Annotated in this window: 201 protein-coding genes, 1 tRNA gene, 1 pseudogene and 1 riboswitch; of the genes and pseudogenes, 70 read left to right on the forward strand and 133 right to left on the reverse strand. The window is 62.7% G+C overall.

The window, feature by feature from the left end; translation table 11 throughout:
- Positions 1 to 770: 770 nt before the first annotated feature.
- The 5 genes from tkt (at position 771) to Q0603_RS11045 (ending at position 7,281) form a co-directional block, all read left to right on the forward strand.
- Entirely contained in the window at positions 771 to 2,726 is a 1,956-nt protein-coding gene (gene tkt / locus Q0603_RS11025; protein ID WP_298725937.1) for a transketolase, read from the forward strand.
- Positions 2,727 to 2,887: 161 nt separating this feature from the next.
- Entirely contained in the window at positions 2,888 to 4,684 is a 1,797-nt protein-coding gene (gene msbA, locus Q0603_RS11030) for a lipid A export permease/ATP-binding protein MsbA (RefSeq protein WP_298725562.1), read from the forward strand.
- Between the two features lie 6 nt (positions 4,685 to 4,690).
- The gene (locus Q0603_RS11035; RefSeq protein WP_298725564.1) at positions 4,691 to 5,431 is read left to right on the forward strand and encodes a lysophospholipid acyltransferase family protein; all 741 of its coding nucleotides are present in this window, start codon (positions 4,691 to 4,693) and stop codon (positions 5,429 to 5,431) included.
- Entirely contained in the window at positions 5,406 to 6,401 is a 996-nt protein-coding gene (gene lpxK / locus Q0603_RS11040) for a tetraacyldisaccharide 4'-kinase (protein WP_298725566.1), read from the forward strand. The genes Q0603_RS11035 and lpxK overlap by 26 nt, the downstream gene beginning before the upstream one ends.
- Entirely contained in the window at positions 6,394 to 7,281 is an 888-nt protein-coding gene (locus tag Q0603_RS11045) for a lauroyl acyltransferase (RefSeq protein ID WP_298725568.1), read from the forward strand. The genes lpxK and Q0603_RS11045 overlap by 8 nt, the downstream gene beginning before the upstream one ends.
- 5 nt (positions 7,282 to 7,286) lie before the next feature.
- Here the strand turns inward: Q0603_RS11045 and Q0603_RS11050 are convergent, their stop codons facing one another.
- From Q0603_RS11050 to xseA, 3 genes are read right to left on the reverse strand one after another with little or no spacing between them, the layout of a single operon-like run.
- Positions 7,287 to 8,114, reverse strand: a complete 828-nt coding sequence (locus Q0603_RS11050) for a M23 family metallopeptidase (protein ID WP_298725570.1) — start codon at positions 8,112 to 8,114, stop codon at positions 7,287 to 7,289.
- Positions 8,111 to 8,332 (reverse strand): DUF2093 domain-containing protein, encoded by a 222-nt coding sequence (locus tag Q0603_RS11055; RefSeq protein ID WP_298725572.1) that lies wholly within the window; start codon positions 8,330 to 8,332, stop codon positions 8,111 to 8,113. Before Q0603_RS11055 ends, Q0603_RS11050 begins: the two co-directional genes overlap by 4 nt.
- Positions 8,333 to 9,799, reverse strand: coding sequence for an exodeoxyribonuclease VII large subunit (xseA, locus tag Q0603_RS11060; protein ID WP_298725574.1), 1,467 nt, complete (start codon positions 9,797 to 9,799; stop codon positions 8,333 to 8,335).
- Between the two features lie 82 nt (positions 9,800 to 9,881).
- Between xseA and purD the strand changes: the two genes are divergently transcribed.
- The 3 genes from purD to Q0603_RS11075 all read left to right on the forward strand — a co-directional run bounded on the left by purD (position 9,882) and on the right by Q0603_RS11075 (position 13,474).
- Positions 9,882 to 11,153 (forward strand): phosphoribosylamine--glycine ligase, encoded by a 1,272-nt coding sequence (purD, locus tag Q0603_RS11065; RefSeq protein ID WP_298725576.1) that lies wholly within the window; start codon positions 9,882 to 9,884, stop codon positions 11,151 to 11,153.
- Positions 11,154 to 11,330: 177 nt separating this feature from the next.
- A complete protein-coding gene (locus Q0603_RS11070) occupies positions 11,331 to 12,398 on the forward strand; it encodes a phosphotransferase (protein ID WP_298725578.1) in 1,068 nt (355 codons plus the stop codon).
- 2 nt (positions 12,399 to 12,400) lie between these two features.
- Positions 12,401 to 13,474: a phosphotransferase gene (locus Q0603_RS11075; RefSeq protein WP_298725580.1), complete on the forward strand. Its 1,074-nt coding sequence runs from the start codon at positions 12,401 to 12,403 to the stop codon at positions 13,472 to 13,474.
- A 3-nt stretch (positions 13,475 to 13,477) separates the two neighbouring features.
- On the opposite strand, the gene Q0603_RS11080 is transcribed toward Q0603_RS11075, so the two are convergent.
- The 3 genes from Q0603_RS11080 to Q0603_RS11090 all read right to left on the reverse strand — a co-directional run bounded on the left by Q0603_RS11080 (position 13,478) and on the right by Q0603_RS11090 (position 16,324).
- Positions 13,478 to 14,563 carry a M14 family metallopeptidase gene (locus tag Q0603_RS11080; RefSeq protein WP_298725582.1) on the reverse strand — a complete coding sequence of 362 codons (1,086 nt, stop codon included), beginning with the start codon at positions 14,561 to 14,563 and terminating at the stop codon, positions 13,478 to 13,480.
- A 30-nt stretch (positions 14,564 to 14,593) separates the two neighbouring features.
- Positions 14,594 to 15,799, reverse strand: a complete 1,206-nt coding sequence (locus Q0603_RS11085) for an acyl-CoA dehydrogenase (RefSeq protein WP_298725584.1) — start codon at positions 15,797 to 15,799, stop codon at positions 14,594 to 14,596.
- 90 nt (positions 15,800 to 15,889) lie between these two features.
- Positions 15,890 to 16,324 carry a nucleoside deaminase gene (locus Q0603_RS11090; protein ID WP_298725939.1) on the reverse strand — a complete coding sequence of 145 codons (435 nt, stop codon included), beginning with the start codon at positions 16,322 to 16,324 and terminating at the stop codon, positions 15,890 to 15,892.
- Between the two features lie 88 nt (positions 16,325 to 16,412).
- Between Q0603_RS11090 and Q0603_RS11095 the strand changes: the two genes are divergently transcribed.
- The 4 genes from Q0603_RS11095 (at position 16,413) to Q0603_RS11110 (ending at position 20,312) form a co-directional block, all read left to right on the forward strand.
- A complete protein-coding gene (locus tag Q0603_RS11095) occupies positions 16,413 to 17,138 on the forward strand; it encodes a gamma-glutamyl-gamma-aminobutyrate hydrolase family protein (RefSeq protein ID WP_298725586.1) in 726 nt (241 codons plus the stop codon).
- Positions 17,139 to 17,143: 5 nt separating this feature from the next.
- On the forward strand, positions 17,144 to 17,914 hold the full coding sequence (locus Q0603_RS11100; protein WP_298725941.1) for a pseudouridine synthase: 771 nt from the start codon (positions 17,144 to 17,146) through the stop codon (positions 17,912 to 17,914).
- Positions 17,911 to 18,489: a 16S rRNA (guanine(966)-N(2))-methyltransferase RsmD gene (rsmD, locus tag Q0603_RS11105; RefSeq protein ID WP_298725587.1), complete on the forward strand. Its 579-nt coding sequence runs from the start codon at positions 17,911 to 17,913 to the stop codon at positions 18,487 to 18,489. The genes Q0603_RS11100 and rsmD overlap by 4 nt, the downstream gene beginning before the upstream one ends.
- 341 nt (positions 18,490 to 18,830) lie before the next feature.
- Positions 18,831 to 20,312, forward strand: coding sequence for an MASE3 domain-containing protein (locus Q0603_RS11110; RefSeq protein WP_298725589.1), 1,482 nt, complete (start codon positions 18,831 to 18,833; stop codon positions 20,310 to 20,312).
- Here Q0603_RS11110 and mutL read toward each other — a convergent pair whose 3' ends face one another.
- The 9 genes from mutL to Q0603_RS11155 all read right to left on the reverse strand — a co-directional run bounded on the left by mutL (position 20,313) and on the right by Q0603_RS11155 (position 33,036).
- Positions 20,313 to 22,178: a DNA mismatch repair endonuclease MutL gene (mutL, locus tag Q0603_RS11115; RefSeq protein ID WP_298725591.1), complete on the reverse strand. Its 1,866-nt coding sequence runs from the start codon at positions 22,176 to 22,178 to the stop codon at positions 20,313 to 20,315.
- A gap of 2 nt (positions 22,179 to 22,180) precedes the next feature.
- Complete coding sequence (locus Q0603_RS11120; RefSeq protein WP_298725593.1) at positions 22,181 to 23,497, reverse strand: pitrilysin family protein; 1,317 nt, start codon at positions 23,495 to 23,497, stop codon at positions 22,181 to 22,183.
- Positions 23,498 to 23,513: 16 nt separating this feature from the next.
- Positions 23,514 to 24,854, reverse strand: coding sequence for a pitrilysin family protein (locus tag Q0603_RS11125; RefSeq protein WP_298725595.1), 1,341 nt, complete (start codon positions 24,852 to 24,854; stop codon positions 23,514 to 23,516).
- A 32-nt stretch (positions 24,855 to 24,886) separates the two neighbouring features.
- Positions 24,887 to 25,447 (reverse strand): DUF3035 domain-containing protein, encoded by a 561-nt coding sequence (locus Q0603_RS11130; RefSeq protein WP_298725597.1) that lies wholly within the window; start codon positions 25,445 to 25,447, stop codon positions 24,887 to 24,889.
- A gap of 122 nt (positions 25,448 to 25,569) precedes the next feature.
- A complete protein-coding gene (locus Q0603_RS11135; protein ID WP_298725599.1) occupies positions 25,570 to 27,903 on the reverse strand; it encodes an ATP-binding protein in 2,334 nt (777 codons plus the stop codon).
- Between the two features lie 213 nt (positions 27,904 to 28,116).
- Complete coding sequence (gene lspA, locus Q0603_RS11140; protein ID WP_366132551.1) at positions 28,117 to 28,662, reverse strand: signal peptidase II; 546 nt, start codon at positions 28,660 to 28,662, stop codon at positions 28,117 to 28,119.
- The gene (gene ileS / locus Q0603_RS11145; protein WP_298725601.1) at positions 28,623 to 31,460 is read right to left on the reverse strand and encodes an isoleucine--tRNA ligase; all 2,838 of its coding nucleotides are present in this window, start codon (positions 31,458 to 31,460) and stop codon (positions 28,623 to 28,625) included. The genes lspA and ileS overlap by 40 nt, the downstream gene beginning before the upstream one ends.
- A gap of 187 nt (positions 31,461 to 31,647) precedes the next feature.
- Positions 31,648 to 32,571, reverse strand: a complete 924-nt coding sequence (locus Q0603_RS11150) for a bifunctional riboflavin kinase/FAD synthetase (RefSeq protein WP_298725603.1) — start codon at positions 32,569 to 32,571, stop codon at positions 31,648 to 31,650.
- 27 nt (positions 32,572 to 32,598) lie between these two features.
- Positions 32,599 to 33,036, reverse strand: a complete 438-nt coding sequence (locus Q0603_RS11155; RefSeq protein ID WP_298725605.1) for a MaoC family dehydratase — start codon at positions 33,034 to 33,036, stop codon at positions 32,599 to 32,601.
- 108 nt (positions 33,037 to 33,144) lie between these two features.
- On the opposite strand from Q0603_RS11155, the gene Q0603_RS11160 reads away from it, so the two are divergent.
- On the forward strand, positions 33,145 to 33,954 hold the full coding sequence (locus Q0603_RS11160) for an HAD-IIB family hydrolase (RefSeq protein ID WP_298725607.1): 810 nt from the start codon (positions 33,145 to 33,147) through the stop codon (positions 33,952 to 33,954).
- Between the two features lie 3 nt (positions 33,955 to 33,957).
- Here Q0603_RS11160 and Q0603_RS11165 read toward each other — a convergent pair whose 3' ends face one another.
- Positions 33,958 to 35,034: an EAL domain-containing protein gene (locus Q0603_RS11165; protein WP_298725609.1), complete on the reverse strand. Its 1,077-nt coding sequence runs from the start codon at positions 35,032 to 35,034 to the stop codon at positions 33,958 to 33,960.
- Positions 35,035 to 35,265: 231 nt separating this feature from the next.
- On the opposite strand from Q0603_RS11165, the gene Q0603_RS11170 reads away from it, so the two are divergent.
- From Q0603_RS11170 to rlmJ, 4 genes are all read left to right on the forward strand, one after another.
- Positions 35,266 to 35,757: a glutathione peroxidase gene (locus tag Q0603_RS11170; RefSeq protein ID WP_298725945.1), complete on the forward strand. Its 492-nt coding sequence runs from the start codon at positions 35,266 to 35,268 to the stop codon at positions 35,755 to 35,757.
- Positions 35,758 to 35,842: 85 nt separating this feature from the next.
- The gene (map, locus tag Q0603_RS11175) at positions 35,843 to 36,586 is read left to right on the forward strand and encodes a type I methionyl aminopeptidase (protein WP_298725611.1); all 744 of its coding nucleotides are present in this window, start codon (positions 35,843 to 35,845) and stop codon (positions 36,584 to 36,586) included.
- Between the two features lie 34 nt (positions 36,587 to 36,620).
- Positions 36,621 to 37,340, forward strand: a complete 720-nt coding sequence (locus tag Q0603_RS11180) for an HAD family hydrolase (protein WP_298725614.1) — start codon at positions 36,621 to 36,623, stop codon at positions 37,338 to 37,340.
- Between the two features lie 11 nt (positions 37,341 to 37,351).
- Positions 37,352 to 38,209 carry a 23S rRNA (adenine(2030)-N(6))-methyltransferase RlmJ gene (gene rlmJ, locus Q0603_RS11185; protein WP_298725616.1) on the forward strand — a complete coding sequence of 286 codons (858 nt, stop codon included), beginning with the start codon at positions 37,352 to 37,354 and terminating at the stop codon, positions 38,207 to 38,209.
- Between the two features lie 31 nt (positions 38,210 to 38,240).
- Here the strand turns inward: rlmJ and Q0603_RS11190 are convergent, their stop codons facing one another.
- Complete coding sequence (locus Q0603_RS11190; protein WP_298725618.1) at positions 38,241 to 38,705, reverse strand: nuclear transport factor 2 family protein; 465 nt, start codon at positions 38,703 to 38,705, stop codon at positions 38,241 to 38,243.
- A gap of 100 nt (positions 38,706 to 38,805) precedes the next feature.
- Between Q0603_RS11190 and Q0603_RS11195 the strand changes: the two genes are divergently transcribed.
- From Q0603_RS11195 to Q0603_RS11205, 3 genes are all read left to right on the forward strand, one after another.
- A complete protein-coding gene (locus Q0603_RS11195) occupies positions 38,806 to 39,315 on the forward strand; it encodes a low molecular weight protein-tyrosine-phosphatase (protein WP_298725620.1) in 510 nt (169 codons plus the stop codon).
- A gap of 57 nt (positions 39,316 to 39,372) precedes the next feature.
- A complete protein-coding gene (locus Q0603_RS11200) occupies positions 39,373 to 39,618 on the forward strand; it encodes a hypothetical protein (protein ID WP_298725622.1) in 246 nt (81 codons plus the stop codon).
- Positions 39,619 to 39,750: 132 nt separating this feature from the next.
- Positions 39,751 to 40,002, forward strand: coding sequence for a hypothetical protein (locus tag Q0603_RS11205; protein WP_298725624.1), 252 nt, complete (start codon positions 39,751 to 39,753; stop codon positions 40,000 to 40,002).
- 9 nt (positions 40,003 to 40,011) lie between these two features.
- Here the strand turns inward: Q0603_RS11205 and glcF are convergent, their stop codons facing one another.
- The 10 genes from glcF to Q0603_RS11255 all read right to left on the reverse strand — a co-directional run bounded on the left by glcF (position 40,012) and on the right by Q0603_RS11255 (position 51,800).
- Positions 40,012 to 41,325, reverse strand: a complete 1,314-nt coding sequence (glcF, locus tag Q0603_RS11210) for a glycolate oxidase subunit GlcF (RefSeq protein WP_298725626.1) — start codon at positions 41,323 to 41,325, stop codon at positions 40,012 to 40,014.
- Positions 41,326 to 41,328: 3 nt separating this feature from the next.
- Positions 41,329 to 42,555 (reverse strand): glycolate oxidase subunit GlcE, encoded by a 1,227-nt coding sequence (gene glcE, locus Q0603_RS11215; protein WP_298725628.1) that lies wholly within the window; start codon positions 42,553 to 42,555, stop codon positions 41,329 to 41,331.
- Between the two features lie 66 nt (positions 42,556 to 42,621).
- Positions 42,622 to 44,109: an FAD-linked oxidase C-terminal domain-containing protein gene (locus Q0603_RS11220; protein WP_298725630.1), complete on the reverse strand. Its 1,488-nt coding sequence runs from the start codon at positions 44,107 to 44,109 to the stop codon at positions 42,622 to 42,624.
- A 4-nt stretch (positions 44,110 to 44,113) separates the two neighbouring features.
- A complete protein-coding gene (locus Q0603_RS11225) occupies positions 44,114 to 44,875 on the reverse strand; it encodes an FCD domain-containing protein (RefSeq protein WP_298725632.1) in 762 nt (253 codons plus the stop codon).
- 166 nt (positions 44,876 to 45,041) lie between these two features.
- On the reverse strand, positions 45,042 to 45,167 hold the full coding sequence (gene ykgO, locus Q0603_RS11230) for a type B 50S ribosomal protein L36 (RefSeq protein ID WP_298725634.1): 126 nt from the start codon (positions 45,165 to 45,167) through the stop codon (positions 45,042 to 45,044).
- A gap of 116 nt (positions 45,168 to 45,283) precedes the next feature.
- Positions 45,284 to 47,410, reverse strand: coding sequence for a methyl-accepting chemotaxis protein (locus tag Q0603_RS11235; RefSeq protein WP_298725635.1), 2,127 nt, complete (start codon positions 47,408 to 47,410; stop codon positions 45,284 to 45,286).
- A gap of 245 nt (positions 47,411 to 47,655) precedes the next feature.
- A complete protein-coding gene (locus Q0603_RS11240; RefSeq protein WP_298725636.1) occupies positions 47,656 to 48,171 on the reverse strand; it encodes a chemotaxis protein CheW in 516 nt (171 codons plus the stop codon).
- 317 nt (positions 48,172 to 48,488) lie between these two features.
- Complete coding sequence (locus tag Q0603_RS11245; protein ID WP_298725638.1) at positions 48,489 to 50,036, reverse strand: acetolactate synthase large subunit; 1,548 nt, start codon at positions 50,034 to 50,036, stop codon at positions 48,489 to 48,491.
- Between the two features lie 26 nt (positions 50,037 to 50,062).
- On the reverse strand, positions 50,063 to 51,106 hold the full coding sequence (locus Q0603_RS11250) for a cyclase family protein (protein ID WP_298725639.1): 1,044 nt from the start codon (positions 51,104 to 51,106) through the stop codon (positions 50,063 to 50,065).
- Positions 51,107 to 51,257: 151 nt separating this feature from the next.
- Positions 51,258 to 51,800: an Mpo1-like protein gene (locus tag Q0603_RS11255; protein ID WP_298725640.1), complete on the reverse strand. Its 543-nt coding sequence runs from the start codon at positions 51,798 to 51,800 to the stop codon at positions 51,258 to 51,260.
- Between the two features lie 185 nt (positions 51,801 to 51,985).
- Positions 51,986 to 52,091, forward strand: a riboswitch (glycine riboswitch).
- A 168-nt stretch (positions 52,092 to 52,259) separates the two neighbouring features.
- Between Q0603_RS11255 and gcvT the strand changes: the two genes are divergently transcribed.
- The 4 genes from gcvT to gcvPB are packed head-to-tail and all read left to right on the forward strand — an operon-like array spanning position 52,260 to position 56,684.
- A complete protein-coding gene (gcvT, locus tag Q0603_RS11260) occupies positions 52,260 to 53,366 on the forward strand; it encodes a glycine cleavage system aminomethyltransferase GcvT (protein WP_298725641.1) in 1,107 nt (368 codons plus the stop codon).
- A gap of 14 nt (positions 53,367 to 53,380) precedes the next feature.
- Positions 53,381 to 53,752, forward strand: a complete 372-nt coding sequence (gcvH, locus tag Q0603_RS11265) for a glycine cleavage system protein GcvH (RefSeq protein ID WP_298725643.1) — start codon at positions 53,381 to 53,383, stop codon at positions 53,750 to 53,752.
- A 23-nt stretch (positions 53,753 to 53,775) separates the two neighbouring features.
- Positions 53,776 to 55,116, forward strand: coding sequence for an aminomethyl-transferring glycine dehydrogenase subunit GcvPA (gene gcvPA, locus Q0603_RS11270; protein ID WP_298725645.1), 1,341 nt, complete (start codon positions 53,776 to 53,778; stop codon positions 55,114 to 55,116).
- Complete coding sequence (gcvPB, locus tag Q0603_RS11275) at positions 55,113 to 56,684, forward strand: aminomethyl-transferring glycine dehydrogenase subunit GcvPB (RefSeq protein WP_298725647.1); 1,572 nt, start codon at positions 55,113 to 55,115, stop codon at positions 56,682 to 56,684. Before gcvPA ends, gcvPB begins: the two co-directional genes overlap by 4 nt.
- Positions 56,685 to 56,797: 113 nt before the next feature.
- Here the strand turns inward: gcvPB and Q0603_RS11280 are convergent, their stop codons facing one another.
- Together Q0603_RS11280 and Q0603_RS11285 are read right to left on the reverse strand one after the other, a co-directional pair.
- Positions 56,798 to 57,106 carry a hypothetical protein gene (locus Q0603_RS11280; RefSeq protein WP_298725651.1) on the reverse strand — a complete coding sequence of 103 codons (309 nt, stop codon included), beginning with the start codon at positions 57,104 to 57,106 and terminating at the stop codon, positions 56,798 to 56,800.
- Positions 57,107 to 57,110: 4 nt separating this feature from the next.
- A complete protein-coding gene (locus Q0603_RS11285; RefSeq protein WP_298725653.1) occupies positions 57,111 to 57,563 on the reverse strand; it encodes a DUF4112 domain-containing protein in 453 nt (150 codons plus the stop codon).
- 255 nt (positions 57,564 to 57,818) lie between these two features.
- Between Q0603_RS11285 and Q0603_RS11290 the strand changes: the two genes are divergently transcribed.
- Complete coding sequence (locus Q0603_RS11290; RefSeq protein WP_298725655.1) at positions 57,819 to 58,211, forward strand: cyclophilin-like fold protein; 393 nt, start codon at positions 57,819 to 57,821, stop codon at positions 58,209 to 58,211.
- Positions 58,212 to 58,219: 8 nt separating this feature from the next.
- Here the strand turns inward: Q0603_RS11290 and Q0603_RS11295 are convergent, their stop codons facing one another.
- The 6 genes from Q0603_RS11295 to Q0603_RS11320 all read right to left on the reverse strand — a co-directional run bounded on the left by Q0603_RS11295 (position 58,220) and on the right by Q0603_RS11320 (position 65,322).
- Entirely contained in the window at positions 58,220 to 59,251 is a 1,032-nt protein-coding gene (locus Q0603_RS11295) for a hypothetical protein (RefSeq protein WP_298725656.1), read from the reverse strand.
- A gap of 95 nt (positions 59,252 to 59,346) precedes the next feature.
- Positions 59,347 to 60,204 (reverse strand): hypothetical protein, encoded by an 858-nt coding sequence (locus tag Q0603_RS11300; protein ID WP_298725657.1) that lies wholly within the window; start codon positions 60,202 to 60,204, stop codon positions 59,347 to 59,349.
- Between the two features lie 269 nt (positions 60,205 to 60,473).
- Positions 60,474 to 60,779: a hypothetical protein gene (locus tag Q0603_RS11305; RefSeq protein ID WP_298725658.1), complete on the reverse strand. Its 306-nt coding sequence runs from the start codon at positions 60,777 to 60,779 to the stop codon at positions 60,474 to 60,476.
- A gap of 39 nt (positions 60,780 to 60,818) precedes the next feature.
- Positions 60,819 to 62,339 (reverse strand): bifunctional aminoglycoside phosphotransferase/ATP-binding protein, encoded by a 1,521-nt coding sequence (locus Q0603_RS11310; RefSeq protein WP_298725659.1) that lies wholly within the window; start codon positions 62,337 to 62,339, stop codon positions 60,819 to 60,821.
- A 305-nt stretch (positions 62,340 to 62,644) separates the two neighbouring features.
- On the reverse strand, positions 62,645 to 63,277 hold the full coding sequence (locus tag Q0603_RS11315; protein WP_298725660.1) for a DUF2238 domain-containing protein: 633 nt from the start codon (positions 63,275 to 63,277) through the stop codon (positions 62,645 to 62,647).
- Between the two features lie 5 nt (positions 63,278 to 63,282).
- Positions 63,283 to 65,322: a protein meaA gene (locus tag Q0603_RS11320; protein WP_298725662.1), complete on the reverse strand. Its 2,040-nt coding sequence runs from the start codon at positions 65,320 to 65,322 to the stop codon at positions 63,283 to 63,285.
- Positions 65,323 to 65,593: 271 nt separating this feature from the next.
- Here Q0603_RS11320 and ccrA point away from each other — a divergent pair, with 271 nt between their 5' ends.
- Together ccrA and Q0603_RS11330 are read left to right on the forward strand one after the other, a co-directional pair.
- Positions 65,594 to 66,907: a crotonyl-CoA carboxylase/reductase gene (gene ccrA / locus Q0603_RS11325; RefSeq protein WP_298725664.1), complete on the forward strand. Its 1,314-nt coding sequence runs from the start codon at positions 65,594 to 65,596 to the stop codon at positions 66,905 to 66,907.
- A 95-nt stretch (positions 66,908 to 67,002) separates the two neighbouring features.
- On the forward strand, positions 67,003 to 68,703 hold the full coding sequence (locus tag Q0603_RS11330) for an acyl-CoA dehydrogenase family protein (protein WP_298725665.1): 1,701 nt from the start codon (positions 67,003 to 67,005) through the stop codon (positions 68,701 to 68,703).
- Positions 68,704 to 68,716: 13 nt separating this feature from the next.
- Here the strand turns inward: Q0603_RS11330 and Q0603_RS11335 are convergent, their stop codons facing one another.
- The gene (locus Q0603_RS11335; RefSeq protein ID WP_298725666.1) at positions 68,717 to 69,673 is read right to left on the reverse strand and encodes a threonine/serine dehydratase; all 957 of its coding nucleotides are present in this window, start codon (positions 69,671 to 69,673) and stop codon (positions 68,717 to 68,719) included.
- Positions 69,674 to 69,749: 76 nt separating this feature from the next.
- On the opposite strand from Q0603_RS11335, the gene Q0603_RS11340 reads away from it, so the two are divergent.
- Complete coding sequence (locus tag Q0603_RS11340) at positions 69,750 to 70,049, forward strand: metalloregulator ArsR/SmtB family transcription factor (RefSeq protein WP_298725667.1); 300 nt, start codon at positions 69,750 to 69,752, stop codon at positions 70,047 to 70,049.
- 10 nt (positions 70,050 to 70,059) lie between these two features.
- Here the strand turns inward: Q0603_RS11340 and Q0603_RS11345 are convergent, their stop codons facing one another.
- The 4 genes from Q0603_RS11345 to Q0603_RS11360 all read right to left on the reverse strand — a co-directional run bounded on the left by Q0603_RS11345 (position 70,060) and on the right by Q0603_RS11360 (position 73,074).
- Positions 70,060 to 70,509: a MarR family transcriptional regulator gene (locus Q0603_RS11345; RefSeq protein ID WP_298725668.1), complete on the reverse strand. Its 450-nt coding sequence runs from the start codon at positions 70,507 to 70,509 to the stop codon at positions 70,060 to 70,062.
- On the reverse strand, positions 70,506 to 71,420 hold the full coding sequence (locus tag Q0603_RS11350; RefSeq protein ID WP_298725669.1) for a DMT family transporter: 915 nt from the start codon (positions 71,418 to 71,420) through the stop codon (positions 70,506 to 70,508). Before Q0603_RS11350 ends, Q0603_RS11345 begins: the two co-directional genes overlap by 4 nt.
- A 4-nt stretch (positions 71,421 to 71,424) precedes the next feature.
- A complete protein-coding gene (locus Q0603_RS11355) occupies positions 71,425 to 72,141 on the reverse strand; it encodes an alanyl-tRNA editing protein (RefSeq protein WP_298725670.1) in 717 nt (238 codons plus the stop codon).
- Positions 72,142 to 72,225: 84 nt separating this feature from the next.
- Positions 72,226 to 73,074 (reverse strand): AraC family transcriptional regulator, encoded by an 849-nt coding sequence (locus Q0603_RS11360; protein ID WP_298725671.1) that lies wholly within the window; start codon positions 73,072 to 73,074, stop codon positions 72,226 to 72,228.
- A gap of 173 nt (positions 73,075 to 73,247) precedes the next feature.
- On the opposite strand from Q0603_RS11360, the gene Q0603_RS11365 reads away from it, so the two are divergent.
- From Q0603_RS11365 to Q0603_RS11395, 7 genes are all read left to right on the forward strand, one after another.
- Entirely contained in the window at positions 73,248 to 73,445 is a 198-nt protein-coding gene (locus tag Q0603_RS11365; protein ID WP_298725673.1) for a twin transmembrane helix small protein, read from the forward strand.
- Between the two features lie 11 nt (positions 73,446 to 73,456).
- On the forward strand, positions 73,457 to 74,032 hold the full coding sequence (locus Q0603_RS11370) for a cob(I)yrinic acid a,c-diamide adenosyltransferase (protein WP_298725675.1): 576 nt from the start codon (positions 73,457 to 73,459) through the stop codon (positions 74,030 to 74,032).
- Between the two features lie 206 nt (positions 74,033 to 74,238).
- The gene (locus tag Q0603_RS11375) at positions 74,239 to 75,594 is read left to right on the forward strand and encodes a flagellar hook protein FlgE (RefSeq protein ID WP_298725677.1); all 1,356 of its coding nucleotides are present in this window, start codon (positions 74,239 to 74,241) and stop codon (positions 75,592 to 75,594) included.
- 88 nt (positions 75,595 to 75,682) lie between these two features.
- Positions 75,683 to 77,149, forward strand: coding sequence for a flagellar hook-associated protein FlgK (gene flgK, locus Q0603_RS11380; RefSeq protein WP_298725679.1), 1,467 nt, complete (start codon positions 75,683 to 75,685; stop codon positions 77,147 to 77,149).
- A 3-nt stretch (positions 77,150 to 77,152) separates the two neighbouring features.
- Positions 77,153 to 78,199, forward strand: a complete 1,047-nt coding sequence (locus tag Q0603_RS11385; RefSeq protein WP_298725681.1) for a flagellin — start codon at positions 77,153 to 77,155, stop codon at positions 78,197 to 78,199.
- A gap of 109 nt (positions 78,200 to 78,308) precedes the next feature.
- Positions 78,309 to 79,703, forward strand: a complete 1,395-nt coding sequence (gene cysS / locus Q0603_RS11390) for a cysteine--tRNA ligase (protein WP_298725683.1) — start codon at positions 78,309 to 78,311, stop codon at positions 79,701 to 79,703.
- The gene (locus Q0603_RS11395; protein WP_298725684.1) at positions 79,700 to 80,125 is read left to right on the forward strand and encodes a SufE family protein; all 426 of its coding nucleotides are present in this window, start codon (positions 79,700 to 79,702) and stop codon (positions 80,123 to 80,125) included. The genes cysS and Q0603_RS11395 overlap by 4 nt, the downstream gene beginning before the upstream one ends.
- Positions 80,126 to 80,135: 10 nt before the next feature.
- On the opposite strand, the gene Q0603_RS11400 is transcribed toward Q0603_RS11395, so the two are convergent.
- The gene (locus Q0603_RS11400) at positions 80,136 to 80,597 is read right to left on the reverse strand and encodes an iron-sulfur cluster assembly scaffold protein (RefSeq protein WP_298725686.1); all 462 of its coding nucleotides are present in this window, start codon (positions 80,595 to 80,597) and stop codon (positions 80,136 to 80,138) included.
- Positions 80,598 to 80,713: 116 nt separating this feature from the next.
- Here Q0603_RS11400 and hisI point away from each other — a divergent pair, with 116 nt between their 5' ends.
- Positions 80,714 to 81,181, forward strand: a complete 468-nt coding sequence (gene hisI / locus Q0603_RS11405) for a phosphoribosyl-AMP cyclohydrolase (protein ID WP_298725688.1) — start codon at positions 80,714 to 80,716, stop codon at positions 81,179 to 81,181.
- A 45-nt stretch (positions 81,182 to 81,226) separates the two neighbouring features.
- Here hisI and glp read toward each other — a convergent pair whose 3' ends face one another.
- The 3 genes from glp to Q0603_RS11420 are packed head-to-tail and all read right to left on the reverse strand — an operon-like array spanning position 81,227 to position 85,033.
- The gene (glp, locus tag Q0603_RS11410; protein WP_298725690.1) at positions 81,227 to 82,522 is read right to left on the reverse strand and encodes a gephyrin-like molybdotransferase Glp; all 1,296 of its coding nucleotides are present in this window, start codon (positions 82,520 to 82,522) and stop codon (positions 81,227 to 81,229) included.
- Positions 82,482 to 83,015, reverse strand: a complete 534-nt coding sequence (gene mobB / locus Q0603_RS11415; protein WP_298725692.1) for a molybdopterin-guanine dinucleotide biosynthesis protein B — start codon at positions 83,013 to 83,015, stop codon at positions 82,482 to 82,484. The genes glp and mobB overlap by 41 nt, the downstream gene beginning before the upstream one ends.
- Positions 83,012 to 85,033 (reverse strand): 4Fe-4S binding protein, encoded by a 2,022-nt coding sequence (locus tag Q0603_RS11420; RefSeq protein ID WP_298725694.1) that lies wholly within the window; start codon positions 85,031 to 85,033, stop codon positions 83,012 to 83,014. Before Q0603_RS11420 ends, mobB begins: the two co-directional genes overlap by 4 nt.
- Positions 85,034 to 85,164: 131 nt before the next feature.
- On the opposite strand from Q0603_RS11420, the gene Q0603_RS11425 reads away from it, so the two are divergent.
- The gene (locus Q0603_RS11425) at positions 85,165 to 85,575 is read left to right on the forward strand and encodes a cytochrome c family protein (RefSeq protein ID WP_298725696.1); all 411 of its coding nucleotides are present in this window, start codon (positions 85,165 to 85,167) and stop codon (positions 85,573 to 85,575) included.
- Positions 85,576 to 85,641: 66 nt separating this feature from the next.
- Complete coding sequence (locus Q0603_RS11430) at positions 85,642 to 85,785, forward strand: hypothetical protein (protein WP_298725699.1); 144 nt, start codon at positions 85,642 to 85,644, stop codon at positions 85,783 to 85,785.
- Between the two features lie 20 nt (positions 85,786 to 85,805).
- On the opposite strand, the gene Q0603_RS11435 is transcribed toward Q0603_RS11430, so the two are convergent.
- Entirely contained in the window at positions 85,806 to 86,828 is a 1,023-nt protein-coding gene (locus tag Q0603_RS11435) for a WD40 repeat domain-containing protein (protein ID WP_298725700.1), read from the reverse strand.
- Positions 86,829 to 86,982: 154 nt separating this feature from the next.
- Between Q0603_RS11435 and Q0603_RS11440 the strand changes: the two genes are divergently transcribed.
- A complete protein-coding gene (locus Q0603_RS11440) occupies positions 86,983 to 87,585 on the forward strand; it encodes a superoxide dismutase (protein ID WP_298725702.1) in 603 nt (200 codons plus the stop codon).
- Positions 87,586 to 87,680: 95 nt separating this feature from the next.
- Here Q0603_RS11440 and Q0603_RS11445 read toward each other — a convergent pair whose 3' ends face one another.
- The 6 genes and pseudogenes from Q0603_RS11445 to Q0603_RS11470 all read right to left on the reverse strand — a co-directional run.
- Positions 87,681 to 88,649, reverse strand: a complete 969-nt coding sequence (locus tag Q0603_RS11445) for a formate dehydrogenase subunit gamma (protein WP_298725704.1) — start codon at positions 88,647 to 88,649, stop codon at positions 87,681 to 87,683.
- Positions 88,650 to 88,670: 21 nt separating this feature from the next.
- On the reverse strand, positions 88,671 to 89,267 hold the full coding sequence (gene fdh3B / locus Q0603_RS11450) for a formate dehydrogenase FDH3 subunit beta (RefSeq protein WP_298725706.1): 597 nt from the start codon (positions 89,265 to 89,267) through the stop codon (positions 88,671 to 88,673).
- A 23-nt stretch (positions 89,268 to 89,290) separates the two neighbouring features.
- Positions 89,291 to 92,185: a molybdopterin-dependent oxidoreductase gene (locus tag Q0603_RS11455; RefSeq protein WP_298725708.1), complete on the reverse strand. Its 2,895-nt coding sequence runs from the start codon at positions 92,183 to 92,185 to the stop codon at positions 89,291 to 89,293.
- Between the two features lie 31 nt (positions 92,186 to 92,216).
- Positions 92,217 to 92,411 (reverse strand): twin-arginine translocation signal domain-containing protein, encoded by a 195-nt coding sequence (locus Q0603_RS11460; RefSeq protein ID WP_298725710.1) that lies wholly within the window; start codon positions 92,409 to 92,411, stop codon positions 92,217 to 92,219.
- Positions 92,412 to 92,440: 29 nt separating this feature from the next.
- Entirely contained in the window at positions 92,441 to 92,983 is a 543-nt protein-coding gene (locus Q0603_RS11465; RefSeq protein WP_366132618.1) for a molecular chaperone TorD family protein, read from the reverse strand.
- Positions 92,984 to 93,049: 66 nt separating this feature from the next.
- Positions 93,050 to 93,250 (reverse strand): annotated as a pseudogene (locus tag Q0603_RS11470) (helix-turn-helix domain-containing protein); the annotation flags it as partial.
- A gap of 249 nt (positions 93,251 to 93,499) precedes the next feature.
- On the opposite strand from Q0603_RS11470, the gene Q0603_RS11475 reads away from it, so the two are divergent.
- Positions 93,500 to 94,747 (forward strand): cation:proton antiporter, encoded by a 1,248-nt coding sequence (locus Q0603_RS11475; RefSeq protein WP_298725712.1) that lies wholly within the window; start codon positions 93,500 to 93,502, stop codon positions 94,745 to 94,747.
- Between the two features lie 15 nt (positions 94,748 to 94,762).
- On the opposite strand, the gene Q0603_RS11480 is transcribed toward Q0603_RS11475, so the two are convergent.
- From Q0603_RS11480 to Q0603_RS11515, 8 genes are read right to left on the reverse strand one after another with little or no spacing between them, the layout of a single operon-like run.
- Positions 94,763 to 95,353, reverse strand: a complete 591-nt coding sequence (locus tag Q0603_RS11480; RefSeq protein ID WP_298725714.1) for a DUF3306 domain-containing protein — start codon at positions 95,351 to 95,353, stop codon at positions 94,763 to 94,765.
- On the reverse strand, positions 95,350 to 95,898 hold the full coding sequence (locus tag Q0603_RS11485) for a DUF3305 domain-containing protein (RefSeq protein WP_298725718.1): 549 nt from the start codon (positions 95,896 to 95,898) through the stop codon (positions 95,350 to 95,352). The genes Q0603_RS11480 and Q0603_RS11485 overlap by 4 nt, the downstream gene beginning before the upstream one ends.
- A gap of 2 nt (positions 95,899 to 95,900) precedes the next feature.
- Positions 95,901 to 96,917: a DUF6352 family protein gene (locus Q0603_RS11490; protein WP_298725720.1), complete on the reverse strand. Its 1,017-nt coding sequence runs from the start codon at positions 96,915 to 96,917 to the stop codon at positions 95,901 to 95,903.
- Positions 96,910 to 97,386, reverse strand: coding sequence for a DUF6505 family protein (locus tag Q0603_RS11495; protein ID WP_298725722.1), 477 nt, complete (start codon positions 97,384 to 97,386; stop codon positions 96,910 to 96,912). The genes Q0603_RS11490 and Q0603_RS11495 overlap by 8 nt, the downstream gene beginning before the upstream one ends.
- Complete coding sequence (locus tag Q0603_RS11500; protein WP_298725723.1) at positions 97,383 to 98,111, reverse strand: biotin/lipoate--protein ligase family protein; 729 nt, start codon at positions 98,109 to 98,111, stop codon at positions 97,383 to 97,385. The genes Q0603_RS11495 and Q0603_RS11500 overlap by 4 nt, the downstream gene beginning before the upstream one ends.
- Positions 98,108 to 98,731, reverse strand: coding sequence for a molybdenum cofactor guanylyltransferase MobA (mobA, locus tag Q0603_RS11505; RefSeq protein WP_298725725.1), 624 nt, complete (start codon positions 98,729 to 98,731; stop codon positions 98,108 to 98,110). Before mobA ends, Q0603_RS11500 begins: the two co-directional genes overlap by 4 nt.
- Positions 98,731 to 99,654: a formate dehydrogenase accessory sulfurtransferase FdhD gene (locus Q0603_RS11510; RefSeq protein ID WP_298725727.1), complete on the reverse strand. Its 924-nt coding sequence runs from the start codon at positions 99,652 to 99,654 to the stop codon at positions 98,731 to 98,733. Before Q0603_RS11510 ends, mobA begins: the two co-directional genes overlap by 1 nt.
- A gap of 21 nt (positions 99,655 to 99,675) precedes the next feature.
- Positions 99,676 to 100,107 (reverse strand): CBS domain-containing protein, encoded by a 432-nt coding sequence (locus Q0603_RS11515; RefSeq protein ID WP_298725729.1) that lies wholly within the window; start codon positions 100,105 to 100,107, stop codon positions 99,676 to 99,678.
- A gap of 563 nt (positions 100,108 to 100,670) precedes the next feature.
- Here Q0603_RS11515 and Q0603_RS11520 point away from each other — a divergent pair.
- Positions 100,671 to 100,760, forward strand: a tRNA-Ser gene (locus Q0603_RS11520).
- A gap of 22 nt (positions 100,761 to 100,782) precedes the next feature.
- Here Q0603_RS11520 and Q0603_RS11525 read toward each other — a convergent pair.
- A complete protein-coding gene (locus Q0603_RS11525) occupies positions 100,783 to 101,058 on the reverse strand; it encodes a hypothetical protein (RefSeq protein ID WP_298725731.1) in 276 nt (91 codons plus the stop codon).
- Between the two features lie 111 nt (positions 101,059 to 101,169).
- On the opposite strand from Q0603_RS11525, the gene Q0603_RS11530 reads away from it, so the two are divergent.
- The 3 genes from Q0603_RS11530 to Q0603_RS11540 are packed head-to-tail and all read left to right on the forward strand — an operon-like array spanning position 101,170 to position 102,855.
- A complete protein-coding gene (locus Q0603_RS11530; RefSeq protein WP_298725733.1) occupies positions 101,170 to 101,520 on the forward strand; it encodes a hypothetical protein in 351 nt (116 codons plus the stop codon).
- Between the two features lie 39 nt (positions 101,521 to 101,559).
- Positions 101,560 to 101,985 carry a hypothetical protein gene (locus tag Q0603_RS11535; protein ID WP_298725735.1) on the forward strand — a complete coding sequence of 142 codons (426 nt, stop codon included), beginning with the start codon at positions 101,560 to 101,562 and terminating at the stop codon, positions 101,983 to 101,985.
- A 27-nt stretch (positions 101,986 to 102,012) separates the two neighbouring features.
- A complete protein-coding gene (locus Q0603_RS11540; protein ID WP_298725737.1) occupies positions 102,013 to 102,855 on the forward strand; it encodes a hypothetical protein in 843 nt (280 codons plus the stop codon).
- A 102-nt stretch (positions 102,856 to 102,957) separates the two neighbouring features.
- Here Q0603_RS11540 and Q0603_RS11545 read toward each other — a convergent pair whose 3' ends face one another.
- The 8 genes from Q0603_RS11545 to Q0603_RS11575 form a co-directional block, all read right to left on the reverse strand.
- Positions 102,958 to 103,239, reverse strand: coding sequence for a hypothetical protein (locus Q0603_RS11545; RefSeq protein WP_298725738.1), 282 nt, complete (start codon positions 103,237 to 103,239; stop codon positions 102,958 to 102,960).
- Positions 103,240 to 103,992: 753 nt separating this feature from the next.
- On the reverse strand, positions 103,993 to 104,250 hold the full coding sequence (locus Q0603_RS11550) for a hypothetical protein (RefSeq protein WP_298725740.1): 258 nt from the start codon (positions 104,248 to 104,250) through the stop codon (positions 103,993 to 103,995).
- Positions 104,251 to 104,334: 84 nt separating this feature from the next.
- On the reverse strand, positions 104,335 to 105,165 hold the full coding sequence (locus Q0603_RS11555) for a hypothetical protein (protein WP_298725742.1): 831 nt from the start codon (positions 105,163 to 105,165) through the stop codon (positions 104,335 to 104,337).
- Between the two features lie 34 nt (positions 105,166 to 105,199).
- Positions 105,200 to 105,421, reverse strand: coding sequence for an AlpA family transcriptional regulator (locus Q0603_RS11560; protein ID WP_298725744.1), 222 nt, complete (start codon positions 105,419 to 105,421; stop codon positions 105,200 to 105,202).
- A 735-nt stretch (positions 105,422 to 106,156) separates the two neighbouring features.
- Positions 106,157 to 107,920, reverse strand: a complete 1,764-nt coding sequence (locus tag Q0603_RS11565; protein ID WP_298725746.1) for an ABC-three component system protein — start codon at positions 107,918 to 107,920, stop codon at positions 106,157 to 106,159.
- Entirely contained in the window at positions 107,917 to 108,162 is a 246-nt protein-coding gene (locus Q0603_RS19365) for an ABC-three component system middle component 6 (RefSeq protein ID WP_366132581.1), read from the reverse strand. Before Q0603_RS19365 ends, Q0603_RS11565 begins: the two co-directional genes overlap by 4 nt.
- On the reverse strand, positions 108,159 to 109,070 hold the full coding sequence (locus Q0603_RS11570) for an ABC-three component system protein (protein ID WP_298725748.1): 912 nt from the start codon (positions 109,068 to 109,070) through the stop codon (positions 108,159 to 108,161). The genes Q0603_RS19365 and Q0603_RS11570 overlap by 4 nt, the downstream gene beginning before the upstream one ends.
- Positions 109,071 to 109,256: 186 nt before the next feature.
- The gene (locus tag Q0603_RS11575) at positions 109,257 to 109,631 is read right to left on the reverse strand and encodes an XRE family transcriptional regulator (protein WP_298725750.1); all 375 of its coding nucleotides are present in this window, start codon (positions 109,629 to 109,631) and stop codon (positions 109,257 to 109,259) included.
- A gap of 211 nt (positions 109,632 to 109,842) precedes the next feature.
- Here Q0603_RS11575 and Q0603_RS11580 point away from each other — a divergent pair, with 211 nt between their 5' ends.
- Entirely contained in the window at positions 109,843 to 110,556 is a 714-nt protein-coding gene (locus tag Q0603_RS11580) for a hypothetical protein (protein WP_298725752.1), read from the forward strand.
- Positions 110,557 to 111,464: 908 nt separating this feature from the next.
- Here Q0603_RS11580 and Q0603_RS11585 read toward each other — a convergent pair.
- From Q0603_RS11585 to Q0603_RS11620, 8 genes are all read right to left on the reverse strand, one after another.
- On the reverse strand, positions 111,465 to 112,016 hold the full coding sequence (locus tag Q0603_RS11585) for a DUF2280 domain-containing protein (protein ID WP_298725754.1): 552 nt from the start codon (positions 112,014 to 112,016) through the stop codon (positions 111,465 to 111,467).
- Positions 111,944 to 112,192, reverse strand: a complete 249-nt coding sequence (locus Q0603_RS11590; protein WP_298725756.1) for an HGGxSTG domain-containing protein — start codon at positions 112,190 to 112,192, stop codon at positions 111,944 to 111,946. The genes Q0603_RS11585 and Q0603_RS11590 overlap by 73 nt, the downstream gene beginning before the upstream one ends.
- 100 nt (positions 112,193 to 112,292) lie before the next feature.
- Positions 112,293 to 112,586 (reverse strand): hypothetical protein, encoded by a 294-nt coding sequence (locus tag Q0603_RS11595; protein WP_298725758.1) that lies wholly within the window; start codon positions 112,584 to 112,586, stop codon positions 112,293 to 112,295.
- A gap of 81 nt (positions 112,587 to 112,667) precedes the next feature.
- Positions 112,668 to 113,672: a DnaA N-terminal domain-containing protein gene (locus tag Q0603_RS11600; protein WP_298725759.1), complete on the reverse strand. Its 1,005-nt coding sequence runs from the start codon at positions 113,670 to 113,672 to the stop codon at positions 112,668 to 112,670.
- Between the two features lie 5 nt (positions 113,673 to 113,677).
- Positions 113,678 to 114,556 carry a hypothetical protein gene (locus Q0603_RS11605; RefSeq protein ID WP_298725761.1) on the reverse strand — a complete coding sequence of 293 codons (879 nt, stop codon included), beginning with the start codon at positions 114,554 to 114,556 and terminating at the stop codon, positions 113,678 to 113,680.
- 21 nt (positions 114,557 to 114,577) lie between these two features.
- The gene (locus Q0603_RS11610; protein ID WP_298725763.1) at positions 114,578 to 114,814 is read right to left on the reverse strand and encodes an AlpA family phage regulatory protein; all 237 of its coding nucleotides are present in this window, start codon (positions 114,812 to 114,814) and stop codon (positions 114,578 to 114,580) included.
- A 105-nt stretch (positions 114,815 to 114,919) separates the two neighbouring features.
- A complete protein-coding gene (locus tag Q0603_RS11615) occupies positions 114,920 to 115,564 on the reverse strand; it encodes a hypothetical protein (RefSeq protein WP_298725765.1) in 645 nt (214 codons plus the stop codon).
- Positions 115,561 to 116,814 carry a site-specific integrase gene (locus Q0603_RS11620; RefSeq protein WP_298725767.1) on the reverse strand — a complete coding sequence of 418 codons (1,254 nt, stop codon included), beginning with the start codon at positions 116,812 to 116,814 and terminating at the stop codon, positions 115,561 to 115,563. The genes Q0603_RS11615 and Q0603_RS11620 overlap by 4 nt, the downstream gene beginning before the upstream one ends.
- A gap of 590 nt (positions 116,815 to 117,404) precedes the next feature.
- Between Q0603_RS11620 and Q0603_RS11625 the strand changes: the two genes are divergently transcribed.
- Positions 117,405 to 118,196: a hypothetical protein gene (locus Q0603_RS11625; protein ID WP_298725769.1), complete on the forward strand. Its 792-nt coding sequence runs from the start codon at positions 117,405 to 117,407 to the stop codon at positions 118,194 to 118,196.
- A gap of 257 nt (positions 118,197 to 118,453) precedes the next feature.
- On the opposite strand, the gene Q0603_RS11630 is transcribed toward Q0603_RS11625, so the two are convergent.
- The 12 genes from Q0603_RS11630 to Q0603_RS11685 all read right to left on the reverse strand — a co-directional run bounded on the left by Q0603_RS11630 (position 118,454) and on the right by Q0603_RS11685 (position 132,729).
- Positions 118,454 to 119,347: an ABC transporter permease gene (locus tag Q0603_RS11630; RefSeq protein WP_298725771.1), complete on the reverse strand. Its 894-nt coding sequence runs from the start codon at positions 119,345 to 119,347 to the stop codon at positions 118,454 to 118,456.
- Positions 119,344 to 120,285, reverse strand: a complete 942-nt coding sequence (locus tag Q0603_RS11635; protein WP_298725774.1) for an ABC transporter permease — start codon at positions 120,283 to 120,285, stop codon at positions 119,344 to 119,346. The genes Q0603_RS11630 and Q0603_RS11635 overlap by 4 nt, the downstream gene beginning before the upstream one ends.
- 51 nt (positions 120,286 to 120,336) lie before the next feature.
- Complete coding sequence (locus Q0603_RS11640; RefSeq protein WP_298725776.1) at positions 120,337 to 121,845, reverse strand: ABC transporter substrate-binding protein; 1,509 nt, start codon at positions 121,843 to 121,845, stop codon at positions 120,337 to 120,339.
- A 43-nt stretch (positions 121,846 to 121,888) separates the two neighbouring features.
- Positions 121,889 to 122,950: a dipeptide ABC transporter ATP-binding protein gene (locus tag Q0603_RS11645; protein ID WP_298725778.1), complete on the reverse strand. Its 1,062-nt coding sequence runs from the start codon at positions 122,948 to 122,950 to the stop codon at positions 121,889 to 121,891.
- A 10-nt stretch (positions 122,951 to 122,960) separates the two neighbouring features.
- Positions 122,961 to 123,929: an ABC transporter ATP-binding protein gene (locus tag Q0603_RS11650; RefSeq protein ID WP_298725780.1), complete on the reverse strand. Its 969-nt coding sequence runs from the start codon at positions 123,927 to 123,929 to the stop codon at positions 122,961 to 122,963.
- Positions 123,929 to 124,669 carry a DUF1028 domain-containing protein gene (locus Q0603_RS11655; protein WP_298725782.1) on the reverse strand — a complete coding sequence of 247 codons (741 nt, stop codon included), beginning with the start codon at positions 124,667 to 124,669 and terminating at the stop codon, positions 123,929 to 123,931. Before Q0603_RS11655 ends, Q0603_RS11650 begins: the two co-directional genes overlap by 1 nt.
- A 22-nt stretch (positions 124,670 to 124,691) precedes the next feature.
- Positions 124,692 to 126,524 (reverse strand): gamma-glutamyltransferase family protein, encoded by a 1,833-nt coding sequence (locus Q0603_RS11660; RefSeq protein WP_298725784.1) that lies wholly within the window; start codon positions 126,522 to 126,524, stop codon positions 124,692 to 124,694.
- A 294-nt stretch (positions 126,525 to 126,818) separates the two neighbouring features.
- Positions 126,819 to 127,847 (reverse strand): hypothetical protein, encoded by a 1,029-nt coding sequence (locus Q0603_RS11665; RefSeq protein ID WP_298725786.1) that lies wholly within the window; start codon positions 127,845 to 127,847, stop codon positions 126,819 to 126,821.
- A gap of 2 nt (positions 127,848 to 127,849) precedes the next feature.
- Positions 127,850 to 129,259 carry a flagellar hook-associated protein FlgK gene (gene flgK, locus Q0603_RS11670; protein ID WP_298725788.1) on the reverse strand — a complete coding sequence of 470 codons (1,410 nt, stop codon included), beginning with the start codon at positions 129,257 to 129,259 and terminating at the stop codon, positions 127,850 to 127,852.
- 40 nt (positions 129,260 to 129,299) lie between these two features.
- The gene (flgE, locus tag Q0603_RS11675; protein ID WP_298725790.1) at positions 129,300 to 130,634 is read right to left on the reverse strand and encodes a flagellar hook protein FlgE; all 1,335 of its coding nucleotides are present in this window, start codon (positions 130,632 to 130,634) and stop codon (positions 129,300 to 129,302) included.
- Between the two features lie 365 nt (positions 130,635 to 130,999).
- On the reverse strand, positions 131,000 to 132,007 hold the full coding sequence (locus Q0603_RS11680) for an ATP-binding protein (RefSeq protein ID WP_298725792.1): 1,008 nt from the start codon (positions 132,005 to 132,007) through the stop codon (positions 131,000 to 131,002).
- Positions 132,004 to 132,729, reverse strand: coding sequence for a response regulator (locus Q0603_RS11685; RefSeq protein WP_298725794.1), 726 nt, complete (start codon positions 132,727 to 132,729; stop codon positions 132,004 to 132,006). The genes Q0603_RS11680 and Q0603_RS11685 overlap by 4 nt, the downstream gene beginning before the upstream one ends.
- 251 nt (positions 132,730 to 132,980) lie before the next feature.
- On the opposite strand from Q0603_RS11685, the gene Q0603_RS11690 reads away from it, so the two are divergent.
- Positions 132,981 to 134,066: a YihY/virulence factor BrkB family protein gene (locus Q0603_RS11690; protein WP_298725796.1), complete on the forward strand. Its 1,086-nt coding sequence runs from the start codon at positions 132,981 to 132,983 to the stop codon at positions 134,064 to 134,066.
- Between the two features lie 6 nt (positions 134,067 to 134,072).
- Here Q0603_RS11690 and Q0603_RS11695 read toward each other — a convergent pair whose 3' ends face one another.
- Positions 134,073 to 134,579: a ferritin-like domain-containing protein gene (locus tag Q0603_RS11695; RefSeq protein ID WP_298725798.1), complete on the reverse strand. Its 507-nt coding sequence runs from the start codon at positions 134,577 to 134,579 to the stop codon at positions 134,073 to 134,075.
- 111 nt (positions 134,580 to 134,690) lie between these two features.
- Complete coding sequence (locus Q0603_RS11700; RefSeq protein ID WP_298725800.1) at positions 134,691 to 135,443, reverse strand: NIPSNAP family protein; 753 nt, start codon at positions 135,441 to 135,443, stop codon at positions 134,691 to 134,693.
- Positions 135,444 to 135,522: 79 nt separating this feature from the next.
- Between Q0603_RS11700 and Q0603_RS11705 the strand changes: the two genes are divergently transcribed.
- The gene (locus tag Q0603_RS11705) at positions 135,523 to 136,122 is read left to right on the forward strand and encodes a TetR/AcrR family transcriptional regulator (RefSeq protein ID WP_298725802.1); all 600 of its coding nucleotides are present in this window, start codon (positions 135,523 to 135,525) and stop codon (positions 136,120 to 136,122) included.
- Here Q0603_RS11705 and Q0603_RS11710 read toward each other — a convergent pair.
- Both Q0603_RS11710 and Q0603_RS11715 read right to left on the reverse strand, forming a co-directional pair.
- Positions 136,119 to 137,003, reverse strand: coding sequence for an alpha/beta hydrolase (locus Q0603_RS11710; RefSeq protein WP_298725803.1), 885 nt, complete (start codon positions 137,001 to 137,003; stop codon positions 136,119 to 136,121). The genes Q0603_RS11705 and Q0603_RS11710 overlap by 4 nt on opposite strands.
- 201 nt (positions 137,004 to 137,204) lie before the next feature.
- On the reverse strand, positions 137,205 to 137,627 hold the full coding sequence (locus tag Q0603_RS11715) for a hypothetical protein (RefSeq protein ID WP_298725805.1): 423 nt from the start codon (positions 137,625 to 137,627) through the stop codon (positions 137,205 to 137,207).
- 312 nt (positions 137,628 to 137,939) lie between these two features.
- On the opposite strand from Q0603_RS11715, the gene Q0603_RS11720 reads away from it, so the two are divergent.
- Entirely contained in the window at positions 137,940 to 138,377 is a 438-nt protein-coding gene (locus Q0603_RS11720) for a GNAT family N-acetyltransferase (protein WP_298725807.1), read from the forward strand.
- A gap of 328 nt (positions 138,378 to 138,705) precedes the next feature.
- Here Q0603_RS11720 and Q0603_RS11725 read toward each other — a convergent pair whose 3' ends face one another.
- Both Q0603_RS11725 and mtgA read right to left on the reverse strand, forming a co-directional pair.
- Positions 138,706 to 140,223 carry a malonyl-CoA synthase gene (locus Q0603_RS11725; protein ID WP_298725809.1) on the reverse strand — a complete coding sequence of 506 codons (1,518 nt, stop codon included), beginning with the start codon at positions 140,221 to 140,223 and terminating at the stop codon, positions 138,706 to 138,708.
- A gap of 79 nt (positions 140,224 to 140,302) precedes the next feature.
- Positions 140,303 to 141,040 (reverse strand): monofunctional biosynthetic peptidoglycan transglycosylase, encoded by a 738-nt coding sequence (mtgA, locus tag Q0603_RS11730; RefSeq protein ID WP_298725812.1) that lies wholly within the window; start codon positions 141,038 to 141,040, stop codon positions 140,303 to 140,305.
- A gap of 35 nt (positions 141,041 to 141,075) precedes the next feature.
- Here mtgA and Q0603_RS11735 point away from each other — a divergent pair, with 35 nt between their 5' ends.
- Positions 141,076 to 144,900, forward strand: a complete 3,825-nt coding sequence (locus Q0603_RS11735; protein ID WP_298725814.1) for a NahK/ErcS family hybrid sensor histidine kinase/response regulator — start codon at positions 141,076 to 141,078, stop codon at positions 144,898 to 144,900.
- 17 nt (positions 144,901 to 144,917) lie between these two features.
- Here Q0603_RS11735 and Q0603_RS11740 read toward each other — a convergent pair whose 3' ends face one another.
- The gene (locus Q0603_RS11740) at positions 144,918 to 145,586 is read right to left on the reverse strand and encodes a response regulator transcription factor (protein WP_298725816.1); all 669 of its coding nucleotides are present in this window, start codon (positions 145,584 to 145,586) and stop codon (positions 144,918 to 144,920) included.
- A 113-nt stretch (positions 145,587 to 145,699) separates the two neighbouring features.
- Here Q0603_RS11740 and bioB point away from each other — a divergent pair, with 113 nt between their 5' ends.
- Positions 145,700 to 146,755: a biotin synthase BioB gene (bioB, locus tag Q0603_RS11745; RefSeq protein ID WP_298725818.1), complete on the forward strand. Its 1,056-nt coding sequence runs from the start codon at positions 145,700 to 145,702 to the stop codon at positions 146,753 to 146,755.
- Here the strand turns inward: bioB and Q0603_RS11750 are convergent.
- From Q0603_RS11750 to Q0603_RS11770, 5 genes are all read right to left on the reverse strand, one after another.
- A complete protein-coding gene (locus Q0603_RS11750; RefSeq protein ID WP_298725820.1) occupies positions 146,735 to 147,106 on the reverse strand; it encodes a hypothetical protein in 372 nt (123 codons plus the stop codon). The two genes, bioB and Q0603_RS11750, sit on opposite strands and share 21 nt — an antisense overlap.
- An 8-nt stretch (positions 147,107 to 147,114) precedes the next feature.
- A complete protein-coding gene (locus Q0603_RS11755) occupies positions 147,115 to 148,338 on the reverse strand; it encodes an MFS transporter (RefSeq protein ID WP_298725822.1) in 1,224 nt (407 codons plus the stop codon).
- Between the two features lie 123 nt (positions 148,339 to 148,461).
- The gene (locus Q0603_RS11760) at positions 148,462 to 148,656 is read right to left on the reverse strand and encodes a YqaE/Pmp3 family membrane protein (protein WP_298725824.1); all 195 of its coding nucleotides are present in this window, start codon (positions 148,654 to 148,656) and stop codon (positions 148,462 to 148,464) included.
- A gap of 109 nt (positions 148,657 to 148,765) precedes the next feature.
- A complete protein-coding gene (gene mdh / locus Q0603_RS11765; RefSeq protein WP_298725826.1) occupies positions 148,766 to 149,731 on the reverse strand; it encodes a malate dehydrogenase in 966 nt (321 codons plus the stop codon).
- A gap of 173 nt (positions 149,732 to 149,904) precedes the next feature.
- A complete protein-coding gene (locus Q0603_RS11770; protein ID WP_298725828.1) occupies positions 149,905 to 150,666 on the reverse strand; it encodes a 3-hydroxyacyl-CoA dehydrogenase in 762 nt (253 codons plus the stop codon).
- Between the two features lie 119 nt (positions 150,667 to 150,785).
- On the opposite strand from Q0603_RS11770, the gene Q0603_RS11775 reads away from it, so the two are divergent.
- The gene (locus Q0603_RS11775) at positions 150,786 to 151,169 is read left to right on the forward strand and encodes a YkvA family protein (protein WP_298725831.1); all 384 of its coding nucleotides are present in this window, start codon (positions 150,786 to 150,788) and stop codon (positions 151,167 to 151,169) included.
- Between the two features lie 118 nt (positions 151,170 to 151,287).
- Complete coding sequence (locus tag Q0603_RS11780; RefSeq protein ID WP_298725833.1) at positions 151,288 to 151,638, forward strand: hypothetical protein; 351 nt, start codon at positions 151,288 to 151,290, stop codon at positions 151,636 to 151,638.
- 119 nt (positions 151,639 to 151,757) lie between these two features.
- Here Q0603_RS11780 and Q0603_RS11785 read toward each other — a convergent pair whose 3' ends face one another.
- The 5 genes from Q0603_RS11785 to Q0603_RS11805 all read right to left on the reverse strand — a co-directional run bounded on the left by Q0603_RS11785 (position 151,758) and on the right by Q0603_RS11805 (position 154,906).
- Positions 151,758 to 152,336: a YbaY family lipoprotein gene (locus tag Q0603_RS11785; protein ID WP_298725835.1), complete on the reverse strand. Its 579-nt coding sequence runs from the start codon at positions 152,334 to 152,336 to the stop codon at positions 151,758 to 151,760.
- Between the two features lie 193 nt (positions 152,337 to 152,529).
- Positions 152,530 to 153,027 carry a hypothetical protein gene (locus tag Q0603_RS11790; RefSeq protein ID WP_298725837.1) on the reverse strand — a complete coding sequence of 166 codons (498 nt, stop codon included), beginning with the start codon at positions 153,025 to 153,027 and terminating at the stop codon, positions 152,530 to 152,532.
- A 5-nt stretch (positions 153,028 to 153,032) separates the two neighbouring features.
- On the reverse strand, positions 153,033 to 153,386 hold the full coding sequence (locus tag Q0603_RS11795) for a DUF6152 family protein (protein WP_298725839.1): 354 nt from the start codon (positions 153,384 to 153,386) through the stop codon (positions 153,033 to 153,035).
- A 146-nt stretch (positions 153,387 to 153,532) separates the two neighbouring features.
- Complete coding sequence (locus Q0603_RS11800) at positions 153,533 to 154,183, reverse strand: 3-oxoacid CoA-transferase subunit B (protein ID WP_298725841.1); 651 nt, start codon at positions 154,181 to 154,183, stop codon at positions 153,533 to 153,535.
- 21 nt (positions 154,184 to 154,204) lie between these two features.
- Positions 154,205 to 154,906 (reverse strand): CoA transferase subunit A, encoded by a 702-nt coding sequence (locus Q0603_RS11805; RefSeq protein WP_298725843.1) that lies wholly within the window; start codon positions 154,904 to 154,906, stop codon positions 154,205 to 154,207.
- A 408-nt stretch (positions 154,907 to 155,314) separates the two neighbouring features.
- Between Q0603_RS11805 and leuA the strand changes: the two genes are divergently transcribed.
- The 5 genes from leuA to Q0603_RS11830 all read left to right on the forward strand — a co-directional run bounded on the left by leuA (position 155,315) and on the right by Q0603_RS11830 (position 160,152).
- Positions 155,315 to 157,015 (forward strand): 2-isopropylmalate synthase, encoded by a 1,701-nt coding sequence (gene leuA / locus Q0603_RS11810; RefSeq protein WP_298725845.1) that lies wholly within the window; start codon positions 155,315 to 155,317, stop codon positions 157,013 to 157,015.
- Between the two features lie 143 nt (positions 157,016 to 157,158).
- Positions 157,159 to 157,692, forward strand: coding sequence for an SCP2 sterol-binding domain-containing protein (locus Q0603_RS11815; protein ID WP_298725847.1), 534 nt, complete (start codon positions 157,159 to 157,161; stop codon positions 157,690 to 157,692).
- Positions 157,689 to 158,687, forward strand: a complete 999-nt coding sequence (locus Q0603_RS11820; protein WP_298725849.1) for a peptidase U32 family protein — start codon at positions 157,689 to 157,691, stop codon at positions 158,685 to 158,687. The genes Q0603_RS11815 and Q0603_RS11820 overlap by 4 nt, the downstream gene beginning before the upstream one ends.
- On the forward strand, positions 158,684 to 159,604 hold the full coding sequence (locus Q0603_RS11825; protein WP_298725851.1) for a U32 family peptidase: 921 nt from the start codon (positions 158,684 to 158,686) through the stop codon (positions 159,602 to 159,604). The genes Q0603_RS11820 and Q0603_RS11825 overlap by 4 nt, the downstream gene beginning before the upstream one ends.
- 209 nt (positions 159,605 to 159,813) lie before the next feature.
- Positions 159,814 to 160,152 (forward strand): P-II family nitrogen regulator, encoded by a 339-nt coding sequence (locus tag Q0603_RS11830; RefSeq protein WP_298725853.1) that lies wholly within the window; start codon positions 159,814 to 159,816, stop codon positions 160,150 to 160,152.
- A 106-nt stretch (positions 160,153 to 160,258) separates the two neighbouring features.
- Here Q0603_RS11830 and Q0603_RS11835 read toward each other — a convergent pair whose 3' ends face one another.
- Genes Q0603_RS11835 through Q0603_RS11850 form a run of 4 tightly spaced genes read right to left on the reverse strand, consistent with a single transcriptional unit; the run spans position 160,259 to position 163,039 of the window.
- Positions 160,259 to 161,200 (reverse strand): zinc ABC transporter substrate-binding protein, encoded by a 942-nt coding sequence (locus Q0603_RS11835; RefSeq protein WP_298725855.1) that lies wholly within the window; start codon positions 161,198 to 161,200, stop codon positions 160,259 to 160,261.
- 2 nt (positions 161,201 to 161,202) lie between these two features.
- Entirely contained in the window at positions 161,203 to 162,078 is an 876-nt protein-coding gene (locus Q0603_RS11840; RefSeq protein ID WP_298725857.1) for a metal ABC transporter permease, read from the reverse strand.
- Between the two features lie 39 nt (positions 162,079 to 162,117).
- Entirely contained in the window at positions 162,118 to 162,894 is a 777-nt protein-coding gene (locus tag Q0603_RS11845; RefSeq protein WP_298725859.1) for a metal ABC transporter ATP-binding protein, read from the reverse strand.
- A 4-nt stretch (positions 162,895 to 162,898) separates the two neighbouring features.
- Positions 162,899 to 163,039, reverse strand: coding sequence for a hypothetical protein (locus Q0603_RS11850; protein WP_298725861.1), 141 nt, complete (start codon positions 163,037 to 163,039; stop codon positions 162,899 to 162,901).
- 170 nt (positions 163,040 to 163,209) lie between these two features.
- On the opposite strand from Q0603_RS11850, the gene Q0603_RS11855 reads away from it, so the two are divergent.
- Positions 163,210 to 165,276 carry a penicillin-binding protein 1A gene (locus Q0603_RS11855; protein ID WP_298725863.1) on the forward strand — a complete coding sequence of 689 codons (2,067 nt, stop codon included), beginning with the start codon at positions 163,210 to 163,212 and terminating at the stop codon, positions 165,274 to 165,276.
- Positions 165,277 to 165,278: 2 nt separating this feature from the next.
- Positions 165,279 to 166,310 (forward strand): alpha/beta fold hydrolase, encoded by a 1,032-nt coding sequence (locus Q0603_RS11860; RefSeq protein ID WP_298725865.1) that lies wholly within the window; start codon positions 165,279 to 165,281, stop codon positions 166,308 to 166,310.
- Here the strand turns inward: Q0603_RS11860 and Q0603_RS11865 are convergent.
- On the reverse strand, positions 166,300 to 167,514 hold the full coding sequence (locus Q0603_RS11865; protein WP_298725867.1) for a multidrug effflux MFS transporter: 1,215 nt from the start codon (positions 167,512 to 167,514) through the stop codon (positions 166,300 to 166,302). The two genes, Q0603_RS11860 and Q0603_RS11865, sit on opposite strands and share 11 nt — an antisense overlap.
- Before the next feature lie 4 nt (positions 167,515 to 167,518).
- Positions 167,519 to 168,250, reverse strand: a complete 732-nt coding sequence (locus Q0603_RS11870) for a SprT family zinc-dependent metalloprotease (protein WP_298725870.1) — start codon at positions 168,248 to 168,250, stop codon at positions 167,519 to 167,521.
- A gap of 120 nt (positions 168,251 to 168,370) precedes the next feature.
- Here Q0603_RS11870 and ugpB point away from each other — a divergent pair, with 120 nt between their 5' ends.
- The 6 genes from ugpB to Q0603_RS11900 all read left to right on the forward strand — a co-directional run bounded on the left by ugpB (position 168,371) and on the right by Q0603_RS11900 (position 174,827).
- On the forward strand, positions 168,371 to 169,711 hold the full coding sequence (gene ugpB / locus Q0603_RS11875; RefSeq protein WP_298725872.1) for a sn-glycerol-3-phosphate ABC transporter substrate-binding protein UgpB: 1,341 nt from the start codon (positions 168,371 to 168,373) through the stop codon (positions 169,709 to 169,711).
- A 76-nt stretch (positions 169,712 to 169,787) separates the two neighbouring features.
- Positions 169,788 to 170,669, forward strand: a complete 882-nt coding sequence (gene ugpA, locus Q0603_RS11880) for a sn-glycerol-3-phosphate ABC transporter permease UgpA (RefSeq protein ID WP_298725874.1) — start codon at positions 169,788 to 169,790, stop codon at positions 170,667 to 170,669.
- Positions 170,669 to 171,526 (forward strand): sn-glycerol-3-phosphate ABC transporter permease UgpE, encoded by an 858-nt coding sequence (gene ugpE / locus Q0603_RS11885; protein WP_298725876.1) that lies wholly within the window; start codon positions 170,669 to 170,671, stop codon positions 171,524 to 171,526. The genes ugpA and ugpE overlap by 1 nt, the downstream gene beginning before the upstream one ends.
- Before the next feature lie 9 nt (positions 171,527 to 171,535).
- The gene (locus Q0603_RS11890; RefSeq protein WP_298725878.1) at positions 171,536 to 172,615 is read left to right on the forward strand and encodes a sn-glycerol-3-phosphate import ATP-binding protein UgpC; all 1,080 of its coding nucleotides are present in this window, start codon (positions 171,536 to 171,538) and stop codon (positions 172,613 to 172,615) included.
- A 97-nt stretch (positions 172,616 to 172,712) separates the two neighbouring features.
- Entirely contained in the window at positions 172,713 to 173,690 is a 978-nt protein-coding gene (locus Q0603_RS11895) for an NAD-dependent epimerase/dehydratase family protein (RefSeq protein ID WP_298725880.1), read from the forward strand.
- Positions 173,691 to 173,699: 9 nt separating this feature from the next.
- Complete coding sequence (locus tag Q0603_RS11900) at positions 173,700 to 174,827, forward strand: DegT/DnrJ/EryC1/StrS family aminotransferase (protein WP_298725882.1); 1,128 nt, start codon at positions 173,700 to 173,702, stop codon at positions 174,825 to 174,827.
- Here the strand turns inward: Q0603_RS11900 and Q0603_RS11905 are convergent.
- The 3 genes from Q0603_RS11905 to Q0603_RS11915 are packed head-to-tail and all read right to left on the reverse strand — an operon-like array spanning position 174,824 to position 176,849.
- On the reverse strand, positions 174,824 to 175,159 hold the full coding sequence (locus Q0603_RS11905; protein ID WP_298725885.1) for an SMR family transporter: 336 nt from the start codon (positions 175,157 to 175,159) through the stop codon (positions 174,824 to 174,826). The two genes, Q0603_RS11900 and Q0603_RS11905, sit on opposite strands and share 4 nt — an antisense overlap.
- On the reverse strand, positions 175,156 to 176,115 hold the full coding sequence (locus Q0603_RS11910; RefSeq protein WP_298725887.1) for a glycosyltransferase family 2 protein: 960 nt from the start codon (positions 176,113 to 176,115) through the stop codon (positions 175,156 to 175,158). Before Q0603_RS11910 ends, Q0603_RS11905 begins: the two co-directional genes overlap by 4 nt.
- The gene (locus Q0603_RS11915; protein ID WP_298725891.1) at positions 176,112 to 176,849 is read right to left on the reverse strand and encodes a class I SAM-dependent methyltransferase; all 738 of its coding nucleotides are present in this window, start codon (positions 176,847 to 176,849) and stop codon (positions 176,112 to 176,114) included. Before Q0603_RS11915 ends, Q0603_RS11910 begins: the two co-directional genes overlap by 4 nt.
- Positions 176,850 to 176,956: 107 nt before the next feature.
- Here Q0603_RS11915 and Q0603_RS11920 point away from each other — a divergent pair, with 107 nt between their 5' ends.
- Positions 176,957 to 178,543 carry a hypothetical protein gene (locus Q0603_RS11920; protein WP_298725893.1) on the forward strand — a complete coding sequence of 529 codons (1,587 nt, stop codon included), beginning with the start codon at positions 176,957 to 176,959 and terminating at the stop codon, positions 178,541 to 178,543.
- A gap of 11 nt (positions 178,544 to 178,554) precedes the next feature.
- Here the strand turns inward: Q0603_RS11920 and Q0603_RS11925 are convergent, their stop codons facing one another.
- Genes Q0603_RS11925 through Q0603_RS11955 form a run of 7 tightly spaced genes read right to left on the reverse strand, consistent with a single transcriptional unit; the run spans position 178,555 to position 184,569 of the window.
- Positions 178,555 to 178,920, reverse strand: coding sequence for an iron-sulfur cluster assembly accessory protein (locus tag Q0603_RS11925; RefSeq protein ID WP_298725895.1), 366 nt, complete (start codon positions 178,918 to 178,920; stop codon positions 178,555 to 178,557).
- Between the two features lie 13 nt (positions 178,921 to 178,933).
- Complete coding sequence (locus tag Q0603_RS11930; protein ID WP_298725897.1) at positions 178,934 to 179,293, reverse strand: SUF system Fe-S cluster assembly protein; 360 nt, start codon at positions 179,291 to 179,293, stop codon at positions 178,934 to 178,936.
- Complete coding sequence (locus tag Q0603_RS11935; RefSeq protein WP_298725899.1) at positions 179,293 to 180,549, reverse strand: cysteine desulfurase; 1,257 nt, start codon at positions 180,547 to 180,549, stop codon at positions 179,293 to 179,295. Before Q0603_RS11935 ends, Q0603_RS11930 begins: the two co-directional genes overlap by 1 nt.
- Complete coding sequence (gene sufD / locus Q0603_RS11940; protein WP_298725901.1) at positions 180,546 to 181,847, reverse strand: Fe-S cluster assembly protein SufD; 1,302 nt, start codon at positions 181,845 to 181,847, stop codon at positions 180,546 to 180,548. The genes Q0603_RS11935 and sufD overlap by 4 nt, the downstream gene beginning before the upstream one ends.
- A 12-nt stretch (positions 181,848 to 181,859) precedes the next feature.
- Complete coding sequence (gene sufC, locus Q0603_RS11945) at positions 181,860 to 182,609, reverse strand: Fe-S cluster assembly ATPase SufC (RefSeq protein ID WP_298725903.1); 750 nt, start codon at positions 182,607 to 182,609, stop codon at positions 181,860 to 181,862.
- 26 nt (positions 182,610 to 182,635) lie between these two features.
- On the reverse strand, positions 182,636 to 184,093 hold the full coding sequence (gene sufB, locus Q0603_RS11950; RefSeq protein ID WP_298725905.1) for a Fe-S cluster assembly protein SufB: 1,458 nt from the start codon (positions 184,091 to 184,093) through the stop codon (positions 182,636 to 182,638).
- 20 nt (positions 184,094 to 184,113) lie between these two features.
- Positions 184,114 to 184,569 carry an SUF system Fe-S cluster assembly regulator gene (locus tag Q0603_RS11955; RefSeq protein ID WP_298725908.1) on the reverse strand — a complete coding sequence of 152 codons (456 nt, stop codon included), beginning with the start codon at positions 184,567 to 184,569 and terminating at the stop codon, positions 184,114 to 184,116.
- Between the two features lie 474 nt (positions 184,570 to 185,043).
- Between Q0603_RS11955 and Q0603_RS11960 the strand changes: the two genes are divergently transcribed.
- Together Q0603_RS11960 and Q0603_RS19370 are read left to right on the forward strand one after the other, a co-directional pair.
- A protein-coding gene (locus Q0603_RS11960) for an IS3 family transposase (protein ID WP_298725910.1) occupies positions 185,044 to 186,395 on the forward strand; the annotation gives its coding sequence in 2 pieces (ribosomal slippage) (positions 185,044 to 185,380 and positions 185,380 to 186,395; 1,353 coding nt in all).
- Positions 186,396 to 186,511: 116 nt separating this feature from the next.
- Complete coding sequence (locus Q0603_RS19370) at positions 186,512 to 187,063, forward strand: AAA family ATPase (protein WP_366132609.1); 552 nt, start codon at positions 186,512 to 186,514, stop codon at positions 187,061 to 187,063.
- 32 nt (positions 187,064 to 187,095) lie between these two features.
- Here the strand turns inward: Q0603_RS19370 and Q0603_RS11965 are convergent, their stop codons facing one another.
- A complete protein-coding gene (locus Q0603_RS11965; RefSeq protein ID WP_298725912.1) occupies positions 187,096 to 188,013 on the reverse strand; it encodes a LysR family transcriptional regulator in 918 nt (305 codons plus the stop codon).
- A gap of 109 nt (positions 188,014 to 188,122) precedes the next feature.
- Here Q0603_RS11965 and Q0603_RS11970 point away from each other — a divergent pair, with 109 nt between their 5' ends.
- A complete protein-coding gene (locus Q0603_RS11970) occupies positions 188,123 to 188,749 on the forward strand; it encodes an FMN-dependent NADH-azoreductase (RefSeq protein ID WP_298725914.1) in 627 nt (208 codons plus the stop codon).
- 353 nt (positions 188,750 to 189,102) lie between these two features.
- Here Q0603_RS11970 and Q0603_RS11975 read toward each other — a convergent pair whose 3' ends face one another.
- From Q0603_RS11975 to Q0603_RS12025, 11 genes are all read right to left on the reverse strand, one after another.
- Positions 189,103 to 189,672, reverse strand: coding sequence for a class I SAM-dependent methyltransferase (locus Q0603_RS11975; RefSeq protein WP_298725916.1), 570 nt, complete (start codon positions 189,670 to 189,672; stop codon positions 189,103 to 189,105).
- 220 nt (positions 189,673 to 189,892) lie between these two features.
- Positions 189,893 to 191,371 (reverse strand): catalase, encoded by a 1,479-nt coding sequence (locus Q0603_RS11980; protein ID WP_298725918.1) that lies wholly within the window; start codon positions 191,369 to 191,371, stop codon positions 189,893 to 189,895.
- A 133-nt stretch (positions 191,372 to 191,504) separates the two neighbouring features.
- Positions 191,505 to 193,721 carry a xanthine dehydrogenase family protein molybdopterin-binding subunit gene (locus Q0603_RS11985; protein WP_298725920.1) on the reverse strand — a complete coding sequence of 739 codons (2,217 nt, stop codon included), beginning with the start codon at positions 193,719 to 193,721 and terminating at the stop codon, positions 191,505 to 191,507.
- A complete protein-coding gene (locus Q0603_RS11990) occupies positions 193,718 to 194,695 on the reverse strand; it encodes a xanthine dehydrogenase family protein subunit M (protein WP_298725922.1) in 978 nt (325 codons plus the stop codon). Before Q0603_RS11990 ends, Q0603_RS11985 begins: the two co-directional genes overlap by 4 nt.
- 3 nt (positions 194,696 to 194,698) lie before the next feature.
- On the reverse strand, positions 194,699 to 195,319 hold the full coding sequence (locus tag Q0603_RS11995) for a (2Fe-2S)-binding protein (protein ID WP_366132613.1): 621 nt from the start codon (positions 195,317 to 195,319) through the stop codon (positions 194,699 to 194,701).
- 922 nt (positions 195,320 to 196,241) lie between these two features.
- Entirely contained in the window at positions 196,242 to 198,398 is a 2,157-nt protein-coding gene (locus Q0603_RS12000; RefSeq protein ID WP_298725924.1) for a molybdopterin cofactor-binding domain-containing protein, read from the reverse strand.
- Positions 198,399 to 198,400: 2 nt separating this feature from the next.
- Entirely contained in the window at positions 198,401 to 198,865 is a 465-nt protein-coding gene (locus Q0603_RS12005; protein ID WP_298725929.1) for a (2Fe-2S)-binding protein, read from the reverse strand.
- Positions 198,866 to 198,979: 114 nt separating this feature from the next.
- A complete protein-coding gene (locus Q0603_RS12010; RefSeq protein ID WP_298725931.1) occupies positions 198,980 to 199,447 on the reverse strand; it encodes a DUF1348 family protein in 468 nt (155 codons plus the stop codon).
- Positions 199,448 to 199,567: 120 nt separating this feature from the next.
- Positions 199,568 to 202,438 carry a winged helix-turn-helix domain-containing protein gene (locus Q0603_RS12015; RefSeq protein ID WP_298725932.1) on the reverse strand — a complete coding sequence of 957 codons (2,871 nt, stop codon included), beginning with the start codon at positions 202,436 to 202,438 and terminating at the stop codon, positions 199,568 to 199,570.
- 21 nt (positions 202,439 to 202,459) lie between these two features.
- Positions 202,460 to 203,443, reverse strand: coding sequence for a tripartite tricarboxylate transporter substrate binding protein (locus Q0603_RS12020; protein ID WP_298725933.1), 984 nt, complete (start codon positions 203,441 to 203,443; stop codon positions 202,460 to 202,462).
- Positions 203,444 to 203,610: 167 nt separating this feature from the next.
- The gene (locus tag Q0603_RS12025) at positions 203,611 to 206,508 is read right to left on the reverse strand and encodes a winged helix-turn-helix domain-containing protein (protein ID WP_298725935.1); all 2,898 of its coding nucleotides are present in this window, start codon (positions 206,506 to 206,508) and stop codon (positions 203,611 to 203,613) included.
- Positions 206,509 to 206,965 lie beyond the last annotated feature (457 nt).

Consider the following 206,965-nt stretch of genomic DNA (forward strand, 5'->3'; position numbering starts at 1 on the left):
CAGTGACTGGAGTTCAGACGTGTGCTCTTCCGATCTCAGGAAGTGCGTGCGCTGGCACAGCGTTCGGCCAATGCCTCGAAGGACATCAAGGCGCTGATCGCTGAATCGAATCAGCAGGTAAAGACCGGCGCCAGCCTCGTCAATCAGGCGGGCGAAAGCCTGACCGGCATCGTCTCGGCGGTTAAGAAGGTCACGGATATCGTAGCCGAGATCGCCGCCGCCAGCCGCGAACAGGCGACCGGCCTGGAGCAGATCAACACGGCTGTGGCCAGCATGGACGAAATGACCCAGCGCAACGGCGCGCTGGTGGAAGAAACCTCCGCAGCCGCGCAGGCCCTTGCCACCCAGGCGGGCGAATTGGCGGAATTGGTCGGCTTTTTCAAACTCGACACCCAGCTGGCCCCCGCGGCTCAGCGGGTACAGCCCGCAGCCGTCACCGCACAGCCTCGGCCGCAGCCGTCTGCGCCGCCCAAGCCAGCCCCCGCCCCGGTCAAAAACATCGCCAAACCGGCTTCGAATCCCGCTCCGCAACCGGCCCAGAAACCAGCGCCGGCAATGGCGGTGGTGACCGCCGGGGATGACGACGACTGGCAGGAATTCTGACCAATTCGCCTGCGACATTCATAGGTGCGCAACATGGGTTGACGGGAGCGGCTTTGCCCGGCATGGTCCGCCCGCTTTTTCGTTACTGAGGCGGGTTCCGATCGATGCTGCAGGCCGTTCCTTCCACCCCCGTTCCAGCCCATAGCGCGGCTGCCAGCCACAAGGATATGGCCAATGCCATCCGCGCTCTGGCAATGGATGCCGTGCAACAGGCGAATTCGGGCCATCCCGGCATGCCGATGGGCATGGCCGATGTGGCGACTGTCCTGTTCAGCCGATTCCTGAAATTTGACCCGCAGAACCCGACCTGGCCGGATCGCGACCGCTTTGTGCTGTCGGCCGGCCATGGCTCGATGCTGCTCTATGCCCTGCTCTATCTGACGGGCTACCCTGACATGACGCTGGACGAGCTGAAGCGCTTCCGCCAGCTCGGCGCGCGTACCGCCGGCCACCCGGAATTCGGCCATGCCAGCGGCATCGAGACCACCACCGGTCCGCTGGGCCAGGGCATTTCGAATGCCGTCGGCATGGCGCTGGCCGAGCGGCTGCTGGCCGCGCAGTTCGATTCCAAGCTGGTCGACCACTACACCTATGTGATCGCTGGCGACGGTTGCCTGATGGAAGGCATCAGCCACGAGGCGATCTCGCTGGCTGGCCATCTGAAGCTCAACAAGCTGATCGTGCTGTTCGACGACAACGGCATCTCCATCGATGGCCCGACCAGCCTGACCGTCTCCGACGACCAGCTGGCCCGTTTCGAGGCCAGCGGCTGGGCTGTTTGCCGTGTCGATGGCCATGATCCGGAAGCCGTCGCCGCCGCCATCGCCGCCGCGCAAAAGAGCGACCGCCCCAGCCTGATCGCCTGCCGCACCGTGATCGGCTATGGCGCGCCCACCAAGGCGGGCACTGCCTCCACCCATGGCTCGCCGCTAGGCGCCGAAGAGATCAAGGGCACGCGCGAGAAGCTCGGCTGGCCGCATGCGCCGTTCGAAATTCCCGAAAATGTCCTGAAGGCCTGGCGTGCCGTTGGTGCCGCCGGCGCTGCCAAGTCGCAGGCCTGGCAGGCGGCCCTGGCCGCGCTGCCGGCTGACGAGCGCGCCGAATGGGATCGCCGCTTCAAGGGCGACCTGCCGGCCAACCTCGACAAGGTGATCGCCGACTACAAGGCCAAGCTGTCGGCGGACAAGCCGAAATGGGCGACGCGCAAGTCGTCGCAGATGGCGCTGGAAGTGATCAACACCACGGTGCCGGAAACCATCGGCGGCTCGGCCGATCTGACCGGCTCGAACAACACCAAGACCGCCAGCCTCGCGCCGGTGAAGCCCGGTGATTTCAGCGGCCGCTACATCTATTACGGCGTGCGTGAACATGCCATGGCAGCGGCGATGAACGGCATCGCGCTGCATGGCGGCTTGATCCCCTATGGCGGCACCTTCCTGGTCTTCACCGATTACTGCCGCCCGTCGATTCGCCTCTCAGCGCTGATGGAACAGCGCGTCGTCTATGTGATGACCCACGATTCGATCGGTCTGGGCGAAGACGGCCCGACCCATCAGCCGGTCGAGCATCTGGCCGCCCTGCGCGCGATTCCCAACCTGCTGGTGCTGCGCCCCGCCGATGCGGTGGAAACCGCCGAAGCCTGGCAGGTTGCCCTGAAGCAGAAGAACCGTCCGAGCGTGCTGGCCCTGACCCGTCAGGACCTGCCCACCCTGCGGACCAGCCATACGGACGAGAACCTGGTCGCCAAGGGCGCCTATGAGCTGCTGCCGGCCGACGGCGCCGCCAAGGTTACCCTGCTGGCCACAGGCTCCGAAGTCGTCATCGCCATTGCCGCCCGCGACCTGCTGCAGAAAGACGGCATTCCCACCCGCGTGGTCTCGATGCCCAGCTTCGAGCTGTTCGACGAGCAGCCGGAGGCCTATCAGGAGCAGGTTCTGGGCCCGAATACCGTGCGGATCGCGGTTGAGGCCGGCATCCGCCAGGGCTGGGACAAGTATCTCGACCGCAAGGACGGCTTCGTCGGCATGAAGAGCTTCGGCGCGTCCGCCCCTTACGAGCAGTTGTACAAGCATTTCGGCATCACGGCGGAAGCCGTGGCCGCCGCCGCCAAGCAGCGCTTGTAAGCGGAATTCCGCCAACTATCTGACAGACCAGTGCTTCGATGATGCCGGACCGGGCCTGCCGGGCCGGCATTGCCGTTTCAGTCGGCCGGGCGTCGTGACGGCTGGGCCGGCCGCGTGGTATAGCAGCCCTCGTGTAACTGATTGATGGAAACGGGTTTCCTTTGACCGCTTCTGCGACCTCTGGTCTGGCTGATGCCGCCGACTCTGCCACCGCCGCGCCTGCCGACAGCGGGACTCTGATTCGTCGTCTGCTGCGGGAACAGGTCCGCCCCCATCTCGGCTCGCTGCTGCTGGCGCTGCTGAGCATGGGCGTTGTCGCGGCCATGACGGCGGCCACCGCCTGGCTGCTCAAGCCCGCCATCGACCAGGTTTTCACCGAGCGCGACCCGTATTGGACGATGATGGTGCCGCTGATGGTGGTGACCGTCGTGGTCGTGAAGGCCTTCGCCTCCTATTTCGAGAGCATGCTGATGACGCGGTTCGGCGAACGCATCGTCGCCGATACTCAGATCCGCATGTATGCTCATCTGATCCGCGCCGACCTTGCCTGGCTGCATGAGATGCATTCCGGCAAGCTGATCGCCAGCTTCCTTTACGACGCCTCGCTGCTGCGCGAGGCGGTCAGCAAGGCTCTGACCGGCATGGTCAAGGACAGCCTGAGCCTGATCTTCCTGACCGGTGTGATGTTTGCGATGAACTGGCAATTCGCGCTGATCGTCTGCGTGATCTTCCCCTTCGTCGGCCTGACCACGCGGCGCCTGGGCAAGAAGGCGCGCAAGGGCTCTGCCCGCAGTCAGCAGGAAACCGGCAAGCTGACGACCATCCTGAGCGAGACTTTCGACGGCGCCCGCATGGTCAAGGCTTATGGGATGGAGCAGCGGGAAATCGAGCGGGCCCGCATGTCGGTCGAAGCACGTCTCGGCCATATCATGAAGGTGGTGCGCGCCCGTGCCGCCGCCAGCCCCGCCACCGAAGCGCTGGGCGGCATCGCGGTTGCTGTCATCATCTATATCGGCGGCACCAGCGAAGCGCTGACACTCGGCACCCTCACTGCCTTCATTTATGCTGCACTTTCGGCCTACCAGCCGCTGAAGTCGTTGGCCAATCTCAACACCGCTCTGCAAGAAGGCCTGGCGGCCGCGGAGCGCATTTTCGCCCTGCTGGATACCCAGCCGAAGATCCTGCAGCCGGTTGACGCCAAGACGCTGCAGATCGCCGGCGGCGAGATCCGCCTGGAAAACGTCACCTTCCGCTATTCGGAAGACAAGACCGCCCTGCGCGATGTCTCGCTTGTCGTTCCGCCCGGAAAGAAGGCCGCATTGGTCGGCGCTTCGGGCGCGGGCAAATCGACTCTGCTGAACCTGGTGCCGCGTTTCTACGACGTCTCGGCGGGCCGTGTCCTGATCGACGGCCAGGACGTGCGCGAGGTGAGCGTGGAATCGCTTCGCCGCAGCATCGCCCTGGTCAGCCAGGAACTGACGCTGTTCGACGACACGATCCGCGCCAATATCGCCTATGGGCGGCCCGAGGCAACGCAAGCCGAGATCGAAGCTGCCGCCCGCAATGCGGCGGCGCATGATTTCATCATGGCCTTGCCGCAGGGCTATGACACACTTGTCGGCGAGAATGGCGTCAAGCTGTCCGGCGGCCAGCGGCAGCGTATCGCCATCGCCCGCGCCATGCTGCGCGATGCGCCGATCCTGCTGCTGGACGAAGCGACCAGCGCGCTGGATACGGAGTCCGAGCGCCTGATCCAGGCGGCTTTGACCGACCTCATGCAAGGCCGCACCACGCTGGTTATCGCGCATCGGCTTTCCACCGTGATCGACGCGGATGTGATCTTCGTGCTCGATCAGGGCCGTCTCGTCGAGCAGGGCAGCCATGCCGAACTGCTGGCCCGCGGCGGCGTCTATGCCCGTCTCTATGCGACCCAATTCGCCGCCGAGGCGACAGCCTGAGAGACGATGCCTCGCTTCCTCAAACGTATCCTGCAAAGCAAGGCGGCGATCCGTTTCGCTGCGAATGCGATCGCGCACTATATCCGCTTCGTTCACGCCACCTCGCGCTGGGACGTGCGCGGGCGGGAACATCCAGAAAGCTACTGGAATAAGGGCGAGCCGTTCATCCTCGCCTTCTGGCACGGACGCCTGCTGATGATACCGATGGCATGGCAGTTGAACCAGCCGATCCATATGCTGATCTCGCAACATCGCGACGGCGAACTGATCGCGCGCGCCATGGACCCCTTCGGCATCGGCACGGTGCGCGGCTCCGCCGCCAAGAAAGGCAAGGAGAAAGGTGGCTCGGCCGCGCTGCGCAGCATCCTGAAGGTGCTGCGGGAAAAGGAATGCGTCGGCTTCACGCCAGACGGCCCCCGCGGCCCCCGCATGCGCGCCAGCATCGGCGTCGTCGCAGCGGCGCGGCTGGGCAAGGTGCCGGTGATCCCTCTGGCCTACAGTGTCGCGCGCCGCAAGGTGATATCCTCTTGGGATCGCTTCATCCTGCCGATGCCCTTCAACCGCGGCATTTTCCTCTGGGGCCCGCCCGTCGACCTGCACAGTGATCCGGACGAGCCTATCGAGGCCGCAGCGCGGCGTCTTGAGACGGAGATGAACCGGCTATGTGCCGAGGCCGACCGCCTTTGCGGCCAGCCGCCGATCGAGCCGGCGGCGCTGCCGGATGCGGTTGTCGAATCGCATGCTTAACACGCCGGCATTCTGGAACGCCGACGCCGCCTCGCTCTGGCCGACGCTGCTCAGTCCGGTGGCGGCTTTATACGCGCTCGGCAACCGCCTCAATCGCGCGATGACAAAGCCGCAGATGACAGGTCTGCCGGTGATCTCTGTTGGCAATCTCGTAGCCGGCGGTGCGGGCAAGACGCCGACGGCGCTTGCGCTGGTTTCCCATCTCACCAAGCTCGGTCATCATCCGCATATCGTCAGTCGCGGCTATGGCGGGCGGCTGGCGGGGCCTGCCCGCGTCGATCTGCGCCGGCACACCGCGGCCGATGTCGGTGACGAGCCGCTGCTGCTGGCGCAGGCCGCGCCAACCTGGATCGGTCGCGACCGCCCGGCTGCAGCCCGCGCCGCCATGGTGGCCGGCGCCTCCTGCGTCATCGCGGATGATGCGCATCAGACCTACAGCCTTGGAAGAACCCTTTCGCTGCTGGTCGTTGATGCGGCCTATGGCTTTGGCAACCGGCGTCTGCTGCCTGCCGGGCCGCTGCGTGAGCCGATTTCCGAGGGCCTGGCGCGCAGCGACGCCGTGATCCTGATCGGCTCCGGCAACACCGCCCTGCCCGATCTCGGTGCGCTGCCGCTGTTTCATGCCGAGCTTGTGCCGAATGCAGAGGATGCCGCGCGTCTGCGCGGCGAGCGCGTGCTGGCCTTCGCCGGAATCGCCCGGCCGGACAAATTCTTCGCATCCTTGCAGCAGGTCGGTGCGGAGATTGTCAGCCGCGTCAGTTTTGCTGATCATGCGCACTATGATGCCGATACCATCATGCGTCTGGTCGAAGATGCGCACCGGCAGAATGCAACGCCGGTGACAACCGCCAAAGACCTCGCCCGTTTCCCATCCGAGGCCAAGGCCATGGTCGAGACCTTGCGGGTGGCGCTGCGCTTTGCCGACCCCGCCGCCTTCGAGACTTTTTTGCGCACGAGGCTGCATGTTTAACCGTGCTGAACCGCATGAATATGTGGCCGCCTTCGGGGCACGCCTGGGGCTCGCCCTGTTCCGTGCCCTGTCGCTCGATGCCGCCTCGGCGGTCGGTGGCTGGATCGGCCGGCAACTTGGTCCGCATCTTTCCGTCCACGAGCAGGCCAAGACGCATCTCGCGCGCGCCATGCCGGAATTGGATGAAGCCAAGCGTGCCGCCATCCTGCGCGGGATGTGGGACAATTTGGGACGTGTGCTGGGCGAATACGCCCATCTGGGTGACATCGATATCGGCACCCCGCAACGGCCAGGTCGCATTGAATTGGTCGGCGGAGAAAATCTGGATTTCGTCCGCGATTCCGGCAAGCCTGCGATCTTCATCTCCGCCCATTACGGCAACTGGGAATTGATGAGCCTGGTGGCGACGCAATGGGGATTGCCGCTGATCCATGTTTATCGCGCCGCCAACAATCCACTGACCGAGGAGATTCTGCAGGAGTTACGCAAGCCGGTCGGCGGCGAACATATTCCGAAAGGCGTTCAGGCCGCGCGCGAGATCATCAAGGCGCTGAAGCGCAAGCAGAGCATCGGCATGCTGGTCGATCAGAAGCTCAACACCGGAATTCCCGTGCCCTTCTTCGGCCGGGATGCCATGACCTCGCCAGCCGCGGCCGAGCTGGCGCTGAAGAGCGGCTGCCCGATCGTTCCGGCCTATGTCGAACGGCTGGACGGCGCGCGTTTCCGAGTCACGGTGGAAAAGCCGGTTTATTTCGAGCGGACCGGCAATCACGAGCGCGACGTCTACGACGCCACCTTGTGGATCAACCAGAAGATCGAAGGTTGGATTCGCGCCCGCCCGGACCACTGGTTCTGGGTCCACAAGCGCTGGCCTGACTGATCGATTTATTGCTGCTGCTTCGGCAGCAGGCGCTGCGGGTCCAGCCGCACGTCGAACCAGTTCACACGCCAGTCAAGATGCGGGCCGGTTGCACGCCCGGTCGCGCCGATGGTTCCGATGCGCTGCCCCTGGCTGACGCGCTCGCCTATCTTCACCTCGACGGTTGCCAGATGCGAGTAGACGGCGGTGATGCCCATGCCGTGATCGAGGATCACGGTACCGCCGGTGTAATACAGATCCGGCTCTGCCAGCACGACCTCGCCCGGCGTGGAGGCCACCACCGGCGCGCCTTTCGGCGCGGCGATATCCACCCCGAAATGCGGCTGGCGCGGCTCACCATTGAGAATTCTCTGGCTGCCATAGACGCCGCTGACGATGCCCTTCGCCGGCCAGATCCAGCCCTCAAGGAAATCGAGACGCGGTGTGCTGCGCTGGCGCGCGGCAGCGATCATCGCATTCTCGCGCTTGATCCGCTCCAGCACCGCGGGCGGCGGCGTCACCTGCGCCGGCGGCAGGCCCTCGATGCGCTGGATATCGTATTGCCGCTGCTGGATCGACAGTGTCGTGATCAGCTCACGGCCATCGCTGTAGTTGATCGTCAGCGTTGCAATGGCCGGCTCGTCTCTCCCGAAACCGAAGACAAAACGTCCGTCCGGCGCAACCGGCACTGCCCGCTCGCCCAGCCGCAGTTTTACGCCCGGCTGCGCGACGCCAAGCACCAACCCGCCTTGAATGAACTCCCCTTCCCAGGCCAGGCCCGGCGGCGGTTCATTGGCGCGGGCAACACCGGCGATGGCGGCCAGAAGCAGGACGGCGGCCAGCCAGCGGATCATGCGCGGCGCACCGGATCCCGCATCAGCCCCTGCATGGCGGCATTGGCATCCGCATAAGGCTCCTGCCGGTCGACGCTCCAGTAGCGCAGCTTGTCGAGCGTAATGCGCGCGCCGGTGACTGCGCAGGTCACGTAGGAACCAGGAAAAACGATATCGAATGCACCGTGACGGTATTGCAGCTTGGCTTCCATCTCGCGGGGCAGAGGCGGTGTTTGCATTCAGAACAGCTCCTCCTGCTTCGAAGCTTTGGGCGCCGGACTCGAACCCGAGCGGCGCGGCTGGCTTGGCTTGCCGTCGCCGCCACCGATCAGCGCCGAGCGGCGGCCATCCTGCATCTCGATGGTCACGGCTGCGCCCGGCGGCATGTCGGCTGCCATTTTCAGCGCCCGTCCATCGGCGCCGTAGACAACCGCGAAACCGCGCGCCAGCACACTGCGGTAGGACAGGCTTTCCAGCAGCTTTGCCGGCTGCGCCAGCCGCTGCGTCGCATCGGCATGCCGCAGCCATATGCAGCGGCTTAAACGCGCCGTGCTTTCATCCAGGCGGCGGCGATATTCGGCAATCTCGCGGCGCAGAAGATTGGGGCGCAGCTTCGCAATCGCCGTTTCCATGCGGCCGCGCTGCGTCGCCACGCCGACCCGCAGGCCATGGCGCAGACGCTCGGAAAGATCGTCGAAACGCTGCTGCGCCATGCGCAACTGCTCGCGCGGACCGCGCAGACCACGCCCCAGTGCATCGAGATGCTGCCGCTTCTCCCGCGCCAGACGGCCCATGGCGCGGCGCTGGCGCTCGTCATAGGCCGCAACTGTGCCGACCAGTTCGAGCCGCACCGGCACCGCCATCTCAGCCGCCGCCGTCGGCGTCGGCGCGCGGCGGTCGGACGCGAAATCGATCAGGGTGGTGTCGGTCTCATGGCCGACGGCGGAGATCAGCGGAATATGCGACGCTGATGCCGCGCGCACCACGATCTCCTCATTGAAGGCCATCAGATCTTCCAGGCTGCCGCCGCCGCGCGCCACGATCAGCAGATCCGGCCGCGGCACCGGGCCATCGGCGGGCAAGGCATTGAAGCCCTGAATGGCGCGCGCCACCTGCTCCGCCGCGCCCTCACCCTGCACCAGAACCGGCCAGAGCAGCACATGGGTGGGAAACCGGTCACGCAGGCGATGCAGGATGTCGCGGATCACCGCGCCGGTCGGCGAGGTCACCACGCCGATCACCCGCGGCAGATAGGGCAAGGGCCGCTTGCGCTCGGCGGCGAACAGACCTTCCGCCGCCAGCTTCTGCTTGCGCTGCTCCAAGAGGGCCATCAGCGCGCCAAGGCCGGCTAGTTCCATGCGCTCGACCACCATCTGGTATTTCGAGCGGCCCGGATAGCTGGTCAGCTTGCCCGCGCAGATCACCTCCATGCCATCCTCGGGCTTGACCCCGAGGCGCATGGCGCTGCCCTTCCAGCAGACGGCATCGAGCACCGAATCGGCATCTTTCAGGCAGAAATACAGATGCCCGGATGCCGCGCGCTTGAACCCTGAGATTTCGCCGCGCACCCGCACCCAGCCGAAATTCTCCTCGATGCTGCGTTTCAAGCGCAGCGAGAGTTCGGTGACGGTGAATTCCGGGACATTGCTGGCGGGGTTCGCCCCGCTGCCCGGAGCGGTACCCTGTATCTGACCTGAATCGCTCATCCTCAAGGCCTTGCGTCGGCTTGGCCCATGATACAAACATTGCCGCCAATCCTCTACCCACCAAATCCTGCGGGTTGCCGACATGAATCTTCTGGTCATCGGATCGGGCGGACGTGAGCATGCCCTGTGCTGGGCGCTTTCGGCATCGCCGCTGGTCAACAAGCTGGTCTGCGCGCCCGGCAATGCGGGAATTGCGGCGGTGGCCAAATTGGCCAAGGTCGATCCCACCGATCGCGACGCAGTTCTGCAACTTTGCCGCGACGAGCATATCGACTTCGTCGTGGTCGGCCCGGAAGCGCCGCTGGTGATCGGCCTCGTCGATCATCTGGAAGCGGCAGGCTTCGCCTGCTTTGGCCCCACCAAGGCTGCCGCGCAGCTCGAAGGCTCGAAGGGCTTCATGAAGGACCTTTGTGCCAAATACGGCATTCCGACTGCTGCCTATGGCCGCTTCAAGGATGCGGCCGGCGCGGAAGCCTTCATCCGCAAGCATGGCGCACCGATCGTGGTGAAAGCCGACGGACTGGCCGCTGGCAAGGGCGTCACTGTGGCGATGACCCTGGACGAAGCGCTGGCTGCCAATGCAGCCCTGTTCAGCCAGCCCGGCGCCGAAGTGGTGATCGAGGAATACCTCGATGGCGAGGAAATCAGCTTCTTCGCGCTGGTCGATGGCAAGACGGCCCTGCCGCTGGCATCTGCACAGGATCACAAGCGCGTGGGCGATGGCGATACCGGCCCCAATACGGGCGGCATGGGCGCCTATTCGCCAGCGCCGGCGATGACGCCCGCGCTGCAGGCGCAGGTGATGGACAGCATCATCATGCCCACCGTGCGCGCCATGGCGGCGGAAGGCGCGCCGTTCAAGGGCGTGCTGTTCGCTGGCCTGATGCTGACCAAGGATGGCCCGAAACTGCTGGAATACAACGTGCGATTCGGCGATCCGGAATGCCAGACTCTGATGCTGCGCCTGAAATCCGACCTCCTGCCCGCGCTGATGGCGGCGCGCGACGGTGTGCTGAAGGATTTCGATCTGCGCTGGCGCGACGACGCAGCGTTGTGTGTCGTTATGGCCGCTGAGGGCTATCCCGGCGAACCGCGCAAGGGCACCGTCATCGCTGGCCTCGACGATGCCGCAGCGGAAAGCGACGTCGTCATCTTCCATGCCGGCACCACGGCCCGCGAGGATGGCGCGATTCTCGCCAATGGCGGCCGGGTGCTTGGCGTATGCGGCCTCGGCCCGAGCGTTCGCGCCGCTCAGGCCCGCGCCTATGCCGCTGTGGATAAGATTCGCTGGCCCGAGGGCTTCTGCCGCCGCGACATCGGCTGGCGCGCTATTGCGCGCGAACAGCAGAGCTGACAAGAGACTGGCACGCGACGTCCGCGCGATGCCCGGGGCAGGCGAGTTGCGGACCGGCTGGCAATAACAGCGGCATCCTGAGGTTTCTCGCGGGTGGTTGCACCGCCCCGCGTGGCTTGGCTATCGTACCGGGGAGCGCCCTTTAATCCGTGCTCCAACGAAACGAGGAAACAATAAATGAGTGACCAGGACCGCTTTGTCGGGACCATGCCGGTGCAGGAGCGCCACCGTTTTGATGAAGCCGCGCTGGAACGCTGGCTAAAAGACAATGTGCCAGATTATCGCGGGCCGCTGACCGTCCAGCAATTCAAGGGCGGACAATCCAATCCCACTTTCATGCTGGTCACGCCGGCGAAGAAATATGTTCTGCGCCGCAAGCCGCCGGGCAAGCTTCTGCCCTCGGCGCATGCGGTGGACCGCGAGTACCGCGTGATCTCGGCTCTGGCGAGAACCGACGTACCGGTCGCGCGCACCTATGGTTTGTGCGAAGACGACAGCGTCATCGGCACGGCATTCTATGTCATGGACTGCGTCGAAGGCCGCATTTTCTGGGACCAGCGCCTGCCGGGCCTCAATCCGGACGAACGCGCCGGCATCTTCGACGCGATGAACCGTACCATCGCCGCCCTGCATCAGGTCGATTACAAGGCCATCGGACTGGAGGATTACGGCAAGCCTGGCGATTACTTCGCCCGCCAGATCGCCCGCTGGAGCAAACAGTACAAGGCGTCCGAGACCGAGCAGATCGCCGCCATGGACAAGCTGATCGAATGGCTGCCGGCGAATATTCCGCCAGGCGACGAGACCAGCATCGTGCATGGCGATTTCCGGATGGACAACATGATCTTCCATCCGACCGAACCGCGCGTCATCGCCGTGCTCGACTGGGAATTGTCCACGCTCGGCCATCCGCTTGGCGACTTCACCTATCACCTGATGTCCTGGCGCCTGGCACCCGACATCTTCCGCGGACTGGCGGGCATCGACTTCGCCGGTATGGGGATTCCCACCGAAAGCGAGTATCTCAAGACCTATTGCCAACGCACCGGACGCGATGGCATTCCGCATCTCGACTTTTACATGGCCTACAACATGTTCCGGATTGCCGCTATCCTTCAGGGCATCATGGGACGGGTGAAGGACGGCACGGCTGCCAGCCAGCACGCCATCGAGTCAGGCAAGCGTGCCCGGCCGATCGCCGAACAGGCCTGGACATTGGTTGAAAGGATTAAGGGAGCGCAATAGGCATGCAGGCAGCCGAGAACCTGACCCCCGTACAACCGCATCACCGGTTCGACGAGGCCAGGCTGGCGGCCTATCTCGCCAAGCATCTTCCCGATTTCAAAACGCCGCTGACCGTCCAGCAGTTCAAGGGCAACGCGGTCAATCCCGCCTTCCTGCTGCACAGCCCGGGGCGCAATCTCGTACTGCGCAAGCGGGCCTTGCCGAAAAAGGGCTGCACGATGGCGGAATCGATCCAGCGGGACTACACGCTGCTCACCGCCCTGCATAAGGCCGGGATGCCGGTTGGCATGCCGCATCTGTGCTGCCTCGACGAGGACGTGATCGGCACACCCTTCTATCTGCTGGAGCATGTTCCGGGGCGGCATTTCCGCGACCCCAACCTGCCCGGCATGGACCCGAAACAGCGGCATGCGCTCTACGACGCCATGGCAGCCGCGCTCGCCCAGGTGCATGCGCTCGATCCAGCCATCACCGGCCTGCCGGTGAATGGCGGCGGCCGCGATTACCTGGTACGTCAGATCGGCATGCTGACCGAGCAGTATCGCGCCAACCGGACGGACGATATCGGCGCGGTGGAACGCCTGCTCGAATGGCTTCCGGCCAACGTGCCGCAAGAGCAGATGACGTCACTGATGCACGGCAATTTCCGGCTGGAAAATCTCATCTTCCACGCCAGCGAACCACGCGTCATCGCCATTCACGACTGGGATCTGGCGCTGATTGGCCACCCACTGGCCGATCTCGCCATTAACTGCATGCCCTATCGCGTCACCATTCCGGGCATGGGCAGCCTGCAGGGGATCGACTTCATCGATAGCGGCATTCCGGGCGAGCCGGATTATCTGGCTGCTTATTGCCGCCACAGTTTTGATGCCAATATCCGCGACAATGGCATCGCGCACTGGAACTTCTATCTGGCCTTCGCGCTGTTCCGCGTGGCGGTGATGGCGCAAGGCATCGTTAAACGGGGCTTGGAAAAAGGCGGCGCGGCAACACCGACGCTGAAGGCCTACGCCGCCGTGGTCCGCTCCGTCGCCAACCAGGCTTGGAACCTGGTTGACGGCGGTGACGACTGATTTTTAGTCAGCAAGTCCGCGGAAGGCCCGCAGGGCGAAATCGGCGGCGCGACCAAAGACCGCCGCCTTCCAGGCCGGCGTGTCGACATAGAAGGCGTCGCGGATCTGCTGCTTGAGCTTCTTACCGAGTTCGGAGTTCAAGTCACCCTTTGCATGCAGCCAGTGATCGCCACGCAGGGCCTCGGTGACCATGGGCATCGGCTGTGTGCCGTATTCCAGCGCAATCGCCGTGATCTCGACGGTCTTCGGCAGGTCGAGGAAGGCCTCCGGCACCGTGCCGGTGACGCGCGCCGACGTCGATGAGCCGTCATTCGGATCGGTGACTTCCGGACCGAACCACGCCTTGGCGCGAGCGTACGAGCCAGTTACTGGCCCGACATAGATCGGCTCGCCATAGCCCATCGGCCCGAGGCCGGTGTGGAAATCGATGCTACCCAGCTTGCGCGCACTGACGGGCACATGTTCCTTGAGGATGCGGCGGAAGGTTTCGTTCGACCAGGTCGGCTTCTGGCCGCCGAAGAACAGGCCGTCGGGGCGCGTATACTGACCGCCCGTCATCGCCGCCTGGAAAGCGAAATCGCCGCGTGTCTTCTTGTACTCCATGATTGCCTGATCGGCCGCGGCGCGGCCCTGCCCTTCCCAATGGGTCGGGATCAGCCAATCGTGGACTTCCTCGTAAGCCTTGTTCTCGGGCAACGGCTTGGAGAAGTCCTGGAAATTGCGGTTGAGGTCGACATTGTCCTCGGTCACGCGGCGGATCCAGGCGAAACCGTAAGGGTTGATCGCGTGGATCATGATCGCCTTGGTATTCGCCGGCATCGCATCCAGCAGGCGTTCCTTGAAATGACCGATCTGCGCGCCAGAGCCGCAGAAACCCTCAGCACCGTGCGTGCCGGAAATGGTGATGTAGACCCGCTCGGCATTGTCCGAACCAAGGCAGGCCACATCGGTCGTCAGGACTTCGCCGTTCGGCCCCTTGGCATTGGGGTTCTCGTAGACGGTGAGCTTGGCGCCAGCTGCCTCGGCCGCAGCGCGGAATTTCTCCCGCGCCTCGGCATAGGTGGCCGAAAAGTACGATTCAACAGTCATGGGGAGACTCTACGTTTCTGGTTTATGAACTCAGTTCCAGCGAGCCAGTTCGAGACGGCCGATCTGGTTGCGATGCACCTCGTCCGGGCCATCGGCGAAGCGCAGCGTGCGCGCCTGGGCGTAAGCCGCGGCCAGACCGAAATCGGAGGTCACACCGCCGCCACCATGCACCTGCATCGCCCAGTCGATCACCTGGCAGGCCATGTTGGGCGCTGCCACCTTGATCATGGCGATTTCCTTGCGGGCTGCCTTGTTGCCGACGGTGTCCATCTTCCAGGCGGCATGCAGCACCAGCAGACGGGCCTGATCGATCAGGATGCGCGATTCGGCAATGCGCTCCAGGGTCACGGTCTGCTCGGAGATCGGACGGCCGAAGGCGACGCGGCTCTTCGCCCGCTTGCACATCTTCTCCAGCGCCCGCTCGGCCTGACCGATCAGACGCATGCAGTGATGGATACGGCCCGGGCCGAGACGGCCCTGCGCAATCTCGAAGCCGCGCCCCTCACCCAGCAGGATGTTGGACGCCGGCACGCGCACATTCTTGAACTCGACCTCGCCATGGCCATGCGGCGCGTCGTCATAGCCGAAGACCGGCAGCATGCGCAGCACCTTCACGCCGGGCGTGTCGCGCGGAATGAGGATCATCGATTGCTGTTTGTACTTGTCGGGATTGTTCGGGTCGGTCTTGCCCATGAAGATGATGATCTTGCAGCGCGGATCGCCGATGCCCGAGGTCCACCACTTGCGGCCGTTGATCACGTAATAGTCGCCGTCGCGCTTGATTTCGGCTTCGATATTGGTGGCGTCCGACGAAGCCACGGCGGGTTCCGTCATCGCGAAGGCGGAGCGGATCTTGCCTTCCAGCAACGGCTCCAGCCACTGCTTCTTCTGCTCTTCGGTACCATAGCGCTCAAGCACTTCCATGTTGCCGGTATCCGGCGCCGAGCAGTTGAACACCTCCGGCGCCCACCAAACGCGGCCCATGATTTCGCACAGCGTAGCGTATTCATGGTTCTTCAGACCGGCGCCACGCTCACTCTCCGGCAGGAACAAGTTCCACAAGCCGGCCGCCTTGGCCTTTTCCTTCAGCTCCTCAATGACGGCCGTCGGCTGCCAGCGGTCACCGGTCGCGACTTCCTCATCGAAACGCTGCTCGTTCGGGTAGACATGCTCATCCATGAAGCGGGTGAGCTTTTCCTGCAGTTCCTTGACCCGATCGGAGAATTCAAAATCCATGGTTTCCGTCCCTTTATTGCAAGTTAACCGATAGCGGTACGGCGCCGAGTGTAGAACCGGGCTTCGCACTCGGCTAGGGACTTGGGGCGTTTATCGGCGGGCGGCAAAGAAATCGCGCAGCAATGCCGCAGCGGCAACCTCGCCGATTCCTCCATAGACCTCGGGCCGGTGATGGCAGGTCGGCTGGGCGAAGAATCGTGCGCCATGGGCGACGCCGCCGCCCTTCGGATCATCGGCTCCGTAATACAGCCGCCGCAGCCGGGCGAAACTGACGGCGGCCGCGCACATGGTGCATGGCTCCAGCGTCACGTAGAGGTCGCAGCCGCCGAGCCGTTCTGCCCCTAAAGCTGCAGCGGCCCGGCGGATCGCCAGTACCTCGGCATGGGCGGTGGGATCATTCAGCGCCCGGGTCTCGTTGCCCGCACGCGCGACGATCTCCCCGCTGGCTCCGTCCACGATGACGGCCCCAACCGGCACCTCGCCACGTGCAGCGGCGGCCTTGGCTTCTTCCAGAGCGGCATCCATGGGCGTCATGACGGCGCAGCCTGCGGGAGCCGGCCCCACGCGTCAAGCCGAGTTGCCCCCCTAGACGCCCGGGCCTATAACGGGGCCCATGAGCAAAGCCAAATCCGCGCCACTGATCGGCATCACCCTCGATTCGGAAGAGCCTGGCGGCTATTCGAAATTCCCTTGGTATGCCCTGCGGCAGAATTACTGCTCGGCGGTTTCAGCCAAGGGCGGCGTGCCGCTGGTGCTGCCGCATGAACCGGGCGCGGTGGAGAGCTATCTTGACTTGCTGGACGGCCTGATCGTGACGGGCGGCAATTTCGACGTCGACCCGGCCCTGTTCGGCGCCACCGCCAAACATGCCACGGTGAAGACCAAGGATGCCCGCACACAGTTCGAATGGGCAATCACCAAGGGCATGCTGGAGCGCAACAAGCCGGTCTTCGGCATCTGCGGCGGTCAGCAGCTGCTCAACGTCGTGCTGGGCGGCACGCTGATCCAGCATATCCCCGATGCGGTAGAGAATGCACTGGCCCATGAGCAGCCCAATCCCCGCGATCAGGCCGGCCATAGCGTGCATATCGCCAAGGGCACGCTGCTGCACAGGATTGTCGGTGCCGAGGAACTGCCAGTGAATTCGGCGCATCACCAGGCGGTGGAGAAGGTCGCGCCCGGCGCAATCTCGGATGCCGTCGCGCCCGATGGCGTGATCGAAGGCATCGAACATCCGGATTACCGCTTCTGCCTCGGCGTGCAGTGGCATCCAGAATTCTTGATCAGCCAGGGCGACGAGAAGCTCTTCGCCGCTTTCGTCGCTGCCGCCGCGCAATGAGCGATATGCAGAAAGGCGATACGGAGAAAGGCGAGCGCATCGCCAAACGGCTGGCGCGCGCCGGCGTCTGCTCGCGCCGCGATGCCGAACGGCTGATCGCCGAAGGCCGAGTCAAAGTCAACGGTAAGAAACTCGACACGCCCGCCTTCCTGGTTGGCCCCGACGACATCATCATGGTCGACGGCAAGCCGGTGGCCGAACCAGACAAGACGCGGCTGTGGCTCTATCACAAGCCGCGCGGTCTGATGACCACCCATCGCGATCCGCAAGGGCGGCCAACCGTTTTCGAGAAGCTGCCGCCCGATATGCCGCGGGTCATTTCCATCGGCCGGCTGGACTTCAATTCTGAGGGCCTGCTGCTGCTGACCAATGACGGCGAACTGGCGCGCCGGCTGGAACTGCCGAGCACCGGCTGGCTGCGGCGCTATCGCGTGCGGGTGAACGGCCTGCCGCATCCAGACCATCTCGCCAGGCTGCAGAAGGGCATCACCATCGATGGCGTCGCCTACGGGCCGATCACTGCGACCCTGGAGCGCCAGCAGGGCGACAATGCCTGGCTGGTGGTAGGCCTGCGCGAAGGCAAGAACCGCGAGGTGCGCAAGGTGATGGAGCACCTGGGCCATCCTGTTTCGCGCCTGATCCGCGTCGCTTACGGCCCCTTCCAGCTCGGCAGCCTGGAGCCGGGCAAGGTCAAGGAAGTGCCGGGCAAGGTGCTGGCCGAACAGCTTGGGGTGAAAACCAAGGCCCTGAGCCAGAAGGCTGCCCCAAAGAAATGAGGATTGTCGGCGGCACGCATCGCGGCCGGCCGATCGCCGCGCCACCCAGCCGCGACACGCGGCCCACCATCGACCGTGTGCGGGAATCACTGTTCAACATGCTGGCGCATTCGCCGGCCCTGCTGACCGAAAGCGGCCAGCCACGGCTGGCGGATGGCATCGTCATCGATGCCTTTGCCGGTTCCGGCGCGCTGGCTTTCGAGGCTTTGTCGCGCGGCGCCAGGCACGCCTATCTCTTCGAGATCGATCCGGCGGCGCGACGCGTGATCTTGCGTAATGCCAGTGAGCTGGGCTTCGGCAGCCGGACCACGCTGCGCGGCATGGATGCCTGCCAGCCGGGCAAGCCGCCGGCGGACCAGCAGGCCGATATCGTCTTTCTCGATCCGCCCTACCGCTCAGACCTCGGTGCCAAGGCCCTGACAGCGCTTGACCGGGAGGGCTGGCTGAAGCCGGATGTGCTGGCCATCGTCGAGACCGACGCCAAAGCCAGCTTCGATCCGCCGGCGGGTTTCACCCTGCTGGACGAGCGGCGGCAGGGGCCGGCGAAACTCGTCTTTCTAACCAAGACGGCCTGATAACGCGCCCGGGCCGGGGCACACTCGAGGCTTGTGCACTGCCGCTCGCACGCCAATTTGCGCCCGATTTTATCCATAAGCCCTTGGGAGCCGGCAGCAGCACAGGCAACTCAGGTTCACGGCGCCCATCTGGTAGGCCTGGGCCATCATTAACGCCGATAACGAAATAAATATTTGATTTAACGCACATTTTTACCAATGATGGCAATATGTTATGGACCATTACGAACACCGCTCAATAAAAGTCGGTACGACGCCTGTATGATTGACTTATGTCAACCTAAAGCAGAATTAAAAACGGTATTGGAGGCGGAAATCCAACCAGAAATGCCGCCTCTCCTATGACGCCTCGCTCCCACGTTTTCGGCTATCCGGTACCAGCCTGGCAGACCTGGCTGATGCCGGCACTGCTGTCCATCGTGCTGGTGGTCGTCGAGCAATACAGCTTCCTGCTCTTCCACCTCGCCGCCGAGTTGTTTGCGGTTATCGTCTGCTTCGTACTGTTCAGCGTCGCCTGGAGCACATATCGCTTCTCGAAGGATGCCTTCCTGATCTTTCTGGCGTGCGGCTTCTTCTGGATTGGCGTGCTCGATCTGGCGCATACCTTGACCTACAAGGGCATGAACCTGTTCCCCATGCCCGGCGGCAATACGGCGACGCAAATCTGGATCGCTTCACGGTATTTCCAGGCGCTGCTGCTCCTGGCCAGCCCCTTTGCCGCCCGCGTGCAGTTCGACAAAACCCTGCTGTTTTTTGTCTTCGGACTGATCGCCGTGCTGATCATGGGCTGCATCGCCACCGGCAATTTCCCCGATGCCTATATCGACGGAGAAGGCCTGACGCAGTTCAAGATTGTCAGCGAAATGGTGATCAGCGCCATCTACGCGCTCAGCATGCTGGCGCTTTGGTATGATCGAAAAAACGTTTCCGGAGATGCCATGCCCTATCTTCTGGCCGCCATCGTGCTGGCCATTGGCGCGGAGCTGGCCTTCATCTTCTACATCGACGTCTATGACGTCTCGAACATGTTCGGCCACATCCTGAAATTCCTGTCCTCCTGGGCGATCCTGCGGGCCGTGGTGGAAGTCAGCCTGATCAAGCCCTATCTGCAGCTCGCTGCCAGCAATCGCGCCAAGGACGATTTCCTGGCCTCGATGAGCCATGACCTGCGCACGCCGCTGAATTCCATCCTCGGCTTTGCCGACATGATCCGCAGCCACGCCTTCGGTCCGCTCGGCCATGCGAAATACGAAGAATATGTCGGCAATATCCACGCCAGCGGCACGTTGCTGCTCGGCCTGGTGAACGACATCCTCGATCTCTCAAAGCTTGAAAGCGGTCAGTATCAGCTTAGCCGTACTCCGCTGAAACCGGACGAATTGACCCGCGACGTGCTGCGCAGCTTCATGCCCGACATCGATGCAAAGAAGCTGAAGGCGCAGATCGACTGCCCAGAGGATATCGGCACCTTTCTGGGCGATGAACGCGCCATGGTGCAGCTTCTGAACAACCTGCTGTCCAATGCCGTGAAATTCACGCCGTCGGGCGGCACGATCGCGGTCGTCTGGTCGAAGTCGCCGGACGGCACCCTCACCCTTGAAGTCCGCGATTCAGGCCAGGGTATCCCCGAAGACAAGATCAGCAAACTGGCCCAGCCCTATGTCCAGGTCGATCCTTATCTGGCGCAGCAGAAGGGCACCGGCCTTGGGCTGTTCATCGTGCGCCGCATCGCCGAACTGCATGGTGCGACCTTCGGCATCCGCAGCCGGCTTGGCGCTGGCACCACGGTTACCATCGGTTTCCCGGCAACCGCACTGGCCTGACTATCGGCGGCCGAACAGCTTCTCAATATCCGACAATTTGAGCTCGACGTAAGTCGGCCGGCCATGGTTGCATTGGCCGGAATGGGGCGTCGCCTCCATCTGGCGCAGCAGCGCGTTCATCTCATCCAGGTTCAGCCGCCGGCCAGCGCGCACGCTGCCATGGCAAGCCATGGTGCTGCAGACTTCCTGCAACTGCTCCTTCAGCGGCTGTACGCTGTCATATTCCGCGATCGCATCGGCCAGGTCGCGCACGAGGTCACGCACCGCCACATCGCCGAGCAAAGCCGGCACTTCGCGCACCACCACGGCACCGCTGCCGAAGCCTTCCAGCACCAGGCCCAGTTCTGCCAGTTCGGCGGCACGGGCTGTCAGCCTTGCCGCTTCTGCCTCGCTGAGCTCGACCACCTCAGGCAGCAGCAGCACCTGGCGCGGCACCTTGCCGGCTTCCAGATTCTGCTTCATGCGCTCATAGACTAGGCGCTCATGCGCTGCGTGCTGATCGACGATGACGATGCCATCGGCGGTCTGGGCGACGATATAGGTTTCGTGCAATTGCGCACGTGCTGCTCCCAGCGGATAGGCCTGCAGCGGTACGGTCGGCGCGATCTCGGTTTCTTCGCCACGCGCGGCGGGCGCCAGGCCATCATCGGCGCTTGCCACCGTGCCGCCCGAGAAATCGCCCTGCGGCGCGTTATACAAGGCAGCGGCTTCCGCCAGCCCCGGATTGGCCGGCCGCAGATTGTCATAGCCGCGCCAGCGCGCCCCAGCCGACAGCGCATTGGTTCCAAAGGGCAGATTGAGGTTCGGCGCGGCCTGCGGCTTCAGCGCACCGAGCGCCGTTTGGGCCACCGTGGTGCTGGCACGATGACCGGCCTCAGCCAGAGCATGGCGCAGTGCACCGACGATCAGGCCGCGCACCAGGCCCGGATCGCGGAAGCGTACCTCCGCCTTGGCCGGATGCACGTTCACATCGACCTGCTCGGACGGCAGTTCCAGGAACAATGCCACCACCGGATGGCGATCATGGCTGAGGAAATCGGCATAAGCCCCGCGCACTGCGCCGACGAACAGCTTGTCGCGCACCGGGCGTCCGTTGACGAAGAGGAACTGGTGCTGCGCATTGCCGCGGTTATAGGTCGGCAGGCCCGCATGGCCGGTAAGCCTGATACCTTCGCGCTCGGCCTCGATCGTTACGGCATTGTCGGCGAAGTCGCGGCCGAGAATCTGCTCCAGGCGATTGAGGCGACGCTCGAACAGCTCACCCTGCACGGCATCGGCGCGAAAGGAGATGCGGCCATCCTGCTGCAAGGTGAAGGCAATCTGCGGATGCGCCATCGCAAGCCGCTTGACGATCTCCTGCACTGCGAGTTCTTCAGCGCGGTCGGTCTTGAGGAATTTCAGCCGCGCCGGCACGGCGTAGAAAAGATCGCGCACCTCGACCCGCGTGCCCGGCGGCGCGGCCGCAGGCTTCACCGGACCGACCCTGCCGGCATCGACCTCGATGCTCCACGCGCTGTCATCGCCAGCACGGCGGGTGAGAATGCTCATGCGCCCGACCGCGCCGATGGAAGGCAACGCCTCGCCACGGAAACCAAGCCAGCGGATGTCGAGCAGATCGTCATCGGGCAGTTTCGAGGTGGCATGACGCTCGACAGCGACCGGCAATTCCTCCGGTCCCATGCCCTTGCCGTTATCGGCGATGCTGATCAGGCTGCGGCCGCCATTGGCGATGGCGATATCGATGCGGGTCGAGCCGGCGTCGATGGCATTCTCCACCAGTTCCTTCACCGCAGAAGCGGGACGTTCCACCACCTCGCCGGCAGCGATACGATTGACCAGAGTTTCAGGCAGACGGCGAATGGTCACGCTCAACCTCCAAGCCCGGCCGGCTGGCCCACCACGACGACGAGGAAATCGTCACGCTGCAGCAGGCGCTGGGCGACGCGCTTGACATCTTCCGGCGTGACATTGCGGATCAGCTCAGGATAACGATCGATGTAGTCAAGCCCAAGGCCGGAAATCTGGATCGCCACCAGCATGTTTGCGATGCCGGCATTGGACGACAGGCGCAGCGGGAAGGAGCCAGTGAGATAGGCTTTGGAATCCTCCAGCTCCTGCGCCGTCAGCCCCTCGCGCGCCACGCGGGCAAACTCGGCACGAACCAGATCCCAAGCCGCGCCAACCTGGTCGTTGCTGGTCGCCAGCGAGCCGGAGAACAAGGCCGCCGCCTTGTAAGGGCTGAGGCTGGTGCCGATGGAATAGACAAGGCCACGCTTTTCGCGCACCTCCTCGAACAGCCGCGAGGACATGCTGCCGCCACCCAGCGCATTGTTCAGCACGGTCGCCGCATACCAATCCGGATCCTCCCGCTCGATCCCCGGCGCGCCGAACAGCACGATGCTCTGCGGAATGGGAAACTGGATCACCACCGGCGCTTTCGACGTGCGCGGCGTCGTCTTGGCTGGCAACGGCAGTTCGGCATTGGCCGGCAGGGCGCCGAAGCTTAGATCCACCAGCCGCGCCAGTTCTGCCGCCGTGATATCGCCAACTGCGCCAATCACCAGATTGTCCCGCGCCAGCGCCTTGCGGGCAAAAGTGGCAAAATCGTCTCGCCCCATGCGGTCCAGGCTTTCGGCAGTGGCCGACGAACGGCGCCCATAGGGGTGGTCGCCATAGGCAAGCTCGGCGAAACGCTCGCCGACCAGCGCATTGGGATTGGTGCGGCTGCGCTCGTAGGAAACGCGGGCACGCGCCTTCAGCCGGTTGATCGGCTCATCCTCGAAACGCGGTGCGGTCATGGCAAGCCGCAGCAGTTCAAAAGCGCGCTCGCGATGCTCCGACAGCGTGCGCAAACCGAGCGTCATATAATCGCGGTCCGTACCGAAATCGATCGAGATCGCTCGCTCGCGCAAGGCATCCTGAAAGGCGTCGGGGCCGAGATCGCCGGCACCTTCGGTGAGCAACGCGGCGGTCAGCGAGGCCAATCCCTGCTGCCCGTCCGGTTCGCTGGAGGAACCGCCGCGCCAGGCCGCCTGCAATGCCAGCATCGGGATGCTGGGCTCCCGCACCAGCCAGACCTCGATGCCGCCCGGCGTGATCACGCGCTCGATCTTGGGCGCCGCCTGCACCGCAGCGGCGGCCAGCAGCACACAGATCAGAACGAAACAACGAAGAGCAACACGCATCGGTCAAACCTCTTCCTCAGCTTTGCTCTTTCGGCAGCAGATAGCCGGTGACGGATTTGCGTAGGTCGAAGACGTATTTGGCGGCTTCCAGCACCTGCTCCGCGGTGACCGCCTCCACCAGCCTGGGCCAGTTCTCGACATCATCGACACTGAGGCCGGAGGTCAGCGCCTGGCCAAAAATCTGCGCCGCGCCTGTCAGGCTGTCGCGCGCATAAACGGCCTCGGCGCGGAGGACGATCTTGGCTTCGCGCAATTCCTTCTCGGTCACCCCGTCCTTCAGCAGCGCAGCAATGACGCGATCGAGGCCAGCCTCCACCTCTTCCAGCTTGCGGCCCGTTTTGGGCGAAGCGCCGAAGCCGAAGGTGGTCGGATCAAGCGAGACAGAAGAATACCATGCGCTGGCCGAAACCGCGGGACCGTCGCCCTGCACCAGCGCGGCATAAAGCCGGCCGGTGGGGCCGCTCAGGATCTCCGCCAGCACGGTCAGCGGAATGGCATGCTGCTTGGCGTCGGAAGTGCGGCTGGGCGCCAGATAGGTGCGCCGCAGGCTCGGCTGCGAAACCCGCTCATCGGCCATGCTGATGCGCCGTGCGGCCAGCTGCGGCGGCTCCTGCGGACGGATGCGCGCCGGCACCGGCCGCATCGGCACCAGGCCGTAATGCTTCTCCGCCAGGCCGCGCAATTCGCTGGGCGAGACATCCCCGGCGACGATCAGGATCGCATTGTTGGGCGCGTAATATGCGCGATAGAAATCCATCGCATCTTCCAGCGTCAGCCTAGCGACTTCCTGCGGCCAGCCGATCACCGGCCGGCCATAGGCATGCGACAGATATTGCACGGCGTCGAACTGTTCGCCGAACAGGGCGCTCGGACTGTTCTCGATGCGGCTGAGCCTTTCCTGCAGTACCACCTGCAATTCCGGTGCGGCATCGCCAGGCTTGGGCTGCAGTGAGGCCATGCGCTCGGCCTCCATGCGCATCACCATTTCCAGCCGATCGCGCGCCACCGTCTGGAAATAGCCGGTATAATCGTAGGACGTGAAAGCGTTGTCGCGGCCGCCCACGCGCGCGACACGGCGGGAGAATTCTCCCGCCGGCACATTGGGCGTGCCCTTGAACATCAAATGTTCGAGATAATGCGCAACGCCGGTCTTGCCCGGCTGCTCATCGGCAGCACCGACCTTGTACCACACCATGTGGTGGACGATCGGTGCGCGATGATCCTCGACCAGAACGACCTGCAGGCCGTTCTCAAGCATGAAGGTGGTCGGACGAAAGACCTGGCCATAGGCCCCATCGCTGCTCCACCCTGCATATAACGCTATGGCGGCGAACAGGGCAGAGATCAGGCGATGCACAATAAATCCTCCGTCAGAGCAGCTCCGTCAGATCAGAAAATGCCTTCCAGCGGACCGCGCTCGCGGCGCTTGATCGTCGGCACGTCGCCCGCGGTGACCGACTTGCCGGTGGCGGCATTCTCGCGCAGGCGCTGCGCCTCCTTCACCGGATCGACGGCCAGGCCCGGCGGCTCGGCCTCCTGCCAGAAGATCAGGCGGTCGACAAAGCTGCGGTCCCGCTCCGCCAGTTGGGTGAAATCCTCGTTCACCTTGCGGCGGATATCCGGATCGACGCTTGTTGCCCGCGCCTGCTGCAACAGCGCGGCCTCACCTGCTGAGACCGAGGAAGTGGGGTTGCGCTGGGCCGAGGTCAACGGGCTGGTGACGGTACGGCCGCCGAGCGCCGCCTGGGCGCGGTCGCGCGCCTGGATATCCTGCGGGCGTGGCGCGCCCGGCTCAGGCGGACGCAGGCCGAATTCCGGCGGCAGGACGAGCGGCGCCTTGGTAACCACGGCGAATTCGTCCGGCGATTTCTTGTTCAGGCCAAGAGCTTCGCGGGTGCTGTCGCAGCCGGCCAGGATCAGTGGACAAGCCAGGATGACAGCGAACGGCATCCAATGGCGTCGGCCGGCACTGTTCGGTCGACTCATGACGAAACGGTCCCCTCTTGCTTAACGGAGGCGGGATTTTACCCTCGGGGCAAGCCCCGGCACAAGGGCGGCAGGCAAGGCGATTCTCAAGCCTCAGCGGGTGCGGCCGGCAGGCGAATCACCGCCGTGGTACCGCGGTTTTCGACGCTTTCGATTTCCAGGGTACCGCCATGCAATTCCATGAATTTGCGGCTGATTGCCAAGCCCAGCCCGCTTCCCTCGCCGCTGCGGCTGATATTCGGGTCGCCCTGCCAGAAAGGCTCGAAGATGCGCGGCAGATATTCGGGCCGGATGCCGATGCCGGTATCGCTGACACTGACCACCAGGGTGCCGTCCGACTCGCGAAGGCCGGCGATGCGAACCTGCCCGCCGGGTGGCGTGAACTTGATCGCGTTGGACAGCAGATTGAGCAGAACCTGCTTGATGGCGCGGGCGTCGAACCGGGCGGCGGGAATGTCATGCGGAAACTCGTTGACAATGGCGATCTGCGCCTCGCGTGCGCGGCCTTTGACGATGGTCAGACAGTCCTCAACCACGCTGGAAAGCTGGTGCGCATCCAGCGATAGCTCGTAGCGGCCGGCCTCGATCTTGGACATGTCGAGAATGTCATTGATGACATGCAGCAGGTGCCGGGCGCTGACCACGATGTCCTGGGCGTAGTCAAAATACTTTTCCGAGCTGGGCCCCCACATGCGCAGCACGATCACTTCCGCGAAGCCGATGATGGCATTCAGCGGTGTGCGCAACTCATGACTCATATTGGCGAGGAATTCCGATTTGGCCCGGTTGGCCGCGACCGCATGTTCGCGTTCACGGGCATAGGAGCTCGCCAGCCGCTCCAGATCCTTCGCCTGGTTGCGCAGGCGGGTATTGGCCTCGTCCAGCGCCTGTTCGGCATACTTGCGCTCACTGATGTCGACGGCAACGGTGAGGATCGCCGTCACCCGGCCGTCGCTGTCGTGCACGGGAACCTTGCTTTCCAGAATCGTCCGCATCGTGCCGTCGGCGGCGCGATAAGAATGCTCGCGATTGAGGAAAGCGCGCGGATCCCGCAGCAGTTCTTCTTCCGCCGCATTGCTAAGCCTGATGAAGTCTGCACGCGATTCCGGCGCCAGGCCGCGCAGCGGCAGCTCGGATAGATGCCGGCCGATCATCTCTGACGCTTCGGTCTGGAAGGCTTCGGTCAGGCTGCGATTGACCAGCAGATAGCGGCCGCGAGTGTCCTTGACACTGATGCGGGCCGGGATTGCCTCCAACACGCTGTGCAGCAGTTCGCGGCCGCGTTCGACCTCTTCCTCGATCGCCACACGCCGGGTGATGTCGGTCCCGGCACCGCGATAGCCGGTGAAATTCCCCTTGTCATCGAAGACCGGCACGCCGCTGAGGCTGTAATGGCGCACATCGTCGGGTTCGATGGCGACGCGAAAGCGGAAATCGCGGAAGGGCCGCCGCGCCGCAAGATCCGCGCGGTGATTGACCCAGGCGGCGTCGGCATGGCCGCTTTCGTCGCGCAGCATGTGGTCATACGCCACCTCGGGCGACGCGCCGCCTGCCTGTGACGAATAGACCAGATCGAAATCGGCGTTGCGCTCCCAGAACCAGTCCGATGCCGCGTTGGCGAAATCGCGAAAGCGCGCCTCCGAGATGCGACGCTGCTGCACCTCGCGATTGCGTTCCGCCACGTGATCCGCGCCAACGGCGAAAATCGTATTGATCCGCGCCGCCAGCAGCCCAAATTCGTCATCCTTATGCTCAGGCGGCACTTCGATGGGAGAGACATGCGGCTGGCGAGGATCGGCGCGTTCGAGCTGTCCGACCAAGGTCAGCAACGGCCGGGTCAGCGTATAGTAGAACAGCACGGCCAAGATGAGCGCGAGGATGAAGTTACGCACCACTCCTGTCAGCAGGACCGTCCAGGCACGGGTCACGATGCTGTGTGCCAGCAGCGATCCGTCGACCGAGACACGCATTTCGCCAACCAGTTCGCGATCGCGCTGGCTGTAAAGCGACTGGATCAGCATCTCGTCATCGGCCTGCAGCAGCCGCTGAACCCATTCGGGCATGCGGCCGTCGCGCGGCCGCGCTTCCATCGCCATGAGGCGGCCGTAATTGTCATAGATCTCAGCGCGCCAGATCGGCTGGTACATCAGGAGCCCGCTGACCACGCGGGCAGCCAGTTGCTCGTCCAGCGCGTAGGCGGCCTGCGCCGCCGCCTCGTTGAGCATGTCCATGACCTGGGTCACAGTGGCCTGGCGCTGGCTGGCTTCGTTCCGGATATCGAGCAGAAGCTGGAAGATGCCCGTGATCAGGCCCAGCAGCAGCGCAGCGATCAGCGTGATCTTGACCTGCTGGACGGAAATCTGGCGCCGGCGAACCTGATTCTGGCTCCGGGTTCGCCGCTTCGGAAGCAACGCATTCATGCGTTCCGTCCTGTACCGGATCGGTCGGGCAAATCGCTACCCTGAGCCGGCGCTCCGTTTTTATTGGATCGTCCGGCAAATGTTACGCAATCCCGGGACCGACCCATTGCCCCCTCGTTCGATCATGCCTCACACAGCCGCCACTCACCCCGCAGCGGCACAATAATCAGTATAACTATTTTCAACCGGAAGTAGGTGGAATCAAGGGAAATGTTAGGTTCCGGACGAATTTGGCCGGAAACCGTCAATTAACAGCAAGCCGACACCGACAACGATGGTGCTGTCAGCGAGGTTGAAGGCTGGCCAGTGCCAGCCAAAGGCATGGAAATCGAGAAAATCGAACACGGCCCCAAAGCGGACGCGGTCGACGATATTGCCGATTGCGCCGCCGATGATGCCGCCCAGGCCGAGGGCGACCAGGCGGGTCTGCGCCCGCCATAGCCAGATCGACAGCCAGACGAGGACGGCGACGGCCACGCCGATCAGCGTCCAGCTGCGTAGATCGCTATCCTCCTGGAACAGCCCGAAGCTGACACCTGTATTCCAGACCTGCACCAGATTGAAGAATGGCGTCACCGCGACGACGGGCGGATTATGCTGCGCCACGAAGTCAAGAAAGAACGCCTTGCTGACCTGATCGGCGACCAGCACGAGCGCTGCGACGATGCCGCCCAGGCGGATCATGCTGATCGTCCCTGCTGCACTGGTTGCCAATCGCATCAGGCCGTGGGACCGACGGCTTCGCAGCAGCGCCGGCACAGGTCGTCATGGCTCTTCATCGTGCCGACCTCAGGCAGGATCTGCCAGCAGCGTTCGCACTTCTTGCCCTGGGCCAGTTCAGGCACCACGGCAACGCCCTTGGCGTCGTCGGTGCGGAACGCATGCGCTGGCCCCTCGCCTTCGCGAAGCGTAATACCCGAGGTAATGCAGATCTCGGCGAAATCGAGATCGACCAGCGCGTTCAAATCCTCGCCATTCACGTAGACTACCGGATGCGCCTGCAGGCTGGCGCCGATGCGCTTCTCGGCACGCTCGATCTCCAGCGCACCGGTGACGGCACGGCGCACGCGGCGCACGCGCTCCCATTTCGCGCCGAGCGCCGGATTGAACCACTCCTCGGGCACGGTGGGGAACAGCTCGCGATGGACGCTGCCATCCTCGCTGGGATAACGCGCGAGCCAGGCCTCTTCCGCCGTGAAGCAGATGAACGGCGCCAGCCACTTCACCAGGCAGTTGAACAGCTGGTCCAGCACCGTGCGGGCAGCCCGGCGGCGGATGCTGTCCGGCGCGTCGCAGTAGAGCGCATCCTTGCGGATATCGAAATAGAAGCTCGACAGATCAACGGCGCAGAACTGGTACAGCGCGACATACATGCGATGGAAATCGTATTCTTCGCAGGACGCACGCACCACCTTGTCGAGTTCGGCCAGGCGATGCTGAACCCACTGCTCCAGCTCCGGCATCTGATCATGCGGCAAACGCTCGGATTCCTGGAAGCCGGCGAGATTGCCAAGCAAGTAGCGCAGCGTGTTGCGCAGGCGGCGATAGGCATCCGACTGCGCCTGAATGATGCTGGGTCCTACGCTTAAGTCTTCCGAGTAATCCGACGAGACGACCCAGAGCCGGAGAATGTCGGCACCGGATTTTGCGATCACGTCCTGCGGCTCGACCGTATTGCCGAGCGACTTGGACATCTTGCGCCCCTTCTCGTCCAGCGTGAAACCATGCGTCAGCACGGCATCGTAGGGCGCGCGGCCGCGGGTACCACAGCTTTCCAGCAGCGAGGAATGAAACCAGCCGCGATGCTGGTCGGAGCCTTCGAGATAAAGCGAGGCCGGCCATTTCAGATCCGGGCGCTGTTCCAGCACGAAGCTGTGGGTGGAACCGGAATCGAACCAGACATCGAGAATGTCGGTCACCATCTTCCAGTCGTCGGGATTGTACTTGCTGCCGAGGAAATCGGCCGGCTTGGCGGTGAACCAGGCATCGGCACCGTCCTTCAGGCAGGCTTCGACGATGCGGTTGTTGACCTCCTCGTCGCGCAGCAGCTCACCGGTTTCCTTATGCTCGAAGACGGCAATCGGCACGCCCCAGGCGCGCTGGCGGCTGATCACCCAGTCGGGGCGCTGCTCGATCATCGCATAAAGCCGGTTGCGGCCCTGCGGCGGATAGAAGGCAGTCGCGTCGATGGCCGCCAGCGCCTTCTTGCGCAGGTCGTTGGTGGTCATCGAGATGAACCATTGCGGCGTGTTGCGGAAGATCAGCGGTGCCTTGGAGCGCCAGGAATGCGGATACTGGTGCCGCAGGCGGCCGCGGCCGAGCAGGCCATTTGCTTCGGTCAGCACGGCGATGACGCGGCTGTTGGCGTCGCCTTCCTTGCCGTTGTCGTCGAAGATGCGGGCCGGATTGTCGCCCCCGAAGATCGGCACATGACGGAAATAGCGGCCGTCCTCATCGACGGTATGCGGCACTTCGATGCCGTTCGCGATGCCCAGATTGTAGTCGTCGGCGCCATGGCCCGGCGCGATGTGAACGAAGCCGGTGCCGGCATCCATGGTGACGAAATCGCCATGGAAAACCTGCACGTCGTAATCATAGCCCTGGCCGCGCAGCGGATGGGCGCAGACGGTGCCTTCGATCTCGCTGCCCTTCAGCGTCGCGATCACGCTATGGGCGGTGATCGCGCAGGCCTTGGTGACGCTTTCGATCAGATCCTTCGCCACCACCACCTCTTCGCCGGTCTTGGCCAGCGTCTTCTCGCCCACCGCATCGACGCGGATACGCACATATTCGGCATCCTTCGACAGCGCGATGGCGCGGTTGCCCGGCATGGTCCAGGGCGTGGTGGTCCAGATTACGATGGCGGCGCCTTCCAGCGCCTTCACGCTCGGCTTCACCACTGGGAATTTCGCAAAGATCGTGTGCGAGGTGTGTTCGTGATACTCGACCTCGGCCTCGGCCAGGGCCGTGCGCTCGACGATCGACCAGAGCACCGGCTTGGAGCCCTTGAACAGGCCGCCGTTCATCAGGAATTTGTGGATCTCGCGGACGATCTGCGCCTCGGCGGCGTAGCTCATCGTGGTGTAGGGATTCTTCCAGTCGCCGATGACGCCGAGCCGCTTGAATTCCTCGCGCTGCACATTGATCCAGTGCTCGGCGAACTGACGGCATTCCTTGCGGAACTCGTCGATCGGAACATCGTCCTTGTTCTTGCCGGCGCTGCGGTACTTTTCTTCGATCTTCCATTCGATCGGCAGACCATGGCAGTCCCAGCCCGGCACGTAGTTGGCGTCATAGCCCATCATCTGCCGCGACCGGTTGATCACGTCTTTCAAGATCTTGTTCAGCGCATGGCCGATATGCAGATGGCCGTTGGCATAGGGCGGGCCGTCATGCAGGACGTATTTCTCGCGGCCCTTTGAATCGGCGCGGAGCTTCTCGTAGAGGCCGATCTTCTCCCAGCGGGCCAGGATCTCCGGCTCCTTGGCGGGCAGGCCAGCCTTCATCGGGAAATCGGTGGTCGGCAGGAAAACGGTAGAACGGTAGTCTTTGGTCATAACATCACTCGGGATGGACGCGCCTGTCGGCGTCTGGGCAGCGCTAATTTTCGGAAAATTCTAGGTATTCCCGGCCCTTAGAAAAGGACCGGGCCGCTAATTCGAGCCGGCCGCCGACCGGTGGCAATGGCAAATAGCCCAATCATGGCGATGGTTTAGCATCTGGCCGGGAGGCTGTCGAGGCGGCCTAGGCACCCCGCAGCAGCCGTTTGGCGGCCAGCACATCCTCGGCGATCTTGGCCTTGAGCGCCTCGATGCCCTCGAACTTCTCCTCCGGCCGGATGAAGCCGTGGAATTCGACCCGCATCGGCCGGCCATAGAGGTCGCCGCAGAAGTCGAACAGATAGACTTCCAGCTTCACCTCGGTCTGGGCGAAAGTCGGGCGGATGCCCAGGCTGGCGACGCCGTCATGCTGTTCCCCGTCGACCACGGCGCGGACCGCATAGATGCCGAATTTGGGCACCTGGAAATCCGTCATCGCGACATTGGCGGTGGGATAGCCAAGCTCCCGGCCGCGCTTGTCGCCATGCTCGACCACCCCCACGACCTCCCAGGGCCGGCCGAGGATGCGGTTGGCCGCGGCAATGTCGCCGGCTTCCAGCAGGCGGCGGACACGGCTGGAGGAATAGACCTCGCCATCGCCCTGGGCCGAGACGACAGTGACACCGATACCATGCCTGGCGCCGAGTTCGCGCAGCAGATCGGTATTGCCCGCCCGCGCCTTGCCGAAGGTGAAGTCGTAGCCGACCACGACATGGCTGAGCCCCAGATCGCGGGCCAGAATGTGATCGACGAAATCCTGCGGCGACTGGCTGGCCAGCGTTGCATCGAAAGGCATGGCCAGAACGATGCCGACGCCAAGCTCAGCGAGGATACGCGCCTTGGTCTCCAGGGCGTCGATGCGAAACGGCTGCGAATTCGGCACGAAGAAGCGGCGCGGATGCGGCTCGAATGTCATCACCGCCAACGGCTTGGCCTTGCGCTCGGCCTCGGCCTTGGCAGCCGCGATCAGCGCGCGGTGGCCCTGATGCACCCCGTCGAAATTGCCTATCGCCGCAACGGCACCGCGCGACGATGGCGGATAACTTGCGCTGGAGCGCAGCAGCCGCATGATGGCTCACTCTTTGGTCTGGCTGGCTTACTTTACCTTGCGGCTGACCATCAAGACAGCCTCGCCATCGATCACAACCGTATCGCCGACCCGGCATTCGCAGGCAAATTTCACCCGCCGCTTTTCCTGGTTGATCTCCAGGATGGTGACCTTGGCAACCACGGTATCACCGATGCGCACTGGCGCCTTGAAGCGCAGATCCTGCGACACGTAGATGCAGCCGGGACCCGGCAGCTTGGTACCGAAGACGGTGCTCAGCAGGCTGGCGCCCAGCATGCCGTGGGCGATGCGGCCCTTGAACGGCGATTTGGCGGCAAAGTCCTCGTCCAGATGCACCGGGTTTGTGTCGCCCGACAATTCGGCGAAAGCGACGATGTCGGACTCGGCCACGGTCTTGGAATAGACCTCGGACATGCCAACCGACAGGTCTTCCAGGTAATAGCCATGCATGGCCTGATAGGTCATCGCGTATTCCTCGGCTGCGAATCGGACGGCGTCGGTTGACCTTGTGTGAAGGCGCGGCGACTATACGGGACCGTCCTCACACCCGGCAAGCGCCGCATCCTTTTACCTATGGCCGAAATCCGCCCGTTATCCGCGTTTTCCGCCGCTGAACGCCGCGGCATCAGGTATGTCCTCACCGACATCGACGACACCCTGACCACGCATGGTCGGCTGACCGCCGCCGCGTATACGGCGCTGGAGCGCCTGGAAGCGGCCGGCCTTAAGGTCATTCCGATCACCGGCCGCCCGGCCGGCTGGTGCGACATGATCGCGCGCTTCTGGCCGGTCAGCGGCATCGTTGGCGAGAACGGCGCGCTATACATGCGCTATGACCGCGCCGCCAAGGTGATGCAGCGGCGCTTCTTCCAGTCGCTTGAGGAACGCCAGGCTGCGCGCAGCAAGCTGAATGCGCTTGCCGAAAAGATTCTGCGTGAGGTGCCGGGTACGGCGCTCGCTTCCGACCAACAATACCGGGAATGTGATCTCGCCATCGACTTCTGCGAGGACGTACCGCCGCTGTCGCGTGAAGACGTGGATCGCATCGTCGCGCTGTTCGAGCAGGCCGGCGCGACGGCAAAGGTCAGTTCGATCCATGTCAATGGCTGGTTTGGGCATTGGGACAAGCTTGCGATGACCCGCATCTTCTTCGAAGAGAACTATGGAGTCGATCTCGATCAGGTGCGTGACCAAATTGTGTTCGCCGGCGACAGCCCGAACGATGCGCCGATGTTCGGGTATTTCCCGCATAGCGTGGGCGTCGCCAATGTGCGGCCCTTCCTCGACCGCATCGCCACGCCGCCGGCTTACGTCGCGGATGACGAAGGCGGCGCCGGCTTCGTACAGCTTGCCGACGCGTTGATCGAGGCGCGGAGCCAGTAAGGCTTACGCGGCCCTGGCGAGCTTCGGCGCACCAAACAGCATGCCCTGGCCGAAGGGGAAATCCAGCTCGCTGAGCTGCACAAGCTCGGCCTCGCTTTCGACTTTCGCCAGCACCGGCGTAATGCCCTGACGTGTGCAGGCCTCACGCAGATCAGCCAGGCTGATCGGTGCGCGCGCCGCAACCTCTGGATCGAGCAGCACCTGAGCGTCGAACTTCATGAACCGCACGCCCGCCTTGGCAAGGCCCGCAAAATCGACATCCAGTTGGTCGACACCGTCAATCGAGATTGCATAACCCAGCGCCGCCAACTGGCTCAGGCGATACAGGCCGCTGCGATCAAGCCGCCGGATTCCGTCATAGACAAATTCCAGCACGATGTTGCCGGCGCGCTCGCGATCACGCTGCAGGAAATCGAACAGCGGATCGAAGGTTTCGATCTGCGCCAGCATGGCTGGCGACAGATTGAGGAAGAAGCCGGCATCCTTGGCGCGATGCTCCAGCTTGCGCACCATCTGTACGCCGCGCAGCAGCATCAACGCGTCGAATTCAGCGCGCAGGCCGGCCGCCTCCAAGGCATTCAGACATTCCGCTGCCTGATAGGCACGGCCAGCGGCATCGCGCGGACGGGCCAGCAATTCGAAGAAGCGGATACGGCGCTGCGGCAGGCTGACGATCGGCTGCACGTGCAGCTCAACGCGGTTGTTGTTGAGCGCATCGCGCACGGCTTCCAGCAAGGTGCCGTCATCCACGGGCGCCGGCGCCACTTCTGTATTGGCAACCAGACGCGGCTCAGCGCGCGGCATATTGGTGGCAACGGGTGCAATTTCTTCCACCTGCTCCTCGCCGCGCAGCCGCGCCAGTTCATCCGACAGCGCATCGATTTCGGCCACCAGGCGCCGCCGCTCGATATGCCGCAGTACCTTTTCGCGGACCGCCCAGAACAGCATCAGCAATCCAAGGGCCAACAGGCCAGGATGCTGCCCCGCCAGTCCAGGCACCAGCCGGGTCAGACTGACGCCGGCGATCAGCGCCAGCAGCGACAGGGCAGCAAAGGTGAGTATTCCGGGCAGGGTGATCATGCGGCCTCTCCAATCGGCCATCGCGCCTTTGTGTATGGCCGGGACGGATCGCGGCGCTATAGTTAATCCGGCCCAGCGTTAACGGAGGGTGAATCGATGCGGCACGATTCAAAGCAGTTCACTGCGGGACGAGACCGGACTTGGGCGCGACGCGATCTGCTGGCCTGGACCGGCGCAGCCACTCTTTGCGCCACCCTTCCCTTTTCCATCGCCGCCAAGTCGAGGACCGGCATGAGCGCGCATGATTTCGACCTTACCTCCATCGACGGCCAGCCCCTGCCGATGCGGCAGTTCCGGGGCAAGGCGGTGCTGCTGGTCAATACGGCCTCGCAATGCGGCTTCACGCCGCAATATGCCGATCTGCAGAAGCTGTGGTCGGATTACCGCGACAAGGGATTGGTGGTGCTGGGCGTGCCCTCCAACGATTTCGGCAACCAGGAACCAGGCTCGGCGCAGCAGATCAAGGAATTCTGCGAGGTCAATTTCGACGTCGATTTCCCGATGGCCGAGAAGCAGAAGGTGATCGGCCAGGATGCGCATCCGCTCTATCGCTGGATTGCCAGCGAACTCGGCGAGGACGCCCTGCCGAAATGGAATTTCCACAAATACCTCATCGCTGGCGATGGCAGCCTGGTCGAGGTCTTTCCCAGCCGCGTCAAGCCGACCGACCCGAAGGTGATCGGCGCCATCGAGGCCCAGTTGCAGAAACTGAAGGGTGCCTGAAGTCCCGTCATCCGGCACTTATGCCTGATGCATGGCCTCCTTCGCATGGCCTGTGTATAGTCCGCGCCACGTGAAGGAGATGCCTATGACAATCGATACCCAGGAGCAGCTGGATCGCCTCATGAAGGTCGGCGCGGTAGTGGCGACGGTTTGCCGGATGATGGGCAGCCGCCTGGAACCGGGCATGACCACCAAGGAACTGGACGATCTCGGCCGCGCCGCGCTGGAGAAGGAAGGCTGCCGCCCCGCGCCTGCCCTGATGTATGACTTTCCCGGTGCCACCTGCATCAGCATCAATCATGCGGTCGCGCATGGCATCCCGGACGACACCAGAATCCAGCCGGGCGATATGGTGAATATCGACGTCTCGGCCGAGCGCGACGGTGTCTTCGCCGATACCGGTGCCAGCTTCATCGTGCCGCCCTCACGGCCCGAGCAGGAACATCTCTGCCAGACCACTCGCAAGGCTCTGAACCGCGCCGTGCAGACCGTGCGCACCGGCCAGAAGCTGAATGCCATCGGCCGCGCCATCGAGCAGACCGCCAGCCGCCATGGCTACAGCGTGATCCGCAATCTCGGCAGCCATGGCGTCGGCAATTCGCTGCATGAGGAGCCGGGCTTCATCCCCGGCTTCTACGATCCGCGCGACCGGCGCGTGATGCAGGAAGGCATGGTCTTCACCATCGAGCCTTTCCTCTCCACCGGCGCCGAATATGCCGACGACAATGGCGATGGCTGGACGCTGGTGACCGAGCCCGGCATCCTGACGGCGCAATACGAGCATACCCTGGTGGTGACCAAGCGCGGTCCGATCGTCGTCACCCGCTGACGGCATCCTCTGCTGATTGCATGACGGCCCGCTTATGTCGCCCAAAGCCATCCTGTTCGATCTCGACGACACGATCCTCTCCGCCTATGGCAATCCCGGTGCCGCCTGGCTGTCGGTCGCCGACGAAATGGCGGACGCGCTATTGCCGCTTTCGCCGCTGGAGGTCGTCGAAGCGATTACCGCCTATGCCAGGGATTTCTGGGCCGATCCGGACCGGCACCGGACCTGGCGGCTGAAACTGGCCGCGGCCAGACGGACCATCGTCACCGGCGCATTCACTGCCTTGCGTGACACCGGCCGCCCGGTTCCGGACATGACCGTCGCCGAACGCCTTGCTGACCGCTACACGGTCTATCGCGACGAACGCATGCATCTGTTCCCCGATGCCCATACGGTGATCGACACCTTGAAGGCCCGGGGTCTGCGGCTTGCGCTCGTGACCAATGGCGCGGCCGAAGTGCAGCGCGCCAAGATCGAACGCTTCGACCTCGCGCACCGCTTCGATCATATCCAGATCGAGGGCGAAGTCGGTTTCGGCAAGCCGGAAGAGCAGGCCTATCTGCATGCCATGCAGGCTTTGGGCGTCACCGCCTCCGAGACCTGGATGGTGGGCGACAATCTGGAATGGGAAGTCGCAGCGCCGCAGCGGCTTGGCATCTATGCCATCTGGCACGATGCTTTGGGCCAAGGCCTGCCGCCGCATAGCCCCGTCCGTCCAGACCGCATCATCCGCGCCCTGGCCGAGTTGCTGTGAGCTGAACTGCCGTGAATTACCGCCACGCCTTCCATGCCGGCAATTTCGGCGACGTGCTCAAGCATGTCGTGCTGCTGGAATTGCTGTCGGCCCTGCATCGCAAGGCAAGCCCGGTGCATCTGATCGATAGCCATGCCGGCATCGGCGTCTATGATCTCGCCTCCTCCGAGGCGCAGCGCGGCGGCGAATACCGGCTGGGCGTCGGCGCCGTGCTGGCCGATCCGGCGGCTCCGCGCATCCTTCCGGCCTATCATGCCGCACTCAAAGCGCTCAATCCGGAGCTGGGATCCAGCGGCGAGGGCCTGCGGCGCTATCCCGGCTCGCCCTGGCTGCTGCGGCAAAGCCTGCGGTCCGACGACCGTCTGACCCTGTGCGAACTGCACCCGCAGGATATCGAAACGCTGAAGCGTAATATGGGCCGCGATCCGCGCATTGCGGTCCATCACCGCGACGGCTTCGAGGCGCTGAAGGCTTTGACGCCGCCGGTGCCGCGCCGCGGCCTGGCGCTGATCGACCCGGCTTTCGAGGCCAAGGATGAGTTCACCACCTTGAGCAGGGCCGTGCAGGCCGCGCATAGGCGCTGGGCCACCGGCCTCTTGGCGATCTGGTATCCAGTCAAGGATCAGAAAAGCATCGACCGCTGGAAAGCCGACCTCGCCGCACCGCTGACGGCGCAAACAATCGCCGTCGAACTCACCATCCGCCCGGCAAAGGAAGCCAGGCAGATGAACGGAAGCGGGCTGATCGTCGTCAACCCGCCCTGGCAGTTCGCTGACAGCCTGAAACCGATGCTGGATTTCCTCAAAGCCAGGCTGGCGCGCGAGGCTGGTGCGACGGCACGGATCGAAACGCTGGTCGAAGTCGACTAGCTGTTAATGGCGAGCTGTCAGTGGCTGGCGATCAGTGGATCGTGCCCGAGGGCGGCAGATCGTCATCCTCATCCTCGTCCTCGTCGTTCTCGGCATCTTCGTCCTCAGCCATTCCCATCGCCGGGGGGCTCGCCACCGGCCCGGCCTGATGATGGCTCAGCTTCCAGCCCTTGCCTTCGCGCACGAAGATGTTGCTGGCGATCAGATACTGGTTCTCGACCCGCTCGAAGCACAGTACCAGCGCGACATCGCCCCATAGCGTGACGCGCGGCGAGGTCGCCTGCACCGCCGGCTGCGCCGGGTTGGACAGAATGCGGCGCCAGCCTTCCAGCACCGCATCGCGGCCGATCAGCGGCGGCCAGCCCGGATGGATGCAGCAGACCGGCGCGACCTTGGCCCAGAGGCTGGCCATGGCTTCGAAATCGTGGCTGGCAAAGGCCCGGTAGAAGGCAGCATTGGCCTCCAGCAGGGCGGTCTCGTCGTCAGGCGTCATCATGCTTTTACTCTATGACGCGGATCGGCGGCGCGATAGAGGTCTCGTCCAAACGTCCACTGGGCGCTTGCGGCCCGCCGCGCCGCATGCTTCTCTGCGCGCCATGACGCTACCGCCCTTCGCCGTGCTGATGGTCTGCACGGGCAATATCTGCCGCTCTCCCACCGCCGATGGCCTGCTGCGCCATGCCCTCCGGCAGCATGGCCTGGAAGGCCGGGTGCTGGTCGATTCCGCCGGCACGCATGGCTACCATGTCGGCGAGCCGCCGGACCCGCGCAGCATCGCCACCGCCCGGCGCTATGGGGTCGATCTCAGCCCCTTGCGGGCGCGGCGCATCGACAAAAGTGACTTCCAGCGTTTCGATCTGATCCTGGCGATGGATGACGGGCATCTCGACATCCTGCTGCGGGCCTGCCCGCAACAGTATCAGTCGAAGGTGAAACTCTACCTGGAATATGCGCCGCAATTCGGCCGCGAGGTGCCCGATCCCTATTATGGCGGGCCGGAAGGCTTCGAAGCGGTCTATCGCATGTGCGAGGCCGCGACGGCTGCGCTGATCGACGAGATCCGCGCCCGCTTGGGCCTTACCGCTCTGCCTGTATCTGGAAATTAGGCGCCCGGGCTGATATCCGAAGGCGCATTACGGATTACGTTGTCAGATGAGTCGGAAATGTCTCGGTTCTTTTCCATCATCGCTATGGTGCTGATCGGCTTGAACGGACCGGTACTGGCCCAGTCCAACGATCAGCAGGAAACCAAGGAACGGGCGGTGCTGATCGAGGCCTGCGTTAAGGAAATGCGCAGCGGCCTTAAAGCCGGGCAGGTTATGAGCAACCATCAGCGCATTATGGCCGAAGAGACCTGCCGCGCACGCGCCGACGCCTATCTGCAATCGCGCCGCAATACCAAGCCCTGACCTGCCCTTAGATCTTCCGCCTGCGGAGCAGACCGGCCGCTTTTTCTGCTCCCGCCGCAATCCTTTGATGGGCGGACGTGACGGGATCGCCTATAGTCGGTTCGGTGATGCAGCATAAAAGGGGTTGCCGTGATGATTGCGCTTGCCCGCCGGGCCATGGTCGCGGCACTGCTGGCCGGGTTTGGCATCCCTGTCATTTGTATTTCTGCGATGTCCAATGAAAGCAGGCCGAAATCCGCCGGTCAGTTGATCGGGGAATGTATGCGCGAACTCGATCGCGGGCAGAGTGTCGGCCGTAGGAAGATGACCCCACAGCAACGCATGACGGCGGAGGCGCAATGCCGCGCCCGCGCCGAAGCCGCAATCGCCGACCGCAAGAACTGAACTACACGCTCAAGACAGAGCCGCCGGCTTAGGTCCGCCGGTCGCCCAGTCCAGCAACTCCACCGTATGCAGCACCGGGACAGCTTCGCCGTTCTCGATGCCATCGTGCTGCAGGCCATTGGCGATCTGCACCAGACAGCCGATATTGCCGGCCGCCACCGCCGCCGCACCCGTGCTGGCGATATTCTTCACCTTGCGGGCACGTAGCTGCAGCGCCAGATCCGGCTGCAGCAGGTTGTAGGTGCCGGCAGATCCGCAGCACAGATGCGCCTCCGGCACATCGCGCACGTCGAAGCCCGCCTGCGCCAGCAACTGCTTCGGCAAGGCCGTGATCTTCTGCCCGTGCTGCAGCGAGCAGGCACTGTGATAGGCAACCGTCAGCTTCGCCGCCGCTCCGGTGGGTTTCAGCGTCAGCTGCTGCATCACTTCAGTGACGTCCTTCGCAAGGCTTGCGATGGTCGCCGCCTTTGCCGCCCAGGCCGGATCGCTGCGCAGCATGAAGCCGTAATCCTTCACCGTGGTGCCACAGCCGGACGCATTGATCACCACGGCATCGAGACCATTGGTCTCCAGTTCGCGATGCCAGGCGGCGATATTGGCCTTCGCCTTGGCCAGCGCATCGTCTTCCTTGCCCATGTGATGGGTCAGCGAGCCGCAGCAGCCCGCGCCCTGCGCCACCACCACCTCGCAGCCATGGCGCGTCAGCAGGCGGATCGTCGCCTCGTTGATCCTGGGATCGAGCACGGTCTGAGCGCAGCCGGTCAGCAGCGCCACGCGCATCCGCCGCGCGCCTTGTGCGGGGAAGACCTGTGGCCGGTCCATCGCCGAGGCCTGCGGCAGATGCCGCGGCGCGAGCGACACCATGGCCTTCAGCGTCTTGGGCAGCAGGAAGCGGAAAGGCTTGGCCAATTGCGCAAGACGCAGACTGAAGCGGAACAGTCTGGGATTGGGAATGACACGTGCCAGAAGGCCACGCAGCAGCCGGTCGCTCAGCGGGCGGCGATAGGTCTGCTCGATATAGTCGCGCGCATGATCCACCAGATGCATGTAATGCACGCTGCTCGGACAGGTGGTCATGCAGGACAGGCACGACAGGCAGCGGTCGACATGCCGCACGGTCTCTTCCGTGGCAGGCTTGCCGCTTTCCAGCATCTGCTTGATCAGATAGATGCGCCCACGCGGGCTGTCGCGCTCATCGCCCAGCAGCACATAGGTCGGACAGGTTGCCGTGCAGAAGCCGCAATGCACGCATTTGCGCAGGATTTCGTTGGACGCGGCAATGCCGGGATCGGCGAGCTGGGCAAGGGTGAAGCTGGTCTGCATGGTCTAGATCCCCGCCGCCATTCGCCCCGGATTGAGGATGTTCATCGGATCGAAGCTCTCCTTCACGCGGCGCGCCAGGTCTGCCAATGCGGGCGGTTGCGGATGAAAGACGGAAATGGTGCCGCGCAAGGCGGCATCGGCGCGGATCAAGGTGGCATGGCCGCCGTGTTTCGCGACCGCGCCGCGCACCGGCGGCTCGCCCGCATCCTCGCCCGGCGCAAGGCTGAGCCAGATCAGGCCACCGCCCCAGTCGTAGAAGGCTTCTGCATCGGGACGCACCGCCACGATCTTGGCCATCACGACCGGACCCGCCATCGGCGCAGTGGAGATGCGCCATAGCACACGATCCTGCGGCAGCACGAAATAGCTAACATCGCGGATCTCGCGCCACAGCCAGGAGGAATTCATCGAATGCAGTTCCTCCAGCGCACCGAAATCCTTCAACAGATCGCGCAGGGCCTCGCAGCGCGCCTTCACCGATACATCCGTGCCTTCGACGCGGATGGCGGTCACCGCCTGCTGCGCCTGGGCGACATAACCGACACCGGATTTGGCAGCAATGCCTGCCGGCAGATGCGCCAGGCCGCTGACTTCATGCGGCGAGGATGCAGCCACAGCCATTGCCTGCGCCGCCTTGGCATCATCGAGGCCGAAGATCAGCACAGTGCGGGTTTTCTCGGGCGCGGGCAGCACCTTGATGGTCGCCTCGGTCAGCGCGGCAAGCGTGCCATAGGCGCCGCAGACAAGCTTGGGCAGGTCATAGCCGGTGACGTTCTTCACCACTTTGCCGCCTGCCTTGAAGATTTCACCCCGGCCGGAGACGGCCACGAAACCAAGCAGATGATCGCGCATCGCGCCGGCCTTGAACCGACGCGGGCCGGCCAGGTTGCAGCCAATCGCGCCACCCAAAGTGCCGCGATTGGTGGGACCGCCCCAGAGTGGGCCGAGATCGGGCGGCTCGAAAGCCAGCATCTGGTTCTGCGCCGCCAGCTGCTTTTCGATATCGCCGATCAGCGTGCCGGGTCGCACGGTCATTACCAGTTCGGCGGGTTCGTAATCGAGGATGCCATGCAGACGGCTTAAGTCCAGCGCATAGCCGCTTTGCGACGGGCGGCCAAGCTGCGCCTTGCTGCGATGGCCGTGCAGATCGAGCGGCTTGGCTTCCGCAGCGGCCCAGCGGATCACATCGGCCACGTCGCTTATGCCATGGGGAACGAACGTCTCAGGCATGGAAGCCCACCTTCCCTTTTTCGGACCGCGGCTCGAACACGCAGATGACAGTCGTGCTGAGCATCGTCAGAACCTCGGCAGATCGGGGAAAGCGATCTTCCCCTTATGCACATGCATCTTGCCCATCTCGGCACAGCGATGCAGTTGCGGGAATACTTTGCCCGGATTGAGCCTGTGGTTCGGATCGAAGGCGCATTTGACGCGCTCCTGCTGCGCCAGATCGGTTTCGGAGAACATCGCCGGCATCAGGTCGCGTTTCTCGACACCAACGCCATGCTCGCCGGTCAGCACGCCGCCGACTTCGACGCAGAGCCGCAGGATGTCGGCGCCGAAGGCTTCGGCGCGTTCCAGCTCACCCGGATTGTTTGCATCGTAGAGGATCAGCGGATGCAGATTGCCGTCGCCGGCATGGAAGACATTGGCGACGCGCAGGCCGTATTTCTCCGACAGTTCGGTCATGCGGGTGAGCACGTCAGGCAGCCGCTTGCGCGGGATCGTGCCGTCCATGCAGAGATAATCGGGTGAGATACGGCCGACAGCCGGAAATGCTGCCTTGCGTCCGGCCCAGAAGGTCAGCCGCTCCTCCTCGCTTTGAGATACGCGCAGATAGGTCGAGCCGCAAAGCTCGGCGATCGCCTTCACCCGCGCCAGCAGGTCGTCGACCTCCGCCGACGGCCCGTCCAGTTCGATGATCAGCAAGGCTTCGACATCGCGCGGATAGCCGGCATGGACGAAATCCTCGGCGGCATGGATGGCCGGACGGTCCATCATCTCCATGCCACCCGGGATGATGCCGGCTGCGATCACCTTGGCAACGCAATCGCCGGCGGCCTCAGAAGATGGAAAACCGGCCAGCAAGGCGCGCTGCGTCGCGGGCTTAGGGAGTATGCGCACGGTGACCTCCGTGATCACGCCCAGCAGGCCTTCGGAGCCGCAGATCAGGCCAAGCAGATCGTAGCCTTCCGCATCCAGATGCTTGCCGCCCAGCCGCACGATCTCGCCATTCATCAGCACCATCTCGACGCCGAGGATGTTGTTGGTCGTGAGGCCGTATTTCAGGCAATGCACGCCGCCGGAATTCTCAGCCACGTTGCCGCCGATGGTGCAGGCGATCTGGCTGGAAGGATCGGGCGCGTAATAGAAGCCGCGATGCTCGACCGCACGGGTGATGCCGAGATTGGTCACGCCCGGCTGCACCACAGCGCAGCGATTGTCCCAGTCGATCTCCAGCACGCGATTGAACTTGCCCATGCCGAGCAGCACGCCATCGGCCAGCGGCAGCGCGCCACCGGAAAGAGAAGTCCCGGCGCCGCGTGGCACGACCTTCACGCCGCGCTCGTTGCACAGCTTCAGCACGGCAGAAACCTGCTGCGTGTCGCTCGGCAGCACCGCAACCAGCGGCAACTGGCGATAGGCGGTCAGCCCGTCGCATTCGAAAGCGCGCAAGCTGGTCTCGTCAGCGATCACCCCCTCACCCGGCACGATCTGGCGCAAGGCCGCGATCAGCTCGAGCCGCTGGGCGATGATCTCCTGCTCGGGCGCTGGCATCAGCATGGCGTCAGCCTTTCCTTTGTGGCTTTGGCATCTTTGGCTTTGAAGTCAGCCGGGCGGCATGGCGCGCCGCGGCCTGGGTGATATGCGTCCGCGCCGCCTGTGCGGCGGCCTGCGCATCGCCTGCCTCGATAGCGGCCAGCAGCCTGGCATGTTCGGCCTGCGAGACCTGCGCGCTGCCGGCGGCGATGGCATCCGGCATCCAGGTCACCGCCCGGCTGGCGGAAAAATGTTGCGCCAGGAAAGCGGCGAATTGCGCGAGATACGGATTCTGCGCCGCCGCGGCGATGGCGGCATGGAAAGCGTCATCGGCCGCCGCGCCGTCCTTCGCGCCGGAACCGGCCAGCGCCTGCTCCATCTCGTTGAAAGCGGCGCGCAGGGCCTGCAGATCGGCCGGCGTGCGGCGCTGCGCCGCCAGTTCCGCCATGCCGGCTTCCACCACGGCGCGCAGTTCGAAGATATGCGGCAGGTCCTCGGCCGGGATCGCCGCGCCATTCTGCCCGATGCGGAAATTGGCCAGTCCCGGCCGTGCGGCGACGAAGGCCCCCGCGCCCTGCCGTGTCTCGACAAAACCATCGGCCTTCAGCCGGGCAATGGCTTCGCGCACCACGGCGCGGCTGACATGGAAACGCTCAACCAGCTGCTTTTCGGTCGGCAGCCGGGCGCCGGGCCGGAATTCGCCACCCCGGATGGCGGCCGCCAGCTGGCCCGCCAGGGCATCGCCAAGGCCGGCGGGACGAAGAAGGCTATGGGACTGCGATTCGATCATCCCGACGACTAACCTGAGCAAATTTGTCTGACAACCTGACAAATCGCCCAGATCGGGCGGGAGGTCAAGGCAAAACCGGTAGCTGAAACGACAACGGCCCGGCTGCGTGAGCAGCCGGGCCGTCGAGAAACCCAATCAGCCGAGGCGTTTAGCCTGGCGGAACGCCTTAACCCTGGCGCGCCTTGAAGCGCGGGTTGGTCTTGTTGATCACGTAAACCCGGCCCTTGCGGCGGATCACGCGGCAATCACGATGACGGCCCTTAGCCGACTTGAGCGAATTTACGACCTTCATGGCACCTGACCTTTAATAGAATGCCGGGCGGAATAGAGGTCCGCCCGGCGGAAAAAGCGGGCGGACCATACCGGCGGGGTCTTGCCCTGTCAACCGGAAACCCGCCCGGTAACTGCCTAGAATTCCTGCCAATCGTCATCATCGGCGGCGACCATGACCGGCGCGGGCTTCGGGGTCGGCTTGGGCTCCGGTTTCGGCACGGCTTTCAGCGCCGGGGCGAGCTTGGGAGCGGCCTCTTTGGGCTGTTCCTTGGCCGCCGATTCCTTGGCGGGCTGAGAGACTGCCGGCCGCATCATCGGGACCACGCGAGATTCCGTAGCCTCCAAAGCATTGGCGCCGGTTTTGAAGAAGGCCGCCAGTTCGGACAGCGTATTCGCCTGATCGTTCAGCGAGGCCGCAGCCGCCGTCGTCTCTTCCACCAGCGCGGCGTTGCGCTGGGTCATCTCATCCATCGAGCCGACCGCGGTGTTGATCTGCTCCAGGCCCGTGGCCTGCTCGCGGCTGGCGGCGGCGATCTCGGCCACGATATCCGACACCTTCTTGATCGAGGCGACGATATCGGTGAGCGAGGAACCGGTCTGGTTCACCAGGCCAGCTCCGGTCTTCACCTGCTGGTTCGATTCCGTGATCAGCGCCTTGATGTCCTTCGAGGCATTGGCCGAGCGCTGCGCCAGCGCACGGACTTCCTGCGCCACCACGGCGAAACCCTTGCCCGCTTCGCCCGCACGCGCGGCTTCGACGGATGCGTTGAGCGCAAGCAGGTTGGTCTGGAAGGCGATCTCGTCGATCAGGCCGACAATGTCGGAAATCTTCTGCGCGCTTTCCTCGATGCGGTTAACCGCCGAGACGGCATCGCCGACCACGCTGCCACCTTTCTCCGCCGTGTCGCGGGCTGCGGTAGCAAGCTGATTGGCGGCCTGGGCGTTGTCGGCATTCTGCTTCACCGTGGTGGTGATCTCATGCATCGACGCCGCCGTCTCTTCGATCGAAGCGGCCTGGCTTTCCGTGCGCTGCGCCAGATCCTGGCTGCCCGTGGTGATCTCCTGCGCCGCGTTCTTCACCGAACGGGTGGCGGCCGAAAGACGCGTCGCAAAGTCGCGCAGGCGGCCAGCCATCGTATTGGCGCTGTCCTTCAGCTGGCCGAACACGCCGTGATAGTCGCCCTTCACCGACTTGGTCAGATCACCATTGGCGAGCGCCTCCATCACCTCGGCCAGTTCGCCGGCCATGGTCTGCAAGGTCGCGGTGAGGCGATTCAGCTCCTGGCTGGTGGAGAGGAAGAAGCCTTCCTTGCCGCTTTCCGAGATGCGGCCGCTGAGGTCGCCCTGGGCCACCTTGTTGACCAGGCTTGCGATTTCCTCGCCTGCGGCGCGTTCGCGTGCCTCGCGTTCCTGGCGGCGCTGCTCGGCCTCCTCACGCTGGCGCGCGATCTGCGCCTCCGCCTCGCTGCGGGCGACCATGTTGTCCTTGAAGACCTGCACGGCCTTGGCCATCTCGCCGATCTCGTCGCCACGCTCCTTGCCGGTGACATCAACGCTGACATCGCCCTGCGCCAGCGTGTTCATCACACCGGTGATGCGGCTGATCGGACGCGTCAGCGTGACCACGACGATGTAGAGCGCGAGCAAAACAGAGATTGCAATGGCAACGATGGTGGTCACGATCAGCAGCGGCCGCTGCGTCTGGTAATAGTTGTTCAGATCGTTGCTGACCTCGATGATCCGCTCGGCATTGCGCTTGGTGATCGCCTCGATCTGCCGGTTGAGCGCCTGGCGATTGGAGCGGTTGGCGTCATTGTCGCCGAATTCGCGTCCCTTCTTGGGATCGACCTCCGCACCGAGCCGCGCCAGTTCGCGGCGGAACTGGACGAACTGGTTCACCGTGGCGATGAACTGCCTGCCTTCCTCGCTATTCGCCTGCTCAGGTCCGACCAGGCCGCTCCATTCCTTCACCAGATCTTCGATCTGCTGCAGGAAGCGCAGCATGCCATCGGCGAAGGGCTTGGCGGCGGCGGTATCCGCCGACATGTAGACGCCGCGGGAATCCATCACCACCGCATAGACCAGCGCGTTCAGCCGCTCGCCGAACTGGGTCTGCTTGGCGACGCTCTCCATGACGGCGGTCTGCCGCTGGTAGCGATCGAGAGAAAGCACCCCCATTAAGCCGATGGCTGCCGAGGCAATGGATAGAAGCGCGACAACCGCGAGAACGCGCGGGCCGATCTTGATGGACGTCAGCGACATTATAAGAACCCCTTCCGCCTTCCTCGTTACTTGAGGATCAAGATTGCCTTATCGCGACCAATCGACGCAAATTATCAATTGTTTATAGCGGAATCGTATTCTTCTACCGGATGTATATGGACTGCGCGTAATAGTGGTCCAGACACAGATTGATGTGGCCGCCACTCGTCGCGGGTCGAAACGACGGGCAATAGAAAAGGCGCGGAGATCGCTCCGCGCCTTCGAAATGTGAAAGCGGAAAATTTTTAGGCTGCGGCCGGCAGCTGAGGCAGGCCGCGGCTGAACAGACGGTTCACGTCGATCAGCGCCACCATGCGCTCTTCGTGGGTGGCCAGCGCGCTCAGGAAAGTATGCTCCTCGTCGGTCGTGTTCGCCGTCGCCGTGGCTGGCACCGGCTGCAGCGAGTCCGGATCGAGCGCGAGAATGTCGGACACGGTATCGACCAGCAGGCCGCAGGATTCAGAGCCGATCTCAACGACGATGACGACATTCGCACTGGTCGGCTGCGTCACGCCGCCGCCGAGCCGCACGCGCAGATCGAAGATCGGCACGACGGCGCCGCGCAGGTTGATCACGCCGCGCACGAAGGGCGGCGTATTCGGCAAGGGGGTCACTTCGGTCCAGGCGCGGATTTCGCGCACGGTGAGCAGGTCCAGGCCGTAATTCTGATCATCGATGGTAAAGGTCAGAACTTCCTGGCTCGATTGGCTGGCCGCCGCTTTGGCGTCGTTACCCGCAGGCATGGTGGCTGGAATGGACATGGCATTCACGCTTTCTGTGTCGCGATTTTGTCGAGGTCACAAACCGGGACGAATTTCTTCGGCCCGTGGCGCCGTCCGGGGTAACGGAAGGACGGCGCTGGCCCGATGGGATGGGGTTTCGAGTTTCGGCCGGGCCTTCCTCGACCGCTTTCGCAGCCGGCAGCGGGCGTAACCTGCACGCTACTTCAGAAGGACCTAGTACAATTTATTGGCAAAGTTCTGGCCCGCCTGCAAATGGAATTGCTGCGAGGCCCTCGCAGATTACCAAGTTTTAACAAGCGGATACCCCGACTTGCACACAACAGCTTGGGCGCGGATTACAGCCGCAACTCAATGAGTTGTGGTCCGGTTTCGGCCAAAGCCGCTTTGAAGATTTTTGCGAACTGCCCCATGTCGTCGGTCCGAACACCGGGGACGCCATGGCCTTTGGCCAGCGCCCCCCAGTCCGGGTCCGGACGATCGAGCGTCAGCATGTCGATGGCCCGCGGCCCCGGATTGGTGGCACCAACATTGGCGAGCTCGCCGCGCAGGATGTTGTAGGAGCGGTTGGCGAAGACGACGACGGTGACGTTCAGATTCTCGCGCGCAAGCGTCCACAGCGCCTGCAGCGTGTAGAAGGCGCTGCCATCGCCGACCAGCACCACCACCTTGCGGTCCGGCTGGGCGATGGCGCAGCCGATCGAGAGCGGCAGGCTGTAGCCGATGGAGCCGCCCATATTCTGCAGCCAGTCATGCGGCCCGCTGGCCTCTGCGGCCGCGAAGATGCCGCGGCCTGAGGTGAGCGATTCATCCAGCACGATGGCATGATCGGGGATCAGCGCGGCGATGGTGCTGGCGATCTTCTCAAAAGTCGGCGCGCCATCGGCCACGGCGGGTTTCGGCAAGGCGGGCGGAGCGTCGGCGCTCTTCGGCGCCTTCACCGCATCGGCCAGACGCTCCAGCGCGTCAAGCAGATCGTCATCCACATCGGCGACCGGCGTGACGTTGCAGCTTTCCGGCGTCAGCAGGCTGGGCTGGCCCGGATAGGCGAAGAAGGCCACCGGATGGCGCGCGCCGACCAGCACCATCTCGTCCGTGTCTTTGAGATAGGCCAGAGCCTGCTGCAGGATGTAGGGCACACGGCCGACGCGCGGCAGATCGCCGCCGCGTTCCATCCGCGCGCTGGCGCCGGGATTGGAGAGCCGGCAGCCGGTCGCCGCCGCGATCCGCGCCGCCACTTTCAGACAGGGCCGCAGCAGCGCATGGCCGCCCAGCACCAGCATGCCGCGCGGCCCGGCTTTCTTCAGCGCTTCGGCCGCGGCCAGGATCGCGCTGTCGTCGACTTTCGCGCGCGGCAGCGGCGCCAGCGCCGGCGCAGGACCGCTCACTTCGTTCCAGGCGGTATCGGCAGGCAGCACCATGGTGGCGATCTTGCCCGAGCCGCTGCGCGCCACGGCCACCGCCTCGGCGCCGAGCTTGGGCACGTCATGCGGCGCCTTGGCGCGGCCGATCCAAGCCGAGACCGGCCGTGCGATGCCATCGATATCGGCAGTCAGCGGCGCATCGTATTGCAGGTGATAGGTCGCATGCTCGCCCACCACATTGACGATGCCCGACGCCGCCTTGCGCGCGTTGTGCAGATTAGCCAGGCCATTGGCAAGACCCGGACCAAGATGCAGCAAGGTCGCGGCCGGCTTGTGGCTCATGCGCCAGTAGCCGTCGGCAGCGCCGGTGACCACGCCTTCGAACAGGCCCAGCACGCAGCGGATGCCCGGAACATGATCGAGCGCGGCGACGAAATGCATCTCCGATGTGCCGGGATTGGCGAAACAGGTGGTCACACCCGAGGCAACAAGGGTACGGACGAGGCTTTCGGCGCCGTTCATGCAGGTCTCCTGAAGTGTCTTAAGGCCTATACCGTGGCGATGGGCGATACCGGTGAGCCGACCGCGCCGGTCAGCCGCAGCGGTGGCGCGGTGAGCAGGAAGCGGCTGCGCTTCTGCTCCTTCAGATAGGCCGCCAGTTCGGAGAGATACCAAAGCTCGCCCAGCGGAATGCCGAGCTTGAACAGGCAATGCTCATGCAGCGGCAGCGAGGCATGATTGCCGTCCACCGGTTTCGCTGGCAGGCCTTCGACAGCGTAATTGTCGGCGATCAGGCAGCTCACGCCGCTGTCGTCGATCCATTTCAGGAGCGCCTTGTCCCGGCCATCCAGCACTGCGCAGGAATTCTCCAGCCGATGCAGATCGGGCTTGCCCTTCATGCTCAGGATCACGTCGCCGAATCCGGTGTAGAAGCAGAGCATGTCGCCCTTCTCGACCGCGACCTCCTGCGTCTCCATCGCGCGCATGAGCTGATCGTAGCCGATCCAGGTGCGCGCCTCGCCGCAGACATCCCAGAGATTGACCAGCACGCCACGCCCCTGCATGCCATGACGGGCGAAGTTATGGATGCCGAGCGCTTCGCTGCCCTGGCTCGGGAAACGCTCCAGCCGCGGCTCGCCGACGCCGCGATCCTGAACGTCGGGGACGTCACTGCCGCCGCGCCAGCCGTTATAGAAGACCCGCTCCGGCTGGCCGTCGCCATCGGCATCGAACATCGAGCCGATATGGGCGAAGCTGTCCCATTGCGTCGAATATTGCAGATACAGCAGGGCCGCATCGTCACTGGAAACATCGGTAATGCGCGGATCGTAGAACGACAGCGGCAGCGCCATGTTCGGCCGCCCCTCGCGCACGACGGCAAACAGCTGCGGCGGGAAGCGGCGCGGATTGAGCAGGTTGCCGCCCGGATATTCCAGCGGCAGCGACAGGCAGAAGCTTCTGCCATCGCGCACTTCGGCGATGCCCTGCTTCACCTTCTCGGCCGTGATCCAGTTGACGCGGCCGAGCCTGTCATCCGGACCGAAATCACCCCAGTTCGACCCTTCGGGCCGTTGTTTCCAGCGTTGTGTCATGGGAGGCACCTAAAGACTGATGATGAACTGCTTAACCGTCATGCCACGGCTTGGCCGGGGCATCCACGAGTTTGTTTTTCAGACCGTGAATAAAGAACGCATGGATGGCCGTCCAAGGCACGCTGCCTGAGCGGGCCATGACGGGTGAAACTCAATGCGCCGCACGCGCCTGCATGGCCGCGACCGTGTAATGCTTCCAGCGCGCCTCGACCGCGTCATGCAGTTCCGTCTTCAGGCCGGCGGCAAACACCGTCTCGGCAATCAGGAAGCACGGCCCGATCAGCGCCTGCAGCAGATTGTCGGCCAGAGCCGGCCGGCGGCCCTCAAAGACATGGCCGACGAGCTGGAAGATCCAGCCGCCGACGAAGAGGATTGCAAAGGTGCTCCAGCCGATCAGGCTGCCCTGCTGCGCAACCCAGGCGGCGATCTGCATCAGCACGAAGGCGACCAGCATCATCAGGCCGCCGATGGTGCGGTCGAGCCAGAGATAGAAGGCGCCGGTGATGAACCACAGCACGGTGGCCAGCGTGATGACGGTTTCGCCGCCCCACAATTCCGCGACCGTGACCCAATGCAGCGGAATGAAAATGGCAAAGACGATGGACGGGATGCCGATGAAATGGGTCGCCCGGTTGCGCGGGTCGCGGTGGTAGGCGGAATACATCGCCATCTGTTCGACGAAGAACGGATTCATCAGCGTCTCCTCCGGTTCGCGGCGGCTTTGCGACCCGCGCCCGAGTCGGCCGCCGCGCCTGTTATCTGTGGACAAGCCTAAACCGCCTTAAAGCCTTGTCAATCACGGTATTTCAGCGATTCCGCTGCGTCAGCCCGGAATCACGTTGACTAAACTTTGGCACAGCCTATTCTCGCGGCGTCGCACTCAGTCCGGCGGGAGAGGCGCCAAACCCGTTCTTCATACGGGGGCCGGCGCGCCGAAGGAGCAACCGCCCCGGAAACTCTCAGGCCAAAGGACCGCACGGGCTGGCGACGCTCTGGAAAGCGGATCGGGGGTCCAAACCCGGTCCCACCGAAGGAGTAAGCGGGCCCTCATATGATCTGTGAGGCAGCGAATCTCTCAGGTCCCGGGACAGAGGGGGCGGCAGACGGATCAACCGTCTGATCGACTCTGACTCTGTTCGTAAAGGGACCTTGCTTGGGCGACACAGCCGAAAACCTCAAAGTCACGCCGCTGAACTCCCTGCATAAGGAGCTGGGTGCCCGCATGGTGCCCTTCGCCGGCTATGAGATGCCGGTGCAGTATCCGACCGGCATCCTCACCGAGCATAAGCATACCCGCGCTGCGGCAGGCCTGTTCGACGTCTCTCATATGGGCCAGGTGCGCATCACCGGAGCCGATCCCGCCAAGGCACTGGAAGCGCTGGTGCCCGGCGATCTCGTCGCGCTCGATGTCGGCAAGATGCGCTACACCATGTTCACCAACGATGCCGCCGGCATCCTCGACGACCTGATGGTGAACAAGCGCGACCGTGACCTGTTTGTCATTGTCAACGCCGCCTGCAAGGAGCAGGACATCGCGCATATGCGCAACAACCTGAAGGGCTGCGAGGTCGAATATCTGGAAGACCGCGCGCTGCTGGCGCTGCAGGGCCCGCAGGCGGTAGACGTGCTGAGCCGCCTGAACTCCGTCATCCCTGCTTTGAGCTTTGGCATGGGCGCGACGCTGGCCTTGGACAAGTTCGAGGCTTTCGTCACCCGCTCGGGCTATACCGGCGAGGACGGTTTCGAAATCTCCGTGCCGAACAGCCAGGTCGAAGAGCTGGCCCGCTGGCTGCTGGCACAGCCCGAAGTGAAACCGATCGGCCTTGGCGCGCGTGACAGCCTGCGCCTGGAAGCCGGTCTGTGCCTCTACGGCCATGACATCGACACGACCACGACGCCGATCGAAGCCGGCCTGGCCTGGACGATCTCCAAGCGCCGCCGCGAGGAAGGCGGCTACCCTGGTGCTGAGATCGTGAAGAAACAGCTCGCCGAAGGCGTGGCGCGCAAGCGCGTCGGCATCCAGCCGCAAGGCCGCGCGCCGGCCCGCGAAGGCACCGAAATCTTCAACGATAAAAACGAAAAGATCGGCGTGATCACCTCGGGCGGTTTCGGCCCCAGCGTCGATGCGCCGGTCGCCATGGGTTATGTCGCCACCGATTACGCCAAGGTCGGCACGCCGCTCACCCTGATGGTGCGCGGCAAGGCCCTGCCGGCCAAGGTCTGCACCCTTCCCTTTATCACCAAACGCTACGCTAAATAAGGAGACGCTCCCTCATGACCATTCGCTACACCAAGGACCATGAATGGATCCGTATTGAGGGCGCGGTCGCCGTGGTCGGCATTTCCGATTACGCCCAGAGCCAGCTCGGCGACATCGTCTTCGTCGACCTGCCCGAGCCCGGCAAGAAGGTCGATGCCGGCGACGAAGTCGCTGTGGTTGAGTCGGTAAAGGCCGCCTCGGAGGTCTACGCGCCGGTCGGCGGCGAAGTGGTCGAGACCAACCCCGCCATCGTGGAAGATCCCTCGCTGGTCAACCAGTCGCCGATGGAAGACGGCTGGTTCGTCAAGCTGAAGATCAGCGATCCCGATGCGCTGGACAGCCTGATGGATCAGGCCGCCTACGACGCCTACCTGCAAACCCTCTGATCTCTTTCCCTGGGGCTACGCCCATGCGTTATCTCGGACTGACCGAAGCCGACCGCCGCGAGATGCTTGCGGCCATCGGCGCGCCCAATATCGACGCGCTGTTCCGCGACGTGCCTGCCGGCGCACTGAACCCGACGATCGACCTGCCGCCGCATCAGGGCGAGCTGGAGGTCGAGCGGCAGTTCGCCGCCATGGCCAAGCGCAACATCTCACCGATGGACGTGCCTTTCTTCCTCGGCGCGGGCGCCTATCGCCATCACATCCCGGCGGCGGTCGATCATCTGATCCAGCGTTCGGAGTTTCTTACCTCCTACACGCCGTATCAGCCCGAGATCAGCCAGGGTACGCTGCAGTATCTCTTCGAGTTCCAGACCCAGGTCACGATGATCACCGGCATGGAGGTTGCCAATGCCTCCATGTATGACGGCGCCACGGCTGCGGCGGAAGCCGTGCTGATGGCCCAGCGCGTCACCAAGCGCAGCAAGGCGGTGCTGTCCGGCGGCCTGCATCCGCATTACCGCGATGTCGTCTCGACCCTGATGGATCAGACCGACCAGCCGCATGTCGCCGCCCCGGTCGATCTGGACGGCACCGAAGACCTCACCAACCTGATCGACGATCAGACGGCCTGCGTGGTCGTGCAGAATCCGAGTGTGTTTGGCCATCTGCGCGATCTGTCGGCTCTGGCGAAAGCCTGCCAGACGAAGGGCGCGCTGCTGGTCGTCGCCGTCGCCGAAGTCACCTCGCTCGGCCTCGTCACACCGCCCGGCGCGATGGGCGCCGATATCGTCGTGGCCGAGGGCCAGGCTCTGGGCGTGCCGCTGTCCTTCGGCGGTCCCTATGTGGGCCTGTTCGCGACGCGCGAGAAATATGTCCGCCAGATGCCGGGCCGGCTCTGCGGGGAAACTGTCGACCAGGATGGCCGCCGCGGCTTCGTGCTGACGCTCTCGGCGCGCGAGCAGCATATCCGCCGCGAGAAGGCAACCTCCAACATCTGTACCAATTCGGGCCTCTGCGCGCTTGCCTTCACCATCCATCTCAGCCTGCTGGGTGAGGCCGGCCTCGTGCGGCTGGCCGAGATCAACCACGCCAAGGCGGTGCAGATGGCCGAGAAGCTCGGCGCCGTGAAAGGCGTCGAGATCATCCCGCAGGCCTTCTACAACGAATTCGCCGTCCGGCTGCCCAGGCCAGCGGCCGAAATCGCCGAGAAGCTCGCCGAGAAGAAGATCCTCGGCGGCGTGCCGGCCTCGCGCCTCTATCCGGCCGACAAGGCGCTGGAGAATGTGCTGCTGATCGCCGTCACCGAGACCAATGCCGAAAGCGACATGGATGCCTTGGTTGGCGCCCTGAAGGAGGTGCTGTGATGTTGAACCGTCAGGGACGCCCTACCGCGCCGCATGAGGCGGCCAGCGCCGCCGCCACCGGCACGCTCACCGGCAACCGCGCACTACAGATGGAAGAGCCGCTGATCTTCGAGATCGGCGAGGAAGGCCGCACCGGCGTCGATCTGCCGGACGCCCCGCAGGTGAAGGACCGTCTCGGCGGTCTGCGGCGCCAGGGCAAGATCGGCCTGCCGGGCTTGAGCGAGCCGCAGGTGGTGCGCCATTTCGTGCGGCTGTCGCAGAAGAACTATTCGATCGATGCGGGCCTTTATCCGCTCGGTTCCTGCACCATGAAGCACAATCCGCGCCTGAACGAGAAGATGGCGCGGCTGCCGGGCCTGGGCGATCTGCATCCGCTGCAGCCCGTCTCAACCGTGCAGGGCGCGCTGCAGCTCATCGATACTCTGGCGGGATGGCTGAAAGCCCTGACCGGCATGCCGGCCGTGGCGATGTCGCCTGCCGCCGGCGCCCATGGTGAGCTCTGCGGCTTGATGGCGATCCGCGCTGCGCTGAAGGCGCGCGGCGATGTGCGCAAGCGCATCCTGGCTCCGGAAAGCGCCCATGGCACCAATCCCGCCACGGCGGCGATGTGCGGCTATGTGGTCGATCCGATTCCGGCCACCAGCGATGGCCGCGTCGATCTCGAGGCGCTGAAGGCTAAGCTGGGTCCGGATGTGGCGGCGATCATGCTGACCAATCCCAACACCTGCGGCCTGTTCGAGCGAGACATCAAGCAGGTGGCCGACCTGATCCACAGTGTCGGCGGCTTCTTCTATTGCGATGGCGCCAACTTCAACGCCATCGTCGGCAAGGTGCGACCGGGCGATCTCGGCATCGACGCCATGCACATCAACCTGCATAAGACCTTCTCCACACCGCATGGCGGCGGCGGTCCGGGCGCAGGCCCGGTTGTGCTGTCTGAGGCGCTGAAGGACTTCGTACCGGTGCCTTACGTCGTGCATGGCGCGGACGGCTTCAAGCTTGTCGAGCATGATGGCGAGAAGAGCTTCGGCCGGATGAAGAGCTTCCACGGCCAGATGGGCATGTTCATCCGCGCGCTGGCCTACATGATGAGCCATGGCGTCGACGGCCTGCGCCGGGTTGCGGAAGACAGCGTGCTGGCGGCCAACTACGTGATGGCCAGCCTGAAGGACATCATGACGCCGAGCTTCGAAGGTCCCTGCATGCACGAGGCTTTGTTCGACGATCGCTTCCTGAAGGACACCGGCGTGACCACGCTCGACTTCGCCAAGGCGATGATCGACGAGGGCTATCACCCGATGACGGTCTACTTCCCCCTGGTCGTCCACGGCGCGATGCTGATCGAGCCGACCGAAAGCGAAAGCAAGGACAGCCTCGACACCTTCATCGGCACGCTGCGCGGTCTGGCCGAGAAGGCGCGCAAGGGGGATCAGGGCGACTGGTTCCGTGGCGCGCCCTATTTCACGCCGCGGCGCCGCCTGGACGAAACCCGCGCCGCCCGCGCCCCGGTGCTGCGCTGGAAGCCCGGCACCAACGGCGCTCCAGCCAGCAAGGCCGCAGCGGAATAAGCCGCGCGCGTATTTCGGTGAATGCCAGCCGCCCGGTCAGCAATGCCCGGGCGGTTTTTTTTCATTCGTCATGCTCGGGCTTGGCCCGAGGCATGACAGCATGAATGAACGTGCTAACGCAGCACCTCGATGCGCGGGTGATCCGAGCCGCCATAGCGGCGGACCAGCCAGGAGACGGCGAAAGCGATCGCAGCGATCAGCGCGGTGCCGAACAGCCAGAGGATCACGATTGCCGTGCCGCCCGCTGTTCCAAGCAGGTCCGCGGCGAGCAGCAGTCCGTCGGCAAATTCGCTGACCGTGAGCCGATCGGCGTTGACCATGGCGAAATCCCGGGCCCAACCGAGCATGGCATAGCCGAACCAGGCCAGCAGCGACCACAGCACGAAGCCGATAGCGGCCGCGATCCAGATGATGCGCTGCATCAGCCTAGCGCCGCCTGCCTGCCGGCTCATTGCCGCTTGCCTCATTTTTGACTGCCGCATCGATCACGCCGTCGCTGCGGTCCAGATGCTCGCGCAGCAATTCGATATTCTTGATGTTGGCGCGGTAGAAAACGTCGCCCACCCAGCCGACCACCGGAATCCAGCTTATCATCAGGTCGATGCCGACATGGCCGATCATGCGCAGCATCGTGCTGTTGGACACGCCCAGCCGCCGCGCCTCCCAGATCAGATAGGCCGCCATGCCCTTGGCGATCAGCGTGCCCACGCCGGGGATGAGGTTGAGCACGGGATCTAGGCCGACGCGGATATCCGTGCCGGGCACGCGCACGGCGCTGTCGAGCAGGCGCGCCAGCGCTTCCAGCCTGCGCCGCGCCTCGGCGTTGCGCTCCGACATATAGCCATAGACATTGTGGAACTGAGCGGATGCGGCGGTCATCCAAGGCCTCCCAAGATCAAAGCGCCAAGATCAAAACAGCCGTCGCTTCCGGCGCTCATCAGGTGGAAGAGTCCGACATCGCAGCCACGGGACAAGCGGCTGCCAGAGGGGCCCGGACCCGGTCCTTTCCGAAATGGGAACGCGAAACCACCGATTCAAGATTTGCTGCAAGATTTGCAGCATTCAACTCCGCCGGGGATTTGCCTCGCGCCCTGCCTCCCTCCAGAATAACGCCCAAAAGGGGGAGAAACGGACATGGCCAAACCAGACGCCTCCATGCGCCAGGTAATCATCCGCGCAGGCAAGACCGCATTGCGCGTTGCGCTCCTGGACACGCCGACCGCCGATGCGATCTGGACCGCGCTGCCAATTTCGGCAACAGCGCGGACCTGGGGCAATGAAGTCTATTTCGAAACGCCTGTTCATGTCGCGCGCGAGCCGGGCGCGAAGGATGTGGTCGCGGCGGGCGAGATCGCCTACTGGCCGGATGGCGATGCCATTGCCATCGGTTTCGGCCCCACGCCGATCAGCCGCGGCGACGAAATCCGCCTCGCCTCGCCCTGCAACATCTGGGGCCAGGCTATCGACGATGTGACGGCCATGAAGACCGTTGCCGCCGGCGCCAGGATCACGGTCGAGAAAGCCTGAGAGACACTTTACATCGCCTTGCGTTTGCCGCCATCGGCATTGGCAAAGACCGCATTGCCAAGTCCGGTGCCGATGGTCAGCACGGCCCAGCGCTTGACGTCGCGCATGCGCGGAATCTCGCTTAAGCCCTGCATGACGGCATCGTTATGCAGCACCACACTGCTGCGGCTGCCGCCGATATAGGGAATGCGTTCATGGATCGCGGCCGGCAGGTTGAAGCTGGCCGCCTCCCAGTTGCCAGGCAGATTCTGCGCGCCCTGCGCGATGCTGCCATCGGCTTCGATCCGGCCGGGACAGCCCACCCCGATATGCGGCGCCAGGGCCAACCGCTTCTCTTCCGCATGCTCGGCCAGTTCGCGCAGCATGCCGCCGAGATGATCCAGCGCCTCGTCGCGCTTCGGCTCGACATCGCGGTAACGCCATAATTCAGAGGCGATCACCTCGGAACGGCTGAGATCGGCCGCCTTGTGGCGGTTCAGGCGCAGGATGCCGGCGCGGATATTCGACCCGCCGATATCGACGGTTAGCGCGGAATCGTAAGCCTCGTCCAGCCAGGGCAACAGCAGATGCAGCGCGCCGATCAGGCCGCCTTCATCGGGGTGGTGCAGCAAAGGCACGAGGCCGATATCGATATCCTCGCCCTTCAGGATCACTTCGGTGCGCGCGATTGACAGCTCGCCCACCCGGCTGCGCCGCAGGCCGCCACCGACCGCCACCTTCTTCACACCTCGCCAGCTTTTATGCCGCAGATAGCGGCGCACCACCGCAGCAAGGTTCTGCGAGAACTCTTCCACCGCGCTATGGATGATCGCGGCGGCATTGGCATCGCCATTGGTCAGCAGGCGATCCCATTCCTTCTTTTTCATCTCGGCCAGCTTCTCGTCGCCGATATCGCTTTCCTCGGCCAGATCGCCGGCCTGCGCCTGCACCTTGTCGAGCAGCGCGCGGAAGGCGCGGCCGCTCGCCTTGTCGCCGACGAAGCGGCGGCCTTCGCGGATTTCCAGATTGTAGCTTTCGATGCTGACCTCGGGCAGCTCCATCAGGCCATGTTGATTTGCCGTTCCGGATTCCGGCGCATCTTCTGTTGCTATGTCGGCGTTGGGCAAGTGGGCTGCTCCTCGCGATTGACCTGCCGTTATGAGTAACGCAACTGCAGCACCAGCCTTGGCGCCTGGCGCGGCGCCAGCGCCTTATGGAAACAGGCCGGATCTTCCAGAAAGCCAAAGCCGGGACCGCCTTCGATCACTACCGCATTCTCGGCGCCATAACGCTCCAGCACGCGGGTCTCCGGCTGGAAGGCGGATGACAGCCGGATCGGCAGCGGCTTGGGCGTATGCGAGCCCGCCACGGTGACATGCGCGCCGGAGTCGCGATTGGCGCCGGTGATGTAGAAGAAGGCGTAGAGTGAGCTTTTTGGCTCGATGTCGTAATGGAAGTCGATGGTCTGGCCGCCATTGCGCCGCGCATCTTCCGGCAGCTCGGATACCGGACTCCAGTATAGCCGCCGCGCCACCCGCTCGGGCCAGTAGCCCAGATAGCGGCGCGCAATCTCGATCAGCAACGGGTCGCGGGTCACGCGGTCAACGGCTGCGCAGGCAGGCGAGATGACGTCGGCAATCGCCACCGGCGCGCCCTCCGGGGTACGGCCATCGCGGATATCCTCGATGCGGAAATACTCTTCATCTTCCGCATGACGGTGACAGTATGTCGCGCAGGCGTGTTTATAGATGTCTTCAGCCAGCGTCTCAGGCATCTGCAGCCCGGCGCAAAAGCCGTCGCGACGCAGCCCCTGCAGCCATATCTCCAGTGCGGCTTGATTGAAGACGCTCTCTCGAAGCGGCGGCGTGATGCTGGCGTCGTGCAAGAGCAAGCTCTGACGCAAGCTGTGCAAGCGTGCAATCAGCCGCTTCCACACATGAAAACGCCCAAGAATACGGTAGTAACGGGCCGGGCGCAAATCCGGCAAAGCGGCCCGCCGGACGGGCCGCGGCATCTGATCTTTTATCTTCACAATCGGCTCTCGACCAAATCCGGGGCATGTCTTTTCTTCCGGAAGAGTTATCGCGACTGCGAGTCATGGCCGTGTTCAATCCGTGACCAGACCAAAATATCGGCCTGATCGTCGGCAGATGAACGCCGGTGATGAACCAGATGCCGTTTCAACCTAATACAGGTTGAACGCAGCGCAGATTGAACCCTGAAATTGGAAGATGGTTCCCTGGGGGGAAAGTCCCCGGATCGAATTCTCTACCGGGATCGCGGTTACGCCGTACGGCGCAGAAGCACCATCAGGATATAGGCCAGCAAAGCAAAACCGAGCGCGGGCAGAGCGAGATTGAACGCGACATAATCCCAGTTCAGCCCGCAGGTGTAATAGACATCGCCGCCGCGGCTCATGTCGATCGGCAAAGTGCCGCCATCGCCCTGGATGCGCTCGCACATGCCCTGCGGCTCATTGCCCTGGCTGCGCACCAGCAGAATGCCAATCAGCAGGACCGGAAGACCGAAGCCGATGACGAGACTGGCGATGATCCTGCCGATCAGGTTGTCAGGAACCTTCAAACGCATAGTGGGGATGCCCGTTGCCATACATGCCCTCTGTATAGATCAAGCCGCCGGCTTCGTCAGCAGGGTCGCGGCCCTGCCGGCAATCGCGTCCGCCGTGCCGCCGGCATCGAGTCTGCGCCAGCCTTCCGCCGCCTCGGGCGAAGCCAGGGCTTCGGCCTGCCATTGCAGCACCTCGACGGTGGCATCCGACGCATCGTTGCGCCGCGCCTTGATTCGCGCAGCCAGACATTCCAGCGGCGCTTCCAGCCAGAAGCCATCAAACCCGGCACCGCACTCGCGCGCCAGGGCTGGGACGGCGGCCCGTTCGTCTGCGCGGCCGAACACGGCATCCAGAATCACCGTGCTGCCGCCGCGCAGCAGTTTCCCCGCCTGGTCCAGCATGGCCGCATAAGTGCGCCGGCTTGCCTCTGCCGTATAGGCTTCCTTCGGCAGGCGCTCCAGAAGCGGCTTGCCATGCAGGCTCTTGCGGATGACATCGCTGCGCAGCACCACGGCGCCGCAAATATCGCCGCAGCCGGGCGCCAGCCGCCGCGCGATGGTCGACTTGCCCGTTCCGGATAATCCGCCGATGGCGATCAGATGCGGATGCCGCGGCCGCAGCACCGCGCGCGCCAAAGCCAGATAATGCCGCGCCTCGCGCCAGGTCTCGCGCTTCAGTCCCGCGATATGGCAGCGCACGGCGGCGCGCACTGCCAGATAAAGCGGCAGCAGCACAAGGCCGCCATAATCGCCGGCAACTTCCAGATAGCGGTTCAGCACGCGGTTGGCGAGATCGCGCCTGTCATGCTCCAGCAGGTCCATCAGCAGGAAGGCGATGTCATACATCGTATCGCCGCTCGCCAGCGCTTCGTCGAATTCCAGGCAGTCGAACAGCACCGGCTGCCCGTCGATCAGCACGATATTGCGCAGATGCAGATCGCCATGGCCGCGCCGGATACGACCTGCCGCGCGCCGCGTCGCCAGCACGGGCTTCTGTTTTTCCACCTCAGTATCCAGTGCCGCCTGATAGGCCGAGATGTCTTCGGCCGGCAGCGCCTCGGCATCCAGGCGCGCGAAGGCCGCCGCATTCACCCGCAGCGGCAAGGCCAGCGCCGCATCGGCCTCCATATCCACAAGGCTTGCCTCGGCATGGAAGCGCGCAATCGCCTCGGCCAAGCTTTCCATGATCTGCGGCGTCAGCGCATCGCCTTTCACCAGATGGTCGAAAGTCTGGCTGGCATCGAAGCGCTGCATCTCCACCAGCCATTCCACCGGCGCGCCTTTACCGGTAAAACTCAGCCGGCCGTCCTCGCTGCGATAAACGGCGCGGACACCGCGATAGATCTGCGGCGCGGTGCGGCGGTTCAGCGCCACTTCCTGTGCGCAGGCGGCGCGCCGTTTCTCCAGGCTGCCGAAATCGACATAGGGCAACACCACGGCCTTCTTCAGCTTCCAGGCCGTATCGCCGCAGAGATAGATGACCGAGATATGCGTCTCGGCCACCATCTCGGGCGGCGGATCGAACAGACTGGCGATATCCGGCGGGTTCGGGTCCGGGGTTGAGTTCTGGGGCTCGGTCATGCCGCCATTAGATAGTCATCATCGCGGCCAAGGTTTGACCTGACGCAATCCTGGCCGGCAATCCTGCCGACAACCCCGCCAGTGCCCCTGTGCAAATACCTTACCCCATAGGAATGTTCAAAATTGTTCTAATTATCCGAGTGATAAGGCCGCTGGCCTAGCCGTTTGGCTGCTCCTGGAACTGTCAACAGGGAAATCCGTCACCTGGCACAGAAGGCCAATGACTTGGCACGGATTTGCTTGGAACCGTTTGGACGAGTTTGGACGCGTTTGGCTTTTTGAGGACGAGTTTGGCTCCGATTGGCTCAGTTTGGATGCGCCGGTTTGGCCGGGGCGGTTTCCAGCCCGCGCATCTGCCGGTCCTGCCAGCGCGACAGTGTCAGCAGCGCCGCGCAGGCGCCCAGCAGGGCCCAGAACATGTCCGACTGCGTATCCCACTCGTCGCCCTGCGTGCCGAGGAATTCGTCCGCGCCCTGCCCCATGGCCAGCGCCGCCCACCATTCGAGCAGTTCGTAAGCCGCGCTGATCGCAAGGCAGATGCAGATGCTCAGAAAAGCGATCAGCTTCAAGCCAGTGAGCGCAAAACGGCGGATCAGCAACTCGCGCGCGATCATCGCGGGCACGAAGCCCTGCGCGAAATGGCCGATCTTGTCGTAAGGGTTGCGCGCTGTGCCGAAAATGTCCTGCAGCCAGAAGCCCAACGGCACACGGGCATAGGTATAGGCCCCGCCGAGTATCAGGATCAGGCCGTGGATGAGAATCAGCGCATACAGCAGATTGGTCAGCGGAAAGCGCCGCGCCGTGCCGAACAGGATCGGCCAGGCGATGATCGTCGGCAGCACTTCCATCACCCAGGTCAGCCTGTCGTAAGGTGACCAGCCGCTCAGCACCAGCGCCACCGCCCAGGCGACGCTGAGGGCCCACAGCATGGCAGGCATATGGCTTACGCCGCCTTGGAGTAGCTGCGATCCACCAGGGCGACGATCTCGCGCATGATCTGCGTCAGGTCGTAATCCTTCGGCGTGAACACGCCTGCTATGCCGGCGGCCTTCAGACGCTTTGCATCTTCCGGCGGGATGATGCCGCCGACCACCACCGGCACATCGCCGATGCCTTCCTTGCGCATGCGCTCGATCACCTCGGTCGCCAGCTCGACATGACTGCCGGAGAGAATCGACAGTCCAACGAGATGCACGCCTTCTTCCAAGGCGGCTGCAACGATCTGCTCAGGCGTCAGGCGAATGCCTTCATAGACCACTTCCATGCCGCAATCGCGCGCCTTCACCGCGATCTGCTCGGCGCCGTTGGAATGGCCATCCAGGCCCGGCTTGCCAACCAGCAGCTTCAGCGGCCGTCCCAGCCGCTTCGCCACCGCCTTCACTTCCTGGCGCAACTCGTCCATCTCGCCATCGGCGAGCGCGGTGCTGGAGGCGGCAACGCCGGTCGGTGCGCGGTACTCGCCGAACACCTTGCGTAAGGTTGCGGCCCATTCGCCGGTGGTCACGCCGGCTTTTGCGGCAGCGATGCTCGGCTCCATGATGTTGCGGCCATCGCGCGCTGCGGCTTCAAGATCGGCCAGAGCTTTCTCTACCGCCTTTGCATCGCGCTGCGCGCGCCAGGCTTTCAGCCGCTCGATCTGCTCGGTCTCGGCAGCCGGATCGACGGTAAGGATCGCGCCGCCTTCGGAAGCCACCAGCGGCGATGGCGCGCTTTCAGTGAACTTGTTGACGCCGACGACGACGCTCTCGCCGGTCTCGATGGCGCGCACGCGGGCCGTGTTGCTCTCCACCAGGGCCTGCTTGAGATAGCCGCTTTCGACGGCGGGTATGACGCCGCCCATATCACCGATGCGCTTCAGTTCCGCGCGGGCGGCGGCTTTCAGCTCTTCGACCTTGGCTTCGATCACCGGGTTGTTGTCGAAGATGTCGCCGTATTCCAGAAGATCGGTTTCATAAGCCACGATCTGCTGCAGCCGCAGCGACCATTGCTGGTCCCACGGACGCGGCAGGCCCAGGGCCTCGTTCCAGGCCGGCAACTGCACCGCACGGGCGCGCGCCTTCTTCGACAGCACCACTGCCAGCATCTCAAGCAGGATGCGGTAGACGTTATTCTCCGGCTGCTGCTCGGTCAGGCCCAGCGAATTCACCTGTACGCCGTAGCGGAACAGCAGGGCTTTCGGGTCGGTGATCCCGTAGCGCTCGCGGCCGATCTCCTCCCAGAGATCGACGAAGGCGCGCATCTTGCAGATCTCGGTGATGAAGCGGATGCCGGCATTGACGAAGAAGCTGATGCGACCGAAGGCCTGCGGAAAATCCTGCGGCGGCACCTGGCCGCTGTCACGCACGGCATCCAGCACTGCAATCGCCGTGGCCAGGGCATAGGCCAGCTCCTGCACCGGCGTCGCGCCCGCCTCCTGCAGGTGATAGCTGCACACATTGGTGGGATTCCACTTCGGCATCTCGCGGTAGGTGAAGGCGATCACGTCGGTGATCAGCCGCATCGAGGCCGCCGGCGGGAAGATATAGGTGCCGCGCGAGAGATACTCCTTGATGATGTCGTTCTGCACCGTGCCGTTGAGTTCGGCCCGCTTCGCGCCCTGCTCCTCGGCCACCGCGATGTAGAGCGCCAGCAGCCAGGCAGCCGGCGCATTGATGGTCATCGAGGTGTTCATCTGGGCCAGCGGAATGCCGTCGAACAACACCCGCATATCGCCGAGATGACTGATCGGCACGCCGACCTTGCCCACCTCGCCGCGCGCCAGCACATGGTCGCTGTCATAGCCGGTCTGGGTCGGCAGATCGAAAGCGACCGACAGCCCGGTCTGGCCGCGGCTCAGATTGGTGCGGTAGAGCGCGTTCGACGCCTTGGCCGAGCTATGGCCGGAATAGGTCCGGAACAGCCAGGGCTTGTCCCGTTCTGTGACCTTTTTGCGGTTGCGAACAGAAGCGTCGGCCGAAACGTCCGATTGGCGAGTCGCTGTCATAACTTTGTTCCGTGCTAAGTTGACGCGGCGTTATTATGTTTCCTCTTGCGCCCAAAGGCAGAAATATCATAACCTCCGCTGCAATGCAAAACGATCTTGCCATTTTTTCGCCACTGCAAAAAGATAGGAATCGTCCTGCATCAGCACCGTCTCCTGGCGCCGGAACAAGGCTTATCCCGGCCGGTTTGGCCCAACAAGACAAGAAATAGGCAAGACAAGAAATAGGCGCGGTCAGAGCGTTAAACAGGGAAACAACCAAAGGAGTATTGCCATGTCCAACGCGGGTGGGTCCGTGGTTGCGCTGCAAACCACGAACGGGTCGCAAGCCAAAGGCGGCTACAAGGACCTCTATGAGGTGGGTGAAATTCCCCCGCTCGGGCATGTGCCGAAGAACATGTATGCCTGGGTGATCCGGCGCGAACGCCATGGACCGCCCGAGCAGTCCATGCAGCTCGAAGTCGTTCCCACGCCGGAGATCGATGCCGACGAGGTTCTGATCCTCGTGATGGCGGCGGGCGTGAACTACAACGGCGTCTGGGCGGGCCTGGGCATCCCGATTTCGCCCTTTGACGTGCATAAGGCGCCCTTCCATATCGCCGGCTCGGATGCCGCGGGCATCGTCTACAAGGTCGGCCGCCGGGTGAAACGCTGGAAGGTGGGCGACGAGGTCGTGGTCCACTGCAATCAGGACGACGGCGACGACGAGGAATGCAACGGCGGCGATCCGATGAACTCGCCCAGCCAGCGCATCTGGGGCTACGAGACGCCGGACGGCAGCTTCGCGCAATTCGCCCGCGTGCAGTCGCGCCAGCTAATGCCGCGGCCCAAGCACCTCACCTGGGAGGAAAGCGCCTGCTACACGCTGACGCTCGCCACCGCCTACCGCATGCTGTTTGGCCATCGCCCGCATATCCTGCGGCCCGGTCAGAATGTGCTGGTCTGGGGCGCGGCCGGCGGCCTCGGCTCAATGGCGATCCAGCTGATCGCCACGGCAGGCGCCAACGCCATCGGCGTCATTTCGGACGAATCCAAGCGCGACTTCGTCATGAGCCTCGGTGCCAAGGGCGTCATCAACCGCAACGACTTCGATTGCTGGGGCCAGTTGCCGCCGGTGCTCGATGCCGAGAAATACGGCGCCTACATGAAGAAGGTGCGCGAATTCGGCAAGGCCATCTGGGAGATCACCGGCAAGGGCAACGATGTCGATTTCGTCTTCGAGCACCCGGGCGAGCAGACCTTCCCGGTCTCCTGCTTCGTGGTGAAGCGCGGCGGCATGGTGGTCTTCTGCGCGGGCACCACGGGCTACAACCTCACCTTCGACGCGCGCTTCGTGTGGATGCGGCAGAAGCGCATCCAGGGCAGCCACTTCGCCAACCTGCTGCAGGCCAGCCAGGCCAACCAGCTCGTCATCGAACGGCGTATCGACCCCTGCATGTCGGAAGTCTTCAGCTGGGCCGATATCCCGCGCGCCCATACCAAGATGTGGAAGAACCAGCACAAGCCGGGCAACATGGCGGTGCTGGTCAGCGCCAAGACGCCCGGCCTGCGGACCGTCGAAGATGCGATCGAGGCCGGCAACAGCTGATCCGATCCAATACTGATAAGCCGGCGGGAGCGATCCCGCCGGCTGAACTTTTGGTATCCTGCGAAGACAACAGAATCAAAGAATCGAGCGATCGCATGTCCGCTGCTGCGAAGCCCCTTCCGGCCGACGAAACCCTGATCCTTTCCGAGCTGCTGCCGATCTGTACGGCGGCCCTGAAAAGCGCCGAGCAGTTGCTGGGCACGGCGACGGCTGCGGTGGCGCAGCTTGTGCGTGGCGCCGATGGCCGCATCGATGGCGCCAAACTTGAGGAAGAACAGTTTGCCAGCCACGGCCTGGCCTGGCTCGCCACCTATGTCGCGACTTTGAAGGAAACCCTGCACTGGGCCGAGCGCCTGAAGGCGGAAGGCAAGCTGCGCGAGCTGGAACAGCTGATCCTCCAGGCCGGCTTCGGCGAGTACCTGTCGCAGATCGCCGGCGGTATCGCCATGAGCCAGGTGGAGGTCTGCCGCCTTGGCGATCTTGGCGTGCCGAAGGAAGCGCAGCAGGCATTCCAGACCGTCGAAGTGCGCGCGCTGATCCAGCGCGGCAACACCGCACGCGTGCGCAGCCGCATCGCAGAACTGATCCAGGATGGCCTTAGCACCGGCGATTTCGGCGAACTTGGCCTGGACGAGACCATGTCCATGGTGCGTGAGCAGTTCCGCCGTTTCGGCGAGGACAAGGTCGCGCCCTTTGCCCATGAATGGCACCTGAAGGATGAATTCATCCCCATGCCAGTGGTGCAGGAGATGGCCGAGCTCGGCGTCTTCGGCCTCACCATTCCGGAAGAATATGGCGGACATGGCCTGGGCAAGATGGCGATGTGCGTCGTCTCCGAGGAACTCAGCCGCGCCTATATCGGCGTCGGCAGCCTGGGCACCCGCGCCGAGATTGCTGCCGAGCTGATCCTGCGCGGCGGCACGGAAGAGCAGCGCAAACACTGGCTGCCGAAGATTGCGTCGGGCGAGATCCTGCCGACCGCCGTCTTCACCGAGCCGAATACCGGCTCCGATCTCGGCTCCCTGCGCACCCGCGCCATCAAGGATGGCGATGTCTATAAGGTGACCGGCAACAAGACCTGGATCACCCATGCAGCGCGCACCGACCTGATGACGCTGCTGGCCCGCACCGATCCGAACGAGCCGGGCTACAAGGGCCTGTCGATGTTTCTCGCCGAGAAGCCGCGTGGCGACGATGCCAATCCCTTCCCTGCTGAAGGCATGACCGGCGGCGAGATCAAGGTGCTCGGCTATCGCGGCATGAAGGAATACGAGATCGGCTTCGACGGCTTTGTCGTGAAAGCCGAGAATCTGCTGGGCGGCAAGGAAGGCCAGGGCTTCAAGCAGCTCATGGAGACGTTTGAATCCGCCCGCATCCAGACCGGCGCCCGCGCGCTCGGCGTGGCGCAATGCGCGCTGGAGCTCGGGCTGAAATATGCCCTGGAGCGCGTGCAGTTCGGCAAGCCGATCTACGCCTTCCCGCGCGTGCACGGCAAGATCGCCTGGATGGCGGTGGAAACCATGCTGGCCCGCCAGCTCTGCTATTTCGCCGCGCGCGAAAAAGACCAGGGCCGGCGCTGCGACCTCGAAGCCGGCATGGCCAAGCTGCTGGCCGCACGCATCGCCTGGGCCAATGCCGACAACGCGCTGCAGGTGCATGGCGGCAACGGCTATGCCGAGGAATATCCGATCAGCCGCGTGCTCTGCGACGCCCGCATCCTCAACATCTTCGAGGGCGCAGCCGAAATTCAGGCACAGGTCATCGCCCGCCGCCTGCTGGAGCAGCGCAACGGCTAAGACACCGTAACGCTCATGCGGTGAAGCTCATATCGGTCGGATTGCCGCCGCAGACCAGCACGCCGACACGCTCATCCTTTTCGGGCGTGTAGGCGCCGCTGAGCAAGGCGGCAAACGCCGCGGCGCCGCCGGGTTCAGCCACCAGACGCAGCTTGTCCCACAGCGCGCTCTGGGCTGCGCGGATGGCGTCATCGGTGACGAGCATGCTCTGCGCGATATATTTCTGCGCAATCGGAAACATCAGGCCACCGACCTGCCGCGGCGCCAGCGAGTCCGCCGCAATGCCGCCCGCCGGCGCGTCCACCGGCTTGCCTGCCTTCAGCGCCATATTGAGGGTTGGCGCGGTTTCCGGCTCAACGGCCACGACTTTTACGCGGCCCGCATACCAGGCCGCGATGCCGCCGATCAGTCCGCCGCCGCCGACAGCGACCAGCAGCGTGTCGAGATTTGGCACCTGTTCTTCCAGTTCCAGGCCGACGCCGCCCTGGCCGATCAGCGTTTCCGGTTGATCATAGGCATGCACCGGCATCGCCCCGCTTTCCGCCTGCCAGGCTTCGCTGGCGGCCAGCGCATCGGCATAGCGCGCGCCGCCCACGACCAGATCGGCGCCGTAATTGCGGATGCGGGCAATCTTCAACGGCGCGGAGATCTCAGGCACGAAGATCTTCGCCGGAATGCCGAGCGTCATCGCCGCATAGGCCACAGCCGCGCCATGATTGCCGCCAGACGCCGCCACCACGCCGGCCTTCGGGACCGGGCGTTGCAGCAGATTGACGAAAGCACCGCGCGCCTTGAACGAGCCGGAATGCTGCAGCAGCTCCAGCTTGAGGTGAACCTCGCCGATGGCCAGTCCAAAATCGGCGCCCTGCACGGCAATCGCTGGCGTGCGCCGGATATAGGGCCGGATGCGCTCGGCGGCAGCGGCGATAGCGCCGGGAGTGACAGAAACGGAGGCGGCAGGGGCGGACATGATCTGGGGACTGCTTGGCATTCGTTGCGGTACATCTGAGCTTGCATTGTAATTAGGGATATGGCTAATTGGCAATATGTCTATCCTGGCCGCAGCCCGCGCATTGGCGAATGACCGACGTCTGCAGATCCTTACCTGGCTGAAGGATCCCCGGGCGCATTTTCCGCCCCAGAGCGACGGCGACCTGATCAAGGACGGGGTCTGCGGTCTGCTGATCGCCGAGAAGCTGGGCGTCAGCCAGCCGACAGCCAGCGAACACCTGAAAATCCTCACCCAGGCCGGCCTGCTGCGCACCAGGCGGATCAAGCAATGGATATTCTACCGGCGTGACGAGGCGGCCATCGCCAGGCTGAAGCAGGAACTGCGCGGTCTATAATCTGCAGTCTTCAATTCGAGCCCTCAGCGCCGTTCAGCAGATGCATGATCGCCTGCATGGCGGCCAGCAGATCGCGCTGCTTGCGCTCGCTCAGCGGCTGCAGCCATCGCTCGACCTCGGAACTAACCGCCTCCTCCAGAGCCTGGATCGCGGCCCGTCCCGCAGGCGTCAGCTTAAGTTCCAGTTCGCGGCGATCGCGCGCGCCTATGCGTCGCGATATCAGCCCGCCGTGTTCAAAGCGATAAAGGATGCGGCTGAGATAACTGCGATCCAGGCCCAGATGCCGGTTGAGCGCCGTGGCCGTCGCAGGCTCGGCACCGGCCAGCTCCAGCAGCACACGTGATTCGGTCGGTGAAAAAATCCCACACCGCAGGCGCTCATCCAGCCTGTAGACACATTGCGCATAGAAACGATTGAAACGCCGCACTGCGGCAATCCGCTGCGCGCGGCGGCGCGTCATGCCACCCTCCGCCTGAAGGGCGTCGTGGCAACGGCAAAGCCAGCCAGGATGAGAAGAATGCCAACGACGTGGAAGCTACGTACCGGCTCGCCCAGCAGGATGAAGGCCAGCAGTGCTGTAAATACCGCGACCAGATGGAAGGAAACCCCGGTCACGCCTGCGCCCAACATCGCAACACAGCGGTTCCACAAAATGAAGGCGAAGAGCGAAGCGAATATCCCGATATAAAGTACCGCCGCCAGCGATACCAAATCGAATGGAATGACCGCACCAGATCGAAGCTCGCAGAGCCAGAAGGGTGCCAGGACCAGCAGGCCCGCCGCCATCGTAGCAGCCAGGAAAACCATCGGATCGAGGACGGGATCGCGCCGGCGCAGCAATACCGAATAAAGCGCGTAGTTCAGGATCGCCAGCAGCACGAGCAGATCGGCCCGTCCAAACTGCATAGCCAAGAGAAGCGAGACATCGCCGCGCGAAACGATCCAGCAGACACCGGCAAAGGACACCGCGATCCCGAGCAGCGTTCGCCACGACACGGTTTCGCGGCCAAGCAGAAATGCCACGGCCGGGATCATCAGCGGCAAGGTCGAGTTCAGGAAAGCGACGTTTACCGCTGGCACGGTATGCAGGGCCACGTAGGCCAGCGCGTTGTAGCCCGCAATGCCAAAACTGCCGCAGAGCAGGACGAGCCAGCGGTGACGCCACAGCAGGCTGCGCTGCCGCCAAAGCCCACTGGCGGTGAAAGGCAGAAGCAGCATGAAGGCTACCAGCCAGCGACCTACCGCCAAGGACACCGGCGGCATGGTGTCGGCCAGGCCGCGACCCAGCACGAGGTTGCCGGCCCAGAAGGCTGGCGGCAGCCACAGCAGCAGATAGGGCCGGCGCCAGATCGCCTCTGCCCAGGCCGGCATCGGCTTATCCCACGAGGCCGATGCGTATGCGGCGGTTATGCCGTCCCTTGTTGTCGATCTTGAGAATCCGCACCGGCCGCGACTCTCCCGTGGCATCGAGATGCGTGCCGCCGCAAGCCTGCCGGTCGAGTCCTGCGATTTCGATCACGCGGATCAGGCCATCGCTGGTCGGCGGCGGCGCCACCGAGCGCGAGCGCAGCAGACCCTTCTCCGCATAGGCCTCCTCCTCGGTGACATAAGTCTGCTTAACCGGCAGATTCTGGCGGATCACATCGTTGATGACAGGCTCCAGCGCACGCAGCCGGTCGTTATCCGCATCGGGCAGATCGAAATCGACCCGGGCCGTGCCATCGGCATTCATCTGCGCGCCGGTGACCAGTGCCCCGTCGAAGGCCTGATAGACCAGCGCATTGATGACATGCAGATCGGTGTGCAGCTCGCGCATGAGCTGGCGGAAGGCCGGATCGACCCGCGCCTCGACTTCACCGGCCAACTCCACCGGCTCCTGCAGCCGGATCCACATGCGGCCGCCGATGCTCTCAAAGCCCGCAACGCCGACAGGTCCCGCCTCGCCTTCCAGCACGCCCTGATCCGGCAGCTGGCCACCGCCGCCAGGATAGAAAGGCATCTCGGCCAGCCGGACCCGGCCGGGCTGGCTTTCCAGCACCGGGCTGCGCAGGGTCAGAACATCGGGGTGGTCATGACAATAATATCGGGACATCGCAGCCTCATTACTCCAGCTTGTCAGGCCGGGGCGGAAAATAGACAGGCTGCCACCAGGCTTCTTGGCAAAAATTGCAAGCAGCTAGGCTGCCCGGATGCCGCGTTGGGCCGCGACGAACTGCCGGGGCGTGATTCCGTAGGCTCGGCGGAAATGACGGTTCAGGGCGCTCTGATCGAAGAAGCCGGCCGCCACCGCTGCCTCGGCTATCGGCATGCCGGCGCGCAGATGCCGCAGCGCAACCCGCAACCGGATCTGCGTCAGATAGGCATGCGGCGTCAGGCCGGTTGCCCGGCGGAATTGCCGGATGAGCTGAAACGGACTCAAGCCAAGCGGCGCAGCCAGATCGTCCAGGGTCAGGCGCTCGGCATGGCGCTCTTCCATTACCGGGCGCAGCCGTTGCAGCAGATACCGATCGCCCGCCTCGGGCTCAGCCGCAGCCCGCCGGCTGCCATAGCGGCTGCACAGCACGGCAAAACCCTGCGCCAGCAATTCCTGCTGGCGCAGCCGGTCCTCACCCCGCTCCAAGGCGCGATGCAGATCGTGGAAGGCCGCGATCAGCTCCGGGTCGCGGAAGACATTCGCGGTGAAGTAAGCCGGGCGCGCCAAGCCAGCCAAGCGGGTGGCTTCGGCGATAGCCTGCTCCTCCATATATAAGGAGCGGTAGCGCCAGCGCGGGCTGCGCGCCATGCGGCCGGAATGCGGCTCATCGGGATTGAAGACGAGCAGAACATCTTCCCGGGCTTCCTCGGTCTGGCCCCGGCTGGTGAATTCGGCGCCGCCGGCTTCCGTCACCGCCACCACCAGCGCCTCGTGGCTGTGCGGGGCATAGTCATGGCAGGTGAAGTCGGCATGCAACAGGCTGAGACCGGCGGTATGCCGGTCCTGCCAGAACCGCGCGGCATTCTTCCGGGATGTCCGGGACAGATCCATCTCCTCCATCTCCATTCGCGCAGGATAAAGCCGGCTCCGCGACGGAGTCACCGGTTTGTCGCAGCGCGGCATCTCCCAGATCCGCAGCCTGCGGCCTTGCGCCGCGCCCGGTCCTGCCCTGTTCCGGGGGCCAATCGCTGGATTAGCCCCCGCCCGCCCTATATCCTTTAGCGATGCAATCGATTGTTCATACCCTGATACCGGTTTTCGCGGGCGCCACCTTCCTGGTGCTGTGCGTGGGCATCTTTGCACTGTTCCGGGGCGGCCGCTTCAACCGGTCCTATTCGAATCTGTTGATGCGCTGGCGCATCCTGCTGCAATTCATTGCCATCATCCTGATCGGCATAGCGGCTTTCGCCTTCCGGAACTGAGACTGCCTGATATGGTGAAACTGGATCGCATCTATACGCGCGGCGGCGACAAGGGCATGACCTCGCTCGGCAACGGCGAGCGGGTCCCCAAGCATGACCTGCGCGTGGAAGCCTATGGCGCCATCGACGAAGCCAATGCTGCGCTGGGCCTGGCCCGCCTGCATACGGCCGGAACCGATCTGGATGCCATGCTGTCGCGCATTCAGAATGACCTGTTCGATCTGGGCGCTGATCTTTCAACGCCGGAGGATGAAGAGGAAAGCCGCCGCCGGCCGGCTCTGCGGGTAGCCCAGGTCCAGGTCGACCGGCTGGAAGCCGAGATCGACGCCATGAATGCCCGGCTGGCGCCGCTGACCTCCTTCGTGCTGCCAGGCGGCAGTCCTGCCGCCGCCTATCTGCATCTGGCGCGAACCGTGGTGCGCCGGGCCGAGCGCCTGGTGACGGCACTGCAGGATGCCGAGCCGATCAATCCGGCTGCACTTGCCTATATCAACCGGCTTTCCGATCATCTTTTCGTGGCCGCCCGCCATGCCAACCAGGATGGCGCTGGCGACGTACTCTGGGTTCCGGGCCTCAACCGCGGGTAAGGTATCCGGCGCGGCGAGGCTTTCAGCCCGGCAAATTCTGCCGCCCGCATCCCGCCACTTCCTTCCCCCGGCAGAAGTTTCCGCGTTTACCGAAACCGGAAACATTCTGAAATCTCCTGAAATATCATTGCGTTACAATGTGACAGCGCCTCTGGCACGCGGCTTGCTCCAGTACGGGCAAATCGGTTCCAGCCAGGAGGCATGCTATGTCGATCAGTGGTGCAATGCAGACGGCGATCTCAGGCCTGAATGGCCAATCGACCGCCATTGGTTACATCTCGGACAACGTCGCGAATGCGAGCACCATCGGTTACAAGAAGGTGGAATCGCGTTTCCAGACGATGGTGACGCAGACCAGCGCGCAGGCGAACACCCACTCGCCGGGCGGCTCGATCAACCAGCCCTTCTTCTCCAACGCATCGCAGGGCGCGATCCAGCAGGTGAGCTCGACCACCTCGATTGCCCTGGTCGGCGGCGGCTTCATCCCGGTTTCGAAGAAGGCCGGTCAGGATCAGAATAGCGGCCTGCCGCTGTTCGAGACCACCAGCTATTACACCCGTGTCGGCGACTTCAACCAGAACAGCGATGGCTATCTGGTCAACTCGTCGGGCTACTTCCTGCGCGGCTGGCCGGTCGACCCGGCGACCGGCGTGGTCGACAGCTCGCATACCGAGGAAGTCCGCGTGTCCAACCTGCTGGACGCCCCGGTGGCGACCAACCTGGTGGATTACGCCGCAAACCTGCCGTCCAACATCACGGATCCGAACGGCGCCCTGCCGGCCACCCTGCCGCTCAGCTCGATCCAGATTTTCGACGCCCTGGGCAACGCGCGCACCCTCGATCTGAGCTGGACCCGGATTGGCACAAATCAGTGGGAACTCAACATCTCCGCCCCGGACGATATCGCCACCCCGGTGATCGGTCCGATCATTGTCGAGTTCGGCGGTCCGTTGGGCGGCGTTGGCGACCCCACCACGCCGGGTACGATCTCCAACATCGATGTCGGCGGCGCTGCGGGTACCATCACCGCGACTCCGGCCAACGCCGTGAACGACAATGCGGCGATGACCTTCGAGCTCGATTTCGGCAACGGCGTTCAGGCAGTTACGCTCGATCTGGGTTCCTATGGCAACTCCATCGGCACCACCCAGTATGCCGGCGATACGCTGACCTTGAACGACTTCAAGCAGAACGGCGTGCCGCAGGGCAACTTCAAGAGCCTGACCATCGACGAAGACGGCTTCGTCTCGGTCACCTTCGACAACGGCAACGTGAAGCAGTTCTACCAGATCCCGGTTGCCAAGTTCCGCGATCCGACCGAGCTGGACCGCGTCGCCGGCAACGCCTTCGTCGAAACCCCGAACTCCGGCGCAGCCGTGCTGTCGCAGTCGGGCACCAGCGGCGCCGGGGACTTCGTTTCGGCTGCCGTCGAGGGCTCGAACGTGGATATCGCGGAGGAGTTCTCCAAGCTGATCGTTGCGCAGCGCACCTACTCGGCCAATGCCCGCATCATCACGGCGTCGGACGAGCTGCTGCAGGAGACGATCAACATCCGCCGCTAACTTGAACTGATCGCCGGGCAGCGAATGCCCGGCGGTAGGACGCCGGCGGCACAGAAGGTGCCGCCGCTACCTGCAAAGGATCCGAGTCATGTCGTTGAGCGCTGCCCTAAACACTGCCGTTATCGGCCTTACTACGCTGCAACAACAGACCCGCATCGTTTCGGGCAACATCTCGAACGCGCAGAACGAGAACTACAGCCGCAAGATCGCCAATCTCACGACGCCGGTCGCCGATGGACTGCCGCAGGCAGCCCTGATCGCCAGCATCACCCGCGTCGTCGCGCCGGAGGTCCGCGCCGATCTCTACAAGCAGGCCGGCGAATACGGCAAAACATCCACGCAGCTGCAATACGCGCGCGATCTGGCCGAAATCCTGGACGCCACGGTCACCACTGGCGAACAGCCGACTCTCATGGCTTCCATGACCCGCTTCGAAAATGCCTGGAAGGCCTTGGAAGCGACGCCGGAAGACATGGAGCTGCGCAACCAGGTCATCTTGCGGGCCGAGGAACTGACCGCGGAAATCCGCCGGCTGTACAATACCCGCTCTACGCTTGAGACGCGGGCACGGCAGAATATCCAGGCCGACATCCAGACCATCAACGAAGCAGCCGCGGAAATTGCCAAGCTCAACACGCAGGTTGCGCTGCAGAAGGCGAGCGGCGGCATTACCGGCGATTTCGAAGATCTGCGCGACCAGCAGATCGCCAAGATCGCCGAGCGCGTCGGCATCCGCACGCTGACCAACGATCGCGGCGAGGTGTTCGTCTATACGAACGAAGGCGTGCAGATCGTCGGCAGCATCGCGCAGGAATTCACTTACGATCCGAGCACCGGCAATCTGACCGTGCGCGGCGGAACGCAGCCCCTGAACAGCGGCTTCAAGGGCGGCAGCATTCAGGCCTCGCTAGACTATATCGAGCCGATCACGCTGATCACACCTACGCCGGCGCCACCTGCTACCGCCGCCCAGGTTTCGAATATCAGCAGCGATCCGAATGTTCAGACGCTGGCGAAGTTCTTCAACCAGCTCGATGCCTTCGCGGCCAATCTGGTGCAGGTGGTAAACACGGCCTATGGCGGCAACTTCTTCAATACGCCGACGCCCGGGGCTGAAGGCGGCGACATCATGGTGGAAGAAACCGCTGCGACGCTGAATCCCGCCGCCGCAGGCGCCGTACAGCAGGCCATGCGCATGCCCGATGCCCTGCTGCGGGATTACGAAGTCAATCCAGATTATCTGCCCGCCGGCGGCCTGCCGGCTGGCCGCGTTCTCGATCCGAACGGCCTGAAGGTTGCAAACATCAATATCTTCGGCCTTGCAAGCGCGATCCTGTCCTATCACGCCCGCAATGCCGCGGATACCGAGGTCCGCATGGATACGGCCGAGCGCCAGCACCATGCTTTGGATCAGAAGCTGCGCAACCTGACCGGCGTCAACATCGACGACGAGCTGGCACAGCTGCAGCTTCTGACGACGAATTACGCGGCTTTGGCCAATGTCATGAACACGATCACAGAGATGTTCGACCAGCTGGTCAACATCGGGAGGTAAGCCATGGTAGCCGTCACCGGGTCCACCCAATACGCCCTGCAGCTAGACGTCACGCGCAATATCCGGCACCTGAATCTGCAACTCACCAAGCAGAACCAGCAGCTGGGCTCCGGCCGTTACGCCGACGGCCTGATCGGCGTGTCGCAGCGTGCCCTGGAGCTGAGCCAGCTCAAAGCCCAGCTCGGCACGGTAACCAACTACAAGTCGGCAGTGCAGACGGCGCAGAACCGCGTCGACATGTACGCCTTCACCATCGAGGAGATCATCGACATCGCCACCGAGGCGCAGGAAACGATGATCAAGAACCGCGACCCCTTCTTCGCGCGGACTGCTGCACCGCGCGAACAGGCGATGGTGATGCTGGACCGCATCGGCAACCTTCTGCAAACCAAGGACGGCAACCGCTTCCTGTTTGCCGGCATCAACTACACGGACAATCCGATCAACGGGCAGCTGTCGAATATCGGCGGCGGCGGCAACGTCTACCCGCCCGGCGCCGTTCCGGCAGCCTTCGTTCCGGTGACGGGGGCCGGCTCCTTCCCGGCCGGCGCTTATGCCAACGCCGCCGCCTTCTTCCTTAATCCGGCTCCCTCGGTACCGGGAACCTACGACGACTTCTTCAATACGGCCGGCACGACGCTGTATTCCGACGACAATGAACTGGTCAACTATGGCGTCTCGGCTGGTGAAATCGGCTTCCAGCGCGTCATCGATGCGATCATCCGCTTCCGGGACGCGACCGTCGATATCGATCTCGATCCAGCCGGCTACCAGGCCCGTGTGGACGATGCCTACGAGCAGCTCATGATCGGCATTGCCGAGATCAAGTCGATTGCGTCGCGCAACGGCTACAAGCAGCAGCAACTGAGGGAAATCCAGGAACGGCACGACCGCACGGTCGACGTCCTTAAGACCCGAATCGGCAGCATCGAGAATGCCGACATCGCGGAGGTTTCGGTGACCATCAAGAACCTGCAGACGGCATTGGAAGCCAGCTACGTGATCACGCGCGACTCCCTGCAGCTTTCGCTGGTGAACTATCTCCGATAACAGCGGATTCCGCTGAAATTCCGGGAGAAACGGCCGGCGGGCATCCCGCCGGCCGGTTGCGCTTGGCCGTGCATCCCCTATATTCCGGGGCCAAGACACAGGCTCGGCCATGCAGATCCAGCTCTACAACACGCTTACCCGCCAGAAGGAAGTTTTCGTGCCCCGCGACCCGCAACGGGTCACGATGTATGTCTGCGGCCCGACGGTCTACAATTTTGCCCATATCGGCAATGCACGGCCGGTGGTGGTATTCGATACGCTCTATCGCCTGCTGCAGCGCCAGTATCCGACGGTGGTCTATGTCCGCAACGTCACCGACGTGGACGACAAGATCAACGCCGCCGCCAAGGCCGAGGGCGTGCCGATCAGCACCATCACCGAGCGTTATCACGCAGTCTACAGCGCCGACATGGCGGCGCTGGGTGCCCTGCCGCCCGTCATCGAGCCAAAGGTGACGCAGCATATCCCGGCGATCATCAGCATGATCGAGCGGCTGATCGCCAATGGCCATGCCTATGCGGCCGAGGGCCATGTGCTGTTCAACGTGCCTTCGTTCAAGGATTACGGACAACTCTCCCGCCGCGACCGCGACGAAATGATTGCTGGCGCCCGCGTCGATGTGGCGCCCTACAAGCGCGATCCGGCCGATTTCGTGCTGTGGAAGCCTTCGCCGCCGGACCTGCCCGGCTGGGACAGCCCCTGGGGCCGCGGCCGTCCGGGCTGGCATATCGAATGCTCGGCCATGATCGAGAAGAATCTCGGCACCGAGACGATCGACATTCATGGCGGCGGCCATGACCTGATCTTCCCGCACCATGAAAACGAGATCGCGCAAAGCACCTGCGCCCATGGCGGCACGATGTTCTGCCGCTACTGGCTGCATAACGGCTTTGTGAATGTCGATGCCGAGAAGATGTCGAAATCGCTCGGCAACGTGCTGCTGGTGCATGACCTGCTGACAACAGCGCCCGGCGAAGCGATCCGCCTTGCCCTGCTGTCGGCGCATTATCGTCAGCCGCTGGACTGGACCGATGCGGGATTGCGCGATGCCAAGGCGCAGCTTGACCGCCTCTATCGCGCCCTGGACGGTCTGAAGGATGTGCGGGCCGCCGATACAGCGGCACCGGAAGCGTTCATGGCGGCGCTGGCGGATGATCTGAACACGCCGAAGGCCTTGTCGGAACTGCACCAGCTGGCCAATGCGGCCAACAAGGCGACCGATGCGGAAGAGCGCAGCCGCCTGAAGGGCGAACTGCTGGCGGCGGGCTGGCTGATGGGGCTGCTGCAGCAGGATCCGGCGACCTGGCTGAAAGGCGAAGTGGCCAAGGCCGATATCGATGTCAGCGAGATCGAAGCCCTGATCAAGGCGCGCAAGGAAGCCCGCGCCCGCAAGGACTGGGCGGAATCCGATCGCATCCGGAACGATCTGGCCGCGCGCGGTATCCTGTTGGAAGACAAGGCTGGCGAGACGACCTGGCGCGTCGCGTCGCAGGTGATGACATGAGCGAGAGCATCCAGGAAGTTCAGGACCAGATTGTCGAGGATTTCTCCGTCTTCGACGACTGGATGGACCGTTACCGGTTCCTGATCGATCTCGGCCGCAGCCTGCCGCCCTATCCGGAGCATCTCAAAACGGATGAGTGGCGGGTGAAGGGCTGCATCAACCGTGCCTGGCTGCATGGCGAGGCACGCGATGGCCGCGTGTATTACCAGGCCTGCAGCGAGTCGGAGATCGTGGCGGGCCTGATCGCGCTGCTGCTGAAGGTTTATTCCGGCCGCTCGCCGCAGGAGATCGTCGAAACCTCGCCCGATTTCCTGCAGCGCATCGGCGTGTGGGAGAACATTACCTCGAACCGGATCACCGGCCTGAACGGCATGATTGCGCTGATCCAGAATGTCGCGAAGGCGGAACTGAAGGCCGCCTAAGCCTGCTACCTTAAGCCGTCTTCTGGGCGCGGCCGGCTTCGATCTGATCGATAGCCTTCACCACGGCCTCAAAAGGCAGCATCACCGCGTTGTGCCGCGCCTTATGGTCGCGCACCGGCACCAGCACTTCCAGGTCGGTAAAGGCGCCACCTGCGAAATCGGCGCCCGGCGGCGGGCCGTTTTCCTTCAGCATGGCCCGCATGATCCGTGCCAGTTCGCGCAAGGTGGTTGTATCCTGGCCGACCACATGCTGCCCCAGGATGGACGCTGCCGCCTGGCCCAGGGCGCAGGCGCGTACCTGCTGGCCATAGCCGGTCACCCGCCCATCCGCCAGTTTAAGGTCGACCGTGATCCGGCTGCCGCAGAGCGGACTGTGATGCGTGACCGTGGCATCGGCATCCGGCAGACGCTCGGTCTGGCCGATATGTGCCGCAAAACCAAGAATTTTCTCGTTATAGAGGGCATTCAGCATGGGGGCTCCTGGCGGCTCCGCTTGATGCACAGGCCACCCGACGATATATAACGGCCCATCTTTCAAGAGCAATCCAGGAACTGCGGCCCGCCGCACGGTCCCGGCAGGAGAGTTTCATGTTCGCCAAGCGCATCAGCGTCGAGCAGGTTGAAGAAGGTAACGAACTGGCACCGAAATTCGACGCCGAAGGCCTGCTGCCCTGCGTCACCACCCAGGCCGATACCGGCGAAGTGCTGATGCTCGGCTATATGAATGCCGAGGCGCTGAAACGTACCATTGAGACCGGCGAGGCCCATTACTATAGCCGCAGCCGCAAAGTGCTTTGGCACAAGGGCGCGACTTCGGGCCTGGTGCAGAAGGTGGTCGAGATGCGCATCGACGACGACCAGGACGCTGTCTGGCTGCGCGTGCGCATTCCGGGCGATGCCTCCTGCCATGTCGGCTACCGCTCCTGCTTCTACCGCTCCGTGCCTGTTGGCAAAGCTGTCGGCGATCAGCCGGTGGAACTGGTCTTCGAGGAGAAGGAAAAGACCTTCGATCCGAAGGCCGTCTACGGCGACGCGCCCAATCCGACGATCCTCTGATCGGGGTCCGAATTCGGACCGCGAGCGGATTCCACGCCGTTCGCGCTAAAGCCCCAGGCTGCTATAGGGATAGAAGCGGACGATATCGCCGGGTTCCAGTTTAAGCAGGTCTTCCGGCAATTCGATCAATCCGTCGGTTCGCGTCAGCGAGGTGATTACGCCTGCACCGTCGACGGGATATTTCTCCGCCCGCCATCCCCCGGACTTGTCTTCGCATAGCGACACGCGCACCCATTCACGGCGGTCGCCCTTCTTCTTGTAGGAGAAACCTGACGCGACCGGAAAGCTGCGCAGTGCTTCCGGGCGCGCGCCGCCTAAACGCTGCAGCAGCGGCCGTGCGAAGAAGCAGAACGTCAGCAGCGCGGCGACCGGATTTCCAGGCAGGCCAAAGAACGGAACTTTCCCGATCTGCCCCAGCGCCACGGGACGGCCCGGCTTGATCGCCAGACGCCAGAAATGCAGCGTCCCACCGGCCGCCTCAATCGCCGCCTTGACATGGTCTTCATCGCCGGTCGACACGCCGCCCGAACTGACCACGGCATCATGGCGGCTCGCGGCGTCGGCAAATATCTTGATCAGATGATCGCGCGTATCGGGCTGAATCCCGAGATCGGTCACGTCGCAGCCGGCAGTGCGCAGCAACGCCGATAGCAGCGGACGATTGGCATCGTAAATGCCACCCTCCGGAAGCGGCGCGCCGGCATCGTGAACCTCGTCGCCAGTTGAGAGCAGCGCCACCTTCAGCGGCCTATGCACTGGCAGAGCGGCATAACCACTGGCAGCCGCCAGCGCGAGATCGGCCGCCGAAAGAATGCGGCCTTCGTCCAGCACGGTCTTGCCGGTTTCGATATCCTCACCAGCCAGACGGCGGTTCGCGCCGCGCTTGATGCCCGGGCGGATCACGACATGATCACCATCGAGGGTGCAATCTTCCTGCATCATGACGGTATCCGGACCGCCATTCGCCCCGCCCGGCATCACGGCACCCGTCAGGACGCGCACCGCCGTGCCGCGCGGCTGCGGACCGGGGAAAGGATGACCGGCGGCAGCGCGGCCGATCACCGGCAGCCGCGTCTCGGCATCCGGCGACAGATCGTCGAAATAAACCGCATATCCATCGACGGCCGAATTATCGCGCGGCGGCACCGACACCTTGGCCGCCAGCGCCTGCGCCAGGGCCCGCCCGTGGCACTCATTGAGCGGCAGGCTTTCAACCGCCGTGACCGGCACCAGCCGCTGCGCCAGATCTGCCAGCGCAACGTCCAGGCGGGTCAGGCTGCCGCCATGCGCGAAGCAATCGTCACTGAGCTGCGCCACGACGCGTCTTTTCCTCTGCTGCATCCAGGCCCATCCAGGCCAGGATGAATTCGGCAATCTGCTGCGGCCGGCTGGCATCAAGAACCGGCACGGGCAGTCCCGCAATCGGTCCGTCGCTGGCCACTGCGATGACATATGGATCGTCCGGCTGCAGCATCGGTTTGCCGACCGACTGGCGCCAGACCTCGATCTTGGGATGGGCTTCCTTCTTGAAGCCTTCAACCAGCACCAGATCGACCGGGGCAAGCCGCGCCAGCAGCTCATTCAAGCTCGGCTCCGGATCGCCGCGATGCTCATGCAGCAGTGCAAATCGCTTGGCTGAGCTGATCAGCACCTCGGTCGCGCCCGCCTCCCGGTGGCGATACGAATCCTTTCCCGGCTGATCCACATCGAATTCATGATGCGCATGCTTGATCGTCGAGATGCGCAGGCCATGGGCGGTCAGCAGCGGGATCAGATCCGTGAGCAGCGTGGTCTTGCCCGAGCCGCTCCAGCCAGCGATGCCAAGAACCTTCATGCCGGCTTTTTTCCTCCGGCATTCGTCTTGGGCAAATCGGCCGCAGGCGCCTCGCGCTCGGCGATGTAGTCGTCGGTGGTGCGCACCATCGGACGCGGCGGGCCGGCATAGGGATCGATCTGGCTTTCGCTCTGGGCAATGATGCGGCAGTCGGCACACATGCGCAGCCGCTCGATCATCTCGCTTTTACCGAACATCCAATGCTTGCCTTCAAGCTGCGCCACGATCCGCTCGATTGAGGATTTGGTGCCGAAGGCTTTGCCGCAGCGCACGCAATGGAACGGCTCTTCTTCCTTGATGAGCCGCGCAACGCTTGAAGCTTCGGTGAAATTCACACGCGGCTCCAGCGCGATCACCTTCTCCGGGCAGGTATTCTTGCACAGCCCGCATTGCACGCAGGCATCCTCGGTGAAAGTCAGACGCGGCCGGTCCGGATCGTCGGACAGTGCGCCGGTCGGACAGGCGGAGACGCAGGACAGACACAACGTGCAGCCGCCGACATCGATCCGGAGATTGCCGAAGGGCGCACCGGGCGGCAGCGCCACAGCATCCACCGGCTGAGGCGCCACCTTATGCAGATGGCGGAAGGCAAGACGCGCGAGATCGCGGCTGCGCCCCATCGGCAGATAGCTGGCATTACTCGGCCCGTCGCGCCGCGGCAGCGCGGCCAAGGCGGCGGCAAGCTGGTCGGGATCGTCGGTTTCGATCAGGCCAACCCGGCCGCCCTCGAAGCCCAGGCCGACCAGGATGCTTTCCGTCAACGCCATCTGCTGCGCCAGCCCGCCGAGATCGTCCTTGGCTTTGGCCGGCGCCAGAACACGCACATCCGCCACGCCATAGGCAAAGGCAGAAGCAAAGAAGGACACGCCGCATTCGCTGACAGCATGGACCGATAGCGGCAGCACCCGCGCCGGCAAACCATCGCCATAGCGCGCCAAGGCATCGATCAGCGGCGAGCCATGCTTGCCATTATGCACCAGCAGAACCGCTTGCCGGCCACCGGCTTCATGATAGGCCAGCAGCAATGCACGCAGTTGCTCGGTCAGCGTTGCGGCAGGCGGCAGGCGATAATCCGCCGCACCGGTCGGGCAGACTGCGCCGCAATTGCCGCAACCGCCGCAGATATAGGGATCGATCACGACATGATCGCCTGCCGGAGTGATGGCGCCGGTCGGGCAGATATCCAGGCAGCGGGTGCAGCCTGTCCTGCGCGAACGGGAATGTGCGCAAAGCTCGGCATGGAAATCGACATAGACAGGCTTTTCGAATTCGCCCACCAGCTCGGCAGCATCGAACAAGGCGCGCTGCACCGCCGCCGGATCGTTCGGATCGGGCCGCAGATAGCCATCACGCTTCTCATGCGCAGAGAAAAGCGGCGTGCCGCCGGTCAGGTCGATGATGATGTCGCATTTCGAGGTGGCGCCGTTGCGGGGCGGACCGAAGATCAGGCTTTGCCGCGATGACGGCAGCGGCAGGGCATAATCGTCGATCACCAGTTCGAATGCGCCGAGATGGCCGCGCGCGGCAGCGATGCGGCCCTGCACGATCGGGATATCCATCAGCGGCTGTCCGGGAATATCCTTCGGCCGATCGAGCATGATCGTCACATCCAGGCGGCTGCTGAGCTGGCGTGCCGCAGCGATGGCCCGCTCGTCGCGCCCATAGATCAGGGCAATCCCCTGCGATGTCATGGTCACGGCCGGCAGGCTGGCCGGCGGCATGGCGGCCGCGGCGATCAGAGCGGCGATCTTCGGCGTGGCTTCCGCAGCTTCGCTGGACCAGCCGGCGGTCTCGCGGATATTGACGTAGCTGACCGGCGTGGTGCTGCCGAGCTCTTCGCGCTGTTCCTCGAAGAGCGGACTTTCCTGCGTGCAGGCCACCGTCAGCGGCTGGCCGGCTTTCAGGGCGTCTTGAAAGCGTTTCAGCTCCGCCCGGCAGAGCTGCGTAGCGATGCCGTCCGGCCCGGCCGAGGCCGAAGCGCCGCACGCCTTGGCCAGGCCTTCGGCGTCCAAGGGCATGGTCTTTTCACAGTTGCAGACGAGGACGCGGCGGCCGTCCAATTGCATCACTATCCCACCCCGACATTGGGCAAAAATACTAGTTGGACTATAGTGTTGCGAGGACGTGAAAGCCAGCCGGAGGGGCCAAGTTGCGCGCCGTTGTGATGACCGCGATCATGTTGATCGCCGCTGCAGGCCCACTGGCTACAGGCGCATCGCATGCCCAATCCTCCGCAGAAGCGCTTGAGCCGCCAAGCCTGGAGCGGGGTGCCGAGCTTTGGGGCAAATGCCGCGCCTGCCACACCCTCGAACCCCAGGGCCGGCACATGGTCGGCCCGCGTCTGCACAATCTTTTCGGCCGCAAAGCCGGCAGCCTGCCCGATTACCGCTATTCCGAGGCGATGAAGCAGTCCGGGGTCGTCTGGACCGAGGAGACGCTGGACGCCTATCTCGCCGCGACCCAGGAATTCATGCCGGGCAGCAAGATGTATGGCGGGCTGGCCATCGCCCAGGACCGGGTCGATCTGATTGCCTGGCTGAAGCAGCAGGCTGGCAAGTAGCGCTTCTCCCACCCTCTGAAAATCGGCTATAATCGAACTTAATCAAACGGTTGTTAGGGGAAGCCCATGAAAGCCTTCATCGCCGGCATCGTCGCCGCCCTCGTGATCGCCATCGGCGCGGCTGTCATTCTGGAGAATATCAACCAGCCTGCCGAAATGGCCTTCACAACCCAGAGCGTCCGGGTGAGCGCGGAGAACCACCAGAACTGACGCCGGCGGCCATAAACCGGTCAGGGTTTCGGCGGCACCGGTTCGCCGGTTTCCAGCGACCAGACCTTGATCACCATGTCATAGCCGCCCGAGATGGCGCGCTTGCCATCGGGGCTGAAGGCGACCGCCCATACCGGCTTTTCATGGCCGGCGAATTGCCGGGCCTGACGGCCTTCGCGCAGATCCCATAGCCGCATCATCTTGTCGCCACCGCCCGACAGCGCATAGCGTCCATCCGGCGAAACGGCGATCGCGGTGATGAAGGCGCCATGCCCCGTCAGGCTGCCGATCTCTCGCCTCTCGACCAGATCCCAGCGCTTGATGGCGCCATCCGTGCTACCGGTCAGCGCCGTCTTGCCATCGGGCATGACGGCAACCGCATTCACGCTGGCTTCATGACCGGTCAGCACGGCCAGCTCCTTGCCGCTGGCGACATCCCACAGACGCACCGTCTGGTCGTAGCCGACGGTCACGAGCTGCTTGTCGGCCATGGCGAAGGCGATCTGCATCACATTGGCCTCATGGCCTTCGAAGCTGCGCACCGGTTTGCCCGTCGATAAATCCCACAGCTTGGCAGTGCGGTCCCAGCTTGCCGATGCCAGCCAGCGGCCATCCCGGCTCAGCGCCAGACCGGCGATGTTGTTCACATGGCCGGTAAGACGGGCGGTCTCCTTGCCGGTAACAAGATCCCAGCGGATGATGGTGTGATCCCAGCTTCCCGACAGCGCGGTTTTGCCGTCCGGCAGAAACAGCACGGCGTTGACGCTGGCGGTATGGCCGTCGAGAACTTTCAGCTCCGTCTGCCTGGCGATATCCCATAGCCGGACAGTGTAATCCCAGCTGGCGGAGAGCAGCTGACGCCCATCGGGGGAGACGGCCACGCCATTCACCATGGCCCCGTGTCCCAGCATGTCGGCCTGGACCTGGGGGCTGGCAGCGGCGGCAGACAACCCCAGTATCAGCATCCCCAGTTTCAGAACTGAGGCGGCCAGCCGTCCGCCCATGGCATCCTCCATCAGACAGGCCTCAATCTCATGCCGCATCTTGCCCCTTCGCAGCCGCAGCGCAACCAAATCCCGGCTGGAAGCGTTGTCAAATTCTGGCCATCTGGTAATGGCAGGGAGGTTTATTCCAGCAGCCGGCACCCTAACTCTGTCGGCGTCCCCTGACGATCAACAACAACACAGGAGCAGGAGAATGAGTGCCCCATTCCAACTGAAACCCCTTCCCTTTGCAGAGGACGCGCTCAGCCCGGTCATCAACGCGCAGACCCTGGGCTTTCACCATGGCAAGCACCATGCAACCTATGTGAACACCCTGAACAAGCTGCTGGAAAATGATCCGCTGAAGGACAGCAGCCTGGAGGAGATCGTCAAGGCGGCCCATGGCAAGCCGGAGAAGCAGGCGCTTTTCAACAATGCCGGCCAGGTCTGGAACCATGACTTCTACTGGAACAGCCTGCGTCCCAATGGCGGCGGCAAGCCGACCGGCAAGATCGGCGATCTGATCAAGGACAGCTTCGGCGATTACGACAAGTTCAAGAGCGAATTTGCCAACGCGGCCGTGACGCAGTTCGGCTCGGGCTGGGCCTGGCTGTGCGCCGAAGGCAACAAGCTCACCATCCGCAAGACGCCGAATGCGGAAAGCCCGCTGCATATGCCCGGCGTGAAGGCGCTGCTGACCATCGACGTGTGGGAGCATGCCTATTATCTGGATTACCAGAACCGTCGCGTCGATTACGCCAATGCGGTGATCGACAAGCTGCTGAACTGGGAATTTGCGGAAAAGAACCTGGGCTGAGCGGCACGCTCATTCATAGGATCAAAAAAGAGGGCGGTGGAAAAATCCACCGCCCTTTTCATTTGTGTTCCTGTCTGCGTCAGATGCGCCTTTGATCAGTCGTCGCCGGCGCCGCGGGCACGGACCTCCTGCACCCAAAGGCTGTGGTGCTCCTTGGCCCAGTTCAGGTCCACCTTGCCCGATCCCATGGCATCGAACGCGCCTTCCATGCCGATCGAGCCGATGTAGATATGGGCCAGGATGATCGCCACCATCACCACGCCGGCGACGGCATGCACCAGCTGCGCGAGCTGCATGCCGGCGATATCGGTGACGTAGAAGGGGAACATCAGTATATAGCCGCTGACCGCCAGGGTCAGGGCGCCGATGACAACGAACCAGAAGATGACCTTCTGGCCGGCGTTGAACTTGCCGGCAGGCGGATGAACGCCCTTCTGCAGCAATCCGCCGCCCTGCTTGATCCAGGTGATGTCGATGGCATTGGGAAGATTGTGACGGATCCACAGGATCGCCATCAGCAGCACGCCGAGTACGAAGGGGAAGCTGAGGAAGTTATGCGCCAGCTTGCCGAAGGTGGTCAGCGAGGCGAAGGCTTCCGGTCCGATGATCGGCAGCACCACGGCGCGGCCGAACGACAGGTTCAGGCCGCTCAGCCCCAGAACGATGAAGCAGATCGCCGTCAGCCAATGGGCAAAACGCTCAGTGCCATTGAAGCGCTCGATGGTGCGGCCCGCAGGTCCGCTATCGATCTTGATGCGGCCTCGGATTGCCAGGAAGGCGGCCAGAACAACCACCGTCACAAGCAGCAGCCAGCCGCCGAAGGACTTCACCGGTCCTTCCAGCGTCTCGCGCCATTCCCGGCCCTGCGGCTGGATCAGCACGCTCGACTTGACATCGGGGATCGACACGCGGCCGGTGACCGGGCCGCCCTTGAGCTGCTGCAGCAGCGCAGCCTCGTCGGCCGGCACCTGCTGGGCGGCGGCCGGCTGCGGCGCGGCGAAAGCGATCATCACGCCGAGCGCCAAGACCGCCCAGATCGTGCGCTTGAGATGAAATAGGCGCATTTCCTTCCCTCCTCGCTGCGATCAGACCGAGCTGCCGGTCTTATAGGCGGTGGCCCAGCCCCAGGCGCCAGAGCCGTAACCACGGCGGGTGACGCGCTCCTTGTAAATCTGCGCGATCACGTCGCCGTCGCCGGCCAGCAGCGCCTTGGTCGAGCACATCTCGGCGCAGAGCGGCAGCTTGCCTTCGGCAAGACGGTTGGCGCCGTACTTGAGATACTCTTCCTTGGTGTTGTCGGCCTCGGGGCCGCCGGCACAGAAGGTGCACTTGTCCATCTTGCCGCGGCTGCCGAAATTGCCGACCTGCGGATATTGCGGCGCGCCGAACGGGCAGGCGTAGAAGCAATAGCCGCAGCCGATGCACAGGTCCTTGGAATGCAGGACCACGCCTTCCTCGGTCTTGTAGAAGCAGTCGACCGGGCAGACCGCCATGCAGGGCGCGTCTTCGCAATGCATGCAGGCCATCGAGATCGAGCGTTCGCCCTTGGCGCCGTCATTCAGCGTGACCACGCGGCGGCGGTTGATGCCCCAGGGCACCTCATGCTCGTTCTTGCAGGCAGTGACGCAAGCGTTGCACTCGATGCAGCGCTCGGAGTCGCAGAGAAATTTCATACGAGCCATTGTTCTATCTCCTTAGCCGCCGCCTACGCCGCCTCGATGCGGCAGATGGTGGCCTTATTCTCATGCATATGGGTGACCGGGTCGTAGCCGTAGGTGGTCACACCATTGACTGACTCGCCGAGCACGATCGGGTCGGTGCCGGGCGGATAGTTCTTGCGCTGATCCACGCCCTGCCAGAAGCCCGAGAAGTGGAACGGCATGAAGGCCACGCCCTTGGCCACGCGCGGCGTGACCAGCGCCTTGACCTTGGCCTTGGCGTTGTTTTCCGGACCGTAGACCCAGACATCCTGGCCTTCCTTGATGCCAAGGCGGGCCGCGTCGTCGGGGTTGATCTCAACGAACATGTTCTGCTGCAGCTCGGCCAGCCACTTGTTCGAGCGGGTTTCCTCGCCGCCGCCTTCGTATTCCACCAGACGGCCCGAGGTCAGGATCATCGGGAAATCCTTCGACAGATCCTTGTCCTGGATGCTCTTGCCGAGATGCGGCAGGCGGTAGTCGCGGCGGTCGGCCATGGCCGGGTACTTCGCGACCAGGTCGCGGCGCACCGTGTAGATCGGCTCACGATGGACCGGGATCGGGTCTGGCAGGCCGAAGGCATTGGCGCGCGCCTTGGCATTGCCCATGGCCTGAACGCCATGCTCCATGCAGACGCGGATGATGCCGCAGCTCAGGTCGATAGCCCAGCTCACCGCATCGGGGTTGTTGCCGCCGATCTTCTCGATCGTCGCGCGCTCTGCCTCGGTAAGCTCCTTGTCCCAGCCCATCTTCTTGAGCAGGCCATAAGTGAACTCCGGATGGCCATCCTGGATTTCGGAGCCGACCGGATAGGAGCCTTCGGCCAGCAGCGACACGCCATCCTTCTCCACGCCGAAGCGGGCACGGAAAGCGCCGCCGCCTTCCTTCACCGGCAGGTTGGTGTTGTAGAGCACATGGGTGCCCGGATGCTTCATCTCGGGCGTGCCCCAGCACGGCCAGGGCAGGCCATAGAACTCGCCCTTCAGCGGGCCCTTGGTGGCGCGCAGGGTGACGACGTCGAAATCGGCCTGATGCGCCATATGCGCCTTCAGGCGCTCCGGCGACTGGCCGGAATAGCCGATCGAGACTGTGCCGAGATTGATCTCGCGCAGAATGTCCTCGACATTCGGCTCCTCGCCTTCGTCGATCTTGATGTTCTTGAACATCTCCTTCTCGAAGCCGAGCTTCTTGGCGAACTGGTACAGGATCCAGTGATCCGGCTTCGATTCGAAGATCGGCTTGACGATCTGCTCGCCCCATTGCAGCGAACGGTTCGACGCCGTGCGCGAGCCACGGGTTTCAAGCTGCGTGCAGGCCGGCAGCAGATAGGTGCCATTCTTGCGGTCCGGCAAAGCAGCGGCCGTGGTCGGATGCGGATCGACCACCACCAGCAGCTCCACCTTCTCCATGCCGGTCTTCATTTCCGGCATGCGCGGGACAGTGTTGCCGCCATGGCCCCAGAAGAACATCGCCTTGACGTTGTCCTTCTGCTCCAGGTCCTTCTTGTCGACCAGGACCGCGTCGAACCAGCGGGTCGAGGGAATGCCCTTGGTCTCCATCATCTTCTTCGACTCGAACCGGCTCTGCATCCAGTTGTAGTCGACGTCCCAGACGCGGCACCAATGCTTCCAGGCGCCTTCCGTCAGGCCGTAATAGGCCGGCAAGGTGGTGACATCGAGGCCAAGATCGGTGCAGCCCTGCACGTTGCAGTGACCGCGGAAGATGTTGGCGCCGCCGCCTTCCACGCCGATATTGCCAAGCGCGAGCTGCAGGATCGACAGCGCGCGCACATTGGCGGTGCCGACGGTGTGCTGCGTCACGCCCATGCACCAGATCAGGGTGCCCGGACGGTTTTTCGCCATCGTCTCGGCCACGCGGCGCATCTGCTCGCCCGGAACGCCGGTGACGCGCTCGACCTCGTCGGGCGTCCACTTGGCGACTTCCTTGCGCACATCGTCCATGCCGTAGACGCGCTGGCGGATATATTCCTTATCCTCCCAGCCATTCTCGAAGATGTGCCACAGCAGGCCCCAGATCACCGGGATATCCGTGCCGGGCCGGATGCGCACGTATTCGGTGGCATGGGCGGCAGTGCGGGTGAAGCGCGGATCGATCACGATCAGCGGCGCCTTGTTCTTCTCCTTGCCGCGCAGAACATGCTGCAGCGACACCGGATGCGCCTCGGCGGGGTTGCCGCCCATGATCACGATGCACTTGGAATTGTGGATGTCGTTATAGGAGTTGGTCATCGCGCCGTAGCCCCAGGTATTGGCTACGCCGGCGACCGTGGTCGAATGGCAGATACGCGCCTGGTGATCGATGTTGTTGGTGCCCCAGAAGGCCGCGAACTTGCGGAACAGATAGCCGCCTTCGTTGGAGAACTTCGCCGACCCCAGCCAGTAAACCGATTCAGGGCCCGACTTCTCGCGAATCTCAAGCAGCTTGTTGCCGATCTCGTCGATCGCCTGATCCCAGGTGATGCGGGTCCATTTCCCGTCCACCAGCTTCATCGGGTATTTCAGGCGGCGGTCGCCATGCGTCAGTTCGCGGATCGAAGCGCCCTTGGCGCAGTGAGTGCCCAGATTGATCGGGCTGTCCCAGCTCGGCTCCTGACCGACCCACACGCCATTCTCGACCTCGGCCGTGACGGTGCAGCCGACCGAGCAGTGGGTGCAGATATTCTTGCGCTTGACGATGTTGCTGCCGGCCGACGGTGCCGCCTTCGCCGGCTTCACCATCGCAGGCGTCAGCGCGGAAACCGCAGCCAGGCCGCCTGCTGCAAGGCCAGAGGCCTTGAGGAAGCCGCGGCGATCCATCGTCTGCAGGGTGGCGCCGGCAAGAATGCCGCTCAGTTTGCCTTTGACTGGCGCGGCGCTGGCCGAGGAGCTCTTCTTGATCAACATGGAAACGTCTCCGTCTTCGACTGGGCGCGGCTCAGAGCCGGTTGGTTTCGTAGTAGCGCTTCACGTGCTCGGTTTCGCGATAGCGCTGCTTCTTACGGGTCTCGGCATTCTCAGCCGCCTCCACCTTGGCCGGAGCGGCAACGGTCGCCACTGCGCCTGCCGCCGCGCCCAAACTGGCGGCGCGCAGGAAATCGCGACGTCCGATCTTGTCTTGCTTCTGGTCCATGATGGGTCCTCCGTAATCGCTGCGCCCGGCTATGCCGCGAGCGCGAATGCCTGTCGTTCAATGGTGACGAAGATGCGGCCGATCATGCCGAGCGGCTGATACAGTTTTGCGCTCGGCGCCTGCTCAAGATCGGCAAAGAAGCGTTCCGCCCATGGCGCGATGTGCTGTCCGAAAAAGCGCTCCTGGGTCGCCAGTTCGGCCGGACCGCGCGTCTCGTCGCCACGGATCAGCAGCGCCATCAGCTCGCAGAGCGCGCCCATATGATCTTCCGGCTCATACACGCCATCGGCGCGGGCAAAGCCGAGCTTCAGCATGTCGGCGCGCAGCTTGGCCAGCGGCCGCTCGTACAAAAAGCCGGTGCGATAATAGGAGGCATAAGGAACGATCTCGCCGCGCGGCAGGCCGATGAACAGCACATCGTATTCATCCTGCGCCCGCTCCAGCGACGTATTGCGCGCCCGTTCGGCAAGCTGAGCCAGAGCCTGCCCCAGCGGCGTCTCATCGCCCTTGAGCTGCGCCAGGGCGGTCAGCAGCGCGCTGTCAGGGCGCCGCGCCAGGCAGCGGCCCAGCAAGGCATAGATATGCGCACGCCACAGATCCTCTTCGGGAATGGCGGGAGCAGCATCCGTAGCCTGAGGATCAGGGTAGAGGTCGGGGCGCAGGTCATGCCGCCTCACCTGCCCGCCGGTCGCCTTTTCGATGGCCAGCACATACTCGCCGGGAACACGGCCAGCCTTGTTCAGCCAATGCCAGACATTGGCCTGTTTCACGCCCAATAGCCGTGCCAACTGGGTCTGGCCGCCGACGATGGCGATGGCTTTCGTCAATGCTTCGGTCACTGGGTCCTTTCCCCCGGTCTTCCCCGGTGGAGGGAACTCTACAAATTTCTTTGTAACGGAACAACGGTTAACGGGTGTAAGTGACTGATTTGTGAAGCATTTTGCTGCGTATGCGAAATTTTGATAGCGCGTCGCAATTGCAATCCAACGCGCCCGCTTGGGGCAACCGCACAGCCATGTTAACTCTGGGTCAACACAGAGCCGCCACAAGGATTTGCCGGCGCGAACCCAGCCGGTAAGGACAGTTTTATGCCGTTTGAAACACCGCTGATCACAATGCTGGCCCTGGCCTTTGTGATCGCCTTTGCCTTCGGCTTTGTGGCGCGGCAATTCCGCCTTTCCCCGCTCGTCGGCTATCTGCTGGCCGGCATCGCCGTCGGGCCTTACACGCCGGGCTATGTGGCCGATACCGTGCTCGCGCAGCAGCTGGCCGAAGTCGGCGTCATTCTGCTGATGTTCGGCGTCGGCCTGCATTTCTCGCCTCGCGACCTGACGCGGGTCCATTGGATCGCCATCCCGGGCGCGCTGGCGCAGATCATCGTCGCCTCCGTGCTGGGCTTCGGACTGGCTCAGGTCTTCGGCTGGGGTGTTGGCGGCGGCGTGGTCTTCGGTCTGGCGCTGTCGGTAGCCAGCACCGTGGTGCTGCGGCGCGCTCTGGAGGCGCGCGGCGAAATGGACAGCGAGCATGGCCGCATCGCCGTGGCCTGGCTCGTGGTCGAAGATGTCTTCATGGTCGCGGTGCTGCTCTTCCTGCCTGCGCTTGCCGATACGCTGGGCGGCAGGCCCGCCGCCTTCGCAACCGAGAATCTCGCCTTCGACCTGCTGCTGACGGTATTCAGAATTGCCGCTTTTGCCGTCCTGGCGGTGGTCGTCGGACGGCGCGCCATACCCTGGCTGCTGCAGCGCGTGGCCGCCACGGAATCGCCTGAGCTTTTCACGCTAGCCGTTCTGGCCTGCGCGCTCGGCATCGCATGGGCTGCCGCCCTGCTCTTCGACATCTCTTTCGCCGTCAGCGCCTTCTTTGCCGGCGTCATCATGAACGAATCAGAGGTCAGCCGCGATGCGGCGCGGCGCTCGCTGCCATTCCGCGACGCCTTCGCCGTGCTGTTCTTCGTCTCGGTGGGCATGCTTTTCGATCCGTCGCTTCTGACCGACGCGACCTGGCCGCTGCTGGCGGTATTGCTCATCATCATCATCGGGAAGTCGCTGGCGGCTTTCCTGATCGTCCTGGCCATGCGCCATCCGCTGATGAGCGCGCTGACTGTCTCAGCCAGTTTGGCTCAGATCGGGGAATTCTCGTTCATCCTGGTGAGCATGGGCGTGTCCTATGGTCTCTTGCCCATGGAAGGACGCGATCTGGTACTGGCCGGCGCTTTCCTGTCGATCGCCAGCAATCCGCTGCTCTTCCGGCTGCTGGCGCCGGTCGAATCCTGGCTGCGGGAACGTCCCGATCTTTTGCGCCGCCTCGGCGCCAAGGACGATCAGGAGATCGACTGAATTTCAGAAGATCGGTTAGCTGGGCAGCGCGCCGCCGTGACGCCGCCGCGGCGGGAAGCTGCTGTGCACGGAAACCTGTTCCGCGGGCTGCACGGTCTGATCAGCCCCGGCAGCGATGCCAGGATCGTTCAACGGCTCTTCCGCTGGCGGCGCAGCCGCGATCTGGGGCGGCTCGGATGACGGGTCGGCCGGAACGGCATTTTCCTGCGGGGCATCCTCACGCCGCGTTCCTTCGAACACGGTGCGGGCGAATTTCTCGATATCGTCGGTCGGCAGCAATTCGCCGTAGCCCGGCGCATTGAAATCCCAATCGTAGTCGACGAGCGGCTTGTAGTTCACCACGCTCGGCTCGGTCAGCCACAGCTTGCGCAGCGCCGCCATGCGCAACGCCGCCGGAACGCCCTTCTTCATGAAGACCGAGAAGTCGCTTTCCGCCGTCAGGCTCTCGATTGGCGGCAGCGTTGCAGGATCGACGGCTTCCTCCTCTTCCTCCGGCGCCTGCACGGACGCGGAAGCGGCGGTCTGCTCTTCCGCGCGCACGGCCGCCTTGCGGCGCGCCCAGCGCGACAGGAAGGTCTCGTCCGGTTTGTCGGACTCGCCGCTCATTCGTCCTCCGGCATCTGGCGCAACGGATCGGAATCGTAGAGCCGCGATCGGCGCGCGAGCGCTTCCGGATCGGCGCGGTCACGGCGCCGCTTCTTGTATTCCTTCGTCGGCGGATGGCGCCGCACGTAATCGGCGACCCAGGCGAGGATCGAGTCCGGCATCGGCACGAAATCGACGACATCGTCGCCGGTATCGTTATGGGCATGCGCCTCGCCCGGATCAACGGAGGCGCCGACTAAGGTAATGCCGCGCTCATCGTCACAGCGGCGCAGGAAGACCCACACGGCCGGCTGCCGGCTTTCGAGGTTGTACTGATAGGTCTCCGTCTCGTGGCGATACAGCGCCAGTTCGGCCGGGCCGGCATAATACCATTCCCAGCCATCGCCTTCCGACAGCCTGGTCCAGGGCTCGGATTCCGGCACGCCGGGCAGAATCTGCACTGGCTTCCAGGCGTGATCCACCCAGGGATTGTTCAGCTTCCGCCGTTCCAGAATCACGCCCACCATGCGTGTTTCCGTTTCAGGTGGTCTGATGACATCGCCCATGTTCAACTTCCCATCCGTAGCGGCAAGTTTACCACGAGGTTCTGCGGTTTCATCCGCACATGGCCATCTTTTTCCATCGCAAGGCCAAGATAGACCGGACGGCCGGCGACGCGCGGCAGCATCAGAGTCGGATCGCGGAATTCCAGGCGAAACAGAGCCAGCACCTGCCGCAGGCGATCGTCATCGACTGGCTTGCCTTCATAGAGATCGTTCATAATCGCACTGGCCGTGGCATCCAGGCCGACATGCCAGACCCAGCGCTCGTCGCGGATCGTCTGCACGGGCTGAACCTGCACGGCGGCGCCGGTCAGCCGCTCGACCCAAAGTTCCAGCACGCGGGCGAAGGCATCCTGGCCCGGCCGGGTGAAGCTGAAATCCAGCACGAAGTCATGCCGGTCGCTGCGCTTCCAGTACTGGCCGGCGTTTTCCTTGGTGAGGATATCCATGTCCACGCTGCGCAGCGCCGTGCCCGCCTGGGCCGCCAGCGCGCCCAGCGAGCCGAAACCCTGGCCTGCGGCCAGCATCTCGACCGTTTCCTCATCGGCCAGAAGGATCGATCCTTCGCGGATCGTGGCCTTCTGCGTGCGGAAGAAAAGCTCAGCCGCCCGCGCGCGGAACGGATCGTCGCTGGCCTTTAGCAGATCGCGCAGGATCGCTGCAGCCAGGTGATCCAGAAACATCGCCGGCACTGCCGGCGCCTCGGGCTGGAACAGGCCGACATAGGCGGCTTCCAGTGTGCCGGATTTTTTCAAATGATCGCGGAAACGCAGGAAGATCGCATAATTCTCCCGCGCATCGGCATCTGCCAGTCGATCAAGCTCGTCATCGCCAACCATACGCAACGGATCGGTCAGCAAAGCGGCATGCAAGGCACGTTCATTCTCGCAGGCCTCATCCGGCGGCAGCATTTCCGGCCGGCTGAGATAAGCGCGGATGAAGTCGCCGCCGACCTCAAGCCGACCGGATGCGTCGCGGTCGAGCAGTTCATAGCCGCTGCTGATCCAGAATGGCTCAGGCATCCGGTTCGATCTCCCAGATTTTCGCATGCGGCTTCTCGCCCGGCGGCTGCACGATACGGAACTGCTCACGGATGGCATCGCCCTCGATAAACCGGGTCAGCGCCATCAGTGTATTGATCGGCTGCTCACACAGCGAGACGGCGTAGTCGATCTCATCCTTCGCCGCAGCCCGCGCCGCATCGAGGTCGGGCGCGTCGTAGTAGTCCCATAAATGCTGCGCCAGGGCTTCGATGGCGGCGCGGTAATCCTCGTCCGTCGCGCTGCTGATCGTCACCAGGGTCGACCAGCCGAAGCTGCTTAAGCCCAGGAAGCCATTGGCAAAGGCCTGCCGCTGTTGCCGGCTCAGCTTGTCCGGGTCGGCATCGGCAAAAGCAAAGGTGCCCGGCACCGCCCATTCACCAGGCTCGGCCGCCTGCGGAAAGACGCGAGTATCGGATTCATCGAAACGGATGCAGCGCAGCAGCTTCATGACGCCGATCCCACCGGCTCGGGCAAGACCCAGCTTGGCCGCCGCAGCGCCTCGCGCAGACCGCGCCAGGTCTTGGTTGCGCCATCCTGCCGCCAGGCATCGCCGTTCGGCTCGATGTTGAGCTGCTTGTCGCGCAGATTGTGCAACACCGCGCGGCGGACCGGCTCGATGCCCTCTTCCTGCCAGCGGTCCAGCCACAGCAGCATATGACGGCTGAAAGCCTCCACCAGTTTCGGCACGGCGACCTCGCCGCAGCCTTCTTCCGCCAGATTGGTGTATTCCAGTTCCACGCCCGGGGCATCGTCTTCCGCGCTGCCCGTCATCTGCACGGCGATGCCGATCACCAGCCAGTCGGGCACATCGCTCATGCCCTGCTTTTCCACTAGCGGTCCATGCGCCACGCGGATGCCGCCGACACAGGCCTCGTTGACCAGCAGCCGGTCGGGCCAGTCGATGCTGGCAGGCGTCTCCGCCGGCGCCACGGCCGCCAGGCCGTCATGCAATCCCAGAATGCCGACATAGGAAAGCGTCAGCGCCACATCGATGGTATCCAGCGGCCGCAACACCACCGCCGCTTCGCAACGGTCCTGACGATCGACCCAAAGCAGCAATCCGTCTTCCGCATTGTCTTGCGCTGCGGCCCTGCAGGCTGTCTCGAAAGCATTCTCCAGGCAAAGCCGTGCCGCATAGCCCGGCGGAAAGCTGGGCCAATCTTCATCTCTCATGCCGCGTCTCCCAAACGCGCCAGCAATCTTTCGGCCTCGGCCAGATCCTCGGGCGTATTGGCGTTGAAGAATGGATCGACCGGATGGACGGCGAATTCGGCGTGAACCAGACGATGCCGTCCCGTCCATATGTCGACCTTGCGAATGCCTTCCCCAACCACCGCCCGATGCAGATCCTCATACAGCCGCACGGGCCACAGCCCTACCACCGGATGCGCCTGGCCTGCTGAGACAGCGCAGGCAAGATCGGCCTTCGCCGCATCGCGCGCCGCGATCATATGCGCAACCAGATCGCGCGGCAGGAAGGGCGCATCGCTGGGAACCGTGACGATGTCGGTAATCTCCGGGCGGTTCTGCCTGGCCCAGGCCAGCCCCGCCAGAACTCCGGCAAGCGGTCCGGCAAAGCCTTCCACCGCATCGCCCGCCACCGGCAGGCCATACGGCGAGAAGCGTTCGGGATCGCCATTGGCATTGATGACAATGCCATCGACCTGCGGCCGCAGGCGCTCAAGAATCCGGTCGAGGATCGGCCGCCCGCCGATCGTCTTCAGTCCTTTGTCGCCGCCGCCCATGCGGCGCGCCAGACCGCCGGCCAGTACAACACCCAGCACATTCCGCATCAGGCAGCCTCGTCGTCGCGACTGCCCTTGCGCTGCAGCTTGGCGGATTCGTCAGCCACGGCGGCGGGGTCGACATCGAAGCGCAGCCGCTCGGCGCCGGAAAGCGCGATGAAGCGCCTGCCCTTGGCGCGGCCGATCAGCGTCATGTTCACCTGCCGCGCCAGTTGCACGCCCCAGGCGGTGAAGCCGGAACGGCTGATCAGGATCGGAATCCCCATCTGCGCCGTCTTGATCACCATCTCCGAGGTCAGGCGGCCGGTGGTGTACATGATCTTGCCGTCCGGCGAGATGCCATGCACCCGCATATAGCCGGCGATCTTGTCGATGGCGTTATGGCGGCCGACATCCTCCATGTAGATGAGCGGCCGATCCTCCTCGCACAGGACGCAGCCATGGATTGCCCCGGCCTCCAGATACAGCGACGGCGTGAGATTGATCTTCTTCGACAGAGCGTAGATCCAGGAGGTATGCAGCACCGCGGCCTCGTCCAGCCGCACGCTTTCCACCGCATCCATCATGTTGCCGAAGACAGTGCCCTGGGCGCAGCCGGAGGTCTGCGTCTTCTTCTTCAGCCGGGCCTCGTAATCCGTCTGCCGCGCCGTGCGCACCACGATGGTGTCGATCTCGGCATCGTAATCGACCCCCGTCACCTCGTCATCGGGCAGCAGCATGCGCTGATTGATCAGATAGCCCAGCGCCAGATAATCCGGATAATCGCCGATCGTCATCATGGTGACGATCTCCTGTCCGTTGAGGAACAGCGTCAGGGGGCGCTCGACCGGCACCTTGGTTTCGACCGGCTGGCCATCGTGATCGATCCCCTGGACGGTCTCGGTGAGCCGTGCATCCAGGGGATCGGGCTTGACCAGGAATTCAGCCTGGGAGGGATCGGGCGTGTATTTCGCAGGGCGCTGCTGATTCATGTCTTCTATATAGAGCAGGCCTCAGCCCGTGGCGATGTATTGCCGCAGGGCCTCGGCCTCCATCTCGGTATTGGCGATGCGCCGCTTCACCACGTCGCCGATGGAGATCATGCCGGTCAGCCTGCCGTTATCCACCACCGGCAGGTGGCGGATACGGCGCTTGGTCATCAGATGCATGATGTCTTCCACCGTATCCTTGCTGGAGCAGATCATGACATTCTTGGTCATGATGCTGTCGACGTTTTGCTGGAGGATATCGGCGCCCACCATGGCCATGCCGCGCACGATATCACGCTCAGACAGGATTCCGGCAATGCTGCCATCGGGCCGCAGGACCAGAACGGCACCAATACCCTTGTCGGCCAGGATCTGGCAGGCTGTTTCGACGCTGTCGGTCGCATTGGCGGTAATCACACCCGGTTTCTTCTCTTTCAGGATCGCGGCAACCGTCATGTGTTTCCTCCGTCGCTGATGCTTTGCCCCGGGTCTTTCAGCCGGGCGCAAGCTCATTGCTTATGAAGCTGCTTATGTATGAATCTGGGTTGATTGGCGCCGCCCACAAGGCAGCACGATCCCATCCGGTCAAACCGGCGCTCAATCCGGCCGCATGGCCAGGTGGAAGAACTGAGGCAAAGGAAAACATCCGCTCGGGGGCGCGGCGGTGCGCGCGCCTTCCGATACGGCTCAATTTACCGGTGCGTCCTGCGCGCAGCATACGCGCCTCCGGTGCTACGGCGCGGATCATGCCGCACCTGCCCGGCCAGTCTCCACCCGAGGAGCCGCTCTGGCAAGCCCGTTCCGGCTGAAGCAGCAGGACGGGCCGTCTGACTAAGCCGATCACCACCCACACACTGCCGGCATGGGGGCCATAAGGGTTTGAACTATCTACCGGATCGCCGCAGGAGGAAGTTGGCCCAAAGCTGCCCTGAGGCCTTGCGGGGAACGCCCTCTTCGGTTAAGGTCCGCGCCGTTTTCGACCCCCCGGCCAGGGCTTTTCCGCCTTGCCGGTCCCTTGCGGAGAGGTGCCAGAGTGGTCGATCGGGGCGGTCTCGAAAACCGTTGTGCGGGCAACCGTACCGTGGGTTCGAATCCCACCCTCTCCGCCAGTGTTGTATTATTTTCAATAACTTACGAAGAAAAATGAGCCCAACCCACGAGGCGACCCACAAGTTTGAAACCGAACGCCGACGAACGGGAATAGACGGTAATTGGGCTTTTGAACTGGTCCGCACGCGTTGGCAGTGTTTGGTTTCTATGGTCCCCGCGGTTTGAACTCGGCGATCCGCTTGGCCATTTCTCCTTCGGCGTATTGCAGGTCAACGCCGCCGAGCACGAAGACAGGGTATTGAGATCGACCACAGAGAAGTTGTGGTCGCCGCTTTCGTCGAGAAACAGGATCTTCATTCACCAGACCGCCAGCAAGAGCCCGCGAGCATGTAGCAACTTAGGCTTGCCGAACCAGCACCGCCATCGCATCTTCGGTTTAAAGATGGTGGGGGTCGTCAAGGGGAGCCTATGGCAAAAACGACCGCGCTCGACACGGCGGCAAAGGTGGAACTGGCAAAGACGATCGTCCGGCGCCTCTCGCAGGAGCTCAACAATGCGTTCGCTTTGCGCGCGATTCTGATGCGCGCAAACGACGATGCGGAACTCCGGAAGGTTTTTCATCAGACCTATGAGGCCAACGGCCTGAATGTCGTCACCCATGCGCTGATGAATCAGCTCATCCTAACGCTGCTGAAAATGCACGATGCCTACGAGCCGACCAACAGTCGCACGAGCAATCGCGCGTCGCTCCCACATATAGGTCATCTCTTATCCGATCCGGACGTGGCGGCCGCATTCATCGAGGAGGCTCGGAACTAGAATCCAGGCCTAGATCTCGCGGATAGAAACGAGTCGCTTGTGCGAGAACGGATCGCGCGAATACTGACGCGGATCGAGAGCTTCAAATCAGGCGCCCGGCTGCAGTGGCTCAAAACGTTGCGCCGATTCCGCAACGAACATCTGGCACACCTATTGTTCGGCCTGACGTCAGCCGAGCGCGCGAAATTCGGCTATATCGGCTTCCTATTGAGAGCTACAGCTCCGGTGATCGAGGACCTACGCTTGGCTGTGCACGGCGAGGGCTACGACGCGAGCGACACGGCTAAGGTAAACGATCACATAGCTGACGCCTTCTGGCAGGCTGTCGTGCTTGGAATGCGGGCCAAGCAGAAGAAGTCAGCCCGCGAGCGCCGACAGAAAACGACATCTCGAATCTCACGCCGGCGGGTCAAGCTATCCTGTCACACGACGCCGTCGCGCTCGGATCATCGCGGCCCACTATAGGAATTAAGAGGAGCTAGTGCACGAGGGATGCCATCGCACGCCTACACTGACCTTGAACGCGAGGTGATCGTTCTAAAGGCAGTGACCGATCTCATTGACGACATGGTGAACTACGAAATCTTCGGGACGCTCCCGCGCACCGACGACATGAATCTGGTGTTCAAGACGAGCACCCATCAGCGCCTATTCAACGTGCTGCTCAACGACATGTTATCGAGGCCAAGACAGGATGACTTTGGCCTTCCTGCGTTCCCGGCAGATGCCTCAGGATCGGCCGAAACCTTCCTCTACTATCTTCGGCTCATCAGTCGGCGCCCAATGTTGAACACGGTTGGAACCGCGCTTGCCAAGCCCGTCGAGGCATTCGCCGCTTGGTTGGACGCCGAATGTCATGTCGAGGACGTTTCGTTGAAGTCAATCGACCTCAACGTAGCGATCCGTGTGCCGCGCATGTCATTTATCAAGATATGTGGGGACATTGCAAAGCACAGCTTGCCTCGGATGAGTTTCACTGCGCGCCGAATCCAAAAATTACTCGCAGACAATGGTCATCAGATTGGCATCGAGGAGGCTTATTTGGCGATGCCAGATTTCTATGAATGGTTCCATACTGGCATCTTTAACTACCATAGCAGTGCCATCGGTGAGTTTCTCAATAACATTAGGTGGGGTATCTACGATTATCTGAGCCCGGAGTTCTCTCGGTCCTACAGGAAGACCGATGCCCCGCTCGGCTACAGGTTCGACTATCCCGACGGTTGCACCAGCGAACTCGCACGGTCGATGTATTGGGACCTAATGAACTGGGCCAGATCGACGCCCTACATGCCCCGGTTCGAGGTCACGAAGTACCTAAAGATGAGGTATTGACGCATAGACACAGAGCAACTCGGAGCGATCCTGAACTCCTGATGTTAGCTGCGGGTCACGGAGCATGCCGAGCGCGCCGGCTTGATGCGGATGTTTAGCCCTTTACAGATTCAGCGGGGCCAGCGGCTCGCCCGGCGTCTCGTCGCTCGGGAACTCGATCAGCGTCGCCATCACGATCTCCTCGGCCCGGTGCAGGGCTTCGAGGTTCTTCGGGAGACCGCTCGGCAGTTTCGGCTCGTTGCTGAGCATCTCGTTCAGCATCCGGTGCGCCTCGGCGCTCTTGGCCTGAACGTGCGCGTCCAGTTGCCCGCTCCGCTGGAGCTGGTTGAACATCTTTGGCGCCTGCCGGCGCATCGCTTCGAGATACGCGATCTTGAACTCCATCGGTGTCCTCCTGACGCCCGACTGTAGCACGCGCGGCCGGCTCTGTCATGCCGGGCCGGTAATCCGTCGCCGGACGATCAAAACCAAGGGTTACCGGGTCCGGGTATTTCCCGGTGCGTTCGCCGAATGCCTCGACCTCGGGGCCGGTCATCCGCCGGACAGCGACCATCCCGGCGATAGCATCGTCGTAGGCCCGGCGCGAGAACCATGCATCGAACTGAGGATCGTATATAGACCCGTCCGGCGCCTCGACAACGGCATGGAAAATCCGGCCCTTGGTCGGGTGCCCTACGGTGGCGATCACATAGTCGCCATCGCCGCGAATCGCCGCTTCGGAAGCAAAGCGATAGCAGAGGCCAGCCCGATCCGGCTTGGTCTTTAGCGTGCCTTCCCGGACGGCTTGCCGGATTTCTTCGACGGTTTCGTAGACTTGGCGGGCCGCTGGTACGGCTCCCCGGTCTTCGACTCCTCGATCCTGAGTATCGGCTTGTTCGCCACGTGTTGCCTCCTGTTCGACGGTAGCACTGATCGGGGTTTCTGTCGCCTGGGCCGCATTCTCCAGCCGAGCGACGGTCTCGGTGTCGCGCGACAGGTTGGCCCAGTTCATCCGAGAGACGCGCGCTGCCTCCGCCTCGGGCATGCCGGCGGCGCGCGCCAGTTGGCGGCGCCCTTCCGGGGTGCGTTCGGTGAACCACGCCGGGGGCTGCATCGGCTCTGCCAGGGCGCCGGGCTCAATGCGGAAATTCTCGCCCTTTACGGGCTCGGCGTCTCGCTGGGAAACTCGATCAGCGCGTTCATCACCGCTTCCTCGGCCAGTTTCGCCGCGGCCGGGTCCTTCGGTGCTCCGCTCGGCAGCTTCGGCGCGTCGCGCAGCAGGTCCGCCAGCATCGCGTGCGCCTCGGCGCTCTTGGCTTGAACGTGTTCGTCCAGTGTCCCGCTGCGCTGGAGCTGGTTGAACATCTTCGGCGCCTGCCGGCGCATCGCTTCGAGATACGCGATCCTGAACTCCATCGGCTGAACTTCCCTGCTCCGAGACGGCGATCACGCGGTAGGCGTGAACGTGGCGACGGTAATCGCCTGGACGGAATATGACCATTAAGAAGCCGGTGGGTTCAACTTGCCACACTGGCTGCTTGCCCTGGCTAAGTCGACTGCTTCCTTGCGAACCCTGTGTCGCGCATCTTCCGCAAAGTTCTCTGCCATGAGTTTTTGGAAGCCGAGTGGGTTGCGCTCGCAATGATAGTAGTAGTGGCGCATCTTGCGGTCCTTCTCGGCACTCTCGGTTTCCGCGCGCGATGGCCTGGACCGGCCCGTGATTTTTCGCCAGGTGCGCCACGCCTGCCATAGGCTGAAGGTGAGCGCGATGATGCCCAGCCATTCTGGACCAAAATACTCGAACAGAGCGATGCCGGCCGGAATGATGACCAGCCAGAGCGCCAGGAGCCCCTTCAGAAGCAGATTCTGCCGCCTTCGCTCTTGAGCGTACTTATCAGCATCTGCTTTGACCTGTTCCTTGGTCCTGGCCGGCACATAGGCATAAATCTCCCGCAGGTTTCGCGCCGCAGGATTGGCCCGCAGGAATGCGTCCAAGTCGGCCGCTTTCGATGAAAGTGTAATTTCGCCGGCATCGGGCTCGAACCACGCGAACAGATGGCCTCCAGCCCCATTGCCATGCACTGCGATCAAATCTTCCTTCTCGTCAAGCGCCGACGCCATCAGCGGCACAGGAAATCGGCCGATCCATCGCCGCGTCTCCTCTTCAAGCAAGGCTGCGGCTCGGGCCGAGCCCACGGGCTCAGTGAACACGAGGCAAAGTGTGGCCAAAGGCACGCTTGGTACCGGCGGCTGGTACTCGACAAAATACGCGCCGCGATGCTCCTTGAGCGGCTCGAAGAACAGTTCGTCTTGCGCGGTTCCATCTGACATGGAATGGAACTGTATCCCTCACGACGCCGCTGAGCTACGCACTAGACCAGGGCTTGACACTGCGACGGGGGCGATTGGCCTTCCAGGCAGCGATCTCGCTTTCATACCAGCCGACCGAATTTCTACTTAGCTCCACTGGCGCAGGGAAGTCGCCGGCCTTAATCTTTCGGTAGATCGTGGCCCGGCTCAGGCCGGTCTCGCGTTTGACTTCGGGGAGGCGCAGAATGCGCCCCAGGCCAATCGTTTCCACGGTCATTCAGTCGCCTCCGTGTCTCCGCGGCAGGGGCGGCCGGTTACAGGTGTTCCGGACCCGAATTACCGGCGCCACTGGCGGTGCCGATGCTTCACGAAGCCATGGTCGGCGTCCAGTCTCAGTCATTCGCCAGGACAAAAGAAACCCCGCCTATGGGGCGGGGCTTCGTGACTTTCGAACAGGAATGGTGCGCTTACGTCCGCGCCGCCCTCCCAGTCTCAAGTGTCGCGTCGATTTGGTCCGAGACCATGCTGTAGCCCGAGCGCAGTGGCTCCAGCATTTCGTCATCCCAGCCCAGGCGCCGCAGCGTTGCCGCGAAGGCATCGTGAGCGGCGATTACGTCCAACATTGCAGCGCCAAGTGCGCACACATCCTCGCGCGCGAGCTTTGGGGCTTTCCTGGTTGATACGGCAGCTTTCATTGGTTCCACCCTTGCGTCTGGCCTCAACAAGTGTGTAACTTACACATATTCACGCTTATGTCAAGCAACTTACACACTTGACACAACTTGCTGGTCCGGCAAATAATCTTGCCATGGAACATGAGCGACTAGACCAACGGCTCCAGCTTGTGATTTCGCGCCGGCAGATCGCTGCGGTGGATGCATGGCGCCGAGAGCAACCGGACCTTCCTTCTCGCTCTGAGGCAATTCGGCGCTTGATCGAAATTGGATTCGCGAAAGATCCTCGGAAACCCCAGCGGAAATCTCCATAGGAGGCGCGGAGCATTCCGCGCGGTCTAGTCGAAACGCCGGCCGAAAAGTCCGCCAGTGTCGGTTGCGTCAGTGAGCTTGGTGTCCATCACATAGGATTGAATATCGAAGCCACGCTGAAAGCCCTCTTTGGGAAGAGCGTCGGAGTTCATCGTCACGATATATTGAAATCCGGCCGCCTTGGCTCGTTCGGCGCCAAGTTGAAGCGCCTTAGCCACCTGCCGTTCGTCGACGCCGTCGAAAAGATGACTGTCGTGGATCAAGAATCCCGGACCACGTCCCTGTTTGATGCTGAGTTCCGTAAGCATCAGATCGAAACAGAATATTTGCATATTGGTGATCCCCTTACTGCGTTGCCCTTCGATATGAACCTCGAACTGGGGACCGTTTCCGGTTTCAGAGATGGTGAGGTTGCCTGCCTTTTCATAGAGGGATTCAGATAGCGATTCGAAGGCGAGGATCGCCTCTCGAATGATTGCTTCGCGCTCATGGATATCGTCGCGCAGCGCCTTGGTCAGATTGGCCCGCTCGATATCCAACTCAGCTTTGGTGCTCTCTATCCGCTCTGCGGTGTCAAGGCGCTGTCGAAGACTTTCAACCTCCGCCTCGGCGCGACCGGCTTCCTCACGAAGACTTGTATAGTGTTCCAGCGCGCCGCCAGACCGTAGAACGGTCATGATTTGACGCCGGCGGTGGTCTAGCTCCGTCGCGCGTTGGTCTCGCTGAGACATGCGCGCTTCTGCTGAAGCAATTTCAGCACTTAGATGCGCTCGGCGATTCTCGATGACGGTAAGGTGGAAGCGTTCAACCTCATCGAACCGACGGCGTACCACGTCGGGAAGTAGAACGCCGGCTTCGGCGTAGAGCTTGGTGACATCGCCAAGAGCCGGCGCATCTTCCTCGCTAAGTGATGCCCGAAGCTGTTGGAGCAGATCGCCATCCATCAAGTTCTCGACGTTCAGGGCGTCAATCTGGCGCGTGATCTCATTGGCCTCACGCTCAAGTTCCTTGTACTCCGGTACAACCTCGAAATTACCGAGCTGCTCCCGGAGCCTCTGCGCCCTGGCTTCAGCGATCGTCAGGCGCGTGCGCAGGTCCGCTGCCTTGCCGAAAAAGCGGCCGAGATCGCCGCTACGAGCAGCCTTACGTAGCTCCTGCGCGACTTTTTCCTGCCCGCGTAATTCTTGAAATTTGCCAGGGATGGTCCAGTCCAACCCCAGGAGATAGCAGATCGAGACCTGCTGATCCCAAGTCTGCTGCATAATCGAATGCTGCATCGGCTGTTGGAAGCCACCGCCAAGCTGTCGTCGCGCGAAGTAGGAAAACAGAGAACGGAAGGATGGATGAAAGCGATTGGTTTCATCGCCCCCCGACGCCGGCAAGCCGAACCAGAGAGCGCCCAGGTTCGCTTTCCAGTTCTCATTGGAGAGTTCGAAATGGCCGGCGCGCTCATCGAATTGCGGAGATACCGGCCAATCTTCGACCGCTCCATTCACGCTGATACGGCTCGGCTTTGAGCCGCTGCGTGCGGCCGAAACCGTTTCACCAGCGATATCGACAGCGACATCGAAGGTCCATGGCGACAGGACGTCCGAGCGAAAAATACTTTCTTTCCTGACATCAGCACCGAATAGGAAATGGACCAGCTCGACGAAGCTAGTCTTCCCGGCACCGTTACGTGACTGACGATCTGTAGCACCCGCGCTTTTATCAGCGAGCAGGATATTCAATCCTGGTTTGAAGGTCAGAGTTTTGAAGGACGCGAGATCGCTGCCGATTCGTCGGATCATGGAGCAGCCCTCCGAACCAAGCCACGATCGAACTCCAACGCACCAATTGTGTAAAGCAGGTCAAGCGAAAGAATGAACCATTGATAGTCAATCGGAGCATTGGGTGTGTGGAGCGTCCGCCGTCCGCGCACCTCATCCCAAAGCCGAGATACAGTCATCGGTCGCTTTAGGATCTCAAGCACCTCGGCGCCGACGCCGATGAGAGCACGATCAGGACGGACATGTTTCGTGGGCAGGATCATGACATGTCCACTGAGGCGACAGGGTCCTCAAAGATATCGCATTTATCGAAGAAATAAGCCAAGACGGCAAGCGCCGCGCCCTGGCGCTTCGGTTCGCCGTTCATGCCTGCATAATCCTGCAGGTGCTTGAAGATCATATCGGCGGGAAGGTCGTACGCCTTCAGTTCGGCGTAGCGCTTCCGGAAAGCCTCGGCGATGCGTTCGCCGAGATCGGGCCTAGGACTCTTGCCAAAGAAAATATCAACTAAGCCTGATTTGCGACGGCCCATGCGAAGCAAGAGACCGGACTCCTCGGAGAGTGCGTTCTTTTGGAGCTTTTCCAACGTGGGGGGCGTCAGCGGGGGATCGCCGACATTGGGCTCCTGACGCTGTAGGGCTTTAATGACAGGCACCAAATCAGCCATGACTAGGCGATCAACAATGGCGATCGATGCTGCGGGGCCAAACAGAGCCTGCAACGCAACTAAGTCGAGGCCCATGGTGAGCTTCAAGAGTTCTGGTTCCGACCACGTTTCAATGGTAATTGGCGCATGCGCCTGCCGCAGGCCGTCGATATGCCGCACTGCATTAGGCGGGAGGCCACGATCATCATTGTGGACAAAAATCCATTCCTCCATGTCCGTCTTCCAGTGGTCGCGGGCGCCGAGAAAGTCCTTGTCGATCTTGGCGATGAGTTCAGCTTCCTTCATCACGTCAGGGGCGTAGCATTGGAAGATGGACTTCGTGCTGATGCGCCGGCCGTCACACTTCAAGTCGCCATGAGGACCATAGGGACGCACCTCCTCGAAATCGGCGCCGAAGGCATAACCAGCCAGGAGAACGAACCATTCCTGAAATGCCGCTCCCCGTTTGGTGTGGAATGCCAACCGGAATCGGTCGACATAGATGGATCGTTGCAGTTCATCCATAGCGCGCCGTGCCCCCCTCGCACCGGCTATTGTGTGCCGACCAGTCTCTGGTCTTCCGCCATGTCTGTTAAGCGCGCCCCAGTCGGGGGGTGCACAGCCGCATTCAGCAATCCCCGTTCACGCCACGTAAAGGCGCTGGTACGGCGAGCGACCGGAGCCCAGTTCTGCATCATCGCAAGGACCCAGTCAGGAGACTGCGACGCGGCGCCGGGCGTGCGGCTTCGGTGTCGCAGGTACGGCGTTGGCCGACATGTCACCCAAATACTGGAGGCGAACCGCCCGACGGTGGGGTAGCTTCACGACCAGTTCCAACTTCCCGCCGACAGCCTCGACGTAGCTGCGCAATGTCGACAAATACATGTCGGCTTGGTTTTCTATCTTGGAGACAGACGGTTGTTTGATCTTGAGGGCCGAGGCGACGTCGGCTTGAGCCTTTCCAGCAATCTGCCGAAGTTCACGGAGGCTTTCGACCGGGTGGCAGAGCGCTTGCTGTTGGGCTTCGACAGCGAACCGCCGCTTGGCCGGCAGTTTTGTGACAATATCCGAAAAGTTCCGAGCCACCCTTGATTTCTCCCCGAGGCTTCGTATCCGTCGTTCACATCCGGAGAACCGGTACGCTCCCGACGGCACGCCCCGCAACCTGTCTCGATCTGGGCACATTCTCTTTGGTTGTATAGCTGTTAAGCTATGTACGGTCAATATTGCCGAGGGGGCCTGAGGGTGTTAACCGGTCAGGCACTAGTGGACCGAAGTGGCAGCGCACTGGGGGGGAATGACGATTGAAAGGGAAGAACAGGACGATGAGCCGGATGCACTGCCGCTGCACCTGGTGCTCAGAAAGCTGCCCTTATTCGATAACCTGTATCTCAATATGCAGGCCATGAACATCGGCGTAACGGACTTCGCACTCCAAGAGATGGAGGAGCATCTCTTGCGCCGATATATCGAGATCGAGCGCACGCCAACCATGGAAGCTGTCGTCGTATCGGCTTGGAGCCAGATGTGGATATTCGCACTCTACGAGCTGCTTCGGACATGGCGACGGAGGGCTAAGGAACTCATCGAGTACGGAGCGAAGCTGGCGGCCGCCTCGCCAGAGGCCCGCGCTGCCATCGTCAAGCAGAATGATGAGGCGCTAGTGAAGGCTGCTGCACTGACGATAGATGGCGCCCTTTATCATCGTCGGGCGTACGAGCGTATCGAGCAGGATCCTTCTACAATCGACCGACTGAAATCGGCATACGACGTGATCGCTCCCCAATATAGGTCAATTGAGGCGGTCCGGATCACGCTCGCGAAGCATGAAGTTCCAAAATCTGGCTTTCTGGCCCAAGCTCCCGGTTATGGCAGGATCGATATGGCGACCGGATCAATCTACTGGTCGATCATATTCAAGGACAATTCGCAGGCGATCATCTCGCGCAGAGGAATTGCGGACGGCATTCGAGAGCTGAGCCTGAGGCTTGATGCTGTGTCAGACGCCTGAGACTGCGACTCGCAACCGGAGATTCGGGCAGATCATGATTATGGACACCTGCCGCGCGCGGTATCGCCTGTGAGTCGATCAAGGCACACCCAGGAATAATCGCTCAATCTTTTGATTTCGTATCGGCCGAGCAGCAACAGCGCGACGAACGCGCCGCTTGCGAAGGCGATGCCCAGGTGCAGCAGTGGTGAGCGAAATAAGGCGTGCATACGCGAAACAGTACCCAGGCATTTCTAGTTTTCAAGCCGAGAGCGCGTGCACGGAGGAGACCATAATCAGCTTGCGGACGATTGGACGGGTGTTAATTGAGGTCGCGATGCTGAACTTGTGGTCGGATGACGGACCGATTAGATTCACTTGCCGGGGGCGAGATGTGGCAATTCCAAGCTTGGTAGTGGCCCTTCGAGCGCAAGCCCTCCACGAGATACCCGCGGCGCCTTGCTCCAAGCACCGAAACCGATAGACTGCTATCCTCGTTGGGAGCGGTTTCCAACTCAGAGTTCCTCGACAGCCTTGCTGCAGGCCCTCCAGGCACACCGACCCCTGGGCTCCCGACGCGGGCGCTGGCGGTGCCTTCTCTGCTGCCACCGATGGCTTCATCGGGGGCCAACCGGGCACGAATCCCCGGACCGCCAGCATCCCTGTCGAACGTGAAATCGCAGTGGAACCGGCCGTCATGCCGTCCCGCCGTGCGGCGCCCGAGAAGCGCGTTTGGAGTATCGGCGGTGCGTGGACCCACCAAGCTCAGTCGGCCTCACTTGTGGTGTCGTATACGACGGGAGAACGGTCAGCCGAGCACCCGCGGTGCCCCCGGCCGCCGGCTGGCGGCAGATTCCGCCGAAAGTGCACCCTCGATCGAGCGCCGCCCGGCCGCGGCGAGCGCTCAGCAGCGCAAAGATGGGCTCGGGTCAGTGCCCTTCGGGAGCATCAGTGACGCCCAGTAGTTCGCGCAGCTCGGCGTCGATCTGCTCCGGGGTCGCCTCGTAGGTGGCGACCGCGCCTGAGTGCTTGACCCGCTGCTGGTTGGTATATACGTCGCCACATTCCTTTGCGGCCTGTTCCAGCAGTTGGGCGGCCAGGGCGTAGTTGCCCCGCGCCTTCGCCCGCTGCTCCATGTCGTTCAACTCGCGAAGGCGAAATATGCGCTGTGCAATCGGAATCTCCGCCGTGTCCTTGAGGAACTGCTTCCGGGTCGCATCGAACAGATCCCGCCATTTCTGCGGGACTCTGTCGCCGTGGGATCCATAGGGGGCGTAATCGAACACCTGCCGGCGGTCCAGCTTGATCCCGAGTTTTTCGCCGACGATCTCGACGACCTCTGAGGGCGTTCGATAGCACGCCAATTCCATGACAATCAGGCGCTTAGTAGCTTCATCTAGTTTTGCCATCACTCGCAGTTCCGTCGGGTTGGTGTCGGTCTTGACTTGTCTGCCTCGCGCGGCTGGTTCCGCGCCCTCCATTGCAGATAGCCGGCGTGCAAGGCTTGCATGGAGCGAGTTTTGCCCTCTGGCGTCTTCGGCCCCGTGGATAGCCCGCCGTGCAGCTTGCAACGATTGCGCCCGCGTACGATGGGCGCCTGGCAAGGCACGCCGCCCCTGGTCTTCGCTCCGCAGCGCTGCTTAACGTCCGCCGGCATCGTGATCGCTCCTAGCCCATGACGCGCGCACGCGCCTGTGCGCGTACTGGTCTGGAAAGCCAGCGCCTCGCAGCCAGGCGCGCCATTGCACGGTGCATCGCTAGCTGTCCTTCGCCATCTCCAGCAGCCGGCCGGAGAGATGGCGCAGCGTTCGGCGCAGCATGAGGATAGTCTTGACGTAGTGGGGAACCGGCGTGCGGCCGTTCATCCAGCGCCAGATCGTTGACCGGTCGGCTCCCGTCAGGTCGGCAAGGAGGGCCGGCGATATCGAGAGATCGTGCATCTCCGCGCGCAGGTCGAAGTCATCGCCGTCGAGATCGGCCGCGGCGGCCTCCCGGGCAACGGCCTGTGCCTCAGCGGCGGCATTGGCTGGGTCGCGTTGCTCGTCCGTCATCGATCGTTCTCCAACGGGACCTTTGAGGCTAGGCTCGTGCGGTCGTTCGCCGGCAGGATGCGGCATCGGCTTCACTCCGGCTCATGCCGCCTTGCCGGTCGGCTGCTGGTGCGTGACCCGGAACTGGTCGCCAAACACCTGCCGAAGCTGCGACGAAAACTGCTGCCGGATGTAGTCGGCGATGAACTTGCTCGGAGCGACAAGCGTGATCCGGTCGTCGCTCTCGATCGCGCGAACGCGCGTGAACCACGAGCGCAGCGCCGATGGATCGAACTCGCGCGCCAGCTTCGGCAGCCAGGGCTCAAGGCTCGGGTCGAACTCGACCGGGGTTGACGTCGCACCCGTCTGCTTGTGGCCGACGGCTGGTCTGCCCTCCTGCAGAACCTTCCGCACTCGGTTGCGCCACGTTCCTTCCCAATCAAGCTTCACGCCATCCTTGCCAGCGACGCCGCACCAGTAATCGCGGAACCGCTCCCACTCAGCCTGCGGATCTGGATGGCCTTCCGCCTTCGCCCATAGGGCCCAACGTTCCGGTAGCTCCATGTCAGCGGTCAGGCGGGTGCCGCGCTTGGTCTTGTCCTTGCCCCGATCCTGCTGCTGATCATCGCCCACGAGGACGAGCGCCGGAGGCGCCCCATCCCGAAGGGATGTAGATTCTTCTCTGTTCTCATCTCCTCTGTTCTTATCTGTCGTGACATCGCGTGACGTTCCGTGACCGTGCGTGACATCAGTGCGATCAACCGCTTCCTTCTCGCGCTCGCGTTGCCGCCGCTTACGCTCGGCGGCCGTGTTATCCTCTCGTTTCGGCTGGCGTTTCTCCCAATTGGTCAGCCGGTCACCCTCCAGGGTCTTGCCCTGCATGGCGTCGTAGATCGCCTTGACCTGTTCAGGCTCCATGTCCAAACCGGCCGCCACATCCTCGGCATTCCAGCCGACGAGGTACCCCCGATTTTCAGCCTGGCTCGCGCACTCCAGCATTGCCGCCCAGACTGCAATCACGTCACGCAATGTCACGCCTGCGCGCTTAGCGACAACCCGCCATTTGGGGTCGGTGACCGTCCCGTGGTGCCAGCGAAACCACTCCATCGCTCTTACGCCTGCTGGTTCGGGACGAACACGATCCGACCGAGGTCAGAGTCGAACACATACTGGCCGCCATAGGTGCGCGGATCGAACCGCTGGCCAGGCGTCGGCCGTGCCGGCTGGTTCTGCAAGTAGGCCATGTTCTCGTCAGTCAGCAGGCCGCGCCCGGTGCCGGAATAGTTCTGGTTGATAATGTCCTGCCGGCTCCGAATGGCGCGCTCGTAGGCCTCGCCGGAATCCTCGGCCGCCATGCCCTTGATCAATCCCTGGGCGCCTCCGCTGACCACGTTCCCGACAAGGGTCTGGTTGCGTTCCATCCATTTGAGCAGTCCGCCCGAGGCCGACGGTGAGTAACCGCCGTGTGGCGGGGCTGGCGGTGCGGAACCGAGTGGCCCAACTTGCACGCCAGCGGCGCCGCCAGGTTGGCTCGATACCATCGCGCCCGTACCGATATTGTCTGCCGTCGGGGTCTCCAGTGGACCGACATTGGTCGCGGCTTCGCCGGCCGGCGCTTCGTTCAGGCCGGAGAGCGGATCGGTGTTCATGCCGAGGCCACCCATGACGCCGCCAGTGACCGCGCCACCCAGCGCGCCCATCTGCATGCCCTTGGTGACGCTGCCGCCCGTCAACGCCGATGTCGCAACACCGATAGCCGCACCGTAGCCCGCTTGCGTCAGGGCTCCGGTGAGCACATTGCTTAAGACACCTGTCGCTCCCATTTTGGCCGTGAGGCTCGAAATAGCCGCGCCCCAGGTCGGCATCGCACCGAGCGCCGCGCCCGCCGTGAATACGACGGCCCCGACCGCCAGCACTGCCGGAAGGACTTTCTTCACAGCCTTGGCGACCTTGTTGAAGACCTTCGTGACCCCTTTGAACACCTTGCTCATTGCTGGCTCCCTCTGCTGCGATCAGGCAGCCTTGGAAGTGAGGCGTTCGATCAGATCGAGCACGTCGGATCGCCTCCACGCGGTGATCCGCGGCCCGACTTTGACCGGCTTCGGGAACCGGCCATCCCGTACGCCCTGCCACCAAGTGCTTCGCGCTACGGGAACGAGCCGAAGGACGTCCGGCAGTCGGAGCAATGCAGCGGGGTCGGTCGGCTGCTGCAGGCGTTCGCTTTGCTCCATATGATCGTCTTGCTGCATGGTGAAACGGCTCCAGGTCAGTGTGGACTGGTCTGGATTGTGCCGTCCGTCGCCCGGAACTTTGACCGCAAGAAGTGCCGATTTTTTGAAGGGGGTTTCGCCCCCCTACGAACTTCCGCCCCAGATTTTCGGCAGGATGGCTCGGCTTTCTTCCCAAGCCTTCAGAGCTTTCCGCGCCGGAGTATTCGGGTCGCCTACCGGTTTCCCTGTCGCTTCTTCGTAAAGGACCGAGAACAGCTCATCGAACAATCCATCCTTGGTCTTTGTCACCTTGTCTGGACCAAGAAAGGCGACAACGGCCTCGGCCAGATATACCCCCATGCTGCGTTGCGCATGGTCGATTGGTCTGCCTGTCCGATATTGAGCCGCCTTCTCCAATGCAGCCTCGGAGGCCTTCACCACTACCGTTACTTGATCCAGCATCCCCGTGAAGCCGTCCGGTTCACCAACTGACATGAGAAGCCGGCCATTCCCATCCAGCGCTTTGAGGCGCCGCATTAGATCAAGAGCCGAGTTGTGCACGGCATCGAGATCACGACGGAGTTGATTCAGCGTCGCCGCGTCTTTTGCCGCGAATGAGACCGCGCGATAGACGGCCAGCACGTCATTCAGCGCGGCACGAAATTCGTCAGGTGGTTTGATGCCAGTCTTGCGTCCGACGATCTCGGAAATGCGTCTCCACGCTTCGTCCGAAACCCTCTCGTCGGTGAGCGTGTAGGCGCCGGTTGGGCCGAACTCGCGCTCCGTCATGCCACGGCGGCTTTCGTCTGTGCACGACCAATCGGCACTACTTTGCCCTTTGCGGCAGCCGTTGCGCAGTGCCGCGCCCATGCTTCCATTAGCTGGCGGCGCTTCTCGAACAGATCGCCTCGACGGTAGGCAGCCTCCACCTTGTCCTCGATCGTGTGAGCCAGCGCCATCTCCGCGACTTCGCGCGGGAAGCTGGTCAGCTCTGCGGCCCAGTCGCGAAACGTGGAGCGGAAGCCATGGGCCGTCAGGTCCTCCCGGTTCATGCGTTTCAGCAACTGAAGGAAAGCCATGTTCGATAGCGGCCGGTCCTCGTTGGCACCGGGGAACACGTGATCTGCGGGCTTCGCGTCGCCCTTCAACCGCTTTAGCAAGGTCACGGCCGCAGTCGACAGCGGGACGCGATGCTCCTTGCCGGCCTTCATTCGCTCCGCCGGCACGGTCCAGACCTTCTTGATCAGGTCAACTTCCTGCCAGCGAGCGCCGATGACCTCGCCACTCCGCGCCGCCGTCAGGATCTGAAATTCCAGGCCACGCGCGGCGACGCTGTCGCGGCTTCGCAGATCGCGCATGAACGCGCCCAGCTCGTCGTAGGGCAGGGCGGCATGGTGGACAACCTTCCGAATTTTCGATCTCGATGGCAGGAGCTTGTCGAGGTGCCCTCGCCAACGAGCCGGATTGTCGCCATTGCGGTAGCCGCGGGCAGACGCCCAATCAAGCACCGCTTCAATGCGCCCACGCACGCGCGTCGCCGTCTCGGTCTTCGTCTGCCAGATCGGCTCAAGGACGCGCAGGACGGTGCCGGTGTCGATCCCGCGTACTGGCAGGTTGCCGAGCACCGGATAGGCATAGGTATTGAGGGTGCTCGTCCATTGCTTCGCGTGCTTCGCATTACGCCAGCCCCGCTCGTGGGCAGCGATGTAGCGCTCCGCGCACTGCTTGAAGGTTACAGAGTCGCTTGCCTCGATTTGCAGTCGGGCACGTTCGGCATCGCGTGCCGCAATAGGATCAATCTTCTGATGGAGCAATCTGCGGCACTTTTCGGCCTGAATGCGCGCTGCTGCGAGCGAAACCGTGTGGATCGGCCCAAGCCCCATTTCCCTGGCCCGGCCGTTCAGGGTGAACCGGAACAGCCAAGACTTGTTGCCGGATGGCCCGACCTGTAGGTAGAGGCCGCCGCCATCTGCAAAGAGGCCCTTCTGCGATGCGGCAGCAACGGTCCGAGCCGACAGGCGATTGATGCTGCGGGCCATGTCCTAACCCCCATTTCAACCCACAAATGCGGGCCGGATCGTATCGGACTAAGTCGGATCGGTCCAGACGGACAAGCTTAAAACTAGCATTAATTCATGGGGTTGATAGAGGTTGTCGGGATCGCATCGGACTGCATCGGACGACAGATAGGCGGACACCCTCTCCGCCATCATTATCGGAAACTCCCGGGACTTCCGCAAATAACCAAAATATTAGGCTTTTAGTCTTAGCGAGTGAACAAGGGGGGATACAAAGCGTTTCGCTCCGATTAATATTTAACTGCAGATTACTGTAGGTTACAGAAAAGTAATAGCCAATCTGGCTAATGTGTATTGCCAAGCTGGTCTGCGAGGTTCATTCTGGTAATAAGGATTGGGACCATGCGCCAGATCTCTTATCGCTCTTTCGATCGGCACCGTGAGAAACAGATTTCTCGCGAAAGGGACGATCACGCCCTCCGTTCCGGTGTGGTCAGTATAGAAATACTATCGCGACAGAATAATTTCTTTGCCTCTTTAGATCTTTCTCGCGCTCGCATCGGCTGGCCACGGCGTTCACGTCAAGTCCAAACCGTCTTAGCCGCTGGCGAGTGACTGCCAATAACCCAGAACATTTGACTCCTGATGAAGTCAGGGAGATAACCCGCGTTTTAAATAGCGCGGATGATGTCTTCATTGTCGGAGGCCAAGCCCTCAACCTGTGGGCCGATCGTTACTCGGCTCACGATGATGAGTTGAAAGCTGCCGGGCCGTTCACAAGCAAAGACGTTGACTATTTTGGTTATCTCGATGCCGCACGGAAGCTTGCCGAGCATTTTGGAGGCACTGTCAACATACCCGAACCGGGCGACGCCACTCCAAATTCTGCGGTGGTTGTTATTGAGATCAACGGCAAAGTAGCCGTTATCGATTTCATCAATAGCTTGCTGGGCTTTACAAACAGTGATTATGCAAAGATCAAAGAGGGTGTAGTTGATCTTATTGTCCCCGTCCAAACGACGGATGGAATTGCAGAGATTCATCTACCTGTAATGAGTCCGCTGCACTGCCTGATCAGCAGGGTGGCGAATGTTCTTCACCCCGCAACTCTACGGTCGGACGACACAGCCATACGCCAGCTTAAAGCCGCACCAAGAGTACTTATAGCTTACATCGACGAAGCGCTAAGGGAAGGCGTATGGAAGGAAGCAAAGATTGCATTTCAATCTTTATTCCAATATCTGCGATCCAATGAATTTGGTCGTGTAGTTCACACAAAAACAGACATTGATCCTTTGAAGGTTTTAGAAGTATTCGCCGATGATCCGCGCATAGATAAGCGCTATCGCAAATATAACCTCAAGAGAATGATTGAAGAGATTCAAGAGAGACGGAAAGCTTAATCCATACACTTCGCCTTTGGCCAACCTTGACGCTATGGCCCGCCACCAAAACTGAGGAGGCGCACCGCCCAATCTTAGTCTCAAAACCCAAAACAAATCTTGCGATCTCTCATCTCAGAACAATCACCGTCGCCGCTGACTGGTGGTATTGACCCAAAAGGGTGATACAAAAGCTGGCTCATACGGTAGATGAAATATTAAAAACTGGTGTTTCAACTTTCGCGCGGACAGCTCCGCCACTTCCCGTTACGTCCCAATCAATCCCTATGCCGTGGGTCGAGCGCGTCACGCAGGCCGTCGCCCAGCAGGTTGAACGACAGCACCACCAGGAAGATCGACAGGCCGGGATAGATCGCCATCCAGGGCGCGTCCGACATGTAATCCTTGGCGGCATTCAGCATGCTGCCCCAGCTCGGCTCAGGCGGCTGCTGGCCGAGGCCGAGGAAGGACAGGCTGGCCTCGGCGATGATGGCCGAGGCGATGGTGAGCGTCGACTGCACCATCAAAGCCGGCCAAATATTCGGCAGGATATGGCGGAATGCGATGCGGGCCGGTGAATTACCGATGGCGCGCGCAGCCTCGACATAATCCTCCACCTTCACGGACTGCACCTGCGCCCGCGTCAACCGCACGAAGATCGGCGCCGCAGCGACGCCGATGGCGATCATCGCATTGGCCAGGCTTGGGCCAAGGAAGGCCGCCATGGCAATCGCCAGGATCAGGAAGGGCACGGCCAGCATGGCATCGGTGAAGCGCATGATCACGCCATCCACCACGCCGCCGGCATAGCCCGACAGCAATCCAACCGGAATGCCGATCGCCAGCGCCAGCAGCACGGAGATCACGCCGGCAAACAGCGAGGCGCGCGCACCATAAATGACGCGCGACAGCACGTCCCGGCCCAGTTCGTCACCGCCGAAAGGATGCTCCAAGGTCGGCTCGCCGCGCAGCGCGCTCCAGTCGGCTTCGGTCGGGTTGTACGGCGCAATCCAGTCCGCCAGCAGCGCCATGCAGACAAAAAGCAGCACCACCACCAGGCCAACCACGGCGCCCTTGCGCCGCAGCAGGCGGCGGAATGCACGCCGGGTGGGACTGTCTTCGCGGGCCGGTTTCTTGGCCGCAGCAGGCGAGGATGCAGCGAGTTCGCTCATGTGCGCAGCCTCGGATTCACCAGGAAATACGCAATATCCGCCAGCAGGTTCAGCAGCACATAGGCGGTGGCCGTGCACAGCACCACGCCCTGCACCACGGCATAATCGCGGTTGAACACGGCATCGACGATCAGCTTGCCGAAGCCGGGAATAGAGAAAATCTGTTCGGTCAGCACGGCGCCGGAGAGCAACTGCCCGAATTCCAGCGCGCCGAGCGTGATCACCGGCACGGCCGCGTTGCGGAAGGCATGCTTGCCGATCACCACGCGCTCATAAAGGCCCTTGGCGCGCGCCGTGCGGATATAGTCGCTGGCCAAAACCTGCAGCATGGCGCTGCGGGTATGGCGCATGAACACCGCGGCAATGCCGGTACCCAGCACGAAGGCCGGCATGATCATGGCCTGCAGGTTGGCCCAAAGGTCTTCGGTTGGCGACACGTAGCCCGAAGCCGGCAGCCAGCCGAGATGAACGGAAAACAGCAAAATCATCATGATGCCGAGCCAGAAATTCGGCGTCGACAACCCCCAGAGGCCGATGACATTGGCGAGATAATCCGGCCAGCGGCCGTTATACAGCGCGGAGATCACGCCTGCCGGCAGGCCGATGAGCAAAGCCACCAGCATCGAAAGAACCGCCAGCTCGATGGTCACCGGCAGCTTTTCCAGCAGAAGCTGCGACACCGGCAGCTGAATGCGGATCGACTCGCCGAAATCGCCCTGCAAGATACCGCCGATCCACAGGCCGTATTGCACCCAGATAGGCTTGTCGAGATTGTACTTGGCCCGCAATTCGGCAATCGCCTGCGGATCGCGCTCTTCGCCCGCCATGGCGATGGCGGGATCGCCCGGCAGCAGCTGCTGCAGTCCGAAGATGATCATCGACACGAAGATCAGTGTCGGGATCAGGATGGCGAGACGCCGGAACAGGAAACGGGTCATGGGGCCTTCGATAGGAAGGGTTGCCGCCCGGAAGCGGCAACCCTGTTCAACTTACATCTTCATGCCGACGAAGCGGATCAAGCCGTCCGGATATTCCTTGAAGCCGGTCAGCTTGGCGCTGTGAGCATACAGCCACTTGCGATGCAGCAGATAGATGATCGGCCGCTCTGCATTGATGATCTTCGCGGCCTTCTCCCAGGCAGCCTGGCGCTGCGCCATGTCGGTGGTCAGGCGGCTGTCGTTGAGGATCTCATCCAGAGCCGGATTGCACAGGCCGGAATAGTTCAGCGGCTGCTTGCAGGCATGGAAGGAGTAGAGGTTGCCGTCCGGATCGGGGCGGCCGCTCCAGGCCAGGATATAGGCCTCGAAATCGCCCTTGTCGGCCATGTTCAGCGAGGTGGCGAATTCGGTGGCCTGGATGCGCACGTCAAAGCCCGCGTCCTTGGCCATCGCCTGCACGACCTGCGCGATCTTGCTGGCATCCGTGGTGGTCGGGGTAACCAGGTTGACCACCGGATTGGGATTGCCGGCTTCCTTCAGCAGCTGCTTGGCCTTGGCCACGTCACGCTTCGGGATCGGCACCGACTTGGCATAGGCCGGGTTGGTCGGCGCAACCCACTGGTTGCCCGGGGTGGCCAGGCCGTCGAACACCACCTTGTTGATGCCGTTGCGGTCCAGCGACAGTTCGAAGGCTTCGCGGATCTTCGGGTTCGAGCCCAGCGCCGAGGTCTTGGCCTTGTCGCTCTTACCGATGTTGATGGTAATGCCGTAATAGCCGATCTCGGTGATCGAGGCGAATTTCAGCTTGCTGTCGTTCTGCACCGCCTTGGCATCGGTGGCCGCCAGACGCTCGATGAAGTCAAGCTGGCCCGAGCGCAGGTTGGCCAGGCGCACGGTAGCGTCGACGAAGGGCCGGAACTCGATGCGCTGGAAATGCACATTGTCCTTGTTCCAGTAGCCGTCGTACTTCTCCAGCACGATACGGTCCTGCGCGACGCGCTCGACGAACTTGAACGGGCCGGCGCAGACCGGCGCGGTGGCGAACTTCTCGCCCAGCGCCTTGCCCGCTTTCGGCGAGATCATCATGCCGGCGCGGTCGGTCAAGGTCGCCAGCAGCGGCGCAAACGGCGCGGCCGTGTTCAGCTTCACCGTCAGCGGATCGACCACCTCGACGCTGGTCACGGCCGAAAGCTCGCCGCGGCGCTGCGAGCCCTGCATCGTCTTGTGGCGCTCGATATTGTACTTCACCGCCTCGGCGTCGAACTTCTCGCCGTCATGGAAAGTAACGTTCGGGCGCAGCTTCAGGATCAGCGACTTGTTGTCGTCCGACCATTTCCATTCGGTGGCCAGTTGCGGCACCACCTTCAGGTCCGGCGAGATGTCGACCAGCTTGTCGCACAGGGCCGAGAAAACGACGCGGCCGACAAAGGTGCGGGCGAGCGTCGGGTCCAAAGCGTCCGGGTCCTCCGCCAGACCGAAGCGCAGCGTTTGCGCCGAGGCTGCGCCTGAGCCCAGCAGCACCACCGCCGATAAGGCGGCTAAAGCAGATGTCCTGATCATGATCCCCTCTTTCTGTTTATTGATCCCAAACACGTTGCGAAACTCAGTGTGAAACTTCGGTGAAACGCGCCTGCAGCCGTGCCAGCCGTGCCGCACCCTCGCCCGCGCTTTCGACCGGCAGCGGTGCAGCCTCGGGCAGTTCGCGCCAGCGGTGGCAGGCGACGCTATGTCCAGCCGCCGTCTGCTCCATTTGCGGCACCTTCTGGCGGCAAAGATCGACAGCGAACGGGCATCGCGTGTGAAAGCGGCAGCCTGCCGGCGGATCGATCGGGCTTGGCACATCACCCGACAGGATCATGCGCTGGCGCGCCGCATTCGGCCGCGGCACCGGAATGGCCGATAGCAGCGCGCGCGTGTAGGGATGCCGCGGTTTGGCGAACAGTTCCGCGGCCGGCGCGATCTCGACGACGCGGCCAAGATACATCACCGCAATGCGCTGCGAGATATGCCGCACCACCGCCAGGTCATGGGCGATGAACACCATCGCAATGCCAAGCCGCGCCTGCAGATCCTTCAGCAGGTTCAGCACCTGAGCCTGCACCGAGACATCCAGCGCAGATACGGCTTCGTCGCAGACGATCAGATGCGGCTCCACCGCAAGCGCGCGGGCAATGCCGATGCGCTGACGCTGGCCGCCGGAGAATTCATGCGGATAGCGCCGGGCATGACTGGCCCTCAGGCCGACGAGGCCCAGCAGTTCCTCCACTCGCGCCTTGCGCTTGGCGGGCGGCACCAGCCCGTGCAGCATCAGCGGCTCGGCCAGGATGTCATAAACCGTCATGCGCGGATTGAGCGACGCGTAAGGATCCTGGAACACGAGCTGCATCTCGCGGCGCAGGTCGCGCAACGCGCTGCCCTGCAGACGCGTGATGTCGCGGCCATCGAAGCGGATGCTGCCGGCCGTCGGATCGATCAGCCGCAGGACCAGCCGCCCGGTGGTCGATTTCCCGCAGCCCGACTCACCGACGAGGCTCAAGGTCTCGCCATGCGCCAGATCGAAACCGACATCGTCCACGGCGGAGACAAAACTGACCGGACGGCCGAACCAGTTGGTGCGTGCCGTGAAATGCTTGGTGAGGCCGCGGACTTCGAGAAGATTGCTCATCGCCGTTTCCTCATGCGAGCGGTGCCTTCCAGCAGGCCACCGCATGGCCGGGCAGAACCTCGCGCAGCTCTGGTGCCGCCATGCGGCATTGCGTGTCGGCGAACGGACAACGCGGATTGAAGCGGCAACCCGTCGGCGGATCGAGCGGGTCGGGCACACTGCCTTCGATCGAGGCCAGCCTTTCCTTCGTCTGATCGAGCCGCGGAATCGAGCCCAGCAGACCGATCGTATAGGGATGCTGCGGCACATCGAAAAGCTGCGCCACCGGCCCTTGTTCGACCACCCGGCCAGCATACATCACCGCGACATGATCAGCCATCTCGGCGATCACCCCCATATCGTGGCTGATCAAAAGGATTGCCGTGCCGAGATCGCGCTGCAGATCCCTCAGGAGATCGAGGATCTGCGCCTGAACGGTAACATCCAGCGCCGTCGTCGGCTCATCGGCGATCAGCAGTTCCGGCCCGCAGGCCAGCGCCATGGCGATCATCGCGCGCTGCCGCATGCCGCCGGACAACTGATGCGGATAATCGTCGACGCGCTTCTCCGGCGCCGGAATCCGCACCTTGCGCAGCATCTCGATGGTCTGCTCACGCGCCTCAGCCTTGGACAGGCGCTTATGCCGCAGCAGGCCTTCCATGATCTGGTCGCCGATGGTGAAGGCCGGATTGAGCGAGGTCATCGGCTCCTGGAAGATCATTGCCAGGCGATTGCCCCGCAGATCGCGCATGGCATTGTCATCCAGCGCCAGAAGGTCGCGGCCGTCGAAGCGGATGCTGCCGCCCGCGATCCGCGCCGTGCGCTGGGGCAGCAATCCCATCACGGTCAATGAGGTCACCGACTTGCCGCAGCCGCTCTCGCCGACGATCCCGAGCGTCTTGCCTGCATCGACGGAAAAGCTGACGCCGTCGACCGCGCGGAATTCGCCGCCATCGGCCGCGAAATAGGTGCGCAGATCTTCGACCTCGAGCAATGCCATCAGGCAGGCTCCTTGCCGGCGGAGGCCTCATCTCTCAGCGCTGCCTCGCGCCGCTGCGCTTCGGCTTCAATGACGGCGCGGTCATAGACACCGCTGAGATTGTCGCGCGTGGCGAGGAATTGCATGAAGGCAGCATAGCGGCCCTGCGAGATGCGATACAGCCGGCGCAGCTCGGCCAGCGGATCGGGATGATCGTCGGCGCGGATCGACAGCGCGGGATAATCTTCCGTCGTATGGATCAGCAGACAGGCCGATTGCTTGCCGCGCTTGTCGCCGCCGGCCGCCTCGCCCGCCTCCATCGCCGCCAGAAAACGCTCGGCGAATGGCAATGACGCAGACTGCAGGAAGGTGTCGTAGGTTGCCGCGACGACATCGGGTCCGGCCAGCATGTTGCCCGCCACCGACAGATTCTCGCCGCTGCGATGACCGCACCAGCCGATGCAATCCGCGCCGGTATGCACCGCCGCGCGGCCCTGCGCGTCCACCACATGCAATTGCCGCGTGGCGCGGCCCTCGTCCGAGACGATCAGCTGCGCCACCACCTCTTCCGCCGAAGCGCCGCTGGCCAGCAGGGCCAGGCCGCGCGGGCCATAAGTCGGGTTGATCAGCGCCTGCGTCGACAGTGCGCCGCTGCCAACCCGAATATGCGGGCAAAGCGCTCCAACCGCGAAGAAACGCGAGGCCACGGCGACGCCGAAGGCGCCGTTCGCAGGATCACGCGCGACGATCGACCAGGTCATCTTCTCTTCCCCGCGCTTTGCCTTAGCGGCCCAGGGCATAGCCCTGCATGCCGCGCGGATTGGCGCCCGCCTTCAGGATGGTGCCTTCCGGCGTTTCTTCCGTCGCGCAGGCGCAGAGCCGGCCTTCCGACCAGTCGCCGCCGACTTCCACCTTATGGCCGCGCGCCTTCAGCGCCTCAATTGTTTCCTTCGGCATGCGGCCTTCAAGCGCGAGATAGCCTGGCTTGGCCGCGCGCGGATAGAAGGAGCTGGGGAAGTGTTCCGAATGCCAGGCCGGCGAGTCGATCGCTTCCTGCAGGTTCATGCCGAAATGCGCGACCTTGAGGAACAGTTGCGGCGACCACTGATCCTGCTGGTCGCCACCCGGCGTCCCGAAGGCCAGAGCCGGCTTGCCATCCTTCAAGGCCATGGAAGGCGACAGCGTCGTGCGCGGACGCTTGCCGGGCTTGAGCGAGTTCGGCAGGCCCTCTTCCAGCCAGAACATCTGCGCGCGCGTGCCGAGGCAGAAGCCAAGCTCGGGGATCGCCGGCGAGCTTTGCAGCCAGCCGCCCGAAGGCGTCGCGGACACCATGTTGCCCCAGCGGTCGATCACGTCGATATGGCAGGTATCGCCGCTGGCCGCGCCGCGCTTGTTGACGACGCCATCGCTGCCGGCGAGACGGCCCACCGTAGGTTCGCCGATGCCGACGCCGCCTGCTTCGCCCGCTTTGACGCTAGCAAGCTTCGCGGCCTTGCCGGTCGGATCGCCCGGCCGCAATTCCATCGACGCCGTATCCGTGATCAGCTTGCGCCGCTCGTCATTATAGGCATCCGACAGCAGGGCCTGCATCGGCACATCCACATGATCCGGATCGCCATACCATGCCTCGCGGTCGGCGAAGGCCAGTTTGGAGGCCTCGACCAAGACATGGATGAAGTCTGGACCGGCCGGGTCCATGGCATCGAGATCGAAGCCCTTCAGCAGGGCCAGTTGCTGCAGGAAAGCCGGGCCCTGGCTCCAGGGGCCGCATTTCGCCACCGTCCAGCCGCGGTAATCGTAAGTCAGCGGGGCTTCGATATGCGCCTGCCATTTCGCCATGTCGTCGCCCGACAAAAGGCCACGATGCCGCCTGCCGGAAGCGTCCATCGCTTCCGTCTCGCGGCAGAAGCGGTCGATGGCCTCGGCGACGAAGCCTTCACGCCAGGCCTTGCGCACGGCTTCGATCTTCTGCTCGCGGCTGCCGGCCGTATCCTTGGCGATCTGTGCCAGCTTGGTATAGGTCGCGCCCAGCTTTTCCTGACGGAACAGCGCGAAGCTCTTCGGCAGGTCCCCGTTGGGCAGCCAGATCTCGGCCGAGGTCTTCCATTCGTCGCGGAACAGTTCCTTCACCGTCGCGATGGTGTCGATCACGCGCGGCACCAGCGGGCAACCCTGCAGCGCATAATGGATCGCCGGCGCCAAAGCCTCGGCCACATCGATGGTGCCGTAATCGCGCAGCATCAGCAGCCAGCCATCGACCGCGCCAGGTACGCAGGGCGCCAGCAGGCCCGAGCCGGGAATGAGATCCAGCCCCAGCGACTTGAAATGCTCGATCGTCGCCTTCTGCGGTGCCGGGCCCTGGCCGCACAGCACCTCGATCTTCTGCTTCTTCGCGCTCCACAGCAGGGCCGGCAGATCGCCGCCCGCGCCGTTCAGATGCGGCTCAGCCATATGCAGCACGAAACCGGCCACCACGGCGGCATCGAACGCATTGCCGCCGCGCTCCAGCACGCCCATGGCGGCCGCAGAGGCGATCCAGTGCGTGGTGGCGACAACCCCGAAATTGCCTTTGATTTCCGGCCGGGTGGTGAAGGCAAATGGCGGCCGATTGGTCATTTGGACACTCATGATGGCTCTGTATTTGTCTAATGTTTAGGCAAATATCGAGTTTGCTCGCTTGTTGTATACAGAGCAAGCATTTCCCATGCCAAAGAAGCGGCTTCTGTGGATAAAAAAGCCGGCGCGCCAGGCGACCGCCCGAGGCCTCGTCTTCTGCGCGTGCACCCGGCTGCAAAGATTTCAGAAAAAGAGGTGTCCGGAAAAGATGTCCCGCCGTGCGGCGGCCGGCCATGCCGCCCTCTTGGGCAGCGCCCTCGTCGGGGGAGGAAGAGGACCGGCCGCCGTTTCGGCTTAGCGGAGATAGTTTACCAGCGACAGCGACAGCATGCTGCGCGTGACCAGATAAGTTGCCTCCAGCACCGTCTGGATACTGGCGATGGCGGCCGAGACTTGCGCATGATCGGCCTCCTGGATGGAAGCGATCCTGATCTTCAAAAGATCGATGCTGCGCGCATGCCGGCTCGCCACCTCGGTCAATTGCTTCTGCTTGTAGCCATTGCGCGAGGCGGTCTGCTTCAGTTCGGCAATGGCCGTGTTGAGCTGCTTGAGCGCATCGTCGACCCGCAGCTTGTAATTCTCCGGATCGGTTTCGATATCGGCAGTGGCGTCGCGGAACCGCACCAGGGCGTCGATGACGCGCTGCATGCCCGGCTCCACCGCCGATACGCCATAAGCCACCCGCTCGTTGTCGTTGACATAAAGCCCAACCTCATCGAGGTCGTAGTAATTCTGCAGATCGGCCGCGCCGGTATTGAGATAGGGCGGCTGCGGCAGGGTTGCCCCGTCGGTGACCACCGGCAACGGGTCGTCGTAGCCCGGCGTTATGCCGGGGATCGCGCCTGGGGCATAGGTGGTCGGGATATCCGACAGCCGGCCATTCAGGGGATTATCGGTCGGATTGGCCGCCGAGAAGATATAGCGGTTGCCATCCCTGACCTGCAGGATGCCACCGATCTGGTCCAGCAGCGTATTCGTCTGCGCAGCCGGCTGCGACGTCGATGCGAAATAGGGATCGCGGTTCTGGATCATCATCGTCTGGGCATCGGTCGCCAGATCGATGATCCTTTCAATGGACAAGGCTGCGAGCTTCACCCGGTTCAGCGCTGTCTGCGTGCCGGCGGCATATGTCTCCATCGTGCCGAGGCTGGCCTTGAGCTGCCCCAGTTCCTGCGACTGGGCGGCGACTCCGATCAGCCCGTCGGCTTTCAGGCCGCTCGCCAATTGCTGACTCTGGATGTTCAGCATCGTGTTCAGCAGACTGATGTTACGCGTCAGCGCCATCTGGCGCGCCAGTTGCGAAGTTCCCGTCACGGCCACCATGGCTACCTCCCGATATTGATCATTTGGTCGAACATTTCGGTAATCGCGCTCATGACCTGCGCCAGCGCTGCATAGTTCGACTGCAGCACCTGCAGATCGGCGAGTTCGTTATCGACATTCACGCCGGTCAGGTTGCGGTACTTCTGGTCCAGCGCGTATCGCAGGCTCTCCGCCGTATCGCGGTTGTCTTCATTCTCCCTGGTGATCCTGGAATGGTAGGAGAGGATGCCGCTGGTCAGGCCGAAGATATTGACGTTCGATATATGCAGGCCGTTCGGATCGCCGGCTGGATTGATCTCCGCCGCCGTCAGCGTGGTGTTGCGCATCGCCTGCTGTACGGCGCCGGCACGCGCCGCATCCAGGTTTGCTGGCGCCGCCGCCAACGCGGCATTTACGACGATGCTGCCGGACGGATTGGCCGGATCGAAGGTGAAAAACTGTTCGGCCTCGGCGGTGTCCGGATCGTCATAGGCCGCGTTGACGACATTGGCGACATTCACCGCCAGCGAGTCGATCTGGTTGAAGAATTTCGCCAGTGTGCCGCGATTGGCATCCGAGCTGGTCAGTGCTGCCGCGCTGCCATCGAGATAATTCAGTTCCGCCCGGATCGATCCGGTGCGGAAGCCGGCAGTCACATCGAGCCCGCCGGCAGTCGAGATCCTGCCGCTTGCTGGATCGTAACTGAACCGCTGCGCACTGACGCCCACGATCTGCGTGCCGGTATCGGTATAGATCGACATCCGCCCGGTATCGTCCACCATGGTGCGGATGCCGACGAGGCCGGCGATCTTGGCTGCTTCCGCATCCCGCAGATCCTCCAGATCGCCCGTCGGCATGCCGGCGGCCTTCTGGCTGATGATCTTGGCGTTCAGCGCCTCGACATTCCTCGCCGCCTCGTTGAGCGTCGCGACATCGCTTTGCAGCCTTTGCTGGGCATTATGCTCAAGATTGCTGCGCAGCCCGGCAAGGCGATGCAGCTCTGCCGTCAATTCCTGCCCGCGCTGAACCACCAGAGCCTTCAATGCCGTATCTTCCGGCGTTGCTTCCAGCTGCTTCCAGGCATTCTCGAAATTGGTCAGCAGGCTTTGAAGCGTTGCCTGGCCGCCGGTGGCGTTGGTCGCATCCAGCGCCTCGGCCAGGGTCCGGGCGTTATCCACAGCCCTCGCCAGTTGCTGGTGGCTGGCGGCGGCATTGTAGATGTCGCGCTGCAGCTCGGGCGCCGCCGCCCGCACGATGCTGGCGATCAGCGCGGCCTGGGGCTGCCCCCCGGCTGTAGGCGTCGTCAGGTTGACGATCTTGCGCGTGTAATCGGCATTCTGCGCATTGGCGATATTGGCGGAGACGATGCTGGTATGCGACTGGATCGTCGTCAGACCCGCTACCGCGGTGTTCAAGGCAGCCGTCAGCGACATGGCGGCCCTCCTCTGGCTTCAAGCGTCATGGCGGCCTCCATCAGCGGCGGATATTGATGGTTTCCTGGAGCAGTTCGTCGGATGCCGTGATGATTTTGGCATTCGCCGAATAAGCCCGCTGGGCGACGATCAGCTTGGAGAATTCCTCCGCGATATCGACATTCGACGCTTCGATGGCGGCCGATACATACGAGCCTGCGCCGCTCGATCCGGATGGCACCAGGATGGCCGCGCCTGAATTCGGCGTGGCGACGAAGGCGTTGCCGTTGACGCGATCCAGTTCGCTGGGATCGCGGAACTTGGCGATCGGGATCTGATAGAAGGTCTTGACGTTGCCGTTATCGAACGTGACCGAGACAAAGCCATCCTCATCGATGGACAGGCTCTTGAACGTGCCCTGCGGCACTCCGTTCTGATGGAAGTCGTTCAGTGTCAGCGTGTCGCCGGCATATTGCGTGGTGCCGGCATTGTTGCCGAACGATCCCAGATCCAGCCTCATCTCCTGCGGACCATGGCCGAAATCGAGCTGGAAGTTGAAGGACGCGTCGCCGTTGAGCGCGGCGACGACGCCGTTCAGACCGCCATCGGACCCCAGGAACGATAATGTGCCGGCAGGAACAGCCTCGCCGTCGATCTCGCCGCTGAACTGCACCTCCGCCGGGCCGAAGCTTTCCGGCGTGCTGCCCGGGCAGGTGACTTCCAGTGTCCACTGCCCTTCCCCGACGCGCGTCCAGATCAGGTTGAGCGTGCGCTCATTCCCGAGCGCGTCATAAATCGGGATCGAGCTGGCCGGCAGCGTCGCCGGCAACTCGCCTTCAGCATTCGTGATGTTCGACGGCAGATTGGCGGCATAATCCACCTTGCTGGTCGCCACCGGCGCATCGAGCAGGTTGGAAACCTGCACCTCCGTCGTCCGCGACGTATCGACCGCGCCGGTGACCGGATCGACCACCCAGCCTCGCAGGTAATAGCCCGACGAGTTGACCAGATAGCCCTTCGAATTCTGCGTGAAGTCGCCGACCCGGGTGTAATAGGAGGTCGTCTCGAAAATCGGCTGCCCGGTGGCGGGATTGATGCCGGTCTGCTTGGAGACGGGAATGAAGCCATTGCCGCTGATCGCAATGGAGGTCGTCGACGAGACCTGGGTGATCGAGCCCTGAGCGCTGTTGGTGAAATAAGGCTGGTTCAGCACGCCGCCCGGGGAATGCGTGTTCGCCTGTGCGCTGGAACTGGTGATCAGCGTCTGGAACCGCGATTCCACCTTCTTGTAGCCGATGGTGCTGGCATTGGCGACGTTGTCCGAGATGTAGCCGATCGCGGTCGACTGGCCGTTGAGGCCGGAGATCGCGGTCTGCATGGCGCCTGAAATCGACATGATGCGTGTCCTTTGCTGCGGGTGATCCTGCGATCCCCGGGAGCAAGGAGCATGCCGGTTTGCGACTCTTATCCTACAACCTTGGTCTTCCGCGATTTCTTGCCAAAGCGTAAAGCCGCGTTAACGATTGCCCGCAACAAAACCGGCAACGTCTGCCGCGCCTAGGGAAAAATATTCTTGTTTATAAGTATTTACCGTTACAGGACACATTATGTCTTGCATGTGTCAGGCAACAAATCTTAACACTTTGCACGGTTGCAAACACCCGGCACAACGGTTGTAAAGAACAATTGCAATACAATTTCAGCGCCGGCGCGGCATCTTTCGCGCAGCAGTTCGCCGACATAGCCGATGGATGTTTTGCTTTAAGCCAGGCTGTTTCCGGGCAGGAAGATCTCGACTTCCAGCCCATGCGGCTGCCGGTTGCGCAGGGCAATGCGGCCGCGATGCTCGATGATGATGGCTCGCGCCACGCTCAGGCCCATGCCGAGCCCACCGGTCTCGCGGTTGCGCGAGGCTTCCACGCGATAGAAAGGCTCGAACACCCGCGGCAGATCGGCTTCCAGTATGCCCGGGCCGCTGTCGCGCACAAAGATCTGCACGCCCGTCGCCTGCGGGTTCAGCGCGACATAGGCATAGTCGCTGTACTTGATCGCGTTATCGATCAGGTTCATCAGCGCGCGCCTGATCGCCGTCGGCCGGCAATGGATCGCCAGATGCGGCGGACCGGCATACTCGATCACCGCGCCCGCATCGGTACGGTCGTCGCACAGGCTGCTCAGCAGCACCGCCAGATCCACCTTCTCGGTTGGTTCGCTTTGCGAATCGAAAGAGGCGAAGGCTAAAAGCTGGTCGGTCAGCATCTGCATGAAATGCAGTTCGTCCAGCATGCGCTGCCGCTGCTCGGCATCCTCGATATATTCGGCGCGCAGTTGCAGCCTGGTCAGCGGTGTGCGCAGATCATGCGACAGCGCGATGATCAGTTCCGAACGATGCCGCACGAAACGGCTGATCTCCTCCTGCATCGCATTGAAGGCCGCCGAGATGCCGCGGAATTCCACCGGGCCGCGTTCGGGGATCGGCTTCGGCGCCTGCTCGGCCCGCCAGCCCTGCGCCGCGGCCATCACCCCTTTCAAGGGCTGCAGCAGGCGCCGCGTCGACCACAGCGCCAGGCTGCCGACGATGAGCAGAGTTGCCGTCGCCCATAGAACCGCCACCGCCCGGGGAGAAATCATGCCGCTGGCAGCAAAACCCTCGATGCCAAGCGTCGCGGCCTGCGTAGAAAGAACGGCGAGAAGAATTGCGCCGGCAATCCGCCAGACAATGCGATCGCTGCCAAGCTGTCGCAGACGACGCTTGAGGCCTTCGATCATGCGGATTGCAGCGCCCTGACATCCGGCGTGAAGATGTAGCCGCCGCTGCGGACGGTCTTGATCAGTTCGGGCAGGTTCGGATCGACTTCGATCTTGCGGCGCAGGCGGCTGACCTGAACGTCGATGCTGCGGTCGAACAGCACGCTGGAGCGACCGCGCGTCAGATCAAGCAGCTGCTCGCGGCTCAGCACGCGCTGCGGATGCTCGGCAAAAGCCAGCAGCAGATCGAACTCCCCCGAAGTCAGCGGCAGCAACGTGCCATCGGACGCCCGCAGATGCCGCTTGCCGATTTCCAGCAACCAGTTGGCGAAGGCATAGGCGAGCGGGCGGTCCCTTTCGCTGGCCGAGGCCGTGGCGGCACGGCGCAGGATGGCACGGATGCGCGCCACCAGTTCGCGCGGGCTGAACGGCTTGGTCAGATAATCGTCGGCGCCGATCTCCAGACCGGCAATGCGGTCGGCTTCGCCGGACAAGGCCGTCAGCATCAGGATCGGCACCGGCAGTTCCTGGCGTACTTTGCGGCAAAGCTGCAAGCCGTCTTCGCCGGGCAGCATGAGATCGAGCACGATCAGATCGAAGCGGCCGTTCTTCAATGCTGCCATCATGCCGCGTCCATCGGCGGCGGGCGTTACGCGGAAACCGTGCTCGGCCAGAAACCGCATCAGCAGAGTCCGAATCTCCCGGTCATCATCGACGATCAGAATATGCGGGCTGCGCGACATGGATTGAGTCAGTCGTCTTATGTTTGCGTCTCGAAGTCGCGGCATAATGCCAGCGCCAACGCTCAATCGGAAGATTTGGTTTGTAACGGAATGTTGCAAACACCAACTATAGTAAACGCTGCATTTACGATGATGACAGACTGCGCGGCTTCGTACGCCATTGCAGTGCCAATGCAACGGGAACACCGCACGCCGCGCCGTGTTGGTTAAAGATCGATTCACCTTATTTCATCGGTAACAAACAGATCGCGATGCCGCTCTCTCTATCACGATGGCCGCTATGGATCGCTGCCGCCAGCCTTGGTGCGATCGCCGTCGGTGGCTTTCTGTCACGCCCCGCCAGCCAAACGCTCGGACATGACGTTGCATCAGACAATGCTGGAGAGAATGCTGGTGGAGATCGCGGCCGCCATGCCAGGACCCCGTGGCAGATCGAGCGGCGCGGCTGGAAAGACATCTTCCTGCGTATCTACGACAGCCTCGGCAAGGACCGTCTCGTTGCCGTTGCCGCCGGCATCGCCTTCTATTCCCTGCTGGCGCTGTTCCCCGCCATCGCAGCTTTAGTCTCGCTCTACGGCTTCTTCGCCGATCCCGCCACCATCGCCGATCACATCGGCACCATCGCCGATTTCGTTCCTGGCGGCGGCGTCGATGTCATCCAGGGGCAGATCGACCATGTTGCCTCCCAAGGCCGCCAGGCCCTGGGGCTGACCTTTCTTTTCAGCTTTCTGGTGTCGCTGTGGAGCGCCAACAAAGGCACCAAGGCGATGTTTGACGCCCTCAACGTCGTCTACCACGAGGAAGAAAAGCGCGGCTTCTTCAAGCTGAACGCGCTGTCGCTGTTGTTCACCATCGGCGGCGTGGTCTTCGTGCTGGTCGCGCTCGGCGTCATCATCGTGCTGCCGCTTGCGCTCGATTTCATCGGACTGGGCAAGACCGCCGACCTGATCGACATCCTGCGCTGGCCGGTGCTGTTCGCCGCCATCGCCTTTGCGCTTGCCGTGGTCTACCGCTACGGCCCGAGCCGCGACAAGGCGCAATGGCGCTGGGTAAGCTGGGGCAGCGTGCTGGCCGCCTTCCTGTGGATCGCTGCATCGATTCTCTTCTCCTGGTATGCGGAGAATTTCGGCAGCTTCAACAAGACCTACGGCTCGCTCGGCGCGGTGATCGGTTTCATGACCTGGATCTGGCTGTCGGCGCTGGTCGTGCTTCTTGGCGCAGAGCTCGATGCCGAAATGGAGCATCAGACCATGCACGATACGACGGAAGGTCCGTCGCGGCCGATGGGATGGCGCGGGGCCCGAGTGGCCGACAGCATCGGGCCCGCGCGCGATTAATGGCGATTAGTGCTTCGCCTCGACATCGGCCAGCTTGCGCTGCAGGAAGCGCTGGGTGATCGCTGGCATGTTTTGCTCCAGCCAGTCGGCCATCGCGATCTCCTCCTTGAGGATCAGCTCGCAGTCGGTGGCCGTCTGCCGGTCGCCGCATTCCTGGGCCGCAGCGATCAGGATGCGGTATGAGGCGATCTCCATATGCTCAAAGGTATAGCTGGCAAGCGTGCCCTTGACGATTTCGTCCTCGGCGAAGACGCCGCTGATGCCCTGGGCGAAGGCCATCACCTTGCCGGCGGCATCCTTCAGGGTCGAGGTGTCGCCGCCGCAGCGCTTGATGCATTGCCGCACCACGCCGGCCTGCCGCCGCGTTTCCTCGATATGACGCTCGATCCGTGCCTTCAGCTCCGGATAGTTCTGAATCCGGCCAGCCAGCCGGGTCAGCATCTGCTCAGCCTGCTCTTCCATCGCGTGCGCATCGCGCAGCCAGTCGAGTAGGTTATCCTTTGGGTTGCTCATAGCGGCCTCCAGGTTGGGCTAGGGAGTTCACTCCCAGCCAAACCCGGAAGGATTGGGACGGTTCCAATGCCGGCCTTAAGGGAAAGTCAGCAGCGTCTTTGTGATGCTTTGTCAAACCAGAAGCGATCGCGCTGTCGGCGCCAGGCGCAGGCGTTCGCTGCGGATAATCGGGCGATCCTCAAGCAATGCTGCGGGCGGAAGTGCCTTGCAGGTCTCCGTATTGGGGAAGCTCGCGAACCAGATGAAGACATATTCGCCTTCCCGCACCGGCAGGGCAGGAAAAGTATTTTCGCTGGCTTCCGTCACCAGGCAGGCCAGCAGCCTTGCGCCAGCATCCACAAGCTTTGACCTTACTACCTGCTCGGCTGCGGTGACGAAGTCATTCGCCGCTGGCGCATCGAGATAGCAGATTTCGGCCATGACGATGCTCTGCGGCCGCTGCTCGGCCTGCGGTCCCGGGCGCTGGCTGGCCGGCGGAAGCTTGAAACCTGAATCCGGCTGAGCCGGGCGCAACAGCAGCGCATTGGTCGTGTCCACCATCGTGGCCCGGGCGGCAGCGCGGTGGGTCTTCCACGCCTCGCCATGAACATAGAAAGCCGTCAGCGCCTCGCCGCGCGCGGCCATGTCGGGAAAGCCGCGCAGCCAGACGAAGCGGTTCGGATCGTCCAAATCGCGGAACTGGCCGATGATCGTCATTCCCACCGCTTCCTGAGTCTCGACGAATTCACGGTCGAACAGCGTGATCATCGCATCTCGGCTGCCGGGATGCAGGGTGTACTGGCGCAGTTCCACTATGCCACACGAGGCCGGAGCGGCCGGGGAAGCAATTGGCGAAGAGACGGGCGAAGCGGTGGGCGTGGACATCGTTTCCTCCAAAACAGGTCAATCGTCCTGTTTATAACAGGACAGTTGTCCTGTTTTGTCAATCTGATAAAATTCGGCCATGGCAAAACGCCCCAGCAAACGCACCAACGACCCGGAAGGACTGCGCCGGCGCATTCTCGACATTGCGGCGGAGCTGTTTCAGTCGCGCGGCTATCACGCCACCAGCATGCATGACATCCAGGCTGAAGCCGGCGTCACCGGCGGCGCGCTGCATCATCACTTCGCCACCAAGAAGGCGCTCGGCATGGCGGTGATCAAAGAGCGTGTCTTCCGCCAAGTCGAAGAAACCTGGATCCAGCCGGTGCAGGCCGCGAAATCTGCAGCCGAGGGAATCCGCACCGTCTTCAAAGGCACCATTGCCGAACTGGATCAGCGCGGCCGCGTGCTGGGCTGCCCGGTCAACAACCTCGCCATCGAACTGTCGCTCGCCGATGCCGATTTCCGCCAGGCGCTGCATGGCGTGTTCCAGGCCTGGCGCGATGCCATCGCGCAGAAGCTGCGCGATGAGCGAAACAAGGATGTCGATCCCGAAGCCCTGGCAACCTTCGTGGTCGCCACCTTCTCCGGCGCGCTCGCGCTCGCCAAGACTGAACAAGATACCGCGCCGATCAGGGCCTGCGCCAAACAACTGGCGCAGGCCCTGCCGATACGGCGCTAGCGGCTTTTCAGCCACTCCAGCAGCACGGAATCGAAAGCCTCGCTTTCTTCCAGCTGCGGCGTATGGCTGCTGCGATCGAAGACGCGTACCGTGAGATCGCGGAAGAGCGGCCGGTACGGCGTCCAGGCTTCATAAGGCGCGACGAGATAATCGAACCGGCCCAGCGCCAGCAGCACCGGAATGTCCAGCGCCTCCAGCCCGCGCGTGATGTCGATGTCGCGGAACACCTCGCCCCAGAGATGATCGAAGCCGGCCATGTTGACATGCACGCCATCCCAAAGCGGCGCGGCATCGAAATCATGGTCGTGCCAGCTTCGCGCCCCCATGCGCAGGCAGAAGGCGATGAAGCGTTTCTCCGGCGCTGCCGCCAGATCGGCCGGCAGCTGCGCCATCTCCCGCTCCAGCTTGGCCTTGCGCGCTGGGCAGACGGCTTCCTGCCAATGCCGCTCGGCCATCGTCATATGCTCCGCATTATGGCTCGGCCCGGTGGCGATCATCACCACATGCGAGACATGCTTCGGATAGCGCTTGGCATATTCCAGAGCCATGTAGCCATGGCCGGAATGGCCGAGGATGACGATTTTGCCCAAGCCAAGATGCGCCCGCAGCCGCTCGATATCCTCAAGCACGGTTTCAAAAGCGAAGTCAGCAGCCGTGACCGGTTCATTGGCGGGCTCCGTCAGAGGCGCAAAGCCGCGATGATCGACGAAGGCAAGCTGCAGATGCTGCCGTAAAGCCGCCGAGAAGGTGCGCGGATAATAGAGCACGCTGCCAACCACCAGAACCGGGCGGCCGCGGCCTTCCACCTTGTACTGCAGAGAGAATGGCCCCGAACGCAGAACGCCGCCTGCGGATCGAGCCGGATGAATGTCGTTGGACATGGTCCGAATCCTTTAGCAATTCCCATGCGGCCGGCAGAGGCTGGCCGCGAACCTGCGCAGCACGGCGCGAGCGCCGTACCGGCTGATGAAAGCGGTTCTGGGAAAGTCGCTAATGGACGCGGGGCATGGCGAGCGAATGAATACGGTTATGCTGATGACAGCACGTTTATAGGGCGCCCGTCGCCATCGGGGCAAGCCGGCTTAGACTTCCGTCGTCGATCCTGTACAGCCAGCCGGTTTCGTCAGCACGAGCAGCGGCGGAGGCGACATGCGGTCGCCCATTGCAGGAGCTGCAGCCGCTGCATCGCCTGCCCGTTGCGGCAGACGCACGACGCGGCGTGTTTTCGGAAAGTCCGTGAGGCCGCCCACCGGGCGCCAGGCGGGCTGCATCTGCAGCGATGCGCCGACATGATGACCATTGGCGGCCTTGCTGTTAGCCCATTCGACCCGGTAATCGCCGCCCGGTTGATGAACGACGACATAGGCCTCGGCCGCCGAATGCTGCGCGGAATTGATGGCGTGACGCAATGCCTGCTCTTTTACCAGATAACCGCCATAAATTTTGCCGCGTACACGGATATACCAAAGATCGTCCTGCTCAATGACGTAGTAATACTTCCGCATCGAATCCCCCGTAGAGATGGCGGTACAACCACGGCGTCCGTGTCTTTGTTCCTCAGTCAGCGGAGGGATTTGCGATTTGCGGCAGCATCGGTGGCTGCCCCCAATCGCGGGTGGCTGGTATTTATGATGGCGGCATTAGGGGTTAGCGATTGTCACAGCAGCGCCGCATGTGGCGCCGGAACAGCCGCCCCCGCTTCGCCGTTTTGCTCATCGCCCGGGCCGCCCCAAGACCCTGGCGTTCCGAAAAAGCGCAAGACCGCGCCCAATCTTGCCGGTCGCCCAGTGGAGGGGCTGGTCGCAGGAGGAGGAGCCATGCATTACCGCATCCGCGAGGTGGACGGTTGCGACCCTGATATTGCGACCATGATCAACCGGCTGCATCTGATCGCCTTCCCCGGCGAAGTGCCGATCCGCACCGATGGCGGATGGTGGTGGCTGGCCTGGAATGGCGAGAACGACAAGCCCATCGGCTTTGCCGGCCTGTGGCCGTCATCGCGCTTTGCGCAGACCGGCTATCTCTGCCGTGTCGGCGTGGCACCTGGCCATCGCGGCAATGGCTTGCAGAAGCGGCTGATCCGTGTGCGTGAGCGCAAGGCGCGCAGCCTCGGCTGGCATTGGATGCTGACTGATACGGTGCCCACCAACCCGGCCTCGTCCAACACGCTGATCGCCTGCGGCTACAAGACCTATGTCCCCTCCAAGCCGTGGTGCCGCAACGGCGCCATCTACTGGCGGCGCGATCTCGATTAAAAAATTGTTCCCTGCATGTTCTTTTTGCGCTGTCGGCAATCCTAAATCTCACTCGCGCATACATTATGGAAAGCGCCATGCAAAGCGACGCATCCTGCACGCCCGGGAAGCCGCCGGAGGCCCTGCGAAGGCATGAGAGCCCGGGTAGCTGCGGAAGCAGAACGATTTCGAAACAACCCAAACGGTTCCAAGCGAACCGCAATGGACCGGAATGGGTCGAACGGCGCGAAACAGCTCCGGCCGGGCTTTAGCGGTCCCGGCCGGTATTGGATGAACCGGTCAAAGAACCGAAGCGGCGCGCGGCGGCACCGTTCCGGCTCGCCGGATCTCAGCGCGTGTACAGATCCTTGTACTGATCGCGCAGCAGGTTCTTCTGCACCTTGCCCATGGTATTGCGCGGCAGGTCGTCGACGAAGAAGACCCGCTTGGGCAGCTTGAACTTGGCCAGCCGGCCATCCAGCGCCCTGAGCACGGCGGTTTCGTCCAGCGTCGCGCCCTTCTCTTTCACCACCACGGCGGTGACGCCTTCGCCGAAATCGGGATGGGCAACGCCAATCACGGCGGATTCCACCACGCCCGGCAGGCTGTCGATCTCGGTTTCGACTTCCTTCGGATAGACGTTGTAGCCGCCCGAGATGATCAGGTCCTTGCCGCGGCCGACGATATGCACATAGCCGCGCTCGTCGATCTTGCCGAGGTCGCCGGTGATGAAGAAACCGTCCGGACGGAACTCGGCTGCGGTCTTTTCGGGCATGCGCCAGTAGCCCTGGAACACGTTCGGGCCCTTCACCTCGATCATGCCGATCTCACCCTGCGGCAGCAGCTTGCCGCTCTCCGGATCAGCGATGCGCAGCTCCACGCCAGGCAGCGGGAAGCCCACCGTGCCGGCAATGCGGTCGCCGTCATAGGGGTTCGAGGTATTCATGTTGGTTTCGGTCATGCCATAGCGCTCGAGGATGCGGTGGCCGGTGCGGGCCTCCCATTCCTTATGCGTATCGGCCAGCAGCGGCGCCGAGCCAGAGACGAACAGCCGGATATGCTTGACCAGATCCTTGGTCAGCGCCGGATGCTGCAGCAGGCGCACATAGAAGGTCGGCACGCCCATCATCGAAGTCGCGCGCGGCAGATGCTTGATCACCTCGTCGGCATCGAATTTCGACAGGAAGATCATCGAGGCACCAGCCAGCAGGATGACGTTGCTGGCGACGAAAAGCCCATGCGTGTGGAAGATCGGCAGCGCGTGCAGCAGCACGTCGTCGCGGGTGAAGCGCCAGTAATCGACGAGCGTCAGTGCATTGGACGCAAGATTGCGGTGGCTCAGCATCGCACCCTTCGAACGCCCGGTGGTGCCCGAGGTGTAGAGGATCGCTGCCAGATCGTCGGCCTTGCGCGGCACTTCGGCAAAGGTCGCAGCTGCCGCCTTCGCCTTGTCCATCAGGCTGCCATCGCCGTTGGCACCCAGGGTCAGGCAATGCGCCACGCCAAGCTTCTTGGCGATCGGCGCCAGATCCTTTTCGACGCTGGGGCGGCAGACCACGACGCGCGGCTCGGCATCGCCGATGAAATATTCCAGCTCGGTCAGCGTATAGCCCACATTCAGCGGCAGGTAGATGGCGCCGGCAGCGATCACGCCGAGATACAGGATCAGCGCCTCGGCCGACTTGTCCACCTGCACTGCCACGCGGTCGCCCGGCTGCACGCCAAGCTCCACCAGCGCATTGGCGAAACGCTGCGCCAGGGCAAAGGTGTCCTGATAGGTGAAAATGCGGCCGTCGCCGGTTTCGATGAAGGTCTTGGCCGGGTCGGCGATGCGGGAGCGGATCAGCGTATAGAGATTGTCTGACATGGCAGCCGGGGTTTCCTCGTTGGTTTGACTGCAATAAATCGCCGTGGCGGCATCGGCGCAAGTGTTACGGAAGCAAGAGTTACAGGCAGTCGAGCTGCTGCCGGTTCAGCTGCGCCATGCGGGCCTGGATGATCGCCGTGCGGCGCTCGACATAAGCCGTCGGGCGGGCGGCGCTCCAGCGCACCGGACTGGGCAGCACCGCGGCAAGCCGGACCGCCTCGGCCGTGGATAACCGCGCTGCCGGCTTTTTGAAATGCGCGCGGGCCGCCGCCTCGGCGCCGAACAGGCCATCGCCCATCTCGGCAATGTTGAGATACACCTCCATGATACGCCGCTTGGGCCAGAGCGCGTCCAGTGCCAACGCCAGCGGCGCCTCGATTGCCTTGCGAACAAAGCCGCCGCCGGGCCAGAGGAACAGGTTGCGCGCCACCTGCATGGTGATCGTGCTGGCGCCGCGCAGGCGGCCGGTCTCCTCGTAATCCTCCAGCGCTTCCCGCACCGCACCAAGATCGATGCCGCGATGCATGCAGAAGCGGCTGTCTTCGGCGGCGATCACCGCCTGCACCAGGGCGGGCGCAATGGCCCGCAGCGCAACCGAATCCTGGCGCACCAGTTCGCCACGCTCGATGCTGCGCATCACCATCAGCGGCGTGGCGGGCGGATCGACGAATCTGAACAGCAGCAGACCGCCGCCCCAGAAGACCAGCAGCAGGATCAGGACGGCCTTCACCAGGCGGAAAATCAGTTTCATCCGTAGCAGAAAAGCCCGCCAAAGCGGTCCGCGCAACCGTTCAAAGCCGGTGGACAGCAGCAGCATGACAGGGTTAACTCACTGGAACGGGGAGAAAACGCATGTTGCAGGGCAGTGCCATCCTGCTTTTGTCGCTCGGGTATCTCGGGCTGCTGTTTGCCATCGCCCATCTGGGCGACCGGCTGGCGCCACGCTGGTACCAGGGCCGCAGCGGCGCCACTATCTACGCGCTGTCGCTGGCAATCTACTGCACCTCCTGGACCTTCTACGGCTCGGTCGGCCGCGCGGCCCTCTCTGGGCCCGACTTCATCCTGATTTATGTCGGGCCGGTTCTGGCCATTACCCTTGGCTATCCGGTGATGGGCAAGATGATCGCGGTGGCCAAGCGGCAGAACGTGACTTCGATTGCCGACTTCATCGGCTCCCGCTACGGCAAAAGCCGCGCCGTCGCGGTGCTGGTCACGCTGTTCGCGGTGATCGGCGTGCTGCCCTACATCTCGCTGCAGATGCAGGCGGTCAGCGTCACTTTCGAGGTGCTGGTGGGCAGCGACATGGCGCATCTGCTCAATGCCAGCCTGCCGCCGCCCTGGCGCGATACCGCCATGTTCGTCGCCGGCATCATGGCGCTGTTCACCATCCTGTTCGGCGTGCGCCATGTGCAGGCGACCGAGCAGCATCGCGGCATGATGCTAGCCATCGCCTTTGAATCGCTGGTGAAGCTCGCGGCCTTCCTTGCGGTCGGATTCTTCATTGTCTATGGCGTGTTCGATTCCGGCACCGACCTGCTGCAGCGCGTGCAGGCAAGTCCGGCCCTGGCCGAGCAGCTAAGCGGCAATTTCGGCACCAGCTGGATCGCGATGACCTTCCTGTCGGCCTTCGCCTTCCTCTGCCTGCCCCGGCAGTTTCATGTCGCCGTGGTGGAGAATGGCGATACCAGCAGCCTGAAGGCGGCGCGCTGGCTGTTCCCGATCTATCTCGTCGCCATCAATCTTTTCGTGATGCCGATTGCCGCTGCCGGTCTGCTGCTGTCCGACTCAGAAAGCAATCCTGACCTGTTCGTGATCACCATTCCCTTGATGTCAGATCAGGTGGCGCTGTCGGTCTTTGCCTTCATCGGCGGCCTGTCAGCGGCAACTTCGATGGTGATCGTCGCCTGCATGGCGCTGTCGACCATGGTCTCCAACGAACTGGTGACCCCCTTCCTGCTGCGCTCGCGCGCCGGCGGCTCCCGCGAGGTCGGCCAGATCGTGCTGAATGTCCGCCGCGCTGCCGTCGTGGTCATCCTGGTCGCCGCCTATATCTATCACACCTGGATCGCCGGCTATCTGCCGCTGGCTTCCATGGGCATGATCTCGTTCTGTGCGGTGGCGAATTTCGCGCCCGCGCTGCTGCTGGGCCTGTACTGGCGCGGCGCGCATCGGCATGGCGTCATCATCGGCCTGCTGGCCGGCTTTGCCGTGTGGTTCTACGCCCTGGTCCTGCCTTCGATCGAAGGTGCTGCATCCGGCCAGGCGCTGACCGCGCCGCTGACCGATTTGCTGCCGCCGCCGATCGACGGCTTCGATCCGATCCTGCAGGGCTTCGTGGCCAGCGTCATGGTCAACCTGCTGCTGCTGATCACCGTCTCGCTGGCTTCGCGATCCACCAGCCGCGATGTCGAGCAGGCCGTGATCTTCACCTCCGGCGGCGAAAGCCTGCCTGCGGCCGATTTCGATGCTGATCTGCATGATCCGCGGATCGATGAGCTGCGCGCGCTGGCTGCCCGCTTCATCGGTCCGGAACGCGCCGACCGCGCCTTTGCCGGACGGCGGATGAGCCCGGCCGAGGCGATGGCGTTCACCGAGCATCTGCTGGGCGGCGCCATCGGCGCGGCTTCGGCGCGCATCGTCATGGCATCGGCGCGGGGCAAGAACCTGCTCAGCCCGCGCGCCGCACGCGCCATGCTGGGCGAGGCGTCGGAAGCGATCCGGCACAATTTTGATCTGCTGCGCACCACGCTCGACCATATCAGCCAGGGCCTTGGCGTGTTCGACCGCGACGGCCAGCTTGCCGCCTGGAACGACCGCTTCTTCGATCTGCTGGGATTGCCGGTCAACCGCGCGGAGATCGGCACACCGCTGCAGGAACTGGCTGGCGATGCAGCGCCGGAACTGATTGCCATGCTGTCCTCCGGCGCGGCAGGATCGCGCATCCTGGAACAGCGCCGGCCGGACGGCAAAGTCATCGAAATCCGCATTGATCCCATGCCGGATGGCGGCTTCGTCGCGACCTGCACCGATATCAGCGAACGCGTGCGGGCGGCCGAAGCCTTGCGCGATTCGGAGCGCGCGATGCGCGTCTATACCGACAACGTGCCGGTGCTGATCGCCTATGTCGACAATCAGGAGCGCTATCGCTTCGCCAATGTGCTGTTCCGCCGCGCACTTAACCTGATGCATGTGGAGATCGAGGGCCACACCATACAGGAGATGCTGTCGCCCGAACGCTATCAGCGCCTGAAGCCGCGCATCGACGCGGCGCTGGCCGGCGAGCGGCAGAGCTTCGACATGGAATTCGAGCCCAACGACGCCAATATCGAAGTAGCGCACGGAACTTACATTCCGCATATCGACGAGAAAGGCCAGGTGCTCGGCTTCTTCCTGCTGTATCAGGACATCACCGAACGGCGCCGCGCCGATGCGGCGCTGCGGGCCGCCTATGAAGGGCTGGAGCGCCGCGTGGCCGAGCGCACCGCCGAATTGCAGCTTGCCGTGCAGGAACTGGAGCATTCGCGCGCCGATGCCGAAGCCGCCAATCTGGGCAAGACCCGCTTCCTCGCCGCAGCCAGCCACGATCTGCTGCAGCCGCTGCACGCCGCCCGGCTGTTCACCGCTGCGCTGGCCGAACGCGAGCCGGATAATCCTCTGGTCTCGAAGATCGACCATGGCCTGGGCGCGGTAGAAGCCCTGCTCGATGCGCTGCTCGACATCTCGAAACTGGATGCCGGCCAGGTCAAACCCGAAGTCCGGCCCGTTGCGCTGGGGCCGCTGCTCGACTCGCTGACCGCCGCTTTCGCGCCGCTGGCGGCACGCAATGGCGTGACGCTGAGACTGGTGCCGACATCCGCAACCATCAGCACCGATCCGTCGCTGCTGCGCCGCGTGCTGCAGAACTTCGTCGCCAACGCGATCCGCTATACCCGCGCGGATCGCAGCGACCGCCGCGTTCTGATCGGATGCCGCCGTGTCGGCAACGCGGTGCGCATCGAAGTCTGCGATAACGGTCCCGGCATTCCCGACGACAAGCGCGAGGTCATCTTCCAGGAATTCGCACGGCTCAACCATGGCGGCGATGCCGCCGAGCGCGGATTGGGCCTTGGCCTTGCCATCGTCGAGCGCATCGCGCGGAAACTGGAAAGCCCGATCGGCCTGCGGTCGCGGGTTGGTCATGGCTCGATCTTTTCCATCACCGTGCCGCGGGCCGCCGTGGAGCCCGTGCAGCCGGCGGTCTCGCCCAGCGTTCCGGACGTCATTACCGGCTCGCTGAGCGGCAGCTTCATGCTGTGCATCGAAAACGAGGCCGGCGTGCGCGAAGCCATGACCACGCTGCTGGAAGGCTGGTCCTGCACCGTAGCGGCGGTGGATTCAGTAGAAGCCGCGCGTCAGGAAGTGGCGGCGGCGGGCCGCAGCCCTGATGTGATCCTGGCGGATCTGCATCTGGACGAAGGCGCACCCGACGGGCTGGAGGCGATTGCTCTGCTGCGCCGCGACTGGGGCCAGAGAATCCCCGCCATCCTGATCACCGCTGACCGCAGCCAGGACATGCGCCAGCGCGCGGCAGCGATGGGCGTCGATGTGTTGCACAAGCCGGTGCGGCCGGCCGCCTTGCGCGCCCTGATCAGCCAGCGGCGCCGGCCTGCCGGTCCGCTGGCCGAAACCGGCGACTGATCGCCGGAGCGTAACGCCTAAACCGTATCGATGGAGAAATGCCGCGCGGCGATGACGGCCTGCGTGCGGCTGCGCACGCCAAGCTTCTTCAGGATCGCCGTCACATGCGCCTTGACCGTCGCTTCGCCGACCGAAAGCTCGTGCGCGATCTGCTTGTTGAGCTTGCCCTGGCTGAGCAGGGTCAGCACGCGCAATTGCTGCGGCGTCAATTCGCTCACACGTCGTGCAAAGTCGTCCGGAACCGAGCTTTCGTCATCGCCCATCATCTCCGGCGGCAGCCAGACCTCGCCATCCAGCACCGATTGCAAAGCGCTGGCGATGGTCTCCAGCGCGGCGGATTTCGGCACAAAAGCCGCAGCGCCGAATTCAATGGCCCGCCGCATCACCGCCGGCTCACGCGTTGAGGACACAATCGCGACAGGCACCGCCGGGTAACTGGCGCGCACCGAGGCGAGACCCACAAAGCCATCCATCCCGGGCATATCGAGATCCAGGATCAGAAGGTCGACGCTGTCATGCTCATCGAGGGCGGCACGCGCCTCATCGAGATTGGCGGCGCCAACAATGACCACACCGTTCATGGCCTGTCGCAAGGCCTGTCCCAATGCTTCGCGGACCAGAGGGTGATCGTCGGCAATGATGATTGTGAGTGCCGGTTCTGTGCCGGCCTTACCTGCTCCCGTCATGGTTGCTGAGGGTAAACCACAGTCTGGCGTGCGGCAAGATGGAGCGCGCTCCGGAAGACTGGACAGTCACACGTGCGGCGGGCTAGTGCAGATGCAAAAACATGGAGCCTGCGATGAACGATGCCAAAATTGCTGTGGATAACACGGTTGGGGATATCGAGGCTTTGAAAGACCGCTGCGCCGCGGCAGCTCCCCGTCATGACTGGAGCCGTGCGGAAATCGCGGAGCTATTCAACCTGCCATTCAACGACCTTCTCTTCCTTGCGCAGCAGGTGCATCGCCGGCATTTCTCCGCCACGCAGGTGCAGATGAGCACCCTGCTCAGCATCAAGACCGGCGGCTGTCCGGAAGATTGCGGCTACTGCTCGCAGAGCGCCAAATTCGATACCGGGCTGAAAGCCGAAAAGCTGATCGATGTGGAGGCGACCTTGGCCGCCGCCCGCGCCGCCAAGGCGAACGGCGCCAGCCGCTTCTGCATGGGCGCCGCCTGGCGCAACCCGAAGGATCGCGATCTCGACAAGATCTGCGCGATGATCAGCGGCGTGAAGGCCTTAGGGATGGAGACCTGCGCCACCCTGGGCATGCTGACGCCCGAACAGGCCAGGCGGCTGAATGAAGCCGGCCTCGATTATTACAATCATAACCTGGACACCTCGCCCGAATATTATGGCCAGGTGGTCACCACCCGGACGTATCAGGACCGTCTCGACACGCTCGCCCATGTCCGCGATGCCGGCATGAAAGTCTGCTGCGGCGGCATCCTCGGTCTGGGCGAAAAGCCCGAAGATCGTGTCGGCCTTCTGCACAGCCTTGCTACCCTGCCCGTTCATCCCGAGAGCGTGCCAATCAACATGCTGGTGCAGGTGAAAGGCACGCCGCTGGGCGACAGCGCCCGGGTGGATGGCATCGAGTTCGTGCGCACGATTGCTGTCGCGCGCATCATCATGCCGAAATCGATGGTCCGCCTTTCGGCCGGTCGTGAGCAGATGAGTGATGAACTGCAGGCGCTGTGCTTCCTGGCTGGCGCAAATTCCATCTTCATCGGCGAGAAGCTGCTGACGACCAAAAATCCGGAACAGGATCGCGATCAGGCGCTGTTTGCCAAGCTGGGCATCGAGGCGATGCCCTACTCCACCGCCGAGATCGAGTCAGCCGAGGCGGCGCAGTGACAGCGGGCCCGGCGGCATGCCTGTGCAGCCCGACAGCGTGAACAAGGTGAAAGGCTGGGCGCGATACACGCCGATCGCGCCTTCCTGCTGCAGCCGCGCAACGAAACCAGGCTCGTCGGACGCCAGCTCCAGGATGTTCGGCAGCCAGGTCTCGCGCACCAGGCGCGCCTCGGTGCGCATGGCCGCAGCCGTGCTGGCCGCGCCGCTCCAGCGGAACGGATAGACCGCGATCACCCGGCCGCTGGCATCGGGCGGCAGTTCCGCCTGGCTGAGCGTCAGGCCGAAAGCGGCGGCCCAGAGCAGCGCGACGGCAATGAAGAAGCCGAGCGCAAGCTTGTGGCCGCTCGCCATGGCATCCCTCAGGCCGTTGCCGGCGCGACGCGCACCAGCGGCCGCTCGTCGATCGGCCAATGCACGATGGCAGCGAAAACACCGAGACCGATCGAGATCCACCAGACCAGATCGTAAGAGCCCGTCATGTCGAAGAGGCGGCCGCCCAGCCAGACGCCGAGGAAGCCGCCAACCTGGTGACTGAAAAAGACGATGCCAAACAGGGTAGCCATGTAGCGCGGCCCGAAGATCTGCGCCACGAGCCCAGAGGTAAGCGGCACGGTGGAGAGCCAGAGCAGCCCCATGGAAAAGGCGAAGATCAGCACGCTGATCTCGGTCATGGGCAGCATGACGAAGACAGCGATCACCACGGCACGGGCGCCGTAGATGAAGCTGAGCAGGTATTTCTTGCTGCGCTTGCCGCCCAGCACGCCGGCGGTATAGGAGCCGATCACATTGGCCAGCCCAACCAGCGCCAGGGCCCAGGCGCCGGTGGCAGGATCGAGGCCGCGATCGACGATATAGGCCGGCAGATGGGTCTGAATGAAGGAAACGTGGAAGCCGCAGACGAAGAAGCCGAAGATCAGCAGCCAGTAGCTGCGCTGCAGGCCAGCTTCTTTTAAGGCTTCCGACAGGGATTGCTGGGCGCCGGTGCCTTCCGGCGCCTTGCCGGCCAGCACAGTCGCCAGCGGCGCAATGGCCAGGGCAAACAGGCTGAGCAGGATCAGCGCAAAGGCCCATCCATAAGCGGCGATGAAGGCCTGGCCGAGCGGCACCATGAGGAACTGTCCAAGCGAGCCGGCTGCCGTGCCGATGCCCAGGGCCCAGGAGCGCTTCTCTGGCGGCACCATGCGCGCGATGGCGGCCAGAGCCACGGTGAAGGAGGTTCCCGCCAGGCCAAGGCCGATCAGCACGCCGAGCGTGACATGCAGCATGGCCGGCGTGGTGGAATAGGCCGTCAGCGCCACGCCGGCGGCATAGAGCACGGCGCCGCCAGCCAGCACGCGGCCCGAGCCGTAGCGGTCGGCGATGGCGCCTGCGAACGGCTGCCCCGCCCCCCACAGCACGGTCTGGATGGCAATACCGAAGGCGAAGACCTCGCGGCCCCAGCCATTGGCGGCACTGATCGGCTCCAAAAACAGGCCGAAGCCCGAGCGGACGCCGAAATTCAGCAGCGCAATCGTGCAGCCGACGATGATGACGAGAAGCGGCGTGCGCCAGGTCAGCGCAGGGGTGGGGACAGCGGTGGCCATGGCGGCTCTACTCCTGAACGGTCGTTCGTTTCGACCCAGTCAACTAAGGAACTCGCCCCGCCTCGGCAAGTCCTAAAATGCAACCATGCAATTGGAGCTGCCAATTGAGGCTGCCGGTCTTCGTCAGCCCCGCCGGCCCGTCGCCGCTTCGATCTGCTTCTTCGTATTGTACTGGCTCAGCGCATAAACGGCCCAGAGCGCCGCCGGCAGCCAGCCGATCAGGGTGATCTGCAGGATCAGGCAGATGATGCCGGCGATCGGCCTGCCGATGGTGAAGAACAGCAGGAAGGGCAGGAAGATTGCGATGATCAGGCGCATCTGCGGGCTCCTCTTTGATTCGGCCCCATCATAGCAAGCGGCGCATCAAACGCGAACGGCGCGCTGGTTGCCCGGCGCGCCGTCTGATTTGCCCGAAAGGCCGGTGAGCTTACTTGCCCAGGCTCGGATCAATCTGCTTGCAGGCGTCGACCAGGCCCTTCACGGCGTTGGCCGAGTGCTCGAACATCTTCTTTTCTTCGGCGTTCAGGTCGATCTCGACGACCTTCTCCACGCCGTTCGCGCCGATCACCACCGGCACGCCGACATACATGTCCTTCACGCCATACTGGCCATTCAGCCAGGCGGCGCAGGGCAGCACGCGGCGCTTGTCCTTCAGATAGGCTTCGGCCATCTCGATGGCCGAAGATGCCGGCGCGTAGAAGGCCGAGCCGGTCTTCAGCAGTGCCACGATCTCGGCGCCGCCATCGCGGGTACGCTGCACGATCTTGTCGATCTTCTCCTGGGTCGACCAGCCCATCTTGATCAGATCGGGAACCGGGATGCCCGCAACAGTCGAGTAGCGGATCAGCGGCACCATGGTGTCGCCGTGGCCGCCGAGCACGAAGGCGGTGACGTCGTTGACCGAGACGTTGAATTCTTCGGCCAGGAAGTGGCGGAAGCGGGCGGAGTCGAGCACGCCAGCCATGCCGACAACGCGGTTATGCGGCAGGCCCGAGATCTCACGCAGCACCCAAACCATCGCATCCAGCGGGTTGGTGATGCAGATGACGAAGGCGTTTGGCGCATGCTGCTTGATGCCGGCGCCGACCGCCTGCATGACCTTGATGTTGATGCCGAGCAGGTCGTCGCGGCTCATGCCGGGCTTGCGGGCAACGCCGGCGGTGACGATGACGACATCGGCGCCCGCGATCGGCGCGTAGTCGTTGGCGCCGACCAGCTTGGCGTCGAAGCCTTCCACCGCGCCCGCCTGGGCGATGTCGAGCGACTTGCCCTGCGGCAGGCCTTCCACCACGTCGAAGAGGACGATGTCGCCGAGCTCCTTGAGACCGGCCAGCAGGGCCAGCGTACCGCCGATATTGCCGCCGCCGATCAGGGCGATTTTCTTGCGCGCCATGGGAAAAACCTCCGGAAATGGCTGAAGTCAGGGGTGAAAAGGGCGGCCCAAGGGGTAGCGGGAAATGCCCCTCGCGGCAAGGCTCCGGCCCTCCCCAAAAGGGCAAAAGCAAACGGCCGCCGGAAGGTTCCGGCGGCCGTAGAGCAAACTCAAACTGTAGCTTGGACTTATGCTCAGCGGGGCGCCATGCGCAGCGCACCGTCCAGGCGGATGGTCTCGCCGTTCAGCATGACATTCTCGCAGATATGACGCGCCAGCGCGGCATATTCCTCCGGACGGCCCAGGCGCGACGGATACGGCACCGACTTGCCCAGGCTTTCCTGCGCCTCGGGCGGCAGGGCGAACATCATCGGCGTGCCGAACAGGCCCGGCGCGATGGTGCAGACGCGGATGCCGAACTGGGCGAATTCACGCGCCAGCGGCAGGGTCATGCCATGGACGCCCGCCTTGGAAGCGCCGTAGGCCGGCTGACCGATCTGACCGTCGAAAGCCGCAACAGAGGCGGTGTTGATGATGCAGCCACGCTCCTTGTCGGCCATTTCCGGCTGCTGCTGCATGTGATGCGCAACCAGGCGAATCATGTTGAAGGTGCCGACCAGATTGATCTGCACGACCTTGACGAACTTCTCCAGCGCAACCGGACCGTCCTTGCCGACGGCCTTCATCGGCGTGCCCACGCCGGCGCAGTTGACCAGCACGCGCACCGGACCGACCTTGGCGATGGCTTCCTTCACGGCCGCTTCGCCGCCCGGACCGTCAGCCACGTCGCATTTCACGAAAATACCGCCGATTTCCTTGGCGACCTGTTCGCCCTGCTCGACGTTCATGTCGAAGACTGCAACCTTGGCACCGGCCTTGGCCAACTCGCGCGCCGTTGCGGCTCCCAGGCCCGAAGCACCGCCGGTAACGATCGCGCCTACCCCTTGCAACTGCATGGGCTTCTCCTCCTGATTGTTTGCCCCTACAACGATTGGCGGGTTCTAGCAGATCGGCCCGGCGCTGACGAGGGCTGGCGGGGGTTGCGGGCCGGGCGGCGCCCGCCCATATCTTTCGGGTGATCACCGACCCCAATCCGCCGCAATATCAGCTGCCCGCCGATCCCAGGCGTCTGGCGCTGGAAGAGTCACGCCTGATCCGCCGTTTCTGGCGGAAGTTCAAGGTTGCAGTGACCTACCTTCCCTTCGCGGAAACCTTCCTGGCGGCGTTTTATGCTGCCGTCGACCCGAAAACACCGGCCAGCGCGAAAGCCATCCTGCTGGGAGCATTGGGCTACTTCGTCGTGCCGCTGGATTTCGTGCCTGATCTGCTGGGCGCTTTGGGCTATAGCGACGATCTCGCCGTCATCCTGGCTGCCATCAAGGCGGTGGACAGCAGCATTACTGACAAGCACCGCGAAAAAGCGCGGGCCTTTCTGGAAGCGGCGCGCCGCCAATCCTGAGAGGCGTTCCCGACACCCGGGCGCGTCATGCTATGCTCGAACCATGCGCTGGCCCGGGATCATAACCGCATCGTGCATTGCATCTGCTGCCGCGGCGGCGGAGCAGCCGGCGCCGCCGTTGAACTTCGATGCAGGAACCGTGCTGGCAGGCGGCTACGTGTTATCGGAACCGCTGCACCTCTCACCCCAGCCGGGTCAAGTCTATATCAACGTGCGTGATGGATCGCCGCTCAGATGGCGCATCGAGGTGGAAGGCGGCGAGACACGGCTGCTGCAACCCGATGGGCGCTGGGCGGCAAAAGCGGAATACAGCCGCACCGAACGCAATGGCCGCACGGTCTGCCTGATCTATCAGACCTATCTCTCGCCGGAATGGGCGATTAAAGGCCTGCAACGGCCGACCGGCAGGGCCGACTTCATTCCCGCAGATGACCGGATCTATGCCTTCCGGGAAACGCCCTGCCCTTAGATTCCCCAAGGCGGCGTGGAAGGGTGTAGCCTGATATCGCGCTGCTCGCGCAGATATCAGGCCACAGCCTCCGCCCACCTGCATGCTCCGCCCACCTGCATGCTTAGCGCGCCAAACGCTCAGCGTGCGGCCGGAATGACAACCGTGCCCGGCGGGGGCGCAGCAGTCACCGGAGCCGTGGTCACGGGAGCCGGGGTCGCGGCCGGCGTCACAACGGTGCTGCCCGGCTGCACGATCACCGTGCCGCCGCTCGCCGGATAGACGGTCGTGGTGGATGTGCCCGGCATCGGCGGCGTAGTGGCCAACACCTGCTCCAGCTCGACATGGATATTGTGGCTCGGCGCGGACTTGGTCAGCACCTGATGCATATTGGCATTGCGGAACAGCACGCGCCCGCCCTGCTCGATCCAGGCGTTTACCACGTAGGTGCCGTTGGGATTGATGTCGGTGCGGGAATACGGCACGGCGAAGCGAATGGGCGAATTCGAGGTGGGGACGATGCGCTGCTCGGAAATGGCCGCGGGATAGGTGGGACCCCGCGTTACATCATCAAGCCGCACGACAACGACGGAATCCGCGGGCAGTACCATCCGCTCGCGATATCCGACAGTCCCGGTGACCGCATCGCCGCGCGGGGCGGAACAGGCGGCAACGGCCGATAGAGCCAACATGGCAAGAAGCGTTCGACGCACGATCATGGCGATCTCCTTCTGATCGGAACGATGGCAGTTTTCGAAGACAGAAACACCGCCGCCCGCAATTCGGCTCATCGGCCGGCGTGGAGTGCTGCAGTGGCGAAAAAGGATGGGGCGGTAGATGGCTGGACTGGGGCGGCGTTATGGCGGAATTCGGCCATTGCGCGACAAGGCTGATCTGTTCCCGTAAAAGCCCTCAGAGATAGGCGATCAGCCTCCCGCCGATCACAGCACCGGTCCAGGCAAGCAGTGAAACCACGGCGCCGGCTTTCGCCGCCAGGGGGGCATCGGCGGTTCTGCCCCAGACATCGATGCTGCGCCAGGGGCCAAGATGAAACAGCGCTGCATTGGCAAGGCCGACAGCAATGCAGATGAGCTTGAACCGGAAAGCCGTATTCACGGCGATGCTGGTGGCTTCGGCGCTGAACAACAAAAAGCCTGCCGGCGCGGCGACGAAGAAGCCGACCATCGCCAGCGGCACGTTATGCCGGCCAAAGGCCCCCGCCGCTACGCCGCGGCTAATTCCCAGCACGCGCAGATCGAAGCCGATGATACTGCCGACCAGCAGCACGAAACCAAGAATGTGCAGGATTTCCGCGCCCGGATAGAGATAGAGGGATTGCCGCATGGCGGCGCCGAGGCTGGATTGCTCCAGCGCAACCAGCAGCGGATGAGTGGACGGCGCGTGCTCCATGCGGGCTAGCGCAGTTCGACCGTCGTACCGTTATGGGTGATGCGCTCGGCGCGCATTTCGTCCGCGTGGTTCTTGCTCGGATAGCCGACTGCCACCACCTTGTCGCCCGCCTGGATATCGGTGATGGGCTTGCCGCGATTGGCCATCCGGTAAGGCGGCGAGAGGATCACCTGCCAGGTCTTTTCGCTGGTCTTCAGAAACAGTTCGGCATGGGGATTGTCAGGGATCACCTTGTCCACCACGCCTTCCAGGGTCAGCGTCCTGGTGGAATCGTAGGAACCCCAACCATGATGGGCGAAAACCGGCTTGCTCGCCAGCAAGGCGATGCCGCTCAGCAGAAGATGACGACGCGTCTGCATGGCAATCCTCCCTTCCCGCATGATCCAGCCATTATGTGGGGCCAAGCCGCGTTTCGGCTATTAACAATTGCGTGCATCCCGGCAAAAAAAGCCCCGGCGCATGACGCCGGGGCCCTTGTTCGAAACACTGGTAAGGTAAGTCTGGACTACTTGGCGCTGTCGGCCACCGTGTAGAGGGCTTCGGTCGTCCGCTCGATGTCGGCGAGCGAAACGCCCGGGGCGCGCTCGATCAGCGTCATGCCGCCCTTCTTCTTGTCGATGGTGAAGACGGCCATGTCGGTGATGACCATGTCCACCACGCCGGCGCCGGTCAGCGGCAGGGTGCAGCGCTTGAGCAGCTTCTTCTCACCGTCCTTGGAGGTATGCTCCATGACGACGACGACGCGCTTCACGCCGGCCACCAGATCCATGGCGCCGCCCATGCCCTTGACCATCTTGCCGGGGATCATCCAGTTGGCCAGATCGCCATTCTCGGCCACCTGCATGGCGCCGAGGATGGACAGGTCGATATGGCCGCCACGGATCATCGCGAACGACTGATCCGAGCCGAAATAGCTGGAATGCGGCAGTTCGGTGATCGTCTGCTTGCCGGCATTGATCAGGTCCGGATCTTCCTCGCCCTCATACGGGAAAGGCCCCATGCCGAGCATGCCGTTTTCCGACTGCAGCACCACATCGATGCCTTCGGGGATGAAGTTCGACACCAGGGTCGGGATGCCGATGCCGAGATTGACGTAGAAGCCGTCCTGCAGTTCCTTCGCGGCGCGGGCGGCCATTTCTTCGCGGGTCCAAGCCATGATTCAGCTCTCCTCTTCGGCTCAGGCGCGCTTGCGCACGGTGCGGTTCTCGATCTTCTTGTCGTACGGCGCACCGCAGATGATGCGCTGCACGTAGATGCCCGGCGTGTGAATCATGTCGGGATCGAGCTGACCGGGTTCGACGAGTTCCTCGACTTCCGCAACGGTGATCTTGCCCGCCGTCGCCATCGCCGGATTGAAGTTCCGCGCCGTCTTGCGATAGACGAGATTGCCCGCGGTATCGCCCTTCCAGGCCTTCACCAGTGACAGGTCGGCGGTGAGACCGGTTTCCATGATGTAGCGTTCGCCGTTGAAGATGCGCTCTTCCTTGCCCTCGGCGATCAGCGTGCCGACACCGGTCTTGGTGAAGAAGGCCGGGATGCCGGCGCCGCCGGCGCGGATGCGCTCGGCCAGCGTGCCCTGCGGGTTGAATTCAAGCTCCAGCTCGCCCGCGAGATACTGCTGGGCGAAAATCTTGTTCTCGCCGACATAGGACGAGATCATCTTCTTGATCTGGCGGGTCTCCAGCAGCTTGCCCAGGCCGGCACCGTCGACGCCCGCATTGTTCGACACGCAGGTGAGGTTCTTGACCCCACTTTCCATCAGCGCGTCGATCAGCTTCTCGGGAACGCCGCAGAGGCCGAAGCCGCCGCACATCACCGTCATGTTATCGCGGAGAATGCCTTCCAGCGCCGCTTTCGCGTTCGGATAGACCTTATTCATGCCCCTCTTCCTAGACTGGGTTTTGGGGCCAAGCCCCTGAAACGCGGGGACATTAACCGTGCCGCCCGTCCCGGGCAACGGCTGACTTGACGCAAAGGCAACAGACTGGCAATTTGTTGGCGATATGAACAAAAGCCGCCGACTTAGCACGCTCCTTCTTAGCTGCCCGATCCTGTGAGCAGGGTCGGGTCGGTCTAAGCGTGCTTGTCGTAAACCAGTCGGTCGGTTGTCATGTCTATTCCCTATTCCAAGTCTGTTGCCGTTTCTGCGCCCGCGGCTGAGCTGCGGCCGGCGCTGCTGCTCCTGACGCTTCGACTTACTGGCGGCCGCTGAGATCGCGGGCCCCTCGGCGGCCGTATCAGGCCCTTTCATCGTCGAACGCAACTCTTTTCGCCTCAGGAGCGAGCCATGACTGTCCAGTCCCCGTCCAATATGCCGTTTCACAAATACCGGCCCTTCCAGCCGATTCCCTTGCCTGACCGGCAATGGCCGAACCGGATCATCGACAAGGCGCCGATCTGGTGCAGCGTCGACCTGCGCGACGGCAACCAGGCTCTGATCGAGCCGATGGGCCCGGAGCGCAAGCGCCGGATGTTTGAGACCCTGGTGCAGATCGGCTTCAAGGAAATCGAGGTCGGCTTTCCAGCCGCTTCGGATACCGATTTCACCTTCGTGCGCCAGATCATCGAGGAAAACCTCATCCCCAATGACGTCACCATTCAGGTGCTGACCCAGGCGCGGCCGGAACTGATCGCCCGCACCTTCGAGGCGCTGAAAGGCGCGCGGCGGGCCATCGTGCATCTGTATAACTCGACCTCAACCTTGCAACGCCGCGTCGTCTTCGGCCTGGACAAGGCCGGGATCACGAAAATCGCCGTCGACGGCGCCAAGCTGGTCAAGCAACTGGCCGATGCCGCGCCGGAAACCGAATGGGTCTTCCAGTATTCGCCGGAAAGCTTCACCGGCACCGAGCTGGATTACGCCATCGAGATCTGCGAAGCGGTGATGGATGTCTGGCAGCCGACGCCGGAAAAGAAGGTGATCCTGAACCTGCCGGCCACGGTGGAGATGGCGACGCCGAATATCTACGCCGACCAGATCGAATATTTCCTGCGCCATGTGAAGAACCGCGACAGCATCATCCTCAGCCTGCATCCGCATAACGACCGTGGCACCGGCGTTGCCGCGGCCGAGTTGGGCGTGATGGCTGGCGCCGACCGGGTCGAAGGCACCCTGTTCGGCAATGGCGAGCGCACCGGCAATGTCGATGTGGTCACGCTGGCGCTGAACATGTTCACCCAGGGCGTCGATCCCATGCTGAATTTCAGCGACATCACGGCGGTGGCGCGCACGGCGGAATATTGCAACCAGTTGCCGATCCATCCGCGCCATCCCTATGTGGGCGAGCTGGCCTACACGGCCTTCTCCGGCTCGCATCAGGACGCGATCAAGAAAGGCATGGCCGCCCAGGCGCAGCGCAACGACGGCATCTGGGAAGTTCCCTATCTGCCGATCGATCCCGCCGATGTCGGCCGCGCCTACGAGCCGGTGATCCGCATCAACAGCCAGTCCGGCAAGGGTGGCGTGTCTTACGTGCTGGAGCAGGATTACGGTCTCGAGTTGCCGCGCCGCCTGCAGATTGAATTCAGCCAGGTGATCCAGAAGATCGCCGACGAGACCGGCAAGGAGCTGTCGCCCAAGCTGATCTGGGACACCTTCGAGGGCGAATATCTCAGCCAGCCCAACGGACGCTTCAGCTTCATCGATCATCGCACTCTGCCGGACCCGCATAAGAGCGAGCAGCGCAATCTCACCGCCAGCATCCGTGACGGCCAGCAGACCATCGAACTGCAAGGCAAGGGCACGGGGCCGATTGATGCCTATATCGATGCCTTGAGCCGTCATGCCGGCGTGCCGATCACGCTGGTCGACTATCGCGAGCATGCGATCACGCCGCGTTCAGACGGCGCCGGCGCTTCGTCGGAAGCGGTCGCCTATGTCGAGATCAAGCGGCCCGATGGCACGACGCTGTTCGGCGTCGGCCGCGACCGCAACATCGTTGTGGCTTCGCTCAAGGCAGTGACCTCAGCAGCCAACCGGCTGGTATAGCCTCGCTACTCTCGTTTTCATCAAATCAGCCGCCTGTCAAAGAGGAAGGGCATCTAATCCCTTCCTCTTTGATGCACATCAACGATGTTCCCCCGTCATCGCTTCTATGACGCGATCGTCCCTGATCGCTGGCGGAAAGAGCGATGCCGATATCCATTGCCCGATCACTCCCCAATCTTGCGCGCTGGCCGCTGCCGCCGGGCGCAAAAAGCCTGGCCGAATCGGTTTTGAACGGTCTTGCCCACCTGCTGGCGCGGCGCCATAGCACGGTGCTGGAGCGGCTCGCCGATTTTGCCGGCGCAAGCTGTCTGATCGTGCCGCACGATCTGCCTTACCCGTTGCTGCTGACCTTGCAGGCGCCGCCTGCCGCGCCGCATCTGCGTTTTGCCACGCCGGCAGATGCGACGCAGGCGCGTGCGACCATCCGCGCAGACATGCTGACCTTGCTGCAGCTTCTGGAAGGCAAGCTGGATGGCGACGCGCTGTTCTTCTCGCGCGACCTTGTCGTCGAAGGGGACATGGAAGTGGTGGTGGCGCTGCGCAATGCTGTCGACGATGCTGGAATCGATCTGGTGGCAGATGTCGTTTCGCTGCTTGGCCCCTTCTCTTCGCCTGCAGAGCGTCTGGCCCGCCATCTGATCTCGCTCGGCTCTCGCCTGCACCGGTCGGCCACATGAGCAAGGCCCTGCTCGAACTCGTCTGCCCGGCCGGCACGCCGGCAGCCCTGCGTGACGCCATCGATGCCGGCGCCGATGTGGTCTATGTCGGCTTCCGTGACGAGACCAATGCCCGCAACTTTCCCGGCCTGAACTTCAGCCGTCCGGAGCTGCGCGACGGCATAGGCTATGCGCATCAGCACGGACGCGAAGTCTTTGTCGCGATCAACACCTATGCGGCGGCGGGAAACCAGGCTGCGTGGCATCGCGCCATCGATGACGCGGCAGCGCTTGGCGCCGACGCGGTGATCATTGCCGATATCGGCCTTCTGGATTACGCATCGCAGCGGCATCCCAGCCTGCGGCTGCATCTCTCGGTGCAGGCCGCCGCGTCGCACGCGGATGCCATCCGCTTCTACCATGAAGCCTTCGGTGTCCGCCGCGTGGTGCTGCCGCGCGTGCTGACTGTCGCCGAGATCGCCAAGCTGACCAGGCAGATCCCGGTGGAGACGGAAGTCTTCGCCTTCGGCGGCATGTGTCCGATGGCGGAAGGCCGCTGCTCGCTGTCGTCCTACGTCACCGGCCAGTCGCCGAACCGGCAAGGCGTCTGTTCGCCCGCCAGTCATGTGCGTTATGAGCAGCGCGGCGACAAACTGGTCTCCAGCCTGGGCGGCTCGACCATCAACATTTTCGGCAAGGACGAGAAGGCCGGCTATCCGACGCTCTGCAAGGGCCGCTTCGCCGTCGGCGATTACGCCAGTTATCTGTTTGAAGAACCCACGAGCCTGAGCACCGGGGATATCCTGAAAGATCTGGCCGAGGCCGGCGTAAAGGCGCTGAAGATCGAAGGCCGGCAGCGAGGCCGCGCCTATGTCGCCGAAGTGGTGCGCCAGTTCCGCGAGCTGGTGGATGGCTTGAGCGCCGGCCGCGCCATGCCGGCCGCAACTGCCGCGCTGCGCCAGTTGGCGGAAGGCCAGCAGGACACCTTTGGCGCCTATAGGAAGGCCTGGCGATGAGTGCGACTTTGACCCTGGGCCCGGTCCTGTTCCATTGGCCCGCGGAGCGTTTGCTCGATTTCTACGCCCGCATCGCTGATGAGGCGCCGGTCGATATCGTCCATGTCGGAGAGATCGTCTGTTCGAAACGCGCGCCCTTTGTTGATCCAGTCTTGCCCGAGATCATCGAGCGGCTGCGGCGCGGCGGAAAGACGGTGGTGCTGTCCAGCCGCGCGCTGGTGATGACCGAACGCGAGTCCCGCATGATGACCGAGCAGATCGCCATGGCTGAGACGCCCGACATGCTGATCGAGGCAAATGACCTTGGTGCAGTGCGCAGCCTGGCCGGACGGCCGCATGTCATCGGCCCCTTCATCAACGTCTATAACGAGGGCACGCTGGATTATCTCGTGCGTCAAGGCGCAATGCGCGTCTGCCTGCCGCCGGAACTGCCAGGCACGGCGATTGCGGCCTTGGCGAAGGTATCTTCCGTCCCGCTCGAGGTCCTCGTCTTCGGCCGGATGCCGCTGGCGATCTCGGCGCGCTGCTTCCATGCACGCGCCCATGGCCTGCACAAGGATTCCTGCCGCTACATGTGCGGCAACGATCCCGATGGCCGCTCCGTGAAGACGCTGGACGGCGAGGCCTTCCTGGCGATCAACGGCACGCAGACCATGTCCCATACCTGCCTCAATCTCAGCGGTGAAATCCCCGGCCTGATGGAGGCGGGCATCCGCCATTTCCGCCTCTCGCCGCAGGATACCGACATGGTGGCGGTCATTTCGCTGTTCCGCCGCATCGCCGAGCAGCAGATCGATCCGGCCGAGGCCAGCCGGCAGCTTGCCAGCCTGGCAAAGGGGCTGCGCTTCTCCAACGGCTTCATTCATGGCCGGGAAGGCAGGGCCATCCTGCAGGCCCGATTTGGTCACACCCAATAACGCGGCGCGCGCCCAAAAATTGGGCATTATTGCCGGAATTCAGGCATCATCTTCACAGCTTGGCCCTTTCCTGCCGGCCAGGGCGGGCTAAAGTGGCGAACGACTCGTCCGAAACAACCGGCACGCTTCTTGAAGGGATGAGACGGCGACAACGAGCCGAGCGGGCCGATAACCCGGAAAACGGCCAACACTGTTGAGGAGTGCGACACATGAAACTGGTCATGGCAGTCATCAAGCCGTTCAAGCTCGACGAGGTCCGAGAGGCGCTCACCAGCCTCGGCGTCGAGGGCCTGACCGTCACCGAGGTGAAGGGGTTCGGCCGGCAGAAAGGCCATACCGAGATTTACCGTGGGGCGGAATACGCAGTGAGCTTCCTGCCGAAGGTGAAAATCGAAGTGGCGGTAAAGTCCGCCCTGGCCGACCGTGTGGTTGAGGCTATTCAAAACGCCGCCAAGACGGGGCAGATCGGCGATGGCAAGATTTTCGTTCTGGATCTTGAGAAGGCGCTGCGCATCCGCACCGGCGAAACCGACGACGACGCGCTCTAAGACGGATATTCCGGAGCGGCAGCCCGCTCAGGTCTTTTTCTTTTCAGATCTCTGTTCTCCAGGCAATGCCGCCGGATCATCCCGGCGGCATTTCTCTTAATTGGCTTCAGCTGTCGCGGCGCATCGCGGCGATCAGACGCTCGACATTCAGCCGGTACATCTTGATGAAGCTGTCCGCTTCGCCGCCCGGCGGTGACAGCGCATCGGAATACAGCCGGCCGCCGATCCGCACCTTGGCATCCTTGGCGATCTGCTCGATCAGCCGCGGATTGATGATATTCTCGAAAAAGACCGCCTGCACGCGCTGGCGCTTGATCTGGCGGATCAGCTTGCCCACGGCTTCTGCCGAAGCCTCGGCATCCGTTGCGATTCCTTGCGGCGCCAGGAAGTCGATCTCGAAACGGTCGGCCAGATAGCCGAAGGCATCGTGCTGCGTGATCACCTTGCGGTGGGCGCGCGGCAGCGCAGTGAAGGCCGCCTCGGCCCACGCATCCAAGGCCTTCAGTTCCGCTGCATAGGCCTGTCCCCGCTGCCGGTAATACGCAGCATTGGCGGGATCGGCGGCAGCCAGGCCTTCGGCGATATTCGCCACATAGGTCTGCATGCGCCGCAGATCGTGCCAGACATGCGGATCGTCGACGACGCCATGATCGTGACCATGATCATGGGTGTGCCCCCCGTGAATATGCCCATGGTCGTGGCCGTGATGGTCGCCCAGCGGCCGCGGCCGGATGCCGTCGGCTGCCACGATCCGCCGCCCCTTGAAGCCAGTGGCCGCGACCAGGCGATCCAGCCAGGTCTCGAAATTCAGGCCATTCGATACCAGGACATCAGCACCAGCCACGGCGCGGGCATCGGAGGGGGACGGCTGAAAGACATGCGCATCGCCCATGGCCGGTACCAGGGTTGCGACCTGCACTTTGTCGCCACCCACCTGGCTGACGATGTCGGCAAGAATGGAAAAACTTGCGATGGCCTTGAGCTGTTGCTGCGCCATGGCCGGCGAGCCGGCCAGCAGAAACAGCGCCAGCAGCAGAAGGCGGCGCATCCTCAGGCCTCCAGGTGATGGCGGCGGCGCCAATGCAGCATCAGTCCCTGACGCCCGATCGCGAGCGAGATCAGATAGCCGGCGCCGGCGAACAGCACGATGGACGGACCGGACGGCAGATCGGCGTGATACGACAGCAGCAGTCCGCAATAGCCCGACAGCGCGGCGATCAACGAAGCCACGGCCATGGAGCCGACAAGCGAACGCGTCCAATACCGCGCAGCCGCCGCCGGCAGCATCATCAGCCCTACCGCCATCAAGCTGCCCAGCGCCTGAAAACCGGCCACCAGGTTGACCACCACCAGGCCGAGAAAAATGAAGTGATACAGCGCGCCGCTGCCTTGGACGCTGCGCAGAAATTCCGGATCGAAACCCTCCACCAGCAGCGGCCGGTAAATCGCCGCCATGACAAGCAGGGTGACGCTCGCAACCGCCCCCAGGAGCAACAGGGCCGCTTCGTTCACCGCCAGCACCGAACCGAACAGGATATGCATCACGTCGACCGCCGAGCCACGCGTCGAAATCAGCGTCACGCCAAGCGCAAGCGCGATCAGATAGAAGGCGGCGAAGTTTGCATCCTCGCGCTGATCCGTGGCCCGGGTGGCCGCACCCGCCGCCAAGGCCACGACCAGGCCGGCGACGATGCCCCCTATGCTGATCGCCGGCAGCGAAAAGCCGGCCACCATGAAGCCGATCGCAGCGCCGGGCAGGATCGCGTGGCTCATCGCTTCGCCGAACAGGCTCATGCGACGCAGCATCAGCACCACGCCAATCGGCGCGCTGCCAAGCGCCAGGGCGAAACACGCCACCAGGGCGCGCCGCATGAACGGGAATTCGGCGAAAGGCCCGATCAGGAAATCATATGCCACGGCGCCCATGCGCGATGTCGCTCCGAAAGACTCAAGATTACAGGGCCGCTAGGCGGCGTGGTCCGTGTGGCAGATATGCGCGCGCTCGTCCCAGGATTCTGCCATGCGCCGCGCCGCCAGCTGATTCTCTGCGGTCAGCACGTTTTCCACCTTACCCCAGGCGATCAGCCGCCTTGCGAGATAGAGCGCATCCGGAAAATACTGGCGCACGAGGTCGAAATCGTGCAGCACCGCGATCACCGTGCGCTGCTCGCCATGCCACCGTTGCATCAGGGCAAGCAGATCGGCGACGGTGCGCGCATCCAGCGCATTGAAAGGCTCGTCCAGCAGGATGACCTTGGCGTCCTGCACCAGCACGCGGGCAAACAAGGCGCGCTGAGCCTGACCGATGGACAGGCTGCCGAGCGAACGGTCCTCAAAACCTTCCAGACCGACCGCCTGCAAGGCCGTCCTTGCCGCCGCGATGCCCTCGCGCCCGATCCGGCCGAAGGCTCCGGCGCGGCGCCAATGCCCCAGCAGCACAAGCTCCAGCACCGAGATCGGATAGGCGCGGTCAAGGCTGGCCTGCTGCGGAAGATAGGCAATGTCGCAGGGTTTCAGCTGATGCCGCTCGATGCTGCCCTCGGTTACCGGCAAATGGCCGACGATGGCCTTCAGCAGGGTCGACTTGCCGGCGCCATTCGGCCCCACGATGGCCGTCAGCGACCCGGGCAGGAAGCCGCCGCTGACATGATGCACGGCCGGATGCCGGTCATAGGTCACGGTAACGTTCTGCAGGCGGATTTCGCCTGGCAGGCTGGCGATGGCATCAGGGGTCATGTCCATAGGCCTACTCGCCTGCCAAAGCCCAGCCGATGGCTGCCCAAAGCAGCGCAATTACCGGCAGCAGCACGGCCATGCGCTGCCATATTCCCGCCGCCAGAACCGCGACGGAGAGCCGGTAGTCGTCCGTAGGGGGATGAGATGCCATCAGTACCGATCCTTTTGTTATTTTATAACATACGACTGTTCACAAGACGTCAACCCCTTGGCGGTTATCCTGGTGCCCTAAACCCGACACATTCGGCTGCCACACAGCCCCCATCGAGGGGAATGGGCGGTCCAGGTCGCCCGTCACAACAATGAGTTATATGGCCCGTTATGGCCCGCCAGCCGCGTTCGTCGAAGAAGAGCAAGCCCTCCAACGGCAATAAATCAGGCCAGTCCCGCCGGCGCGGCAGTCGCCCGTCTTGGCTGGGGCGGATCGCGCGCCTGGCTCTGCTGGCCGGGATCTGGGGTGCCGTCGCACTGGGCGCAATAGTCGGCTGGTTCGCTTACGACCTCCCCGAATTTGACGAACTCTACGTCATCGAGCGGCGCAGCTCGATGACCCTGAAGGCGGCCGACGGCATGGTGCTGGCGACCTATGGCGACCTTTACGGCGAACACCAGCCGCTCCGCGCCCTGCCCAAACACCTGCCGCAGGCCCTGATCGCAACCGAGGACCGCCGCTTTTACAGCCATTTCGGCCTCGATCCCATCGGCCTGCTCAGGGCCGCGTATGCCAACTTGCGCGCCGGCCGCGTGGTGCAAGGCGGCTCGACCTTGACCCAGCAATTGGCCAAGAACGTCTTTCTCGACCGCGACCGCACCTTGAAGCGCAAGGTGCAGGAATTGCTGCTGGCGTTTTCGCTCGAGAACAAGTTCACCAAGGATCAGATCCTTGAGATGTATCTCAACCGTGTCTATTTCGGCGCCGGCGCCTATGGCGTCGAAGCGGCGGCACAACGCTATTTCGACAAGCCCGCGACCAAACTGACACTTGCGGAATCCGCGATGCTGGTTGGCCTGCTGAAGGCGCCCTCGCGTCTTGCACCCACCGGCAACATCAAATCCGCGCAGTCGCGCGCTGCACAGGTGGTGCGCAACATGGCCGATGCTGGCTACATCTCCGCCGAAATGGCCGAAGCAACCATCGCCAGGCCAGCACAACTGGCGCGTTCCCGACTGCCGCTGCCCAATGCGCGTTACTTTGCCGACTGGGCAGTGGAAGAGGTCTATCAGCTTATCGGCCGCAATCATCCCGATCTGATTGTCTACACCACCCTGGATTCCCGTCTGCAAGGCGCTGCCGAACGCGCGCTTGACGATGCCCTGGAGCGCCATGGCGCGAAGCTGAATGTCGAACAAGGGGCGCTGGTGACGCTGGCGCCGGACGGCGCCGTCCGCGCCATGGTGGGTGGACGCGACTATCTCGACAGCCCCTTCAATCGCGCAACGCAAGCGCGCCGGCAGCCGGGCTCGGCTTTTAAGCCCTTCGTATATCTGGCCGCGCTTGAGAACGGCGTCACGCCCGACGATACCTTCGTCGATGGGCCGATCAGCGTCTCCAACTGGCAGCCGCGAAATTATGACGGCCGGTATGCCGGAACGGTAACGGTACGCGATGCCATCGCGCAGTCGATCAATACCGTCGCGGTTCAGGTCAGCGAACGGGTTGGCCGCGAGAAGGTCATCGAGGTGGCGCGCCTGCTGGGCATCACCAGCAATCTGAAACCGCATCCCTCTTTGGCGTTGGGTTCTTTCGAGGTCGGCGTGCTGGAACTGACTGCCGCATATGCCGCTTTCGCCAATGGCGGCTATGCCGTGCAGCCCTATGGCATTCTGGAAATCCGCGACACGCAGAACCGTGTGCTGTACCGCCGCACTCAGGGCGGCGCTTACGCCCACATGATCCCTTCCAACACGCTGGGCGATCTGAACGATCTTCTGCGCGCCGTCATGGAACGCGGCACCGGCCGCGCGGCACAGATCGGCCGCCCGGCAGCCGGCAAGACCGGCACCACTTCGGATTATCGCGACGCATGGTTTGTCGGCTACACGCCAGACCTCATCACCGCGGTCTGGGTCGGCAACGACGACAACAGTGAAATGAAGAAAGTCTCCGGCAGCGGTCTTCCGGCGCAGATATGGCGCAGCTTCATGAGCGCCGCGCTCAAAGGGCAGCCGGTTCGCGGTCTGCCAGAGCCGCCGGATCGCAGCGTCAATCTGCAATCCTTCTGGGACCGTCTCGTCCGCACCTTCAGCGGCGGCGCCCAAGCCAGCACCAATCCCGCCGCTCCGCCGCCACCCCCAGCGCCCCCCAAGGCCAATATCGCCGAGCCAGCCGCGCAGACGAATGAGCCACGATTGAATTGGCAAGTCGGGCCACAGCCTGTAAATCAGTAACGATGAGACACTTTCTATTTCTCCTTGCCCTGATGATAGGGGGGATCGGCGATCTGCGTGCGGCCGAAACCATCCTCAACCAGCAGGTCATCTTAAACAGCAACGATGGCACGCCACTGGCTGGCACCCTCACCATTCCGGCAAACATCACCTTCAAGATTCCGGGTGTCGTGCTGATCCAGGGCAGCGGCCCGACCGACCGTGACGGCAATCAGCCGCCAGTCTTGCGCCCTGACCTTCTGCGGCAGATCGCCGATGCACTGGCGCAGAACGGCATTGCCTCTCTGCGCTACGACAAGCGCGGCATGCACGCCAATGCTTCCCACCGTCCGGCGAATCTTGAGGATTACAAAACCTTCTTCGCCTGGGAGCGCTTCATCGACGACGCTTTCGCCGCCTACAACTTCCTGCGCGGTCAGGGGATCGTGGATGCCGACAAGGTAGGCCTGCTGGGTCATTCCGAGGGCGGCCTGATCGTGCTCGATCTCGCCAGCCGCTTGCGTGGTACGGAAACGCCGCGCGCCCTGGTGCTGGCTTCAACAGCCGGCCGCAAGATCGATCTCGTCATCCGCGAACAGCTTGAACGCCTGCTGACTGAACAAAAGGCAACACCAGCACAGCGGCGCTACTTCGTCGCGGCGAATGACAGGGTCCTCAAGGCGATCGCCGAAACCGGTGAAGTGCCAAGCGACGTGCCACCAGGCCTTGCGGGCCTATATCCAGCCTATATCGGCCCCTTCCTGCAATCCGAGCTGCGGCTTGATCCGGTCGCCCTGGCGCAAGGCTTTTCCGGGCCGGTACTCCTCCTGCAGGGCGATGCGGATCGCCAGATATCGCCCAAGTATGACGCGCTGGCGCTCGACCGCGCCTTGCGGGAGCGCAGCAACGATGACCATGCGCTTCTGATGCTGCCGCGCACCAGCCACAATTTGAAACGGCTGCAAAGCGATGAGGACCCGGGTATCGAAGGCGATATCGATCCCGGCATACTCAGTCAGTTGAGCGAGTGGCTGCTGAAAAAGCTCAGTCCGTAACCGCCGTCCGCCGGATGATCAGCAGATAGGACAGAAACGTCGCCGTTCCCATCGCCGCGATCGTATAGCTGAGCGGCAGCGCTGTCTCGTTCAGCGCATGGCCAACGAAAATGCCGACCACCGCCCCGGTGGTCATCTGCGCAAATCCCATCAGCGATGCCGCGCTGCCTGCCATTTTGGGAAATGGCTGCAATGCGCCAGCCTGTCCCTGCGGCATCGTCAGGCCCAGCCCGAAGGTGAACAGCATCATCGGCGCGATCATGCTCAGCCAGTGCCATGCCAGATCGTTGGCCCAGGCATAGGTCTGCAGCACTGCCATGACGATACCGCCCAAGGCGCAGCTTGCCGTGCCAAGCCCCAGCATCCGGTCCACGCCCATCCGCGTTGTCAGCCTCGCGCCGGCCATGCCGCCGCCGAGATAGCCGAACACGATGAGCGCGAAGCAATAGCCGAACGTGGTTTCACCCACGCCGAAGACACTGCGCAAGGTGAACGACGAGCCTGAGATGAAGGCGAACATCCCGCCATAGGAGAAAGCCACGCAGCCCACGTAGCCGCGGTAGCGGGCATGTCCGATCAGGCTGGCGAAGTTGCGCAGCATCGGCCCGATCCGGGTTGCCGCCGGATTGCGGTGCTGGTTGCTTTCCGCCAGCAGCAACAGCACGCATAGACCAAGCGCCACGCCTGCCGCCGCCATGGCGAGGAAATTTGCCTGCCAGCCGAACCAGCTTTGCAGATAGCCGCCCAGGATCGGCGCGACCGCCGGTGTCAGCCCCAGCGTCATTGCCATCAGCGACAGTGCTTTCGCCGCTTGCGCGCCTTCGAACAGATCGCGCGCGATGGCGCGTCCCAGCACGACACCTGCGCAGGCGCCCAGCGCCTGAAGGAAACGCCAGAAGATCAGCCACTCGATGCTGCCTGCCAGCGCGCAGCCGATGGAGGCAAGTGAAAACAGCGCGATGCCGAACAGCAAGGTTGGCCGGCGGCCGTAACGATCCGAAACCGGTCCATAGATAAGCTGTGTGACGGCAAAGCCGGCCAGGAAGGCGCTTAGCGTGAGCTGTACCGCAGCGGCATCCACCGCAAAGATGTCCGCCATCGCCGGCAATGAGGGCAGATACATGTCCGTGCTCAGCGGACCAAGTGCGGTCACGCAGCCCAGCAAGACGACCAGCGCCGTCGAATCCCCTCGCAATGGTCGCATGATGTCAGCCGTGCAGATGGAGCGCCGCGCCATGCCGGCGCAGCCAGGTTCGCGCCGTGCGCAGTTCGTTTTCGCTGCCGAGCAGTTGGGCACAAAGCCGCCAGAAGGCCGGGCTGTGGTCCATATGCTTCAGATGCGCCACCTCATGCGCCACGAGATAGCGGGTCACTACCGGCGGAGCGAGCAGCAGGCGCCAGGAGAATGACAGATGACCATGGGCAGAGCAGCTGCCCCAGCGGCTTTGCGTATCGCGCACGGTGATACGACTGATCTTGACGCCGAGCTCAGCCGCCATCTGCCGTGCCGCGGCGCCGAACTCATCCCGCGCACGCCGCTTCAGCCAGTCGCGCAGACGTCGCGGCAGATGCTCGGCCTGCCCGCTGACATGGATTTCCTTGCCCTCGACCCAGACACCGCCGCGCGCATCCGGGCGATGACGAATGATATGCGGCGCACCATTCAGCGGCAGAATCGCCCCGTCATGCCAGAGCTGGACTTGAGGCCGTTCATCCTGCCGCGCAAGAATCCACTCGGCCTGTTCGGCGACGAATCGCTGCCCTGAACGCAGGCTGGCCCGAGTCGGCAGCACCAGGATCACCGCCCCATCTCTCGGCATCACCCGCAGCAGCATCCGCCGCGCGCGCGAATTGCGGCGGATTTCAAACGGAAAACTGCGCTCGCCGACCACCAGCCGGTCGTGACTAATTACAAGAGGCGCCGAAGAAGGCTTGGTCAAGGCTGGGTTCCTGTCATATAAGTGTCATATAAGTGACCCACGACTGTCGTCGAACCAACCATAAAAAAGGGCCCGCCTCTCTCGACTCTGGGACGATTCATTAGCATCGGAGACAACAGAATGAAATCTGCAGGGAAACTCGCGCGCGCAGCCGTGACGCTGCTCGCTGGCACGGCGATCTTGGCAGGCGCCGGCCAGGCGCTTGCGCAGGATAACCGCATTGAAATTCATTGGTGGCATGCGATGGCCGGCGCCCGCGGCGAGCTGCTGAACCAGCTCGTCGAAGGCTTCAACAAGGGCCAGGACAAGTACAAGGTCATTGCCACGAACAAGGGCAACTATCCGGAAGCCATGACGGCCGCCATGGCCGCGTTCCGCGCCGGCAAGGCTCCGCATATCCTGCAAGTCTTCGAAGTCGGCACCGGCACGATGATGGCCTCCCGCGCCGCCATCAAGCCCGTCTACCAGCTGATGCAGGAGAACGGCTACAAGTTCGATCCGAGCACCTACATCACTTCGGTGACCGGCTATTACAGCACCTCGGACGGCAAGATGCTGTCCTATCCGTTCAACTCCTCCACGCCGATCATGTATTACAACAAGGACGCCTTCGCGAAGGCGGGCCTTGATCCGGAGAAACCGCCGAGAACCTGGCAGGAATTCGAACCGGCGCTGAAGAAGCTGAAGGAGTCGGGCAGCACCTGCCCGTTCATCACCAGCTGGCAGACCTGGGTGCACCTCGAGAACTTCTCGGCCCTGCACAACGTGCCCTTCGCCACCAAGGCGAACGGCCTGGACGGCCTGGACACCGAGCTGAAGTTCAACAGCCCGCTGCATGTCCGCCACATCACCACTCTCGCCAACTGGATGAAGGAAGGCCTGATGGTGTATGGCGGCCGCAAGAACGAGCCGAACGGCAAGTTCGCCTCGGGCGAATGCGCCATCCTGATGGAAAGCTCTGCCGGTTATGCCTCCTTCACCAAGGCGCCGTTCAAGTGGGGCATGGCGATGCTGCCGTATTATTCGGACGTTCAGGGCGCGCCGCAGAACTCCATCATCGGCGGCGCTTCGCTGTGGGTGATGGCGCGCCACACGCCTGAAGAATACAAGGGCGTTGCCCAGTTCTTCGACTACCTGGCTGCGACCGAGAACCAAGTGTTCTGGCACACCAAGAGCGGGTATCTGCCGATCACCCCGATGGCCTATGAAACCACCAAGTCGTCCGGTTTCTATGCGGCCAATCCGGGTACCGACGTATCGGTACGGCAGATGACGCTGAACCCGCCGACCGAAAACTCCAAGGGCCTGCGCCTTGGCAATTTCGTCCAGATCCGCGACGTGATGGACGAGGAGCTTGAGGCGGTCTGGAGCGGCAAGAAGCAGCCCAAGGAAGCCCTGGATACCGCGGTCGAGCGCGGTAACCGCTTGCTCCGCCAGTTCGAACGGGACGTCAAGCGGTAAGATAGGGAACTAGGTTCCCCCCAAACACAGCCCGCGCCTTGACAATGCAAGGCGCGGGCATTTTCTATGGCGCCCTATGGAAAAAAGAGTCGTCTTTCACAACAAATACCTGCCCTACCTGCTGGTTGCGCCGCAGATCGCAATTACGGTGATCTTCTTCTTCTGGCCGGCCAGCCAGGCAATCGTGCAGTCGGTGTTGCGCGAGGACGCTTTTGGCGTCAGCAGCCATTTTGTCGGCCTCGACAACTTTATCGCGCTTTTCGAAGACGAATATTACCTCAACTCCTTCAAGGTCACCGCGTTGTTCAGCACGCTGGTGACGGTCATCGGCCTTTCGCTGTCGCTGCTGCTTGCTGTTACCGCCGATCGCATCATCCGCGCGGCGACGCTGTATAAGACCTTCCTGATCTGGCCCTATGCCGTAGCACCCGCCGTCGCAGGTGCGCTCTGGGGCTTCGTCTTCCTGCCGGGTCCCGGCATCGTCGCCTACCTGCTGCAGCAGATGGGCGTGGACTGGAACTTCCATCTCAACGGCGCGCAGGCGATGTTCGTCGTCGTCGTCGCGGCGACCTGGAAGCAGATTTCCTACAACTTCCTGTTCTTCCTCGCCGGCCTGCAGTCGATCCCGAAATCCCTGATCGAGGCTGCCGCCATCGACGGCGCCGGACCGGTGCGGCGCTTCTGGACCATCGTCCTGCCGCTGCTGTCCCCGACCCTGTTCTTCCTCATCGTGGTGAATGTGGTCTACGCCTTCTTCGAGACCTTTGGCGTGATCCATTCGCTGACCCGCGGCGGTCCGGCCAAGGCCACCGAAATCCTGGTCTATAAGGTCTGGTACGACGGCTTCGAGGCGCAGGATCTGGGCGGTTCTTCGGCACAGTCTGTGATCCTCATGGCCATCGTCATCGGCCTGACGGTGATCCAGTTCCGTTACATCGAGCGTAAGGTCCACTACTGATGATCGAGCGTCGACCTATCGCCGATTTTGTCGGCCACCTGATCCTGATCGTGACGGTTCTGATCGTCGCCTTCCCGATTTATCTGGCCGTCATCGCCGCCTCGCACGACCTGGCCGGCATCTCCCAGGTGCCGATGCCGCTGCTGCCGGGCAGCGAGTTCTTCACCAACATGGCGAATGCGCTGCTGGAAGGCCCGAAGATCGTGGGCGTCGGCCGCGGCACCTCGGCACTGCTGCTGATGTCGAACAGCCTGATCATGGCGATCTCCATCGCGGTCGGAAAGATCATCATTTCCCTTCTGTCCGCCTTTGCCATCGTCTACTTCCGCTTCCCGCTCAGGACCTTCTTCTTCTGGATGATCTTCATCACCCTGATGTTGCCGGTGGAAGTACGCATCATCCCCACCTTCAAGGTGGTCGCCGATCTGGGCCTGCTCGACACCTATACGGGCCTGGTGCTGCCCTTGATCGCCTCGGCAACCGCCACTTTCCTGTTCCGGCAGTTCTTCATGACCGTGCCGGATGAACTGGTCGAAGCCGCTCGCATCGACGGTGCTGGTCCCATGCGCTTCTTCTGGGATGTCCTTGTGCCGCTGAGCCGCACCAGCATTGCTGCGATGTTCGTGATCCAGTTCATCTATGGCTGGAATCAGTATCTCTGGCCGCTGCTGATTGCGGCCGCGCCGGAATACCAGACCATCGTCCTCGCAATCGGCCGCCTGATGCGGGCGCCGGACGCCTATGAGGAATGGCCGCTGATCATGGCGATGGCAGTGCTTGCCCTGCTGCCGCCGGTCGTTGTGGTCGTACTGATGCAGCGCTGGTTTGTTAAAGGTCTTGTCGAAACGGAAAAGTGAGCGCCCGATATGGCGAAGGTGACGCTGAAAGGCGTGAAGAAAAGCTATGGCCAGGTGAAGGCCATTCATGGCGTGGATATGGAAATCCAGGATGGCGAGTTCATCGTCATCGTCGGCCCTTCTGGCTGCGGCAAGTCCACGCTGCTGCGCATGATTGCCGGCCTGGAGGCCATCACCGAAGGCACGATTTCCATCGGTGACCGCGTGGTCAACGATATCGAGCCGCGCGATCGCGACATCGCGATGGTGTTCCAGAATTACGCGCTCTATCCGCATATGAGCGTCTACGAGAACATGTCCTACGGTCTGCGCATCCGTGGCATGAGCAAGTCGGATATCGAGAAGCGCGTGCAGCGCGCCGCCGAGATCCTGCAGCTGCAGCCCTATCTGCAGCGCAAGCCCCGCGAATTGTCCGGCGGCCAGCGCCAGCGCGTGGCCATGGGCCGCGCCATCGTGCGCGAACCCAGCGTCTTCCTGTTCGACGAGCCGCTCAGCAACCTGGACGCCAAGCTGCGCGTGCAGATGCGCCTTGAGATCAAGCGGCTGCATCAGCAGCTCGGCGTGACCTCGATCTATGTGACCCACGATCAGGTCGAGGCGATGACCCTGGCTGACCGTCTGGTCGTGATGAATCTGGGCCGCGCTGATCAGATCGGTGCGCCGCATGAGGTCTATGCCCGCCCGGCCACGACTTATGTCGGCGGCTTCATCGGCTCGCCGGCGATGAACTTCCTGTCCTGCCGTGTCGAGAATGGCAGCGGCGGCCCGCGGGCCGTCCTCTCCGATGGCACTGCGCTGGCCTTGCCGACGGCCTGGTCGGTTCCGCCGGGTGAGTACACCCTCGGCATTCGCCCCGAGCATCTGCGCACCGCCCGCCCGGGCGAAACGCCGCATCTCATGCTCGAAGTCGATGTTGCCGAAGAGCTGGGCGCCGACACCCTGCTGCACGGCAAGATCGCTGGCGAGGAACTGGTCGCCCGTGTCCCGAGCTATGCCGGCTATCACGATCATTCCAAGCCCGGCCTGATCACGGACATCACCCTGGCGCATCTCTTCGACAAGGAAAGCGGCCTGCGCATCGCCGTCTAGCGGTAGCGGCCGCTGACAGGTCCAATCGCCTTCGGCATAATCGCGCCATGGACCGATCCCTGGTCCGGCGACTGAGCATTCGAGGCGATTGGAAGCGATGGCATGGCGCGACAGGCCGGTGGTCGTCACCGGGGGAATGGGCTTCATCGGCTCGAATCTGGTCTTGCATCTGACAAGGCTCGGTGCCGCGGTGACCGTTGTCGACCGCATGCTGGCGCAGTACGGCGCCAACCCTTTCAATCTCTCGAACGCGCCGAAAAATCTGACCCTGATTGAAGCTGATATTGGCGCCGAAGCCGCAATCGAAGCAGCCGTCCGCGACGCGGCCGTAATCTTCAATCTCGCCGGTCAGACCTCGCATATGGATTCGATGCAGCAGCCGCTGGAAGATCTGCGGCTCAATCAGGAAGCCAACCTGCGTTTCCTCGAACTCATTCGACGCGTCAATCCGCAGGCGCGGCTGGTCTTTAGCTCGACCCGGCAATTCTACGGCCTGCCACAATATCTGCCGGTTGACGAAAAACATCCCATCGCGCCGCCTGATATCAACGGCGTCCATAAATTCGCCGCGGAGACCTATCATCTGCTGTATGCGCGTATTTATGGATTACGTGCGACGGCCCTTCGTCTGACGAATGTCTACGGCCCTCGTATGCGCATTCGTGATGCCAAGCAAACCTTCTTGGGCGTGTGGATTCGCCATGTCATCGAAAACAGCCGTTTCGAAGTCTGGGGCGGTACGCAGAAACGCGACTTCACCTTCGTCGACGATCTTGTCTCGGCTCTCATTGCGGCTGCGGAGCAGGATGCCACCATCGGCCAGGCTTATAATGTTGGCGGCTGTCCGCCGGTCTCATTGAAGGATCTGGCCGATATGCTGATCCGCGTGGCGGGCCAGGGTCGCTATGATCTGCTGGAATTCCCAGCCGAGCGCAAAAAGATCGACATTGGCGATTACGTGGCCGATGACCGCGCCTTTCGCGCCGCTACAGGATGGCAACCTAAAACCTCACTGGAAGATGGGCTAGCGGCAACGGTCGCCTACTATCGCCAGCATGCCAGTCATTACCTCTGAGCGACGATCATGATCCCGCAGACCAATCCCAAGGCCGCCTATCTGGCGCAAAAGGCCGAGATCGATGCGGCGATCCAGCGCGTGCTCGATAGCGGCTGGTATATCCAGGGCGAAGAGGTGGCCGCGTTCGAACGTGAATTTGCCGCCTATACCGGCTCTGCTCATGCTGTCGCAGTCGCCAGCGGAACGGACGCCTTGATCGTCGCCCTGCGCGGGCTGGGTATCGGGCCGGGCGATGCGGTGATCACGGTATCCCATACGGCGGTCGCCACCGTCGCCGCCATCGAACTGACCGGCGCCATGCCTGTCCTTATCGATGTGGACGAATACTGGACCATGGATCCGGAGGCCCTGCACAGTCTGTTGCATCAATGGCCGGTGAACGCACCGAAAGCCAAGGCGATCGTTCCCGTGCATCTCTATGGGCAACCCGCGGCGATGACGACCATCCAGGAGATCGCCGAGCGGCATGGCCTGGTCATGCTGGAGGACAATTCCCAAGCTCATGGCGCCACGCTGGGGGGGCGCATGGTTGGCCGCTGGGGAAAGGCCGCCGCCTACAGCCTCTATCCAACCAAGAATCTCGGTGCGGTCGGCGATGGCGGCATCATCACGACAGATGATGCGGCGCTCGCCGGGACGCTGCGGGCGCTGCGCGAATATGGCTGGCGGGAACGCTACATCAGCGCCATTGCCGGCATGAACAGCCGTCTCGATCCGCTGCAGGCGGCGATCCTGCGCGTCAAGCTGACCCGCCTGCCGGAAGATATCGCCCGTCGGCGCGCCATCGCGGAGCGTTATATGCAGGGCCTGGGTGGCCTGGTCGGCCTGGGCCTGCCGCAGACGCGGCCGGGCGCGATGCCGGTTTACCATCAATACGTTATCGATGCCGGCGAACACCGCGACGAAATCCAGGCCCGCTTGAAGGAACGCGGTATTGGCACGCTTGTGCATTACCCGATGCCGGTGCATCTGCAGCCAGCCTATAAGGGCCGGATCGCGTTAGGTCCCGGCGGCCTGCCGCGCAGCGAACGGGCGGCCAAGAGCGTGTTGAGCCTGCCGATGTATCCGCAGCTGCAAGACGCCGAGGTGGAAGCGGTGATCGTCGCCCTCAGAAATATCTGGAGCGAGATTTAAGCCGACCGCGTGATCAGGAAGACGCCGATACAGACCAGCGCAATGCCGACAAGCTTCGAGGGCGTCAGCGCTTCGCCGTAGAGCCAGAAGCCGAGCAGCGCGACCAGCACGTATGACAACGATACGCTCGGAAAAGCGACTGAGACCGGGATCTTGCGCAGTGCCAGCATGTAGAAGACGGCAGCTGCGAAGTAGAGCGCAAGGCCAAAGACCGATTGCGGCGCCAGGAATTGCTGCAGCAGCGTTTCGCCTCCGGCACCCGACTTCAGCAGCATCTGCCCGGCGACACCCAGCAGGATGCCTGCAGCCAGCGCCAGATAAAACAGCGTCATGACTGCCCTCCAGAGATGGCGCGCGGATTGCGCTCGATGTCGCGTACGATGAATTGCGGCTTCTTGTTGATGGTCAGAAACAGCCGGCCGAGATATTCGCCGACCAGACCGAGCATGATGAGCTGCACACCCGCCAGCAGCAGGATCGCCGCCATGACGGAGGGATAGCCCCTTGGCGTGTTGCCCGATAAAGCCTCGATCAGGATGATCACGAAGGCGACCAATCCGAGAGCGGCCATGACGAAGCCGAGCATCGTGCCGACGCGCAGCGGCATCACCGAGAAATTCAGAAACATCGACAGGAACAGCCGCACCAGGCGCCGCAGCGTGTAGTTGCTGTGCCCTTTGGCGCGCGGCAGATGTTCGACCTGCAACCGGCCGATCTTCTGCGTCACCTGCATGATCAGGCCGTCGATATAGGGAAACGGCCCGGTATGCGCGACCACGTTATGCGCCGTGAACGCGCTGATGCAGCGGAAGCTGGACAGATACAGCCCGCGCGGCTTGTCGAGCAGGAAATCGGCACACCAGTTGGTGAAGCGGCTGCCCAGATTGCGCCAGGCCGCATGCTGCTTCTCGGCGTAATAGGTGTAGACGACGTCGAAGCCGTTTTCCTTCGTGTACTGCCACAGCCGAAGCACTTCCTCCGGCGGGTTCTGCAAATCGTCGTCCATGGTGATGATGTAGGCGCCGCGCGCCTGCGCCAGGCCCGCCATCACCGCGTTATGCTCGCCGAAATTCCGCGCCAGGTTCACCACCGTCAGCGCCACCTCATTGCGGCGGCATAAATCGCGGCAGACATCGAGGGAGTTGTCGGGGCTGCAATCGTTGACCAGCACGATCTCATGCCCGCCGGGAATCTCCAGCCGGCTCAGGGCTTCGACCAGTCTCGGCACACTGTCGGCGCCGTTATAGACCGGCACGACGATCGAAAGCGCGAAAACAGGTTCGTTCATGGCTTCCTGGCCCATACCCAAACCGATCCGCCGAAGGGCAGACCGAGCCCGCGGCGAGCCAGACGGCGCTCGACGGCGGTCATGGTGAAAAACAGCCGGTCCTGCCAAACCGGAAAGGCGCGGACGTCGCTGTCGGCTGCCTCGCGGCGGCCGGCAAGGAGCCGGTGCAGCAGCATTATCGGAAACAGCAGGCTGTTCCAATAGCCCGTTGCCACCTGGCCGAACCCGGCTGCAGCGACCAGCCCGGCCGCCTGCCCGGCCGTATAGCGGCGGATATTGTGTACCCGGGCGTCGTGGGCCGACATCATCCACTGATAGGCCGGCAGGTTGAGCAGCAAATGGCCGCCGGGCTTGAGGCAGCGCCAGAACTCCCCCAGCGCCGCCCCCTCCTGTACCCCGCCATGGCACAGCACGTCGGCGCTGACGATCGCATCGAAACGGTTGGCCGGGTAGGGCATGGCATTGACCGAACCGGTTCCGACCGGCAGGCCGGTCTTGGCACGCGCCAGAGCGGCCGCCTCGGGATCGAATTCCAGGCCAGAGAAGGCCAGATGCGGGTGCACCGCTGCAGCGCGCCGCAGCAGCCCTCCGGTGCCGCAGCCGGCATCGAGAACGGCGGCGCCGGCCGGCAATCCTGCCTCCCCCAGGCGGTCGCAAAGGCGGGCATGCAATGCGCGGTACCACCACATGGTATCCTCCAGCGCCGCCATCCGGTGGTATTCCTGCCGCTCCATCCGCCGTATCGTTTTTCCGGTTTGCCTTATAAGCTAGCGAATGGTTTACCAGCAGCCCTGATATTTACCAGTCTTGCCTCCGTTTCGGCCGGGACCGACGCCAGCCCATGAACCAGCCTCGCCTGCATGACCACGCGATCCGGCGTCGCGGCCTGGACTGGCCACGGCTGCTGCACGGCCTGGTGCTGGCGGTCTGCACGGCATGGCTGATCGGCTATTTCTTTCCGCCGCTGAACCACGACACGGCGGTGCTGCTTTACATTTCCAAAATCTGGCTCAATGGCGGGCAGCTTTATGTCGATGCCATCGACATCAACACCCCGCTGGTTTTCGTCATTCACCTGCTGCCCGAGGCCATCGCGAAAGTCACCGGCCTACCTGGCACCACGGTGCTGGTCGCCCTGCTGGGCCTAGGAATTGCCTGTTCCTTCCTGACCTGCCGCTGGGTGCTGGCCGCCAGCCTCGATCCAGCCCATACCACGGCGGATGCGCTGCTGCCGCTGCTGCTGCTGTTCCTGCTGATCGTCTATCCGGGCGAAAGCTTCAGCCAGCGCGAACACATCATGTTGGTGCTGGCCATGCCCTATCTGCTGGTCGCCAGCGGCCGCGCCGATGGCGAGGAGCTGTCGAAGAAGCTGAAGATCATCACCGGACTGATGGCCGGCTTCGGCTTCGCCATGAAACCTTACTTCCTCGGCATCCCGCTCTTCGTCGAACTGTATGTGCTGTGGCAGATCGGCTTCCGCCGCACGATCAGCGATCCAGCACCCTGGTCCGTGCTGACGGTCTGCGTCGCGCATGCGCTGTTCGCGCTGATCGTCACGCCGGAATATTTCACGGTCGCGCTGCCGCTGGCTTATTCGTTCTACAGCGACGTCAGCCAGAACAGCCTGCTGGATCTGGCGCTGGGCGCCAATCTCGGACCACCCACGCTGGTCCTGCCACTGCTGGGGATCGCTGCCTTCCTGGCCGTGCAGTCGCATCTGGCACGGGTGATCTTCCTGGCGGGCATGGGCTGCCTGCTCTCGGCCTACGCCCAGGCCAAAGGTTGGCCCTATCACGCCATGCCGGCACAGGCTCTCACACTTCTGCTGGCCGGCGTGATCATCGCCTATGTGATGGACCACGTCGTCTGGCCCAAGCGCGGTGATACCCGCCCTGCCAAACTGTTTGCGGCCTCGCTGATGCTGCTGGTCTTCTATCAGGAGGGCCTGCATAGCCGGCCCTTCTTCAAGCAGCTCGAATACGGGGATTCGTCGCTGCGCCGCCTGCTGCATATCGTCAGGCAGGAAACCCGCAACGACCGCATCCTGATCCTGTCGCCCGGCATCTATCCGCATTTCCCGCTGATCAACTATGCCAAGCTGCAGATGACCATGCGGTTCGAAAGCATGTGGTTGCTGCAGGGCGCTTATGCGGAATGCCAGGATCTGGCGCCGCTATACAATCCGCCGGAATCGATGAGCCCGGCGGAAGCCTTCGTCTTCCGCACGGTGCCGGAGGATTTCTACAAGAAAAAGCCGTCGTTGCTGATCGTCGACAACGTGGCCGGCGTGCCGCGCTGCCAGGAAGAGGCGTTCAACTATCTGGATTACTTCTCGCGCAATCCGCTGTTTGCGAAGCGGCTCGAGGATTACGACAAGATTCTCGACTACGACCGCTACACGATCTACCGCCGGCGGGAAAAGCCGTGATCTGGCCGTAGTCAGACGTGGAAGCTTTCGCCGCAGCCGCAGCGGCCCTTCTCGTTCGGATTGCGGAACACGAAGCCCGATTGCAGCTTGTCCTCGACCCAGTCGATCTCGGTGCCGAACAGATACATCTGTGCCTTCGGCTCGATCAGGACGGTTACGCCTTTATCCTCGACCACTTCGTCGAACTTGCCCTTCTCCTCGGCGTAATTCACGTCGTAGGACAGGCCCGAGCAGCCCTTCGACTTGATCCCGATGCGCAGTCCGATCACCGGCTTGTCCGCCTTCTCGATCAGCTCGCGGATACGCGCCGCGGCGGCGTCGGTCAAGGTCACCGCCTTGAAGGCGGGACGCTTCACTTCCGTTTCCGTCACAGCCATGGTTCCAGGCTCCTCACATCATTCCCAGTTCGAGGCGCGCCGCCTCGGACATATGTTCCGGCGTCCAGGGCGGATCCCAGACCACCTCGACGCTGACTTCCCCGACCCCTTCGATGGAGCGGGTCTTGTACTCCACCTCGCCCGGCATGGATTGCGCCGCCGGACAGTTCGGCGAGGTCAGCGTCATCTCGATCTTGACGTCGCGCGCCTCGTTCACCTCGACATTGTATATAAGGCCGAGTTCGTAAATGTTAACCGGTATTTCGGGGTCATAGACGGTCTTCAGCGCCTCCACCACCTGCTCCTGCAGGTCGGCCGGGCTGACCGCCTTCTTCTTCGCCTTGCCGGTATTTTCTGCCCCAGTGGCCGACATCACCCAAAAATCTCCCTGACACGCTGCAGCCCGGCACAAAGGGCGTCCACCTCCGCCCGGGTATTGTAGAGCCCGAAGGACGCCCGCACGGTGGCCGGCACGCCAAAGCGGTCCATCACCGGATGGGCGCAATGCTGGCCCACCCGCACGGCGATGCCTTCGCGGTCTAGAATGGTACCGATATCGTGAGGGTGAAGCCCCTTTAGCACAAAAGAGATCACCGGTCCCTTGCCTTCGGCCTCGCCGATGATGCGGAGGGAGTTGATCGTCTTCAGCTTCTCGGTGGCATAGACGAGCAGATCATGCTCATGGGCGGCAATCGCCTCAAGCCCGATGCCCTGGACATAATCGATGGCTGCTGCCAGCCCCACCGCCTCGACGAAAGCCGGCGTGCCCGCCTCGAATTTATGCGGAATCTCATTGTACTCGGTCTTGTCGAAACTGACCGCCAGAATCATGTCGCCGCCGCCCTGCCAGGGCTGCATGCTTTCCAGCAGCGCTGCCTTGCCATAGAGCACGCCGATACCGGTCGGGCCATAAAGCTTGTGCCCGGTGAAGACGTAGAAATCGGCATCCAGCGCCTTCACATCCACCGGGATATGCTGCACCGCCTGGCTGCCGTCGATCAGCGCCAACGCACCATGCTTGTGCGCTTCCGCGATGATCTCGGCCACCGGCAGCACGGTGCCCAGCGTGTTCGACACATGGGCCATGGCAACCAGCTTCGTCTTCGGCCCCAGCAGCCTGATGAACTCGTCCCAGATCAGCGCTCCGCGATCGTCGATCGGCGCGACCTTCAGCACGATACCGTGGCGGTCGCGCAGCATCTGCCAGGGCACGATATTGGCGTGATGCTCCAGATGCGAGATCACCACCTCGTCGCCCGGCTTCAAAAAGCTGTAGATGGCGCTGTAGGCCACGAGGTTGATCGCCTCGGTCGCGTTGCGGGTGAAGACGATCTCGCGGCTATCGGGCGTGCCGAGGAACCGCGCCACGGTCTCGCGCGCCTTCTCGAATTCATCGGTCGCAGCCTGACTCAGATGATAGATGCCGCGATGCACATTCGCATAAAGCCGCTCATACATGTGGCTCATCGCATCGATGACCACCTTCGGCTTCTGCGTGCTGGCTCCACTGTCGAGAAAGACCAGCGGCTTGCCATGCACCTTTTCCGACAGGATCGGGAAATCGGCGCGCAGGCGCTCGACATCGAATTCCGGCGTTGCAGGCGCCTTGGGAGCAGTCAGCGCACTCATGCCGCACCTGCCTTCAGCCAGTCCTCGACCAGCGCTTCGACCTTGTCGCGCAGATTGCCTTCCGGCACGGCCGCGATCACCTCATAGGCGAAGCCGCTGAGCAGCAGGCGGCGCGCGTCATCGTCACCAATGCCACGGGCCTTCATGTAGAAGACCTGCTGCGGGTCGAGATCGCCGATGGAAGCGCCGTGGCTGCATTTCACATCATCAGCCAGGATCTCCAGCTCGGGCTTGGTGTCGATCTGGGCTCGGTCGGCCAGCAGCAGCGTGCGGCTGAGCTGCTGGGCATCGGTTTTCTGCGCATGCGGCGCCACGCGGATGCCGCCCTGGAAGACGGCATGGCCGCGATCATCAACCACATGCTTGAAAAGCTGATTGCTGCGGCAGTCGGGCTTGGCGTGATGCAGATACAGCGTGTGATCCAGATGCGCCGTGCCACGCGCCAGCACTAGGCCCTGCAGATCGGCTTCCGCCCCGCTGCCGGCGAACTCGGCATGCAGTTCATGCCGAGCCACATTGCCGCCGGCCTGCAGCGAGACATGGGCGTAGCGCGCACCAGCGCCGATGGAGACCTTCCCCAGGGCCGCATGATAGGCAGCCGGGTTTTCAGCCTGCACGCGGACATGCGTCAGCCTGGCCTCTTCGCCCAGGCCGATGCGGCAGAAGATATTCGTCCAGCCCGGCGCGGCGATGCCGCTGTCGCGGTAGCCCTCGACAATCGTCGCCTGCGCGCCACGGCCCAGCAGCACCAGATGGCGCAGGTTGACCAGAGCGGGCGCACCAAAAGCCAGGATCTCGACCGGCTTGTCGAGGACAACGCCGTCCTGCAGACGCAGCACAAGGCCATCGCTGGCGAGCGCCGCGTTCAGCTCTGCCAGAATGGCGGCCTTGTCATCGCCCTCGCCGGCGAGCACATCCGCCAGCGCATCGCCCGCCTGCGCCAGCGGCAGCAGTGTGGCGCCATCGGGCAACCCGTTCAGGCGGGAAGCGGCGGCGTTAAGGCGGCCATTGATGAAGACCAGCCGGTAACTGTCCGCACTAACCAGCGCGGCAGCCTCGATGCGCGCAGCATCGATGCCGCCTTCATTGGCGGGCAGGCTCCACGCCTGCTTTTCCAGACCGGACAGGCTGGTGAATTTCCAGCTTTCGAGCTTGTGGTTCGGCAGGCCATGGCGGCGGAACGCTTCCATTGCCGCCTGCCGGCGCGCCGCGACAGCCCTCTGCTCCGCGCCGGGCAGCGCCGGCGCCGCGGCGCGGTAGGCCTCGGCTATGGTGTCAACGAAAGGTGCGGCAGACATCGTCATTCTCCGTCAGGCCGCATCCGCGACAATATCGGCATAGCCCTTGGCCTCAAGCTCAAGCGCCAGCTCCTTGCCGCCGGTCTTCACGATACGGCCCTTGGCCAGCACATGCACCACATCCGGCACGATGTAATCCAGCAGGCGCTGATAGTGGGTAATCACCAAAGCCGCGCGCTCCGGGCTGCGCAGCGCATTGACGCCTTCGGCAACGATCCTCAGCGCATCGATATCCAAGCCTGAATCCGTCTCGTCCAGGATCATCAGGCTGGGCTCCAGCATGGCCATCTGGAACACTTCGTTGCGCTTCTTCTCGCCGCCTGAGAAGCCCATATTCACGGCGCGCTGCAGGAATTTCTCATCCATTTGCAGCTGCTTCATCTTCGCCTTGGCCGTCTTCAGGAAGGTCATGGCGTCCATGTCCGGCAGGCCCTTGTGCTTGCGCACTGCATTCACCGCCGAACGCAGGAAGGTGGCGTTGGCAACGCCAGGGATTTCCACCGGATACTGGAAGGCCAGGAAGATGCCCTCGCGAGCGCGCTCTTCCGGCTCAAGCTCCAGGATGCTGCGGCCGTTGAAAAGGATGTCGCCCTCGGTGACCTCATAGCCGTCGCGGCCGGTCAGCACATAGGACAGGGTCGACTTGCCGGAACCGTTCGGTCCCATCACCGCGTGAACTTCGCCGGGTTTGATCACCAGGTCGATGCCACGCAGGATTTCCTTGCCGTCGACGGTGGCGTGCAGGTTCTTGATCTCAAGCATGGGGCAGGTCCTTCAAATTCTTTTTATCAGCCGACAGAGCCTTCCAGGCTGACGCCAAGCAGCTTCTGGGCTTCCACCGCGAATTCCATCGGCAGCTTCTGCAGCACTTCCTTGCAGAAGCCGTTGACGATGGTGGAGACGGCATCCTCTTCCGACAGACCTCGCTGACGGCAGTAGAACAGCTGCTCGTCAGAGATCCGCGAGGTGGTCGCCTCGTGCTCCACCTTGGCGCTGCGGTTCTTCACTTCGATATACGGCACGGTATGGCCGCCGCAGCGGTCGCCGATCAGCAGGCTGTCGCATTGCGAATAGTTGCGCGCACCCTGCGCATTCGGCATCACCCGCACCAGGCCGCGATAGGTGTTCTGTGCCCTGCCCGCCGAGATGCCCTTCGAGATGATCGTCGACTTGGTATTCTTGCCCAAATGAATCATCTTGGTGCCGGTGTCGGCTTGCTGGGCATTATTGGCAACCGCGACGGAATAGAACTCGCCGACACTGTCGTCGCCCTGCAGGATCACGCTGGGATATTTCCACGTAATCGCCGAGCCGGTTTCGACCTGAGTCCAGGAAATCTTCGACCGTGCGCCGCGGCAGGCGCCGCGCTTGGTGACGAAATTGTAGATGCCGCCGCGGCCTTCCTTGTCGCCCGGATACCAGTTCTGCACCGTGGCGTAGCGGATTTCGGCATCTTCCATGGCCACCAGCTCGACCACAGCCGCATGCAGCTGATTGTCGTCGCGCATCGGCGCGGTGCAGCCTTCAAGGTAGGAAACATAGGCGCCCTTATCGACGACGATCAGGGTACGCTCGAACTGGCCGGTCTTGGCCTCGTTGATGCGGAAATAGGTCGACAGTTCCATCGGGCAGCGCACGCCCGGCGGCACATAGACGAAGGAGCCGTCGGAGAACACCGCCGAATTGAGCGTGGCATAGAAATTGTCGGTGATCGGCACGACCGAGCCAAGATACTTCTGCACCAGCTCCGGATGCTCGCGGACCGCTTCCGACATCGAGCAGAAGATGATGCCCAGTTCCTTCAGCTTGTCCTTGAAGGTGGTGGCGACTGACACGCTGTCGAACACGGCATCCACGGCGACCCCGGCGAGGATTTCGCGCTCCTTCAGCGGAATGCCGAGCTTCTCGTAGGTTGCCAGCAATTCGGGATCGACCTCGTCGATGCTCTTCAGCGTCTTCTTCTTTGGCGCGGCGTAGTAATGGATGTCCTGGAAGTCGATCTTGGGATAGCTGACCTTGGCCCAGGCCGGTTCGCCCTTATCCGCCATCTTCAGCCAGGCGCGATAAGCCTTCAGCCGCCATTGCAGCATCCATTCCGGCTCCTGCTTCCTGGCCGAAATGAAGCGGATCGTATCCTCGCTCAGCCCCTTGGGCAGCTTCTCGGATTCGATGTCGGTGACGAAGCCGTATTTGTATTCACCGCCGAGATTGCGGACGGTTTCGATGGTTTCGAGATTGGCAGGCATGGGGCGAACCTGTCCTTTACTCAGGCGTTGGATACAGCCGCATTGGGACGCGGCGGATAGGGGCCGAAGAAGTCATAAGGCGTTGCAAGTTCGGCCAGCGTGACGCCCTCCAGCGCGGTGCGGATCGCGGTATTGACGCGATTGATCCCGCGCCGGGAGACGCAGAGGTTTTCACGGTCGCAGGCACTTGGCCCGCTGGAGCATTGCGTCAGGGCGATCGGGCCGTCCAAGGCGGTGACGATATCGGCCACCGAAACCTCAGCGGGCGGGCTGGCCAGGCGATAGCCGCCATGGGCGCCGCGCTGGGAGGCCAAGAGGCCCGCCTTGCTCAGCTTCGCCATGATCTTGGCCACGGTCGGACCGGGCAGGCCCGTCGCTGCGGCAGCATCCGTGGCGTTATGCACGCCCTGGGGCTCGGAGGCGATGTGGGCCATCACCATGACGCCGTAATCGGCCAGTCGGCTCAGACGCAACATCTTGCAAATCCTTCGCAATTTCAAATTCCGACCGGATCGGTCAGGATTGGCGCGCAAATAAGACCAAATCGGTCTGGTTTGCAAGATGATTTCCCGATAGACAAAGTCAAGCAGGCGGATCGGTCTGGGATTTCAGAGGAACCCGACATTTTTCATATTAGCGTTCCTGAATTTTCAGAGTTGCCGTAACCACTTTTGGCCCAGTTTTCAGCCCGAAATCGACCGCAGCCCGTGCATTCGGCTTTCGATTTCCGCTCTCCAGGCCTCATTTTGCGGTCCAGAGGTGTGATTATTCGCGTGTCGCAGGACACGAGCCATACGCCAGATCGCCTGCCCAGATGTTGAGGCGGCAATCAGACGGTCGAGAAATCCGGCTAAATCACCCTCTGTCCGGCGTCAGCACTGATGGGACCAAATCGGCTTAACTGAGAACGGAGGATTTCTGGTTCATCGTAGCCTTTCAAAGGAGCGAAGATGAGACAGAAATCCGGAACCGGGAAAGCGCCGGCAGAGCAGGTCATCAAAGACATCCGCCGCGCAACCCGCAAGCAATATTCGGCCGAGGAGAAGATCCGCATCGTACTGGAGGGCTTGCGCGGCGAAGAGTCGATCGCGGCGCTGTGCCGGCGCGAGGGGATCGCGGAGAGCCTTTATTACACCTGGTCGAAGGAATTCCTGGAAGCCGGCAAGAAGCGGCTTGCCGGGGATACGGCGCGCGCCGCCACCAGCGACGAGGTGAAGGTTCTGCGCAAGGAGGCGCGCGATCTCAAGGAGGTCGTCGCCGAGCAGGCGCTGGAACTGCGGATTCTTAAAAAAAGCATGATTGCGGATGGGGGCGACGACGAATGAGATACCCCGCATCCGAGAAGCTGGAGATCATTCGGCTCGTCGAGCAGTCGCATCTGTCGGCGCGGCGCACGCTGCAAAAACTCGGTATTCCGCGCTCGACCTTCAATCGCTGGTATGACCGTTTCCTGGCCGGCGGTGTCGATGCGCTGGAGGATCGCAGGCCCCGGCCGAACCGGGTCTGGAACCGCATCCCCGAGGAGAAACGCGATCAGATCATTGAGCTGGCGTTGAACGAGCCGGAGCTGTCGCCACGGGAACTGGCGGTCACCTTCACCGACACGAGGGGCTACTTCGTCTCGGAATCCTCAGTCTATCGCCTGCTCAAGGCCCACGGCCTGATCACCAGCCCCGCCTTCATCGTCATCAAGGCCGCCGATGAGTTCCACGACAAGACGACGGCGCCCAACCAGCTCTGGCAGACCGACTTTACCTACTTGAAGGTGATCGGCTGGGGGTGGTTCTACCTGTCGACCGTGCTCGACGACTTCTCTCGCTACATTATCGCCTGGAAGCTGTGCACCACGATGAAGGCCGAGGACGTCACCGACACGCTGACCATCGCGCTGCAGGCTTCTGGCTGCGACAGCGCCAAGGTGGTGCAGCGGCCGCGGCTGTTGTCCGACAACGGCCCCTCTTACGTCTCTTCCGATCTGGCCGCATGGCTATCCGACAAGGGCATGGAACATACGCGCGGGGCGCCCTGCCATCCTCAGACCCAAGGCAAGATCGAGCGATGGCACCAGACGTTGAAGAACCGCATCCTGCTCGAAAACTACTTCCTGCCGGGTGATCTCGAGCAGCAGGTCGCGGCGTTCGTCGATCACTACAACCACCGCCGCTACCACGAGAGCCTCGACAATCTCACCCCTGCCGACGTCTACTTCGGGCGCGGCGATATCATCACGCTGGAAAGGGAAAGGATCAAAAGCGAAACCATCAAACAGCGCCGCTTGCTTCATCGAGATGCAGCGGCCTAATGTGACAAACCTGATGGACAAGAGCCTCCGTTAGCTCACGCCGCCTGTTGTCCCAAAAACCCTGACGACGGACACGCCGCCCTCCGGTCAATGCTGAACTTGGGATTCCCGATCTAGTGTTGCCCGCTCTCGGAGTATTCGGCATATCGGGTGTCGGCAAAACGACGCTCATTCGGCAGTATCTCAGTATACGCCCAAATATACTATCCATCAGCGCAGGCCGTATCCTGCAAGACCGAAGTGGACGATCTGGGGAAGACCTCAGACGTGGCGCAGCAAATAGCGTTCAGGATACCCAGGCGGGCTTGATTGAAGGTTTTGCTGAGTTTCGGGCAGCAAATCAGGGATATGGCGTCATATTCGATGGTCACACTGTGATCGATTCCGACAGTGGCATAGTCGACGTTCCCCTAGATATCATTATCGGCCTTAACCTAAGTGCATTCGTGTACATTCGTGATGCTTCAGAGAGCATCGCCCGCCGCCGCGCAGCGGATACTGCCAGGCAGCGACCGGAGAGGACATCAGAGATACTCGCCTTGCACCAAGACCGAGCTCAGGCGTTAGCTAGAGACTACGCTGCTAAAGCCAATTCCTCCTTCGAGGTGATACAGGCTGGCGACATCGCGCGATTCCAAGCAGTGGCCGATAAACTGTTTGGAGTCTAAGCCGGAGCAAATTTCGCTCTGGGTCAAGCAGCCTAGGTGGCCATTTGCATAAGGCACCTATCCCAATGAGGTTCGCCACCGAAGCGTTCAACAAGACTCTCGATTAGGACCCGCACCTTGCCCGGAACATGGCTTCCAGGCGGTCGAACCACAAATATTCCGTAATCCTCGGTCGAGTAGTCTAGAAGCAGTGGCTCCAGCGCGCCACTCTCAAACTGATCATTGAGCAGGAATGTCGGGACGTCGGCGATACCTAAGCCAGCCACAGCCCATTCAACGATTGTCTCGCCGCTATCAGCCCGCAGCCGCCCGGACGGTCGAACCGAGACCCAGCGCCCTCCGGAGCGAAATTTCCAATCGGTGCCATTCCGACCCGAATATATGAGGCAGTCGTGGTTTGTAAGGTCGGTTGGAGTACTCGGCCGTCCTCTTTGGGCAAGGTAACCGGGGCTGGCAACCAGTGCCGACCTTACCGGTGCTATCCTGCGGGCAACAAGGCTGGAATCCTGGAGCGAACCAATCCGGATAGCGGCGTCGAACCCCTCGCTGATCAGGTCAACGCTTCGGTCACTGAAGGAAACATCAATTTCGAGCTTCGGGTGGCGTTTTGCCATGTCGGCAAGAACGGGCGTGACGTGACGAACCCCAAATGACTGCGGCGCGGAAATTCGCAGACGACCAACCACTTCGGCGCCGTGCTGAGCGACAACCTCACGCGCCATATCGAACTCGGCGAGAATCCGCTCGCACCGCGCCTTAAACTCAAACCCCGCTTCAGTCGGGCTCATTCCGTTCGTTGTCCGACTAAGTAGCCGGGCACCGAGTTCGGCCTCGATCTTTGAAATTCGGCGACTGACAACCGATTTCGAGATGCCAAGGCGCTTCGCCGCGAGGTTGAAACCTCCCGATTCTAGCACGTCAACAAAGCAACGCATGTCGTCCAGGTCCATGAAGGTGTTCCCCAATGTGCAACAGCTTGGTGCTGATGGCGCCTATTCTGGTGTGTACATGGCGTACCTATGTTGCCCCGGAGTAGAGGCACCAAAGGGATATTCCGCCATGTCAACCGCACTCGTTCTCCTAAATAGCGTGCTGGGCACAGAGTCCGCATCCAACCAATTGGTAGATGATGCGGTTGCCGAACTCCGCGCAACCGATCCTCATCTTCGGGTGATCACTCGCGACCTGGCGTCCCATCCAATTCCCCATCTGACCGCCAATGCAGTTGCGGTGATTCGTGGCGCCGAACCGAAGAATGCGGAGCAGATCGACGCTCGAGCCCTGTCTGACCAACTAATTGACGAGCTGCGGTCAGCGGACGTCGTCGTAATCGGAGCGCCGATGTATAACTTCGGCATACCGTCAACACTGAAGACCTGGTTTGACTACGTACTGCGGGCGGGAGTCACCTTTAGCTATGCGGACGCTGGTCCGAAGGGGCTAATCACCGGAAAGCGGGCCATTGTCATTCTGACTCGGGGTGGCCTTTACAGCGCGGGACCAGCCCAGGCCATGGATGCGCAGGAACCGCACCTCCGTACGATGCTGAACTTCATTGGCATCTTCGACATCACCTTCGTCCGGGCCGAAAGGCTGGCGTTTGGACCGGATGCACGAGAAAGCGCCATAGAGGCTGCCCGTTCACAAATTGGCGACACAGTCCGCCAGTTGGCAGTACCGGCCTAGGCCAAGGCCTCTGGACACTCGTGAGAACTGATCAGGGTGTGAACCGAGGCCGGTCCATATATCTGGTGATGACCTCCAGGCGAGAATTCCCAGTATTCACCACCTGAATTGCAGGGCGGGATACTCGCGCATACAGCTCGGCGGCCCCACCCGGTGCAATCTGGGTGGGGCTGAACTGCCCACCCGGGAACTCTACTCGGCCATGCTCCTGTCCAAGATTCCGGATGGATATCGTGGTGAAGCCCTGAGGATCAGTATCAATCCAAGTCTGGTTCCCCGGCGCCAGATCGAATGCGCCTGAATATGCGGACCCAGTTTGAATACCTAGGAGGAGACCCGCTACCAGGATGAGTTTACGCAAATTCTGGGGCATAGCCTCCTCCATGAGCGGTGACCAGCGCTGACCGCCTTGCTCGCCGCAGCCCGAGGCTGGCAGTTATGCGCTCATATGCGAAATACCGGCCGACCGGCACGGCGACAGGTGGATGGATGCGTTGAAGCAACGGATGTGCCAGCTCCTGGTCACTAAGGATGATGGCTCCGTCCGCGGCCAGCTCTGGCATGACCGCTCCAAGCATCTGCATTTGACGAGCGTTGGCGGATGGGTCGCTCAGTCCGGCATCGCTGTGAATGATACGAGCTGAACGGGGGTAACGAGCTGCGAACTCCGGTAGCGTGACCTGGAATTCGCCCAGGACAACCTCACTCTTGGGTCCCAGAGATTTCGGGTCGGCAGCGTTCTGGCGGTCAAAGGCCACAACCCTCCACCCCGGCAGACGCTCACAGAGATGATTGTAGGTCCGCCCGTTGCCGAGCCCGAGATCCAAGGCCACAGAGTTTCTGGATTCTTGGATCGATGTCGCCCAATTGAGCAGCTCACACTGAGCTTGCAGGCGGCGAATATGACTTTCCAGACGGCTCATTCGGGTTCCCGGCAACGGTGCGGTTTCATTCAGAGTGCAGTCGGACACTAATAGGCGCAGTACGCTCGGTGCTGGCCACCTGCAGTGCTCTCCGAGAGCAGCACCGCACCCGGCGGACAGACGTTCTGAGCAGCGGTAACCGGTACCAGCTGGAGCCCAAGTGTCTCCTTGACGGGGGTTGGTAAACTTCTCGGGGTAAACTCTGGTCTCGGGCTACGGCCTAGGCAGCATCCGCGGATGAGTGCTGAGTGACGGTCAAACCGAGCGCCCTGGCCACACCGGCACCGTAGGCGGGGTCGGCCTTGAAGCAGTTCTCGATGTGCCGCCGCTTGATTTCGGGGGACGCGTCACCCATGGCGCGGGCCGTATTCTCGAACAGCACCTGCTGCTGGGCGGGTGTCATCAGGCGAAACAGGTCGCCGGGCTGCGAATAGTAGTCGTCGTCCAGGCGGTGGTCCCAGTGCCAGGCGGCACCGCGCAGCTCCAGCGGCTGCTCGTTGAGTTCAGGCCGGTCCTGCCACTCCCTGTAGGAGTTCGGCACATAGGCAATGCGGGCGCCGTGATTGCCGTCCGTGCGCATGGCGCCATCCCGATGGTAGCTGTGGAACGGGCATTTCGGCGCATTCACCGGGATCTGGTTGAAGTTCACTCCGAGGCGATAGCGCTGGGTGTCGCCATAGGAGAACAGCCGCGCCTGCAGCATTTTGTCGGGCGAGAAGCCGATGCCCGGCACGATATTGGCCGGAGAGAAGGCCGCCTGCTCGACCTCGGCAAAAACATTCTCCGGGTTCCGGTTCAGCTCGAGGACACCCACTTCGATGAGCGGGTAATCCTTCTTCGGCCAGACCTTGGTCAGATCAAACGGATTCAATCGGTAGGTCAGCGCATCCGCCTCCGGCATGACCTGCACGTAGAGGGTCCAGCGGGGGTAATCGCCCTTCTCAATGCTGGTGAACAGGTCACGCTGATGACTTTCGCGGTCAGCGCCGACCAGGGCAGCTGCCTCGGCATCGGTCAGGTTTTCGATACCCTGATGTGTCTTCAGCGTGAACTTGACCCAGAAGCGCTCGTCCTGGGCATTGATGAAGCTGAAGGTATGACTCCCGAAGCCATGCATGTGGCGGTACGACTTTGGGATACCGCGGTCGCTCATCACGATGGTGACCTGATGCAGCGCCTCGGGAAGCAGTGTCCAGAAGTCCCAGTTGTTGTTGGCACTGCGCATCCCGGTCTTCGGGTCGCGCTTGACGGCATGGTTCAGGTCAGGGAAACGCAGCGGGTCACGCAGGAAGAAAACCGGCGTGTTGTTGCCGACCAGGTCCCAGTTCCCCTCCTCGGTGTAGAACTTGATGGCGAAGCCGCGGATATCGCGTTCTGCATCGGCAGCGCCGCGCTCACCGGCGACGGTCGAGAAGCGCACGAACAGGTCGGTTTTCTTGCCGACCTCGGAGAAGACTTTGGCTTTGGTATAACGGGAGATGTCCTTGGTCACCGTGAAGGTGCCGTAAGCGCCCGAGCCCTTGGCGTGCATGCGGCGTTCGGGGATGACCTCTCGGTCGAAATGCGCCAGCTTCTCGATCAGCCAGATGTCCTGCAGCAGCGCTGGACCACGCGGCCCGGCTGTCATGATGTTGAAGTTGTCTGCCACTGGACAGCCATTGGCATGGGTCAATGACGGTGGATTCTTGCTGGCAGCCATCTCAAACTTCCTGTGGTTTCGATTAAAAAAGGTCGCCACCCACCCGGGGACTAAGAGCGGGTGGCGACAGTTTTCCGGATGGCCAGTGCTACGAGGGGGAGGAAGCCAAACCGGACGGGGACGAAATCAGGAGCTATGTCGACAGGACATCCTCAAGGCGGATGGGAAGCTCGCGAACCCGCTTGCCTGTCGCGTGATAGACAGCATTGGCGATGGCGGGAGCGACGCCGGTTATGGATATCTCGCCGAGGCCTTTGACCCCGAGCTCATTGACATGGGGGTCATGCTCATCGACGAAATGCGCTTCCATTTCCGGCATGTCGAGGTTCACCGGCATCAGGTAGTCCGCCATATGAGCGTTCACCGGACGGCCATCCCTGCTGTCCAGGACGGTCTGCTCCATCAGGGCCATGCCGATGCCACCGACGAAACCGCCCGTGCATTGGCTCCTTGCCAGGCGGGGATTGACCACCTTTCCGACACCGTAGGCGCCGACTATCCGCCGCACCTTGATAATGCCGACATCAGGATTGATCGCGATCTCGACGAAAACGGCACCGAAGGCGTGCATCGAAAACCTTTCAGCGACCTCCTGCTGCCGCCGGGCCGACGCAAACGCCTCCATCGGCTGACCGTGCCGGGCGGCGATATCCCTGTAGCTGATGCCGGTGCCGCCGCTGGTTGGCACCAGTTGCCCGTCACGCCAAGCCACCTGGCCTGCCGAAAGCTGGTAGACGGGCGATGAACGGTCGGCAACTGCGAGGGCGGTCACATCCTTCTGCAGGTTCAGACAGGCTGCCCGGATCGCCGAGCCCACCGACGCCATTGTCTGTGACCCTCCATGGGGCGGAGTGGGCGGGAAGTTCGACCGCCCAAGGCTGAACCGGACCTGCTCCAGCGGTATCCCCAAGGTGTCGGCCGCAACCTGGGTCATCGATGTATAGGTGCCCGGCCCCATGTCGCTGGCAGCCGCCTCGATTTCGACAATGCCATTCCGCAGTAAGCGGACGCGCGCACTGGCCGGGCTGTACAGGACCGGATAAGTCGCGGTGGACATGCCCATGCCAATGAGCAGTCGCCCATCTCGCATCGAGCGGGGCTGAGCGGCACGCCTGGACCAACCGAACCTTTCGGCGCCGAGGTCGTAGCATTGCAGCAAGGACCGGCTGGAGAACGGCTTTCCGTTAGACTCGTCCACCTTTGGCTCGTTCCGGCGACGCAACTCGATGGGATCCAACCCGACGAGATAGGACAGCTCGTCCAGGGCGGACTCCAGGGCAAATACGCCGTCAGCCTCGCCGGGACCGCGCATATAGGTCGGAGTGCTTGTGTCCGTCGGGATGAGCCGGTATTGGCGCCGGACGTTCGGGCAGGAGTACATGAAGCCGGAATTCGAGATCAGCGCCTCTACGAAGTTCTCGTACCGGCTCGTTTCAGTGAAGCCCTCATGGATGAGTGCGGTCAGCTTGCCATCCCGGCTGGCACCCAGCGCGAGACGCTGGATCGAATGGGGCCGGTGCCCCGTCGTGTAGAACATCTGCTTTCGGGTAAGCACCAGCTTGGTCGGGCGCTTCACGTGGCGGGCAGCCAGGGCAGCCAGGGTCACATGCGGCCAGGTGCGCAGGCTTGTGCCGAAGGCGCCGCCGATGAATGGGCAGATCACCTGGACATTCTCGACCGGGATCCCGAAGACAGCCGCTATTTCGGCCTGTTCGTTCACGACGAACTGACTCTTGCTCCAGAGCGTCACCTGGTCGCCATTCCAGGACGCAACAGTGGCGTGAGGCTCCATCGGGTTATGGTTTTCGCGAGCCATTTCATACTTCGCGTCCACCTTGACCGCCGCGTTGGCCAAGGCTGCATCGGCGTCGCCGATCGCGCTGTCACCGGACCGGCCAGCCCGATTCGGCTGAATCGCGCTCCCGACCAGCAAGTGAGCTTCCACAGCGGGCTTCTGGCTCTCGTACTCAATCCGCAGGGCGTTAGCGGCGCGTTCGGCCTGGTCCAGGGTTTCCGCGACCACCACGGCAACCGGCTGTCCATAGAAGTGCACCTTGTCGTCCTGGAGAACGTGCAGCCGCTCGCCTTCCTGCGGGTCGATGGCGCCCTTGTGAGGGTTGTAAGGCAGGCGTTGCGCGTTCAGGTGACTGATGACGGCAATCAGACCCGGCATGGCCTTCACGCTGTCAGCATCGATCCTGGTGACGCGGCCAAGCCCGATTGTCGCGGGGACGATGACCGCGTGAACCTGCCCGGGTTGGTTGAAGTCAGCCGCATACTTGGCCTGACCGGTAACCTTGGCGCGGCCGTCGATACGAGGGATGGGGTTTCCAATGGCTTGGCTTGTCATGCTGCATCTCGCGCCAGTTCGAGGGAGCGGACGATAGTCCGGGGAAGCAGATCGGCCTTATGATGGTTGCCCGGCAGAGCCTTGTGGCCTTCCAAGGACACCGCGGCGGCCTGCTCGAACACCTCCCGGCTAGCCGGTTTTCCGGTAAGCGCCGCCTCCACCTTCGGCATGCGCCAGGGAACGGTCCCGACGCCGCCGACCGCAACGCAGGCCTGAGTGATCGTGCCGCCGTTGAGTTCAAGGATTGCAGCGGACGACACGACAGCGAACTCATAGGACGAGCGGTCGCGAACCTTCAGATAACGACCGGTCCGGCGGCCCTGATATGCCGGGATTCGCACCTCAATGATGAGTTCGCCTGGCATCAGGGTGTGCTCGAGATGGGGGGTAGTACCCGGCATCCGGTACAGTTGGCTGACCGGAAAGATCCGCTCACCCTTGGGACCCCGGACCTTCATCGTCGCATCCAGTGCTACGAGGGTTACGGCCAGGTCGGATGGGTGCGTGGCGATGCAGCTGGAGCTGGTGCCGAAAATAGCGGTACCGCCATTCATGCCGTCGATTGCCGAGCAACCAGTTCCCGGCGCCCGCTTGTTGCAGGCGGCGTCAAGCATGCGGAAATACGGGCAGCGGACGCGCTGAAGCAGGTTCCCGCCTATGGACGCCATATTGCGGAGCTGCGGCGATGCCCCCTCGACCAGCGTCTCCGACACGATGGGATGCATGTGGAGAATGTCGGGATTTGCGGCAACGTCCGACATCTTGGTCAGCGCGCCGATTACGACAGCACCGTTGTCGACGCTGACCCCGTATAACGGTAGCCCGTTGATATCGACCAGCCGCTCGGGTCGTTCGACTTCCTCTCGCATGAGGTCGTACAGAGTCGTACCGCCAACGATGTACCGGCCTCCAGCAGCGGCGGCATTGATGGCTTCATTGACGGTGCGCGGGCGTTCGATACGAAACGGCAGCATGGCTCAGCTCCTTTTCGCAGCATCGGCCACTGCAGCCACGATGCCGGGATAGGCACCGCACCGGCAGATATTGCCGCTCATCCAGTACTTAATTTCCTCGGGCGACCTAGCGTGGCCCTCCTTGATGCAGGCGACGCCGGACATGATCTGGCCAGGCGTGCAAAACCCGCACTGGAGCCCTTCATGCTCGATAAACGCCTGCTGAAGGGGGTGAAGCTGGTCACCGGAGGCGAGCCCTTCGATGGTGACGATTTCGGCACCCTGCTGGGTGGCAGCCATCGTCAGGCACGAGACCACCCGGCGGCCGTTGACCAGGACGGTGCAGGCACCGCAAGCACCCTGGTTGCAGCCCTTCTTGGCCCCGGTGAGATCCAGCTTCTCGCGAAGCACGTCGAGAAGCGACTGCCGAGGGTCAATGGAGAGCTGCTGCCGTTGGCCATTCACGGTGAAGCTGACGGGCATCGTTCCCGGCTGAGCCGCGGACTGTGATTTTGCAGAACCTGCCACGGTTGGGATAACCGTCACTGAAGCTGCCGCACCGGCGAGATTCAGAACATCGCGCCGCGACATTTCTGCTGTGCCTACTTGCCTGCTTTCAGGCGCAATATCAGATTTGCCGGTCATGATTGCTCCCTGTCTGAGCCACTTGCATGTGGCGTCGTCAGTAAGCTCTCACGGCTATTGCACGGGAGCGAGTTAGATGATGTTTGGCTTTGTTAGCGTTCTACCTGATCGGCCTCGATATGGGCCGCACACAACTCCTCACGCGCGCGACATTGTTGCTAATGCGTGAAAAAATGAAACCCACCTGCCAGCAATCCGCAGGTGGGTTTCCGTCAGCGTCTTTCCGACGACTGTTATTTCGGACAATGAGCGCCAGTAGCGATCCATGCCGCAATCAAGCTACCGAACTGCTCCTGCGTGCCAGGCGCAGGCGTGCGCCCTTGGCCCGGATGCCATGCCCAGGCCACAAGGTGGTCTTCGCTCATGTGGACGCGAATCTGTTCGAGACTGCGATTTCCGTTTCGCTTCGGGTCTTTCAGCTGCTCACAGATTTGGCCGGATGTAAGCGTCTGCCACCCCATGGATTGCGGTGCCAATCCCCAATGTGGCGCACCGGGGATGCTTTGGATTCCGGCGCTTCCCGTGGGGCGATTGCTCTGGCCATGACAGGAGCCGCATGGCACTCCCGCCGCATGAGTGGCCGCCTCGGATGTAATCGGCGGTACATGCGCATGCATATCATCGCCCTGGGTCGGCCTGCGAGTGACCGGGTGGCAGTTGATGCATCGGGGATGCTCAACCACTTTGCTGGCCTCCAGGAACAAGGCGATCGACCGCTCAGCCGTGTTCTGGATGGAGGAAAAGCTTTCGACAGGTGCGAGTCCAGTCGCCGCCACTGCCCTCTGGACGCCCGGTGTCATCAGATTGTTAGACCGGGCTTGCTGCGCTTCGGCGACGTATGTCCCTAGAGCTGCCACCGCCACGGTTGCGAGGACGGGCGCTGCCCATCTCGCTGTGCGCCTGACTTTTGTTGCGTTCGCCGTCATGCTCGGGATTCCACGGTGAGGTCGATGGGGAGTGAATACAGGCGCGGTCCGCCTGCGGCTTTGATGGCATTGGTGATGGCGGGCGCCAGGACCGCAGTGCCTGGCTCTCCGACGCCGCCAGGAGCCTCCTTGCTGTCGATGACGATTACCTCCATGTCGGGCATTTCGTTCATGCGCAGGACAGGGTGGTCATGGAAGTTGGTCTGCTGAATTTGCCCGTTATGGATCGTCACCCGCCCATAGAGCGCGGCGCTTATGCCGTAGATCAGGCCGCCCTCGATCTGCTGCCGGACAATGTTCGGGTTGACTGGCTGCCCGCAATCGACAACAGCCGTGATGCGCTTCAGGCGCAGGCTATTGCTGCCCGGCAGCTCGACCTCTGCGACCACGGCCATGTAGCTGCCGAAGCCTTCGAGGACCGAGACACCCCGGCCCGAACCGCGCGGCAGCGGCGAACCCCATTTCGAAGCTTCGGCGACTCGGTCCAGGACATGCAGAATCCTGGAGCCGGGCTTCAGCAACGCACGCCGGTACTGCACTGGGTCCTGACCGGCCTGATAAGCCAGCTCATCCACCACGGTCTCAACCACGAAGCAGTTTCGGGTTTCACCCACGCCTCGCCAGTTGCCAGCGAGCAGCCCGGCTGGGGGATCTTTTCGGACATACTCTACCCGGTGGTTTGGCCACTCATACGAGCCGGATGCACCATTCACCACGTCGAGGTCGACGCCATCCCTGACGTAGGCTGGCAGGAACCAGGACATAATGGAGGGGCCTACGACCCGGTGTTCGAAGCTGACCGGCTTGCCCTTGTCGTCCACGCCGACTTTAACGGCGCTGTGGTTGTGATACCGGAACGCGTCGTGCCGGAAATCCTGCTCGCGTCCCCAGCAGATCTGGACCGGACCCTGGACCTTGCTGCCGATCTCAGCGGCCAGGACGATCCATTCCGACTGCAATCGACGCCCGAATCCGCCACCGATGTGGTGATTGTGGACCGTCACAGCGTCTTCCGGCAGCCCGAGGGCCGCTGCGACCTGCTTGCGAGCCCGCCCGGGGCCCTGGCTGCCGACCCAGATCTCGCAGGCGTTTTGCCGGTAATGGACGGTGCAGTTCAGCGGCTCCATGGCCGCATGGGCCAGCATCGGCATCCGGAAGTCCATCTGATGGACTTTGGCTGCCTTTGCCATCGCAGCGGCGCTATCGCCCCCTGTAGTCGCAACGAGACCGGCCACCTTCGTCCCGCTGTCGAGATCGGCAACAAGATCTGCCGTCCTCAGGGTCGTATTCCCGCCCGCCCAGCGGGGCGACAAGGCGGCCAAGCCTTTGCGAGCCGCACCGGTATTGCTCGCCACCACGGCAATGGCTTCGGGATGCTTCACCACCTGACTGACGCCCCGGATCGCCATGGCGGGCGCCGGGTCTACGTCGACGAGCTTGCCGCCCAGGACAGGGCTGAGCATCAGGGCGGCATATTTGAGGCCCGGCATACGGACATCAATGCCGTAAAGCGCCGAGCCATTGACTTTCTCCGCGGCGTCGGTCCGCCGCATGGACTTGCCGATGACCTTAAAATTGCCGTCCCGGATCGGAGGGTCCTGCGGCACCGGCAGGGCGCGTGCGCGCTCGACCAGATCCCCATAGGGCGCCCGGCGACCGCTGGCAGCATGAATGATGTAGCCGTCCTGAGCGTGGCAGGTCGACGGGTCGACGGACCAACCCTGCGCGGCAGCTTGGATAAGCACAATCCTAGCCGCGGCTCCGGCCTGCCGCATCTGCTTCCAGGCACCTCGGACGCCGAGAGAGCCACCGGTTATCTGGTCGCCTAAGAGCGGATGGCCGTAAAGTTTGTCGTCTCCAGGAGCCATCTCGGTCTTGATTGCGTACGGGGAGACTTCGAGTTCCTCGGCGACCAGCATGGCCACGGCCGCGAGCGCCCCTTGCCCCATTTCGGCGTATGGAACGACCAGGAAGATCTGGCCTCGCCGGTCAATGCGGATGAAGGTACCCGACTGAAGAATGGCGTCTCGGGCAGCGGGGGTCTGCGCCTGAGCCACTATGCCCTTGCCAGTGAAACCGATGAGCAGTTCACCGGCAGCTGCGGCGCCGAAGGCCAATACCGCGCGGCGGGTGGTTTCGAATGTCGCGCTCATGATTACCGCCTCCCCTTGAGGTCGGCCGCCGCTTGCTTGATAGCGGCTCGAACGCGGGGATAGGTGCCGCAACGGCAGATGTTGCCCGCCATGGCGTCGTCGATCGCCGCATCGTCAGGCTGTGCATTCACCTCCAGAAGGGCGGCCGCCTGCATCAGCTGGCCGGACTGGCAATAACCGCACTGAACCACATCGACGTCGAGCCAGGCCTTCTGAAGGGCCTGTCCTGTCTTTGTGTCTCCCAGCTTCTCGATGGTGGTGACGGCTCCGCTGCCGATGCTACCGACTTCCGTGATGCAGGACCGCACCGCGACACCATCGACCATTACCGTGCAGGCGCCGCACAGGGCGGCACCGCAGCCAAACTTCGTGCCGGTCATGTTCAGGACATCGCGCAAGACCCAAAGCAGCGGCGTATCCGGATCTACCTCTACGTCGCGTGCCGTACCATTCACTTGGATGCGCATGGATGCCCCCCAATACTGTTGCTGGTGAACTGGCCAGAATCAGTACCGGATCAGCTGCAGAAGCGCCGGTTTACTTTTGTTAGATTTTGCGAGTTTCGTCAGCGGCGCAATGACTTAGAGCCCGAGCTCCTTGAGACCGGGATACCCTTCCGGTCGGACACCGAGGGGCCAGCGGAAAAGCCTTTGCTCCTCGGAAATCGCTTCGATGTTGAAGCTGGAGTAGCGCTCTGCAATCAGGCCTTTAGGGTCAAAACCCCAGCTGGAGTGGCCGATATATCTCGACCATACACCGTCGACGTCATGACACTCATATGCAATGCGAACTGCAATCTGATTGTCCATGAATGCCCACAGCTCCATCGCGACCCGGTATTCCAGCTCGACCGCCCATTTCCTGGCCAAATGCTCCTCGATGGCCTTGCGACCGAGCAGGGCGCCAGAGCGGGAAAACCATCGGCATTCCGGAGAGAATGCGAGAGACAGAATATGCGGATCCCGTGTGTTCCACGCGTTCTCCGCGCTCCTCACTTTTTGGACCGCGGTTTCATACGTATAAGGCGGCAAAGGCAGCCTGGATGACATCAGCGACTCCGAGATAATTGCATTCTTTTGGATTTCCTAGAGGGCCCAAGATGCACGTTTTCCGGCAGACCTGTTGTTAGATGTCGTGAAGGATTGCGATGAGGTTTGACCTACGACAATTCAGGATTGTGCAAGGGCACTGGAGTAGCGGCTGAGCAGTGTTTTTGCGTCCACCAAGTCGGGGGTATCAAAGCCCTCGGTGAACCTGTTATAGGTCGCCTCCAGATCCGAAAGGGCGGTGTGGACCTCTGCGGTCCCCTTCAAGAGGCGAAGATTGCTCATTGCAGCACGCAAGCGCCACGCAAGAGCTCCCTGTCGGTCAGCAAGGTCGATTGCACTGCTGAACGCCTCGCGCGCACCATCCATATCCTTCTGGTACGCCATGACCTTACCTTTAATTCGTAGCAGTTCCGGCATTTCGAAGTAATCGCCATCCTGCTGGATTCTTTCGATCGTACTATCGATGAGGGCTCGGGCCTCATCACCTCGCCCCTGCTTAAGTAGCGCCCGAGCCATTGAGCCTTCGAAACGGGGTATGTAGAGCTCGTATTGCTCCGAGTGCAGGTTGGCAACTGAACTCTTAAGCAGCGCGAGTCCAGCATTGAGCTGTCCGTCGGCTAGGAGCGTTTCACCCTCGATAGCCAAGCCGACCATTAGATAAGGACGGAGTGAGTGATCTCTAGCGTGGACGATGACCCGCTTCGCGAAACCATCAACACGCTTCCAATCCCGGAGCCATTGGAAAACAGTGGCTCCCCATATCAGTGCAATACAGTAGGTCACCGCATCAGGCGAGTTATCTGCGTCCTCCAGGCGTGATGCCATAGTGCGCGCTTGCTCCGGATACCCGAGTAGCCACTGGCAACGGGCCGAAGCAATGTACGGGCTGCGATGGAATGCATAGTGACTGGGCTGAACTTTCTCGTATTCCTTCAAATGAAGAACGACGTCGATGTGGCTCTGCGCGGTCAACTGATCGCCAATGAGGTGATATCCCACTGAGAGTAGCGTGTGAGCGGCCGATAGCGCGGCCGGATCCCCAAGTGCATTTCCGAGACTCTCCAACCGCCGGGCAATTGGCACGAGCATGGATATCTCGCCTGTACGCCTAAAATACATGTGCATTCGGCAAAGAAGCCGAAACTGGTTTGGCTTGTCGTCGAGACTCTCGGCGAGCTCTAAAGCTCGTTCCATCGCCATTCGGGCACGATCTCGGTTTCCCTCGGTGAGCATGAGGGAGTGACCCAGTGCGGCATTCAGGACCAAAGCCGTCTTCGCCGTGTCATTGGTACTAGGTAATATTGCGAGTGCCTTCTCGCACCACCGTCGACACTCGTTCAGCATCGATAACGATATGAACAGACTGGTTGCCCCTGCCGCTAGAATTGGCGCCAGGTCGCGATCACCGTCGGACGAAAAGCTCCATTGCAGGGCTGCAATGACGTCGCCCAATAACAACCTATTCTCTGCACGGGCAGAGGTGGGCGGAAGGTTTTCACTTCGACGCTTCTGCAGGAGCCTGACGATGTGCCCGGCATGGCGCCGCTTCAGCGCCATCGGATCGGTCTCCGCCATCAGCTTCTCGTTTGCGTAGGCCTTGGTGGAATCCAGGAGGCGGTACCGGACTGACCCGGCGCCCCTCAGAACGACAACTAGGGATTTTTCTACCAGTGCCTCCAGCGAGGTCAGAACATCGCGGTCATCATCATCTGTCGTTCCGACGGCCTCGGCATCATCGGCACTGAACGACCCTACAAATATAGACAACCTCTGAAGCAACGACTTCTGCGCCTCGTCGAGTAGCTGGTAGCTCCACTCCACCGTTGCCTTTAACGTTTGGTGGCGGGGCACCGCAGTTCTGCGCCCGCGAAGAAGGATCCCGAGCTTACCATCCAGCAGGCTGGAAGTTTCCTGCAGCCCATATTTCGAGACCTGTCCCGCCACCAACTCGATAGCCAATGCATTGCCGTCGAGCTTACGACAAATATCGGCGATAACCTCGGCATCCTGATCGCTGATCTGGTCGTCAACAAAGGCGGCGGCAGCGCGATCAGCAAACAGTCGAGTGGCGGCGAATCGATCGATTTCGGCTGCCGATAAAACTGATTGCAGTGGCGGATTGTCCAAAGCGGCCAGCTGAATGGCGCTTTCACCCTCTACCCGCAGCCGCTCACGGCTTGTCGCCAGAATGCTGACCCTTGGTGCCTCCTGGTAGAGGCGCTCGGCCAGTTCTGCGACAGCGTCGATGACGTGCTCGCAGCAATCGAAGATGACCAGCAACCGGCGCTCACGGAGATATTCGATAACGGCGGGCACCGAATCGCTCATCACGGCAGTCAACCCGAGAGAAGAAGCCAACGAACTGGCCACCAGTGATGCGTCGGAAATTGTGCCGAGATCCAGGAAGCAGATGTGACCGTCGAAGTGCTGGACCAGCAAATGGGCGACTGCAATCGCGACCGTCGTTTTTCCAATTCCGCCCGGCCCGTGAATAGTAACGAAACGCTTCTGCTGAAGCTGTCGAGCAATTTGGGCAATTGCATCATCGCGCCCAAAGATGTGATCGAGCCGTCTTGGCAAGTCATGAGCGACCGCGTTGTTTACCGCCGCTTGAGGTTTGGAGTGGATCTCTATGATTCGAGGAGTATTCGCCCCGACTGCGGCCGCGACGGGGGCAACAAAGCAGTAGCCTCGGCCGGAAACATTGGTGATATACCGCGTCCCGGGCTGGCCATCTCCGAGCGCCTTGCGCAGGTTAACGATGTGGAAGCGGAGGCTGCTTTCTTCGACTGTGAGATTCGGCCAAGCTCTGTGGATGAGTTCGCGCTTTCCTACGATTTTGCCCGGCTTCTCGGTAAGGCAAATTAGTAGGTCGAGTGCGCGCCCGCCGATCTGCATCGGCTCGCCATCCCGTACGAGCAACCTTTCCGCCGGATACAATCGAAATGGCCCGAACGCGATACCGGGGCGAACGTCCTCTTGAACTTGCATCGGACTTGTCACACAAACCCCTTATCTGCTCGCAGCCAGCCCGAGACTTCTCACGAGTTCCGTCCACGGGCCGGTCTCTTCAGCGAGTAATCGCTTGAAGGCTTCGTCGTCCGTCGCCGCTTCCTCAATGCCAAACGTATCGAGAATGGCTTTCATCTGTTCGGTTTCGCCTGCTTCAACCGCAAGGCGCGAAAGCGTCTTAATCATCGCCTCGGACATTCCTGCAGGCCCCACCAGGCAAACAAATGTTTTCAGCTGAAACGTGCGCGATGGGAGACCTTGTTCGAGATATGTCGGCACGTCCGGCAGCCGCTTCATCCGGCGATCGTGCGTCATAGCGATCGCCCGGCCTTCACCTGACTGAATGACGCTGATAGCCCCCGGATAGGTACCGGTTGCGCACTGGATAATCCCGGCGGCCAAGTCCTTCCACATCGGCGCCTCGCCTCGATACTGAACCGGCTCCATCTGGATCCCGAAATGACGATTCAACTCGAGTGTGGCAAGATGGCCATAAGTGCCCTGGCCGAAGTTGCCGAAGTTCACGGGATGGCTTCGGGCGTACTGCGCCAATTCTGCGAGGTTGGTAACCCCAGTTGATTTGTGGACGATCAAAGGAAGCTGTCCGGTGGACATGCTCGATATTAATGAGAAGTCCTTATCCGGGTCATATGGCAACGTCTCGTACAGAACGCGATTTGATATCAGTGCTGACGATAACGTAGCCATCAGCGTATAGCCGTCGGGGGGTGCCTGGATCATGGCTTGTGCGGCGACGATTCCGCTCGCCCCTGGCCGATTCTCTATCAGGACTGGCTGACCTAGCCGGACAGAGATGTGGGCGCCGTAGGCCCGTGCAAATAAGTCGACCAAGCCGCCGGGCGGATATGCACTGAGGATTTTTATGGAGCGAGTGGGCCATTGCTGTGCCAAGCCAGGAACCGCAAAAGCCGTGCTAGCGAATGCCGCTGCAGTATTCAGCAGACTTCGGCGGGTTATCCTCATGCCGCTACGTCCCCAATTCAGCGTGTCGTAAAACCCGCTGCTTTGCTGTTATTAGGTGTGCCCCAAATGATACGCCGGTTAAGATGAGAACTGGCGTTAAGAGTTGTTAAAGTCAGGGAATCCAACAACTTGGATCGGTAATCAAGGCCGAGACGCCTCGGCACAGGCTAGCTAGTTACCCGACCTGACGAAGCGGAGGATTCTACGCTAGCCCTCTGGTGATTCCGGATCCGGTTTTGTGCCTCGATAAGCTCGGGACACCCGGTTTTCTCACTCATTTTGGCGTACGCCGAGTCGACGACGCTAAATGCATCGTCAAAGCGATCCTCCGCGACGAGTAATTCCGATAGAGCCAGCGCCGCTCTCGCCTCTAGCATGTAAGCACCTATTTCTCGCGCGTCTCTGATTGCATCCGCAAACAGTCGCTCTGCGGCCGAGGAGTTACCGGCGCGCAGTTGGATCAGACCATCTACGCGGAGTACCTCAGCCAGACACCATCTCTCACCTGGCAGCACAGCATACTTGCGTGCTTCGCGCATGGCGCTGCCCGCCTTGTCGATCTCGCCGTTCGCGAGATGCATTTCAGCAAGCATGCAGTAATACATCGGCGCCCGCATGGTGAACCCCCAGGCGATGAGGTCTTCCAGCTTGGACCTTGCCTCTGTTAAGGCGCCGAGTTCATTCCGTCGGGCTCGAAGGACCGCCGCGAAAAAGCGGCGCACGCGACCCCAGATCTCGATATCTTCCCGGCGGCCATCTTCTTCCAGCATCGCCTGATACTTGGCAGCGGCCTCGAGATCGCCAGCCCACAAAGCGATCGGTATCGATCCGAGGGACAGCAGATTCGATAATGATACAGTATGGCCAATCGACTCCGCCCGTTCAGTCGCTTCCCGCAAAACCTGCGTGGCCCGCTTGGGTTCTCCCGAGAGCCAGAGGACGAGCGCTAGCGAACACTTGATAGCTACAAGCTGGTCAAGATTGTACCTGGTGTTTCGTACCGGAACCTGATCCCGCTCGTATCGAAGAGCCAGCCTCTCAAGTCTCTGGCTCGCGGAGTTCAACTGACCGAGGTAGATCTCGGCCATTCCCAGGAGACGGTCCGCCTCAGGTATTGCCGACCAATCGGAACACGCTTCGGCAATCTCCTTAAACCTATTCAGTCGCTCGATGGCCTCTAAGGAGCGCCCGGTGTAAATCAGGGTCACTGATAGGCCCCACAGGCCGCGGAGCTGGAACTCTGTGCTGTTTCCCTCAATGCCCAGTTCGAAGCAGTTGAGCCATGCTGCATCCGTTTCCGCGGTGAACGGCTGCGCAAAGTTCATCCCTGATGCGCGGGACCACGCCAGCTTCATCTTTATGTTGGTCGGGCAGTCCTTGATGCGGTCCAATTCGTGCACTGCCCTACCGACGGCGGACCGGAATTCGCCGACCAGCGACAGCTCCTCCCAGAGGGGGATTGCGACTGCCGTCAGCGTGACGCCCAGCTTTTTGTCTCCATTGGCGCCAAAGGCCCAGGATAGGGCCTTGCGCAGGTCATCTACCCTCGGCGCGTACTCTTCCATCCATGCGTGCTTGTCACGTTTTGACCACTCGGCATCTGCCCGCTCGAATATTGAAAGGATATGACGAGCATAGACGGGCATTGCACGTTCATGCTCGGACTCATCCACCAGTCTTGCCGCTGCATAAAGCCGAGTGGTTTCCAGCAAACGGCACCGAAGAACTCCACTTTCGTATTCCGTTGCGACGAGCGACCTGGAACTGAGGCGCTCGAGTGCAGATAAGGTTTGCGGTGCGTCTAAGCCGCTCGCTTCTGACAAGGCAACTGCGTCTGCCATGTTGAATACGCCAGCAAAGACAGACAGCAGCCTCAGCAGTTTCGCTTCGTCGTCAGATAGCAGCCGATAGCTCCAGTCCAGCGTCGCGAGCAGTGTTTGCTGGCGGACTGGGGCATCTCGAGGTCCATTGCTTAGCAGCCGGAAACGTTGCTCCAGCAGCGTCAGCAGCTTCGGAACCCCAAATGCTGCGGTCTTGCTGGCGGCTAGCTCGATCGCCAATGGAATGCCGTCCAGCTGTTGGCAGATAGCAGCCACATGTGGTGCGTCGAGGTCGGTCAAGGTGTATTCGCCGCGTTCACGAGCCCTGGTGACGAATAGCTCTATGGCGGAATACTCCATCGCCTGCTGTGCGGTTACGCCTTGGCTAATTGCAGGGACTTCGAGCATCGGCAACCGGTGGACATGCTCCAGGACATGCCCGAGGGGCTCTCGACTGGTCGCAAGAATTGTCACATCGGGCAAAGCTGCGAGAAGCCGACTGACAGCCGCAGCTACAGGCGCCAGGAGATGTTCACAATTGTCCAGAACAAGCAGTACTCGCTGACCGAGAAGTGCGTTTACTACGCCGGTAAGATGGTCGTCAGCGGTTTGCCGCGCGCCCACGGCATTCGCAATAGCGGCCCCCACGTACTGCGGGTCGCCGATTGTAGCCAGGTCAATGAAGCAAATCCCGTCCCTGTAGGTTTCTCTGACCTGGTGCGCCACGGAAATGGCGATTGTGGTTTTTCCGACACCGCCTGGACCCACGATTGTAGTGCATCGCTCTTCAGCAATCGTGTTGACCAGCTTTCTAATCTGTTCGGATCGTCCGATTACTGTGGTTGGTTCAGGTAGCGGCTTGCGTGCTCTCGCAATCGGGGCAACCGGGTTCTCGGCTGCGGTTGAGATTACTTCAACTGTCCCAACAAACCGGTATCCGCGCCAGGGCACAGAGGCGATGTAGGACGCGTGTTCTGCTGTGTCCGATAATGCGCGCCGGAGCGATGCGATGTTGACTCTGAGATTGCTGTCGTGGACGAATGCGCCAGGCCAAGCAAATTCCTGAAGTTCTTGTTTGCTTACCGGCTCTCCAGGCTGACGCAGAAGCAGTGTCAAGATGTCCAGCGCTCGTGCACCGATGCGGACCGGCTTCCCGTCACGCAGAAGGAGCTGCCGGGCTGGCGTAAATCGGAAAGGCCCGAACAAGTACGTATTCTGGTCTGGCCCCACATCCCGGGTAGCCATCGGTTACCGCTCCCCTCGGTGACAAAACTTTAGCCAGGCAGCCGTGTGGCGCCACGCCCCGATTTCAGCGGATGCAAGTATATGACCACCGCACCAGCGAGCTAATGACAATTGCCTCTCAGTCCCGGTTTGGGCGGGCCGCCATGACCCACGAATCATCCCAGTGACGGTGCACTGATATTGCAGCGAAGTATCGTGTAATGCGTTGAATATAAATGGTTTTCTTTCGGCTTTTGAATTTCTCGCCCGTGAAGTTTGGCCGTTGCGGGGCACGAATTCAAATCAGGAGATTGCGCGAATCTATTACCAAACCTTATAGGTAGTCGTTGCCGATCCAGAGACGGCCGTGAGGTTCCGCGCCAGTGCGGAATACTACGGTTGTGGCCTGACCCCATAGGGTGGTCCGGTTTCAATCTTAGTTCATGATCGGCCTTGGGGCTATTGCCTGGGCAGATGA

Origin of the sequence: uncultured Ferrovibrio sp. (assembly GCF_937960835.1) — a bacterium.
Lineage (GTDB): Bacteria > Pseudomonadota > Alphaproteobacteria > Ferrovibrionales > Ferrovibrionaceae > Ferrovibrio.

Excerpts from the sequence above, each read along its gene's own strand:
- tkt (WP_298725937.1), top strand. The coding sequence starts at position 771 with ATGGCCAATGCCATCCGCGCTCTGGCAATGGATGCCGTGCAACAGGCG.
- Q0603_RS11035 (WP_298725564.1), top strand. The coding sequence starts at position 4,691 with ATGCCTCGCTTCCTCAAACGTATCCTGCAAAGCAAGGCGGCGATCCGT.
- lpxK (WP_298725566.1), top strand. The coding sequence starts at position 5,406 with ATGCGGTTGTCGAATCGCATGCTTAACACGCCGGCATTCTGGAACGCC.
- Q0603_RS11045 (WP_298725568.1), top strand. The coding sequence starts at position 6,394 with ATGTTTAACCGTGCTGAACCGCATGAATATGTGGCCGCCTTCGGGGCA.
- Q0603_RS11050 (WP_298725570.1), bottom strand. The coding sequence starts at position 8,114 with ATGATCCGCTGGCTGGCCGCCGTCCTGCTTCTGGCCGCCATCGCCGGT.
- Q0603_RS11055 (WP_298725572.1), bottom strand. The coding sequence starts at position 8,332 with ATGCAAACACCGCCTCTGCCCCGCGAGATGGAAGCCAAGCTGCAATAC.
- xseA (WP_298725574.1), bottom strand. The coding sequence starts at position 9,799 with ATGAGCGATTCAGGTCAGATACAGGGTACCGCTCCGGGCAGCGGGGCG.
- purD (WP_298725576.1), top strand. The coding sequence starts at position 9,882 with ATGAATCTTCTGGTCATCGGATCGGGCGGACGTGAGCATGCCCTGTGC.
- Q0603_RS11070 (WP_298725578.1), top strand. The coding sequence starts at position 11,331 with ATGAGTGACCAGGACCGCTTTGTCGGGACCATGCCGGTGCAGGAGCGC.
- Q0603_RS11075 (WP_298725580.1), top strand. The coding sequence starts at position 12,401 with ATGCAGGCAGCCGAGAACCTGACCCCCGTACAACCGCATCACCGGTTC.
- Q0603_RS11080 (WP_298725582.1), bottom strand. The coding sequence starts at position 14,563 with ATGACTGTTGAATCGTACTTTTCGGCCACCTATGCCGAGGCGCGGGAG.
- Q0603_RS11085 (WP_298725584.1), bottom strand. The coding sequence starts at position 15,799 with ATGGATTTTGAATTCTCCGATCGGGTCAAGGAACTGCAGGAAAAGCTC.
- Q0603_RS11090 (WP_298725939.1), bottom strand. The coding sequence starts at position 16,324 with ATGGATGCCGCTCTGGAAGAAGCCAAGGCCGCCGCTGCACGTGGCGAG.
- Q0603_RS11095 (WP_298725586.1), top strand. The coding sequence starts at position 16,413 with ATGAGCAAAGCCAAATCCGCGCCACTGATCGGCATCACCCTCGATTCG.
- Q0603_RS11100 (WP_298725941.1), top strand. The coding sequence starts at position 17,144 with ATGCAGAAAGGCGATACGGAGAAAGGCGAGCGCATCGCCAAACGGCTG.
- rsmD (WP_298725587.1), top strand. The coding sequence starts at position 17,911 with ATGAGGATTGTCGGCGGCACGCATCGCGGCCGGCCGATCGCCGCGCCA.
- Q0603_RS11110 (WP_298725589.1), top strand. The coding sequence starts at position 18,831 with ATGACGCCTCGCTCCCACGTTTTCGGCTATCCGGTACCAGCCTGGCAG.
- Q0603_RS11120 (WP_298725593.1), bottom strand. The coding sequence starts at position 23,497 with ATGCGTGTTGCTCTTCGTTGTTTCGTTCTGATCTGTGTGCTGCTGGCC.
- Q0603_RS11130 (WP_298725597.1), bottom strand. The coding sequence starts at position 25,447 with ATGCCGTTCGCTGTCATCCTGGCTTGTCCACTGATCCTGGCCGGCTGC.
- Q0603_RS11135 (WP_298725599.1), bottom strand. The coding sequence starts at position 27,903 with ATGAATGCGTTGCTTCCGAAGCGGCGAACCCGGAGCCAGAATCAGGTT.
- ileS (WP_298725601.1), bottom strand. The coding sequence starts at position 31,460 with ATGACCAAAGACTACCGTTCTACCGTTTTCCTGCCGACCACCGATTTC.
- Q0603_RS11150 (WP_298725603.1), bottom strand. The coding sequence starts at position 32,571 with ATGCGGCTGCTGCGCTCCAGCGCAAGTTATCCGCCATCGTCGCGCGGT.
- Q0603_RS11155 (WP_298725605.1), bottom strand. The coding sequence starts at position 33,036 with ATGACCTATCAGGCCATGCATGGCTATTACCTGGAAGACCTGTCGGTT.
- Q0603_RS11160 (WP_298725607.1), top strand. The coding sequence starts at position 33,145 with ATGGCCGAAATCCGCCCGTTATCCGCGTTTTCCGCCGCTGAACGCCGC.
- Q0603_RS11165 (WP_298725609.1), bottom strand. The coding sequence starts at position 35,034 with ATGATCACCCTGCCCGGAATACTCACCTTTGCTGCCCTGTCGCTGCTG.
- Q0603_RS11170 (WP_298725945.1), top strand. The coding sequence starts at position 35,266 with ATGAGCGCGCATGATTTCGACCTTACCTCCATCGACGGCCAGCCCCTG.
- map (WP_298725611.1), top strand. The coding sequence starts at position 35,843 with ATGACAATCGATACCCAGGAGCAGCTGGATCGCCTCATGAAGGTCGGC.
- Q0603_RS11180 (WP_298725614.1), top strand. The coding sequence starts at position 36,621 with ATGTCGCCCAAAGCCATCCTGTTCGATCTCGACGACACGATCCTCTCC.
- Q0603_RS11190 (WP_298725618.1), bottom strand. The coding sequence starts at position 38,705 with ATGATGACGCCTGACGACGAGACCGCCCTGCTGGAGGCCAATGCTGCC.
- Q0603_RS11195 (WP_298725620.1), top strand. The coding sequence starts at position 38,806 with ATGACGCTACCGCCCTTCGCCGTGCTGATGGTCTGCACGGGCAATATC.
- Q0603_RS11200 (WP_298725622.1), top strand. The coding sequence starts at position 39,373 with ATGTCTCGGTTCTTTTCCATCATCGCTATGGTGCTGATCGGCTTGAAC.
- Q0603_RS11205 (WP_298725624.1), top strand. The coding sequence starts at position 39,751 with ATGATTGCGCTTGCCCGCCGGGCCATGGTCGCGGCACTGCTGGCCGGG.
- glcF (WP_298725626.1), bottom strand. The coding sequence starts at position 41,325 with ATGCAGACCAGCTTCACCCTTGCCCAGCTCGCCGATCCCGGCATTGCC.
- glcE (WP_298725628.1), bottom strand. The coding sequence starts at position 42,555 with ATGCCTGAGACGTTCGTTCCCCATGGCATAAGCGACGTGGCCGATGTG.
- Q0603_RS11220 (WP_298725630.1), bottom strand. The coding sequence starts at position 44,109 with ATGCTGATGCCAGCGCCCGAGCAGGAGATCATCGCCCAGCGGCTCGAG.
- Q0603_RS11225 (WP_298725632.1), bottom strand. The coding sequence starts at position 44,875 with ATGATCGAATCGCAGTCCCATAGCCTTCTTCGTCCCGCCGGCCTTGGC.
- ykgO (WP_298725634.1), bottom strand. The coding sequence starts at position 45,167 with ATGAAGGTCGTAAATTCGCTCAAGTCGGCTAAGGGCCGTCATCGTGAT.
- Q0603_RS11235 (WP_298725635.1), bottom strand. The coding sequence starts at position 47,410 with ATGTCGCTGACGTCCATCAAGATCGGCCCGCGCGTTCTCGCGGTTGTC.
- Q0603_RS11240 (WP_298725636.1), bottom strand. The coding sequence starts at position 48,171 with ATGTCCATTCCAGCCACCATGCCTGCGGGTAACGACGCCAAAGCGGCG.
- Q0603_RS11245 (WP_298725638.1), bottom strand. The coding sequence starts at position 50,036 with ATGAACGGCGCCGAAAGCCTCGTCCGTACCCTTGTTGCCTCGGGTGTG.
- Q0603_RS11250 (WP_298725639.1), bottom strand. The coding sequence starts at position 51,106 with ATGACACAACGCTGGAAACAACGGCCCGAAGGGTCGAACTGGGGTGAT.
- Q0603_RS11255 (WP_298725640.1), bottom strand. The coding sequence starts at position 51,800 with ATGAATCCGTTCTTCGTCGAACAGATGGCGATGTATTCCGCCTACCAC.
- gcvH (WP_298725643.1), top strand. The coding sequence starts at position 53,381 with ATGACCATTCGCTACACCAAGGACCATGAATGGATCCGTATTGAGGGC.
- gcvPA (WP_298725645.1), top strand. The coding sequence starts at position 53,776 with ATGCGTTATCTCGGACTGACCGAAGCCGACCGCCGCGAGATGCTTGCG.
- Q0603_RS11280 (WP_298725651.1), bottom strand. The coding sequence starts at position 57,106 with ATGCAGCGCATCATCTGGATCGCGGCCGCTATCGGCTTCGTGCTGTGG.
- Q0603_RS11285 (WP_298725653.1), bottom strand. The coding sequence starts at position 57,563 with ATGACCGCCGCATCCGCTCAGTTCCACAATGTCTATGGCTATATGTCG.
- Q0603_RS11290 (WP_298725655.1), top strand. The coding sequence starts at position 57,819 with ATGGCCAAACCAGACGCCTCCATGCGCCAGGTAATCATCCGCGCAGGC.
- Q0603_RS11295 (WP_298725656.1), bottom strand. The coding sequence starts at position 59,251 with ATGGAGCTGCCCGAGGTCAGCATCGAAAGCTACAATCTGGAAATCCGC.
- Q0603_RS11300 (WP_298725657.1), bottom strand. The coding sequence starts at position 60,204 with ATGCCGCGGCCCGTCCGGCGGGCCGCTTTGCCGGATTTGCGCCCGGCC.
- Q0603_RS11305 (WP_298725658.1), bottom strand. The coding sequence starts at position 60,779 with ATGCGTTTGAAGGTTCCTGACAACCTGATCGGCAGGATCATCGCCAGT.
- Q0603_RS11310 (WP_298725659.1), bottom strand. The coding sequence starts at position 62,339 with ATGACCGAGCCCCAGAACTCAACCCCGGACCCGAACCCGCCGGATATC.
- Q0603_RS11315 (WP_298725660.1), bottom strand. The coding sequence starts at position 63,277 with ATGCCTGCCATGCTGTGGGCCCTCAGCGTCGCCTGGGCGGTGGCGCTG.
- Q0603_RS11320 (WP_298725662.1), bottom strand. The coding sequence starts at position 65,322 with ATGACAGCGACTCGCCAATCGGACGTTTCGGCCGACGCTTCTGTTCGC.
- ccrA (WP_298725664.1), top strand. The coding sequence starts at position 65,594 with ATGTCCAACGCGGGTGGGTCCGTGGTTGCGCTGCAAACCACGAACGGG.
- Q0603_RS11330 (WP_298725665.1), top strand. The coding sequence starts at position 67,003 with ATGTCCGCTGCTGCGAAGCCCCTTCCGGCCGACGAAACCCTGATCCTT.
- Q0603_RS11335 (WP_298725666.1), bottom strand. The coding sequence starts at position 69,673 with ATGTCCGCCCCTGCCGCCTCCGTTTCTGTCACTCCCGGCGCTATCGCC.
- Q0603_RS11340 (WP_298725667.1), top strand. The coding sequence starts at position 69,750 with ATGTCTATCCTGGCCGCAGCCCGCGCATTGGCGAATGACCGACGTCTG.
- Q0603_RS11345 (WP_298725668.1), bottom strand. The coding sequence starts at position 70,509 with ATGACGCGCCGCCGCGCGCAGCGGATTGCCGCAGTGCGGCGTTTCAAT.
- Q0603_RS11350 (WP_298725669.1), bottom strand. The coding sequence starts at position 71,420 with ATGCCGGCCTGGGCAGAGGCGATCTGGCGCCGGCCCTATCTGCTGCTG.
- Q0603_RS11355 (WP_298725670.1), bottom strand. The coding sequence starts at position 72,141 with ATGTCCCGATATTATTGTCATGACCACCCCGATGTTCTGACCCTGCGC.
- Q0603_RS11360 (WP_298725671.1), bottom strand. The coding sequence starts at position 73,074 with ATGGATCTGTCCCGGACATCCCGGAAGAATGCCGCGCGGTTCTGGCAG.
- Q0603_RS11365 (WP_298725673.1), top strand. The coding sequence starts at position 73,248 with ATGCAATCGATTGTTCATACCCTGATACCGGTTTTCGCGGGCGCCACC.
- Q0603_RS11370 (WP_298725675.1), top strand. The coding sequence starts at position 73,457 with ATGGTGAAACTGGATCGCATCTATACGCGCGGCGGCGACAAGGGCATG.
- Q0603_RS11375 (WP_298725677.1), top strand. The coding sequence starts at position 74,239 with ATGTCGATCAGTGGTGCAATGCAGACGGCGATCTCAGGCCTGAATGGC.
- flgK (WP_298725679.1), top strand. The coding sequence starts at position 75,683 with ATGTCGTTGAGCGCTGCCCTAAACACTGCCGTTATCGGCCTTACTACG.
- Q0603_RS11385 (WP_298725681.1), top strand. The coding sequence starts at position 77,153 with ATGGTAGCCGTCACCGGGTCCACCCAATACGCCCTGCAGCTAGACGTC.
- cysS (WP_298725683.1), top strand. The coding sequence starts at position 78,309 with ATGCAGATCCAGCTCTACAACACGCTTACCCGCCAGAAGGAAGTTTTC.
- Q0603_RS11395 (WP_298725684.1), top strand. The coding sequence starts at position 79,700 with ATGAGCGAGAGCATCCAGGAAGTTCAGGACCAGATTGTCGAGGATTTC.
- Q0603_RS11400 (WP_298725686.1), bottom strand. The coding sequence starts at position 80,597 with ATGCTGAATGCCCTCTATAACGAGAAAATTCTTGGTTTTGCGGCACAT.
- hisI (WP_298725688.1), top strand. The coding sequence starts at position 80,714 with ATGTTCGCCAAGCGCATCAGCGTCGAGCAGGTTGAAGAAGGTAACGAA.
- glp (WP_298725690.1), bottom strand. The coding sequence starts at position 82,522 with ATGCAGCAGAGGAAAAGACGCGTCGTGGCGCAGCTCAGTGACGATTGC.
- mobB (WP_298725692.1), bottom strand. The coding sequence starts at position 83,015 with ATGAAGGTTCTTGGCATCGCTGGCTGGAGCGGCTCGGGCAAGACCACG.
- Q0603_RS11420 (WP_298725694.1), bottom strand. The coding sequence starts at position 85,033 with ATGCCCTTGGACGCCGAAGGCCTGGCCAAGGCGTGCGGCGCTTCGGCC.
- Q0603_RS11430 (WP_298725699.1), top strand. The coding sequence starts at position 85,642 with ATGAAAGCCTTCATCGCCGGCATCGTCGCCGCCCTCGTGATCGCCATC.
- Q0603_RS11435 (WP_298725700.1), bottom strand. The coding sequence starts at position 86,828 with ATGCGGCATGAGATTGAGGCCTGTCTGATGGAGGATGCCATGGGCGGA.
- Q0603_RS11440 (WP_298725702.1), top strand. The coding sequence starts at position 86,983 with ATGAGTGCCCCATTCCAACTGAAACCCCTTCCCTTTGCAGAGGACGCG.
- Q0603_RS11445 (WP_298725704.1), bottom strand. The coding sequence starts at position 88,649 with ATGCGCCTATTTCATCTCAAGCGCACGATCTGGGCGGTCTTGGCGCTC.
- fdh3B (WP_298725706.1), bottom strand. The coding sequence starts at position 89,267 with ATGGCTCGTATGAAATTTCTCTGCGACTCCGAGCGCTGCATCGAGTGC.
- Q0603_RS11455 (WP_298725708.1), bottom strand. The coding sequence starts at position 92,185 with ATGTTGATCAAGAAGAGCTCCTCGGCCAGCGCCGCGCCAGTCAAAGGC.
- Q0603_RS11460 (WP_298725710.1), bottom strand. The coding sequence starts at position 92,411 with ATGGACCAGAAGCAAGACAAGATCGGACGTCGCGATTTCCTGCGCGCC.
- Q0603_RS11475 (WP_298725712.1), top strand. The coding sequence starts at position 93,500 with ATGCCGTTTGAAACACCGCTGATCACAATGCTGGCCCTGGCCTTTGTG.
- Q0603_RS11480 (WP_298725714.1), bottom strand. The coding sequence starts at position 95,353 with ATGAGCGGCGAGTCCGACAAACCGGACGAGACCTTCCTGTCGCGCTGG.
- Q0603_RS11485 (WP_298725718.1), bottom strand. The coding sequence starts at position 95,898 with ATGGGCGATGTCATCAGACCACCTGAAACGGAAACACGCATGGTGGGC.
- Q0603_RS11490 (WP_298725720.1), bottom strand. The coding sequence starts at position 96,917 with ATGCCTGAGCCATTCTGGATCAGCAGCGGCTATGAACTGCTCGACCGC.
- Q0603_RS11495 (WP_298725722.1), bottom strand. The coding sequence starts at position 97,386 with ATGAAGCTGCTGCGCTGCATCCGTTTCGATGAATCCGATACTCGCGTC.
- Q0603_RS11500 (WP_298725723.1), bottom strand. The coding sequence starts at position 98,111 with ATGAGAGATGAAGATTGGCCCAGCTTTCCGCCGGGCTATGCGGCACGG.
- mobA (WP_298725725.1), bottom strand. The coding sequence starts at position 98,731 with ATGCGGAATGTGCTGGGTGTTGTACTGGCCGGCGGTCTGGCGCGCCGC.
- Q0603_RS11510 (WP_298725727.1), bottom strand. The coding sequence starts at position 99,654 with ATGAATCAGCAGCGCCCTGCGAAATACACGCCCGATCCCTCCCAGGCT.
- Q0603_RS11515 (WP_298725729.1), bottom strand. The coding sequence starts at position 100,107 with ATGACGGTTGCCGCGATCCTGAAAGAGAAGAAACCGGGTGTGATTACC.
- Q0603_RS11525 (WP_298725731.1), bottom strand. The coding sequence starts at position 101,058 with ATGAAGATCCTGTTTCTCGACGAAAGCGGCGACCACAACTTCTCTGTG.
- Q0603_RS11530 (WP_298725733.1), top strand. The coding sequence starts at position 101,170 with ATGGCAAAAACGACCGCGCTCGACACGGCGGCAAAGGTGGAACTGGCA.
- Q0603_RS11540 (WP_298725737.1), top strand. The coding sequence starts at position 102,013 with ATGCCATCGCACGCCTACACTGACCTTGAACGCGAGGTGATCGTTCTA.
- Q0603_RS11545 (WP_298725738.1), bottom strand. The coding sequence starts at position 103,239 with ATGGAGTTCAAGATCGCGTATCTCGAAGCGATGCGCCGGCAGGCGCCA.
- Q0603_RS11550 (WP_298725740.1), bottom strand. The coding sequence starts at position 104,250 with ATGGAGTTCAGGATCGCGTATCTCGAAGCGATGCGCCGGCAGGCGCCG.
- Q0603_RS11555 (WP_298725742.1), bottom strand. The coding sequence starts at position 105,165 with ATGTCAGATGGAACCGCGCAAGACGAACTGTTCTTCGAGCCGCTCAAG.
- Q0603_RS11560 (WP_298725744.1), bottom strand. The coding sequence starts at position 105,421 with ATGACCGTGGAAACGATTGGCCTGGGGCGCATTCTGCGCCTCCCCGAA.
- Q0603_RS11565 (WP_298725746.1), bottom strand. The coding sequence starts at position 107,920 with ATGATCCGACGAATCGGCAGCGATCTCGCGTCCTTCAAAACTCTGACC.
- Q0603_RS19365 (WP_366132581.1), bottom strand. The coding sequence starts at position 108,162 with ATGATCCTGCCCACGAAACATGTCCGTCCTGATCGTGCTCTCATCGGC.
- Q0603_RS11570 (WP_298725748.1), bottom strand. The coding sequence starts at position 109,070 with ATGGATGAACTGCAACGATCCATCTATGTCGACCGATTCCGGTTGGCA.
- Q0603_RS11580 (WP_298725752.1), top strand. The coding sequence starts at position 109,843 with ATGACGATTGAAAGGGAAGAACAGGACGATGAGCCGGATGCACTGCCG.
- Q0603_RS11585 (WP_298725754.1), bottom strand. The coding sequence starts at position 112,016 with ATGGAGGGCGCGGAACCAGCCGCGCGAGGCAGACAAGTCAAGACCGAC.
- Q0603_RS11590 (WP_298725756.1), bottom strand. The coding sequence starts at position 112,192 with ATGCCGGCGGACGTTAAGCAGCGCTGCGGAGCGAAGACCAGGGGCGGC.
- Q0603_RS11595 (WP_298725758.1), bottom strand. The coding sequence starts at position 112,586 with ATGACGGACGAGCAACGCGACCCAGCCAATGCCGCCGCTGAGGCACAG.
- Q0603_RS11600 (WP_298725759.1), bottom strand. The coding sequence starts at position 113,672 with ATGGAGTGGTTTCGCTGGCACCACGGGACGGTCACCGACCCCAAATGG.
- Q0603_RS11605 (WP_298725761.1), bottom strand. The coding sequence starts at position 114,556 with ATGAGCAAGGTGTTCAAAGGGGTCACGAAGGTCTTCAACAAGGTCGCC.
- Q0603_RS11610 (WP_298725763.1), bottom strand. The coding sequence starts at position 114,814 with ATGCAGCAAGACGATCATATGGAGCAAAGCGAACGCCTGCAGCAGCCG.
- Q0603_RS11615 (WP_298725765.1), bottom strand. The coding sequence starts at position 115,564 with ATGACGGAGCGCGAGTTCGGCCCAACCGGCGCCTACACGCTCACCGAC.
- Q0603_RS11620 (WP_298725767.1), bottom strand. The coding sequence starts at position 116,814 with ATGGCCCGCAGCATCAATCGCCTGTCGGCTCGGACCGTTGCTGCCGCA.
- Q0603_RS11630 (WP_298725771.1), bottom strand. The coding sequence starts at position 119,347 with ATGAGCGAACTCGCTGCATCCTCGCCTGCTGCGGCCAAGAAACCGGCC.
- Q0603_RS11635 (WP_298725774.1), bottom strand. The coding sequence starts at position 120,285 with ATGACCCGTTTCCTGTTCCGGCGTCTCGCCATCCTGATCCCGACACTG.
- Q0603_RS11640 (WP_298725776.1), bottom strand. The coding sequence starts at position 121,845 with ATGATCAGGACATCTGCTTTAGCCGCCTTATCGGCGGTGGTGCTGCTG.
- Q0603_RS11645 (WP_298725778.1), bottom strand. The coding sequence starts at position 122,950 with ATGAGCAATCTTCTCGAAGTCCGCGGCCTCACCAAGCATTTCACGGCA.
- Q0603_RS11650 (WP_298725780.1), bottom strand. The coding sequence starts at position 123,929 with ATGGCATTGCTCGAGGTCGAAGATCTGCGCACCTATTTCGCGGCCGAT.
- Q0603_RS11655 (WP_298725782.1), bottom strand. The coding sequence starts at position 124,669 with ATGACCTGGTCGATCGTCGCGCGTGATCCTGCGAACGGCGCCTTCGGC.
- Q0603_RS11660 (WP_298725784.1), bottom strand. The coding sequence starts at position 126,524 with ATGACCAATCGGCCGCCATTTGCCTTCACCACCCGGCCGGAAATCAAA.
- Q0603_RS11665 (WP_298725786.1), bottom strand. The coding sequence starts at position 127,847 with ATGGTGGCCGTGACGGGAACTTCGCAACTGGCGCGCCAGATGGCGCTG.
- flgK (WP_298725788.1), bottom strand. The coding sequence starts at position 129,259 with ATGTCGCTGACGGCTGCCTTGAACACCGCGGTAGCGGGTCTGACGACG.
- flgE (WP_298725790.1), bottom strand. The coding sequence starts at position 130,634 with ATGTCGATTTCAGGCGCCATGCAGACCGCGATCTCCGGCCTCAACGGC.
- Q0603_RS11680 (WP_298725792.1), bottom strand. The coding sequence starts at position 132,007 with ATGATCGAAGGCCTCAAGCGTCGTCTGCGACAGCTTGGCAGCGATCGC.
- Q0603_RS11685 (WP_298725794.1), bottom strand. The coding sequence starts at position 132,729 with ATGTCGCGCAGCCCGCATATTCTGATCGTCGATGATGACCGGGAGATT.
- Q0603_RS11690 (WP_298725796.1), top strand. The coding sequence starts at position 132,981 with ATGCCGCTCTCTCTATCACGATGGCCGCTATGGATCGCTGCCGCCAGC.
- Q0603_RS11695 (WP_298725798.1), bottom strand. The coding sequence starts at position 134,579 with ATGAGCAACCCAAAGGATAACCTACTCGACTGGCTGCGCGATGCGCAC.
- Q0603_RS11700 (WP_298725800.1), bottom strand. The coding sequence starts at position 135,443 with ATGTCCACGCCCACCGCTTCGCCCGTCTCTTCGCCAATTGCTTCCCCG.
- Q0603_RS11705 (WP_298725802.1), top strand. The coding sequence starts at position 135,523 with ATGGCAAAACGCCCCAGCAAACGCACCAACGACCCGGAAGGACTGCGC.
- Q0603_RS11710 (WP_298725803.1), bottom strand. The coding sequence starts at position 137,003 with ATGTCCAACGACATTCATCCGGCTCGATCCGCAGGCGGCGTTCTGCGT.
- Q0603_RS11715 (WP_298725805.1), bottom strand. The coding sequence starts at position 137,627 with ATGCGGAAGTATTACTACGTCATTGAGCAGGACGATCTTTGGTATATC.
- Q0603_RS11720 (WP_298725807.1), top strand. The coding sequence starts at position 137,940 with ATGCATTACCGCATCCGCGAGGTGGACGGTTGCGACCCTGATATTGCG.
- Q0603_RS11725 (WP_298725809.1), bottom strand. The coding sequence starts at position 140,223 with ATGTCAGACAATCTCTATACGCTGATCCGCTCCCGCATCGCCGACCCG.
- mtgA (WP_298725812.1), bottom strand. The coding sequence starts at position 141,040 with ATGCTGCTGCTGTCCACCGGCTTTGAACGGTTGCGCGGACCGCTTTGG.
- Q0603_RS11735 (WP_298725814.1), top strand. The coding sequence starts at position 141,076 with ATGTTGCAGGGCAGTGCCATCCTGCTTTTGTCGCTCGGGTATCTCGGG.
- Q0603_RS11740 (WP_298725816.1), bottom strand. The coding sequence starts at position 145,586 with ATGACGGGAGCAGGTAAGGCCGGCACAGAACCGGCACTCACAATCATC.
- bioB (WP_298725818.1), top strand. The coding sequence starts at position 145,700 with ATGAACGATGCCAAAATTGCTGTGGATAACACGGTTGGGGATATCGAG.
- Q0603_RS11750 (WP_298725820.1), bottom strand. The coding sequence starts at position 147,106 with ATGGCGAGCGGCCACAAGCTTGCGCTCGGCTTCTTCATTGCCGTCGCG.
- Q0603_RS11755 (WP_298725822.1), bottom strand. The coding sequence starts at position 148,338 with ATGGCCACCGCTGTCCCCACCCCTGCGCTGACCTGGCGCACGCCGCTT.
- Q0603_RS11760 (WP_298725824.1), bottom strand. The coding sequence starts at position 148,656 with ATGCGCCTGATCATCGCAATCTTCCTGCCCTTCCTGCTGTTCTTCACC.
- mdh (WP_298725826.1), bottom strand. The coding sequence starts at position 149,731 with ATGGCGCGCAAGAAAATCGCCCTGATCGGCGGCGGCAATATCGGCGGT.
- Q0603_RS11770 (WP_298725828.1), bottom strand. The coding sequence starts at position 150,666 with ATGCAGTTGCAAGGGGTAGGCGCGATCGTTACCGGCGGTGCTTCGGGC.
- Q0603_RS11785 (WP_298725835.1), bottom strand. The coding sequence starts at position 152,336 with ATGATCGTGCGTCGAACGCTTCTTGCCATGTTGGCTCTATCGGCCGTT.
- Q0603_RS11790 (WP_298725837.1), bottom strand. The coding sequence starts at position 153,027 with ATGGAGCACGCGCCGTCCACTCATCCGCTGCTGGTTGCGCTGGAGCAA.
- Q0603_RS11795 (WP_298725839.1), bottom strand. The coding sequence starts at position 153,386 with ATGCAGACGCGTCGTCATCTTCTGCTGAGCGGCATCGCCTTGCTGGCG.
- Q0603_RS11800 (WP_298725841.1), bottom strand. The coding sequence starts at position 154,183 with ATGGCTTGGACCCGCGAAGAAATGGCCGCCCGCGCCGCGAAGGAACTG.
- Q0603_RS11805 (WP_298725843.1), bottom strand. The coding sequence starts at position 154,906 with ATGAATAAGGTCTATCCGAACGCGAAAGCGGCGCTGGAAGGCATTCTC.
- leuA (WP_298725845.1), top strand. The coding sequence starts at position 155,315 with ATGACTGTCCAGTCCCCGTCCAATATGCCGTTTCACAAATACCGGCCC.
- Q0603_RS11815 (WP_298725847.1), top strand. The coding sequence starts at position 157,159 with ATGCCGATATCCATTGCCCGATCACTCCCCAATCTTGCGCGCTGGCCG.
- Q0603_RS11820 (WP_298725849.1), top strand. The coding sequence starts at position 157,689 with ATGAGCAAGGCCCTGCTCGAACTCGTCTGCCCGGCCGGCACGCCGGCA.
- Q0603_RS11825 (WP_298725851.1), top strand. The coding sequence starts at position 158,684 with ATGAGTGCGACTTTGACCCTGGGCCCGGTCCTGTTCCATTGGCCCGCG.
- Q0603_RS11830 (WP_298725853.1), top strand. The coding sequence starts at position 159,814 with ATGAAACTGGTCATGGCAGTCATCAAGCCGTTCAAGCTCGACGAGGTC.
- Q0603_RS11835 (WP_298725855.1), bottom strand. The coding sequence starts at position 161,200 with ATGCGCCGCCTTCTGCTGCTGGCGCTGTTTCTGCTGGCCGGCTCGCCG.
- Q0603_RS11840 (WP_298725857.1), bottom strand. The coding sequence starts at position 162,078 with ATGGGCGCCGTGGCATATGATTTCCTGATCGGGCCTTTCGCCGAATTC.
- Q0603_RS11845 (WP_298725859.1), bottom strand. The coding sequence starts at position 162,894 with ATGGACATGACCCCTGATGCCATCGCCAGCCTGCCAGGCGAAATCCGC.
- Q0603_RS11850 (WP_298725861.1), bottom strand. The coding sequence starts at position 163,039 with ATGGCATCTCATCCCCCTACGGACGACTACCGGCTCTCCGTCGCGGTT.
- Q0603_RS11855 (WP_298725863.1), top strand. The coding sequence starts at position 163,210 with ATGGCCCGCCAGCCGCGTTCGTCGAAGAAGAGCAAGCCCTCCAACGGC.
- Q0603_RS11860 (WP_298725865.1), top strand. The coding sequence starts at position 165,279 with ATGAGACACTTTCTATTTCTCCTTGCCCTGATGATAGGGGGGATCGGC.
- Q0603_RS11865 (WP_298725867.1), bottom strand. The coding sequence starts at position 167,514 with ATGCGACCATTGCGAGGGGATTCGACGGCGCTGGTCGTCTTGCTGGGC.
- ugpB (WP_298725872.1), top strand. The coding sequence starts at position 168,371 with ATGAAATCTGCAGGGAAACTCGCGCGCGCAGCCGTGACGCTGCTCGCT.
- ugpA (WP_298725874.1), top strand. The coding sequence starts at position 169,788 with ATGGAAAAAAGAGTCGTCTTTCACAACAAATACCTGCCCTACCTGCTG.
- ugpE (WP_298725876.1), top strand. The coding sequence starts at position 170,669 with ATGATCGAGCGTCGACCTATCGCCGATTTTGTCGGCCACCTGATCCTG.
- Q0603_RS11890 (WP_298725878.1), top strand. The coding sequence starts at position 171,536 with ATGGCGAAGGTGACGCTGAAAGGCGTGAAGAAAAGCTATGGCCAGGTG.
- Q0603_RS11895 (WP_298725880.1), top strand. The coding sequence starts at position 172,713 with ATGGCATGGCGCGACAGGCCGGTGGTCGTCACCGGGGGAATGGGCTTC.
- Q0603_RS11900 (WP_298725882.1), top strand. The coding sequence starts at position 173,700 with ATGATCCCGCAGACCAATCCCAAGGCCGCCTATCTGGCGCAAAAGGCC.
- Q0603_RS11905 (WP_298725885.1), bottom strand. The coding sequence starts at position 175,159 with ATGACGCTGTTTTATCTGGCGCTGGCTGCAGGCATCCTGCTGGGTGTC.
- Q0603_RS11910 (WP_298725887.1), bottom strand. The coding sequence starts at position 176,115 with ATGAACGAACCTGTTTTCGCGCTTTCGATCGTCGTGCCGGTCTATAAC.
- Q0603_RS11915 (WP_298725891.1), bottom strand. The coding sequence starts at position 176,849 with ATGGAGCGGCAGGAATACCACCGGATGGCGGCGCTGGAGGATACCATG.
- Q0603_RS11920 (WP_298725893.1), top strand. The coding sequence starts at position 176,957 with ATGAACCAGCCTCGCCTGCATGACCACGCGATCCGGCGTCGCGGCCTG.
- Q0603_RS11925 (WP_298725895.1), bottom strand. The coding sequence starts at position 178,920 with ATGGCTGTGACGGAAACGGAAGTGAAGCGTCCCGCCTTCAAGGCGGTG.
- Q0603_RS11930 (WP_298725897.1), bottom strand. The coding sequence starts at position 179,293 with ATGTCGGCCACTGGGGCAGAAAATACCGGCAAGGCGAAGAAGAAGGCG.
- Q0603_RS11935 (WP_298725899.1), bottom strand. The coding sequence starts at position 180,549 with ATGAGTGCGCTGACTGCTCCCAAGGCGCCTGCAACGCCGGAATTCGAT.
- sufD (WP_298725901.1), bottom strand. The coding sequence starts at position 181,847 with ATGTCTGCCGCACCTTTCGTTGACACCATAGCCGAGGCCTACCGCGCC.
- sufC (WP_298725903.1), bottom strand. The coding sequence starts at position 182,609 with ATGCTTGAGATCAAGAACCTGCACGCCACCGTCGACGGCAAGGAAATC.
- sufB (WP_298725905.1), bottom strand. The coding sequence starts at position 184,093 with ATGCCTGCCAATCTCGAAACCATCGAAACCGTCCGCAATCTCGGCGGT.
- Q0603_RS11955 (WP_298725908.1), bottom strand. The coding sequence starts at position 184,569 with ATGTTGCGTCTGAGCCGACTGGCCGATTACGGCGTCATGGTGATGGCC.
- Q0603_RS11965 (WP_298725912.1), bottom strand. The coding sequence starts at position 188,013 with ATGGACCTGGACGACATGCGTTGCTTTGTTGACGTGCTAGAATCGGGA.
- Q0603_RS11970 (WP_298725914.1), top strand. The coding sequence starts at position 188,123 with ATGTCAACCGCACTCGTTCTCCTAAATAGCGTGCTGGGCACAGAGTCC.
- Q0603_RS11975 (WP_298725916.1), bottom strand. The coding sequence starts at position 189,672 with ATGAGCCGTCTGGAAAGTCATATTCGCCGCCTGCAAGCTCAGTGTGAG.
- Q0603_RS11980 (WP_298725918.1), bottom strand. The coding sequence starts at position 191,371 with ATGGCTGCCAGCAAGAATCCACCGTCATTGACCCATGCCAATGGCTGT.
- Q0603_RS11985 (WP_298725920.1), bottom strand. The coding sequence starts at position 193,721 with ATGACAAGCCAAGCCATTGGAAACCCCATCCCTCGTATCGACGGCCGC.
- Q0603_RS11990 (WP_298725922.1), bottom strand. The coding sequence starts at position 194,695 with ATGCTGCCGTTTCGTATCGAACGCCCGCGCACCGTCAATGAAGCCATC.
- Q0603_RS11995 (WP_366132613.1), bottom strand. The coding sequence starts at position 195,319 with ATGACCGGCAAATCTGATATTGCGCCTGAAAGCAGGCAAGTAGGCACA.
- Q0603_RS12000 (WP_298725924.1), bottom strand. The coding sequence starts at position 198,398 with ATGAGCGCGACATTCGAAACCACCCGCCGCGCGGTATTGGCCTTCGGC.
- Q0603_RS12005 (WP_298725929.1), bottom strand. The coding sequence starts at position 198,865 with ATGCGCATCCAAGTGAATGGTACGGCACGCGACGTAGAGGTAGATCCG.
- Q0603_RS12010 (WP_298725931.1), bottom strand. The coding sequence starts at position 199,447 with ATGTCATCCAGGCTGCCTTTGCCGCCTTATACGTATGAAACCGCGGTC.
- Q0603_RS12015 (WP_298725932.1), bottom strand. The coding sequence starts at position 202,438 with ATGCAAGTTCAAGAGGACGTTCGCCCCGGTATCGCGTTCGGGCCATTT.
- Q0603_RS12020 (WP_298725933.1), bottom strand. The coding sequence starts at position 203,443 with ATGAGGATAACCCGCCGAAGTCTGCTGAATACTGCAGCGGCATTCGCT.
- Q0603_RS12025 (WP_298725935.1), bottom strand. The coding sequence starts at position 206,508 with ATGGCTACCCGGGATGTGGGGCCAGACCAGAATACGTACTTGTTCGGG.